At 70.4% G+C, this 221,986-nt stretch carries 226 protein-coding genes and 4 tRNA genes (2 of these 230 running past the window's edge); 125 read left to right on the top strand and 105 right to left on the bottom strand.

Translation table 11 applies throughout. The features are described 5' to 3' along the window. Positions 1-30, top strand: partial view of a tetratricopeptide repeat protein gene (locus A4R43_RS20915; protein WP_162788528.1) — the end only. Its footprint begins 1,695 nt before the window's first position; 30 of the gene's 1,725 nt are visible here — the last part of the coding sequence; its start codon lies beyond the left edge, outside the window; the stop codon is at positions 28-30. 446 nt (positions 31-476) lie between these two features. Here A4R43_RS20915 and A4R43_RS20910 read toward each other — a convergent pair whose 3' ends face one another. Genes A4R43_RS20910 through A4R43_RS20900 form a run of 3 tightly spaced genes read right to left on the bottom strand, consistent with a single transcriptional unit; the run spans position 477 to position 3,516 of the window. Then, positions 477-944 carry a Mov34/MPN/PAD-1 family protein gene (locus A4R43_RS20910; protein ID WP_113693879.1) on the bottom strand — a complete coding sequence of 156 codons (468 nt, stop codon included), beginning with the start codon at positions 942-944 and terminating at the stop codon, positions 477-479. Continuing rightward, on the bottom strand, positions 941-2,488 hold the full coding sequence (locus A4R43_RS20905; protein ID WP_113693878.1) for a ThiF family adenylyltransferase: 1,548 nt from the start codon (positions 2,486-2,488) through the stop codon (positions 941-943). The genes A4R43_RS20910 and A4R43_RS20905 overlap by 4 nt, the downstream gene beginning before the upstream one ends. Continuing rightward, positions 2,485-3,516 carry a nucleotidyltransferase domain-containing protein gene (locus A4R43_RS20900; protein ID WP_113693877.1) on the bottom strand — a complete coding sequence of 344 codons (1,032 nt, stop codon included), beginning with the start codon at positions 3,514-3,516 and terminating at the stop codon, positions 2,485-2,487. Before A4R43_RS20900 ends, A4R43_RS20905 begins: the two co-directional genes overlap by 4 nt. Before the next feature lie 364 nt (positions 3,517-3,880). Between A4R43_RS20900 and A4R43_RS20895 the strand changes: the two genes are divergently transcribed. The 3 genes from A4R43_RS20895 to A4R43_RS20885 all read left to right on the top strand — a co-directional run bounded on the left by A4R43_RS20895 (position 3,881) and on the right by A4R43_RS20885 (position 6,896). Beyond that, positions 3,881-4,720, top strand: a complete 840-nt coding sequence (locus tag A4R43_RS20895; protein WP_113693876.1) for a hypothetical protein — start codon at positions 3,881-3,883, stop codon at positions 4,718-4,720. Positions 4,721-4,793: 73 nt separating this feature from the next. Next, on the top strand, positions 4,794-5,339 hold the full coding sequence (locus tag A4R43_RS20890; protein WP_162788527.1) for an STAS-like domain-containing protein: 546 nt from the start codon (positions 4,794-4,796) through the stop codon (positions 5,337-5,339). Further along, positions 5,340-6,896, top strand: coding sequence for an SAVED domain-containing protein (locus tag A4R43_RS20885; RefSeq protein ID WP_113693874.1), 1,557 nt, complete (start codon positions 5,340-5,342; stop codon positions 6,894-6,896). A 311-nt stretch (positions 6,897-7,207) separates the two neighbouring features. Here A4R43_RS20885 and A4R43_RS20880 read toward each other — a convergent pair. Then, positions 7,208-7,280: transfer RNA gene (locus tag A4R43_RS20880), tRNA-Lys, on the bottom strand. A gap of 187 nt (positions 7,281-7,467) precedes the next feature. Here A4R43_RS20880 and A4R43_RS20875 point away from each other — a divergent pair. Continuing rightward, entirely contained in the window at positions 7,468-8,700 is a 1,233-nt protein-coding gene (locus tag A4R43_RS20875) for a L,D-transpeptidase (RefSeq protein ID WP_113693873.1), read from the top strand. 200 nt (positions 8,701-8,900) lie between these two features. On the opposite strand, the gene A4R43_RS20870 is transcribed toward A4R43_RS20875, so the two are convergent. Together A4R43_RS20870 and orn are read right to left on the bottom strand one after the other, a co-directional pair. Next, positions 8,901-8,976 (bottom strand) — tRNA-His (locus tag A4R43_RS20870). Positions 8,977-9,036: 60 nt separating this feature from the next. Continuing rightward, positions 9,037-9,645 carry an oligoribonuclease gene (gene orn, locus A4R43_RS20865; protein WP_113693872.1) on the bottom strand — a complete coding sequence of 203 codons (609 nt, stop codon included), beginning with the start codon at positions 9,643-9,645 and terminating at the stop codon, positions 9,037-9,039. Between the two features lie 93 nt (positions 9,646-9,738). On the opposite strand from orn, the gene A4R43_RS20860 reads away from it, so the two are divergent. From A4R43_RS20860 to A4R43_RS20850, 3 genes are read left to right on the top strand one after another with little or no spacing between them, the layout of a single operon-like run. After that, complete coding sequence (locus A4R43_RS20860) at positions 9,739-11,253, top strand: helicase HerA-like domain-containing protein (protein ID WP_113693871.1); 1,515 nt, start codon at positions 9,739-9,741, stop codon at positions 11,251-11,253. 43 nt (positions 11,254-11,296) lie between these two features. Further along, on the top strand, positions 11,297-11,674 hold the full coding sequence (locus A4R43_RS20855; protein ID WP_113693870.1) for a DUF3224 domain-containing protein: 378 nt from the start codon (positions 11,297-11,299) through the stop codon (positions 11,672-11,674). A 31-nt stretch (positions 11,675-11,705) separates the two neighbouring features. After that, the gene (locus A4R43_RS20850; protein WP_113693869.1) at positions 11,706-12,296 is read left to right on the top strand and encodes an ArsR/SmtB family transcription factor; all 591 of its coding nucleotides are present in this window, start codon (positions 11,706-11,708) and stop codon (positions 12,294-12,296) included. Between the two features lie 49 nt (positions 12,297-12,345). Here A4R43_RS20850 and A4R43_RS20845 read toward each other — a convergent pair whose 3' ends face one another. The 4 genes from A4R43_RS20845 to A4R43_RS20830 all read right to left on the bottom strand — a co-directional run bounded on the left by A4R43_RS20845 (position 12,346) and on the right by A4R43_RS20830 (position 16,300). Further along, positions 12,346-13,242, bottom strand: a complete 897-nt coding sequence (locus A4R43_RS20845) for a S1C family serine protease (protein WP_113693868.1) — start codon at positions 13,240-13,242, stop codon at positions 12,346-12,348. 87 nt (positions 13,243-13,329) lie between these two features. Further along, positions 13,330-14,658, bottom strand: a complete 1,329-nt coding sequence (locus A4R43_RS20840; RefSeq protein WP_113693867.1) for a M20 family metallopeptidase — start codon at positions 14,656-14,658, stop codon at positions 13,330-13,332. Positions 14,659-14,667: 9 nt separating this feature from the next. Then, entirely contained in the window at positions 14,668-15,420 is a 753-nt protein-coding gene (locus tag A4R43_RS20835; protein ID WP_113693866.1) for a class I SAM-dependent methyltransferase, read from the bottom strand. A gap of 37 nt (positions 15,421-15,457) precedes the next feature. Next, complete coding sequence (locus tag A4R43_RS20830) at positions 15,458-16,300, bottom strand: ribosomal RNA small subunit methyltransferase A (RefSeq protein WP_113693865.1); 843 nt, start codon at positions 16,298-16,300, stop codon at positions 15,458-15,460. Between the two features lie 296 nt (positions 16,301-16,596). Here A4R43_RS20830 and A4R43_RS20825 point away from each other — a divergent pair, with 296 nt between their 5' ends. Genes A4R43_RS20825 through A4R43_RS20815 form a run of 3 tightly spaced genes read left to right on the top strand, consistent with a single transcriptional unit; the run spans position 16,597 to position 19,537 of the window. Continuing rightward, positions 16,597-17,508, top strand: a complete 912-nt coding sequence (locus A4R43_RS20825; protein WP_113693864.1) for a DNA-3-methyladenine glycosylase family protein — start codon at positions 16,597-16,599, stop codon at positions 17,506-17,508. 47 nt (positions 17,509-17,555) lie between these two features. Beyond that, positions 17,556-18,269: a M50 family metallopeptidase gene (locus tag A4R43_RS20820; protein WP_113693863.1), complete on the top strand. Its 714-nt coding sequence runs from the start codon at positions 17,556-17,558 to the stop codon at positions 18,267-18,269. 26 nt (positions 18,270-18,295) lie between these two features. Further along, positions 18,296-19,537 (top strand): aldehyde dehydrogenase family protein, encoded by a 1,242-nt coding sequence (locus tag A4R43_RS20815; protein ID WP_113693862.1) that lies wholly within the window; start codon positions 18,296-18,298, stop codon positions 19,535-19,537. A gap of 66 nt (positions 19,538-19,603) precedes the next feature. Here A4R43_RS20815 and A4R43_RS20810 read toward each other — a convergent pair whose 3' ends face one another. The 8 genes from A4R43_RS20810 to ccrA all read right to left on the bottom strand — a co-directional run bounded on the left by A4R43_RS20810 (position 19,604) and on the right by ccrA (position 26,694). Next, positions 19,604-19,798 (bottom strand): ribbon-helix-helix domain-containing protein, encoded by a 195-nt coding sequence (locus tag A4R43_RS20810; RefSeq protein ID WP_113693861.1) that lies wholly within the window; start codon positions 19,796-19,798, stop codon positions 19,604-19,606. Between the two features lie 191 nt (positions 19,799-19,989). Continuing rightward, positions 19,990-20,670: an HD domain-containing protein gene (locus A4R43_RS20805; RefSeq protein ID WP_113693860.1), complete on the bottom strand. Its 681-nt coding sequence runs from the start codon at positions 20,668-20,670 to the stop codon at positions 19,990-19,992. A 76-nt stretch (positions 20,671-20,746) separates the two neighbouring features. Next, positions 20,747-21,376 carry a hypothetical protein gene (locus A4R43_RS20800; RefSeq protein WP_162788846.1) on the bottom strand — a complete coding sequence of 210 codons (630 nt, stop codon included), beginning with the start codon at positions 21,374-21,376 and terminating at the stop codon, positions 20,747-20,749. A gap of 6 nt (positions 21,377-21,382) precedes the next feature. After that, positions 21,383-22,321, bottom strand: coding sequence for a hypothetical protein (locus A4R43_RS20795; RefSeq protein ID WP_335645169.1), 939 nt, complete (start codon positions 22,319-22,321; stop codon positions 21,383-21,385). Between the two features lie 216 nt (positions 22,322-22,537). Next, positions 22,538-23,644, bottom strand: a complete 1,107-nt coding sequence (locus A4R43_RS20790) for an adenylate/guanylate cyclase domain-containing protein (RefSeq protein WP_205215388.1) — start codon at positions 23,642-23,644, stop codon at positions 22,538-22,540. Between the two features lies 1 nt (position 23,645). Then, entirely contained in the window at positions 23,646-24,095 is a 450-nt protein-coding gene (locus A4R43_RS20785; RefSeq protein ID WP_113693858.1) for a universal stress protein, read from the bottom strand. 33 nt (positions 24,096-24,128) lie between these two features. Next, a complete protein-coding gene (locus A4R43_RS20780; RefSeq protein WP_113693857.1) occupies positions 24,129-25,331 on the bottom strand; it encodes a coiled-coil domain-containing protein in 1,203 nt (400 codons plus the stop codon). Positions 25,332-25,353: 22 nt separating this feature from the next. After that, positions 25,354-26,694: a crotonyl-CoA carboxylase/reductase gene (gene ccrA / locus A4R43_RS20775; protein ID WP_113693856.1), complete on the bottom strand. Its 1,341-nt coding sequence runs from the start codon at positions 26,692-26,694 to the stop codon at positions 25,354-25,356. A 226-nt stretch (positions 26,695-26,920) separates the two neighbouring features. Between ccrA and A4R43_RS20770 the strand changes: the two genes are divergently transcribed. Both A4R43_RS20770 and A4R43_RS20765 read left to right on the top strand, forming a co-directional pair. Beyond that, the gene (locus A4R43_RS20770) at positions 26,921-27,283 is read left to right on the top strand and encodes an SPW repeat protein (RefSeq protein ID WP_205215514.1); all 363 of its coding nucleotides are present in this window, start codon (positions 26,921-26,923) and stop codon (positions 27,281-27,283) included. Between the two features lie 69 nt (positions 27,284-27,352). After that, the gene (locus A4R43_RS20765) at positions 27,353-27,946 is read left to right on the top strand and encodes a TetR/AcrR family transcriptional regulator (protein WP_113697767.1); all 594 of its coding nucleotides are present in this window, start codon (positions 27,353-27,355) and stop codon (positions 27,944-27,946) included. 9 nt (positions 27,947-27,955) lie between these two features. Here the strand turns inward: A4R43_RS20765 and mce are convergent, their stop codons facing one another. Beyond that, positions 27,956-28,414, bottom strand: coding sequence for a methylmalonyl-CoA epimerase (gene mce / locus A4R43_RS20760; RefSeq protein ID WP_113693855.1), 459 nt, complete (start codon positions 28,412-28,414; stop codon positions 27,956-27,958). Between the two features lie 126 nt (positions 28,415-28,540). On the opposite strand from mce, the gene A4R43_RS20755 reads away from it, so the two are divergent. Beyond that, complete coding sequence (locus A4R43_RS20755) at positions 28,541-29,740, top strand: acetyl-CoA C-acetyltransferase (protein ID WP_113697766.1); 1,200 nt, start codon at positions 28,541-28,543, stop codon at positions 29,738-29,740. Position 29,741: 1 nt separating this feature from the next. Continuing rightward, positions 29,742-30,707 (top strand): methylmalonyl Co-A mutase-associated GTPase MeaB, encoded by a 966-nt coding sequence (gene meaB, locus A4R43_RS20750; protein ID WP_113693854.1) that lies wholly within the window; start codon positions 29,742-29,744, stop codon positions 30,705-30,707. Between the two features lie 37 nt (positions 30,708-30,744). On the opposite strand, the gene A4R43_RS20745 is transcribed toward meaB, so the two are convergent. Both A4R43_RS20745 and A4R43_RS20740 read right to left on the bottom strand, forming a co-directional pair. Next, a complete protein-coding gene (locus A4R43_RS20745) occupies positions 30,745-31,440 on the bottom strand; it encodes an MBL fold metallo-hydrolase (RefSeq protein WP_113693853.1) in 696 nt (231 codons plus the stop codon). Positions 31,441-31,498: 58 nt separating this feature from the next. Continuing rightward, complete coding sequence (locus tag A4R43_RS20740) at positions 31,499-32,092, bottom strand: TetR/AcrR family transcriptional regulator (RefSeq protein ID WP_113693852.1); 594 nt, start codon at positions 32,090-32,092, stop codon at positions 31,499-31,501. Positions 32,093-32,203: 111 nt separating this feature from the next. Here A4R43_RS20740 and A4R43_RS20735 point away from each other — a divergent pair, with 111 nt between their 5' ends. Further along, positions 32,204-33,016, top strand: a complete 813-nt coding sequence (locus tag A4R43_RS20735) for an SDR family NAD(P)-dependent oxidoreductase (protein WP_113693851.1) — start codon at positions 32,204-32,206, stop codon at positions 33,014-33,016. Positions 33,017-33,029: 13 nt separating this feature from the next. Here A4R43_RS20735 and pdxR read toward each other — a convergent pair whose 3' ends face one another. Next, positions 33,030-34,427, bottom strand: coding sequence for a MocR-like pyridoxine biosynthesis transcription factor PdxR (gene pdxR, locus A4R43_RS20730; RefSeq protein ID WP_113693850.1), 1,398 nt, complete (start codon positions 34,425-34,427; stop codon positions 33,030-33,032). Between pdxR and A4R43_RS20725 the strand changes: the two genes are divergently transcribed. Both A4R43_RS20725 and A4R43_RS20720 read left to right on the top strand, forming a co-directional pair. Next, positions 34,426-34,926 (top strand): carboxymuconolactone decarboxylase family protein, encoded by a 501-nt coding sequence (locus tag A4R43_RS20725; RefSeq protein ID WP_113693849.1) that lies wholly within the window; start codon positions 34,426-34,428, stop codon positions 34,924-34,926. The genes pdxR and A4R43_RS20725 overlap by 2 nt on opposite strands. Next, a complete protein-coding gene (locus tag A4R43_RS20720) occupies positions 34,923-35,645 on the top strand; it encodes an isocitrate lyase/PEP mutase family protein (protein ID WP_113693848.1) in 723 nt (240 codons plus the stop codon). Before A4R43_RS20725 ends, A4R43_RS20720 begins: the two co-directional genes overlap by 4 nt. A 57-nt stretch (positions 35,646-35,702) precedes the next feature. On the opposite strand, the gene A4R43_RS20715 is transcribed toward A4R43_RS20720, so the two are convergent. Genes A4R43_RS20715 through A4R43_RS20695 form a run of 5 tightly spaced genes read right to left on the bottom strand, consistent with a single transcriptional unit; the run spans position 35,703 to position 40,585 of the window. Further along, entirely contained in the window at positions 35,703-36,704 is a 1,002-nt protein-coding gene (locus tag A4R43_RS20715) for an ABC transporter substrate-binding protein (RefSeq protein WP_113693847.1), read from the bottom strand. A gap of 35 nt (positions 36,705-36,739) precedes the next feature. Beyond that, positions 36,740-37,795 (bottom strand): ABC transporter permease, encoded by a 1,056-nt coding sequence (locus A4R43_RS20710; protein WP_113693846.1) that lies wholly within the window; start codon positions 37,793-37,795, stop codon positions 36,740-36,742. Between the two features lie 2 nt (positions 37,796-37,797). Then, positions 37,798-38,562, bottom strand: coding sequence for an ATP-binding cassette domain-containing protein (locus A4R43_RS20705; RefSeq protein WP_113693845.1), 765 nt, complete (start codon positions 38,560-38,562; stop codon positions 37,798-37,800). Positions 38,563-38,564: 2 nt separating this feature from the next. Beyond that, positions 38,565-39,602 carry a class I mannose-6-phosphate isomerase gene (locus tag A4R43_RS20700; protein ID WP_113693844.1) on the bottom strand — a complete coding sequence of 346 codons (1,038 nt, stop codon included), beginning with the start codon at positions 39,600-39,602 and terminating at the stop codon, positions 38,565-38,567. After that, complete coding sequence (locus tag A4R43_RS20695; RefSeq protein ID WP_113693843.1) at positions 39,599-40,585, bottom strand: LacI family DNA-binding transcriptional regulator; 987 nt, start codon at positions 40,583-40,585, stop codon at positions 39,599-39,601. Before A4R43_RS20695 ends, A4R43_RS20700 begins: the two co-directional genes overlap by 4 nt. 281 nt (positions 40,586-40,866) lie before the next feature. Between A4R43_RS20695 and A4R43_RS20690 the strand changes: the two genes are divergently transcribed. After that, positions 40,867-41,232: a DUF3817 domain-containing protein gene (locus A4R43_RS20690; RefSeq protein WP_113693842.1), complete on the top strand. Its 366-nt coding sequence runs from the start codon at positions 40,867-40,869 to the stop codon at positions 41,230-41,232. Between the two features lie 71 nt (positions 41,233-41,303). Here the strand turns inward: A4R43_RS20690 and A4R43_RS20685 are convergent, their stop codons facing one another. Beyond that, positions 41,304-41,804 carry a MarR family winged helix-turn-helix transcriptional regulator gene (locus tag A4R43_RS20685; protein WP_113693841.1) on the bottom strand — a complete coding sequence of 167 codons (501 nt, stop codon included), beginning with the start codon at positions 41,802-41,804 and terminating at the stop codon, positions 41,304-41,306. Positions 41,805-41,893: 89 nt separating this feature from the next. On the opposite strand from A4R43_RS20685, the gene A4R43_RS20680 reads away from it, so the two are divergent. Both A4R43_RS20680 and A4R43_RS20675 read left to right on the top strand, forming a co-directional pair. After that, a complete protein-coding gene (locus tag A4R43_RS20680) occupies positions 41,894-42,184 on the top strand; it encodes an MTH1187 family thiamine-binding protein (protein ID WP_113693840.1) in 291 nt (96 codons plus the stop codon). A gap of 31 nt (positions 42,185-42,215) precedes the next feature. After that, positions 42,216-43,184, top strand: a complete 969-nt coding sequence (locus A4R43_RS20675; protein WP_113693839.1) for a tetratricopeptide repeat protein — start codon at positions 42,216-42,218, stop codon at positions 43,182-43,184. Between the two features lie 67 nt (positions 43,185-43,251). Here A4R43_RS20675 and A4R43_RS20670 read toward each other — a convergent pair whose 3' ends face one another. Both A4R43_RS20670 and A4R43_RS20665 read right to left on the bottom strand, forming a co-directional pair. Further along, positions 43,252-44,697 carry a neutral zinc metallopeptidase gene (locus A4R43_RS20670; RefSeq protein ID WP_113693838.1) on the bottom strand — a complete coding sequence of 482 codons (1,446 nt, stop codon included), beginning with the start codon at positions 44,695-44,697 and terminating at the stop codon, positions 43,252-43,254. A gap of 91 nt (positions 44,698-44,788) precedes the next feature. Further along, complete coding sequence (locus A4R43_RS20665; protein WP_113693837.1) at positions 44,789-46,186, bottom strand: neutral zinc metallopeptidase; 1,398 nt, start codon at positions 46,184-46,186, stop codon at positions 44,789-44,791. A gap of 75 nt (positions 46,187-46,261) precedes the next feature. On the opposite strand from A4R43_RS20665, the gene glgP reads away from it, so the two are divergent. Beyond that, complete coding sequence (glgP, locus tag A4R43_RS20660; protein ID WP_113693836.1) at positions 46,262-48,820, top strand: alpha-glucan family phosphorylase; 2,559 nt, start codon at positions 46,262-46,264, stop codon at positions 48,818-48,820. Between the two features lie 65 nt (positions 48,821-48,885). Continuing rightward, positions 48,886-50,118: an SGNH/GDSL hydrolase family protein gene (locus A4R43_RS20655; protein WP_113693835.1), complete on the top strand. Its 1,233-nt coding sequence runs from the start codon at positions 48,886-48,888 to the stop codon at positions 50,116-50,118. Between the two features lie 226 nt (positions 50,119-50,344). Here A4R43_RS20655 and A4R43_RS20650 read toward each other — a convergent pair whose 3' ends face one another. Then, a complete protein-coding gene (locus A4R43_RS20650) occupies positions 50,345-50,539 on the bottom strand; it encodes a hypothetical protein (RefSeq protein ID WP_113693834.1) in 195 nt (64 codons plus the stop codon). 372 nt (positions 50,540-50,911) lie between these two features. Between A4R43_RS20650 and A4R43_RS44640 the strand changes: the two genes are divergently transcribed. After that, positions 50,912-51,298 (top strand): methylenetetrahydrofolate reductase, encoded by a 387-nt coding sequence (locus tag A4R43_RS44640; protein ID WP_113693833.1) that lies wholly within the window; start codon positions 50,912-50,914, stop codon positions 51,296-51,298. A 160-nt stretch (positions 51,299-51,458) separates the two neighbouring features. After that, positions 51,459-52,199: an arginase family protein gene (locus tag A4R43_RS20640; RefSeq protein ID WP_113693832.1), complete on the top strand. Its 741-nt coding sequence runs from the start codon at positions 51,459-51,461 to the stop codon at positions 52,197-52,199. Here the strand turns inward: A4R43_RS20640 and A4R43_RS20635 are convergent. Together A4R43_RS20635 and A4R43_RS20630 are read right to left on the bottom strand one after the other, a co-directional pair. Next, complete coding sequence (locus A4R43_RS20635; protein WP_113693831.1) at positions 52,136-52,528, bottom strand: rhodanese-like domain-containing protein; 393 nt, start codon at positions 52,526-52,528, stop codon at positions 52,136-52,138. The two genes, A4R43_RS20640 and A4R43_RS20635, sit on opposite strands and share 64 nt — an antisense overlap. Further along, on the bottom strand, positions 52,528-53,070 hold the full coding sequence (locus A4R43_RS20630; protein ID WP_113693830.1) for a cysteine dioxygenase: 543 nt from the start codon (positions 53,068-53,070) through the stop codon (positions 52,528-52,530). The genes A4R43_RS20635 and A4R43_RS20630 overlap by 1 nt, the downstream gene beginning before the upstream one ends. A 325-nt stretch (positions 53,071-53,395) precedes the next feature. On the opposite strand from A4R43_RS20630, the gene A4R43_RS20625 reads away from it, so the two are divergent. Genes A4R43_RS20625 through A4R43_RS20610 form a run of 4 tightly spaced genes read left to right on the top strand, consistent with a single transcriptional unit; the run spans position 53,396 to position 57,210 of the window. Beyond that, positions 53,396-54,208: an ABC transporter ATP-binding protein gene (locus A4R43_RS20625; protein WP_113697765.1), complete on the top strand. Its 813-nt coding sequence runs from the start codon at positions 53,396-53,398 to the stop codon at positions 54,206-54,208. Between the two features lie 58 nt (positions 54,209-54,266). After that, on the top strand, positions 54,267-55,046 hold the full coding sequence (locus A4R43_RS20620) for an enoyl-CoA hydratase/isomerase family protein (protein ID WP_113697764.1): 780 nt from the start codon (positions 54,267-54,269) through the stop codon (positions 55,044-55,046). Between the two features lie 7 nt (positions 55,047-55,053). Then, on the top strand, positions 55,054-56,031 hold the full coding sequence (locus tag A4R43_RS20615; protein ID WP_113693829.1) for a class I SAM-dependent methyltransferase: 978 nt from the start codon (positions 55,054-55,056) through the stop codon (positions 56,029-56,031). Next, entirely contained in the window at positions 56,032-57,210 is a 1,179-nt protein-coding gene (locus tag A4R43_RS20610; protein ID WP_113693828.1) for a class I SAM-dependent methyltransferase, read from the top strand. It begins immediately after the preceding gene. On the opposite strand, the gene A4R43_RS20605 is transcribed toward A4R43_RS20610, so the two are convergent. Both A4R43_RS20605 and A4R43_RS20600 read right to left on the bottom strand, forming a co-directional pair. Further along, positions 57,194-57,850 carry a response regulator gene (locus tag A4R43_RS20605; protein WP_113693827.1) on the bottom strand — a complete coding sequence of 219 codons (657 nt, stop codon included), beginning with the start codon at positions 57,848-57,850 and terminating at the stop codon, positions 57,194-57,196. The genes A4R43_RS20610 and A4R43_RS20605 overlap by 17 nt on opposite strands. Next, the gene (locus A4R43_RS20600) at positions 57,847-58,935 is read right to left on the bottom strand and encodes a sensor histidine kinase (RefSeq protein ID WP_236809157.1); all 1,089 of its coding nucleotides are present in this window, start codon (positions 58,933-58,935) and stop codon (positions 57,847-57,849) included. Before A4R43_RS20600 ends, A4R43_RS20605 begins: the two co-directional genes overlap by 4 nt. Positions 58,936-59,043: 108 nt before the next feature. On the opposite strand from A4R43_RS20600, the gene A4R43_RS20595 reads away from it, so the two are divergent. Further along, on the top strand, positions 59,044-59,616 hold the full coding sequence (locus A4R43_RS20595) for a copper resistance CopC family protein (RefSeq protein WP_113693826.1): 573 nt from the start codon (positions 59,044-59,046) through the stop codon (positions 59,614-59,616). Here A4R43_RS20595 and A4R43_RS20590 read toward each other — a convergent pair whose 3' ends face one another. From A4R43_RS20590 to A4R43_RS20575, 4 genes are all read right to left on the bottom strand, one after another. Continuing rightward, positions 59,617-60,393 carry an ABC transporter permease gene (locus A4R43_RS20590; protein ID WP_113693825.1) on the bottom strand — a complete coding sequence of 259 codons (777 nt, stop codon included), beginning with the start codon at positions 60,391-60,393 and terminating at the stop codon, positions 59,617-59,619. Continuing rightward, positions 60,390-61,370 carry an ATP-binding cassette domain-containing protein gene (locus tag A4R43_RS20585; RefSeq protein WP_236809154.1) on the bottom strand — a complete coding sequence of 327 codons (981 nt, stop codon included), beginning with the start codon at positions 61,368-61,370 and terminating at the stop codon, positions 60,390-60,392. Before A4R43_RS20585 ends, A4R43_RS20590 begins: the two co-directional genes overlap by 4 nt. Positions 61,371-61,524: 154 nt before the next feature. Beyond that, positions 61,525-62,208 carry a PadR family transcriptional regulator gene (locus A4R43_RS20580; RefSeq protein WP_113693824.1) on the bottom strand — a complete coding sequence of 228 codons (684 nt, stop codon included), beginning with the start codon at positions 62,206-62,208 and terminating at the stop codon, positions 61,525-61,527. 63 nt (positions 62,209-62,271) lie between these two features. Further along, positions 62,272-62,889 carry a poly-gamma-glutamate hydrolase family protein gene (locus A4R43_RS20575; protein WP_113693823.1) on the bottom strand — a complete coding sequence of 206 codons (618 nt, stop codon included), beginning with the start codon at positions 62,887-62,889 and terminating at the stop codon, positions 62,272-62,274. Between the two features lie 98 nt (positions 62,890-62,987). Between A4R43_RS20575 and A4R43_RS20570 the strand changes: the two genes are divergently transcribed. The 3 genes from A4R43_RS20570 to A4R43_RS20560 all read left to right on the top strand — a co-directional run bounded on the left by A4R43_RS20570 (position 62,988) and on the right by A4R43_RS20560 (position 64,675). Then, positions 62,988-63,278, top strand: a complete 291-nt coding sequence (locus A4R43_RS20570) for a hypothetical protein (protein WP_113693822.1) — start codon at positions 62,988-62,990, stop codon at positions 63,276-63,278. 93 nt (positions 63,279-63,371) lie between these two features. Further along, a complete protein-coding gene (locus A4R43_RS20565; RefSeq protein ID WP_113693821.1) occupies positions 63,372-64,190 on the top strand; it encodes a MerR family transcriptional regulator in 819 nt (272 codons plus the stop codon). Positions 64,191-64,279: 89 nt separating this feature from the next. Then, complete coding sequence (locus A4R43_RS20560; protein WP_113693820.1) at positions 64,280-64,675, top strand: VOC family protein; 396 nt, start codon at positions 64,280-64,282, stop codon at positions 64,673-64,675. Here the strand turns inward: A4R43_RS20560 and A4R43_RS20555 are convergent. After that, on the bottom strand, positions 64,659-65,918 hold the full coding sequence (locus A4R43_RS20555; RefSeq protein WP_113697761.1) for an FAD-binding oxidoreductase: 1,260 nt from the start codon (positions 65,916-65,918) through the stop codon (positions 64,659-64,661). The two genes, A4R43_RS20560 and A4R43_RS20555, sit on opposite strands and share 17 nt — an antisense overlap. Positions 65,919-66,100: 182 nt before the next feature. Here A4R43_RS20555 and A4R43_RS20550 point away from each other — a divergent pair, with 182 nt between their 5' ends. After that, the gene (locus A4R43_RS20550; protein WP_113693819.1) at positions 66,101-66,820 is read left to right on the top strand and encodes an SRPBCC family protein; all 720 of its coding nucleotides are present in this window, start codon (positions 66,101-66,103) and stop codon (positions 66,818-66,820) included. Here the strand turns inward: A4R43_RS20550 and A4R43_RS20545 are convergent. Next, positions 66,811-67,686, bottom strand: coding sequence for an alpha/beta fold hydrolase (locus tag A4R43_RS20545; RefSeq protein WP_113693818.1), 876 nt, complete (start codon positions 67,684-67,686; stop codon positions 66,811-66,813). The two genes, A4R43_RS20550 and A4R43_RS20545, sit on opposite strands and share 10 nt — an antisense overlap. Before the next feature lie 125 nt (positions 67,687-67,811). Between A4R43_RS20545 and A4R43_RS20540 the strand changes: the two genes are divergently transcribed. Both A4R43_RS20540 and pip read left to right on the top strand, forming a co-directional pair. Continuing rightward, positions 67,812-68,564, top strand: a complete 753-nt coding sequence (locus A4R43_RS20540) for a helix-turn-helix domain-containing protein (protein WP_236809152.1) — start codon at positions 67,812-67,814, stop codon at positions 68,562-68,564. After that, positions 68,558-69,496, top strand: coding sequence for a prolyl aminopeptidase (pip, locus tag A4R43_RS20535; RefSeq protein ID WP_113693817.1), 939 nt, complete (start codon positions 68,558-68,560; stop codon positions 69,494-69,496). The genes A4R43_RS20540 and pip overlap by 7 nt, the downstream gene beginning before the upstream one ends. Positions 69,497-69,516: 20 nt before the next feature. Here pip and A4R43_RS20530 read toward each other — a convergent pair whose 3' ends face one another. Next, entirely contained in the window at positions 69,517-70,311 is a 795-nt protein-coding gene (locus A4R43_RS20530; protein WP_113697760.1) for an ArsR/SmtB family transcription factor, read from the bottom strand. Positions 70,312-70,375: 64 nt separating this feature from the next. Further along, positions 70,376-70,933: a TetR/AcrR family transcriptional regulator gene (locus tag A4R43_RS20525; protein WP_113693816.1), complete on the bottom strand. Its 558-nt coding sequence runs from the start codon at positions 70,931-70,933 to the stop codon at positions 70,376-70,378. Positions 70,934-70,983: 50 nt separating this feature from the next. Between A4R43_RS20525 and A4R43_RS20520 the strand changes: the two genes are divergently transcribed. Continuing rightward, entirely contained in the window at positions 70,984-71,844 is an 861-nt protein-coding gene (locus A4R43_RS20520; protein ID WP_113693815.1) for an alpha/beta fold hydrolase, read from the top strand. Here the strand turns inward: A4R43_RS20520 and A4R43_RS20515 are convergent. Together A4R43_RS20515 and A4R43_RS20510 are read right to left on the bottom strand one after the other, a co-directional pair. Continuing rightward, positions 71,795-72,253 carry a MarR family winged helix-turn-helix transcriptional regulator gene (locus A4R43_RS20515; protein WP_113693814.1) on the bottom strand — a complete coding sequence of 153 codons (459 nt, stop codon included), beginning with the start codon at positions 72,251-72,253 and terminating at the stop codon, positions 71,795-71,797. The two genes, A4R43_RS20520 and A4R43_RS20515, sit on opposite strands and share 50 nt — an antisense overlap. Positions 72,254-72,281: 28 nt before the next feature. After that, positions 72,282-72,659, bottom strand: a complete 378-nt coding sequence (locus A4R43_RS20510; protein WP_113697759.1) for a MerR family transcriptional regulator — start codon at positions 72,657-72,659, stop codon at positions 72,282-72,284. Positions 72,660-72,724: 65 nt separating this feature from the next. On the opposite strand from A4R43_RS20510, the gene A4R43_RS20505 reads away from it, so the two are divergent. From A4R43_RS20505 to A4R43_RS20470, 8 genes are all read left to right on the top strand, one after another. Next, positions 72,725-73,891: an MFS transporter gene (locus A4R43_RS20505; protein WP_236809151.1), complete on the top strand. Its 1,167-nt coding sequence runs from the start codon at positions 72,725-72,727 to the stop codon at positions 73,889-73,891. 31 nt (positions 73,892-73,922) lie between these two features. Further along, the gene (locus tag A4R43_RS20500) at positions 73,923-74,279 is read left to right on the top strand and encodes a MerR family transcriptional regulator (RefSeq protein WP_113693812.1); all 357 of its coding nucleotides are present in this window, start codon (positions 73,923-73,925) and stop codon (positions 74,277-74,279) included. Between the two features lie 52 nt (positions 74,280-74,331). Continuing rightward, positions 74,332-74,781 carry a hypothetical protein gene (locus tag A4R43_RS20495; protein ID WP_113693811.1) on the top strand — a complete coding sequence of 150 codons (450 nt, stop codon included), beginning with the start codon at positions 74,332-74,334 and terminating at the stop codon, positions 74,779-74,781. A gap of 45 nt (positions 74,782-74,826) precedes the next feature. Next, positions 74,827-75,588 carry an ArsR/SmtB family transcription factor gene (locus A4R43_RS20490; RefSeq protein ID WP_113693810.1) on the top strand — a complete coding sequence of 254 codons (762 nt, stop codon included), beginning with the start codon at positions 74,827-74,829 and terminating at the stop codon, positions 75,586-75,588. Beyond that, complete coding sequence (locus A4R43_RS20485; protein ID WP_113693809.1) at positions 75,585-75,869, top strand: DUF1905 domain-containing protein; 285 nt, start codon at positions 75,585-75,587, stop codon at positions 75,867-75,869. Before A4R43_RS20490 ends, A4R43_RS20485 begins: the two co-directional genes overlap by 4 nt. After that, positions 75,866-76,228 carry a VOC family protein gene (locus A4R43_RS20480; RefSeq protein WP_113693808.1) on the top strand — a complete coding sequence of 121 codons (363 nt, stop codon included), beginning with the start codon at positions 75,866-75,868 and terminating at the stop codon, positions 76,226-76,228. The genes A4R43_RS20485 and A4R43_RS20480 overlap by 4 nt, the downstream gene beginning before the upstream one ends. 83 nt (positions 76,229-76,311) lie before the next feature. Continuing rightward, a complete protein-coding gene (locus A4R43_RS20475) occupies positions 76,312-76,875 on the top strand; it encodes a dihydrofolate reductase family protein (RefSeq protein ID WP_113693807.1) in 564 nt (187 codons plus the stop codon). A 34-nt stretch (positions 76,876-76,909) separates the two neighbouring features. Then, the gene (locus A4R43_RS20470; RefSeq protein ID WP_113697758.1) at positions 76,910-77,323 is read left to right on the top strand and encodes an SgcJ/EcaC family oxidoreductase; all 414 of its coding nucleotides are present in this window, start codon (positions 76,910-76,912) and stop codon (positions 77,321-77,323) included. Here A4R43_RS20470 and A4R43_RS20465 read toward each other — a convergent pair. Then, positions 77,310-77,753 carry a hypothetical protein gene (locus A4R43_RS20465; protein WP_113693806.1) on the bottom strand — a complete coding sequence of 148 codons (444 nt, stop codon included), beginning with the start codon at positions 77,751-77,753 and terminating at the stop codon, positions 77,310-77,312. The two genes, A4R43_RS20470 and A4R43_RS20465, sit on opposite strands and share 14 nt — an antisense overlap. A 120-nt stretch (positions 77,754-77,873) precedes the next feature. Between A4R43_RS20465 and A4R43_RS20460 the strand changes: the two genes are divergently transcribed. Continuing rightward, on the top strand, positions 77,874-78,683 hold the full coding sequence (locus A4R43_RS20460; RefSeq protein WP_113693805.1) for a helix-turn-helix domain-containing protein: 810 nt from the start codon (positions 77,874-77,876) through the stop codon (positions 78,681-78,683). Next, the gene (locus A4R43_RS20455; RefSeq protein WP_113693804.1) at positions 78,680-78,988 is read left to right on the top strand and encodes an antibiotic biosynthesis monooxygenase family protein; all 309 of its coding nucleotides are present in this window, start codon (positions 78,680-78,682) and stop codon (positions 78,986-78,988) included. The genes A4R43_RS20460 and A4R43_RS20455 overlap by 4 nt, the downstream gene beginning before the upstream one ends. Before the next feature lie 6 nt (positions 78,989-78,994). On the opposite strand, the gene A4R43_RS20450 is transcribed toward A4R43_RS20455, so the two are convergent. Together A4R43_RS20450 and A4R43_RS20445 are read right to left on the bottom strand one after the other, a co-directional pair. Further along, on the bottom strand, positions 78,995-80,131 hold the full coding sequence (locus A4R43_RS20450) for a C40 family peptidase (RefSeq protein ID WP_205215386.1): 1,137 nt from the start codon (positions 80,129-80,131) through the stop codon (positions 78,995-78,997). A 3-nt stretch (positions 80,132-80,134) separates the two neighbouring features. Next, positions 80,135-81,088: a nucleoside hydrolase gene (locus A4R43_RS20445; RefSeq protein WP_113693803.1), complete on the bottom strand. Its 954-nt coding sequence runs from the start codon at positions 81,086-81,088 to the stop codon at positions 80,135-80,137. A 51-nt stretch (positions 81,089-81,139) separates the two neighbouring features. Between A4R43_RS20445 and A4R43_RS20440 the strand changes: the two genes are divergently transcribed. After that, on the top strand, positions 81,140-81,904 hold the full coding sequence (locus A4R43_RS20440; RefSeq protein WP_113693802.1) for an acyltransferase: 765 nt from the start codon (positions 81,140-81,142) through the stop codon (positions 81,902-81,904). Between the two features lie 84 nt (positions 81,905-81,988). Further along, positions 81,989-83,254 carry a M14 family zinc carboxypeptidase gene (locus A4R43_RS20435; RefSeq protein ID WP_236809150.1) on the top strand — a complete coding sequence of 422 codons (1,266 nt, stop codon included), beginning with the start codon at positions 81,989-81,991 and terminating at the stop codon, positions 83,252-83,254. A gap of 12 nt (positions 83,255-83,266) precedes the next feature. Here the strand turns inward: A4R43_RS20435 and ilvA are convergent, their stop codons facing one another. Together ilvA and A4R43_RS20425 are read right to left on the bottom strand one after the other, a co-directional pair. Next, complete coding sequence (gene ilvA / locus A4R43_RS20430) at positions 83,267-84,529, bottom strand: threonine ammonia-lyase IlvA (RefSeq protein WP_113693801.1); 1,263 nt, start codon at positions 84,527-84,529, stop codon at positions 83,267-83,269. 44 nt (positions 84,530-84,573) lie between these two features. Continuing rightward, positions 84,574-85,998: a short-chain fatty acyl-CoA regulator family protein gene (locus A4R43_RS20425; RefSeq protein ID WP_113693800.1), complete on the bottom strand. Its 1,425-nt coding sequence runs from the start codon at positions 85,996-85,998 to the stop codon at positions 84,574-84,576. A 212-nt stretch (positions 85,999-86,210) separates the two neighbouring features. Between A4R43_RS20425 and aceA the strand changes: the two genes are divergently transcribed. The 3 genes from aceA to A4R43_RS20410 all read left to right on the top strand — a co-directional run bounded on the left by aceA (position 86,211) and on the right by A4R43_RS20410 (position 90,351). Continuing rightward, positions 86,211-87,497 carry an isocitrate lyase gene (gene aceA / locus A4R43_RS20420; RefSeq protein WP_113693799.1) on the top strand — a complete coding sequence of 429 codons (1,287 nt, stop codon included), beginning with the start codon at positions 86,211-86,213 and terminating at the stop codon, positions 87,495-87,497. A 135-nt stretch (positions 87,498-87,632) separates the two neighbouring features. Then, entirely contained in the window at positions 87,633-89,234 is a 1,602-nt protein-coding gene (aceB, locus tag A4R43_RS20415) for a malate synthase A (protein WP_113693798.1), read from the top strand. Positions 89,235-89,364: 130 nt separating this feature from the next. Further along, the gene (locus tag A4R43_RS20410) at positions 89,365-90,351 is read left to right on the top strand and encodes a M28 family metallopeptidase (protein WP_113693797.1); all 987 of its coding nucleotides are present in this window, start codon (positions 89,365-89,367) and stop codon (positions 90,349-90,351) included. Positions 90,352-90,957: 606 nt separating this feature from the next. On the opposite strand, the gene A4R43_RS20405 is transcribed toward A4R43_RS20410, so the two are convergent. Continuing rightward, positions 90,958-92,211, bottom strand: coding sequence for a glycosyltransferase family 4 protein (locus tag A4R43_RS20405; RefSeq protein WP_113693796.1), 1,254 nt, complete (start codon positions 92,209-92,211; stop codon positions 90,958-90,960). Positions 92,212-92,282: 71 nt separating this feature from the next. Between A4R43_RS20405 and A4R43_RS20400 the strand changes: the two genes are divergently transcribed. The 5 genes from A4R43_RS20400 to A4R43_RS20380 all read left to right on the top strand — a co-directional run bounded on the left by A4R43_RS20400 (position 92,283) and on the right by A4R43_RS20380 (position 97,200). After that, positions 92,283-94,004, top strand: coding sequence for a glycoside hydrolase family 2 protein (locus tag A4R43_RS20400; RefSeq protein ID WP_113693795.1), 1,722 nt, complete (start codon positions 92,283-92,285; stop codon positions 94,002-94,004). Positions 94,005-94,080: 76 nt separating this feature from the next. After that, entirely contained in the window at positions 94,081-94,500 is a 420-nt protein-coding gene (locus tag A4R43_RS20395) for a pyridoxamine 5'-phosphate oxidase family protein (RefSeq protein WP_113693794.1), read from the top strand. Further along, positions 94,497-95,135, top strand: coding sequence for a response regulator (locus A4R43_RS20390; protein WP_113693793.1), 639 nt, complete (start codon positions 94,497-94,499; stop codon positions 95,133-95,135). Before A4R43_RS20395 ends, A4R43_RS20390 begins: the two co-directional genes overlap by 4 nt. 51 nt (positions 95,136-95,186) lie before the next feature. Further along, entirely contained in the window at positions 95,187-96,200 is a 1,014-nt protein-coding gene (locus A4R43_RS20385; protein ID WP_113693792.1) for a GAF domain-containing sensor histidine kinase, read from the top strand. 109 nt (positions 96,201-96,309) lie between these two features. Next, positions 96,310-97,200 carry a nitroreductase family protein gene (locus A4R43_RS20380; RefSeq protein ID WP_113693791.1) on the top strand — a complete coding sequence of 297 codons (891 nt, stop codon included), beginning with the start codon at positions 96,310-96,312 and terminating at the stop codon, positions 97,198-97,200. A 132-nt stretch (positions 97,201-97,332) separates the two neighbouring features. Here A4R43_RS20380 and A4R43_RS20375 read toward each other — a convergent pair whose 3' ends face one another. Genes A4R43_RS20375 through A4R43_RS20360 form a run of 4 tightly spaced genes read right to left on the bottom strand, consistent with a single transcriptional unit; the run spans position 97,333 to position 100,998 of the window. Beyond that, the gene (locus A4R43_RS20375) at positions 97,333-98,262 is read right to left on the bottom strand and encodes a methyltransferase (protein ID WP_113697755.1); all 930 of its coding nucleotides are present in this window, start codon (positions 98,260-98,262) and stop codon (positions 97,333-97,335) included. A gap of 17 nt (positions 98,263-98,279) precedes the next feature. Then, positions 98,280-98,765 carry a glutathione peroxidase gene (locus A4R43_RS20370; protein WP_113693790.1) on the bottom strand — a complete coding sequence of 162 codons (486 nt, stop codon included), beginning with the start codon at positions 98,763-98,765 and terminating at the stop codon, positions 98,280-98,282. 11 nt (positions 98,766-98,776) lie between these two features. After that, complete coding sequence (locus A4R43_RS20365) at positions 98,777-100,237, bottom strand: glycoside hydrolase family 57 protein (protein WP_113693789.1); 1,461 nt, start codon at positions 100,235-100,237, stop codon at positions 98,777-98,779. Continuing rightward, complete coding sequence (locus A4R43_RS20360) at positions 100,234-100,998, bottom strand: class I SAM-dependent methyltransferase (RefSeq protein ID WP_113693788.1); 765 nt, start codon at positions 100,996-100,998, stop codon at positions 100,234-100,236. Before A4R43_RS20360 ends, A4R43_RS20365 begins: the two co-directional genes overlap by 4 nt. A gap of 45 nt (positions 100,999-101,043) precedes the next feature. Between A4R43_RS20360 and A4R43_RS20355 the strand changes: the two genes are divergently transcribed. Beyond that, entirely contained in the window at positions 101,044-101,475 is a 432-nt protein-coding gene (locus tag A4R43_RS20355; RefSeq protein WP_113693787.1) for a hypothetical protein, read from the top strand. A gap of 174 nt (positions 101,476-101,649) precedes the next feature. On the opposite strand, the gene A4R43_RS43370 is transcribed toward A4R43_RS20355, so the two are convergent. Beyond that, the gene (locus A4R43_RS43370) at positions 101,650-101,808 is read right to left on the bottom strand and encodes a hypothetical protein (protein ID WP_205215385.1); all 159 of its coding nucleotides are present in this window, start codon (positions 101,806-101,808) and stop codon (positions 101,650-101,652) included. Positions 101,809-101,895: 87 nt separating this feature from the next. Beyond that, entirely contained in the window at positions 101,896-102,720 is an 825-nt protein-coding gene (locus tag A4R43_RS20350; protein ID WP_205215384.1) for a DegV family protein, read from the bottom strand. A gap of 265 nt (positions 102,721-102,985) precedes the next feature. Between A4R43_RS20350 and A4R43_RS20345 the strand changes: the two genes are divergently transcribed. The 7 genes from A4R43_RS20345 to mnmA all read left to right on the top strand — a co-directional run bounded on the left by A4R43_RS20345 (position 102,986) and on the right by mnmA (position 110,268). Beyond that, complete coding sequence (locus A4R43_RS20345) at positions 102,986-103,774, top strand: electron transfer flavoprotein subunit beta/FixA family protein (RefSeq protein WP_113693785.1); 789 nt, start codon at positions 102,986-102,988, stop codon at positions 103,772-103,774. Between the two features lie 22 nt (positions 103,775-103,796). Beyond that, a complete protein-coding gene (locus A4R43_RS20340) occupies positions 103,797-104,756 on the top strand; it encodes an electron transfer flavoprotein subunit alpha/FixB family protein (protein ID WP_113693784.1) in 960 nt (319 codons plus the stop codon). 130 nt (positions 104,757-104,886) lie between these two features. Beyond that, a complete protein-coding gene (locus tag A4R43_RS20335; RefSeq protein ID WP_113693783.1) occupies positions 104,887-105,669 on the top strand; it encodes a GNAT family N-acetyltransferase in 783 nt (260 codons plus the stop codon). Further along, positions 105,666-106,547 carry a lysophospholipid acyltransferase family protein gene (locus A4R43_RS20330; RefSeq protein ID WP_113693782.1) on the top strand — a complete coding sequence of 294 codons (882 nt, stop codon included), beginning with the start codon at positions 105,666-105,668 and terminating at the stop codon, positions 106,545-106,547. Before A4R43_RS20335 ends, A4R43_RS20330 begins: the two co-directional genes overlap by 4 nt. A gap of 33 nt (positions 106,548-106,580) precedes the next feature. Beyond that, positions 106,581-107,939, top strand: a complete 1,359-nt coding sequence (locus tag A4R43_RS20325; RefSeq protein WP_113693781.1) for an MFS transporter — start codon at positions 106,581-106,583, stop codon at positions 107,937-107,939. A gap of 44 nt (positions 107,940-107,983) precedes the next feature. Continuing rightward, complete coding sequence (locus A4R43_RS20320; RefSeq protein ID WP_113693780.1) at positions 107,984-109,174, top strand: cysteine desulfurase family protein; 1,191 nt, start codon at positions 107,984-107,986, stop codon at positions 109,172-109,174. Positions 109,175-109,179: 5 nt separating this feature from the next. Beyond that, on the top strand, positions 109,180-110,268 hold the full coding sequence (gene mnmA / locus A4R43_RS20315) for a tRNA 2-thiouridine(34) synthase MnmA (RefSeq protein ID WP_113693779.1): 1,089 nt from the start codon (positions 109,180-109,182) through the stop codon (positions 110,266-110,268). A 343-nt stretch (positions 110,269-110,611) separates the two neighbouring features. Here the strand turns inward: mnmA and A4R43_RS20310 are convergent, their stop codons facing one another. Further along, the gene (locus tag A4R43_RS20310) at positions 110,612-111,007 is read right to left on the bottom strand and encodes a GNAT family N-acetyltransferase (protein WP_113697754.1); all 396 of its coding nucleotides are present in this window, start codon (positions 111,005-111,007) and stop codon (positions 110,612-110,614) included. 47 nt (positions 111,008-111,054) lie between these two features. Then, the gene (locus A4R43_RS20305; protein WP_113693778.1) at positions 111,055-111,504 is read right to left on the bottom strand and encodes an Lrp/AsnC family transcriptional regulator; all 450 of its coding nucleotides are present in this window, start codon (positions 111,502-111,504) and stop codon (positions 111,055-111,057) included. Between the two features lie 68 nt (positions 111,505-111,572). Between A4R43_RS20305 and A4R43_RS20300 the strand changes: the two genes are divergently transcribed. Further along, positions 111,573-112,493 carry an SMP-30/gluconolactonase/LRE family protein gene (locus tag A4R43_RS20300; RefSeq protein WP_113693777.1) on the top strand — a complete coding sequence of 307 codons (921 nt, stop codon included), beginning with the start codon at positions 111,573-111,575 and terminating at the stop codon, positions 112,491-112,493. On the opposite strand, the gene A4R43_RS20295 is transcribed toward A4R43_RS20300, so the two are convergent. The 3 genes from A4R43_RS20295 to A4R43_RS20285 form a co-directional block, all read right to left on the bottom strand. Then, entirely contained in the window at positions 112,447-113,493 is a 1,047-nt protein-coding gene (locus tag A4R43_RS20295; protein ID WP_113693776.1) for an MBL fold metallo-hydrolase, read from the bottom strand. The two genes, A4R43_RS20300 and A4R43_RS20295, sit on opposite strands and share 47 nt — an antisense overlap. A gap of 6 nt (positions 113,494-113,499) precedes the next feature. Next, positions 113,500-114,309, bottom strand: a complete 810-nt coding sequence (locus tag A4R43_RS20290; protein ID WP_113693775.1) for an LURP-one-related family protein — start codon at positions 114,307-114,309, stop codon at positions 113,500-113,502. 81 nt (positions 114,310-114,390) lie between these two features. Next, the gene (locus A4R43_RS20285) at positions 114,391-115,224 is read right to left on the bottom strand and encodes a nitrilase-related carbon-nitrogen hydrolase (protein ID WP_113693774.1); all 834 of its coding nucleotides are present in this window, start codon (positions 115,222-115,224) and stop codon (positions 114,391-114,393) included. A gap of 125 nt (positions 115,225-115,349) precedes the next feature. Between A4R43_RS20285 and A4R43_RS20280 the strand changes: the two genes are divergently transcribed. Genes A4R43_RS20280 through A4R43_RS20265 form a run of 4 tightly spaced genes read left to right on the top strand, consistent with a single transcriptional unit; the run spans position 115,350 to position 120,323 of the window. Further along, positions 115,350-116,366, top strand: coding sequence for a uroporphyrinogen decarboxylase/cobalamine-independent methonine synthase family protein (locus tag A4R43_RS20280; RefSeq protein ID WP_113693773.1), 1,017 nt, complete (start codon positions 115,350-115,352; stop codon positions 116,364-116,366). Between the two features lie 15 nt (positions 116,367-116,381). Beyond that, positions 116,382-117,077, top strand: coding sequence for a hypothetical protein (locus A4R43_RS20275; RefSeq protein ID WP_113693772.1), 696 nt, complete (start codon positions 116,382-116,384; stop codon positions 117,075-117,077). Positions 117,078-117,088: 11 nt separating this feature from the next. Continuing rightward, on the top strand, positions 117,089-119,239 hold the full coding sequence (gene ligA / locus A4R43_RS20270) for an NAD-dependent DNA ligase LigA (protein ID WP_113693771.1): 2,151 nt from the start codon (positions 117,089-117,091) through the stop codon (positions 119,237-119,239). 49 nt (positions 119,240-119,288) lie between these two features. Then, positions 119,289-120,323 (top strand): TIGR03621 family F420-dependent LLM class oxidoreductase, encoded by a 1,035-nt coding sequence (locus A4R43_RS20265; protein WP_113693770.1) that lies wholly within the window; start codon positions 119,289-119,291, stop codon positions 120,321-120,323. A gap of 287 nt (positions 120,324-120,610) precedes the next feature. Here A4R43_RS20265 and A4R43_RS20260 read toward each other — a convergent pair whose 3' ends face one another. After that, the gene (locus tag A4R43_RS20260) at positions 120,611-121,264 is read right to left on the bottom strand and encodes an ACT domain-containing protein (RefSeq protein ID WP_113693769.1); all 654 of its coding nucleotides are present in this window, start codon (positions 121,262-121,264) and stop codon (positions 120,611-120,613) included. A 218-nt stretch (positions 121,265-121,482) separates the two neighbouring features. Between A4R43_RS20260 and gatC the strand changes: the two genes are divergently transcribed. From gatC to A4R43_RS20230, 6 genes are all read left to right on the top strand, one after another. Further along, a complete protein-coding gene (gene gatC / locus A4R43_RS20255) occupies positions 121,483-121,779 on the top strand; it encodes an Asp-tRNA(Asn)/Glu-tRNA(Gln) amidotransferase subunit GatC (protein ID WP_113693768.1) in 297 nt (98 codons plus the stop codon). 2 nt (positions 121,780-121,781) lie between these two features. Then, positions 121,782-123,296, top strand: coding sequence for an Asp-tRNA(Asn)/Glu-tRNA(Gln) amidotransferase subunit GatA (gene gatA / locus A4R43_RS20250; protein WP_113693767.1), 1,515 nt, complete (start codon positions 121,782-121,784; stop codon positions 123,294-123,296). Continuing rightward, entirely contained in the window at positions 123,293-123,493 is a 201-nt protein-coding gene (locus tag A4R43_RS20245) for a hypothetical protein (protein ID WP_113693766.1), read from the top strand. Before gatA ends, A4R43_RS20245 begins: the two co-directional genes overlap by 4 nt. Further along, positions 123,490-124,992 carry an Asp-tRNA(Asn)/Glu-tRNA(Gln) amidotransferase subunit GatB gene (gatB, locus tag A4R43_RS20240; protein WP_113693765.1) on the top strand — a complete coding sequence of 501 codons (1,503 nt, stop codon included), beginning with the start codon at positions 123,490-123,492 and terminating at the stop codon, positions 124,990-124,992. The genes A4R43_RS20245 and gatB overlap by 4 nt, the downstream gene beginning before the upstream one ends. 241 nt (positions 124,993-125,233) lie before the next feature. Continuing rightward, entirely contained in the window at positions 125,234-125,665 is a 432-nt protein-coding gene (locus A4R43_RS20235) for a hypothetical protein (RefSeq protein WP_236809147.1), read from the top strand. A gap of 24 nt (positions 125,666-125,689) precedes the next feature. Next, on the top strand, positions 125,690-126,442 hold the full coding sequence (locus A4R43_RS20230; RefSeq protein ID WP_113693763.1) for a cupin domain-containing protein: 753 nt from the start codon (positions 125,690-125,692) through the stop codon (positions 126,440-126,442). A 55-nt stretch (positions 126,443-126,497) separates the two neighbouring features. Here the strand turns inward: A4R43_RS20230 and A4R43_RS20225 are convergent, their stop codons facing one another. Next, positions 126,498-127,697: a PQQ-dependent sugar dehydrogenase gene (locus A4R43_RS20225; protein ID WP_113697753.1), complete on the bottom strand. Its 1,200-nt coding sequence runs from the start codon at positions 127,695-127,697 to the stop codon at positions 126,498-126,500. 68 nt (positions 127,698-127,765) lie between these two features. On the opposite strand from A4R43_RS20225, the gene A4R43_RS20220 reads away from it, so the two are divergent. Both A4R43_RS20220 and A4R43_RS20215 read left to right on the top strand, forming a co-directional pair. Next, on the top strand, positions 127,766-128,674 hold the full coding sequence (locus tag A4R43_RS20220; RefSeq protein ID WP_162788526.1) for a 2-hydroxyacid dehydrogenase: 909 nt from the start codon (positions 127,766-127,768) through the stop codon (positions 128,672-128,674). Between the two features lie 59 nt (positions 128,675-128,733). Continuing rightward, complete coding sequence (locus A4R43_RS20215) at positions 128,734-129,366, top strand: DoxX family protein (protein WP_113693761.1); 633 nt, start codon at positions 128,734-128,736, stop codon at positions 129,364-129,366. A 69-nt stretch (positions 129,367-129,435) separates the two neighbouring features. Here the strand turns inward: A4R43_RS20215 and ilvD are convergent, their stop codons facing one another. Together ilvD and A4R43_RS20205 are read right to left on the bottom strand one after the other, a co-directional pair. Further along, positions 129,436-131,280 (bottom strand): dihydroxy-acid dehydratase, encoded by a 1,845-nt coding sequence (gene ilvD, locus A4R43_RS20210; RefSeq protein ID WP_113693760.1) that lies wholly within the window; start codon positions 131,278-131,280, stop codon positions 129,436-129,438. 91 nt (positions 131,281-131,371) lie between these two features. Further along, positions 131,372-131,794 (bottom strand): PH domain-containing protein, encoded by a 423-nt coding sequence (locus tag A4R43_RS20205; RefSeq protein ID WP_113697752.1) that lies wholly within the window; start codon positions 131,792-131,794, stop codon positions 131,372-131,374. Between the two features lie 288 nt (positions 131,795-132,082). Here A4R43_RS20205 and A4R43_RS20200 point away from each other — a divergent pair, with 288 nt between their 5' ends. The 4 genes from A4R43_RS20200 to A4R43_RS20185 all read left to right on the top strand — a co-directional run bounded on the left by A4R43_RS20200 (position 132,083) and on the right by A4R43_RS20185 (position 135,770). Next, positions 132,083-133,930 carry an acetolactate synthase large subunit gene (locus A4R43_RS20200; RefSeq protein ID WP_113697751.1) on the top strand — a complete coding sequence of 616 codons (1,848 nt, stop codon included), beginning with the start codon at positions 132,083-132,085 and terminating at the stop codon, positions 133,928-133,930. Then, the gene (gene ilvN / locus A4R43_RS20195) at positions 133,927-134,433 is read left to right on the top strand and encodes an acetolactate synthase small subunit (RefSeq protein ID WP_113693759.1); all 507 of its coding nucleotides are present in this window, start codon (positions 133,927-133,929) and stop codon (positions 134,431-134,433) included. Before A4R43_RS20200 ends, ilvN begins: the two co-directional genes overlap by 4 nt. Before the next feature lie 31 nt (positions 134,434-134,464). Beyond that, positions 134,465-135,478 carry a ketol-acid reductoisomerase gene (gene ilvC, locus A4R43_RS20190; protein ID WP_113693758.1) on the top strand — a complete coding sequence of 338 codons (1,014 nt, stop codon included), beginning with the start codon at positions 134,465-134,467 and terminating at the stop codon, positions 135,476-135,478. Positions 135,479-135,542: 64 nt separating this feature from the next. Continuing rightward, positions 135,543-135,770 (top strand): DUF397 domain-containing protein, encoded by a 228-nt coding sequence (locus A4R43_RS20185; protein WP_162788525.1) that lies wholly within the window; start codon positions 135,543-135,545, stop codon positions 135,768-135,770. On the opposite strand, the gene A4R43_RS20180 is transcribed toward A4R43_RS20185, so the two are convergent. The 3 genes from A4R43_RS20180 to A4R43_RS20170 all read right to left on the bottom strand — a co-directional run bounded on the left by A4R43_RS20180 (position 135,748) and on the right by A4R43_RS20170 (position 138,923). Next, entirely contained in the window at positions 135,748-137,082 is a 1,335-nt protein-coding gene (locus tag A4R43_RS20180) for an ankyrin repeat domain-containing protein (protein ID WP_113693756.1), read from the bottom strand. The two genes, A4R43_RS20185 and A4R43_RS20180, sit on opposite strands and share 23 nt — an antisense overlap. Before the next feature lie 132 nt (positions 137,083-137,214). Next, a complete protein-coding gene (locus tag A4R43_RS20175) occupies positions 137,215-138,033 on the bottom strand; it encodes a TIGR03620 family F420-dependent LLM class oxidoreductase (RefSeq protein ID WP_113693755.1) in 819 nt (272 codons plus the stop codon). After that, positions 138,030-138,923, bottom strand: a complete 894-nt coding sequence (locus A4R43_RS20170) for a TIGR03620 family F420-dependent LLM class oxidoreductase (RefSeq protein WP_113693754.1) — start codon at positions 138,921-138,923, stop codon at positions 138,030-138,032. Before A4R43_RS20170 ends, A4R43_RS20175 begins: the two co-directional genes overlap by 4 nt. An 89-nt stretch (positions 138,924-139,012) precedes the next feature. Between A4R43_RS20170 and A4R43_RS20165 the strand changes: the two genes are divergently transcribed. The 6 genes from A4R43_RS20165 (at position 139,013) to A4R43_RS20140 (ending at position 148,907) form a co-directional block, all read left to right on the top strand. Beyond that, positions 139,013-139,579 (top strand): TetR/AcrR family transcriptional regulator, encoded by a 567-nt coding sequence (locus A4R43_RS20165; RefSeq protein ID WP_113693753.1) that lies wholly within the window; start codon positions 139,013-139,015, stop codon positions 139,577-139,579. Positions 139,580-139,745: 166 nt separating this feature from the next. Next, positions 139,746-141,344, top strand: a complete 1,599-nt coding sequence (serA, locus tag A4R43_RS20160; RefSeq protein ID WP_113697750.1) for a phosphoglycerate dehydrogenase — start codon at positions 139,746-139,748, stop codon at positions 141,342-141,344. Between the two features lie 294 nt (positions 141,345-141,638). Beyond that, positions 141,639-144,974, top strand: a complete 3,336-nt coding sequence (locus A4R43_RS20155) for a S8 family serine peptidase (protein ID WP_113693752.1) — start codon at positions 141,639-141,641, stop codon at positions 144,972-144,974. A 272-nt stretch (positions 144,975-145,246) separates the two neighbouring features. Continuing rightward, on the top strand, positions 145,247-146,284 hold the full coding sequence (locus A4R43_RS20150; RefSeq protein WP_113693751.1) for a 3-isopropylmalate dehydrogenase: 1,038 nt from the start codon (positions 145,247-145,249) through the stop codon (positions 146,282-146,284). A gap of 231 nt (positions 146,285-146,515) precedes the next feature. Next, complete coding sequence (gene cimA, locus A4R43_RS20145) at positions 146,516-148,123, top strand: citramalate synthase (RefSeq protein WP_113693750.1); 1,608 nt, start codon at positions 146,516-146,518, stop codon at positions 148,121-148,123. 10 nt (positions 148,124-148,133) lie between these two features. After that, entirely contained in the window at positions 148,134-148,907 is a 774-nt protein-coding gene (locus A4R43_RS20140; protein WP_113697749.1) for a fumarylacetoacetate hydrolase family protein, read from the top strand. Here A4R43_RS20140 and A4R43_RS20135 read toward each other — a convergent pair. After that, positions 148,882-150,135 (bottom strand): FAD-dependent oxidoreductase, encoded by a 1,254-nt coding sequence (locus A4R43_RS20135; RefSeq protein WP_113693749.1) that lies wholly within the window; start codon positions 150,133-150,135, stop codon positions 148,882-148,884. The two genes, A4R43_RS20140 and A4R43_RS20135, sit on opposite strands and share 26 nt — an antisense overlap. Before the next feature lie 99 nt (positions 150,136-150,234). On the opposite strand from A4R43_RS20135, the gene gltX reads away from it, so the two are divergent. The 4 genes from gltX (at position 150,235) to A4R43_RS20115 (ending at position 152,879) form a co-directional block, all read left to right on the top strand. Continuing rightward, positions 150,235-151,722, top strand: coding sequence for a glutamate--tRNA ligase (gene gltX, locus A4R43_RS20130; protein WP_113693748.1), 1,488 nt, complete (start codon positions 150,235-150,237; stop codon positions 151,720-151,722). Between the two features lie 80 nt (positions 151,723-151,802). Beyond that, on the top strand, positions 151,803-152,582 hold the full coding sequence (locus A4R43_RS20125) for an HAD family hydrolase (protein ID WP_113693747.1): 780 nt from the start codon (positions 151,803-151,805) through the stop codon (positions 152,580-152,582). 93 nt (positions 152,583-152,675) lie between these two features. Further along, a tRNA-Gln gene (locus A4R43_RS20120) sits at positions 152,676-152,747 on the top strand. A gap of 59 nt (positions 152,748-152,806) precedes the next feature. Next, positions 152,807-152,879: transfer RNA gene (locus A4R43_RS20115), tRNA-Glu, on the top strand. A gap of 166 nt (positions 152,880-153,045) precedes the next feature. On the opposite strand, the gene A4R43_RS20110 is transcribed toward A4R43_RS20115, so the two are convergent. From A4R43_RS20110 to A4R43_RS20080, 6 genes are all read right to left on the bottom strand, one after another. Further along, complete coding sequence (locus tag A4R43_RS20110) at positions 153,046-153,279, bottom strand: helix-turn-helix domain-containing protein (RefSeq protein ID WP_113693746.1); 234 nt, start codon at positions 153,277-153,279, stop codon at positions 153,046-153,048. An 822-nt stretch (positions 153,280-154,101) separates the two neighbouring features. Beyond that, entirely contained in the window at positions 154,102-154,770 is a 669-nt protein-coding gene (locus A4R43_RS20105; RefSeq protein ID WP_113693745.1) for a DUF2637 domain-containing protein, read from the bottom strand. Positions 154,771-155,388: 618 nt separating this feature from the next. Next, positions 155,389-156,537, bottom strand: coding sequence for an amidase domain-containing protein (locus tag A4R43_RS20100; RefSeq protein ID WP_162788524.1), 1,149 nt, complete (start codon positions 156,535-156,537; stop codon positions 155,389-155,391). A gap of 99 nt (positions 156,538-156,636) precedes the next feature. Beyond that, complete coding sequence (locus A4R43_RS42820) at positions 156,637-157,272, bottom strand: hypothetical protein (protein WP_162788523.1); 636 nt, start codon at positions 157,270-157,272, stop codon at positions 156,637-156,639. A 173-nt stretch (positions 157,273-157,445) separates the two neighbouring features. Further along, complete coding sequence (locus tag A4R43_RS42815) at positions 157,446-158,036, bottom strand: hypothetical protein (RefSeq protein WP_162788522.1); 591 nt, start codon at positions 158,034-158,036, stop codon at positions 157,446-157,448. 554 nt (positions 158,037-158,590) lie between these two features. Beyond that, a complete protein-coding gene (locus tag A4R43_RS20080; protein ID WP_113693742.1) occupies positions 158,591-159,121 on the bottom strand; it encodes a hypothetical protein in 531 nt (176 codons plus the stop codon). A gap of 108 nt (positions 159,122-159,229) precedes the next feature. Here A4R43_RS20080 and A4R43_RS20075 point away from each other — a divergent pair, with 108 nt between their 5' ends. Continuing rightward, positions 159,230-159,835 carry a TetR/AcrR family transcriptional regulator gene (locus A4R43_RS20075; protein ID WP_113693741.1) on the top strand — a complete coding sequence of 202 codons (606 nt, stop codon included), beginning with the start codon at positions 159,230-159,232 and terminating at the stop codon, positions 159,833-159,835. Here the strand turns inward: A4R43_RS20075 and A4R43_RS20070 are convergent. Continuing rightward, a complete protein-coding gene (locus A4R43_RS20070; RefSeq protein ID WP_113697748.1) occupies positions 159,819-160,154 on the bottom strand; it encodes an ArsR/SmtB family transcription factor in 336 nt (111 codons plus the stop codon). The genes A4R43_RS20075 and A4R43_RS20070 overlap by 17 nt on opposite strands. 81 nt (positions 160,155-160,235) lie before the next feature. On the opposite strand from A4R43_RS20070, the gene A4R43_RS20065 reads away from it, so the two are divergent. Next, positions 160,236-160,850: an HAD family hydrolase gene (locus A4R43_RS20065; protein WP_113693740.1), complete on the top strand. Its 615-nt coding sequence runs from the start codon at positions 160,236-160,238 to the stop codon at positions 160,848-160,850. 20 nt (positions 160,851-160,870) lie between these two features. On the opposite strand, the gene A4R43_RS20060 is transcribed toward A4R43_RS20065, so the two are convergent. After that, positions 160,871-161,272 (bottom strand): RidA family protein, encoded by a 402-nt coding sequence (locus tag A4R43_RS20060; protein WP_113693739.1) that lies wholly within the window; start codon positions 161,270-161,272, stop codon positions 160,871-160,873. 89 nt (positions 161,273-161,361) lie between these two features. On the opposite strand from A4R43_RS20060, the gene A4R43_RS20055 reads away from it, so the two are divergent. After that, positions 161,362-162,333 carry a helix-turn-helix transcriptional regulator gene (locus A4R43_RS20055; protein WP_113693738.1) on the top strand — a complete coding sequence of 324 codons (972 nt, stop codon included), beginning with the start codon at positions 161,362-161,364 and terminating at the stop codon, positions 162,331-162,333. Between the two features lie 3 nt (positions 162,334-162,336). Here A4R43_RS20055 and A4R43_RS20050 read toward each other — a convergent pair whose 3' ends face one another. Continuing rightward, positions 162,337-163,314 (bottom strand): SDR family NAD(P)-dependent oxidoreductase, encoded by a 978-nt coding sequence (locus A4R43_RS20050; RefSeq protein WP_113693737.1) that lies wholly within the window; start codon positions 163,312-163,314, stop codon positions 162,337-162,339. A gap of 85 nt (positions 163,315-163,399) precedes the next feature. Between A4R43_RS20050 and A4R43_RS20045 the strand changes: the two genes are divergently transcribed. After that, positions 163,400-164,008: a TetR/AcrR family transcriptional regulator gene (locus A4R43_RS20045; protein WP_113693736.1), complete on the top strand. Its 609-nt coding sequence runs from the start codon at positions 163,400-163,402 to the stop codon at positions 164,006-164,008. Here A4R43_RS20045 and A4R43_RS20040 read toward each other — a convergent pair. Further along, complete coding sequence (locus A4R43_RS20040) at positions 164,003-164,284, bottom strand: metal-sensitive transcriptional regulator (protein ID WP_113693735.1); 282 nt, start codon at positions 164,282-164,284, stop codon at positions 164,003-164,005. The genes A4R43_RS20045 and A4R43_RS20040 overlap by 6 nt on opposite strands. 104 nt (positions 164,285-164,388) lie before the next feature. On the opposite strand from A4R43_RS20040, the gene A4R43_RS20035 reads away from it, so the two are divergent. After that, positions 164,389-165,006 (top strand): class I SAM-dependent methyltransferase, encoded by a 618-nt coding sequence (locus A4R43_RS20035; RefSeq protein ID WP_113697747.1) that lies wholly within the window; start codon positions 164,389-164,391, stop codon positions 165,004-165,006. A 7-nt stretch (positions 165,007-165,013) separates the two neighbouring features. Here the strand turns inward: A4R43_RS20035 and A4R43_RS20030 are convergent, their stop codons facing one another. The 11 genes from A4R43_RS20030 to A4R43_RS19980 all read right to left on the bottom strand — a co-directional run bounded on the left by A4R43_RS20030 (position 165,014) and on the right by A4R43_RS19980 (position 175,668). Continuing rightward, positions 165,014-166,333 (bottom strand): serine hydrolase domain-containing protein, encoded by a 1,320-nt coding sequence (locus A4R43_RS20030; protein ID WP_113693734.1) that lies wholly within the window; start codon positions 166,331-166,333, stop codon positions 165,014-165,016. Positions 166,334-166,362: 29 nt separating this feature from the next. Further along, positions 166,363-167,184, bottom strand: a complete 822-nt coding sequence (locus A4R43_RS20025; protein WP_113693733.1) for a DUF4097 family beta strand repeat-containing protein — start codon at positions 167,182-167,184, stop codon at positions 166,363-166,365. A gap of 95 nt (positions 167,185-167,279) precedes the next feature. Further along, positions 167,280-168,041, bottom strand: coding sequence for an ABC transporter permease (locus tag A4R43_RS20020; protein WP_113693732.1), 762 nt, complete (start codon positions 168,039-168,041; stop codon positions 167,280-167,282). Next, positions 168,041-168,820 (bottom strand): ABC transporter ATP-binding protein, encoded by a 780-nt coding sequence (locus A4R43_RS20015; protein WP_113693731.1) that lies wholly within the window; start codon positions 168,818-168,820, stop codon positions 168,041-168,043. Before A4R43_RS20015 ends, A4R43_RS20020 begins: the two co-directional genes overlap by 1 nt. Before the next feature lie 184 nt (positions 168,821-169,004). Next, positions 169,005-169,712, bottom strand: coding sequence for a TetR/AcrR family transcriptional regulator (locus tag A4R43_RS20010; RefSeq protein ID WP_113693730.1), 708 nt, complete (start codon positions 169,710-169,712; stop codon positions 169,005-169,007). Next, positions 169,705-170,961, bottom strand: a complete 1,257-nt coding sequence (locus A4R43_RS20005; RefSeq protein ID WP_236809145.1) for an FAD-dependent monooxygenase — start codon at positions 170,959-170,961, stop codon at positions 169,705-169,707. Before A4R43_RS20005 ends, A4R43_RS20010 begins: the two co-directional genes overlap by 8 nt. Positions 170,962-171,017: 56 nt before the next feature. Further along, positions 171,018-171,770, bottom strand: a complete 753-nt coding sequence (locus tag A4R43_RS20000) for an SDR family NAD(P)-dependent oxidoreductase (RefSeq protein ID WP_113693728.1) — start codon at positions 171,768-171,770, stop codon at positions 171,018-171,020. 11 nt (positions 171,771-171,781) lie between these two features. Continuing rightward, positions 171,782-172,765 (bottom strand): transketolase family protein, encoded by a 984-nt coding sequence (locus A4R43_RS19995; protein WP_236809141.1) that lies wholly within the window; start codon positions 172,763-172,765, stop codon positions 171,782-171,784. Then, complete coding sequence (locus A4R43_RS19990) at positions 172,762-173,586, bottom strand: transketolase (protein WP_113693726.1); 825 nt, start codon at positions 173,584-173,586, stop codon at positions 172,762-172,764. The genes A4R43_RS19995 and A4R43_RS19990 overlap by 4 nt, the downstream gene beginning before the upstream one ends. Continuing rightward, positions 173,579-174,916 (bottom strand): MFS transporter, encoded by a 1,338-nt coding sequence (locus A4R43_RS19985; RefSeq protein WP_113693725.1) that lies wholly within the window; start codon positions 174,914-174,916, stop codon positions 173,579-173,581. Before A4R43_RS19985 ends, A4R43_RS19990 begins: the two co-directional genes overlap by 8 nt. Before the next feature lie 98 nt (positions 174,917-175,014). Next, positions 175,015-175,668, bottom strand: coding sequence for a GntR family transcriptional regulator (locus tag A4R43_RS19980; RefSeq protein WP_236809139.1), 654 nt, complete (start codon positions 175,666-175,668; stop codon positions 175,015-175,017). Positions 175,669-175,759: 91 nt separating this feature from the next. Here A4R43_RS19980 and A4R43_RS19975 point away from each other — a divergent pair, with 91 nt between their 5' ends. Together A4R43_RS19975 and A4R43_RS19970 are read left to right on the top strand one after the other, a co-directional pair. Then, the gene (locus A4R43_RS19975) at positions 175,760-176,236 is read left to right on the top strand and encodes a hypothetical protein (RefSeq protein ID WP_113693724.1); all 477 of its coding nucleotides are present in this window, start codon (positions 175,760-175,762) and stop codon (positions 176,234-176,236) included. Between the two features lie 17 nt (positions 176,237-176,253). Continuing rightward, positions 176,254-177,009, top strand: coding sequence for an alpha/beta fold hydrolase (locus A4R43_RS19970; protein ID WP_162788521.1), 756 nt, complete (start codon positions 176,254-176,256; stop codon positions 177,007-177,009). On the opposite strand, the gene A4R43_RS19965 is transcribed toward A4R43_RS19970, so the two are convergent. From A4R43_RS19965 to A4R43_RS19950, 4 genes are all read right to left on the bottom strand, one after another. Beyond that, on the bottom strand, positions 177,000-178,592 hold the full coding sequence (locus A4R43_RS19965; protein ID WP_113693722.1) for a 3-hydroxyacyl-CoA dehydrogenase family protein: 1,593 nt from the start codon (positions 178,590-178,592) through the stop codon (positions 177,000-177,002). The genes A4R43_RS19970 and A4R43_RS19965 overlap by 10 nt on opposite strands. A gap of 62 nt (positions 178,593-178,654) precedes the next feature. Further along, on the bottom strand, positions 178,655-179,125 hold the full coding sequence (locus tag A4R43_RS19960) for a carboxymuconolactone decarboxylase family protein (RefSeq protein WP_113693721.1): 471 nt from the start codon (positions 179,123-179,125) through the stop codon (positions 178,655-178,657). Between the two features lie 54 nt (positions 179,126-179,179). Next, a complete protein-coding gene (locus tag A4R43_RS19955; protein ID WP_205215383.1) occupies positions 179,180-180,037 on the bottom strand; it encodes a sigma-70 family RNA polymerase sigma factor in 858 nt (285 codons plus the stop codon). A gap of 27 nt (positions 180,038-180,064) precedes the next feature. Next, a complete protein-coding gene (locus tag A4R43_RS19950; protein WP_113693719.1) occupies positions 180,065-180,982 on the bottom strand; it encodes a LysR family transcriptional regulator in 918 nt (305 codons plus the stop codon). A 112-nt stretch (positions 180,983-181,094) separates the two neighbouring features. Here A4R43_RS19950 and A4R43_RS19945 point away from each other — a divergent pair, with 112 nt between their 5' ends. Next, a complete protein-coding gene (locus A4R43_RS19945) occupies positions 181,095-181,478 on the top strand; it encodes a hypothetical protein (protein ID WP_113693718.1) in 384 nt (127 codons plus the stop codon). Next, positions 181,475-183,043, top strand: coding sequence for a multicopper oxidase family protein (locus A4R43_RS19940; RefSeq protein ID WP_113693717.1), 1,569 nt, complete (start codon positions 181,475-181,477; stop codon positions 183,041-183,043). Before A4R43_RS19945 ends, A4R43_RS19940 begins: the two co-directional genes overlap by 4 nt. Before the next feature lie 7 nt (positions 183,044-183,050). Here the strand turns inward: A4R43_RS19940 and A4R43_RS19935 are convergent, their stop codons facing one another. Next, positions 183,051-183,380: a winged helix-turn-helix transcriptional regulator gene (locus A4R43_RS19935; protein WP_113693716.1), complete on the bottom strand. Its 330-nt coding sequence runs from the start codon at positions 183,378-183,380 to the stop codon at positions 183,051-183,053. 86 nt (positions 183,381-183,466) lie between these two features. Between A4R43_RS19935 and A4R43_RS19930 the strand changes: the two genes are divergently transcribed. From A4R43_RS19930 to katG, 6 genes are all read left to right on the top strand, one after another. After that, on the top strand, positions 183,467-184,249 hold the full coding sequence (locus A4R43_RS19930; RefSeq protein WP_113693715.1) for an NAD(P)H-dependent oxidoreductase: 783 nt from the start codon (positions 183,467-183,469) through the stop codon (positions 184,247-184,249). 123 nt (positions 184,250-184,372) lie between these two features. Further along, complete coding sequence (locus tag A4R43_RS19925; protein ID WP_113693714.1) at positions 184,373-184,735, top strand: hypothetical protein; 363 nt, start codon at positions 184,373-184,375, stop codon at positions 184,733-184,735. A 154-nt stretch (positions 184,736-184,889) separates the two neighbouring features. Continuing rightward, on the top strand, positions 184,890-186,125 hold the full coding sequence (locus tag A4R43_RS44635; RefSeq protein WP_113693713.1) for a sigma-70 family RNA polymerase sigma factor: 1,236 nt from the start codon (positions 184,890-184,892) through the stop codon (positions 186,123-186,125). 420 nt (positions 186,126-186,545) lie between these two features. Further along, positions 186,546-187,226: a hypothetical protein gene (locus tag A4R43_RS19910; RefSeq protein WP_113693711.1), complete on the top strand. Its 681-nt coding sequence runs from the start codon at positions 186,546-186,548 to the stop codon at positions 187,224-187,226. Between the two features lie 13 nt (positions 187,227-187,239). After that, on the top strand, positions 187,240-187,689 hold the full coding sequence (locus tag A4R43_RS19905; RefSeq protein WP_269467512.1) for a Fur family transcriptional regulator: 450 nt from the start codon (positions 187,240-187,242) through the stop codon (positions 187,687-187,689). Positions 187,690-187,720: 31 nt separating this feature from the next. Further along, positions 187,721-189,958, top strand: a complete 2,238-nt coding sequence (katG, locus tag A4R43_RS19900; RefSeq protein ID WP_113693710.1) for a catalase/peroxidase HPI — start codon at positions 187,721-187,723, stop codon at positions 189,956-189,958. Positions 189,959-189,967: 9 nt separating this feature from the next. Here katG and A4R43_RS19895 read toward each other — a convergent pair whose 3' ends face one another. Both A4R43_RS19895 and A4R43_RS19890 read right to left on the bottom strand, forming a co-directional pair. Beyond that, a complete protein-coding gene (locus tag A4R43_RS19895; RefSeq protein ID WP_113693709.1) occupies positions 189,968-191,533 on the bottom strand; it encodes an ABC transporter permease in 1,566 nt (521 codons plus the stop codon). Further along, positions 191,530-192,423: an ABC transporter ATP-binding protein gene (locus A4R43_RS19890; RefSeq protein WP_113693708.1), complete on the bottom strand. Its 894-nt coding sequence runs from the start codon at positions 192,421-192,423 to the stop codon at positions 191,530-191,532. The genes A4R43_RS19895 and A4R43_RS19890 overlap by 4 nt, the downstream gene beginning before the upstream one ends. A 176-nt stretch (positions 192,424-192,599) precedes the next feature. On the opposite strand from A4R43_RS19890, the gene A4R43_RS19880 reads away from it, so the two are divergent. Together A4R43_RS19880 and A4R43_RS19875 are read left to right on the top strand one after the other, a co-directional pair. Continuing rightward, positions 192,600-194,369 carry an MFS transporter gene (locus A4R43_RS19880; protein ID WP_236809137.1) on the top strand — a complete coding sequence of 590 codons (1,770 nt, stop codon included), beginning with the start codon at positions 192,600-192,602 and terminating at the stop codon, positions 194,367-194,369. Between the two features lie 136 nt (positions 194,370-194,505). Next, a complete protein-coding gene (locus tag A4R43_RS19875) occupies positions 194,506-195,096 on the top strand; it encodes a DUF1062 domain-containing protein (protein WP_236809136.1) in 591 nt (196 codons plus the stop codon). Here the strand turns inward: A4R43_RS19875 and A4R43_RS19870 are convergent. Continuing rightward, a complete protein-coding gene (locus A4R43_RS19870) occupies positions 195,086-195,904 on the bottom strand; it encodes a DUF2867 domain-containing protein (RefSeq protein ID WP_113693706.1) in 819 nt (272 codons plus the stop codon). The two genes, A4R43_RS19875 and A4R43_RS19870, sit on opposite strands and share 11 nt — an antisense overlap. A 75-nt stretch (positions 195,905-195,979) precedes the next feature. Here A4R43_RS19870 and A4R43_RS19865 point away from each other — a divergent pair, with 75 nt between their 5' ends. Then, complete coding sequence (locus A4R43_RS19865; RefSeq protein ID WP_113693705.1) at positions 195,980-196,543, top strand: TetR/AcrR family transcriptional regulator; 564 nt, start codon at positions 195,980-195,982, stop codon at positions 196,541-196,543. Positions 196,544-196,545: 2 nt separating this feature from the next. Here A4R43_RS19865 and A4R43_RS19860 read toward each other — a convergent pair whose 3' ends face one another. Continuing rightward, complete coding sequence (locus tag A4R43_RS19860; protein ID WP_236809134.1) at positions 196,546-197,073, bottom strand: hypothetical protein; 528 nt, start codon at positions 197,071-197,073, stop codon at positions 196,546-196,548. A 98-nt stretch (positions 197,074-197,171) separates the two neighbouring features. Here A4R43_RS19860 and A4R43_RS19855 point away from each other — a divergent pair, with 98 nt between their 5' ends. Further along, entirely contained in the window at positions 197,172-197,612 is a 441-nt protein-coding gene (locus A4R43_RS19855) for a hypothetical protein (RefSeq protein ID WP_113693704.1), read from the top strand. On the opposite strand, the gene A4R43_RS19850 is transcribed toward A4R43_RS19855, so the two are convergent. Further along, positions 197,569-198,774, bottom strand: a complete 1,206-nt coding sequence (locus A4R43_RS19850) for a cytochrome P450 (RefSeq protein ID WP_113693703.1) — start codon at positions 198,772-198,774, stop codon at positions 197,569-197,571. The two genes, A4R43_RS19855 and A4R43_RS19850, sit on opposite strands and share 44 nt — an antisense overlap. A 117-nt stretch (positions 198,775-198,891) precedes the next feature. On the opposite strand from A4R43_RS19850, the gene A4R43_RS19845 reads away from it, so the two are divergent. Together A4R43_RS19845 and A4R43_RS19840 are read left to right on the top strand one after the other, a co-directional pair. Then, on the top strand, positions 198,892-199,488 hold the full coding sequence (locus tag A4R43_RS19845; RefSeq protein ID WP_113693702.1) for a TetR/AcrR family transcriptional regulator: 597 nt from the start codon (positions 198,892-198,894) through the stop codon (positions 199,486-199,488). 25 nt (positions 199,489-199,513) lie between these two features. Then, complete coding sequence (locus A4R43_RS19840) at positions 199,514-201,670, top strand: MMPL family transporter (RefSeq protein WP_113693701.1); 2,157 nt, start codon at positions 199,514-199,516, stop codon at positions 201,668-201,670. 65 nt (positions 201,671-201,735) lie between these two features. Here A4R43_RS19840 and yczR read toward each other — a convergent pair whose 3' ends face one another. Then, positions 201,736-203,175 carry a MocR-like transcription factor YczR gene (gene yczR, locus A4R43_RS19835; protein WP_236809132.1) on the bottom strand — a complete coding sequence of 480 codons (1,440 nt, stop codon included), beginning with the start codon at positions 203,173-203,175 and terminating at the stop codon, positions 201,736-201,738. Between the two features lie 14 nt (positions 203,176-203,189). Between yczR and yczE the strand changes: the two genes are divergently transcribed. From yczE to A4R43_RS19820, 3 genes are read left to right on the top strand one after another with little or no spacing between them, the layout of a single operon-like run. Next, positions 203,190-203,861, top strand: a complete 672-nt coding sequence (yczE, locus tag A4R43_RS19830; RefSeq protein WP_236809131.1) for a membrane protein YczE — start codon at positions 203,190-203,192, stop codon at positions 203,859-203,861. 49 nt (positions 203,862-203,910) lie between these two features. After that, on the top strand, positions 203,911-205,530 hold the full coding sequence (locus A4R43_RS19825; protein ID WP_113693699.1) for a glycoside hydrolase family 43 protein: 1,620 nt from the start codon (positions 203,911-203,913) through the stop codon (positions 205,528-205,530). 56 nt (positions 205,531-205,586) lie between these two features. Next, entirely contained in the window at positions 205,587-206,462 is an 876-nt protein-coding gene (locus A4R43_RS19820; RefSeq protein WP_113693698.1) for an alpha/beta fold hydrolase, read from the top strand. Between the two features lie 4 nt (positions 206,463-206,466). Here the strand turns inward: A4R43_RS19820 and A4R43_RS19815 are convergent, their stop codons facing one another. Next, on the bottom strand, positions 206,467-206,907 hold the full coding sequence (locus A4R43_RS19815; RefSeq protein ID WP_162788520.1) for an STAS domain-containing protein: 441 nt from the start codon (positions 206,905-206,907) through the stop codon (positions 206,467-206,469). Positions 206,908-206,994: 87 nt separating this feature from the next. After that, positions 206,995-209,976, bottom strand: a complete 2,982-nt coding sequence (locus A4R43_RS19810) for an MASE1 domain-containing protein (RefSeq protein ID WP_205215382.1) — start codon at positions 209,974-209,976, stop codon at positions 206,995-206,997. Positions 209,977-210,502: 526 nt separating this feature from the next. On the opposite strand from A4R43_RS19810, the gene A4R43_RS19805 reads away from it, so the two are divergent. The 5 genes from A4R43_RS19805 (at position 210,503) to A4R43_RS19785 (ending at position 215,094) form a co-directional block, all read left to right on the top strand. Continuing rightward, positions 210,503-211,561, top strand: a complete 1,059-nt coding sequence (locus A4R43_RS19805; RefSeq protein ID WP_113693695.1) for a chitinase — start codon at positions 210,503-210,505, stop codon at positions 211,559-211,561. Between the two features lie 141 nt (positions 211,562-211,702). Further along, positions 211,703-212,893 (top strand): lipid-transfer protein, encoded by a 1,191-nt coding sequence (locus A4R43_RS19800; protein WP_113693694.1) that lies wholly within the window; start codon positions 211,703-211,705, stop codon positions 212,891-212,893. Between the two features lie 21 nt (positions 212,894-212,914). After that, positions 212,915-213,346 (top strand): type II toxin-antitoxin system Rv0910 family toxin, encoded by a 432-nt coding sequence (locus A4R43_RS19795; protein WP_113693693.1) that lies wholly within the window; start codon positions 212,915-212,917, stop codon positions 213,344-213,346. After that, a complete protein-coding gene (locus tag A4R43_RS19790) occupies positions 213,346-214,194 on the top strand; it encodes a MaoC/PaaZ C-terminal domain-containing protein (protein WP_113693692.1) in 849 nt (282 codons plus the stop codon). Before A4R43_RS19795 ends, A4R43_RS19790 begins: the two co-directional genes overlap by 1 nt. Positions 214,195-214,209: 15 nt before the next feature. After that, a complete protein-coding gene (locus tag A4R43_RS19785; RefSeq protein ID WP_113693691.1) occupies positions 214,210-215,094 on the top strand; it encodes an SDR family oxidoreductase in 885 nt (294 codons plus the stop codon). 225 nt (positions 215,095-215,319) lie between these two features. On the opposite strand, the gene A4R43_RS19780 is transcribed toward A4R43_RS19785, so the two are convergent. Further along, a complete protein-coding gene (locus A4R43_RS19780; RefSeq protein WP_162788519.1) occupies positions 215,320-216,021 on the bottom strand; it encodes an IclR family transcriptional regulator in 702 nt (233 codons plus the stop codon). 79 nt (positions 216,022-216,100) lie between these two features. Between A4R43_RS19780 and leuC the strand changes: the two genes are divergently transcribed. From leuC to A4R43_RS19760, 4 genes are all read left to right on the top strand, one after another. After that, entirely contained in the window at positions 216,101-217,540 is a 1,440-nt protein-coding gene (leuC, locus tag A4R43_RS19775) for a 3-isopropylmalate dehydratase large subunit (protein WP_113693689.1), read from the top strand. A 25-nt stretch (positions 217,541-217,565) separates the two neighbouring features. After that, positions 217,566-218,165, top strand: a complete 600-nt coding sequence (gene leuD, locus A4R43_RS19770) for a 3-isopropylmalate dehydratase small subunit (RefSeq protein ID WP_113693688.1) — start codon at positions 217,566-217,568, stop codon at positions 218,163-218,165. Positions 218,166-218,396: 231 nt separating this feature from the next. Continuing rightward, the gene (locus A4R43_RS19765) at positions 218,397-219,044 is read left to right on the top strand and encodes an HU family DNA-binding protein (RefSeq protein ID WP_113693687.1); all 648 of its coding nucleotides are present in this window, start codon (positions 218,397-218,399) and stop codon (positions 219,042-219,044) included. Between the two features lie 848 nt (positions 219,045-219,892). After that, on the top strand, positions 219,893-221,986 hold the 5' portion of the coding sequence (locus A4R43_RS19760) for an AfsR/SARP family transcriptional regulator (protein ID WP_236809130.1). It continues 633 nt past the right edge of the window; 2,094 of the gene's 2,727 nt are visible here — the first part of the coding sequence; it begins with the start codon at positions 219,893-219,895; its stop codon lies off the right edge, out of view.

The following is a 221,986-nucleotide window of genomic DNA, read 5'->3' as shown; positions in this document are numbered from 1 at the left end:
ACCCGAATCTCCTTGTCCGCCACCGACTAGTCAGTGACCACAGTGGACAGGGCGACCTCCGGAAACACAAAACTCCAGGCCGGCGCTGTTGCTGACCTGGAGTCTGGGGGGTGCCATCAGGGACTCGAACCCGCTGGTCAAGAGCCCGAACCCACCGCCCTGGACGCTGCCGAGTGACGTCGAACAAGGTTGGCGTCCTCGGTTAGGGAACGGTCGTAATGTCAGCCCTCTGTCGGCGCGTGCTGCGGTGGCGGCCGCCGCTGGCCTGCCTGCCGGTCCAGCAATAGCGCGGGCCCTCCGGCGCCAGCCAAGAACAGGTGCACTGCCTCGGTAGCCGGGTTCAGCCCGAACCAAGTTTCGTACGTTCTGCGCAGCTTCTGCAGGAGGGACTTGCTCTTGCCGCCTCATAGCGGGACTCGCGAAGAAGGCGTCGTCGACATTGGTAGCACCGGCACCGACTGCCGGCTGGGGAGCGGTCATGTCGTTGCCTTCCCGGAGGTACCGGGGATCAGACCGCGGATGAGCGGGTGGCTTGCGGACTCGGTGACGACGGCTTCGACGAGGCCGTCGGCTCGGTGGACGAGGAGGACCAGGGGCTGGTCGTACTGGTCGGATGCGTGCTGGATCGAGGCGAGGTCCTGACTGCTGACCCCGCAGGCGCCGGGGTGGCTGTGCCAGTCTCCGACGTAGCCGAGCCAGGGATTTCCCTGGTCGCTGAGTGCGACCTGGAGTGCGGCCTGCGCCGTGTCGTGGTCGCGGGTCCAGGACGTCCGGGTGGCGTCGGGGTCTGGCACTTCGACTGCGTGGCGCACGATGACGCGCTCCTCAAGCCACCACCCGAGCAAAATTCCGCCGGTCTCGCGAGGGTGCGCAGCTGCGGCAGCCGCGGCGATCGTCGACGTCACCTCGGCCGCCACCTGCAGCACTTCGTCTCCGTCGTTCATGACGCGGCGCGTTGCGGGTGGTCGGAAGTGACCCAGCCGAGGACGTCGAAGGGCGGTTGATCTTGGGGCCTGCGTACGTCGGCGACAGTCGCGGGGAATTTGCGCTCGGCGGTGACCTCGTCGATCACAACTCGAAGGGCAAGCTCGGCGGCCGCCACGACGGCCCCGGGAGGCGTGGGGGAAACCGGGCTGCCGCAGCCTCGTTCACGCAGCGGACTGATGTGCTCCACCGCGGGAAGCGGCGACAGGTGGCGTTCACCGTGGCGTAAGGGCAGCCGGTCGACCCGCAGGACGTCGCCGTCACGCTGGACGCACACGGACACGACGGTGTGGTCCGATCCGGCGTCGATGTTCGTGACCGCGGTTGCGAGCAAGCTGCTTGCCCGGCCACTCGCGGTTGCGTCCACCACGATCCGGTGTCGGCGCAGCACGTCGGTTGCGTCCTCCAATGTCGACACCCGCTCGGGCCTGACCTGCACCGCGGCCACATCGGGGTCGATGGTGCGAAGATGGGACCACACTGCATAAGGTTTTGGACATCCGACGTACTGGTGGCCAGCGACGTGCCGGACGACGTTGCCCGGCCTCAGGAGCTCGGCGTCGACCAGAGTCAGCTGCCTGGCCCCGGACCGGAACAGCAGCTCGGCGGTGTACGAGCCGATCGCCCCGCACCCGACGATCGCGATGGGGACGTCGGCGAGCGCGGCACGTGCCGGGCCGGCGCGCATCGTGCGGGTCTTCGTGCTCGTGTCTGCGCTTTCGCAGGCGGTGATCCTAATACCGGCAGCATCGGAACGGGCCCGCAAGGCGAGTGCGGCGTTCGCACCGCCTCGGGTGTACTGGAGCAAGACGACGGTGATCACGCCCATCTTGATCAGGCGGCTGACTTCTGCGGCGTGGGTGCCCAGGAACGCCGCGACGTCATCCCAACTTCGTACCGGGCGAACGACGGACCCGAGGTCGGTTACCCAGGCGAGCCGTCGGTCCTTGCGGTTGCGCCGCCGGCCGTTGACGATGTTCCCCGTCCGCCGGGCCTTGTCGGTGATGCAGATGATCGCAGGGCCCCCTTTGGTCTGTACAGCACGATCAGGAGCCAGCCTCGTCGCGTCGTAGAGCACCATCCAGGGACGATCGTCTTCCTGGTCTAGGTAGCGTTCCAGGTCGCAAGAGTCGTCGCCGGGCCATCCTGCTGCGGTCTTCTCCAGCCAGCCGGCGATCCGGTCCAGAAGTTTTCGCGGGTCCAGCCACGGGGCGTCGTCGACTGACCAGTCCTCGTCCCAGAGACAAAGTGTGTTGTCAGCGTTGATGTGGAAGGTGATCTCGAGCGGACCGCCGGGGTCCAGGAGCCGCACCCTCGGTGGTGCGAATGGAAAGGTCGCGTCGGGCATGATCTCCACTCGCGCCGTGCACACGGTTGCCGGTTGGCCGGGCGTGGCTGGGGCGCTCCAGCGCACCGGGCCGTGGAGCCGTTCCCCATCGTCGGTGAAACCGAGTGCAGGGAACGGCTCTCGCCACCGGTCGACGTCACCGGAGAACATGTTCATGCGTACCGGTCGCGGCCGGCCGGCACTGCCGGGGCGCCTTTGAGGAGACGCCCTGTCTGCTTCTCCGTTCCGTCGGCGTTGCACGCATCGGGGAGGGCGAAGACATCCTCCGGATCATCGGTTTGCTGCGTCACTCCCAGGAGCTCTTGCCACTTCAAGGCGCTCGCGCAGACGTCATCCTCGTCGCGCGCGTCTTCCGCGAGCTGGGCCGCCTCCGCGATCCGTTCGGCGGCGGCCTCGATCTGCTCTCGCGTAGCCTTCGTCGTGATGGTGCGCTCGTCGAGCGTCGGGTCGTCGGGACCCTTCTCGACGTAGTCCGGCAGCCGGTCCGCGATCTCTCGCAGGACCACGCACAGATACTCGGCGACGGTGTTCTCGTTCGGCTCGAGGTCCTGGAAGGCGTGGTAGGTGAGGACCTCGAAGTAGTAGCCGCCCGGCTGCTCGTCGACCCAGGTGCGCCGAATCTGCCGGATCAACTTGACCACCGGCACGTAGACGCCGGATTTGGGGTTGTCTGAGGAGAGAAGGAATTTCTTGTTCGCCGCGGTCTTGAGCTCGGTCATCTTGACCGGGTTGGTCTCCACCCAGCGGGCACGGCCGTCGTCCTCGATCTTCTGCGGGATCTGCCAGTGGTCCTCCGGGTGGTCCACGCACGGGCGTGCGATGACAACGTCCACGGACAGGCCGTAGTCCGGGAACTTGACTTCGACCGAGCGGTACTGGCGCTTCACCTGGCCGGGGAAGGCCTCACCGAGGACGTCCTTCACATGGTCGAGTATCTCGCCCGGACGCAGCGTGGCCGTCGCGTTCCTCAAGCGGGCGAACACGTCGACGTCCTTGACGCGCTTGATTGACACGTCCCGGCCGTAGGAGCCGATGAGGACCGGAGAGACCCCGAGCTCCCTCAACCGGTCGTCGGCCTCCAAGGCCCCGCTTACCTGCTTGTGTGCGTCGGCGGCGTTCTGCGCGTCGGTCTGTGGCTCGATGCGGCGCAGTGCGGCATCGAATTGGGTGGCGAGGGTCGCCATCAGGGCTTCTCCTTTCCAAGTTCGGGCGAGGGCCAGGTGCGGGTGGTGTCCGCTCGCGCCGGTGAAGACCGGGGCTGGGGGTGAGTTCGGTGCCGGAGGCGAGCACCGCGGCGGGAACCAGCCGCTGGACGAGGCCGGAACCGGTGAAGCCGGGCAGGTCCGGCATCGCGCAGCATGACGCCAAGAGCGTGGTTGGTCCGCGTTGCTCCGGTCATGCGCGGGCACCTCCTTGTCGGGTGAGCTGCCCGGCGAACGTTCGCCGGGCAGCGACCTTGTCGCCGCATCGGTTTCATTGAACCAGATGAAACCGCGCGCCGACGTGTCCGCCCCCAGCTCGGCGTGTCGATCTGGAAAACTGGGTGGCGTGCGCATCGAGCTCGCCGGGCGGTGGCCGCTGCTGCGCCGCCTCCGGCTGGTCGAGCCGGCGGCTGGCTCCCTGATCCTGGATGCGCGGCGGCTCACCTTCGCCTCGCCGCTCGACCTCGCGGCGATGGTGGCGCTCGCCCGTTCCGCCGAGGCCGGTGGCGACCGGGTGCGGCTGATCGCGCCACGCGATCACAATGTCACGTCGTACCTCGAACGGTTGGACGTCATCAGCAACCTGCCCGTCGGCGCGGAGGTTGTCGGAGCGCTCGCCGGTGGGCCCCGCGCGGACCGGGCGGACAGCTTGCTCGAAGTCGCGCACCTGACCCCCGATGATGCCGACCGGCTGCTCGATCGACTCGGCCGGGTGTTCACGTCGCGCTACGGGCCCCGCGGGCGCCGGTACTTCGCGGCAGTCGGTGAACTGGTCGACAACGCGATCAGCCATGGGCGGAGCGACCTCGGTGCTTTCATTGCCGCGCAGGTCTACACCGGGACGACCAGCGGTCGGCCCGGTATCGAGTTCGCGGTCTGCGACACCGGGATCGGTGTGCGCGCGCATCTGAGCCGCAACTTGGCCAACGAAGTCCCGGCCGACGATGTGGCGGCCTTGAAGACGGCACTCAGGCCAGGGGTGACCGGCACTCAAGAGGAGCGAGGTCATGGTCTGAACGACCTGTGGCGAGCCGTGCCGGAAACGGGCTTTGCCCGCTTGCAGCTGCGCAGCGGCAAAGGCCTCGCCAGTGTTGTCGGCCACGGTGGCACGAGACGTCCGAGGTGCGTACTCGACGAAGTCGACGTGCCGGGGACCTGGGCATGGCTGCGAGTGCGTCCTTACTAGTCACCGCCGCTTGTGCTTCAATGGCTTCAATGAAACGGGGAGGCTTGTGATGGGACGGCATCATCTGTACCGCGTGAGCGAACACGGCTCCTTCCTCGCCACCCGTAGCACCGCCAAGCTCGCGCGGGAGTCACTGGAGCACGAGGCGTCCACCGCGCCGCACGATGCTGAGATCATCATCGACTTCACCGGAGTCGATGCCATGACCATCAGTTTCGCCGACGAGTTTCTCGGGAAGTTCTACGTCGCGGTCGCCACCGGAGATGTTGCGGTATCGGCTGTGCTGCTTCGGGGGTTGAACGAGGAGACCCTTGAAACCATGCAGATATGCCTTGATCGACGCGAGCTGATGGCAGCCACTGTGGACGGTGATGAGATCCACCTGATAGCAGCGCCGGAGCATTTGGATGAGACGTATCGCCATGCTGTCGCGCTGCGGCGGTTTCGCGCCGGGGAGTTGTCCGAGCGTCTCGGTGTCACGCTGCAGAACGTCAACAATCGGCTGAAGCGCCTGGTATCGAGTGGCACGCTCAAGCGCGAAAAAAGCATCCCGTCGAACAGAGGTGGCAAGGAATTCGTGTACACGATTCCGGGATCGTGGTGCGAAGGGACCACGTAGGTGACGCAAGACGTTTCCGCTGGTCGCGCTGACGAGGCGCCGACTCTGGTCTTCGTCAACTATCGGGGCAGGGACACGGCTTCCGCCGCGGCGCTCGTCCATGCCGAGTTGTCGGCCAGATTTGGTGCGAAGTCTGTCTTCCTGGACTACGAATCCATTCCCTTGGGTCGCGACTTCGAGCCGGTTTTGCTTTCCCGGGTGCGTGAAAGTGCTGTCTTGCTCAGCCTGATCGGCGCTCGCTGGCTGACCGGCGAGCCTGGCAGCCGTGCCATCGACCATCCTGACGATTGGGTGCGCCGGGAGATTCTTGAAGCATGGGAGCACGGTGTTCCTGTCGTGCCGGTCTTGTTCGAGGGCGCGCGGTTGTCCGCGGAAGAACTGCCCGCCGAGTTGGTGGGGTTGACCAAGCTCCAGTACTTCGAGATCCGTGCTCGGCGGCAACGCCACGACATCGCCGGTCTCGCGGAGCGGCTTGCGCGAGAGATCCCTGGTCTGCGCGATCTTCCGGTGGATGACCTGAGCCCGTGGCAAGCCATCGTCGCGGCGGTCCAGCGGCCCACGGGAGTTGGAGCCGGTGCTGCGGCCTCCATCGCCGTGAGTGCCGATGGCACCGTCAGTCTTCGGCGCCCCGTCGCTTCGGCTGCTGACCGGCAAATATCCCGGGATCAGCGGCTTTTCCAGGACATGGTTTACGCAGCGGGTCTCCGAGACGACGACGCCGCCGATCGCGCGGCTCGCGATTGGATGGAACGTCGTGCCGCCGGCGGGGCGCCCGAAGTCAATCGTGAGGAGATCGAGCGAGCGGTCGTCGAACTCGGGTTGTGTGCCGCACGTCCTCGCGCCGTGCTTTCGGTAGCCACCCTGAAACCCGATGTCATGGCAGCGCAAGCCGACTACTCCCTGGATTGGGTCGACAGGTTCGAAGGGGATTCGCCGTACCTCAAACGGCGCCCGCTTGCCCCGTCGACGTGGGCCGAACTCCAGGCGGAGATCGAGGAGATCCCGCGGAACCTGCCGGTCGGGCACCCTGAGATTCTGCTGACCGGCAGTCTCCGGCAGGCCACCGCCTTCGCGGTCGGCAGTGCGCTCCGAATGGTCACTGGGGTGGACGTCGCTGTCAACCAGCGTGGAGCACTCTGGGCGTCGAACACGGACTTCGAGACCGTGGCGGTCCCCGCGTTGTCCGAGTATCCGATCGGCGGGGGAGGGGATCTGGCCGTAGCGATCGCGGTGTCCGCCGACCCGGTGGAGGAGGTCCTCGCGTTCATCGACGAGGCCGGAGTCCCGGCCGGGCGGCTCCTCTGCCTGTCGCCAGCCCTCGGGATCCGCGACAACGCCATCCCCAGTCCCGCCGTGGCCACCGCGTTCGCACAAGGTTGCCGTGACGCCGTCCGGAAAGCATGTCAGGACAGCCCCAGGATCCACCTGTTCCTGGCGGGACCGATGGGCTTGTCACTTCTGCTCGGCCACCGCTGGAATCGACTGCGCCCAACGGTGGTGTACGAAGATGTGCAAGGAGTGACGGTCTACGAGCGTGCGTTCACAGTCGCAGCCTGAAGTCCCGAAGTTGCCCGTACTGGACTGGACGTGATCGCTGCGGTACTCACCGCGAAGCGGAAGCTGCCGGAGGTCGACCGATCCGTGTGCGCCCCCGGATCTGGAGCGGATCGTCGAGCACAACGATCTGAGCAAGGAACAGCGGGAAGGCGGTGATCCGCGGCGCGCGGCACTCCTCGATCACCGTGACCGTGGACACCTAAACCGCCGGGAGTCCCTCGGGCGCGAGACGACCACAAAGGACAACCAGAAACTATCCCGGGAAACACAAAACTCCAGGTCAGCGCTGTTGCTGACCTGGAGTCTGGGAGTGCGCCATCAGGGACTCGAACCCCGAACCCGCTGGTTAAGAGCCAGCTGCTCTGCCAATTGAGCTAATGGCGCCGGGCGGGTTTCCTGCTCTCCCGCACCAACGAGAGAAACTTTAGCACGCGGTTCCGGGCCCCTTCACGGGGGTCCCCCGAAGCGAGTTCGACCCAGTTGACCAGTCCCGCACACACTCCGGAACGTGGTCGGGCACACTGTAGCCGGACACTTGGGGCATTCTTCTAATCGAAATGGACGGTCTTCCATGAGCGGTCGGGGCGGAGTGGGGCGTCGCCCGATTACAGGGCGTTCCGGGGTGCGGTTGTCGTTGCTGGCGGTCGCGGCCGGGCTCATCATCTCGGGTTGCACGTCGGGGCCGGAGGCGGAACCCGGCCCTGGCGGTCAGGAAGCCCCGAAAGAGACCTCGACGGCCCCGCCGAGGCCGGTGTCGCTGGCGCTGACACCGGCGCAGGGCGCGGCGGACGTGGCCCCCGGCGAGCCGGTGCGGGTCAACGCCACCGACGGCAAGATCAACGACGTGAAGCTGACCAACGCCGAGGGCAAGCTGGTGGCAGGCCAGCTCGCCCCGGACGGCGCGGGCTGGGTTTCCACCGAGCCGCTCGGTTACGGCAAGAGTTACACGCTGACCGCGACGGGCACCGGCACCAACGGCCAGCCGACCACCTCGACCTCGGCCTTCAACACGGCGAAGCCGGCCAGGCAGACCACCGTGTCGATCAACGCGCAGGACGGCGAGACGGTCGGCGTCGGCATGCCGATCATCTTCACCTTCGGCATGAAGGTGGCGGACAAGGCGGCCGCGGAGAAGGCGCTGGAGATCAAGTCGGAGCCGCAGGTCGAGGGCGCGTTCCACTGGTTCAGCGACACCTCGGTGATCTGGCGGCCGAAGGACTACTGGCCGTCGGGCACGAAGGTCTCGGTGAAGGCGGCGGTGTACGGCAAGCACCTGGGCAACGGCACCTACGGCAAGGAGGACCGGGCGGCGAACTTCACCATCGGCGACAAGCTGGTGGCGGTGGCCGACGGCGCGACCTTCCAGATGAAGGTGTCGATCAACGACCAGGAGGCCAAGGTGATGCCCATCTCGATGGGCAAGAAGTCCTCCAGCACGCCGAACGGCAACTACACGGTGATGAGCGAGCACAACGGCTACACCATGGACTCGAGCACCTACGGCGTGCCGACGGACAGCGCCGCCGGTTACCGCACCTACGTGCAGTACGCGGTCCGCATGTCGAACAGCGGGATCTTCTACCACTCGGCGCCGTGGTCGGTGGGTTCGCAGGGCAAGCGCAACGTGAGCCACGGCTGCATCAACCTGTCGACCGAGAACGCGAAGTGGATGATGGACACCTCGAAGAAGGGCGACATCATCACCGTGCAGAACGGCGGCCCGCAGACCCTGGCCGCCACCGACGGCTGGTCCGTCTGGCAAATGTCCTGGGACGACTGGAAATCCGGCGGCCAGAAGAACTGACCACAAGCCACGCACGGGCCCCCGCACCACCCCGGTGCGGGGGCCCTTTCACAAACCACCACACAACAAGCAAACGTGCCCAGCCACCACGGGGGTCCAGGGGGCTCCGCCCCCTGGCGGGGGCCTGGGGGTCCGACCCCCAGAAAAACGACAAAACCCCAGCGTGGGAAGGGAGGAACTCCCGACCACGCTGGGGCCACTGGGGTGAGTGACGGGACTTGAACCCGCGACTTCCTGGACCACAACCAGGTGCTCTACCAACTGAGCTACACCCACCGTGCGAGGCGGTCTGACGATCACCTCGGCTGGACTATCGTAGCGTGCCCGTTCGAGGGGTTATCCGCGGGGCTGCTTGAGGACTTCGGCGGCGGCCGCGCGGGCTTGTTCGGTGGTGGGCCCGGGTTGCGGCACGAAGGCGACGCGCCGGTAGTAGTCGAGTTCGCCGATGGATTCGCGGATGTCGGCGAGCGCGCGGTGGGCGAGGCCTTTCTCGGGCTTGGCGTAGTAGATCCGCGGGTACCAGCGCCGGACGAGTTCCTTGACCGAGGACACGTCGACCATGCGGTAGTGCAGGTGCGAGTCGAGCGCGGGCATGTCGCGGACGATGAAGCCGCGGTCGGTGGCGATGGAGTTCCCGGCGAGCGGGGCGGTGTTGGGTTCGGGCACGTGCTCGCGCACGTAGTCGAGCACTCGCTGCTCGGCTTCCTCGAGGGTGACCGTGGACCGGCGCACCTCCTCGGTGAGTCCGGACCGGGCGTGCATCTCGCGGACCACGTCGGGCATGTTGGCGAGGGCTTCCTCGTCGCAGTGGATGACGAGGTCGAGGCCTTCGCCGAGGATGTTCAGGTCCGCGTCGGTGACCAGGGCCGCGATTTCGATCAAGGCGTCCTTGCCCAGGTCGAGGCCGGTCATCTCGCAGTCGATCCAGACAAGACGATCGTTCACCCGGGCACCCTAACTCTTCCGGGGCACTTTCGCGGGCGCGACCTGCGGTTCCCGCGGTTACGCTCGGCCGGACGGCGTAACGGGAGGGCGGACATGGACCAGGACGTCTCGGCGATCACCGACGGTTACCGGACCGACGGTGCGGCACTCGAACTGGGGTCGGTGGTGCTCGGCGGGGAGGTGCGCCCGGGTGCCGGGGTGCGGCTGCCGCTGGCCACGCTGAACCGGCACGGCCTGGTCGCGGGCGCGACGGGCACGGGCAAGACCAAGACGCTGCAGTTGATCGCCGAGCAGTTGTCGGCGGCGGGCGTGCCGGTGGTGCTGGCGGACGTGAAGGGCGATCTGTCCGGTTTGGCCGAACCGGGGGAGCCGAACGACAAGCTGGCCAAGCGCGCGGAGGAACTCGGCGACGACTGGCAGGCGTCGGGCTTCCCGGTGCAGTTCCTCTCGCTGGGCACCGAGGGCCGCGGCGTGCCGGTGCGCGCGACGATCACCGGTTTCGGGCCGATCCTGCTGTCGAAGGTGCTGGGCCTCAACGAAACGCAGGAGTCCACGCTCGGCCTGATCTTCCACTGGGCCGACGAGCGCGGCCTGCCGCTGCTGGACCTCAAGGACCTCCGCGCGGTGATCACCCACCTGACCAGCGACGAGGGCAAGGCGGACCTGAAGGGCATCGGCGGGGTGTCCGCGGCGACCGCCGGTGTGATCCTGCGCGCACTGGTCAACCTGGCGGCGCAGGGCGGGGAGGACTTCTTCGGGGAGCCGGAGCTCGAGGTCGCCGACCTGATGCACGAGGGCGTGATCAGCCTGCTGGAGCTGGACAACCTGCAGAGCAAGCCCGCGTTGTTCTCCACCTTCCTGATGTGGTTGCTGGCCGAGCTGTTCGAGGAACTGCCGGAGGCGGGCGACCTGGACAAGCCGAAGCTGGTGTTCTTCTTCGACGAGGCGCACCTGCTGTTCGACAACGCGTCGAAGGCCTTTCTCGACAGCATCGAGCAGACGGTCAAGCTGATCCGGTCGAAGGGCGTCGGCGTGTTCTTCTGCACGCAGTTGCCGACCGACGTGCCGAACGCCGTGCTGTCCCAGCTGGGCGCGCGGGTGCAGCACGCGATCCGCGCGTTCACGCCCGAGGACCAGAAGGCGCTGACGAAGACGGTCCGGACCTATCCGAAGACCGCGCACTACGACCTGGAGGAGGCGCTGACCTCGCTGGGCATCGGGGAGGCGGTGGTGACCGTGCTGTCCGAACGCGGTGCGCCGACGCCGGTCGCGTGGACCAGGCTGCGGGCGCCCAGGTCGAAGATGGGCTCGATCGGCGAGGAGGCGATCCGCGCGTCGGCCAAGGCGTCGCAGCTGCACGGCAAGTACGCCGAGACGATCGACCGCGAGTCGGCCTACGAGAAGCTGGCCGCGAAGGTGGCGGCCACGGCGCCCGAACAACAGCCCGAACAACAGCCCGCGGAGCAGCCCCGGCCGGACGAGCCGGAGGGCCCCGGTTTCATCCAGAAAACCATGGACAACCCGGCGGTCCGCTCGTTCCTGCGCTCGGCCGCGAGCGCGCTGGGGCGGGAGGTCACGCGTGGCCTGTTCGGGAACCGCCGCCGCTGAAAACCTGACACACCCTGTCAGGTTGGGCTGCCAGGCTGAGGTCATGCCGAAGATCACTGCCGCGTTCACCGTGGACAACTGGGAGCCGTCGACCCTCGATGAAGCGGAGGGCGCCGAACTGGGCCAGGTGCGGTTGACCAAGACCTTCACCGGGGCCGTCGAGGGGACCAGCACGGTCACCATGCTCAGCGCGATCAGCGAAACCGGGCAGGCGTACGTCGCCTTCGAGCGGTTCAGCGTGTCCGTCGAGGGGCGCAAGGGCGGTTTTGTGCTCCAGCACGCCGCTCTCGCGGACAGCTACGAGCTGAAGATCCTGCCCGGCTCCGGGATCGGGGAGTTGGCGGGCATCACCGGGTCGGCGATGATCACCAAGCACGAGGACGGCGGCCACACGCTGGAGCTGGACTACCTGCTCGATTGACAAAAAAACTTGTCGGTGGGACCGTGGGCGGATGAACGAGATCGTGGTGATCGACGACGCCGAGGCCGCCGGCGCGTCGCTGGACCCGATGCGGGCCCGCCTGCTCGCCGAACTGGCCGAGCCGGGCTCGGCCACCACCCTGGCCAAGAAGCTGGGCCTGGCCAGGCAGAAGATCAACTACCACCTGCGCGCGCTGGAGCAGCACGGGCTGGTCTCGCTGGTCGAGGAACGCCGCAAGGGCAACGTCACCGAGCGCGTGCTGCGGGCCACCGCGTCCTCGTACGTCATCTCACCGAGCGTGCTGGGCGCGGTGGAGCCCGATCCGCGGCAGTCGCCGGACAGGCTGTCCGCGCGCTGGCTGCTCGCGGTGGCTTCGCGCCTGGTGCGTGACGTCGGTGAGCTGCTCACCGGGGCGCAGCGGGCGGGCAAGAAGCTGGCCACCTTCACCATCGACGGCGACGTGCGGTTCGCGACTGCCGCCGATCGCGCGGCATTCGCCGAAGAACTCGCCGAGGCGGTCACGTCACTGGTCGCCAAGTACCACGACGACTCGGCCCCCGAGGGCCGCACGCACCACCTCGTGGTCGCCGTCCACCCGGAACTCAAGAAGCCGCAGGCATAACCGAGCGGGTGGACCACCCCGACCCTGGTCCACCCGCTCGCCCCCTCGCTCACCCCTGCTCGAGTTGCTCCACGATCTTTACCGCGTCGTTGATCGGGATCGCGAAGCCGATGCCGATGCTGCCGCCCGACGACGGCGAGTAGATCGCGGTGTTGATCCCGATCACCTCACCGTTCGCGTTGACCAGCGGGCCACCCGAGTTGCCGTGGTTGATCGACGCGTCGGTCTGGATGGCGGTGTAGCTCGGCCCCTGCTGTTGCTGCGTGCTGGTCCGCCCGAACGGCGACTGCTGCTGCTCCTGCTGCCCGAGGTCGGACAGGTTCCGGCCGACCGCGCTGACGATGCCCGAGGTCACCGTGTTCTGCAGGCCGCCGGGCGAGCCGATGGCGACCACTTCGGACCCGACCCGCACCTGGCTCGAATCACCGAGCTTGGCCGCGGTCAGGCCACTGGCGTTCTTCGCCTGCAGCACCGCGATGTCGGCCTTGCTGTCCGCGCCGAGCACGCTCGCCTGGTACTTCGTGCCGTCGGACAGCGTGATCGTGACGTCCCCGCTGGCGCCTTCGACCACGTGCGCGTTGGTCAGGATCTTGCCATCGGACGAGAGGATCACCCCGGACCCGATCGCCTCGCCCTCGCGGGTGGTCACGTTGACCTGCACCACGCTCGGCAGCACCTGCTGCGCCACGGACGAGACGTCCGAACCGGAGTTCGCGACGGTCTGCCCGGTGGCCGTGCCGAGCGCGCTGGTGCCGGTGCTCGCCGGGGCGTCGTCGGCCAGGCCGACGAGCGCGGCCCCGCCCGCCCCGCCGACCAGTGCGGCGGCGACGGCGGCCGCGCTCACCAGCACGGCGAGGCGCTTCGGCTTGCGGGCCGGCGCCGGATAGAACGGCGGCTGCTCGTGGTGCTGCGGGGTGAACAACGGGTTCTGCCGGTTCTCGTCCATGCACCCAGGTTCACGCGCCCGCTTGTGAGCAAGCTGTGGATTACCCGCGGACTTTTCTGAGAAGAATCAGCTGAGAAACCCCTGTGGTCAACCGAAGAACGACGGAACGTCCAGTGCACCTCCCGCCGCTTCGAACTCCTGGTGCACCGCCGTGCGCAGGTCCGCGTCGGCCAGGTAGTCCGCCGCGGTCAGCGCGAGCCCGAGCGCCCCGTCGACCACCGCGCGATCCCCGGCGGGCGACCCGGCCGCTTCGGCGAATTCCTTGGTGTGCAAGGCAACCGTCGGCCCGGACACGGCGAGCATCGGGTGGATCGCCGGCATCCGGTAGCTCAGGTTCCCCAGATCCGTCGAGCCGGTGAGGAACTCCGGCACGATCCCCGGCGGCAACGGCTTGCGGCCGCAGCCCTCCTGGTTGACCGCCCACCGCCCGGCGAGCGCGCCGTTGAACCGGATCGGCAGGTACGCGGGCTGCTCGTCCCAGTGCAGTTCCACACCGCAGCCGGTCATCTCGGCCGCGCCGTGCGCGATCTTGGTCATCCGCTCGGCCAGGTCGCGCAGCGTTTCCGGCTGCCCGGAGCGCAGGTAGAACAGCACCGCGGCGCGATCCGGCACCACGTTCGGCCGCGCGCCGCCGTCGGTGAACACGCCGTGCACGCGGTCGGTGCCGGGCAGGTGCTGCCGCAGCGCCGCCACGCCCTGGTACGCGGCGACGGCGGCATCGAGCGCGTTGCGGCCCATGAACGGCTGCGCCGAGGCGTGCGCGGCGACCCCGTGGAAGACCATCTCCAGCTGCCGCCTGCCGAGGAACGGGTGCATCGCGATGTCGTGGCTGAACGGGTGCAGCATGAGCACCGCGTCCACGTCGTCGAAAACGCCGGCCCTGGCCATGGTTTCCTTGCCGCCACCGCCTTCCTCGGCGGGCGTGCCGAACAGCGAGACCCGCCCGCCGAGGCGTTCGACGACGGCCGCGGCACCGAGGAAACCACCGGCCGCGGTGGCGCAGATGATGTTGTGCCCGCAGCCGTGGCCGACGCCGGGCAGCGCGTCGTACTCGGCGAGCAGCGCGACGTGCGGGCCGCCCTCGCCGACCGTCGCGCTCAGCGCCGTCTCCAGCCCGCCGACGCCGACGGTCGCCTGGTGCCCGTGGTTCTGCAGCAACTCGGCGAGCGCGCGCACGGAACGCGTCTCGGCGAAGCCCTCTTCCGGATGGGCGTGCAGGTCCTGGCTCAACGCGACGAGGTCCTGCGCGCGGGCGTCGATCAGGCTGCCGACCTCGGCGCGGATCTCCTCGGGCGCGCCGCGGTGGGGCGAGCCGAGCGGTTCGGCGGCTTCGACCGCGTCCGCGGTCTCGGCGACGATCGCGCGGAGGTAGGCGTCGTCGGGCTGGCTGGGGCTGGCGTGGTGGGGAGCCGTCATTGCCGCATGCTAATGCGTCGCACCGACGATCTGCGTGACCCCGGAATAGCGTTCGCTGATCTCGGTGAAACCGCGTGCCCGCAGCAGGTCGCCGACCTCGCCGCGGTCGAACATGCGCTGGCCGCTGGCGAGTCCGGTCAGCGTGTCCAGCTCGCGGATCGGCGGGCAGTCGCGCCGCGCGCTGGTCAGCAGCGCCAGCCGCCCGCCCGGTTTCAGCACCGAGGCGAAGGAATCCAGCGCGGCTTCCGGATCGCCGAACATGTGCAGCGCGGCGAAGCAGCACACGGCATCCACAGTGGACGGCCGCAGCGGCAGGTGCACGGCGTCCGCGCGGAGGTAGGCGACCGACGCGGCACCGCCCGCCTCGACGGCTCGCGCCAGCATGGTGCGCGAGCCGTCGAGCCCGACGGCCAGCCCGTCCGGGCCGACCGCCTCCCCGAAGGCACGGGTGAAGCGGCCGGTCCCGCACGCCACGTCGAGCACCACCTGCCCGCGCCGCAGCCGCAGCAGGTCGGTGGCCAGGTCGACCTCGCCGGTCATGCTCGGCCCGCGCAGGCCCTTGGCGAGCCTGCCCAGCGCCGGCCGCCAGTACCGCTCGTAGATCGCGGACACCAGGCCCACGCTCATCAGCACCTGCGCCGGCCCGGTCGGCGGCCCGGCCTGCGTGCGGTCGCCGAGCAGGTCCGGATAGCCGGCGGTGGTCCGCACCGGCGGGGTTTCGAGCAGGTCGAGCAGGCGGTCCTGGCTGGTCTCGGTCGGCATCACGCACTCCAGGAGCAGTTGGGATACCGAGAGTATGTCAGCGCCGGTCCTCGCGCAAAGCCCTCGGCAACGGGGGCCAGTGCAGGCTGCGGTCCGCCGCGAGCTGCCTCGCCAGCGCGGCCCAGTCCGGCGGTGGCACCGCGGCGGCCGCGCGTTCCGGATCGATGCCGTTGGCCTTGAGCAGGCGATGGGGCTTGCGCCCGAGGAAGGCGACGGCGGTCCGCGCCGGGGCGTGCGGCGTGCGGTGGGCCGCCTGCAGGAGTGTCCACAGTGCTCGGTCGGTGAGCTTGTCCGGTTTGCCGCGCCGGTGCACGGTCAGGTGCGCCGAGTCCACCTTCGGGGCCGGGCTGAAGTGCCTGGCCGGGATGCGCCGCACCAGCCTGAGTTCGAACCTCGCCGCCCACCAGGCGGTTTCGAGGTCGCGGGGGCTGGTGGCGCTGAGCCGTTTCGCGAATCCCCATTCGACGATCAGCGCCGCCCGGTCCAGTGCCGAGGCGGTCGGGCTGAGCAGGCGGCGCATGAGTGCGGTGGACACCGCGTAGGGAATGCTCGCGACCACGGCGAATTTCTTGCGTGGCAAGGAAAAGGTGCGCGCGTCGGCCGGGATGACCCGGACGTTGCGTGCGTCGGACAGCCGGGTCCGCAGTTTGCGCACGAACTCGGGATCTCGTTCCACGGCAAGGATTTCGGCGCCGGTCCTGGCCAGCGGCGCGGTGATCGCGCCGTGGCCGGCGCCGAAGTCGACCACCAGGTCGGCTTCGGTGATCGCCGCCGAGCGCACCAGCTCGTCGGCGATCCGGGGCGCGGCCAGGAAGTGGACGCCGGACGGATTCGGCTTGGGGTGTTTCCGGGCAGGATGAGATGACCCGTTGGCGGGCATGGTCGCTCCACGTCAGGACGAAGGAAGCGTGCGGAAGGCACGCGTGGACGTCGAGACGCGGCGACCGGAACAGGTCGTGCGGACGGATCAGGCGCGGATGATCAGCGCCTGGTGCTCAGTGAAGAGGGGACGGCCGCCGCGTCAGGCGTGCCGCGGCCGAGGCCGGGCGATCGCTGCGCGGCAGATGTAAGTAGCTCCCATGCGCTCGAAGCTAGCACCACCCGCAACCGGTTTTCGCGCCGGAACTGTCGGGGCTGCCCGCTAGCGTCGCGAGCGGCGAGGAAGAGGAGGTACCGATGTCGCCGATCACGGCGTGGCGGCCGGGTGCAGCCGTGGCGATCACCCCGCGCGGTCCGTTCGACCTGCGGGCTTCAATGCGGTTCCTGGGCGAGTTCGGGCCGGCGGGGCGGCCGGACGCGGCGGGGGAGCCGGGCACGCTGCGGCTGGCCTTCCCGGTCGACGGCTGCTGGCAGCCGGCGGGTGTGGTGGCCCGGCAGCACGACGGTGGGGTGGTCGAGCTGGAGGCCGATGGCGAGTCGGCCGCCGAAGCCTGCCGTCAGGCCGAGCGGATCCTCTCGCTCGACTTCGACGCGGCCGCGGTCGCCGAGGCGGTCCGGGGCGACCGGGTGGCGAGGAGCCTGGTCGCCTCCGCCGCGGGCCTGCGGCCGGTGCTGTTCCACTCGCCGTACGAGGCGGCCTGCTGGGCGATCATCGGGCAGCGGATCCGCATGGTCCAGGCGGCGGGGATCAAGCAGCGGATCGCCGACCGCTACGGCGCGAAGCTGACCGTCGACGGCCACTCGATCAGCTCGTTCCCCGCGCCGAAGGCACTGCGCCTGCTGGAACGGCCGCTGGGCCTGCCCGAAACGAAGATGAAGCAGCTGCGCATCCTCACCGGCGCCGCCGAGCAGGGCGTGCTGGACGCCGGGCGCCTGCGAGCCCTGCCCGCCGAGGTCGCGCTGGCCAGGCTGCGGAAACTGCCCGGCATCGGCCCGTTCTCCGCCGAGCTGATCCTGATTCGCGGGGTCGGTCACCCGGACGTCTTCCCCCGCCACGAGAAGCGGCTGCACGAGGAAATGGCGCGTGCTTACCAGGTCGACGCCCAGGACGTCGACCAGCTGGCCCGCATCGCCGAGCGCTGGCGGCCCTACCGGAGCTGGGTCGGCTTCCTGTTCCGCGCGGCGGCCATCCGCGCCGAGGGGCGGTGAAAGGGGGCGTCACACCGATCCAACTTCATATGTGCTGAGGTGTCCGCGTGGAAGGCACCGACGGATTCTGGGGACTGTTCGACGCACAGCCGGATCCGCCGGGTCTGGTGGCGCTCATCACCGGCGTGGCCGCGCTGCTGCTGGTGGTGTCCGGCACCCCGTGGCGGCTCGCGCGCAACCTGGTGACGATCGTGCACGAGGCGGGCCACGCGTTCGCCGCGGTGCTGGTCGGCCGTCGCCTGCAGGGCATCCGGCTGCACTCGGACACCTCGGGCGTCACCGTCTCGCGTGGCAAGCCGACCGGGCCGGGCATGGTGCTGACCGCGCTCGCGGGCTACCCGGCCCCCGCGTTGCTCGGCCTGGCCTTCGCCGCGCTGGTCAACGCCGACCGCATCTCGGTGCTGCTCGGCGTCGCCGCGGTGCTGCTGCTGGGCGTGCTCGTGATGATCCGCAACGTCTACGGCGCGTTCTCGGTGGTCGCCGCCGCGATCGGGCTCGGCTGCGTTGCGCTGCTCGCGCCACCCGGGGTGCAGGCGGTCTGCGTGTACGCGATCACGTGGTTCCTCCTGCTCGGTGGTGTGCGCCCGGTCTTCGAGCTGCAGTCCAAGCGACGGCGCGGTGCGGCCCGTGATTCCGACGTCGACCAGCTGGCCCGGCTCACCGGCGTGCCGGTGGCGTTGTGGCTGCTCGCGCTCGGTGTGCTCGCGTTCGGCAGCCTGTTCCTCGGCGGGAGCTGGCTGCTCGAACCCGTGCTCAGCTGAGTTCACGCGTGCGGCAAACTGGACGCATGAGCGACGACGTGGCCAAGGCAGTCGAAGAGTGCGCACGGGCGGCGAAGCGTGCCGCGCCATCGCTGGCCGCCGCGCCGGACGAGGCCATCGACGCCTCGCTCGTCGGCATGGCCGAGCGCCTGCTGGCGAACCGCGAAGCCGTGCTCGAGGCGAACACCGCCGACGTGGCCAAGGCGCGTGAGGACGGGATGAGCGCTGGCCTGCTCGACAGGCTGACGATCACCGAGGAGCGGCTCACCGGCATGGCCGAGCAACTGCGCCTGCTCGCCGCCGCCCCGCACCCGGAGCGCAGCCTTCCGCTGTCCACTTTGGAGGGTGGGCTGCGGCTGGTGGAGCGGCGCCGCCCGGTCGGCGTGATCGGCGCCAACTACGAGGCCCGGCCGAACGTCACCGTCGATGTGGCGTCCCAGCTGGTGAAGTCGCGCAACGCCGGGGTGCTGCGCACCGGTTCGGCCGCGCTCGGCTCCGCCCAGCGCCTGCTCGAGATCGTCATCGCGCCCGCGCTGGCCGAGGCCGGAATCGACCAGGACGCGGTGCAGCTCGTCCCGCGTGCCGAGCGGCACGCCGCGGCCGCGCTGGTCGCGCAGCCCGGCCTGATCCCGCTGGTCATCCTGCGGGGCAGCGGGGACAGCACCCGCGCGCTCGCCACCGAAGCCGCCCAGCACGGGGTGCGCACGCTCGCCCACGCCGACGGCGGCGGCGTGCTCTTCGTCGACGAGGCCGCCGACCTGGAGAAGGTGCGTGAGCTCGTCTCGGGCAGCCTGGACCGGCTCGGCGTGTGCAACCGGCTGAACCTGCTGCTGATCGACGAGAGCATTCACGACAAGGCGTGGCCGGTCGTCAGCGAAGCCCTCGCCGGCCGCGGCGTCACCGCTTCGCTGCCGCCGCACGAGCACGCCATCGGGTACGAGTGGGCGCTGGACTCCGATCGCGAGGCCACCGTCACCGTCTCGACCGTGGCGGGCGTCGAGGAAGCCACGCGGATCGCCAACGAGCAGACCTCCGGTCTCGCCGCGGGCATCGCCACCGAGAACGCGGCCACCGCCGAGGCCTTCTTCGACGGCTACACCGGCACCGGGGTCTTCTGGAACGCTCCCACCCGCCTGCTCGACGGCTTCAAGCTGCGCGGGGTCCCGGAAACCGGGATCAACCTGGACAAGGTGCCCGGCCCGCGTGGTCCGGTCACCTACACCGATCTTTACGTCCGCCAGTACGCGGTACTGCCCGCCGACCGCTGATACTGTTTCAAAATTCAATTTCCTGATGCGTTCGATGGCCACTGTGACATCGAACGCATCAGTGTTTCAGCGTGCCTTCTCCAGGTAATTCTCCACCGCCTGACGCACGATGTGCGCCATGCTCACCCCGCGTTTCCTGGCGATTCTTTCGGTGGCTTCGTAGGTGTCGCTGGAGACCCTGGTCCGCAGATCCTTGCCCAGCGTGCTCAGGCCCTGGGGCTGCGGCTCTCTTCGACCGGTCGCGACTTTGTCCGGCACCATGACTCCTATCCAGTGGACGGCCCAACACGGCCACAATAGTGGCGCCCGGTTATCCGTGGCGCGAATTCAGCCGGGCGAGGAGAAGAACCGTCCGAATGGCGGGACCATGGTGTAGTCAGTTCATCACCGGGTATGAATGAATTCACGCATCCGCACCCGTATTGGCCCCTGTGCCGACAGCGGGGCGTTGTTCAGGAAGCCGCCGCGTCGACCGCGTCGAGCAGTTCCTCGACGGCCGGGTCGTCCACCGCTTCCTTGATGCACTGCCACAGCTCGAGGTTCGCCAGTGCCCAGCGCGAGTATTCGGCGGCGGCCTCGGCGTTGTAGAAGTAGTAACCCTCGTCGTGCACGTCCCGCTGCTCGCCGACGATCTTGTTCGCCAGCTCGCGCAGGCTGAGCCCGTTCTCGCGCAGGTACTTGTGCGCAAGAATCACCGGGGTCACCGGCAGTGCCTTGAACAGGGTGTCGGCGTCGCTGAGCGCCTGCGCTTCGAGCGAGATGTCCGGGCCGCGATTGGCCATCTCGGCCTCGTCGATGATCGCGTCGATGCGTTCCGCGGCACGGAGCGGCACCCCGGCGTCGGCGAGCAGCCGCATCCGCAGCCCGCTGCCCTCGGCGGCGGGGGAGTTGCGGCGGACCAGGTAGTTGACGTCGTGCACCAGCGCGGCCGTTTCGACGATGCTCACGTCGGCGCCGTTGCGCTCGGCGAAACCGACGGCCTTCGAACGGACGAAGCTGACGTGGTGCCAGCCGTGGAAGGGCAGCCGCTCGGCGTAGCGCCGGCAGAGCTGCCGCACGGCCTGCTCGACGGCGTCGATCGCCGCGGCGGGCACGGTGCTGAAGGTCGCGTGAACCAGGGTGTGGGCGCGCATTGTCGATCCCCTCCGAACCGGCTCGGGAAGGTAGCCGGGTGGAGTGATGGTAATCGCTTGCGCGCGACCGGTGACTTCAGATTCGTTCCAGAAGCTCCCCCAAACGGGTTTCCACCGGGACGTGACGATGACTCGTTCGGGTCAATGGGTCAAAGGAAACGCTCCATTCGCTCACTGGTCGTGATTTCACCAGAAAGGTCATCGTGTTGTCAGCGGCTTTCGGGATGCGGTGGAACTCGTCGGCCAGCAGCACGCCCGTGGTGCCGGCGGGGTAGTCGTCACCGTGGATCAACTCGGCCGAAGTGATCAGCCCGCTGGCCGCGTCCAGCGTCGCGGCGTAGCGCTCGTGCAGGTAGCTGCCGCGCAGGATGGTGGTCCAGAAGTGGTACCGGTGGTTGTGCACCGAATCGGCGTAACCGTGTCGCCAGTCCCGTTGCGGTTTGTATTCGTGCAGCCAGAACGAAAAGGGCTCCTCCCGTTCGTCGCGCAGGCACCAGGCGAAGTGCGTGGTCGTCTCCCTGGAGCGCCGGATCATCGCGCTCGCCGGCTCCGGTGGCAGGGATTGGATGTGCGCCCGCAGCTCGGCCCGCAGGCCGGGCCGGGCGGCCCAGTGCCGGAAGGGCTCCGCGAGCGCCCGCCAGTCGTCACCGGCGCGATCGGCCACGTCGGCGGCGAGTTCGGCGAGCGGGCATGTGCTGGTCAACACCATCTATCAGCTCCTCAGCCCAGCGGCGGTGGAGAATTCCTGGGAAAAGGACCGGAACCGGCCCTCCAGCTCGCTGAACTGTTCCTCGGACAACGGTCGTCCGGTGGCCTTGCCGAACAGCGCGATGAAATCTGCCCGGGTGGTCTCCGGGGTGATCTGGAAGTGCCTGCCGTTCCGGCCACCGCCGAGCCGGAGGAACTCGGCACGTTCCATGTTGTAGACGAACGAACCCTCGGAGAACCGCAGGGTTCGCGGGTACAGCGCGCTCTCCGGGCCCACGTCGCTGTAGAGCGTGACCCACACGCAGTCGTCGAAGATCTCCAGCCGGTCGAGCGGGGGATCGGTGACCACGGTGAGATCGATCCGGGTGCACCGGCTCCTGGCCAGGAACAACCCGATCAGCCCCATGCCCATCTCGTCCTGCAGCCGCCGCTGGATCGCGTCGTAGTCCGCCTCCGGCCCTTCCTGGCGCAGCAGGTAGCGGGCCCGGCCGCTGATCGTGGTGGCGTCGCTGGGATCGGCCAGCACCGCCCGCATCTCCCACTCGGCGTGGGAGAGCAGCAGCCTCGCGGCGGCGAACCGGCCGGAGAAGCCGCGGAAGAAGTACTGCCTGCTGCCCGCGAGGTCCCGCATCATCAGCTCGTTGAACCTGGGGTCCGGTTCGGGGGTCGCCTCGAACACGTCGGTGGGGAAGAACTCCTTGTTCAGCGACCGGTATTCGGCGGCGAGCTTCTCCAGTGCCCGCTTGCTCTCGTCGATCACCGGCGCCACCAGCGCCCGCTGCGAGGCGGCCGCCGTGATCAGCGTCTGCCCGAAGCCGACCACCGCGGAGATCATCGTGCCGGTGCCGACCGAGTTGACGAAGTTCTTGCCGTTCCCGGGGTCCATGCCGCTGGCCAGGAACAGGCAGCTGATCGAAACCACGACCAGGACGAGCAGGAGCAGGCTGGTCCGCGTCCAGAAGATCTCCTGGAGCGGGCTTCGCGTCCGTTTCCCGTCTCGCCCGGGGTCGGCACGCACGGTTTTCACCTCCTCGGGCAATGGGCTAGCTCAACAGGATGAGAGCTGAGAGTGTCCGTTTGAGTGCGCGGAGTCACTCTACGCGCGCTCAGACGTAGGCGAAATAAGAAATTTGGGCGATACCCAACGCACCGGATCCGGCTACGTGCGGTAGTCGGGAAAACCCTCGTCGACCTCGTTGTCCACCCCTTCGGCGCGGGCTTGTCGCAGGCCAAGCATCTCGGCGGCGAGCTGCTGGCTGCTTTCGAAGCGGTTGCCCGGCCGTTCACGCGCCCGGCGTAACGAGCACGGCTTGAGCCTGCTGTACCCCCGGACAGAAACCGCGCGCCGCGACCGCAGTTCGTAGGCCGGATCGCCGGACAGCTCGGCGGCGAGCTCACGATCGACCACGATGGTGCCCGGCTTGGCCACCGAGGTGAGCCGCGCGGCGAGGTTGACCACCGAGCCGTAGACGTCGCCGAACCGGCTCAGGATGCGCCCGGCGGCCATGCCCGCACGGACCGAGGGGAGCGCGGCGTCGGCCTCGACGCGCTCGTTCAGCGTCAGCGCGATCTCGGCGGCGTCGGCCGCGGTGTCGGCGACGAACAGCACCTCGTCACCGATCATCTTCACGATCTGCCCGTGGTGCTCGGCGATCACCTCGGAGGCGACCGTCTCGAACCCGTCCAGGATGCCGTCCAGCTCGCTTTCGTCGATCCGCCTGGTCAGCCGCGTGAAGCCGACCATGTCCACAAAACCGACGACCTGGCTGCGCGCCTCCAGGTTCTCCTCGGGCGAGGCCAGCGCGCGCCCGGCGTATGCGGCGAGGTGCCGCCGCCACACGTAGCTCTGCACGCGCTCGAGTTCGGGGAGCAGCCGGTCCACCAGCCGCGCGATCTGGCGTTCGTTTCGGCCCAGTTCCGGGTTCTCGGTGATCAGGTCCCACAGCATGTGGACCTGCCATTCGGCCAGCCGCGACAGGTGCTGGCCCAGCGCCCTGGTCACGGCGGTCTCCACACGCGCGTCGACCAGCCCGGCCTTGATCAGGCTGTCCGCCGTGCGCATGGCTTCGACGTCGGCGTCGGTGAAGACCACCTCGTGGTCCTCGACGGTGGCGAAGCCGAGCGCCCGCCAGAGCCGGCGTGCCCGGTCCTCCGGCACGCCCGCCCGTTCGACCACCTGCAGGCGGGTGTACTTGCGCCGGCCGCCGAGCAGCACCTTCTCCAGGCGCTGCTGCAGCTCGCCGGGATTACCCGCGTCCGTCGGCACCTCAGGTGGTGTGCACGATGAGCACGTCCACGCCGGACTTGCGCGCCACTTCCGACGGTACGGAGCCCAGGATGCGCCCGGCCAGCGTGTTCAGCCCGCGGTTGCCGACCACCAGCAGGTCGGCGGACCGCTCGGAGACGATCTTGCGCAGCGACTCGACCGGCTCGCCGACCACCGCGACGGTCTCGATCTTTTCCGCGCCGGCCTTCGCCGCGCGGTCGCGCGCGGAGATCAGCGTGTCCTCGGCGGGGGCGGAGCCGACCACCTGGTACGCCTCGTCACGCAGTACGTCCTGGGCCTTCTCGACGTCCTGCTTGCTCGCCGGGTAGTAGGCGCAGGCGATCACCAAGGTGGCACCGGCGTCCCCGGCGACGGCTGCCGCCCGGTCCACCGCGGCGAACGAAGAGTCGGAACCGTCCGTGCCGACGACCACGGTCTGGTAGGCGCTCATTCGTCTTCCTCCTGCGATCGGTGGGTGCTGAGACTAGGGCTTCTGACGGGCCTGCGCAGGACGCTGACCCGGCGCCGGCTTGCGTGGGGCAGGCTGGGGCGTTGGCTTGGGCAGTTTCACGGTCGCTTCGGCCGAGTTCCCGGCGTTTCCAGAGTTGCCAGCGTTGCCGGAGTTCCCGGACTTCGGCCGCTCCGGTTCGGTTTTTCGCTCCGGCTTCGCCGGGGCCACCGCGGTGGCCCCGCCGGTTTCCTGGTGCAGCACGGCTTCGGCCTCGGAGAGCACCTTGCGCGCGGCCTGCACCTGGGCGGCGATGCTCTCGCGGAGCTTGCGCAGTGCCTCCACGCGCTCGAGGCTGTGGTTGATCCGGCGGTTGGCTTCTTCGGTGGCCTCGCGCACCCGCCGGCGAGCCTCGTCCGCCGCCTCGGTGAGCCGCGCGTTCGCCTCGGTGGTGGAGTCCTGCTTGCGCTTGTTGGCTTCCTGGATGGATTCCCGCTGGCGGCGTTCGATGTCCGCCTTCGCCGCGGCTTCCTCCTCGGCCACCTTCGCGCGGATCTTCGCGGCCTCTTCGGTCGCCTCGCGCAGTCGCCGCTCGGCCTCGGCCTTGCTGGTCGCCTCCTGCTCGGCGAGCACGCGCATGGCCTCGGTCCGGCGAGCCGCCATGGCGATCTCGAAGTCTTCCTCGACCTGGGTGCGACGCTGCTCGGCCTCGCTGTCCAGGCGGTCGCGTTCCTCTTTCGCGGCCTGGGTGATCTTCTCCGCTTCGGCGCGCGCCTGCTCCAGGACGCCGCGGTGCTCGCGCTCCATTTCCTCGCGGCGCTCGTCGAGCTGCTTCAGGCGCACCTCGTGCTCGGCACGCAGCGCCGCCGCGTCCGACTCACCCTTGGCCCTGATGTGCGCGGCCTCGGCCTCGGCGCGGGCCTGCGTGTCCGACGCTTCGTCCTGCGCCAGGCGCAGCATGCGCTGCAGCCGCTCGGAAAGGCCTTCGAGGGTGGTGGGCGGCAGCGACAGCCGTTCGACCTGACCGCGTAGTTCGGCGATCTCGCTTCGCGCGATCTCCAGCTGGCGGGCCAGGTCACCGGCCTGCGAAATCGCCGCGTCGCGGTCCGAGGTGAGCATCTTGAGCTCGCCGTCGAGCCGTTCGAGGTGGTCATCGACCTGGGCGCGGTGGTAGCCCCGCTTCTCCAGGTCGAAACCGGCTCCCAGTGGGACGAGTTCCCTGTCGTCGCCAAGACTCATTGGTCCACCCTAGCCCGCGGCGTCACACACCTCTGAAGGTGTTTATCGCAGCTATGTGCTTCGCCCGCAGTTCGTGATCACGAACGCCCAGTCCCTCCTCCGGGGCCAGGCACAGCACGCCCACCTTGCCCTGGTGGGCGTTGCGATGCACGTCGAGCGCGGCCTGCCCGGTTTCGGCGAGCGGGTAGGCCTTGGACAGGGTCGGGTGGATCAGGCCCTTCGCGATCAACCGGTTCGCCTCCCACGACTCGCGGTAGTTCGCGAAATGCGAGCCGATGATCCGCTTGAGGTTCATCCACAGGTAGCGGTTGTCGTACTGGTGCAGGTAACCGGAGGTGGAAGCGCAGGTGACGATCGTGCCGCCCTTGCGCGCCGCGTAGACCGACGCACCGAAGGTCTCGCGCCCCGGGTGCTCGAACACGATGTCCGGGTCCTCGCCGCCGGTCAGCTCACGGATCTTCGCGCCGAACCGCTGCCACTCCTTGGGGTCCTGCTCCTGCTCGTTCTTCCAGAACTGGTAGCCCTCGGCGTTGCGGTCGATGACCAGCTCCGCGCCCATCTTCCGGCAGATCTCCGCCTTTTCCGGGCTGGAGACCACGCAGACCGGAATGGCACCGCCGTTGAGCGCGAACTGCGTGGCGTACGAGCCGAGCCCGCCGGACGCGCCCCAGATCAGCACCACGTCGCCCTGCTTCATGTCGGCGCCGTTGCGCGAGACCAGCTGGCGGTAGGCGGTCGAGTTGACCAGCCCGGGCGAGGCGGCTTCCTCCCAGGTCAGGTGGGCCGGCTTCGGCATCAGCTGGTTCGCCTTGACCAGTGCGATCTCGGCGAGGCCGCCGAAGTTCGTCTCGAAGCCCCAGATGCGCTGTTCCGAGTCGAGCATCGTGTCGTTGTGCCCGTCCGGGCTCTCCAGTTCGACGTTCAGGCAGTGCGCGACCACCTCGTCACCGGGCTTCCAGGTGTGCACCCCCGCCCCGGTGCGCAGCACGACGCCGGACAGGTCCGAGCCGACCACGTGGTACGGCAGGTCGTGGCGCTTGGCCAGCGGCGAGAGCTTGCCGTAGCGCTGCAGGAACTTGAACGTCGGCAGCGGCTCGAAGATCGAGGTCCAGACGGTGTTGTAGTTGATCGCGCTCGCCATCACCGCGACCAGCGCCTCGCCGGGCCCGAGTTCGGGCGTGGGCACCTCGTCGAGGTGCAGTGACTTGCGCGGGTCCTTGTCGCGGCTGGCCAGTCCCTCGAACATGCCGACCTCGTCGGCGTGCACGGTCATCCCCCGGTAGCTCTCCGGCACCCCGATCGACGCCACCTCACCGGGCTCCCCGGCCAGGATGGCCTGGGTGATCTGCTGGATCTCGCTCATCGAACCTCCGTGGGTCGGCGCGGTTCGCTAGAAACTACTGGCGAGTAACGCGCGGCTCAACCCGGAAGAGACGACGACCACGCGGAAGTCCCCCGACGGGCGTAGCTCCTACACGCGTTCGTGACCCGCAGAAGTTTGACCGGCTGGCCAACCAAGGTTCACCATGGGGGGTGAACCGCGAAACACACGGTTCTCCTGCCAAACGGAGGTGATCTCGGTGCGCGAAATGTCGACGAGCCCGTGGACCCGTCCGCACGACTGGGCGGAGGTCGTGCTCGGGGTGGTGGCGGTGCTGACGCCGCTGTGGATGGAGACCGACACCGCAGCCATGTGGACGCTCATCGTGCTGGGCGCCCTGGTTGCCGTCGACGGCCTGGTCTCGCTGGCCATGCCGGGCCTGGTCTACGGCGAGGGCATCCAGATCGTGCTGGGTGCGCTGCTGTTCATTTCGCCTTGGGTCATCGGGTACTCGGGCATGATGGGAGCCGCCTGGTCCTCGTGGATCATCGGCGGACTGACGATGATCGCCGGCGCGACCGCGCTGCCGGTGGCCAACGCCGTCCACGACCGGACGGCAGGCCAGCACTGAGCTATTCGCGTGGGCCGGGCCTGGCCGGGTTACGGTGAGGCCCGGCGCACGCGGAAGGGGTGGGGTTCGGTGGCACGGGGAAGTACCGGCGAGGACCCTTCGGCGAAGGAACGGATCCTCACCGCTGCCGAGGAACTGTTCGCGGAGTTCGGCTTCGACGCCACCCCGACGTCCCGGATCGCCGAACGGGCGGGTGTGCCGAAAGGCCTGGTGCACTACTACTTCAAGCGCAAGGCGGACCTGCTGAGCGCACTGGTCGAACGCCTGCCCGACGAGCAGGTGGAGCCGTCCAGGGTGGTGGTGCCCGGTGATCTCGCGGAGAGCCTGCGCCGTCTGGTGTCGGAACTGGACCAGCGCCTCGGCGCTTCGCAGGTGCTCTCCCACCTGCTGTGGCGCGAGGCGGACACACACCACGCGGTGCGCGACGCGCTGCAGGATCGATTCAAGTTGCTGGTCCGCCAGGTCGAGGCGGTCATCCTGGCCGCAGGCGTCGGCGGCCTCGCGATGACCGACGTGGAGAGCGCGGCCGGCCTGCTGGCTCTGGCCGTGAGCTATCGCCACTCGGTCGCCCGGCATGCCGAAGGCGATCCGCCGGATCTGATGGAACGGGAGCTCAACTTCATCGCCAGGGCGCTGACCTTCCGAGCCGCCCCGGCGACGTGAACCGAGCCGTCAGTCCTCGGTGTCCCCACCGGTCTTGGCCGGCTCGACGAGTTCGATGAGCACTCCGCCCGCGTCCTTCGGGTGCACGAAGTTCACCCGCGAACCGGCGGTGCCGGGCCGCGGCGTGTCGTAGATGACCCGGAGCCCCTTCGCGCGCAGCGCGGCCATCGCCTCTTCCACATTGGACACCCGGCAGGCGAGCTGCTGGAGCCCCGGCCCGCGGTTGTCGATGAACTTGGCGATGGTCGAGTCGGGGTACAGCGGCGCGAGCAGCTGGATGGCGGGCCCGTCGTGGTCGCCGGGGGCGTGCAGCATCGCCTCACGGACACCCTGGTCGTGATTGGTCTCGGTGTGGGTCGCCTCGAGGCCGAAGGTTTCCGCGTAGAAGGCGATCGCCGCATCGAGGTCGGCGACCGCGATGCCGACGTGATCGATCGTCGTGACGAACGGCTTCAGCGCTTCATTCATGAGAAGCGACAATAGGTCCTGTTCGCGGAAAAGGCGTCGTGCGTCAGCTCACACTGACTCATTCAAGAAGCCACACCGCCCGGTATGGTCGAACGGACCGCCGTCGTTCGCCGTGGGAGGCTGCTCATGTCCGGAACACAGTCCAGCTCGGTCATCCTGGGCGCGGCCAGGACCCCGATCGGCAGGCTGCTGGGTTCGCTGAAGGACTACTCCGGTGCCCAGCTCGGCGGAATCGCCATCAAGGCGGCGCTCGAACGGGCCGGCGTTTCACCCGATGCGGTGCAGTACACGATCATGGGCCAGGTGCTCACCGCCGGCGCGGGCCAGATCCCGGCGCGGCAGGCCGCGGTGGCCGCCGGCATCCCGATGGACGTGCCCGCGCTGACGATCAACAAGGTGTGCCTGTCCGGCCTCGACGCCATCGCGCTGGCCGACCAGCTGATCCGCGCCGGCGAGTTCGACCTGGTGGTGGCCGGTGGGCAGGAGTCGATGACCCAGGCGCCCCACCTGCTGCCGAAGTCGCGCTCCGGTTTCAAGTACGGCGACACCACCCTCGTCGACCACATGGCCCACGACGGTCTTTTCTGCGCGTTCGACCAGGTCGCCATGGGCTCGTCGACGGAGAAGTACAACGAGCGCTACGGCCTGACCCGCGAGGAGCAGGACGAGTACTCCGCACGTTCGCACCAGCGCGCCGCCGCCGCGATCGAAGCCGGCCGCTTCGCCGAGGAGATCGCGCCGGTCGAGATCCCGCAGCGCAAGAAGGACCCCATCGTCTTCGACACCGACGAAGGGGTGCGTGCCGACACCACCGTCGAAGGCCTCGCCAAGCTGCGCCCCGCGTTCGCCGCGGACGGCACCATCACCGCCGGCTCCGCCTCCCAGATCTCCGACGGCGCCGCCGCGGTCGTGGTGGCCAGCCGCGCGAAGGCCGAGGAACTCGGCATCACGCCGCTCGCCGAGATCGGCGCGCACGGTGTGGTCGCCGGCCCCGACGCGAGCCTGCATGAGCAGCCGTCCAACGCGATCAAGGCCGCACTGGCCAAGGCCAAGCTCGACGCCAGCGCACTGGACCTCGTCGAGATCAACGAGGCGTTCGCCGCCGTGGGCCTGGTTTCCGCCAAGCAGCTGGGCCTCGACCACGACAAGGTCAACGTCGACGGCGGCGCCATCGCGCTCGGCCACCCCATCGGCGCCTCCGGTGCCCGGCTGGTCGTGCACCTGGTGCACGAGCTGCGCCGCCGCGGCGGCGGGCTCGGTGCCGCCGCCCTGTGCGGTGGCGGCGGCCAGGGTGACGCGCTGCTGCTCTCGGTGCCCAAGGCCTGAGTTGCCCGTTCAGGTCGACGTCGGCGAACTGGTCGCCCAGGCTGCGGATGGGGTCCCCCGCGCCATCGCGAGGCTGATCTCGCTGGTTGAGGACGCCCATCCGCAGCTGCGCGAGGTAGCGGCCGCGTTGACCCCGCACACCGGCCGGGCCCGGCTCATCGGGCTCACCGGCCCGCCCGGGGTCGGCAAGTCGACTTCCACCTCCATGCTGATCACCGCCCTGCGCGCGGCGGGCAAGCGCGTCGGCGTGCTGGCGATCGATCCCTCCTCTCCGTTTTCCGGTGGTGCGTTGCTCGGTGATCGGGTGCGGATGAGCGAACACGCCACCGACACCGGCGTGTTCATCCGGTCCATGGCCACCCGAGGCCATCTCGGCGGCCTCGCCTGGGCCACCCCGCAGGCGGTCCGCGTGCTCGACGCCGCGGGCTTCGACATCGTGCTGATCGAGACAGTCGGGGTTGGACAGTCCGAAGTGGACGTCGTCCGGCTGGCCGACACCACCGTGGTGCTGCTCGCCCCCGGCATGGGCGACGGCATCCAAGCGGCGAAGGCGGGCGTGCTCGAAATCGCGGACGTCTTCGTGGTGAACAAGGCGGACCGCGAAGGCGCCGACGCGACCGTGCGCGAGCTCAAGCAGATGATCGCGATGGGCCGCCGTGAAATGCGCGGCCCCAGCTGGCGCCAGCCCATCGTGCGCACCGTCGCCTCCCGTGACGAAGGCGCCGAAGACGTGCTCAAGGTACTCGACGAGCATCACGACTGGCTCACCGCCGAGGGCGAACTCACCCGTCGACGGGCAACCCGTGCCGCAGGCGAAATCGAAGCGATCGCCCTGCAACGGCTCCGCGCCGAGCTGGTCGACCTACGCGGCGGTGACCGGCTCGCCGAGCTGGCCGACGCTGTCGCCGGTCGCGAGCTGGATCCCTACGCGGCTGCCGAGCGCCTGATCGACGATCTCCGCGCCTGACACCTCCTTCCTGTCGGTGAACTTGCTTCCGTTCGGTTCAGCCGAGGGCTTCGGCTGACCTGCGCAGAATCCGGCCGGCGTCCGCGGCCAACGGACCACCGTGGCCGAAACATGCCACTTCCACATCCAGTGCGGCCAGTTCCCGGAACGAGCGGTGGACTCGTTCCACATCCAGGTTGAACACGCCGGGAATGACCTGGCCTTCGTGCTCGGCGATCGTGTCTCCGGTGAAGAGCACGCCCTGGCGCGGCAGGTGCAGGGCGATGCTCCCGTCCGTGTGCCCGGGTATGGACAGCACCCGGGCACCACCGCCGAATTCGATCACGTCGTCGTGTTCCAACTCGTGGTCCACCGGCGTCGGTGGGCCGACCAGCTTGCCGCTGGCCACTTGCTCGTACAACGGTCGTTCCCAGTCGGCGAGCCGCGGCTCCGGTGGTGGCACCTCGCCGCGGATCACCGGCGCGTCCAGCCGGTGGGCGAACACCGGCGCGTCTGCCCACGCCCGGAGTTCGGCGGCTCCTCCGGCGTGGTCCTCGTGAAAGTGCGTCAGCACGATGCGAACCAGGTTTTCCCGGTCGAGCCCGAGTCCCAGGATCGCTTCGGCGATCTTCGTTCCGTCGCCGGCCCAGCCGGCGTCCACCAGTGTCAGCTCGTCGGCATCCCGCCACAGGTAGGCCTGGCCGACCGCGAACCGGAGCAGGTACAGGTTCGGGACGACCTCGATCATCTCCATGCCGCCCGACCCTAGGCAGCGTTCTTCGTGTCCGAGGACGAGTTCGCCGACAGCGGAGCTATCGGCTCATCGCTCGCATGGCCAGGTCGACCACGGCATCCGCGTGCTGGGTGGTCACCGGCGCGGTCTGCAGCAACCAGCGGTGGTAGAGCGGCCCGTAGAGCATCTCCACCGCCACGTCGAGGTCGAGCTCGTCGTCGATCTCACCGCTGCGCTGGGCACTGCGCAGCCTTTCCTTGGTGGCCTCCAACGCGGGACCGAGCATCTTCTCCCGCCAGTGGCCCGCCAGCTTCGGGTCGTACTGGATCTCGATCGCCAGTGCCCGGAACGAGACGTCGAACTTCGGATCTGCCAGTTCCTCCGCGGTGGCCCGCAGAGCGTGCTTCAGGTCTTCCTTCAGATCGCCGGTCTCGAGCAGACCGAACCCCTGCTGTCCTTCCGTCAGGTCGAGCAGCGCGTCGAAGATCACCGCCGCCTTCGACGGCCACCAGCGGTAGATGGTCTGCTTGCCGACGCCTGCCCGCGCGGCGATCGCCTCGATCGAGGTTTTCGCGTATCCGCTCTCGGTCATCAGTTCCATCGCGGCGGACAGGATCGCCTTCCGCGAACGTTCACTGCGGCGCGTGGGATCCGGGCCCCGTGCCTCGCTCATGGCGCAACCATAGCACAAGACGAGTCGAGACGTCTCGTCTTGACATCTTCGATTTTCTCGGTCACGATGGTCAGGCAACGAGACGTCTCGTCTCGCAACGAGGAGGAGAACATGACCCGAGCGGATTCACCACGCGTCTGGTTCATCACCGGCGCTGGCCGGGGCTTCGGCCGTGAGTTCGTGCTGGCCGCTCTCGCGGCCGGGGACAAGGTGGTCGGCACCGCGCGACGGCCGTCCGCATTGGACGACCTGGTCGCGGCACACCAGGGACGGCTCGTCGTGCTGCCACTCGACGTCGACGACCGGACGGCGGTCTTCGACACGGTGGGCAAGGCGATCGCGGCGTTCGGCAGGCTCGACGTCGTGGTCAACAACGCGGGCTACGGCCTGCTCGGCGCGGTCGAGGAGATCACCGAGGAGGAGGCCCGCGCGCAGCTGGACACCAACTTCTTCGGTGCGCTCTGGGTGACTCAGGCCGTGCTTCCGCAACTACGTGCCCAGGGCTCGGGGCACATAGTGCAGATCTCCAGTGTCGGTGGGGTGGCCACCTTCGGCACCGCGGGTCTGTACGCGGCGAGCAAGTTCGCCCTGGAAGGAATGAGCGAGGCGCTGGCCCACGAGGTCGGCCGGTTCGGCATCCACGTCACTCTGGTCGAACCGGGCGGCTATGCGACCGACTGGGGCGGCTCCAGCATGAAGCTCGCCGTCGCCAATCCCGCGTATGACGTCGTGCGCGAGGAACTGGCGGCCGATCACGGCGACTTCGTGGAAGGAGACCCGGCCGAAGTCGCGGCGGCGGTGCTGAAGGTGGTCGGCACTGAGCACCCGCCGCTGCGGCTGCTGGTGGGTGAATCGATCTTCGATGGCATGGTGGCGGCCGTCGAGCAGAAGATCGAGGGCTGGCGGCAGGCGAGGTCATTGTGAACGGGTGAAAGGGTCAGCGTCCCGATGACCTGACACCGGCGTCTCGGAGCGTGGCCATCAGGGCGTCGATGGCCGGGGCGAAGGCGTGATCGGCCGGCGCGGCATAGCCGACGATGATGCCTTGCGCGTGAGGGCCAGGGGAGATCCAGGTGTCGCGGAGTGTTTCGAGCGCGAGCGAATGCCGTCGTGCGTGGTCGAGCACTTCCGCCTCACTTGGCCCGGTAGCGGGCAGCGGGACAAGCAGGTGCAGTCCCGCGGAGATCCCCGATGGGTGCAGTTGCCGCGGCAGCCGGGACAGCAGCCGGTCCCGGCGGTTGCGGTAGACCGCACGACGGCGGCGCACGTGCTGGTCGTACTTGCCGGATTCGAGCATCTCGGCGAGGACGTGCTGGCTGAGCGCGGGTGGCCGGGAACCGCGTTCGGCCACCGCGGCCCGGACCGGTTCGACCAGGGCACGAGGGAGCACGAGCCAGCCCAGGCGCAGCGCGGGCGCCAGGGTCTTGCTCGCCGTGCCCGCGTAGATGAAGCGCTCGGGAGCGAGCGACTGCAGGGCGCCCACCGGTTCCCGGTCGAACCGGAACTCGCCGTCGTAGTCGTCCTCGACGGCGAACGCTCCCGAACTCGTCACCCACCTGGCGAGTTCGGCCCGGCGCTCGGGGGCGAGAGTGACCCCCAGCGGGAACTGGTGGGCGGGCGTCACCACGGCGACCGGACTGTCCAGTTCGGACACCCGGAAGCCGGCCCCGTCCACCGGGACGCCGACGATGCGCTGCCCCGCGGCCCTGGCCAGGTCGCGGAAGCGGTGCAGGGACGGATCCTCGAAGGCCATCTCGTGCACGCCCTGGTGGTGCAGGGCCGAGGCGAGCACCGAGATGGCCTGTGCGAAGCCCCCGCACACGAGGATCCGGTCCGGGTCGGCCACCACGCCCCGACTGCGGGCGAGGTATCTGGCGAGTGCGGTGCGCAGCACGGGCGCACCAAGCTCGTCGGTGAGTCCGAACAGGTCGGGAGGTGCGTGCTGCAGCACCTTCCGGGTGGCCGCCAGCCATTCCGTGCGTGGGAAAGCGGCCAGATCCGGCCGGCCGGGCAGCAGGTTCCAGCGGGCGTCAGCTGGTTCCCTGCTCGGCCGCGTCGGTGACGCCTGCGGAGCGGCGATCGCGGCCACCTTGGTCGGCGCTCCCTGGCTGGTCCGCAGGTAGCCCTCGGCCGCGAGCTGGGTGTAGGCCTTCGTGACGGTGCCCCTGGCGACACCGAGGTCCGCGGCCAGCGCGCGGGTCGAGGGGAGGGCGGTCCCGGTTTCGAGCCTGCCGGACCGGATCGCCTGCCGGATCGCTTCGGCCAGTCCGCGCTGGCCGGAGCCCGGCTGCCAATCGAGGTGAATGTCGCGGGAACTGGACCACGGAACTGTCATGGAACTGGACCATAGCCGTGAACCAGTTGCCGGTAGCGTTGCGATCGTGACGAAGCGAATCCAACTGTCTGCGAACACCACCCTCTACAAATCGCTGCTGGCCCTGCACACCGAAGTGGAGAAGGCGGCCGCGGACGCGGGCCTGGACCAGAAGCTGATCGAGCTGGTCAAGATCCGCGGCTCGCAGCTGAACGGCTGTGCGTACTGCCTCGACCTGCACAGCCGCGACGCCCGCAACCTGGGTGAGGACGAACGACGCATCTTCCTGCTGGGCGCCTGGTGGGAGACCGAGCTGTACACCGAGCAGGAACGCGCGGCGCTCGCGCTGACCGACGCGATCACCAAGCTGTCCGAGCGGCAGGACGTGCCCGACGACGTGTACGAGCAGGCCACCAAGGTGCTGACCGAGGACCAGTACCGCGCGGTGTGCTGGGCGGTGGCAGTGATCAACACCTGGAACCGGCTCGGCGTCACCAGTCACAAGCCCCTGCCGCGATGACGGCGGCGAAGCTGCGGGAGCTGCACCTCCCTGGCCGTCCGCTGGTGCTGCCGAACGTCTGGGACGCCGACAGCGCCCGGCTGGTGGTGGCGGCGGGCTTTCCGGTGGTGGCGACCAGTTCGGCGGCGGTCGCGGAGTCCCTTGGTTACGCGGATGGCCAAGGGGCGCCGGTCGCGGAGATGTTCGCGGCGGCAGCGAGGATTACGCGGGTGGTCGACGTGCCGGTCACCGTCGATGCCGAGTCCGGGTATGGGCTGGCTGCCGCTGAACTGGCCGGGCGGCTGCGGGAAATCGGTGCGGTGGGCTGCAACCTCGAGGACACCGAGCCAGGTCGTGGTGTGCGGCCGGTCGAAGAGCAGGCTGAGCTGCTCGGGGCGGTCCGCGAGGCGGCGGGCGACGGACTGGTGATCAACGCCCGCGTGGACGTGTTCCTTGGCGCGGAAGACGAGAAGGCCGTGCTCGACGACGCCGTCGAGCGGGCGAGGAAGTACCTGGCTGCCGGGGCGGACTGCGTGTATCCGATCCACGTGCGGTCGGCCGAAGTGCTGCGGGCGTTTGTCGCGGCGGTGAGCCCGGCCGCGGTGAACGCCACGTTGTTCCCGGGTGGGCCACAGCGTGCGGAATTGGCGGAACTGGGGGTGGCGCGGATCTCGCTGGGAGCCGGGCTCTGGCGGGCTGGCCGCGTCTGGCTGGCGGAACGGCTCGCCGACCTCGGCTGAATCCGACGGCGGCCCTTCCACAGTCGTCCACTGTGGACGGGCCGCCGCCGGGGCAGCTCAGCACTGCTGCTTGTAGAAGTACTGCTGGTTGGCGTCCATGTTGTCCTTGGTGATGGAGTGCAGCGCGGCGGTGATGTTGCGCTGCACCGGCTTGCCCTCCAGCGCCGCGACGGCCTGCTGCACGCCCTGCTGGCCGATCGACGCCGGGTCCTGCGCGATCAGGCCCTGGTACTCGCCCTTGCGCAGGCCTTCGACCTCCGACGGGCTGGCGTCGAAGCCGACCAGGTTGACCTGGCCGATCTTCCCGGCGTTGCGGAGGCCGGTGGCGGCGCCTTCGCCGGTGTTCAGGTTGGTCGCGAAGATGCCGACCAGGTCGGGGGTGGAAGCGAGCGCCGCGGTCACCTTCGAGGCGGCCTGGTCCGGCTCGTTCTGGGTGAACTGCACGCCGGCGGACTTGAGGTTCGGGAAGTTCTTCAGCTCGTCCTCGAAGCCCTTGGCCCTGGCGTTGGTGGTGGAGGTACCCGCGATGGTGTCGAGCACCAGCACCGAGCCCGGCTTGTCACCGACCAGCTTGGCCAGCGTCTGGGCGGCGAGCTTGCCGCCTTCGGTGTTGTTCGACGAGATCGACGAGACGGCCACGCCGGTGTCCTTGAGCGCGGTGTCCACCTCGACGATCTTGGTGCCGCGGTTCTTCACCTGCTGGATCGGGGCGAGCATCGCGGTGTCGTCGGTCGGGGCGATCAGCAGGCCGGCCGGTGGGGCGGAGCCGAGCGCGTTGACCTTCTCGGTCTGCATCGCGGCGTCGAACTTCTGCGGGGCGGAGGTGTTCAGCTCGTAGCCGAGCTTCTTCGCCTCAGCTTCGGCGCCGCACTGCATCGAGATGTAGAACGGCTCGGCCTGCACACCGGGGATCAGGGTCAGCTTCTTGTTGTTCTGGGCCGGCTGCCCGCCGGAGTCGTTGCTCTGGCCGACCTGGCCCGAGCCACCGCAGGCGGTGACCAGTGCGGCGATGGCGAACGCCGAACCGGCGGCGACGAAGGTCTTGCGAGTGAACTTCATGGGGCACCTCTTTGTGCTGTTGCCGGGAACGGGGATCAGCGGCTGTTGCGCAGCCGCCGGCGTCGCTGGTCGAACCAGACCGCCGCGATCAGCACCGCGCCGACCGCGATCATCTGCCAGAAGTCCGGGACCTGGGTGATGTTGAAGCCCTTCTTCAGCACCGCCGGGATGAACACGCCGATCACCGTGCCGAGCACCGAGCCGATGCCGCCGAAGAGGCTGGTCCCGCCCATCACCGTGGCGGCGATGGCGTTGAGGTTGTCGGTGGTGTGCGCGGAGATCGTGGTCGAGGCGTAGTAGGCCAGCGACATGAAGCCGGCGACCCCGGCCAGGAACCCGGTGAGCGTGTACACCTTCAGCAGGTGCGCGGTCACCCCGATGCCGGAGCGCCGCGCCGCCTCGGCGTTGGAGCCGACCGCGTAGGTGTAGCGGCCGAACCTCGTGGTGTGCAGCAGCCAGGCGCCGACGAGCGTGATCACCGCCGCCACCAGGACCAGGTTCGGGATGCCGAACCAGGTGCCGTAGCCCAGCGTGTTGTTGAGCGCGGTCGGCACGCTGCGCACATCCGAACCGTTGTTGAGCAGGTACGCCGCGCCGAGTGCGGCGCCCATCGTGCCGAGCGTGACGATCAGCGGCGGGATCTTGGCCACCGCGATCAGCAGGCCGTTGATCAGGCCCCACAGCGTGCCCGCCACAACGCCGGTGACCAGGCCGACCGAGATCACGTCCCAGCCGGCGTTGGTCGCCGTGCCGCCGGGGCTGAGTGCCTCCATGGTCTTCGCGGACACCATGCCGGCGAAGATCAGCACCGAGCCGACGGACAGGTCGATGCCGGAGGTGATGATCACGAAGGTCATGCCCACCGAAAGCACCAGGAGCACCGCGGTTTCGATGAGCAGGGTCTGGAAGGTGAACACCGTGGCGAACTCGCCGGGGGCGGCGATGGTGAACACCACGCACAGGGCGAGCAGCACCAGCGCGATCCAGAAGGTGTTCGCCGACACCAGGCGCGTGCCCAGCGGGCGCTTGGCGAAGCCGCCCGTTCCGTCTACTTCGGACTGGACCGTGGACTTGGCGGGATCGGTTGTCATGCTCACGCCGCCTCCTCTTGGGGCAGCGCGCCGGTCATCGCGGCGACGAGGTCTTCGAGCTTGGTGTCCGCGGCCTGGAAACGGGCGACCCGCTTGCCGAGGCGCAGCACCTCGACCCGGTCGGCCACCGACAGCACCTCCGGCATGTTGTGGCTGATCAACACCACCGCGATGCCCTGGTCACGCACCTTCTTGATCACGTCGAGGACCCGTTCGCGCTGCACCACGCCGAGCGCGGCGGTCGGCTCGTCCATGAAAACGACCTTGCTGGCCCACACCACCGACCGCACCACCGCCACGCTCTGACGCTGTCCGCCGGAGAGCGCCGCGATCGGCACCTCCGTGCTCTGCAGGTTCACGCCGAGCCGCTGGAAGTGCTCCACCGCCTGCCGGCGCATCTCCGCCTTGTCGAGCATGCCGAGCTTGCCCAGCAGGCCCTTGCGATGGATTTCGCGGCCCAGGAACAGGTTCGCCGCCGGGTCAAGTTCCGGGGCGACCGCGAGGTCCTGGTACACGGTCTCGATGCCGAGCCGACGCGCGGTGGTGGGGGAGTCCAGGGTGACCTGCTCGCCGTCCAGCACGATCTTGCCCGAGGTGGGCTGTTCAGCCCCGGACAGGCACTTCACCAGGGTGGACTTGCCCGCGCCGTTGTCGCCGATCAACGCGGTGACCTCGCCCGCGTGGGCCTGGAACGAGGCGCCGCGCAGGGCCTCGACCGAGCCGTAGCGCTTGACCAGGTCCTGGGCGTCGAGCAGGAGTTCGCTCATGATCAGGTCCTCCTTTCCGGGGCCGGCGGGCGGCAGCGGATGATCGTCACATCCCCCGACAGCTCGGTCGCGCCGGCGGCGAACGGCACCACGAGGGTTTCGCCCCTGCTCAGCGTGAGTTCGTCACCGTGTTCGGTGCGCAGCGTGCCCGCACCGTCCATCACCACCAGCACCGCGAACGACGGGTCCAGGGCCAGCGGACCGGCGGGGCGGAGCTGGTCGGCGCGGAAGAACTCGCCGGAGCCGTCCGCGAGCAGGTCCACAGTAGACCCTTCCGCGCCGGCGGTGCGGCGGATGATGGTTTCGAGGCGATCGGGATCCCAGCCGGAGGTGTCCAGCGTTTCCAGCGCGGTGTCGAAGCCGATGCCGAGATGGCCCTTCTCCGGGCTGTCGAGGAAGTCGCGCCATTCGATGGTCAGCGAGAAGTCGGTCGGCTGCTGGAGTTCGACCACGAAGACGCCCTCACCGATCGCGTGGGGCAGTCCGGCGGGGATGTAGACCGTGTCCCCGGCGGTGACCGGGACGCTGTTCAGCGCGTCGAGCATGGACGGGGTGTCCTGCTCGCGCACCCATTCGTCGATGGTCTTCCGGCTCAGCGTCTCGCGGAAGCCGGGGTAGACGCGCGGATCGTCGCCGTAGGTGCCGACCACGATCCACGCCTCGGTTTTGCCGAAGTGCGAGTCGAAGTGCTTCCGGGCGAACGCGTCGGTCGGGTGGAAGTGCACCGGCAGGCGCTGACCGGCGTCGAGCAGCTTGACCAGCAGGCCGGTCGAGTCGGAGAACGCCTCGACGTGCTTCGCGCCGAGCCAGCCGGTGGGGTCGGCGCGGACGGCGTCGCGCAGCCAGCGGCCGTCGTCGAGCTTGGTCAGGCCGTTGGTGTCCTGCCCGTACATCGTGGTGATCGAGCCGACCCAGTCCTCGGGGCCGAAGTCGCTCGCGGAGGCGGACAGCCCGCGCAGCTCCGCGATGGCGTCGCCACCACGGTAGAACTGCGGCGGCTGGTTCGCGGGGAGCCGGAGCGGCGCGTGCGGAGCGCTCATCGAGGTGCCACCTCGCCGGAACCGCGGGCTACAAGACGCACGGGGAGAACTACCTTTCTCGGGGTGGACTGCTCGCCCTGGACCCTGGCGAACAGCAGATTGGCCGCGGCCTCGCCGAGCGCGCTTACGTCGTGCGCGATCACGCTGACCGGTGGGTCGAGCAGGTCGGCGAGTTCGAAGTCGTCGAAGCCGACCAAGGCGGGCCGGTTCGGGCTGTGCGCCAGCGCGCGCAGCAGGTGCACGGTGACGCGGTTGTTGCCGGCGACCACCGCGGTGGCCGGTTCGGGACCGGCCAGCAGGGTGCGGATCGCCTCGCCGACGCTCTCCTCGGTCGGCTTGCGCATGATGACCAGGCGTTCGTCGTAGCGGATACCGGCGCGGGCGCAGCCCTCGCGGAAGCCGCGCAGGCGCTCGCTGGCGGTGTAGATGCCCGCGCTGTCGGCGAGGAAGGCGATGCGGCGGTGACCGTGCGCGGCGAGGTGCGTGACCGCTTCGACGGTGCCGCCGATGTTGTCCACCAGCACGGTGTCGGCCACGATGTCGCCGGCCGGCCGGTCGATGAACACCACCGGGGTGCCCGCGCGCATTTCCGGCACCAGGTAACCGTGCTGCATGCCAGCGGGCACGATCAGCAGGCCGTCGACCCGGCGGGAGCAGAACTCGAGCGCCAGCTCGCGCTCCCGTTCGCGGTTCTCCTCGGACGAACCGGTCAGCACCTGGCGCTCGTGGGCGCCCGCGATCCGCTCCACGGCCCGGTTGAGTTCGGAGTAGAAGGGGTTCCCGACGTCCTCCACGATCAGGCCGATCGTGCCCGTGGTCGAGCCGCGGCGGAGGTTGCGCGCACCGAGGTTGCGCCGGAAGCCGAGCTGTTCGATGGCGGCCATGACCCGCTCGGCGGTGTCGGGGTGAACGGCTGGTTCGTCGTTCACCACTCGTGACACGGTCTTGATGCTCACGCCCGCGAGCCTCGCCACATCGCTCATCGTGGCGCGGCGGGCACTGCCCCGGCCAGGAGACGACAACGTTGTCATAGTGGCGGAGATTGCACACCAGCTCATGGCGCACTGTCAATACCCGCCTGCGCTGGGCGAGTGACAAGGTTGTCGCCCCGCTGGTCGTGAGCGTGATCACGCACCCCCGGTGTTCCGGTGATGGCGATCACGGCTCACACTGGGATCACATCGTCCGACAACGCGGTTGACGTGGGCAGGAAGCCTGCCCGTACCCGTTGTACGGACGTTTTTTCGACTTATAGGAGGAAGTCGTGTCCAGCAAGGCCGCTGTACTGTTCCGCGTGGCCGCCGTGGCCGAGGCACTGTCCTGGGCTGGTTTGCTGATCGGGATGTTCTTCAAGTACGTCGTCGAGTCCGGCGACGGCGGCGTGCCGGTGCTGGGCATGGTGCACGGCGTGGTCTTCGTGGTCTACGTGCTGACCTCCCTCCTGGTGGCCAAGCCGCTGCGCTGGAAGGCGGGCACCCTGGTGCTCGCGCTGCTCTCCAGCATTCCGCCGCTGGCCACCTGGGCCTTCGAGAAGTGGGCGCTGCGCACCGGCAAGCTGGACGGCCCCGAGCTGCTCGCGCACGGTGGCACCGGCCTGTTCGCCGACAAGGCCGAGCCCGTCGCCGCCTGAACCACGGCGCGGTGAGCACAACGGCACAGTGAGAACGGGGTCGCCCATGGCGGCCCCGTTTTGCTGTCCGGTCAGTCGGTGAAGTCGCCGGTGGCCTTGCGGACCTTGGTGAGCAGCTCGATCAGCTGCTGGGTCTGCCGGTCGGTGAGCCCGTTCAGGCCGAAGCCGATCGCGGTGACCGCCTCGGTGGCCTGCTCCCGGCGGGTGCGGCCCTCGTCGGTGATCTCGACCAGCGTGGTCCGGCGGTCGGTCGGATGCGGTACCCGCTTGACCAGCCCGTCCTTCTCCAGCCGGTCGACGATGTTGGTCACGCTCGTCGGGTGCAGTTGCAGGCGCTCGCCCATCACCCGCATCGGCAGGCTGGAGCGCTTCGCGAAGGTCAGCAGGACCAGCGCCTCGTAGCGGGCGAAGGTCAGGCCGTGCGGCTTCAGCGCACCGTCCACAGCGGACTGGATGATCTGCTGGACCCGCATGATCCCGGTCACCGCGGCCATCGTGCCGGAGTCGCCGATGCGCTCTTCCCACAGCTGCGCGGCGCGGGCGATCGGGTCGAAGGGCAGCGGGCTGTTCATGGCTGCCGAAGTTACCAGCGGGTACCGCGACGGTGGGGCAGGGTGGTGCTTAGCCAGCCGGTTCCCCACCCGTTTACGGAGGTAATTCCATGATCGTCGCGTTCAGCGTGGCCCCGCTCGGCGAGTCGGACGGTGTGGCCGAGGCGGTGGCGAAGGCGGTCCAGGTGGTCCGCGACTCCGGCCTGCCGAATGAGACCAACGCCATGTTCACCCTGGTGGAAGGCGAGTGGGACGAGGTGATGGCCGTGGTGAAGCGAGCGACCGAGGTGGTGCAGGCCGAGGCACCGCGGGTGTCGCTGGTGCTCAAGGCGGACATCCGGCCCGGCCACACCGGTGAGCTGGCGGGCAAGGTGGACCGGCTCGAGCAGCACCTGCGGTGAAGCAGGGCCCGAGGCGTGCCAGGATGGAACCGTGACACATCCACGCGGATCCGCAGCCAAGTCAGCAGCCCTTTCCGCCGCGCTGTCCGGCGCGGTGGACCTCTCCGCGCTCAAGGCCCGCGCCGACGCGGCGCGACAGCAGCGCCCGGCGCCGAATTCGCCGCCGCCCGCCGGTGGGGACAGCCCGCCCGCGCCGTCCGGCGGTGCGGTGCTCGAGGTCAGCGAGGCGACCTTCCAGGCCGACGTCGTGGAGCGGTCGCTGAAGCAGCTCGTGGTGGTCGACCTGTGGGCCGAGTGGTGCGGCCCGTGCAAGCAGCTGAGCCCGGTGCTGGAGCGGCTGGCCGCCGAGTCCGGCGGGGCCTGGGTGCTGGCCAAGGTCGATGTGGACGCCAACCCCCGCATCGCGCAGCTGTTCGGCGTGCAGTCCATTCCGACGATCGTGGCGATCGCCGGCGGTCAGCCGGTCGACGCCTTCTCCGGCGCGCTGCCGGAACCGCAGATCCGGGAATGGCTCAAGTCGCTGCTCGACGCGCTCAAGGACAAGCTCCCCGGCATCCAGGACGCGGGCGGCGAACCGGCCGAGGAGCCGGAGGACCCCCGGTTCACCGAGGCCGAGGACGCCTTCGAGCGGGGCGACTTCGCCGCCGCCAAGGCTGCCTACCAGCGCATTCTCGACGCCGAGCCAGCCAACGAGCAGGCCAAGGCGGCGCTGGTGCAGGTCACCTTCGCCGAGCGGTCCGCCCAGGTGGACCCCTCGTCCGTGGCCAGGGCGGACGCGGACCCGAACGATCTCGACGCCCAGCTCGCCGCGGCCGACTACGAACTGGCCCAGATGCAGGTCGACGAGGCGTTCAACCGGTTGATCGACGCGGTCCGGCGGACCGCGGGCGACGACCGCAACCGCGTCCGCGAGCACCTCGTCGGCTTGTTCGACCTGTTCGACGCCAGTGACGAGCGGGTGCTCAAGGCCCGCCGGAACCTGGCCTCGGCCCTGTACTGAGCAAGGAATTCCGAGCAACAAGAAGGGAGCTTCGCCCGCGGGCGAAGCTCCCTTCTTGCAGGCCCGATCAGCCGTAGTTCTGGGTGCAGACGCCCGAGCCCTCGAGGTAACCGCGCCGCAGCGACTCGACGCGCTCGAACCCGTTCTCCACCTGCTTGCCGTTGACGTCGGCGGCGATCACGCTCTTCGGCTGCAGGAGCTCGGCGATCGCCTCGTCGAGGTCACCCGAGGACAACCGCAGGTTCGCGCCGGGCTTGTTCGACTCCGCGGCCCAGGCGCCGACCAGGCAACTGGTCCGGAGCCCGGCGTTGGCGTTGTCGATCGAGGCGCCGACACCCTTCTGGATGCCCTGCGTGTAGCGCGAAGCGACCTCCGCGAACGCCGCGAAGTCACCGAGGCCACCCGGGTCCTCGCCCTCGAACTCCGCCTTGCGGTCACCGGTGCGGCCGATCGCGTTCAGGCCCTGCAGGTCGATGCTCACCGTGTTCGTGTCGGGGCAGTAGGACGCGGGCGGGGTGGCCGGGCCGCCGGGGCACGAGCCGCCCTCGTCGACGATCTTCGGCGGCTGCGCGCCCGCGTTGCCGAAGGCCTTGTCCAGGCTCTCCTGCAGGTGGCCGATCGCCTTCATGTCGATCTTCGTGTCGCCCTCGCCCTTGTCCTGCTTGTCGAAGGGCCGCTCGGTGATGCGCGCGTCGACGTTCTGCTGGTTGATCCCGGCGCACTCCTTGGCGCCCTTCTCGAAGCCCAGCTGGAAGGCGAAGGTCCGGTCGAACGCGGTGCCGTGCGCGGACTTGTCCTTGGCGGACTGCCCGGCCTGGTCGCGGATCATGTACAGCGAGGCGAGCACCTGGTTGATGCCCTCCGAGGTGGACACCCGGAAGTACTTGCTCTTCTCCTCGGCCATCCAGCGGAAGTAGCCGCCGGTGAAGCAGTCGGCCTGCTGCTCCTTGACCAGCGTCGAGGTGTTCTTGGTCATCCCGGCCTTCTCGGCGAGGCGGTACTGCACCGCGTGCCCGAACTCGTGGCCGAGCACGGTCACGATCGCCATCGGGCCGAACTCTTCGTTCAGCAGCGGCAGCAGCTGCTTGCGGTCCCAGGCGACCAGGTCCTCCGGCGGGCAGAAGAACGCGTTCATCGCCGCTTCCTTGAGCGACGCGCCGCAGACCTCTTCGCGGTCGGTGGTCGGGTCGTAGGACTGCAGCTGCTTGACCGGCTCGAACTGCTGCCCGAAGTGGACGGGCATCTCCTGGGTCCAGTAGTCGCTGACGTCGGCGATCGACGCGATGGCGATCTTGTCCTCGACGCTGTCGGTGGCGTTCTTGACGTTGAGGTTCGGCGCCGGGGCGTCGTCCTTCAGGCCGCTCTCGAAGTGCGTGACCGGCAGCCCGGCGACGTTGCCTTCGCTGGTCTTGTTCTCGTCAGCGCCGGGGCCTTCGCCCTTGCCGCTGCACGCGCTCAGCGTGAGCACGGCGGCCAGTGCGAGCAGGGCCCCCCGCCCCCAGTTCTTACCCATCGTCGCTCGTTTCGTTTCCGGCCCCTCACCAGGGCTGAACCAAGTCCGGCACAGCGCACCCTACTAAGCGGGCATTCCGGCCGCGCGAGGATCACCCCAGATCGCACGCCTTCGCCCCGCCGACAACACCGCCGCGGAAGGCCGACACGCGGTCGAAGCCGGATTTGATCGAGCCGCCGTCGACGTCGCGTGCCGGGTAGTCGTAGCCGAGCAGGACCTGCACGGCTTCGTCGAGGTCACCGGGGGAGACGGTGAAGTCGCCCTGCGGGTTGAGCAGTGAGCCGGTGTAGGCGCCGGCCAGGCAGAGCGTGCCGCGCTGCGCCGGTTCGCCGGTGGTCGGCCGTCCGGCCGCGTTGAGCGCGCCCAGGGCGAACCGGCTGGCCAGCACGGTCCCGGAGCCGAAGTCGCCGATGTTCGTGTGGATGTCGCCGAGCGTGCCCTCCTCGCGCACCTGGACCGCGTTCTGCTGCGGGCAGAACGCCACCGCGCCCTGCTCACCGCCGGTGCAGTTCGGATCGGTGGTCACCGGCTCGATCCTGGGTGGGGACCACTCGTGCCCCGACTGGGACAGCTCGCGGGTGAAGTACGCGCCGAGGTCGCCGGAGATCGCGGGCAGCAGGTCCGGCAGCGGGAGGTTGCCGCCGCGGGCCTCGTCCTCGGCGCTGGTGAACGCGCGCTGGGTGAAGGCGCGGTTCGACGCGTTGATGTCGGCGCACAGCTTGAGGCCGGAGTCGTAGCCGTCCTGGAAGGCCGAGACGCGGTCGAAGGCATCACCGTGGGCGGACGCCTCGCGGTGGGAGGTGCCCAGCGGGTCGCGGAAGGTGATCAACGCGCGCATCAGCGAGTCGAGCTCGTCGGCCTCGATGCGGAGGTGCTCGGCGTTGCCGTCGACCACCCAGCGGACGAACGCGCCGGCGTAGCAGTCGGCCATCGCCTCGATCACGATGCCGGGGTAGAGCGCGGCGTTGTCCCGGTCGCCGCCGCGGCCGAGCCCGGTGCGCTGCTGGACGGCGTGCCCCATCTCGTGCGCCAGCACCAGCACCACGCTGCCGCCGCCGAAGCGTTCGGTGAGCACGGGCAGCAGGGCCGCGCGATCCCAGACGATCACGTCACCGTTCGAGCAGTAGTAGGCGTTGCCGCTGATGGTGGCCGCCGACTCGGTGCACGGCGGCGGTTCGGCCTCGGCGTCGGCGGTGTCGACCGAATAGAAGCCGCCACGCAGGTCCTCCCACTGGCCGCCGAAAACGGCGGGGAAGTGCTGCGTCCAGAACGCCTGGATGTCGGTGATCGAGGTGGCGGCGAGGCGGTCCACGGCACCGCCGTCCGTTCCGTTCACGAAGTCCGGCTCCACCACGCTCTTCGTGCTGCGGGAGAGGTCGTCGGCGAGCACCGCCGGGCTGCGGACCGCGGTACCGCGCACGGCCGTGCCACAGGCGGCGAGCGACACCACGGCGAGAGCGAGCGCGATCAGGGTCGCGGGCGTGCGCATGCCCCCATTGTGCGGCAGGTGACCGGCTGTAGTGGGCTACCGGCCGGACCGTGGCCGGAACGCTAGGGTCGCGGCATGAGAGCAGTCCGCCGGTTCACCGTCCGCCCGAGTCTGCCGGAGCCGCTGGCCGGGCTCCGCGCGCTGGCCACCAACCTGCGCTGGACCTGGCACCCGCCTACCCGCGACCTGTTCGCTTCGATCGACGCGAAGCTGTTCAACGAGATCCGCGATCCGCTGCGCCTGCTCACCGCGCTGCCGCCGGCCCGGCTCGAGGAACTGGCGCTCGACGACGAGTTCCTCGCCGCGGCCCGCGCGGCCACCGAAAACCTCGAGCACTACCTGACCGAGCCGCGGTGGTACCAGCGCCGTTCGCGCGAGGGCGAGGGCACGCTGCCCGCGGCGGTGGCCTACTTCTCGATGGAGTTCGGGGTCACCGAGGCGCTGCCGAACTACTCGGGCGGGCTCGGGGTGCTCGCCGCCGACCACCTCAAAGCCGCTTCCGATCTCGGGGTACCGATGATCGGCGTCGGCCTGCTCTACCGCGCGGGCTACTTCCGCCAGGCGCTCTCGCTCGACGGCTGGCAGGTCGAGCACTACCCGGTGATCGATCCGATCGGCCTGCCGCTGGAACTGGTCACCGGCGCGGACGGCACGCCGATGCACGTCGCGGTCGCCATGCCCGGTGGCCGCGAGCTGCTGGCGCAGGTGTGGAAGGCGCGTGTCGGGCGGATCCCGTTGCTGCTGCTGGACACCGACACCGACGTCAACGACGACGACCTGCGCGGGGTGACCGACCGCCTCTACGGCGGCGACGCCGACCACCGCATCCGCCAGCAGATCCTGGCCGGGATCGGCGGCATGCGGGCGGTGCGCCAGTACTGCGCGCTGACCGGGCACCCGCAGCCGGAGGTCTTCCACACCAACGAGGGGCACGCCGGCTTCCTCGGCCTCGAACGCGCCGGCGAGGTGATGCGCGCCGGGCGGCTGGCGTTCGACCAGGCCCTGTCGGCGGTGCGCGCGGGAACCGTGTTCACCTCGCACACGCCGGTGTCGGCCGGTATCGACCGCTTCCCGGTCGACCTGGTGCAGCGCTACTTCGGGGACGGCAGGCTGGTGCCGGACGTGGACCTGCGCAACGTGCTCGCGCTCGGTGCCGAGGAGAACCCCGGCATGTTCAACATGGCGCACATGGGCCTGCGGCTGGCGCAGCGGTCGAACGGCGTGTCCGCGCTGCACGGCCGGGTTTCGCGCCGGATGTTCGCGCGGTTGTGGCCCGGCTTCGACGAGCGCGAGGTGCCGATCTCGTCGGTGACCAACGGCGTGCACGGGCCGACCTGGGTGGCGCGTGAGCTGAGCGCGCTGCTCGGCGGCAGTCACGAGGAATGGGGTTACGACGGCGATTCCGACAACTGGTCGGGCATCCGCGATCGGGTCAGCGACGAGCAGCTCTGGGCACTGCGCCGGGACCTGCGGCAGAAACTGGTGATGGAGGTGCGCCGCCGGGTGCGCGCGGCGTGGCTGCAGCGCGGTGCGTCGGCGCTCGAACTCGGCTGGACCGAGCACGTCTTCGATCCGGACGTGCTGACCGTCGGCTTCGCCAGGCGCGTGCCCACCTACAAGCGGCTGACCCTGATGCTGCGGGATCCGGAGCGGTTGCGCGCGCTGCTGCTCGACGAGGAGCGGCCGGTGCAGGTGGTGGTCGCCGGGAAGTCGCATCCGGCCGACGAGGGCGGCAAGGCGCTGATCCAGCAGATCGTGCGGTTCGTCGACGACGCGCGCGTGCGGCACCGGATCGTCTTCCTGCCCGACTACGACATGGCGATGGCGCGGTACCTCTACCGGGGGTGTGACGTCTGGTTGAACAATCCGACACGTCCACTGGAGGCTTGTGGGACTTCCGGCATGAAGTCCGCGTTGAACGGCGGGCTGAACCTGTCGATCAGGGACGGCTGGTGGGACGAGTGCTACGACGGCAGCAACGGCTGGGCGATCCCGACCGCGGACGGCGTGCTCGACCCGCTGCGCCGCGACGACCTGGAGGCCGCTGCCCTGTACGACCTGCTGGAACTGCAGATCGTGCCGTTGTTCTACGACCGCGGACCCGGTGGCACGCCGGAAGGCTGGCTGTCCCGCGTCTGGCACACACTGGAGACGCTCGGGCCGCGCCTGCAGGCGTCGCGCATGGTGCGTGAGTACGTGGAGACCGGCTATCGCCCGGCAGTGGAGAAGGTGCACGGCGCGATCGCGGACGGTTACCGCGGGGCGCGCTCGCTGGCCGAATACCGGACGAAGGTGGAGATCGCCTGGCCGCGGCTGACCATCTTCGACACGGACCTGCAGGTGGAGGCCCCGGACGTGCTCGTGGTGGGCACCGAGGTGCGGGTCACCGCGCGGATCGACCTCGCCGGGCTCGAACCGTCCGAAGTGGACGTGCAGGCGGTGGTCGGCAAGGTCGGCGACACCGATGACCTGGCCGAAGCCGTCACCGTGTCAATGGAACCCGCTGGCATCGGTGCCTTCGAGGCGAAGCTCCGGCTGCCGTACGCGGGCTCGCTCGGTTACACCGTCCGGGTACTGCCGCGGCACGACCTCCTCGCCACCCCCGCCGAGCTGGGACGCGTGATCCACGCCTGAACCTCGTTTTTGTCGGACCCCTTCGCTAGCGTTCGCCTCACCTGCTGACTGGGAGGACAGGTCCGATGAAACGAAGACTGCTCGGCTTGCTGCTGGGCTTGGTCACCACGGCCGCGATCGGCACCGCGCCGACGGCCGCCGCCACCCCGGAATCGGGGCTGTGGGCGGGAACCTGGGCAACCGCGGTCCAGAAACCGTCGTCCGGGCTGGGGCCGAACTGGTCCGAGGCCGGGTTCGCCGACCACTCGGTGCGCCAGGTCGTCCGGGTGGCTTCGGGCGGGGTTTCCGCGCGGATCCGGTTGTCGAACGAATACGGCGGCCAGCCGCTGAGGCTGACCGGCGCGACGGTGGCGCGCGCGGGTGAAGGCGCCGCGGTGAAGCCGGGGTCCGTGCGGGACCTGCGGTTCCGTGGCGCGCGGTCGGCGGAGATCCCGGCCGGGGGCGAGCTGCGCAGCGACCCGTTGCCGTTGCTGGTGGCGCCGCTGGAGGAACTGACGGTCACGCTCTACTTCCGCGAGCCGACCGGGCCGGTCACCGCGCACGTGAACGCGATCGCGACCAGCTACCGCGCGAGCGGCGACCACCGGGCGGACACCGGCGCGGCGGCGTTCACCGAGACTTCCACTTCCTGGTACCTGCTGTCGGGCGTGGAGGTGCTCGCGCCGGGCAAGAGCGCCGTGGTCGCCTTCGGCGATTCGATCACCGAGGGCGCTCTGTCCACTGTGGACGCCGACAATCGGTACCCGGACGAGCTGGCCGAGCGGCTGGGCGGCAAACGGCCGGTGCTGAACACCGGGATCGGCGGCAACCGGGTGCTCACCGACTCGAACTGCCTCGGCGAGAAGGCGACCGCGCGGTTCGAACGGGACGTGGTGGCGCAGCCGGGGGTGCGGTCGGTGATCGTGCTGGAGGGCATCAACGACATCGGGATGAGCGCGTTCCCGCCGGACGATTGCCTCGGGCCGACGCCATGGGTGAGCGCGGCCGAGCTGATCGCCGGGCACCGTGAACTGATCAAGCAGGCGAAGGCCGCGGGCATCCGGGTGATCGGCGGCACGCTGACGCCGTTCAAGGGCTCGTTCTACTTCAGCGAGGAACGCGAGGCCGTGCGGGACGAGGTGAACCACTGGATCCGGACCTCCGGCGAATACGACGCGGTGGTCGACTTCGACCGGGCGCTGGCGGACCCGGCGGACGAGGACCTGATGCTGGCCGCCTACGACTCGGGTGACCGTCTGCACCCGAACGATGCCGGCTACCACGCCATGGCGGCGGCGATCGACGTGAAACAGCTGTAACCGAGCGACCCGGCGGCGGTTCGGTTCCGGACCGCCGCCGGGCCCACCATTCCGGCCGCCACTGGCCAGGGGCTTCAGGGCCGTCGGCCCCAGGGAGGGGCGGCCCCGCAAGTCCTGCTCGGTCGTTCGGCCGAGCAGGCGGCAGCCGCCGGGTTCCGCCCCGGGGCCCGCGATACACAGGCGACGAAGGGAGCACCCCAGACGAGTTCCACCCTCCACAGCCGAGTCACCCAGCCACGCTCGTGCTGGACGCCGCTTCCACACACGAGCGGGGCTGCGCACCCGGCGCGCGACGAAGGCCACTGCACAGCGTGAGCCCGCGGAGGGTGAGCAGCACCGCGGACACGAACAACAACGAGATCACCACGAGCCACGAGTCCGACGGCTCGAGCCGCTTCCCAGCCTCGAGCCACGCCCGCACTTGAGCCGCTCCCACACTCGAGCCACGCCCTCACTTGAGCCTCGTGCCGCCGAGTTCGCCTGTCGGTCCACTGCGAGCGAGCAGCCGGGTTCGCCTGCCGGTCCGCTGGGGTTGGCTGGGTTTGCCTGTCGATCCGGTGCGCTCGGGCCGCCGAGTTCGCCTGTCGTTCCGCTAGGTTCGAGCCGCTGCGTTTGCCCGTCGAGCCGCTGGGTTCGGCTGGGCTTGGCTGTCGTGCCGCTGGGTTTGGGGCTGGGTCGACCAGTTCGGTGACCGCGGCCAGCCCCTCACCGCCCGGCCCGATCGCCGTGGTCAGCCTGTCCGCCACCGCCCCGAGATTGGCCGCCACCCCGGTCAGCACGGTGTCCACGCCGAGTGCCGCCGCCGGGTGCCCGGCGTCCGCCGCGGCCAGCGCGGCGTCCCGGTTCTTGGCCGCGTCGACCAGGTGGCGCACCATGTCACCTTCGCCGCGCCGATGTGGTGCTGCGCGGGGATCCGCCCGGTGACCCGCGGGCGCGGTGGATCGCGTACCCGCAGGGCTTCACCTACGCGGCCGAGCTGGTGGAGCTGGTCAAGTCGATGGGCGACCCCTCGGTCGGCGTGGCGGCTGGGTTTGGCTGTCGTGCCGCTGGGTTTGGGCGGCCGGGTTCGCCTGCCGGTCCGCTGGAATTGGGCAGTTGGGCATGCCCGTGGCTTTGCCAGGAGCGCCTCGAAGGCGGCTGCGGCCTGCGCCGTGAGCTGGCCGTGTTCCGCAAGCCATAGGCGCGGCGACGCTTGCGATGCCCGCGCCCGGGTAGGCGATCTGCACTATGCAGCCGGGCTCCGCGTTCGGGCCTGCGTTCAGGAGGTGGACTCCGCGCTTCGGTGCTGGTGGCCCGCGGAGGGGCTGCGGAGCCGGGCGTGGCTTCCTAGGGTGAAATGGATGAGCACACTGCTGGTGCCGTATCACCTCGACGAGTCGATGTCCGAGCTGCCACAGCGGGCCGGGCGCGTCATCACTGCCGAGATGCCGCCTGGCGAGTTTTGGTCCCGTATCGCGCCGCTTCATGGGGTGGTGGCTGACGCGGTCGCTGACGCCGACAGACCAGCCGTGATCGCTGGGGATTGCACGGTGGCGTTGGGTGTGGTCGCCGGGTTGCGGCGTAGGGGGGTGGTGCCCGCGGTGGTCTGGTTCGACGCGCACGGCGACCTGCACACCCCGCAGAGCAGCGCCTCCAACTACCCCGGGGGCATGCCGTTGCGCAGGGTGCTGGACCAAGGTGTCGGGCCCGTGTGGCTCGTCGGTGCTCGTGACCTCGACCCGCCGGAGGCCGAGTTCCTTGCGGCCACCGATTCAGTCCAAAGGGCCGAAATCGGCGAGCTCACCGTGCCGGATGGGCCCATTTACCTGCATATCGACCTGGACGTGCTCGACCCGGCCGAGGTGCCCGGCTTCCGGTTCCCGGCCGAGCGCGGGCCGTCCGCCAAGGAGATCCGTCAGGCGGCACGGCGGGTGCTGGACACGGGACGCGTGGTGGCCATGACGCTGGTGTGCAGCTGGCAGCCCGGCCACGGCGCCAGCCGCGCGGCCGGGCCGCTTGTCGACGAGCTGCTGGACTACTACGGCACGGCGGGGCGACCGCCCGGCTCCACCGGCAGTCCGGCGGACCGCCACGCACGGTAGCCGCCGACCAGGTCCGTCGCCTGGTGCAGGCCGAGGCGTTTCAGGTCGGCGGCGGCGAGGCTGGAGGCGTAGCCCTCGTTGCACACGACCACCACCGGCAGATCGGCGTGCACCTCGGGCAGGCGGTGCTCGCTGGCCGGGTCGAGCCGCCATTCGAGGTGGATTCGTTCCACCGGCACGGAACCGGGGATCTCGCCCTCCTCGGCGCGGTTCGCGTGCGGGCGGATGTCCACCACGAGCGCACCCTCGGCCTGCATGCGGTGCGCCGCCGCGGGCTCCACCCTGGTCAGGGTGGCGCGAGCGGCGGCCAGCGCGTCTTCGATGCTCATCAGCCCAGCGTCACCGGGAGAGCCGGGATCTGGGCCGGGACGTCCGCCAGACTTTGGTACTCCCGCGTCGGCACCAGCGGCGGCGAGTACGCGTGCACGCTGGCCGCCGGGGTGGCGCCGGCGCCGGTCACCTGGTGCGCCCGCCCGGCGCCGAAGCCGATGCCGTCGCCCGCGAAGTGCGCCCGGCGGCGGATCGGGCCGCCCGGGTAGCGGTACTCCTCGGCCAGTTCGCCCTGCAGCACGGTGAACGAACCCGCCGCGCCACCGTGGTCGTGCGGGGCGGTGTGCTGGCCGGGCAGCCAGGACAGCAGCCACAGCTCGACCCCGTCGGTCAGCGCAAGGCGCGCCCACCACCGTTGCTCCTCGTCGAACCGGAGGATCGTGCGCAGGCTCCCGGTCAGCTCACCGGCCACCGTCCTGGTCAGGTCGGCCAGTTCGCGCGGGGTCCACAGCTGCCGTTCCGGGTGCAGCAGGTCGGGGAGCAGCGGGTCGGTGATGCGGGGGTGGATCTCGAAGTCGGGACGAACGAGTGACTGGGTCATGGCGGTGCCTCCGGGCGCGTGCGGAAAAGGGATGAACTACGGCACTGCGCGCGGCACGGGCTGAACCCGGACGAAACAGAGAGAAAGAAGGCGTCAGCCGCCGTGCCGCGCGGGTGTACATCCGCACGAGGCGACGAGCAGGAGGTCGACGGTCAGGTCGGACCACATGTTGCGCCACCCGGTGCGGCGCCATGCGGTTGTCGGCCTGTTCACAACCGGCATACTGCCACAGATCGACTACGCCCGGTCAGCTGTTCCACGCGGTGGACACGGTGGGGGTAGGCCGTTGCGCGTGCGCTCCGCCGCGTCGGTGACAATGGCGCCCGTGACCGAGCTGACGCAGCCGAACGAACTTGACGACCTCGTGGTGCGGATGAGCGGCGTGGGGGTGCGGCGCGGCCAGAACGACCTGCTCGCCGACCTCGACTGGGCGGTGGAACTCGACGAACGCTGGGTAGTGCTCGGCGCGAACGGTGCCGGCAAGACCACCCTGCTCCGCCTGGCCGCCGCCGAACTGCACCCGACCACCGGCACCGTGCACCTGCTGGGCGAACGGATCGGCAAGGTCTCGGTGTTCGAGCTGCGCCCGCGCATCGGGTTCACCTCGGCCGCGCTCGCCTCGCGGGTGCCCGCCGACGAGGTGGTGCGCGATGTGGTGGTCAGCGCCGGGTACGCGGTGCTCGGCCGCTGGCGTGAGGTGTACGACACGCTCGACACCGAGCGCGCCGAGGAACTGCTCGGCGCGATGGGCATCAAGCACCTGGCCGACCGCACCTTCGGCACGCTGTCCGAAGGCGAGCGCAAGCGCGTGCTGATCTCGCGCTCGCTGATGACCGACCCCGAGATGCTGCTGCTCGACGAGCCCGCCGCCGGGCTGGACCTCGGTGGCCGTGAGGACCTGGTGGCGCGGCTGTCCGAGCTGGCCCTGGACCCGGACGCACCGGCGATGGTGCTGGTCACGCACCACGTCGAGGAGATCCCGCCGGGCTTCACCCACGCGCTGCTGCTGCGTGACGGCCGCGCGGTCGCGTCCGGGCTGGTCGACGACGTGCTGACCAGCGAGAACCTATCCGCCACCTTCGCGCAGGACCTGGTGTTGGAGCGCTGGGGCGACCGCTACTTCGCCCGTCGCCGGTAGATCCGCGTACTGCCCGGTAGCCTGCTGGAACCAGTCAAGCTTGCCGAGGAGGATGGGCGTGGGAGAGTTCGTAGCTGTCGAGGTCGAGGCCGGGGTGGGCACGATCCGGCTGGACCGCCCGCCGGTGAACGCGCTGAACAACCAGGTGCAGGCCGAGCTGGCGGAAGCCGCCAGGGAGGTGACCGAGCGCGCCGACATCCGCTCGGTGATCCTCTACGGCGGGGAGAAGACCTTCGCCGGTGGCGCGGACATCAAGGAGATGGCCGCCCGTTCCTACCCCGAAATGGTGACCTTCGGCACAGCGCTGTCCACCTCGCTGAGCCTGCTGGCCGGCATTCCGAAGCCGACCGTCGCCGCGATCACCGGGTACGCCCTCGGCGGCGGGCTCGAGCTGGCGCTGACCGCGGACCGCCGGGTGGCCGGTGACAACGTCAAGGTGGGTCAGCCGGAGATCCAGCTCGGCGTGATCCCCGGCGCCGGTGGCACGCAGCGGCTCGCGCGGTTGATCGGCCCGAGCAAGGCCAAGGACCTCGTCTACACCGGCCGCTTCGTCAAGGCCGAGGAGGCGCTCGCGCTCGGCATCGTGGACGAGGTCGTCGCGCCGGACGAGGTGTACGCGGCGGCGCACAAGTGGGCAGCGCAGTTCGTCAACGGCCCCGCGGTGGCGCTGCGTGCGGCGAAGGCCGCCATCGACGGCGGGCTCGACCTCGACCTGGCCAACGGCCTCAAGCTGGAGACCCAGCTGTTCGCCGGGCTGTGGGCGACCGAGGACCAGGCCGCCGGCATGCAGTCGTTCATCGAGAACGGCCCGGGCAAGGCCACCTTCGAAGGGAAGTGAGCCGCGCATGACCGAGGTGAACGACCCGGCGCCGCACCCGCACGCCACCGAGGAAGAGGTCAAGGCCGCGTTCGGCGACCCGAAGCTGGCCAACGTGCTCTACCACGACTGGGAAGCCGGGACCTACGACGAGAAGTGGTCCATCTCCTACGACGAGCGCTGCATCAGCTACGCCACCGACGTGTTCCGCGCGGTCGCCGGTGAGGAGGACACGCCGTACCCGACGGCGATGGAGCTGGGCAGCGGCACCGGCTTCTTCCTGCTGAACCTGATGCAGGGCGGGGTGATCAAGAAGGGCTCGGTCACCGACCTCTCACCGGGCATGGTGCAGGTCGCGCTGCGCAACGCGGAGAACCTGGGCCTGGACGTGGACGGGCGGGTGGCCGACGCCGAGCGCATCCCGTACCCGGACAACACCTTCGACCTGGTGGTGGGGCACGCGGTGCTGCACCACATCCCGGACGTGCCCGCCGCCTTCCGCGAGGTGCTGCGCGTGCTCAAGCCGGGCGGGCGGTTCGTCTTCGCCGGGGAGCCGACCAAGATCGGCAACTTCTACGCGCGGCGGCTCGGCCAGCTCACCTGGTGGCTGACCACCAACGTGACCAAGCTGCCCGCGCTCTCGGCGTGGCGGCGGCCGCAGGAGGAACTGGACGAGTCCTCGCGGGCGGCGGCCCTGGAGGCCGTGGTGGACCTGCACACCTTCGACCCGTCGGAACTCGAGGGCATGGCGCTGGGCGCGGGCGCGGTGGACGTGCGCGCGGTGACCGAGGAGTTCGCCGCGGCGCTCGCGGGCTGGCCGATCCGGACCTTCGAAGCGGCGGTGCCGCAGGAGAAGCTGACCGTGCGGTGGCGGCTGTTCGCCTACCACCTGTGGCTGCGGCTGTCCGCTTTGGACAAGAAGCTGCTGGCGAAGGTGCTGCCGCGTGAGCTGTTCTACAACGTGATGATCACCGGCACCAAGCCGCCTGCCGCGACCGGGCTGTAGTTGGCCTATTCCTTCACCGTCGACGACGTCGCCTTCCTGCGCTCCGGCGCCGGGGAGGCGGCGTTGTCCGCTTGCGCGGAACTGCCGCTGACCGACCGCACCCGGATCGCGGACGTGGCCACCGCCAAGCGCGTGGTCGGCGAGCACTACGCGGCCGTGCTGGAAACCGTGCTGCTGCGGCGGAAGGCCGTGACCAAAGTGGACGGTGCGGACCGGTGGCTGTTCACCGCGGACGCGCTCCAGCAGGCGAGCGCGTCGGCGGTGGCCCGGCACCGGGCGAAGCGCCTCGAAGGCCGGGAAGTCCACGACGTCACCTGCTCGATCGGCGCGGACCTGGTCGAACTGGCCAAGATGGCGAGCGCGTGCACCGGTTCGGACCTCGACGAGGTGCGGCTGGAAATGGCGCGGCACAACTGCGCCCAGGCCGGGATCGAGGCCGAGCTGTTCCAGGCGGACGCGTTGCGGCCGAGGGACGGGAACGCCGTGGTCGTGGCGGACCCGGCCCGCCGGGATTCGTCGGGACGCCGCACCTGGAAACCCGAGGACTTCGCGCCACCGCTGGACGAACTGGCCGCCGTGTACCGCGGCCGGGACCTGGTGGTGAAGTGCGCGCCGGGCCTGCCGCCCGAGGTGGCGCCGTGGGCGGACGAGATCGAGCTGGTCTCGCTCGACGGGCAGGTGCGCGAAGCCTGCCTGTGGGCGGGTGACGCGGCGACGGTGTCCCGCCGGGCCAGCGTGCTGCGGTCGGACGGTACACAGTGGACGATCACCGACGCCGAACCGGACGAGGTGCCGGTGGCGCCGGCAGGGGAGTGGATCGTCGATCCGGACGGTGCGGTGGTGCGGGCCGGGCTGGTCCGCCACTACGGCGCGCGGCACGGCCTCTGGCAGCTCGACGCGCGGATCGCCTACCTCACCGGGGACCACCCGCCGCCCGGCGTGCGTGCCTTCCGCGTGCTCGAACACGGGCCGTACCAGGAGAAAAGCCTGCGGGCGATGCTGCGGCGGCACGAGATCGGCAGGCTGGAGATCCTGGTGCGCGGACTCGACGTGGATCCGGATGCGTTGCGGCGCCGGATGAAGCTCAACGGCACCAGCGAAGCGAGCGTGGTGCTCACCAGGATCGGGCGGTCGCCGTTCGCCTTCCTCTGCCGCGCCGAGGTCATCGCGCCGGAGTGACCAGCCCGCTTTCGTAGGCGGCGATCACCAGCTGCGCCCGGTCGCGGGCGTGCAGCTTGGCCAGCAGGTGGCCGATGTGGGTTTTCACCGTCGCCTGGCTGACGCGCAGGTGCTCGCCGAGTTCGGTGTTGGACAGCCCGCGCGCGACCAGCGTCAGCACCTCGCGTTCGCGCGTGGTGAGCAGGTCGAGTTCGCGGGATGGGCGCTGTGCCGAGCCGCCCTGCCGGGTGAACTCCTCGATCAGCCGCCGGGTGATGGCCGGGGCGAGCAGGCTGTCGCCCGCCGCGACCACACCGATCGCGGACAGCAGGTCCGCCGGTGGGGTGTCCTTGAGCAGGAACCCGCTCGCGCCCGCGCGCAACGCGGCGAACACGTATTCGTCCAGGTCGAAGGTGGTCAGCATGAGCACGCGCACCCCGCTGGTCTCCTGGCTGATCCGGCGCGTGGCCTCGATGCCGTCGACTTCCGGCATGCGCACGTCCATCAGCACCACGTCCGGCTGCTCGCGCCTGGCCAGTTCGACGGCTTCGGCCCCATTCCCGGCTTCGGCGACCACCTGGTAGTCCGGCGCGCTGTTCACCAGCACGCGGAAACTGCCGCGCAGCAGGGCCTGGTCGTCGGCCACCAGCACACGGATCACGGGTTCACCTCACGAGGCAGGCGGGCGTGCACGCGGAAACCGCCGGGGGGTGCCGCGCCCGCTTCGAAGGCACCGCCGTACATCATCACGCGTTCACGCATGCCGAGCAGACCGTGCCCGCCCGAACCGGCGCCGGGGCCGCGGCCGTCGTCGGTCACCTCGATCCGGACGTTGTGCTCGTCCACCGAAATCACCACCTCGCAGTGCTTCGCGGCGGCGTGCTTGACCACGTTGGTCAGCGATTCCTGGACGATCCGGTGCACGGACAGGCTCAGGCTCTCCGGCAGCTCTGCGTGGTCCACGCTCAGCTTGACGTCGATCCCGGCTTCGCGCGCGTGCTCGGCGAGCTTGCCGAGACCGTCGATTCCGGGCGCCGGCGCCAGTTCCGCGCCGTCCGGGCTGCGCAGCACCCCGAGCAGGCGGCGCAGTTCGGTGAGCGTGCCGCGGCTGGTCTCCTCGATGATCCGCAGCGCGTCGCGCGCTTCGCCGGGGTCCTGCTCGGCGACGTGGTTGGCGACCGAAGCCTTCACCGCGATCAGGCTCATGCTGTGCGCGACCACGTCGTGCAGTTCGCGGGCGATGCGCAGGCGTTCGCCGGTGAGCGCTTCCTCGGCGCGCCGGGCTTCCCGCCGTGCCTCGCGGGCTCGCACGACCCGCACGGCTCGTCCAGCGGCCCAGGCCGCGCACAGGAACACCCACAGCATGACCGTGGCTTCGACCGGGGCGCCGAAGAGCGAGTCGGGCGAGGCGACGAGCAGCACCGTCGCCGTGCCGATCAGCGTGGTCACCAGCGCGGGGATCGCCCGTGCCGCCGGGACCAGCAGGCCGACCGCGTACAGCACGAACGACACCGGCAGCAGCGGTTCCCTGGTCAGGTCGAGCAGGAGCGCGGCGAACGAGCCCAGCGCGACCACCGCCAGCACGGGCAGCGGCCACCACCGGCGGACCGCGAGCGGCGGGCCGATGGCCGCGACCACCAGCGCCACCACCCAGAACGGCTCGCCGCCGTCCTGGAAACCGAAGTAGGCCGCGGTGACCAGTGCGGCCGCGACCGCGTCGGCGAGCAGGAGGTGGAGTTTCGGCACGGGTCGAACCTAGCCCGGGAGCCCGCCGGAAACCTCGAACCGGCGGTTGTCATACCCAGGGCTGAGGGAGAATGGGCGGATGCCGACGACCTCGAGGAGAAACCCGAGATGAAGCGCACCGCCGTGTCGCTGTTGCTGACCGCCTTCGCCCTGCTGGCCACCGCCGGTGCGGCGGGCGCGCACACCAAGCTCGAGTCCAGCGACCCGGCGCAGGGCGCCACGCTGGACGCCGCCCCCAGCCAGCTCACGCTGCGGTTCAGCGAGCTGGTGAAGGTCGAGACCAGCAAGGTCACCGTGACCGGGCCGAACGCGTCGCAGTGGCAGGTCGGCACGCTCGCCGCCAAGGGCCCGGTGCTGACCGTGCCGGTCACGCCGGTCGGCCCGGCGGGGGAGTACGCGGTGAACTACGAGGTCACCAGCGCCGACGGGCACACGGTCAACGGCACCACCCGCTTCACCCTGACCAAGGAGGCCGCGCCGGCGGCGGGCGCGGCTCCTTCGTCCGCGCCCGCCGTGCCGAACACGCCGACGTCGGCACCGCCGGAGACGACCAGTCAGGGCGTCGGCGTGCTGGCCGTCGAGGACAACAGCCCGCCGGTGTGGATCTGGTTTGCCGGAGCGGCCGTGCTGCTGGTCATCGTGGTCGGCGTGGCCCTCGCCGTGGTGCGCAAGCGCGGCTGATCAGGAGGAACGCTGGTACACCCGGAACGCCCGGGTGGCCAGCCAGCCCATCAGCACCGCCAGCGCCAGCAGCAGCCCGCCGTGGCCGAGGACCCGGGCCCAGTCCGGGGCCGCGGTGAGCGCTTCGCGCCCGGCCACGGCGGCCCAGTCCACCGGGTTGTACTCGGCGACCGTGCCGACCCAGCCCGGCAGCAGCGACGGCGCCATCATCACCGACGACAGGAAAGCCAGCGGCAGCGCCAGGAACTGCGAGATGCCGATCAGCGCCTCCTGCTGGCGCACCAGCAACGCGATCGCGTCGGACAACGCGCCGAAGACGATCGACAGCAGCACCGCGGCGCCCAGCACCACCAGCACGCCGAGGATTCCGCCGTCGTAGCGCGCCCCGGCGAGCAGGCCGACGCCGAACACGATCAGCGACTGGATCACCGTGACCACCGACTGGTGCGCCAGCGAACCCGCGATCAGCGCGCCCCGGCTGGCGGGTGAGGTGAGGTAGCGGTCCATCACACCGCGCTCCATGTCGTCGATGAACGACGTGCCGGCCCAGCCGGCCGACATCATCGCGGTCATCACGATCACGCCCGGCGTCAGGTAGGTCAGGTAGTCGCCAGTGCCGAAGCCCGGCAACTCGGCCACACGACGGAACAGCTCGCCGAACAGCAGCAGCCACACCATCGGCTGGACCAGGTTGAACAGCAGGTAGGCCGGTTGCCGCGAGAGCCGCCGCAGCGCGTGCGCGGTGAGCCTGCCGGTGTGCGAGGCGAAGGTGGTCATCGGGCACCTCCCGCCACGGTGTCGGCGGTGCCGAAGTCACGACCGGCGTGCCGCAGGTACACCTCGTCCAGCGACGGGCGCGCGGTGCCGATCGACACCGGCTCGACGCCGGCGCTGCCGAGCGCGGCGAGCACCCGCGGCAGCGCGGTGGCCCCGGCGCTGACCCGGGCGCGCAGCGTGAGCCCGTCCACGCTGATCTCACCCGCCACTGGTTCCAGCGCCCGGCGGGCCGCGCCCAGATCCTCCACAGTGGACAGCTCGGCGTGCACGCTGTCGCCGTTCAGCTCGTTCTTGAGTTCCTCCGGGCTGCCGGTGGCCACCACCTGGCCGCGGTCGACGATCACCAGCCGCGCGGCCAGCTGGTCGGCTTCCTCCAGGTAGTGGGTGGTCAGCAGCACGGTAAGGCCGTCCTCACCGGACAACCGGGTGATCTCCGCCCACATCTCGGCCCTGGCCTCCGGGTCGAGGCCGGTGGTCGGCTCGTCCAGGAACAGCACGCTGGGCCGGGCGACGAGGCCGAGTGCGACGTCCAGCTTGCGCTGCATGCCGCCGGACCACTTGCCGGCCGGTCGGTCGGCGGCGTCGGTGAGCCCGAACCGGTCGAGCAGTTCCTTCGCCCGGCTCCGCGCCGACGCGGCGGGCAGCCCGTGCAGATGGCCCTGCAGCAGCAGGTTCTCACGGCCGGTGCTGACCGGGTCGAAGGCCGGTTTCTGCGAGACGCTGCCGATCACGCGGCGCACCCGGCCGGGGTGGCGGCGGACGTCGATCCCGGCGACGGTGGCCTGCCCGGCGTCGGGCGCGGCCAGCGTGGTGAGGATCCTGACGGTGGTGGACTTGCCGGCGCCGTTCGGGCCGAGCAGGCCGAACACGATGCCGGCCGGCACGGTGAAGCCGAGCCCGGCCAGCGCGGGCACGGCCTTGGCGCCCTTGCCGTAGGTCTTGACCAGACCCGAGGCTTCGATGGCGTGGTTGGGCACGATGGTGCTCCTTCTCTGGTGAGGAGCCACCCGCCGCGGTGCACTACCCTGGCGTTCGCAGGCGCGCTTCGAGTTGCTGTCCGCGGACGGGGACTCGGGTGTGTCGGATGGCTCCCGGCCGCGGTGTTGCCGCACCCCGGCCGGGGCCATCACCTCAGTTCTCTTCCGGTTGGTTGAGCCAGGTCACCGCCTCCGGGAACTCGGTGGTGAGGTCTTCTTCGAACTGCTCCGGCGTCGCTCCCGACGCCCGCAGCTCGTGCATGCGCGCCCAGACGCGCAGGCCGTCGAACTCGCCGGACTTCAACTCCCGCAACAGGTTCCTGGTGAACTCGATCTCGGTTTCCAGCAGGGCGCGCCGGAATTCGTCCTCGACCATGAACAGCCGGGGAAGGTGCTTGCGCGCGGTTTCCGCGGCGGCGTCGTGCTCCCGCTTCCGCTGCACCTGGCTGCGCAGGCGTGCTTCGAGCAGGGGCACCACCTCGTCGGGTGGCAGCGTGGGCATCAGCGACAGGGCGGCCTCGAACTGGGCGAACTCCTTGACCGGATTGGCCAGCAGGTCGCTGAGCCAGTCGTGCATCTCGGCCACCCCGGCCGGGGTGATCTCGTAGACCGTGCGCTCGGGCCGCCTGCCCTCCCGCACGGTCTCCCTCGACGCGATCAGCTCACGCTTGTGCAGCGAGTCGACCACGGAGTACAGCGAGCCGTAGTTGAGCTTGATGCTGTCTTCCTTGTGCCGCTCACGCAGCGTGCCGGAGATCTCGTAGGGGTGCATCGGGCGCTCGTTGAGCAGCGTCAGCACCGCCAGCGCCAGCGGATTCGCCCTGCCCCGCGCGGCCATCGCCCGCCTCCGTGTCCGGGTTCAAATACTCGACTCAGAGTACCCGGTGAAGAATACCCGCTGTCAAGCGTCCGGCCAGACGCGGTGCAGTGCCGTCGCCACACCGTCGACAAAGGATTCGAACAGCGGGGTGCCGTCACGCATCGCGTCGCGGAGGGCGAGCGGGAGTTCCAGTTGCACGCCCATGCCGGAGCGGGTCCGGTTGACGATGTTGCGTGGCGACCGCCCGGCGAGCGCCGGGTGCTCGGCCGCGTCGAGGGTCTCGATGCCGCGCGCGCCGAGTTCCTCGTGCACGATTCCGCCGAATTCGGTGTCCAGGCCGCCGATCAGCACGCCTTCGCGGGGCAGCGTGATGCAGCCGTGCAGGCTCAGCGCGCGGTCGGTGCCCGCGCACAGGGCCAGCGCCACCGGGTCGTCGCACCGGCTGGAGGTCACGTGCAGGCGCCGCTCGTCACGCAGTCCTTCGAACAGCCAGTAGTCGCATGTGGACACTCGGGCGACGGCGAGGCACAGCTCCGAGGTGCCCGGCTCGATCCGGCCGCCGTGCGGGGCCAGCACCACAGGCGTGCCACCGGAATGCCGGAACCACCTGGCGTAGTCGAGATGCTCGGTCAGCGCGGGATCCGCGTACAGCTCGGTGTTCGACAGGTACCGGTCCGTAGCCGCGCGCAACCCCGTCATGCCCGCAAGATACGGCCATTCGGCGGGAAAGCGGTGGTCGAACGGCGCAATCGGCCGTCCCCGGCGTTTCCGCACCGGTTCCCGGGGAACTCCTGGGCATGTCCAGATTGCGAGTATCCGGCGGCCGGTCGACGGCCGCGCGAGTTATCACCGGCGTCGGGGCAGTGATCGCGCTCATCGAGGTCATCTACATCCTGATGATCCTGCTGGGCGCCAACGCGGCCAACGCGTTCGTCGAATTCATGCGCGCCATCGCCGAACCGCTGGCGCTGTTCTTCCCCGGCCTGTTCCAGTTGGAGAACTACCAGGTCGGCGTGCTGATCAACTACGGGCTCGCGGCGGTCTTCTGGCTCGTGCTGACCGGGCTGATCGCACGCATCGTCCGCTGACGCGGACCGAGGCGGGCCACCTCCCGGTGTTCGTTCGTCGGGGGCGCGCAGCGGGAGGTGGCGCCCGCCGGGCCGGCGTGTGAAGCTGCCCTGGTGTTCGCCATCGGGGAATTCGCCAGGCTCGGCCGGGTTTCGGTGCGCATGCTCCGGCACTACGACAACATCGGCCTGCTGCGGCCCGGTCACGTGGACGAGGCCAGCGGCTACCGCTACTACGACGCGGCCCAGTTGCGTGACCTCAACCGCGTGGTTGCCTTGAAGGACTTGGGTTTCACGCTCGAACAGGTCCGCGAGATCATCGGCGAGAAGCTCAATCCCGAGGAACTGCGCGGCATGCTGCGACTGCGGCGCGCGCAGCTCGAAGCGCAGATCTCCGCCGACACCGACCGGCTCGACCGCGTCGAGGCGCGGCTGCGCACCATCGAGCGCGAAGGCCACATGAACACCGAGGACGTGCTCCTCAAGCCGGTCGCCGCGCTGCGGGTCGCCGAGCTTTCCGGGGTGGCGGCCAGTTTCGCCCCCGACGACATCGGACCCGTGGTGCAGCCGCTGTTCGGTGAGCTGTGCCGTCGCCTCGACGATGCGGGCCTCCGGATCGTCGCGCCCACGATCGCGTACTACGAATCGGTGGCCGACGAGCGGGTGCGGGTGCACGCCGCGGCACCGGTGGCGCTGGAAAGCGGCCGCCAACACGACTTCGACGTGGTGGACCTGCCCGCGCTCGACGCCGCCGCGACGGTGCTGCACCAGGGCTCGATGGACGAGGTCGACCGCACCATCCAGACGCTGGCGTACTGGATCGAGGAACACGGCTACACCTCGGTCGGCTACCCGCGTGAGGTCTATCTCGACTACTGCAACGAGGAACCGGACCGCGGGGTGACCGAGCTGCAGGTGCTCGTCCGGCGGTGACCCAGCCGACAGGATGACGTGTCTTGACAAAACAAGTTGTCGGTGGAACCGTGGCCGTCGTCGGATACGCACGGTGAACGGAGTTTGTGATGAAGGCCCAGCTGGTGAGCATCATGGTCAACGACCAGGACCGGGCGGAGCGGTTCTACACGGACAAACTGGGCTTCCAGGTCAAGCACAACATCGACGTGGGCGGTGCGCGCTGGCTGACCGTGGTCCCCCCGGACGAGCCCGACGGCGTGGAAATCCTGCTGGAGCCGGCGGGCTACGAGTTCGCGCGCACCTACCAGGCCGAGCTCTACAAAACGAACATGCCGTTCACCATGCTGTTCTCCGAGGACATCCACAAGGAGTACGCGCAGCTGGTCGAGCGCGGTGTGGAGTTCCGAGGTGAGCCCGCCGAAACCATGGGCGGCATCAGCGCGGTCTTCGACGACACCTGCGGCAACCTGCTCATGCTGATGCAGGTCACCGAGCCCGCCTGAGTTCGGCCAGCCGCCGTTCGACCTCGGGGGAGTGGAACGCGCGCGAGGTCGATCGCTCTCCGTAGGCGAAGTTCAGCGCGCGGCCCAGGGTCCACGGTTCGACCTCGGCGAACACCCGCTCCTGGGCCGCGTGCGCGTCTTCACCCGGCCCGGACAGCGCCATGAGCTGGTACCGCGCCTCGCGGTGGCTGACGGCGTTCGGCACGGCGGGCGGCCGGGACAGCGCGCCGCCGAGGTGCCGCACCTCGGTCACCAGGCCGATCGGCGCGTCCGGTCCGGCCAGTTCGACGATCCGATCCGAGATGCCCGGCGGGAGATCGCTCAGCAGCGCGGTGTCGCCGTAGTAGCCGTGCGGGGTGTCCGGCTCGCTGAAGATCGTGCGTGCCGCGTCGGCGTAGGGGATCTCGGCGAACCGCTCCATCAGGCGCGGGCCGAGTTCACGCAACGGCGCGACCAGGCGTTCGCCTTCGTCCGGCGCGCCGCAGTACGCCACTCGCAGATGCGCGATGTGCTTGCCGCGCAACGGTTCCGGCACGCCGGGAACGTCCGGCATCGGCACCATGCCGAGTGAGGAGGTCAGCTCCTCGGGCACGGTGTCCGTCCACTCGCGAAAACCACGCAGGACCTCGGACAGCAGTTCGGGGCCGAAGTACATGCCGCCGCCGTAGATCGTGGCGACCGGGAACAACGCGATCTCGATGCCGGTGACCACGCCGAAACCGTTGCGCCCGCCGCGAAGCGCCCAGAACAGATCGGGCTCGCTTTCGGCGGTCACGTCGATGAGTTCACCGTCGTAGGTGACCAGTTCGACCCGCCGCACGTGGTCGGCGGCGAACCCGTGGCGCCGGGCGAGCAGGCCGACGCCGCCGCCGAGCGCGTACGACACCGCACCCACGCCGGGGCCGCTGCCGGACAGTGGCGCGAGCCCGTGCGCGCCGGTCTCCGCGAGCACGTCCTGCCACCGCGCGCCCGCTTCGATCCAGGCGGTCCTGGTGACCGGATCGACCCGCACCCCGCGCCGGCGGCGGGTGCTGATCAGCATCCCGGTGGCGGGTGTGGTGAAGCCGTGCCCGGTCGCCTGCACCGAAACGGGCAGGCCCTGCTCGCGGGCGTGACGCACCGCGGCACGCACGTCGTCCGCGTTCTCCACGGCGGCGATCACCTTCGCCTCGTGCCGGAAGGCGGTCTGGAAACCGGCTGCCTCGTCCTCGAAGCCGGGGTCGCCGGGGTGCAGGTAGGTCATCTTCACTCCTCTTCCTTCGCTCACCTCCCACCCTGTGCCGGGAACAGCAAGAAGTCCAACGGCTAGTTCTGCTGGAAATCAGAAGTAACAGTCATGATGCCGACAATTCAATCTGTCTTGACAAGAAAAGTTGTCGGTGAGACTCTTGCTCTACCAGCGAAAACGAGCCAAGGAGCAAGCAGATGAACCGCGAGTTCGAGGTCCGCAGCGAGCGCGAGATCAAGGGCACCCCGGAGCAGGTTTTTGCCGCCATCACCACCGGGACGGCGGGCTGGCTGTGGCCGATCGAGTGCGAGCCCCGGCTCGGCGGTGCGATCGACATCGCGCCCGGCGCGAAGATCACCGCCTGGGAGCCCGGCAGCCGCTTCGCCAACCGTGCGGAGAAGGGCGACTGGTTCAACGAACTGGACAACGTGATCGAGCCGCGCCCGGGCGGGAAGTCGTTCGTCCGGTACACGCACCGCGGCGCGTTTCCCGAGGAGGACTGGCAGAACCTGTACGACGGCTGCCTGCACCACACCGACCTGTACCAGGCCACGATGGCCGCCTACGTCGAGCACTTCGACGGGAAGGCCGCCGAATACCTGACCGTGGACGCGCCCGCGGCAACCGCCACCGACGCCGGTGCCTTCGACCGGCTCGTCCGCGAACTGGGGCTGACGGACGCGACGCTCGGTGACCGGGTTTCGGTCGAGATCCCCGGAGTGGGGCGTCTTGACGGCGAGCTCGACTACCGCTCGCCGTACTTCCTCGGCATTCGCACCGGCGACGCCTTCTACCGGTTCTTCGGCCGCAACACCTGGGGTGACCCGGTGGCCGTCGCCGCGCACCACTTCGGTGCCGTGGACACCGAGGCGGAGGCGAAGGCCTGGGAATCCTGGCTGGCCGGCGTCTACGCCTGAGGCAACCGGGCGGCGATGAAGTGGAGCAGCCGATCGGCCGCCCGGCGGCAGTCGGCGGGGCTGAAGTAGTGGCCGAGTTCGGGCCAAGCCTCCACTTCGGACTGGGGCAGCCAGGCGCGTGCCCGTTCGGCGGCCAGCGCGGAATCGTGCACGACGCTGCGGCCCGAGAGGACCACCAGCGTCGGCACGTCCATCGCGCGAAGGTCGGCTTCGGACGGGCAGGTCTGGAACAGGATCGCGGGCCGGTAGGCGCCGGTCGCGGCCCTGGCGAGGCGGACGGCGGGGTCGCCGGAGATGTCGGTGCCCGCGGCCCAGCGGAAGAACCGCCGCCACATCCAGTCGAACGGGAACAGCTTGAGCAGCACGCCGTACCGCAGGGCGCCGAAGGAGAAGTTCGCGGTGACCGTGGTCGGGTCGAGCAGGGTCACCGTGGCCAGGCGCTCGCGGTACCGCGTCGCGTAGTTGACCGCGTGCCAGCCGCCGGAGGACGCGCCGACCAGGTGCACACCGGTGAGCCGCATCGCTTCGAGCACTTCGTCGAGACAGCGGGCGCGATCGGCGTGCTCGGTCATCGGCCCGGTCTGCACGCTGTGCCCGCCCTCACCGAGGATGTCAATGGTGTACACGGTGTGCCCGGCCGAAAGCGGCGCCCAGAACGGGGCCCACATCGGCGCGCCGGCCAGCAGGCCGTGCAGCAGCACGATGGGCGGCCCGTCATTGCCGTGCCGGTAGACGCGGGTGGTGCCGAACGAGGTTTCGACGTCGTGCACGGCCGCCGGTGGCGGGCCTTCGGCCATCGCCGACCGGTAGGCCGCGAAATACGCGGTTCGTCTGCTTTCACTGGTGAAGTCGCCGGTTTTCCCCATGTCCGGAACGGTAGGAGCCCGGTAAACCGATCGTCTTGGACGAATGGAAGGCCGTAGGCTCGGGGCATGGGGAGCTGGGCGCTGGTGGTGCCTGCCGCGGAGGTCGATGGCTCGACGGCGGTCACGTGTTCGCGTCACCGCACCCCCGGCTCGCCGCGCACGTGCTCAGCTACACCGCGCAGGACTACCGCCAGCACGAACGCCGGGTGTGGCGGACCACCCCGCTCGGTGTGCTCACGCTGTCGGTCGACTTCGAATCGCCGGTGCGCCGCCTGGAATCCGGCGTGGTGCTGCCCGCGTCCGCGGTGATCGGACTGCGTGACCGGCCGATGGTGGCCGAGGAACTGCCGGGCCGGTCACGCGGGATCTCCGTCGGGCTGACGCCGCTCGGCGCATACGCGTTGTTCGGCTTGCCACTGCGGGAAATCGCGAATTCCGTGGTGAGCGTCACGGACCTGCTCGGCGCGCGGGGCAGGCGGTTGACCGAAGAACTCGCCGAAGCCCGCGGGTGGGCGGCGCGGTTCCGGCTGCTCGACGAGCGGCTCGGCGCGTGGCTCGGCGCCGGGCTCGACGCTCCGGTTCTCGGGGCGTGGCAACGCTTGCAGCACACCGGTGGCCGGGTGCGGATCGACCGGCTCGCCGGTGAAATCGGCTGGACGCGCCAGCACCTGAACCGCCGGTTCCGCGAGCAGATCGGCCTCGGGCTGAAAACCGCGGGCAGGATCGCGAGGCTGAGCCGGGCCGCCGTGCTGATGACCGGCCCGCGCCCGCTCGCCGAAATCGCGGCGGTCACCGGATACGCCGACCAGGCTCACCTGAACCGGGATTTTCGCGCGCTGACCGGCTGTACCCCCACGGAATATCGGAGGAAATGGTGACTGGGCTCTATCCGGAGATCGAACCGTACCGCCACGGAATGCTCGACGTCGGCGACGGCAATTCCCTGTACTGGGAGGAATGCGGCAACCCCGACGGCAAGCCGGCGGTGGTGTTCCACGGCGGTCCCGGTTCGGGCTGCACGCCGGGCGCCCGCCGGTTGTTCGACCCCCAGCGGTACCGGGTGGTGTTGTTCGACCAGCGCAACTGCGGCCGCAGCACCCCGCACGCGAGTGAGCCCGATGTCGATTTGTCCGCCAACACCACCGATCACCTGATCGCCGACATCGAACTGCTGCGCACCACGCTCGGCATCGAGCGGTGGCTGGTTTCGGGGGCGTCGTGGGGATCGGTGCTGGCGCTCGCCTACGCCGAACGCCATCCGGACCGCGTTTCCGAAATGCTGCACTCCGGGGTGGCCACCGGGCGGCCGCGTGAAACCGACCTGATCACCCGGAACCTCGGCGCGATGTTCCCGGCCGCGTACGCCCGTTTCCGCGAACTCGTGCCGGAGGGCGAGATCGCGGCCGGTTACCACCGGCTGCTCTTCGACGACGACCCCGAAGTCCGTGCCCGCGCCGCTCGTGCCTGGTGTGACTGGGAAACCGCGATCATCCCGACCGCGCCGGAACCGAGCCCGCGTTACGAGAGCCCGGAATTCCGGCTGGCCTTCGCGCGGATCGTCACGCACTACTTCAGCAACGGCAGCTGGCTGGAGGACGGCCAGCTGCTGCGGGACGCCGGGAAGCTGGCCGGCATTCCCGGTGTGATCGTGCAGGGCGTGCTCGATCTGTCCAATTTGGTCGGTACGCCGTGGGAACTGGCCCACGCGTGGCCCGGCGCGGAACTGGTGCTGGTGGACGAAACCGGCCACAACAACTCACCGGGCCTCGACGCGGCGCGGGTGGCCGCACTGGACCGGTTCGCCGGCTGAACGCGGTGAAGCAGCCGCGGTCAGTCTTCCGGGTCTGGCAGCGGTTCTCCGGTCTCCATCAGGGTTTTCAGGCTCGCCAGGATGTGCGGCCAGCCACCGCCGACCGCCTCCAGCACCGCGCTGCCCGGCTCGAACCCGTCGTGGCGCACGGTCAGCTTCACCAGCTCACCCGCCGGTTCCAGGTCGAAGGTCACCTTCGACCGCGGCTCGGCGGCGGCCCGCTCGACGAACTCGGGCTCGATGCCCATGATCTCGGCGAAGTCCGGGGTGAAGGTGTGCCAGGTGTAGGCCAGCCGCCGGTAGGGCTCCGACTCCAGCACCACCTGCTCCGGATCGGCTGACTTCCAGCCGTTCTGCTCCCACGACACGGTCGCGCCCTCGGTCCACTCCGATTCGAGCACCGCGCCCCAGTAGCGGATGGTGAAGGCCGGGTCGGTCAGCGCCTGCCAGAGCCGCTCCGGGGTGGTCCTGATGTAGGTGGTGTAGAGGAATTCGGGCTTGCTCATCGGCTCGCTCTCCAATGCGGTCTTCAGATCGGCGAGCGCGCGCACGCGCTCGCGGTGGTACTGGCTGATCCAGCGCTCGGCCACGGCGTTGATCGGCTCGGCGTTGACGTAGTGCAACTTCTCGCGGCCGCGCCAGGTGGTGGCGACCAGGTTCGCCGCCTCGAGCACGGCCAGGTGCTTGCTGACCGACTGCCGCGCCATGTCCAGCCCCGCGCACAGCTCGCGAAGGGTCTGGCCGTTGCGCTCGTTGAGCCGGTCCAGCAACCGGCGCCGGCTGGGGTCGGCCAGCGCCCGGAACACCTCGTCCATCACCCTCACCTCGAACATGCAGCCGTTCGGCTGCCTATAGGTTAGGCAGCCAGACGGCTGCATGTCAACGGAAGAGCGCGGCCAGGCGGTGGTCGATCTGGGCGATGGCCTCGTCCTGGGTGTAGGTGCCGATCAGCAGGCCCAGCGCCAGTCCGGTGACCATCGCCAGCAGCGCGTCCACCTCGGTCAGGGCGTGGGGGTGGTCCACGGTCGGTGCGAGCTGCTCGGCCAGTTCGCGCGGGATTCGGTTCAGCAGGGCGGCCATCGCGGGGTCGGTGATCGCGTGGGCCAGGTAGGCGTGGTGCACCGCGGTCAGCAACCGGCTGCGGTCGTCCACCGGCAGCAGGCCGACCAATGCCGCCCGCAGCACGGCACGCGGTCCCGAGGCGGCCTCGATCTCGGCCTTCAAGCGAGCCGAAGCCGCCTCGATCAAGTGCTGCAGGCCGCAGGTGAGCAACTCGTCCTTGGTCGGGAAGTAGTACTGCACCAGGTTCATCGAGATGCCCACCTCGGCCGCGACCCGGCGCAGGGTGACCCCGGCCAGCCCGTCGGCCCTGGCGATTTCCCAGAGCGCGCCGGTGATCTCCCGGCGCCGCAGCTGATGATCCACCCGTTTCGGCACAAGACGGTATGGTAGTGCAAGCGCACGATAAAAAAACCCGGGGGTAGGCGATGATCAGCGGTTTTCCCGATGAGCGGAGCAGGCAGCGGTACCTGGCGGTCTACGACTCGTTGCTGGACTGGCCCCAGCCCGCCGAGGAACTGACCATCGAGACGACCTACGGTTCAACGAACGTGCGGCGCAGCGGCAGTCGTACCGGAGTTCCGCTGGTGCTGCTCCACGGCGTCACGGCGACTTCGCTGTCGTTCCAGGCGCACGCCGCCGCACTGGGCGAACGCCATCCGGTCTACGCGGTCGATTCGCTGGGGGAGCCGGGCCGCAGCGTGCAGACCGCGCCCCTGCCCGACGCGGAGTCCATTGCGGACTGGCTGGACCAGGTGCTCGCCGCGCTGGGCTGCGAACGCGTGCACCTGGCCGGGGTTTCGCGCGGCGGCTGGCTGGCGCTGAACCAGGCGATCCGCCGCCCGCGTCGGCTTTCCGGGGTGACCGCGGTGGATCCCGGCGGCCTGGCGGACATCGGGTTCAAGCAGCACCTGTGGCTGCTCACGGGATTCGGGCTGATGCTGATGCCCGCGGCCGTGCGGCGGCGCTTCGCGAAGACGAGCTTCAGCGCCTTTCTCGACGACACCATCCGCCGGATCACGCTGGCGCAGTTGCCGCACCGCACCCGGGCGTTCATGTTCGACACGCTGACCGACGAGCAGTGGCGGTCCCTGGACGTGCCGGTGGACCTGGTGCTCGGCGGCCGCAGCGTGCTCTACGACGCGGAGCGGCAGGCGCGGCGGATCGCGCCGCTGTCCTCGAAGGTGCGCGTCGAAGTGGTGCCCGGGGTCGCGCACGGCATCGAGCTGATGGACCTGGTCACCGATCGGGCGCCGCGCTCGGCGAGTGGTGCGCCAGAAGCCGGGTGAGCAGCCCGGTCAGCTGCTCGCGTTCCGCCGGTGACAGCGGTTCGAGCAGCTGGTCCTGCACCCCGGCGACCAGCCTGTCCAGCTTCTTCAGCTGACGGCGACCGGCCGCGGTGATCGTGATGACGTTGCGCCGCCGGTCGGCGGGGTCCGGGGCGCGGTCGAGCAGCCCGCGCTCGGCGAGTTCGTTCAGCACCGCCACCACGTCGCTGAAGTGGATGCCGGTCCGGCGGCCGAGTTCGGCCTGGCTCGCCGGGCCGGTTTCGTCGAGCGTGGCCAGCAGGCGGTAGTGGTGGCCGCGGGCGTCCGCGGTGGCCAGCTCGTCGGCGATCAGCCGGTGGGCGTGCTGTGCGGTCTGGGTGAGCAGCCAGCTGGGCAGGCCGGCCAGCCGGGCGGGGGCGCTCGTCTCCATGACCGCGCAGTCTAACTCATTGGTCACCCTAATGATTGACCGAGCAGCGTTGCGCGCGCACGGTTTCCAGGTAGCCGGAAATGGCGTCGCGGTTGTGCCGCAAGGTGTCGATGCGGCGGGTCAGCCGATCGCGTTCGGCCTCCAGCGCGGCGAGCATTTCCGGGGTGGCGTCGGGGAAGTGGATGGCACGCGGCCGGTTCAGGCAGGGCAGGATCCGCTTGATCATCCGCGTCGGCAGCCCGGCGTCGAGCAGGCCGCGGATCTGGTGCACGCGGTCCACATTGGACTCGTGGTAGTCGCGGTAGCCGTTCGGCAGCCGCTCGGCCGCGATGAGCCCCTGTTCCTCGTAGTACCGCAGCAGACGGCGGGGCGTGCCGGTCCGCGCGGAGAGTGCGCCGATGCGCATGTGTGCCACCTCACTGGGTTCCTGGTTGACCTTCACACCGGTGTGACGGTTCGAGCATGGGCGGCATGAGACTTCCGTTGCCCGCCCTGCTGGCGCTGACCACCGCCGCCTTCATCACCGTGCTGACCGAGGCGCTGCCCGCCGGGGTGCTGCCCGCGCTGGGCGCCGATCTCGGGGTCGTCGAATCCGCCGCCGGGCAGACCGTCACCGTTTACGCGATCGGCACCGCGGTCGCCGCGATCCCGTTGTCCGCGGCCACCGCCGGCTGGCGGCGCAAACGCTTGCTGCTGACCGGGATCACCGGTTTCGCGGTGGCCAACACGGTCACCGCGGTGTCCGCCGACTACCTGCTCACCATGGCCGCCCGGTTTGTCGCCGGGCTGGCCGCCGGGGTGGTCTGGGCGCTGCTGGCCGGATACGCGCGCCGGCTGGCGCCCGAAGGCTTGCCGGGCAAGGCGATCGCGGTGGTGATGGCGGGCATCCCGCTCGCCCTGTCGCTCGGCGTGCCCGCGGGCACGTTTCTCGGTGGTGTGCTCGGCTGGCGAGTCACCTTCACCGTGATGTCCGTGCTCGCCGTGGTGCTGCTGGGCTGGATCGCCGTGGCCGTCCCGGATTTCGCCGGGTCGCCCGGCGGTGGCCGGTTGCCGGTGCGGCGCACGCTCGCCGTGCCGGGGGTGGCGCCGGTGCTGGTGGTGACCCTGGTTTTTGTGCTGGCGCACACGATTCTCTACACCTATCTCGCCACTTTTCTGGAGCGAGCCGGGCTCGGCGCCGAGGTCGGCCTGGTGCTGCTGATCTTCGGCGTGGCCTCGATGGTGAGCATCTGGGTGGTCGGCGCGTGGATCGACCGCGGGCTGCGTGCGCTGACGATCGCCGGCACCGTGCTGGTCGGCGCGGCGGCCGGGGTGCTCGGGGTCTTCGCCGGGAGCCCGGCGCTGGTCTACCTCGCCGCGGCGGTGTGGGGACTCGGCTGGGGCGGCGTGCCGACGCTGCTGCAGACCGCGGCCGGGCAGGCCGGTGGCGAAGCCGCCGACACCGCGCAGGCCGTGCTCGTCACGCTGTGGAACGCGGCGATGGCCGGTGGCGGGATGGCGGGCGGGCTGCTGCTTGACCACTTCGGCGCCGGGGCTTTCCCTTGGGCCGCACTGGTGCTGCTCGTGCCGGTGCTGGCGGTGGTGCTCGGTGCGCGGGAACACGGGTTCGCCGGTCATGCGCGCTACGGTAGAACTTGACACCAGTGTCAGGTTCAACCGTGGAGGCGGCATGCGGATCGGGGAACTGGCTCACCGCACCGGCGTGAGCGAGCGCTCGCTGCGTTACTACGAGCAGCAGGGCCTGCTCGCCGCCGACCGCACCCGCGGCGGGCACCGCGACTATCCCGAGGCCGCGGTGGACCGGGTGATCCGCATCCAGGAGCTGTTCGCCGCCGGGCTGTCCAGCCGGAAGATCGCGCGGCTGCTGCCCTGCCTGCGTGACGCCGACGGTGGTCCGTCCGAACTCGCCGACGCGAAGCTGGTCGCCGAACTCACCGCCGAACGCGAGCGCATCGACCGGATGATGGCCGACCTCGCGCGCTCGCGGGAGGTGCTCGACGGCGTGATCGACGCCGCCGAGCAGTAGCCCACACCTCACTGACAGAAGATGTCAGTGGGGTGCGGGCACGCTGACCGGCGTGAACGATTTCGACTTCCTCATCGGCTCCTGGAACGTGGTCAACCGGCGGCGCACGAAGCTGTTCGCCGGGCACGACGAGTGGGCCGAGTTCCCCGGCGTCTCGACCGGACAGTCCATTTTCGACGGTGGCGGCAACACCGACGAGATCATCTTCCCGACCCTCGGGTGCCGCGGTTTCACGCTGCGCCTGTTCGACGTCGAGCGGCGCCAGTGGTCGCTCTACTGGGCCGACAGCCGCAGCGGGCTGCTGTTCCCGCCGGTGGCCGGCACCTTCCGCGACGGCCGCGGCGACTTCTACGGCGACGACACCCACGACGGCAGGCCGATCAAGGCGCACTTCATCTGGTCGGGCATCACCGCGGACTCGGCGCGCTGGGAGCAGGAGTTCTCCGACGACGGCGGGCGGACCTGGGAGTCCAACTGGGTCATGGAGTTCACCCGCGCCTGATCGCGGGGTTGACATGAAACCAAATGGTTTCATATGCTTCGTCACGTGGAACTGGTCTTCAAGGCGCTGGCGGATCCGACCCGCCGGGAACTGCTCGACGAGCTGTTCCGGCGGGACGGGCAGTCGCTGAACGCGCTGGCGAGCCGGTTCACCATGACGAGGGTCGCCGTGGCGAAGCACCTCCGGCTGCTCGAGGAGGCCGGTCTGGTGCTCTCGGACCGGCGGGGCCGGGAAAAGCTGCACTTCCTGAACCCGGTGCCGATCCGCCTGCTCCACGACCGCTGGGTCAGCAAGTACACCGAGACGTGGGCCGCCGGCCTCGTCGACCTGAAACGAGAACTGGAGGCACGCGTGGAGAAGGTGTTCGAGATCTTCGTCCGCACCACGCCGCAGCGGCTGTGGCAGGCGATCACCGATCCGGAGACGCGGGCGCGGTTCCAGTTCGGGGCGCGGGTGGAGTCGGACTGGACCCCCGGTTCGGCCTACCGCGTCACGCACGCCGGGGCGGGCGGGCTGATCGAGGGCGAGAACCTCGAGGTCGACCCGCCGCGGCGGCTCGTGCAGACCTATCACGCCATCTGGGACGACGACATCGCCGCCGCGGGCACCAGCCGGGTGACCTGGGAGATCGAGGAGGTCGGCGACAGCTGCCGGCTTGTCGTCCGGCACGACCAACTCGCCGAAAACGCCGACGAGCACCTCTACGGCGGCTGGCCGATGATCCTGTCCGGGCTGAAGACCTGGCTGGAGACCGGCACCGAACTCACCACACCCGGTTCACTGATGTACGGAGGGGAATCCAGATGACCACCACCAAACTCGATAAAACGTTCACCGCGACCCTGCTCAAGAGCCCGAACAAGGGCGGCTGGACCTACGTGGTGATGCCCGGCTCCGCCGAGTTCTTCGGTACGCGCGGCCTCGTGAAGGTCCTCGGCCGTGTGGACGGCGAGCCGTTCCGCGGCTCGTTCATGGCGCTCGGCGACGGCACGCACAAGCTGGCCTTCGACGCCGGAACCCGCGAACGCATCGGCAAGCAGGCGGGCGACACGGTCACCGTCACCCTCGACGAGCGGATCGCCCGATGAGCGTGATCACCGGCATCCGGACGGTCAGCGTGCCCGTTTCCGACCAGGAGCAGGCGCTGCGGTTCTACGTGGACACGCTCGGTTTCACCGTGCTGCGCGACGGGCCGATCCCGACCGGGCGGTGGATCGAGCTGGCGCCCGGCAGCGACGACGTGGTGGTCACGCTGGACCAGGCCGCCCCGGACGTCACCCGCGGCTCGATCATGATCCGGTTCACCACCGACGACGCGACCGCGGCGCACGCCGCCCTCACCGAAGCCGGGGTCGATACCGACGAGGTGCTCGCGTGGCCGGGTGTGCCGCCGATGTTCGCCTTCCGCGACCCCGACGGGAACGTTTTTTCCCTCACCGAATCCTGAGGGGGATGTCGAGACCGGTGCGGCGGCTCCGTCCCAGTGGCAGAAGCGGCCGGGACGGCCGCCCGTACCGGAAGGACAACCTCATGCGCAAGCTCGTCGTCCAGCAGTGGGTCACCGCCGACCAGATCGCCGCCGAGGAGGACGGCGGACTCGGGTTCGTGTCCGTGGAACCCTTCTCCGACAAGACCGATCCCGCGTTCAAGGCGAGCCTGATGGGGTTCATCGACTCGGTCGACACGATGATCCTCGGCGCGAACACCTACACGCAGACCAGGGACTACTGGCCGTACGCCGAGGACCAGGGCGAATACGGCGAGAAGCTCAACAAGCTCACGAAGTTCGTCGCCTCTTCGAATCTGACCGACGCGCCATGGGGCGACTTTCCCGCCGGAACGGTAACGCGTGATGCGGCCGCCACCGTCCGGGAACTCAAGGCGGGCGACGGCAAGGACATCTGGCTGTGGGGGAGCCTGACGCTGATGCGTTCGCTCCTGACCGCCGGCGTCGTCGATGAAGTCCGGTTGCTGGTGTGCCCGGTGACACGGGGGAAGGGCACGCGCATTTTCGAGGACCGGCACGACCTGAAGGCGGCTGAAGCCACCTTGTTCGGCAACGGCCTGACCCTGCTGCGCTACGAGATCGCTTGACCTCCAGCGTGGTGGACGTTCCAAAGTGGTCTTCATGACTACAACGGAGATCGACGCGCAGGTCCGCGACGCCGAGATCGAAGCGATCAAGCAAGTGGTGACCAAGGTCGAACACGCCCAGAACAACGAGTTGCCCGACGAGTTCGTCAGCCTGTTCCGCGCCGACGCGATCTGGACAACGGGCGGCGGCAAGCGCCTTTTCGGGCGTGACGCGATCTCCGCGTTCACGCATCAGGTGCTTCCTGGCGGGATGAGCGGCCTGACGGTCACCTTCGAGGTGGAACACGTGCTGTTCATCCGCCCCGACGTCGCGGCGGTCAAGGTGCGGCAGGTGTACCAGACGCCCGACGGCCCGGACGTGGGCACGCCCTTGTTCGTCATGGCAAAGGAGGACGGGCAGTGGCGCCTGACCGCCTGCCAGAACACGGGCGTGCTCAACGACGACTGAACGGAGGAACCAGGCGGCGACGGGTGGCGGGTGGTGGCGGGTTGTGACGGCTTCGCGAGCGGCCGAGGCCGATGAACGCGAGTACGGCGAACGTGGTGACCCAGGCGGCCCCGGCGAGCATGAAGGTGGTGCCCAGGCCGGTGAGCGGCAGGAAACCCGTGACCAGGAGAGCGACGATCGCCCCGCCGGACAGGGCGTTGCCCGCGATGGCGCACCCGGCCAGCCGCGGTGGGATCCGCGGATAGCCGGCGATCAGGCCGAGGGCGACGGCACCGCCCACCATCGCGATCCCGATCGGCACGAACCAGGTGGACGGCAGGCCGAGCGGACCGGTGAGCCACCGCCCGCCCGCCAGCATGGCCACGCCGAAAACGGCGGTGCCCCAGCCGTCGATCCGCAGGCTGCCGCGCAGCAGGTCCGGTGTGCTCATGCCGTTCTCCTCGGTCCCTCGGTCAAGTTCAGGGCCTGACGGTGGCACGGTGCGGGGCATGGGCTCAATGACCTCCGAGGTCATCGAACCGGTGATCCACCACGGATACGCTCCGGCGCCATGGACACACATCAGCCGGTCAGGGTGGGCATGCTCCTGCGGGAGTGGCGGCAGCGTCGCCGGCTCAGCCAGCTCGACCTCGCCCTGCTGGCCGGCACTTCCGCCCGGCATCTGTCCTGTGTGGAAACCGGCCGCGCCCGGCCGAGCCGGACGATGGTGCTGCGCCTGTCCCGCGCCCTGGACGTTCCCCTGCGCGAGCGCAACACCCTGCTGCTGGCCGCCGACTACGCACCCGCCTACCGGGAAAGCAGCCTCGACGACAAAACCATGACGTCGATCCGGTCCGCGCTCGACACCATGCTGACCGCGCACGAGCCGTACCCGGCGGTGGTGGTCGACCGCCAGTGGAACGTGGTGACCGGCAACAAGTCCATGACCGTGCTCATGGACGGCACACCCCAGCACTTGCTGCGGCCACAACCCAACGTGTACCGCCTGGTCCTGCATCCGGACGGGCTGGCCGGGCGGCTGGTCAACCTCGGTGAGGTCCGGGCGCTGTTCCTCGACCGACTGCTCCGCCAGGTCAACGCCACCGGAGACACGCAGTTGCGTGCGCTGTACGAGGAAGTCAGCCAGTACCCCGCCCCCGCGGACACGGAACAGACCGACAACGCCGAAAACCCGCCAAGCCCGATCCAGGTTCCACTGCGAATCCGCACCCCACACGGAGTGCTGTCCATGTTCGGCACCATGGCCACCTTCGGCGCACCGGCCGACGTGACCCTGTCCGAACTGGCGATCGAGTTCTTCTACCCCCTGGACGAATTCACCACGGCCGCGCTACGCGCACTCGAGGAAGGATCAGCATGACTGACGGCGTCACCTTCATCAACGTTTTCGAAATCCCCGCGGACCGGGTGGACGAGTTCGTCGGCCACTGGCGGGAACGGGCCGAGCTGCTCCGCGACGCGCCCGGCTTCCGCGATGTCCGCCTGCACCGCGCGTTGCTGCCGGATTCGCGGTTCCAGCTCGTCAACGTGGCGCACTGGGACAGCGAGGAAGACTGGCTGGCGGCGACGCGGAACCACGGGCAGTTCCAGTCGTCGGTCGCCGAGGCCGCGCAGGTCGCGACCCCCAACCCGGCGCTCTACGAGGTCGTCGTCGAACTCCCCTGAGACGAGTCAGGCGGCCGGGCGGCCCGCGCCGGCGTAGTCGTCACCGGGGCGGCGGTAGGCGTGCACCTGCACGGCCTGGCCGAACGTCGGCGCGTCCACCATCTGCTTGTTGCCGACGTAGATGCCGACGTGGTGGATCTTCGTCGACGGGTTGCCGAAGAAGACCAGGTCGCCCAGTTGCGGCTCCTCCTCGACCGGCACCAGTGGCACGCTGCCGTACTGCCAGTGCGCCGTCCGCTTGAGCGTGATGCCCGCGTTCCCGTACGCCGCGGTGGTCAGGCCCGAGCAGTCGAAGCCCTCGTGCCCGCCCTCGATGCCGTTCCCGCCCCACACGTACGGCAGGCCGATCTTCTCGATGGCGAAGTACACCGCCTTGAGCACGGCGGCCTTCGGCGGCGCGTCGGTTTTCGCGACCGTGCCGTAGACGTTCGCCGTGGCCAGCACGCGGTGCAGGAACAGCGGCGCGTCCTGCAGCGAGCCGACCGCGTTCCACCAGGTCGGGCCGTCGGACAGGTCCCGGCCGCCGTCCGCGCACAGGGCGCGGGCGGCGGTCAGTGCCGCGTCGTCGATGTTCTGCGGGTCGGGCGCGCCCGCGCCGCTCGCGCTGCGCGCCCACCTGTCCCAGATCGCCGGGGTGAGCTGCATCGGGCCGTTCGCGTCCCGCTCGGAGACCACGGTGCCGTTGAAGTCGAGCAGTTCCACCGTGCCGATCGGCTGCGCCGGCCTGCCGTCCTCGCCGATCACGCCGCCCGCGCGGCCGTGGTCGCTGGCGTTCTTGCCGATCCCGGCCAGCGTCACCCAGGACACGTGGCAGCCCGGCTGCTCCTGGCTCATGGTGATGGTCGCCTTGGCGTAGGCGAGCATCGAGCGCTGCGGGATCTCCAGCCACGTCGAATACTTGGCGGCCCAGTCGTCGAGCTGCTTGCCCGGCGACGCGGGCAGCGCGGCACCCTGCGTCGGCGACGGTTCCGCGGGCGCGGGCGGCGGGGTGGTCACCGGGGGCGCGGTGTTCGCGGCGCTGTCGGCCTGCGGTGAGCTTTGCTGGCTGTTGGCCACCACAAAAAGCCCGGTCGCCACGGCCACCGCGACCAGCGCGACCACCAGTGCCCGCCGGACCGGCCGCTGCCTCGGTTCCTCCGCCACCACTTACCCCCTGATCCCGTCGAGCACGAACTGGCGCAGGCCGTCGAGATCGGTGTCGACGGCCACTTCGATCGACGGCCGCTCCGGCTCGCCGTTGGCTTCCCGGTGGGCCCAGCGACGCTGGTCCAGCAGGGTCGCGCCGCGGTACGGGCCGAACCCGCAGTCCACGTCCACCGGGAACCGCTCGGTCTTGAGCAGGCCGGGCCGGATCGCCTCGGCCACCGCGACCGCGTCGTGCAGCACGATGCCGTCGTACCCGAGTTCCTTGCGGTAGTGGTCGAGGTAGTCGGCGGTGAGCGAGACCAGCACCTCGCCGACGGGATCACCGTCCGCCAGCTCGGCCAGCCAGTCGGTGGACACCGCGCAGCGCCGCGTCAGGTCCATCGGCACCAGCGTCACCGGCACGCGTTCCTCGACCAGCACCCGGCGCGCGGCCTCGGGATCGGCCCACACGTTGAACTCGGCGGCCGCGGTCATGTTGCCGCGCCCGATCGCGCCGCCCATGATCACCAGCCGCTCGATCCGGTCGCGCACGCGCGGGTGCGCGGCCAGCAGCAGGGCGATGTTGGTGAGCGGGCCGATCGGCGCGATGGTCACCGGCTCGTCCTCGCGTTCCAGCAGCGAGACCAGCATGCTCACCGCGTCGGCGGTCTCCAGGTCGCGCTCGGCGGCGGCCAGCGAGGCCGACCGGCCGGACAGCCCGTCCGCGCCGTGCACCGAGGAGGCCCGGGTCCGCGCGTGCACCAGCGGCCGTTCGGCACCGGCGGCGACCGGCACGTCGGCGCGGCCGAACAGGTTCAGCAGGCGGCGGGCGTTCTCCGTGGTCGATTCGAGCGGCACGTTGCCGAACACCGTGGTCACGCCGATCAGCTCGACGTCGCGGCTGCGCGCGGCCAGTGCCAGCGCGAACGCGTCGTCGACCCCGGGATCGGTGTCGATGATCAGTTTGGTGCCCACTCGCCACTCCTTGGTGTCCCGCGCCGAGGCCTACAGGTTACGGTCAGCCCCATGACATCCATGTGGGGTTCCCCGGTGGCGGCCAGGGCGAAGGCGTGGCGGCGCGCGCGGCGCGACCCGCGGCAGGCCAGGTTCCTCACCGCCGACTCGCTGCGCTGGGTGCTGCGCAACCGCGCCTACACCCCGTGGTACCTGGTCCGCTACTGGCGGCTGCTGAAGTTCCGCCTGCTCAACCCGCACATCATCCTGCGGGGCATGGTGTTCCTCGGCAAGGACGTGGAGATCCACTGCCGTCCCGGGTACGGGCGGCTGGAGATCGGCCGCTGGGTGCACATCGGCGACGGCAACGCGATCCGCTGCCACGAGGGCTCGCTGCGCATCGGCGACAAGGCCGTGTTCGGCAGGCAGAACGTGGTCAACGGTTATCTCGACATCGAGCTGGGCGCGGCCACCCTGGTCGCCGACTGGGTCTACATCTGCGACTTCGACCACGTCACCACCGACATCACGCTGCCGATCAAGGACCAGGGCATCGTGAAGTCGCCGGTGCGGATCGGGCCGGACACCTGGATCGGCACCAAGGTCTCGGTGCTCAAGGGCACCCGCGTCGGCCGGGGCTGCGTGCTCGGCGCGCACGCGGTGGTCCGCGGGGACATCCCGGACTATGCGATCGCGGTCGGTTCGCCCGCGCGCGTGGTGCGCGACCGGCGGGCCGACTACGAAGCCGACGCCGAGCGCCGCGAGGCGGTTCGCGACATGGCTCGCAAGGCGGACAAGGCGCTGGAGAAGACGCTGCGCGACCTGACCTCGAACTGAGGGCGGCGAACCGGACGAACGGAGGATACCGTTCGTTGCCGTAACTAACTAGCATGAGCGCACTTCGAAGTGGAGGAGCAGCTCGTGCAACTACGCAGACGTTCGGCACTTGCCCTGGCCACCCTGTCCGGAATCGCCCTGCTCGGCACCACCGCGCCCGCGGTCGCCGCACCCGACGACGGCATCTCCACCGCCGCCGCGGCCTGCAGCGAAACCCCGCGCGACCTGCCGATCAACCAGTTCACCGACCACCGCGAGCTGGGCATCGAGCTGGACCGGATCGAGCGCGTCAGCGGCGGCAAGGTCCAGGTCGACCAGCTCGGCCGGAGCAACCGCGGCCGCGAGATCTACTCCGCGCGCGTCGGCACCGGGCCGAAGGCCGTGCTGGTGACCAGCGAGATCCACGGCAACGAGAAAACCGGCACCGACGCCGTTCTCGACCTGCTGGACTTCGTCGGCACCAGCGACTCGGCCAAGGCGAAGCGCTGGCGCAGCGAGCTGACCATCGTCGCCATTCCGAAGATGAACCCGGACGGCGCCGAACTCGACCGCCGCGGCAACGACATGACCTGGCAGGAGGTCACCGCGCGTCACCCGCAGCTGCGCGGCGCCCAGCCGGCGTGGAACTACTACACCGGCACGCTGCAGGGTGACGACTACTCGCAGCGGCCCGGCTTCGACATCAACCGCGACTACCACCCCGACCTGAACTACGTGCCGCGCAAGGAGGACTTCCCCGGCACCTCGGCGCAGACCGGCTGGTACCTCTCGCCGGAGACCTCCATCGTGCGTGACGTCTACCGCGGGCTGACCGCCGAGTTCGGCAAGGTGGACACCTACGTCGACCTGCACCACCAGGGCGCCTGCTACGTGATGCCGGACGACCCGGACGAGTTCGTCACGCTGTCCATCTCCGGCAAGTTCGTCGACGACCCGGCCACCACACCGGGTTACGAGAAGTACGCGCCGAAGTACGACCTGAAGTACTCGAAGCAGCTGAACGTGGCGGTGTACAACGCGCTGCAGGGCGCGGCGAACAACCGGCCGGCGTTCGGGAACGTGACGCTGTACCCGCAGGACACCAACCTGCCCGGCACCGGGCTCGGCTCGTTCGCGCTGAACGGCAGCGGCACGGTGTTGTTCGAGGTGCGCGGGCAGACGCAGACGCTGGGGCAGCAGCACCGCGCGATGCTCACCAAGTCCGTCTACATCGGACTCGACGGCATGCTGTCCTCGGTGGCCAGCGGCCAGGTGCGCAACCTGGACCCGGCCGCGTACGACCGGATCCCGCCGCGCGGGCCGAACATCGGCACCGGGGCGGCCACCGCGGAAGCACGCCTGGACTTCTGAAGCAAGCAGCGTCTAAAGCAGGAAATGGAACAACGGGCTGCCCGGTTCCACCCGTTCCACCTGGAGCGGGCTGGCGTCGAGGCGGTCCAGCAGGCCGGGCAGGTCGGCCGGGCGCTCGATCTCGATCCCGATCAGCGCCGGGCCGGTCTCCCGGCTGTTGCGCTTGACGTACTCGAACAGGGTGATGTCGTCCTCTGGGCCGAGCACCTCGTCGAGGAAGCGCCGCAGCGCGCCCGGCTCCTGCGGGAAGCCGACCAGGAAGTAGTGCTTCAGTCCTTTGTGGACCAGCGAGCGCTCGAGGATCTCGCTGTACCGGCTGACGTCGTTGTTGCCGCCGGAGACCACGCAGACCACGGTCTCCTCCGGCTGGATCGTCACCGACGCGCCGAGCGCGGCGCTGGCCAGCGCGCCGGCCGGTTCGGCGATGATGCCGTCGGACTGGTACAGCTCCAGCATCTCCGTGCACACCCCGCCCTCTTCGACGGTGGTCAGCTCGGCGCCGCTGTCGCGGATCAGCGGATAGGTGACCGAACCGGCGATGGCGACCGCGGCGCCGTCGACGAACGAGTCCACCGCGTCGATGCGCACCGGCTCACCCGCTTCGATCGCGGCGGCCACGCAGGCGGCCCCGGCGGGCTCGACGCCGACGATCCGGGTCGACGGGTGGTGCTCCCGCATCCAGGTGACGATCCCGGCGAGCAGCCCGCCGCCGCCGACCGGCACCACCAGCACGTCGGGCGCGAAGCCCAGCTGCGCGACCAGTTCGCGGGCGACCGTGCCCTGCCCGGCAACCGTGCGCGGGTCGTCGAAGGCGGGCACCAGGGTGGCGCCGGTGCGCTCGGCCTCGCGCTTGGCCTCGGCGGAGGCGTCCTCGTAGCTGTCGCCGGTGACGATCACCTCGACGTGCGCACCGCCGAGCGTGGCGATCCGCTCGCGCTTCTGCCGCGGCGTGGTGCGGGGTACAAAAACGCGGCCCTTCGCCCCGAGGCGACGGCAGGCGTAGGCGACGCCCTGCGCGTGGTTGCCCGCGCTGGCGCAGACCACGCCGCGGGCGCGGACCTCCTCGTCGAGCTGCACGATGAAGTTGTAGGCGCCGCGGACCTTGTAGGAGCGGACCGTCTGGAGGTCCTCGCGCTTGAGCCACACGCGGGCGTTCATCTGCGCCGAGAGCCGGGAACTGGGTTCGAGCGGGGTCCTGGTGACCACCCCGGCCAGCCGTTCCGCGGCCTGGTCGACCAGCTCCGCGCTTACCTCCGCCGTGCGTACGCCGTGCATGCCCGGGAACCTACTCCCGGCCGGGCCGCCCCGGTCGAGGCGCCCTACGACTTCGGCACCGCGGGGTAGGGGACGAAGGTGCTGGTGTTCTCGTCCACGGTCAGCTGCTTCCCGATCGTCGGGAACGCGCGTTGCGGGCACGCCGGGCGTTCGCACACCTTGCAGCCCATGCCGATCGGCGTGGCGGCGGCCCGGTCGTCCAGGTCGAGGCCGGTCGAGTAGACCAGCCGGCGCGCGTGGCGGAGTTCGCAGCCGAGGCCGACGGTGAACATCTTGCCCGGCGAGCCGTAGCCCCCGATGTTCCGCGAGATGGTCCGCGCGATCCAGAAGTAGCTCTTGCCGTCCGGCAGCGACGCGATCTGCGTGAGGATCTTGCCCGGCGACGTGAACGCCTCGTAGATGTTCCACAGCGGACACGCCCCGCCGACCCGTGAGAAGTGGAAGCCCGCCGCCGACTGCCGCTTCGACATGTTCCCGGCGCGGTCCACCCGCACGAACGAGAACGGCACCCCGCGCATCTTCGGCCGTTGCAGGGTGGACAGCCGGTGGCACGCGGTCTCGAAGCCCACGCCGAAGTGGTCGCACAACCGCTCGATGTCGTACCGGTACTCCTCGGCCCGCCGGTGGAACTGCTCGTACGGCAGGATCAGCGCGCCGGCGAAGTAGTTCGCCAGGCCGACCCTGGCCAGCGAGCGCGCGGCCGGGCCGGAGAACGCCCACGAATCGGCCAGCTCGGCGATCAGGTCGTCGTACTCCAGCAAGGCGATCTGCGAAGCCATCCGGAACGCCTGCTGCCCGACCCGCAGGCTCGGCGCCATCCGCAGCACCCGCGCCTGCGGCTCGTACCGGTGCTGCTCACCAACCGTCTCGTCGATGCCCTCGCTGGTCACGTGCACGCCGTAGCGCTCGGTCAGCCGGTCACGCAGCGCGGAAAGCACCTCGCCCCGGCGCAGCGGCAGCTCGGCGGCCATCCGCTCGGCGCGTTCGTCCAGTTCGGCGACGTAGTTCTCCCGTTCGTAGAAGAAGTCGCGGACCTCCTCGTGCGGCAGCGGCCCGGCCGCGCTGCCGTGCATGCCGCTGCCGTCCTCGGCGACCAGCGCGGCGGTGTTCTCCACCGCGTCCCGGTACCGCCGGTGCAGCCGGACCAGCGCCTGCGCGATGGACGGCAGGTTCGTCGCCAGCTCGTTGATCTCGCCGTTGGTGGCCTGCACGCCGAGCGACTCGTCGAGCAGGGCTTCGCGCACGTCGGCGACCAGGCGCGCGGTGTCGTTGTTGGCGAAGAACTCGGCGTCCACGCCGAACGCCTGGGTGATGCGGAAGAGCACCGGAACGGTCAGCGGGCGGGCGTTGTGCTCGATCTGGTTGAGGTAGCTGGGCGAGATCTCCAGCAGCCTGGCGAGGTCGGCCTGGCTCATCGAGCGGGTCTCACGCAGGTGCCGCAGCTTCGCGCCGGCGAAGGTTTTGTCCACTGAACCGGTCCTTTCCGGAAGGTTTCCCGGCCTGAACGATCCCGTGAACGATCAAGCCGGTCGCTCTGCGAACAAGGTGTTCGCAACCTTCGCCTGCATGCTACGAAAAATTTGCAAAATTTGGCAAATTGGAGCTCTGGCCGCGTTTCCCCAGCACATGCCATGGTCAGGACAGGAAGCGAGGAATCGCAAAGTTCGCAAAGGTGGGAAAGATGGCTGACACGGTCAACAGGGAGCAGGCGGCGGCAGAGCTTGCGAAGCAGTGGGAGACCGACCCCCGCTGGCAGGGTGTGGACCGTACCTACAGCGCGGCCGACGTGATCAAGCTGCGCGGCAGCGTGGTCGAGGAGAACACGCTCGCCCGGCTCGGCGCGGAGAAGCTGTGGAAGCTGCTGCACACCGAGGACTACATCCACGCGCTGGGTGCCCTCACCGGTAACCAGGCCGTCCAGCAGGTGCGTGCCGGGCTCAAGGCGATCTACCTGTCGGGCTGGCAGGTGGCCGCCGACGCGAACCTGTCCGGCCAGACCTACCCGGACCAGAGCCTGTACCCGGCCAACTCGGTGCCCGCGGTGGTCCGCCGGATCAACAACGCGCTGGGCCGCGCCGACCAGATCACCTGGGCGGAGGGCAACACCGACATCGACTGGTACGCCCCGATCGTCGCCGACGCCGAGGCGGGCTTCGGTGGCCCGCTCAACGCGTTCGAGCTGATGAAGGGCATGATCGCGGCCGGTGCCGCGGGCGTGCACTGGGAGGACCAGCTGGCCTCGGAGAAGAAGTGCGGCCACCTCGGCGGCAAGGTGCTCATCCCGACCAAGCAGCACGAGCGCACGCTGAACGCCGCCCGCCTCGCCGCGGACGTGGCCGACGTGCCGTCGCTGATCATCGCCCGCACCGACGCGCAGGCCGCCACGCTGATCACCAGCGACGTGGACGAGCGCGACCAGAAGTTCATCACCGGTGAGCGCACCGCCGAGGGCTTCTACAAGGTGCGCAACGGCATCGAGCCGTGCATCGAGCGCGGGCTGGCCTACGCCCAGTACGCCGACCTGCTGTGGATGGAGACCTCCGAGCCCGACCTGGAGGTGGCGCGGAAGTTCGCCGAGGCGATCAAGGACAAGTACCCGAACCAGCTGCTGGCCTACAACTGCTCGCCGTCGTTCAACTGGAAGAAGCACCTGGACGACGCGACCATCGCGAAGTTCCAGCGCGAGCTGGGCCACATGGGCTACAAGTTCCAGTTCATCACGCTGGCCGGCTTCCACGCGCTGAACTACTCGATGTTCGACCTGGCCAAGGGTTACGCGAACGAGGGCATGACCGCCTACGTGGACCTGCAGGAGCGCGAGTTCGCTTCGGAGGAGCGGGGTTACACCGCCACCAAGCACCAGCGCGAGGTCGGCACCGGCTGGTTCGACCAGGTGGCCACCGCGCTGAACCCGGAGAGCTCGACCACCGCGCTCACCGGCTCCACCGAAGAGGCCCAGTTCCACTGAGCCATCGAGGTTGCTGATCCCCGGAGGCCGCCGGTGCCGCCCCCTTGGTAGTCGCCCGCACGACTGGGGCGGCCCGGTGGCCTCCCTTCCCCTTTCTTCTTTCTCCCGCGAGAAGCCCGTTCCCGGAGGAACCAGATGTCCGACAAGCTCGCCTACCGCATCGACCTCACCGGTCCGAGCGCCGACCGGTTCGACGAGATCCTCACCCCGGCCGCGGTGGAGTTCGTGGCCAAGCTGGACAACGAGTTCGCCGGCCGCCGCCGTGAGCTGCTCGACGAGCGGCGCCTGCGCCGGGAGAAGCTGGCCAGCGGCGAGGAGAAGCTCGGGTTCCTGCCGGAGACCGCGCACATCCGCAACGACGAGTCGTGGCAGGTCGCCCCGGCCGCGCCCGGCCTGGAGGACCGCCGCGTCGAGATCACCGGGCCGACCGACCGCAAGATGACGGTCAACGCGCTCAACTCCGGGGCCAAGGTGTGGCTGGCCGACTTCGAGGACGCCAACTCGCCGACCTGGCACAACATGATCGACGGGCAGCTCAACCTCTACGACGCCATCCGCCGCGACATCGACTTCACCGGCGAGAACGGCAAGCGCTACACCATCGGTGACGAGCCGGCCACCATCGTCGCCCGTCCCCGTGGCTGGCACCTGGTGGAGAAGCACATCCGCATCGACGGCCGCCCGGTCTCGGCGAGCCTGGTCGACTTCGGCCTGTTCTTCTTCCACAACGCCCGCCAGCTGCTCGCCCGCGGCCGCGGCCCGTACTTCTACCTGCCGAAGCTGGAGAACCACCGCGAGGCGCGGCTGTGGAACGACGTCTTCCGCTTCGCCCAGCGGGAACTCGGCCTGCCGCAGGGCGCGATCCGGGCCACCGTGCTGATCGAGACGATCACCGCCGCCTTCGAGATGGACGAGATCCTCTACGAGCTGCGCGAGCACGCGGCCGGGCTGAACGCCGGGCGCTGGGACTACATCTTCAGCGTGATCAAGAACTTCAGCGAGCACGGCGCCGACTTCGTGCTGCCGGACCGCGCGCAGGTCACCATGACCGTGCCGTTCATGCGGTCCTACACCGAGCTGCTGGTCCGGACCTGCCACAAGCGCGGCGCGCACGCCATCGGCGGCATGGCCGCGTTCATCCCCAGCCGCGACCCCGAGATCAACGCGAACGCGCTGGAGAAGGTCCGGCAGGACAAGGAGCGCGAGGCCGGTGACGGCTTCGACGGTTCGTGGGTGGCGCACCCCGGTCTGGTCCCGGTCTGCCGCGAGGTGTTCGACCAGGTGCTCGGCGGCTGGCCGAACCAGCTCGGCAAGCTGCGCGAGGACGTCGTGGTCACCGCTGAGGACCTGCTCGACGTGGCCAGCGCGGGCGGTGAGGTCACCGAGGAGGGGCTGCGCGCCAACATCAACGTCGGCCTGCGGTACCTCGACTCGTGGCTGCGCGGCACCGGCGCGGCCGGCATCTCGAACCTGATGGAGGACGCGGCCACCGCGGAGATCGCGCGCTGCCAGGTGTGGCAGTGGATCCGCAACGGCACGAAACTGGCCGACGGCACCGCGATCACCACCGAGCTGGCCTACGAGATGCTGCGTGAGGAACTCGGCCGCATCCACGCCGAACTCGGCGCGGGCAACCGGCTCGACGACGCTCGCGACATCTTCGTCGAGACCGCGCTCGGGGAGAAGCTGCCCGCGTTCTTCACCACCTCGGCCTACGCGCGGTACCTGACCTCCTGAGCTTTCGAAAACATCCGGAACCCGCAACTTTAGGTACGCCTACTTAGCGGGTTCCGGATTGTTTTCGCGCGCGGCCACCAGGCAGGCTCCGGCGAGTCGGACAATCTCCCCCTCGCTGAGGAGTTTCACGATGAGACTGCGTCAAGCGCTGGTCCTGGTGGCCGCGTCCGCACTGCCGATCGCAGTGCTGACCGCGCCCGCCTCCGCCGCACCGGTGTTGGCCGCGCCGGACATCCCGGTGGCCAATGTGCAGGCCCACCTCACCGCACTGCAGAACATCGCCACCGCCAACGGCGGCAACCGCGCGCACGGGCGCCCCGGGTACAAGGCGTCGATCGACTACGTCAAGGGCAAGCTCGACGCCGTCGGTTACCAGACGCAGCTGCACACCTTCACCTACAACGGCACCACCGGCTACAACCTGATCGCCGACTGGCCGGGCGGTGACCCGAACAACGTGCTGATGGCCGGTGGGCACCTCGACAGCGTCAGCGTCGGCCCGGGCATCAACGACAACGGCAGCGGCTCGGCCGGGCTGCTGGAGGTCGCGCTCACCGTGGCCAAGCAGAACCTGCAGCCGCAGAAGCACCTGCGGTTCGGCTGGTGGGGTGCCGAGGAACTGGGCCTGATCGGCTCGACGCGGTACGTGAACAGCCTGACCGCCGCCCAGCGCGCGGTGATCAAGGGCTACGTGAACTTCGACATGACCGGCTCGCCGAACCCCGGGTACTTCGTGTACTCCAGCTCGGGGCAGCCCGCCGGGTCGACCACCATCGAGAACGCGCTGAAGGCCGGGTTCCAGGCCAAGGGCGTGCCGACCGAGCTGACCAGCGTCGGCGGGCGGTCCGACCACGCCGCGTTCGCCAGGGCGAACATCCCGACCGGCGGCACGTTCAGCGGGGCCGAGGGCATCAAGACCTCGGCGCAGGCCCAGAAGTGGGGCGGCACGGCGGGGCTGGCCTACGACCGCTGCTACCACCGCTCGTGCGACACCACGAGCAACATCAGCGCCACCTCGCTGGACCGGCACACCGACGTGATGGCGCACGCACTGTGGTCACTGAGCGGCGCTCCGGCGCGAACGGCCACGCTCGACTGCGTGCGCTGCCCGCTCTGAGTGAACCAGCCCTCGTGGTCGCGTGACTGGAGCCGCGACCACGGGGGCGCTCAACCCCTGGTGTCCCTGGTGTCTGGTGTCACGAATGTGGCTTTCGAGACGTTTGGCGTCTCGAATGTGGCTTTCGTGACATCACCCTCCCCTCCCGCGTTCGACCCCCACCCCTCCCGCGGCGGGCGCCGTGCAATGAATGTGGCTTTCATAGCGTCTGGCGCAATGAAAGCCACATTCATTGCACTGGCCGCGGGCACTGGGCAGCGGGCACCGGGCAGCTGGGGGCGGGCACCGGGCACCACCGGGCGGCGGCCCCGGGCGGCGACCGGCGCTGGACACGAATGTGGCTTTCGGGGCGAAATCGGCCCCCAAAGCCACATTCGTGTCCGCCGACGGGTCCCAGCTCCGGTCCCAGCCCTGGGTCCCGGCTCCGAGGCTCGGCCGAGGCCCCCGCTCGGGGGCTCGGCCCGGCCCGGCGGCCCGGCGGCCCGGCGGCCCGGTCCGGAGGCTCGGCCCGGGAGCCCAGCCCCGAGCCCAGCCCGGGAGCCCAGCCCGGAGGCCCAGCCCTGGGGCCCAGCTCGGGAGCCCAGCCCGGGGGCTCAGCCCTGGGGCTCAGCCGGGGAAGGCGTTGCCGGTGGCGATTTTCGGGCGGCCCAGTACCTCGGGCTCGGAGATCTTCGCCCGGCGGTAGACGGCCGCGGTGTCTTCGGCGATCCGGCACCAGTCGAAGTCCGCGGCCAGCCGGGCCTGCGCGGCGGCGGCGCGGCGTCGCGCGGCCCGGTCGTCCGCCAGCACGGTGTTCACCGCGGCACCGAGCGCGGCCACGTCACCCGGCGCGAACGCCAGCCCGGTCACCCCGTCGATGACCACCTCGCCGAGCCCGCCCGCGGTCGACGCCACCAGCGGCGCCTTCGCGGCCGCGGCCTCCAGCGCGACGATCCCGAACGGCTCGTACCGGCTCGGCAGCACCACCGCGTCCGCCGCGGCCAGCACCGCGCGCAGGTCGCGGTCGGACAGGTGCCCGACGAACTCCACCGCCCGCCGGATGCGCAGCTTCCTCGCCTGCTCGACCAGCTCGTCCAGGTGCCGCCCCTTGCCGGCCACCACCAGCCGCGTGCCCGGATGGTCGCGCCGGATGCGCGGCAGCGCGGCGAGCAGGTCCTGCACGCCCTTCTCCCACTCGAGACGGCCGAAGTAGAGCAGCAGGGGAGCGCCCTCGGGGCTGTAGGTCCGCCGCGCGTGCTCGACCTCGGCGGCGGGCACCTGCCAGCCGCGTTCCTCGATGCCGTTGTGGATCACGGTGATCTCCTCCGGCGACACCTCGAACAGGTGCCCGACCTCCGCGCGCATCGCCTGCGAGCAGGTGATCAGCGCGTCGGACCGGTTCGCCAGCCACCATTCCACCGAGTGCACCTGCTGGTTGAGCGGGTGCGACAGCCAGCCGGAGTGCCGCCCGGCCTCGGTGGCGTGGATGGTGCCGACCAGCGGCACCCGCGCGGCCTCGGCCAGCGCGATCGCCGGGTGCGTGACCAGCCAGTCGTGCGCGTGCACCACCTCGGGCTGCCAGCCGCGCAGCAGCTCGTTGCCCGCGCGGACCATCGCGTGCCCCATGGCCAGCGTCCAGGCCACCAGGTCGCGCTCGAAGGTCACGTGCATCGGGTCCTCGGCGACCCGGATGATCCGCACCCCCTCGACCACCCGATCGGTCAGCGGATGCGTCGAAGCGTCGGTGCCGGCCACGTGGCGGCAGAGCACCACGACCTCGTGCCCGTCGCGGACCAGATGCCTGGCCAGCGCGTGGACGTGCCGGGCCAGCCCGCCGACGACCACCGGCGGGTACTCCCACGAGAGCATCAACACGCGCATGAGGGGCAGGTTACTCGTGAGTCAAGACGGCTCCGTGCGGCCGTGGCGGATCTTTGCCAGCATCGGGGGTGATGAGCACCGACTGGACGCCCAAGGAACCCGTACTGCCCACCCCGTGGACACACCAGGTCGGCCCGGGCAACGCCCTGCCGGAGTACCCGCGCCCGCGGCTGGTGCGGGACCGCTGGCTCAACCTCAACGGCCTGTGGGAGTACACCACCGAGCACAGCCGCGGCGAGCTGATCCTGGTGCCGTACCCGCCGGAGTCCACGCTGTCCGGCATCGGCAGGCACGACGACCTGATGTGGTACCGCCGCACCTTCGAGCTCCCGGCGGACTGGGCGGGGGAGCGGGTGCTGCTGCACTTCGGCGCGGTCGACCAGCGTGCCCGCGTCTGGGTGAACCACCAGCTGGTCGCCGAGCACGAGGGCGGCTACACCGAGTTCAGCGCGGACATCACCGGGGCGCTGCGCGCGAGCGGCCCGCAGGAGGTGCTGGTCCGCGCCGAGGACCGGGCGGACATCGGCACCCATCCGCTGGGCAAGCAGCGCCTCGACCCCGGCGGCATTCTCTACACCGGCGCGTCCGGCATCTGGCAGACCGTCTGGCTCGAACCGGTCCCGCGTGACCACGTCCGGCGGCTCGACGTCGACAGCGACCTGACCGGGCTCACCGTCACTCCGCGTGTTTCCGGTGGCGATCGGGTGGAGATCGTGGTCAGTACCCGAGAGGGTGATGAGGTCGCCCGTGCCGAGGGGCCGGCGGGCCGCGCGATCCGCGTCGAGGTGCCGTCACCGCGGTTGTGGTCGCCGGACGACCCGTACCTGTACGACCTGACCGTCCGGCTGGGTGACGACCTCGTGCGCTCCTACGCCGGGTTGCGCACCATCGGCGTCGCCCGCGACGAGCGCGGTCGGCCGAGAATCGCGTTGAACGGCCGCGTCACCTTCCTGCACGGCCCGCTCGACCAGGGGTACTGGCCGGACGGCATCTACACCGCGCCCACCGACGAGGCACTGCGGTTCGACCTGGAGAAAACCAAGGAACTCGGCTTCAACTTCGTCCGCAAGCACGCCAAGGTCGAACCGGCGCGCTGGTACCACTGGGCCGACCACCTCGGCCTCCTGGTCTGGCAGGACATGCCGTCGCTGCCCGTCCTGCTGGACAACCCGCCGGGCCCGCAAGCACCGCCCGTGCCGGAGGCGCGGCAGCGGTTCGAGGCCGAGCTGCTCGAACTCATCGACCAGCTGCGCGGGGTCACCTCGCTGGTCGGCTGGGTGCCGTTCAACGAGGGCTGGGGCGAATACGACACCGTGCGGATCTCCGCGCTGGTGCGCGAAGCCGACCCGACGCGCATGGTGAACGCGAGCAGCGGCGTGAACTGCTGCCATTCGCACCACGACACCGGCGCGGGCGACATCTACGACGACCACACCTACGTCGGTCCCGGCCGTCCCGAAATCATCGACACCAGGGTGACCGTCGACGGCGAATACGGCGGCCTCGGCCTGGTGCTGCCCGACCACGTCTGGCCGGGACCGCCGATGGCCTACGAAATGGCGGGTGATCGCGAAGAACTGACCCGCCGCTACGCCGAAGTGAGCGAGGAACTCGCGCGGATCGTGCCGGAGGTGGGCCTTTCCGGCGCCATCTACACCCAGACCACCGACGTGGAGAACGAGGTGAACGGGTTCTTCACCTACGACCGCCGGGAAGCCAAGCTCGACATCGCGGTGGCCGCGGCACACAATCGGAAGGCGATCGAGGCGGGCAGCCAGCCCCAAGATCGGTGACTTTCGGCCCTTTCCCGTCGCGCGCCGGGTTTGCCAGGTTGAGCCGGTGCGCCGGGGAAGCACACCGGAGGAAAACATGGGCGGTTCGCGCGCGGAGTCGCTGAGCCACGGCGAATGCCTGCGCCTGCTGGGAAGGGCGGGGGTGGGGCGGGTGGTGTACACCAAGCACGCGATGCCGGCGATCGACCTGGTCGCGTACACGATGCGCGAAGGCGCGGTGATCATCCGCAGTCCCGGCGATAGCGAACTGCCCGCCGCGGTGCGCAACGCGGTGGTGGCCTTCCAGGCCGACCGGCTCTCCGCCGACCTGGCCGACGGCTGGACGGTGAGCGTGGTCGGGCACGCCACCGAGATCTCCGACCGGACCGAAGTCACCGAACTGGCCGCGCTGCCCGAGCTGTCCGCCCCGCCACCGTGGGCCACCTCCGGCGCCGATCGGTTCCTCAAGATCACCGTGAAGCTGGCGTCCGGCACCCGGATGGGCGACGGGCGATGATCGGCGTCTTCCTGGTCGACGACCACGAGGTGGTCCGGCGCGGGGTGGCGCACCTGCTCGAAGCGGATCCGGAGCTGGAGGTGGTCGGCGAGGCGGGCACGGCGGCGCAGGCGATGGCCAGGATTCCCGCGCTGCGGCCGGACGTCGCGGTGCTCGACGTGCGCCTGCCCGACGGCAACGGGGTGGAGCTGTGCCGCGACCTGCGCTCACGCCTGCCCGGCCTGCACTGCCTGATGCTCACCTCGTTCACCGACGAGCAGGCCATGCTCGACGCGATACTGGCCGGCGCGGGCGGTTACGTGATCAAGGACATCGACGGCGTGCGGCTGGTGTCCGCGGTGCGCGACGTCGGTTCCGGCCTTTCGCTGCTGGACAACCGCGCGGCCGCCGCGCTGATGGCCAAGCTGCGGGCCGACGTGGCCGCCGACGGCCCGCTCGCCGGGTTGTCCGACCGCGAGCGGGAACTGCTCGGCTTCATCAGCGACGGCCTGACCAACCGCCAGATCGCCGCGCGGATGAACCTGGCCGAGAAGACCGTGAAGAACTACGTTTCGCGCCTGCTCACGAAACTCGGCATGCAGCGGCGCACGCAGGCGGCGGTGCTGGCCACCCGGTTGCGCGGGCAGCGTCGCTGATCGCCTGGTCGGCGCTGTCCTTCGGCGGGACCGGGTGCGAATCTGGTTCGTGTGACCGAGGGTGAGGTCCTCCGCCTGGTCGTGGTCCGTGCCCGTGAGCTGATCGGCGCCGACCACGTCCTGCTCGCGTTGCCCGAGCGGGACGAACTGGTGGTCGTCGCCGGCGCGGGACGGGCTGAGGCCGCCTTCGACGGACGGCGGTTCCCGGTCGACGGCACGATCGGCGGTGCCGCGTTCCGGACCGGGAAACCCCGCCGCTCAGTGACCCCGGGACCCGGCCTCGACGAGGAGTCGGGTGCCTCGCTGGCGGTACCGCTGCGGCTCGGTGACGCCGTGCTGGGTGTGCTGATCGCGTTGCGGGACAAGGGAAAGCCGGTTTTCTCGGCGGACAGGGTGCCGCTGGCCACCGGCTTCGCCGAGCAGGCCGCGCTGGCCGTGCACACCGCGCGGGAGCAGGTGCGCCGGCACGAGCTGGACCTGCTCAACGAGCGCGACCGGATCGCCGGTGAACTGCACGACCACGTGATCCAGCGGCTGTTCGCGGTCGGCCTTTCGCTGCAGACCCTCGGCCGCTCGATCGAAGCACCCGAACTCCGGCGGCGGCTGACCGACTGCGTCGAGGACCTGCAGGAGGTGGTCCGCGAAATCCGCGGCACGATCTTCGACCTGCACGGCGATCCGGCGGGCGCGACCTGGCTGCGACGGCGGCTCCAGCAGGCGATCGACGAGCTGACCGACGGCACCGGGGTGCGGGCGATCGTGCGGATGTCCGGTCCGCTCAGCGTGGTCCCGCCCGAGCTGGCCGCGCACGCCGAGGCGGTGGTGCGCGAGGCGGTGGGCAACACCGTGCGGCACGCCAAGGCGCGGTCGGTCACCGTGGCGGTGGCGGTGGAGAACGAGCTGAGCATCGGCGTCACCGACGACGGCACCGGCCGTTCGCCCGAATCGGTCCACAGTGGACTCGCCGCGCTGGCGGCACGGGCCGCGGACGCCGGTGGCACGCTGCACGTGCAGGCTTCGCCCGAAGGGGGCACCAGCCTGCTCTGGTCGGTGCCGCTGCCCTGAGCGGTACCGGCGGAAGTCCCTGCCGTCCGGGGACTTTCGGCCCTGCGGGCCCGGCCGCTGGCTGTGCGATCGTCGAGCACGAGCCCTTTCCCGGTGAAGGAGGCGCGCGATGAACCCCGACGAGCGGACCGTGCGGACCGCGATCGAGCTGGCCGTGCGCGCGCCTTCGGTGCACAACTCGCAGCCGTGGCGGTGGCGGCTCGGCGGCCGGACCGTGCACCTCTGCGCCGGGCGCGACCGCCAGGTGCGCGAGACCGATCCGAATGGGCCCGAGCTGCTGCTCGCCTGCGGGGCCGCGTTGCACCACCTGCGGATCGGGTTCGCCGTGCAGGGCTGGCGCACGCGGGTGTACCGGCTGCCCGACCCGGCCGAGCCGGACCACCTGGCCGAGATCGAGCCGTATCCCGGCGAGCCGGGTGCCGACGAGGTGGCGCTGGCCGCGGCCATTCCGCGACGGCGCTCCGACCGGCGCCGCTACGACCCGCGGCGGCCGCCGGAAGCACACGTGTCCCTGGTGATCGACCGCGCCCAAACCGCCGGCGTGCTGGTGCGCGCCGTCACCGACCGCAGGGCGCGGCCACAGCTGGTGCGGGCGCTCGCCGAATGCGCCCGCCACCAGCTGCTGGGGCCCGCCGTGCTGCTCGAACTCGCCGCGTGGCGCGGGCACTGGCCGCCGAGCGTGCCGGACCACGACCACGAATCGGTGCTGCTGGTGCTCGGCACCCGCGCCGACGACCGGGCGGCGCGGTTGCGCGCGGGGGAGGCGATGAGCGAGGTCCTGCTGTCGGCCACCGGGCTCGGCCTGGCCAGCTGCGCGCTGACCGATCCGCTCGGGAGCATCGACGTGCGCCCGACCCTGGCGAAGGAAGTGCTCGACGGCGCGCACCCGCAGGTGGTGTGCCGCCTGGGCTGGGCGAGGCTGAACGCCGAGCCGCTCCCCGCCACCACACGGCGGCCGCTGGACGAGGTGGTGCAGAACTTCGCCGCGGCCGCCGTGTGACCAGGGGCCGCGAGCGGCCGGTCAGGCGTGCACAGCCACCGGTCACTCGCGGCCCGCCAGGCCGTCCCCGGGGTGGGCGGGGCCGGGCGGTACCGCGCGGAGTGCTCGCCGCACGGCACACCCGGCCCCGCCTCAGCCCGCGGTGAACTCCAGTGCCGTGCGCCCGTCCGCGACCGGCGTGACCGACCGCCGGCGCAGGCCGCAGTCCTCGGCCAGCGCGGTCAGTTCGGCGACCGTGCGTTCCCGGCCCCCGAAGCACATCAGCATGAACAGGTCGATCCCGGTGGTGGCGCCTTCGCCTCGCAGCGGCTCGATGACCACGACGGTGCCGCCCGTCTCGCGGCAGCGCGTGAGGATCGCCCGGGCGTTGTCGTCGTCCCAGTCGTGGAGGATGTCGGACAGCAGGTACGCGTCGGCGCCGGTGGGCAGCGGGTCGAAGAAGCTGCCGGTGACGGCATTCGCCCGGTCGCCGAGCCCGGCCGCTTCGAAGCGGGCGCGGGCGGCGTCGGCGGTCGGTGCCAGTTCCACCACCTGACCCCGCAGCCCGGGATGCGCGGTCAGGATCGCCGCGAGCACCTGCCCGTCCCCACCGCCGACGTCCACGACCGTCCCGAACCGGCCCCAGTCGAAGCGGTCGGCGAGTTGCCCGGCCTGTTCGCGGAACCGCCAGTTCATCTGCGCGTCGAACGAGCGCCGCAGTTCCGGGTGCGCGTCGAGATCCGCCCAGAAATCCCGCCCGTACCGCCGCGGGTACGCGGGCGCGCCGGTGGTGATCGTGCCCAGGAGATCGGCGAAAGCGAGTTCGGCCCGGCCACCGGCGCGGTTGATGTCGAGCAGCAGCTTCGGCCATTCCTCACGCAGCTGCGCGCCGAGCGCCGTGGGCCGGTACCGGCCGGAGTCCACTTCGAACACCCCGGCCGCGACGAGGTGGTCGAGCAGGCATTCCAGCGCCGGGGCCGAAGTTCCCGTCGCGGTGGCGAGGTCCTGCGCGGTTCCTTCGTGCTCGGCCAGGCCGAGCGTCGCGGCCACGCGAATGGCCATCGGGGTGGCCAGATCGGCCATCGCCAGAATGGACACGATCAGGGCAAGGCGGCTTCGATGGCCTTGACCACGGCCTCGTCTTCCGGGTCGGTGCGCGGCCGGAACCGGGCCAGCACTTCGCCGTCCGTGCCGACGAGGAACTTCTCGAAGTTCCACTGCACATCGCCCGCTTCACCGTCGGCGTCGGCGAACTCGGTCAGCGAGGCGTAGAGCGGGTGCCGCCCGTCGCCGTTCACCTCGATCTTGGCGAACAGCGGGAAGGTCACGCCGTACGTGGTCGAGCAGAACGTGCGGATTTCCTCGGCGCTGCCCGGCTCCTGCCCGGCGAACTGGTTGCACGGGAAGCCGGCCACGGAGAACCCCCGCGAGCCGAAGCGCTCCTGCAACTTCTCCAGCCCGGTGTACTGCGGTGTCAGCCCGCACTTCGACGCCACGTTCACCACCAGCAGCACCTTCTCGCCCAGCGCGCCGAGCGTGGTCGGCTCACCGTCGAGGGTCTCCACCGGAATGTCCTTGATACCCATCAGAAATCCCCTTACAGATCGCGGGCATCGAGGTGCCCGAACGGCCGGTCGTCCGACCGGGTCCCGTGGCCACCGGCCAGCGCGTCGAAGCGCTCGGTGTGCACGCGTGCCCGCCGCCGAGCGTAGTCGGCCGCGGAGTCCTTGGTGACCATGAACGCCCAGTCGCTGGACAGCGCCAGCAGCGCCTCGGTCACCAGCTGGTCCCGCACCGGGTCGCGGTGGCCCGGCGCGGCGGGCGGCAGGGCGAGCAGGCGCCGCTGCAACTCGGTGTTCGCGGTGACCATGTCGGCGACCTGCTCGCCGTCCCACACCCGCCAGTCCTTGCCCGAACCCCACGAGGACGCGGGCAGCTCGACCGGCGCGCCCAGGTGACCGGCGTCCAGCGCACCCTGCAGCGTGGTCACCCGCACCCCGGCTTCCGGCAGCGCGCGCAGCACGGCCTCCAGCCACGCCGGGCCTTCGTGCCACCAGTGCCCGAACAACTCCGTGTCGTACGCGGCCACCACCAGCGATTCGCGCCCGTGCTGCTCCCGCAGCGAACGCAGCCGCGTCACCACGGTGTCCACGAAGTCCTTGACGTGCAAGCGAAGCGTGTCCGCGGCCAGCGCCGGGTCGTAGGGCGCCTTGTCCGCCGGTTCGATCTGCTTGCCGGTCACGCGCGACGGCTTGAGCCCGACTTCGTGTGCCCAGGTGTGGAAGTCCCGGTACGAGCCGTGCCCCGGATACCCAGCCTTCGGTGACCAGACCCGGTAGGTGACCTCGAGATCGCGCCCGAAGCACACCACGTCCGACGAACCGACGGTGCGGGCCGCGGAGGTGTCCCCGCGCAGCGAAGGCCCGTCCACCAGGAACCGCTGCACGCCCGCCGCCGCGTAGTCGGCCTCCATGCCCGGCGCGTACCCGCATTCCGGCGCCCAGATGCCGGCCGGTCGGTGCCCGATGCGCAGTTGCGTGTCGGTGAGCCCGGTGCGCAGCGCGAAGGTACGCACCCGCGGGTCGAGCAGCGGCTGGAACGGGTGCGTGGCCGGGCCGCCGAGCAGCTCGATCGTCCCGGCGTCCACAAGGGACCGCAGCACCGGCGAAAACCCGTGCCGCCAGCGGGTTTCCAGTTCCTCACAGGCGTGGTCGGCGGCCAGGTGCTCGGCGGCGGCCAGTGAGCGGAGCAGCGGGTCGCCGGACCACAGCGTGGACGCGTGCCGAGCCCGCAGCTGCCAGTGCCCGAGCCAGTGGTGGAAGTTGCGCAGGCAGTACGGGTCGTCCAGCTGCGCGGCCAGTACCGGCGTGACGCCCAGGGTGAGCACGTCGCGCTTGCCCTCGTCGGCGAAGCGGCGCAGCAGGTCCACCACCGGCAGGTACGAATGCGCCCACGCCTGGTACAGCCATTCCTCGCCGACCGGCCAGGAACCGTGGTGCGCCAGCCACGGCAGGTGGCTGTGCAGCACCAGGCAGAAGGTGCCCTCGTGCTCGCTCACGGCCGCACCGCCACGGCGACCAGGTCCAGGCTCGCGTCGAGGTCGTCACCGTGCACCACGAAGTCGCCGGTGCGGATGGAATCGACGTCGGCGAGCAACTCGGGCGGCCAGGTGGCCTGGCCGGGCAGCGAGCCCATCACCACGTCGAGCTGCGCCTGGATGATCGAGCCGCCGTACCGCTCGTCGAGCGCGCGCACCGCCGGGCCGTGGTGCAGCCCGTGCAGCAGTTCCACCTCGAAGCCCGCTTCGCGCAGCAGCTCGTCCAGCTCGGCGGCCGAGAGTTCCCTGGTGTGGTACGGGTTCAGCGGGACGTCGCTGTCCGGGGTGAAGGTGAGCCGGTTCGGCGTGGTCACCAGCAGCCGCCCGCCGGGGCGCAGCACCCGCAGGCATTCGGCGAGGAACCCGCCCTGGTCCCAGAGGTGCTCGATCACCTGGAAGTTCGCCACCACGTCCACAGTGGACGAACGCAGCGGCAGGCAGGCGAGATTGCCGCGGATCACGTCGAGCGCCGGGTAGCGCCGGGCCACGTGCGCGGTGGTCGGCTCGTCGTAGTCCAGCGCGAGCACCCGCGGGGCGGAGGTGGCGATCAGCCCGGCGCCGTAACCTTCGCCACACCCGGCCTCCAGCACCGTCGCACCGGCGCAGTAGGGGAGCAGGGCGGCGTACGCGGCTTCGTGGCGCCGGAACCAGTAGTTCTCCTCCGGCACGTCCGGCACGGTGCGTTCTCCGGTGAGGTGCAGGGCCTCGGCGGGGGTGGTCACCGGCTCACCCTGTCACATTCGGCGGGGCTACCCAGTCCAAAGGTCATGCAGTCGACATTCACGCGCGCCGCGCTGGCGCTGTTCGCTCTCGTCGGATTCGCCACCGGGGTCTGGGCCTGCTTCCTCCCGGACTCCTTCTACCTGGACTTCCCCGGCTTCCGCAGCGGCTGGGTCTCGGCCGACGGGCCGTTCAACGAGCACCTGGTCCGCGATGTGGGGGCCATGTTCCTGGCGCTGGGCGTGGTCGCCGCGGGCGCGCTCGGCCTGAAGACCACCGGCGCCGCGCGCCTGGCCGGGGCGGCCTGGCTGGTGCTCGGCGTGCCGCACACCACGTACCACCTGATCCACCTGCACCTGCTGGAGCCGGTGGACCAGGTGCTCAACGCCGTCGGCCTGGTAGCAGGCACCCTCGTCGCCCTGGCCGTGCTGCTAGTCCCAGGAAAGCGGCGCGCCCCCGCAAAACCCGCGGCCGCGTAGCCCCGGCCCCACCTGCGAGGTCGCGCCGATGACTGGAGCGGGCTCTGGACTCGGCCCCCAAGGCCGTGGCCAGAGCCCGCTCCAGTCATCGGCCCAAAAGCGACCTCGCCGCCCCGCCGGAGGCGGGGCCGAAAACTCAGCGGGGCAAAAAACTCAGCGGGGAGCCCTCGTGGATCAATAACCGCGAGGCTTCTTGCCGCGCAACTTGCCGAGCGCGTCCTTGGCCTGCTGGCGCTTGCGGGGATCATTGGCGTACTGCTTGACCTGCGCGATCGTCCGCCTGCCCTGCGGGCTCCTGGCGAACCGCGCGATCTTCTGGAACAGCGATGCCATCTCTGGTCCTCTCCTGCGCGTGGCGGTTTGTCCGGTTCGCCACGACAACGAACCGCGGGTCCACGCGGTTCCCCGGCAGGTACCCGCTCAGTTCGACGGCGAAACGGTGATGCCCAGCGCGCCGGGCCCGACGTGCGCGCCGATGATCGTGCTGGCTTCGAGCGTCATGGTCTCGCGCACCTGCGGGATCCGGTGCCGCAGCTGCTCGGCCAGTTCCAGCACGCGCTCGTCGTCGCCGAACCGGACCAGTGCCACGTCCACCGGCTTGCCGCGTGCCTCCTTGGTGGCGAGGTCGACCAGCTTGTTCAGCGCGCGGCGGCGGCCGGGCACCCTGGACAGCGGGGCGACCTCGCCCTCGCGCACGGTCAGCAGCGGCTTGAGGGAGAGCGCGCTGCCGACCATCGCCTGCGCCGAGCCGATCCGGCCGCTGCGCTTGAGGTATTCGAGGGTGTCCACGTACAGCAGTTCCTTGCTGGTGCGGAAGCGGTACTCGGCGGCCTCGATCACCCGTCGCGGGTCCGCGCCCGCAGCCGCCGCGCGGGCCGCGGAGAGCGCCGCGAAGCCCAGGCTCATGCCCGTGGTGCCGCTGTCGAGCACGTGCACCGGGATCTGCACCTGCTGCGCGGCTTCCCTGGCCGCCTCCACCGTCGCGGACATCCGCCCGGAGATGTGGATGCTGACGATCGCGGTGGCGCCACGGCTCATCGCGTCCTGGTACGCCCAGAAGAACGCACCCGGATCGGGCGGCGAGGTGGAGACCGGCTGACCGGCGCGCATGGCCGCCAGCAACTCGGCGCGCGCGAAGCGCTGCTCGTCGTCGAGTCGGTCCCCGACGTGCAGCTGGACCTGCGCGATGCCGATGTCCCACTGGTCGGCGAGCTGTTCGGGCAGGCAGGCGGTCGAGTCGGTCATCACGGCTACGTGGTTCGCCACAGTCAGGCAGGCTAACCCCAGTGCGTCCGAATGGTGCAATCCCGATGCCACTGGATGGGATGGAGCACACACCGTACGCAGTCCGCCGACAACTAACGGGACGATCGTCCCGATATTTGGCTCATCCAGGTGAATGCGGTCACCTCGGCGCGCCACCACCCGGGCACCTGCGCTTAACTACCGGCGAGTACAGCCCTGCGGGCGCGCTGAGGCGCCCGAAATAACGGGAGGTCGTGAAGGACCCATGACGAACATCGTTGTCCTGGTCAAGCAGGTGCCCGACACCTACTCCGAGCGCAAGCTCAGCGAGTCCGACCACACCCTTGACCGCGAGTCCGCCGACGCGGTGCTCGACGAGATCAACGAGCGTGCGGTCGAAGAAGCGCTGAAGATCAAGGAAGCCGGCGAGGGCGAGGTGACCGTGCTCGCGGTCGGCCCGGACCGCGCCACCGACGCGATCCGCAAGGCGCTCTCGATGGGGGCCGACAAGGCCATCCACGTTTCCGACCCGGCGCTGCACGGCTCCGACCTGCTCGCCACCGCGAAGGTGATCGCCGCCGCGGTGCGCAAGGTGGAGAACGTGGACCTGGTGATCGCCGGGAACGAGGCCTCCGACGGCCGCGGCGGCGCGGTACCCGCGATCGTGGCCGAGCTGCTCGGCCTGCCGCAGCTCACCCACGCCCGCCAGCTCACCGTCGAGGGCACCTCGGTCAAGGTCGACCGCGAGACCGCGGACGAGGGCCTGACCCACCTCGAGGCGAGCCTGCCCGCGCTGGTCAGCGTCACCGAGAAGATCAACGAGCCGCGGTACCCGTCCTTCAAGGGCATCATGGCCGCGAAGAAGAAGCCGGTGGAGACGCTCACCGTCGCCGACCTCGGGGTCGACGCGGGTGAGGTCGGCCTCGCCAACGCCTGGTCCGCCGTGGTGGAAGCCGCGCCGAAGCCCCCGCGCACCGCGGGTGAGCGCGTCGAGGACAACGGCGACGGCGGCACGAAGGTCGCCGAGTACCTGGTCGGCCAGAAGATCATCTGAGACTTGCGAGGAGACGGGAAACATGTCTGAAGTTCTGGTCCTCGTCGACCACGTCGACGGTGAGGTCAAGAAGTCCACGCTCGAGCTGCTGACCGCGGCCCGCGCGCTCGGCGAGCCGTCGGCCGTGGTGGTCGGCGAGCCGGGCACCGCCGCCAAGGTCAAGGACAGCCTGGCCGCCCACGGTGCCGCGAAGGTGTACGTGGCCGAGTCCGCCGAGGCCGCCACCTACCTGGCCACCCCGAAGGTCGACGCGCTCGCGCTGCTGGCCGAGAAGGCCTCCCCGGCCGCGGTGCTGGTGTCCGCGACCGCCGAGGGCAAGGAGGTGTCGGGCCGCCTCGCCGCGCGCCTGGACGCCGGTCTGCTGATCGACGTGGTCGGGGTCAACTCCGACGGCACGGTCGAGCAGTCGGTTTTCGGTGGCGCGTACTCGGTGAAGTCGAAGTCCGCCAAGGGCACGCCGATCATCTCGGTCCGCCCCGGCGCGGTCGAGGCGGAGAAGGCCGAGGGTGCCGCCGCGGAGGAGGCCGTCGAGCTGCCCGCGGTGGACCCGGCCAAGTCGGCCAAGATCACCGGCGTGGAGCCGATCGTGGGCGGCGACCGCCCCGAGCTGACCGAGGCCTCGATCGTGGTCTCCGGTGGCCGCGGTGTCGGTTCGGCGGAGAAGTTCGACGTGGTGGAGAAGCTGGCCGACTCACTCGGCGCGGCCGTCGGCGCGTCGCGTGCCGCGGTCGACTCCGGCTACTACCCGGCGCAGTTCCAGGTCGGCCAGACCGGTAAGACGGTCTCGCCGCAGCTGTACATCGCGCTGGGCATCTCCGGCGCGATCCAGCACCGGGCCGGGATGCAGACCTCGAAGACGATCATCGCGGTCAACAAGGACCCCGAGGCCCCGATCTTCGAGATCGCCGACTTCGGCGTGGTGGGCGACCTGTTCAACGTCGCGCCGCAGCTGACCGAGGCCGTCGCCCAGCGCAAGGGCTGACGCTTTCCTCGCGGGTTCTCGGCCTCCTCGTACCTGAGAGGAGGCTGAGAACCCGCTATTAACTGAACGTGCACCGAGACGCCACCGCGCGGCCGGTCCGGTGGTTCTTCCCGGGCGTAGACCTACGGGTATGACTCGATCACAGCTGCTCGTCAGCACTGATCAGGCCGGTGTCGAGCTGCCGGCGGGCGCGCCCCGCTATTCGCTGCTCGTCGCCAACGACAACGACGAAGTGGTCGCCGCCCAGCGCCTGCGTCACCGCGTTTTCGCCGAGGAGATGGGCGCCACCCTCCACTCGCCGCAGCCCGGGCTCGACATCGACGAGTTCGACCGGTTCTGCGACCACCTGGTGGTCCGCGACGACAACAGCGGCGAGATCGTCGGCACCTACCGCATGCTGCCGCCCGAGCGCGCCGCCGAAGCCGGGCGCCTCTACTCGGACACCGAGTTCGACCTGACCGCGCTGGCCGGCCTGCGCCGCTCGCTGGTCGAGACCGGCCGGTCCTGCGTGCACCCCGACCACCGCAGCGGCGCCGTGGTCAGCCTGGTCTGGGCGGGCATCGCCCGCTACATGCTGCTGTCCGGGCACCGCTACCTCGCCGGCTGCGCCTCGGTCCCGCTGACCGACGGGGGCAGCTACGCCGCCGGCGTCTGGGATCTGTTGCGCACCAAGCACTACGCCGCCGACGAACTGCGCGTGCGGCCGCTGCACCCGTGGCACCACGAGGACGTGGACCGGCCGGCGCGGGCCGTGCTGCCGCCGCTGATCAAGGGGTACGTCCGGCTCGGCGCCAAGGTGTGCGGCCCGCCCGCGCTGGACGCCGACTTCGGCGTCGCCGACTTCCTGGTGCTGCTCGACCTGCAGAACGTCGACGAGCGGTACCTGAAGTTCTTCCTGGGAGCGGCGGGATGAGCACGCACCCGTGGATGCCGCCGTCGCCGTGTGGTGACCACTGCCTCACCACCGGCGAGCCGACCGTCCACTTCGTCCGCCGCGTGCTCCGCTTCACCGCGGCGATCCTGATGGTGCTGACCGCGCTGCTGGCGGTCCCGGCGCTGCTGGTGCTGCGCGGCCGGGCGCGGGACCGCCTGGTGCGCCTGGTGTTCGGCGGCGTGCTGCGCTCGTTCGGCATCCGGCTGGTGGTGCACGGCGGTGCCGACCTGGCGGGCGACCCGGCCCGTGGCGCGCTGGTGGTGAACAACCACATCTCCTGGCTGGACATCGTCGCGATCAACGCGGTGCGCCCGATGCGGGCGCTGGCCAAGCGCGAGATCGCCGGCTGGCCGGTGCTCGGACTGCTGGTGTCCAAGGCGGGCACGATCTTCCTGGACCGCGAGAAGCTGACCACCTTGAAGTCCACAATGGACGAACTAGCCGAAGCGCTGCGCGGTGGTTCGCTGGTCAACGTCACGCCCGAGGCGACCACCTGGTGCGGTCGCGCGTCCGGCCGGTTCACCACGGCCACCTTCCAGGCCGCGATCGACGGCGGGGTACCGGTCCGGCCGATCGCGCTGCGCTACCGGCTGGCCGACGGCCGGGAGACCACCTGGCCCGCGTTCATCGGCCCGGAGTCGCTGATCGCCTCGCTGCGCCGGGTCGCCCGGTTGCGCGGGCTGGTGCTGGAAGTCTTCGTCTGCCCGGAAATCGCGCCGGGCCGGGCGGCGGACCGCCGGGAACTGGCCGGGCTCGCCGAAGCCGCGGTGTCGGCCGCGCTCGGTACCGTCTCGATCCCCGCGCAGCGCCGCCGCAAGGTCGTGGTCGCTTCGCCGGAACGCGCGAAAGTGAGTTGACCTCCACCGAGGTGGAGATAGCAGGCTGGGGCGATGACCGACACCCTGGCCAAGGGCCGCGGTGTGCTCTGGACCAGGGAGCACCGCGTCACCACCACCGGCATCCTGCTGGTGATCACGCTCGTCGCGTTCGAGAACATGGGCGTGGCGACGGCGATGCCGACCATGGTCGCCGATCTCGACGGCACCGCGCTGTACTCCTGGCCGTTCACCTCGTTCCTGGTCGCCAGCGTGGTGGCCACCGTGCTGTCCGGCAGGCTCGGCGACGCCCGCGGCCCGAAGCTGGGCCTGCTCACCGGCCCGCTGCTGTTCCTGGCCGGGCTGGTGGTCGCCGGGACCGCGGTGAACATGCCGCTGCTGCTGCTCGGCCGGGTGCTGCAGGGCTTCGGGTCCGGGCTGGTGCTGGTGGCGGTGTCCCTGCTGATCGGGCTGGTCTACACCGACCGCGAACGCCCGGTGATCTACGCGGCGAACGCGGCGGCGTGGGTGCTGCCCGGCGTGCTCGGGCCGTCGATCGCCGGGCTGGTCACCGAGCGCTTCGGCTGGCGGTGGGTGTTCCTCGGGCTGATCCCGCTGGTGGGCATCGCGGTCGCGCTGCTGTTGTCGGTGGTGCGGCGGATGGAACCGCACGTGCCCGGCGAAACCGAGCGGCGGGCCGGAGTGCCGTCGGCGGTGGTCGTCGCGATCGGTGTGGCCGCGCTGACCTGGGCCGCGCAGCACCCGTCACCGCTGGCGCTGGTGTACGGCGCGGCCGGTGCGGTGGCGCTGGTGCTTTCGCTGCGGCGCCTGCTGCCGCCCGGCACGCTCACCCTGCGCGCCGGACTGCCGACCGTGGTCGGCGCGCGGGCCCTGCTTTCCGGTGCGTTCTTCGGCATGGAGGCGTTCCTGCCGCTGACGCTGAGCAGCGTGCACGGCTACAGCCCGGCGACGGCCGGTCTGCCGCTGACGGTCACCGCGCTCGGCTGGTCGGCCGCGTCGATGCTGCAGGGGCGGTATCCCGACTGGTCGCGGGAGGTGTTGCTGCGCATCGGGTTCGCGCTGGTCGCGGTCGGTGTGGCGACCTTCGTGCTGGTGGCGCAACCGTGGTCGCCGGGCTGGCTCGCCTTTGCCTGCACCGCGATCGGCGGCGCCGGCATGGGGCTGGCGATGCCGTCGGTTTCGCTGCTCCTGCTGCGGTACTCGCCGGTGGCCGAGCGCGGGTTCACCATGTCGGCCAGCCAGCTGGGGGATTGGGTCGGCTCGGCGCTGACCGTCGGCTTCGGCGGGGTGCTGCTCACCGCCTTCGGCTCGGCCGAGCGGCCGTCGGCGGCAATGGCGGTGGTCGGGGCGTCGATGGCGGGCGTGGCGCTGGCCGGCTGGCTGGCGACCCGGCGGTGGCCGGAACGAGGGTAGGTGAGCATCGTCACACGCGCTCCGGGGCTACCCTGGTGGGTGCGATGACCTATCTCGACCACGCGGCTACCACCCCCATGGTGCCCGCCGCCGTCAAGGCGATGACCGAGGCCTTGTCCACCGTGGGCAATGCCTCCTCGCTGCACTCTTCGGGGCGGCGCGCGCGGCGGCTGGTCGAAGAGGCCAGGGAGACCGTGGCCGGGGCGCTGGGCGCCCGGCCGTCCGAGGTGATCTTCACCGGCGGCGGCACGGAGAGCGACAACCTGGCGGTCAAGGGCATCTTCTGGGCGCGCAACGCGGCGGACGGCAAGCGGCGCCGCCTCCTGGTCAGCGCGGTCGAGCACCACGCGGTGATGGACACCGCGGAGTGGCTTGCCGAGCACGCGGGCGCCGAGGTCGAGTGGCTCGCCGTGGACGAGACCGGCCGGGTCGACCCGGCCACCCTGCGCGCGGCGATCGAGCGCGACCCCGGCGGCGTCGCCCTGGCCACGGTGATGTGGGCGAACAACGAGGTCGGCACGGTCAATCCGATCGCCGAGCTGGCCGCGATCTGCGCCGAGCACGGCATCCCGCTGCACACCGACGCGGTGCAGGCGGTCGGCGCGGTGCCGGTGTCCTTCGCCGAAAGCGGTGCGTCGGCGCTGACGCTGACCGGGCACAAGATCGGCGGGCCGTACGGCGTCGGGGCACTGCTGCTCAGCCGCGACACGGCGTGCACCCCGCTGCTGCACGGCGGTGGCCAGGAGCGCGACGTGCGTTCCGGCACGCTCGACGTGCCCGCCATCCACGCTTTCGCGGTCGCCGTGCAGGCCTCGGTCGAGGCGCAGCCGGAGCACGCGAAGCTGGTCGGCGAGTTGCGTGAGGAACTGGTCACCGCGGTGCTGCGCGAGGTGCCGGACGCCCGGCTCAACGGGCACCCCGAGCACCGGATCCCCGGCAACGCGCACTTCACCTTCCCCGGGTGCGCCGGGGACAGCCTGCTGATGCTGCTCGACGCCAAGGGCATCGAATGCTCCACCGGTTCGGCGTGCACCGCCGGGGTGGCGCAGGCGAGCCACGTGCTGCTGGCGATGGGTGCCGAACCGGCATCGGCTCGCGGTTCGCTGCGGTTCTCGCTGGGGCACAACTCCACCCGCGAGGACGTGGCGGCGCTGGGCGCGGTGATCGGCGGGGTGGTTGCGCGGGCGCGGCAGGCAGGACTTTCCGGAATGCGCAAGGCGAAGGCGGAGGTGTGACACGCATGCGCGTATTGGCCGCGATGAGCGGTGGCGTGGATTCGGCGGTCGCGGCCGCCCGCGCGGTGGCGGCCGGCCACGAGGTGGTCGGCGTGCACCTGGCCCTGTCGGCGAAGCCCGGCACGCTGCGCACCGGTTCACGCGGGTGCTGCACGATCGAGGACTCGCGTGACGCCCGGCGTGCCGCGGACATCCTCGGCATTCCCTTCTATGTATGGGACTTCGCCGAGCGGTTCACCGAGGAAGTGGTGGAGACCTTCGTCGGCGAGTACGCCGCCGGTCGCACCCCGAACCCGTGCGTCACCTGCAACGAGAAGATCAAGTTCGAGGCGCTGCTGGACAAGGCGATGGCGCTCGGCTTCGACGCGGTGGCCACCGGGCACTACGCGCGGTTGTCCATTGTGGATGGTGTGCCGGAACTGCGCCGCAGCGTGGATTCCGGTAAGGACCAGTCCTATGTGCTCGCTTCGCTGACGCCGGAGCAGCTGCGGCACTCGATGTTCCCGCTGGGCGACTCGTGGAAGACCGAGGTGCGGGCGGAGGCGGAGCGGCGGGAGCTGGCGGTCGCGCAGAAGCCGGACAGCCACGACATCTGCTTCATCCCGGACGGGGACACCAAGAGCTTCCTGGAAAAGCGGCTCGGGGCGCGGCCGGGTGACCTGGTCGACGCGGAGACCGGTGCCGTGCTCGGGCGGCACACGGGGGTGCACGGGTTCACCGTCGGGCAGCGCAAGGGCTTGGGCATCGAGGCACCTGCCCCGGACGGGCGGCCGCGGTACGTGCTTTCGCTGGAGCCGGTTTCGGGCACGGTGAAGGTCGGTTCGCAGCGGGACCTGGGCGTGAGCCGGATCGTCGCGGACCGCGCGGTTTGGCCGGCGGGGCCGCTTGACGGGCCGACGGAATGCGTGGCGCAGGTGCGGGCGCACGGCGGCCTGGCCCCGGCGGTGGCCGAGGTTGCGGGGGACGACGTGCTCGTCGAGCTGCGGGAGCCGCTGCGGGGGGTGGCTCCGGGGCAGGTTGTGGTGCTGTACCGGCCGGATGCGGAGGCTGGGGATCTGGTGCTGGGGAGCGCGAAGATTTCTGGTACCGGGTAGGACGTTGGGGTTGCCACCCCGGTTTTTTAGTGTGACGACGGCGAAGGCCAGCTTGTCAAGGCTGGGAAGAGTACCTTGACAAGCTGGCCTTCGCCGTGTTTTGGGCTGTGGACCGGGGATGGGAAGGCTGGGTGGGTTTTGGTGCAGGTGGGTAGCCCGGCTGCCGGTTTGTTGGTGGGTCGCCCGGCCGCCGGTTTGCTGGTGGGTGGCGCGGCGAGTGTCACGAATGTGGCTTTCGAGACGTTTGGTGTCCCGAAAGCCACATTCGTGACAACCGGGCCCGCCTGCCGCGGACACGAATGTGGCTTTCGGGGCGAAATCCGCTCCCAAAGCCACATTCGTGTCAGAACTCCAGTTTGAAGCCGGTGTGGGTGGGGGCGAAGCCCAGGCGTTCGTAGAACCGGTGTGCATCGGTGCGCCGCGCGTCCGAGGTCAGTTGCACGATGGCGCACCCCCGCGTCCGCGCCTGGTCGATGGCCCATTCCAGCAGCGTGGTCCCCAGCCCGGTGCCCCGCTGGCTCGAGTGCACCCGAACCCCCTCGATCTGGCCCCGCGTAGCACCTGTCCGCGCCATGCCGGGGATGATCGACAGCTGCAGCGTCCCGACCAGCACGCCATCCGCCTCCGCCACCACCAGTACCTGGTTCGGGTCGGCGTCGATGGCGTCGAAGGCCGCGAAGTACGGGCCCAGCTCCGACGGGTCTTCCCGCCCCGAGCCGATCGCGTCGTCCGCCAGCATGGTGGCGATGCTCGCCACGTCGTCCCGTCGCGCCCGCCGGATCGTGCTCACGAACCGGAGTATTCCACGTGCACCGGCCGCTCGAAGAAGGTCTCCAGCACCACCGTCGCCTCCGTGCCGGTGACGCCGTCGATCTCGTACAACCGCCGCAGCACCCCTTGCAGCTCCTCGGTTCCGCGCGTGCGCACCTTCAGCACCAGCGTCGCCGCGCCCGCGACGACGTGGGCCTCTTCGATCTCCGGCACGGCGGCGAGCGCGTCGTGCGTGTCGCCCATCCAGGCGTTCGCGTGCACCTGGACGTAGGCCAGCACCCCGTAGTCCAGCGCCACCGGATCGACCTCCACCGCCGTCCGCCGGATCACGCCCGACTCCCGCAGCTTCCGCACCCGCTCGTGCGCCGCGCCGCTCGACAGGCCGATCGCCCGGCCGAGCGCGGCGTACGACTGGGTGGCGTCCCGCTGCAACTCCGCCAGCAGCCGCCGGTCTGCGTCATCCATGCCTTGACCATATCTCGTTCGGCAACTTAGATGTGCACAGGACGTCATTCAGCAGAAACGAGAATCCGATGGACACGGTTCCGACCGAGTGGGAAGTGTTGGACGAGCGGTTCGCGCGGGTCGGCGGGGACGACCGGCTCGAGCGGCTGTACCACGGCACGCGCTGGGCCGAGGGCCCCGCCTACTTCGCCGCCGGTCGTTACCTTCTCTGGAGCGACATCCCCAACGACCGCATGCTCCGCTGGGACGAGACCAACGGCGTGGTCAGCGTGTTCCGCAGCCCGGCGGGTTACCCCAACGGCGCCACCGTCGACCCCCAGGGCAGGCTGGTCAGCTGCGAGCAGGGCAACCGCCGCGTCACCCGCACCGAACCCGACGGCTCGATCACCGTGATCGCCGACAACTACCGCGGAAAGCGGTTCAACAGCCCGAACGACGTGGTGGTCGCGGCCGACGGCGCGCACTGGTTCACCGACCCCAGCTACGGCATCGACAGCGACTACGAAGGCCATCAGGCGGAGAGCGAAATCGGCGCCTGCCACGTCTACCGCGTCGACCCGGTCACCGGCGAAGCCGCCATCGTGGCCGACGATTTCCTGCGCCCCAACGGACTGGCCTTCTCGCTCGACGGTTCCCAGCTCTACATCGCCGACACCAGGGTCAACCACATCCGCGTTTTCGGCGTCCGCGAGAACGGCACGCTGTCCGGCGGCGAGGAGTTCGCCACCTGCGATTCGGGCCGGTTCGACGGGCTGCGGCTGGACAACACCGGCCGCGTCTGGGCCGCCGCCGGGGACGGCCTGCACTGCTTCGACCCCGACGGCACGCGCATCGGCAAGCTCAAGGTGCCCGAGGTGGTGGCGAACTTCGTGTTCGGCGGCCCCAAGCGGAACCGCCTGTTCATCTGCGCCAGCTCGTCGCTCTACTCGCTGATGCTCAACGTCACGGGAGCAGGTAGTGCCGGATACCGTCCACATCGGACACCCTGAGCGCACCGCGGAAGGCCAGCAGGTCCAGGTGCGCCCCGGTTTCGTTGACCGCCAGGCACTGGTTGAACGCGTCCAGCTCACCGAGTTCGCGCTGCCGCCGCGTCCAGCCGAGCCGCAGCGCGACCTCGTACGCGGTGCTCGCGCCCTCGGCCACGCGCGTGCCGATCTCGTCGAGGCGCTTGTCGTGGTGCACCAGCAGTTCGTCGACCCTGGTGTGCACGCTCGGCGAAACCGGGCCGTGCGCGGGCAGCATGCGCCTGTCCGGCATGCCCCGCACCAGGCGCAGTGAGTCCAGGAACTCCTTGAGCGGCAGGTCCGAGCGGGCCGGCTGGAAGCCGATCGACGGGGTGATGTGCGGCAGCACGTGGTCGCCGGTGAACATCAGATCCGCTGCCTCGTCGACAAAAACCAGGTGCCCGGCGGTGTGCCCCGGCGTGTGGACCACGTCCAGCTCGCGGTCCGGCAGCACGGTCCGGCGGCCGGGGGTGAGCCATTCGTCCGGCTCCTCCCACAGCTCGGTGTCCGTGCGGGGGCGCTGGTAGTTGCCGAACATCGCGGCCAGCGCCTCGATCACCGGCGTCGCGCCCGCCTGCGTCAGCAGCCGGATCTGCGTGTTCATCGGCATGGTGGTGGGGTCGCCGCTGATCTTCAGCGACTCGCGCTCACCGTCGCCGAGCGCCACCCGCCCGCCGAACTCGCGGCGCAGCGCCACCGCCTGCGTGTAGTGGTCGCGGTGCACGTGGGTGACCAGGAACTCCGCGATGTCACCGAGTTCCGCGCCGATCGCTTTCAACCCGGCGCCGAGCAGCTCGCGGGCCTCCACCAGCGCCCAGCCCGAGTCGATCAGCACCAGCCGCGAACCGTCGGTCACCGCGTAGACGTTGATCGCCTTGAGCGCGTCGTTCGGCAGCGGCAGCGGAATCCGGTAGACGCCCGGCGAAACCGCGTACACGCCCGGCTCCGCCCAGTGCCGGGAGCCGTCGTCGGGGGAGAGTTCCATGCCGTCCTATTCCGAGTCCTGCTTCAACGCGGTGTCGATGGTGAGCGCGCTGGCCACCACCATGCTGGCCAGCGGGTCCGGCAGCTGCCGGTGGATCTGCACCACGTAGTTGTCCGCGGTGGTGAAGGCGGCCTTGACGAACCCGCCGAAGGTCTTGGTCACCCTGGCCACCTCCTCACCGGACTCGTCGCGGATGGAGAAGTTCCACGCGCGCCAGTTCTCCGCCTGGATGCCTCCCACCTTACGAGCACCGACCAGGAAAGCGAACCTGATCTTGCCGATCATGTTCTCCTGCACGATCTCGCCGATCGGGGTGTCGTCCGCCCTGGTCACCAGGAACCGCGACTTGAAGATCTTGCGCGGCCGGGTCACCTTGAGCACCGTGCTGTGATTGGCGTCACGAACTTCGAACCGGTGCGTGAGGTACTGGTCGTAGGCGGTGAGCAGGCGCAGCACCTTGCGCAGCGGGCTCTGCCCGACCTGGACCACCCCGCCCAGCCGGTTGCCGTTCGCGTCGAACACGCCGAACTCGTTGGCCAGCTCGATCAGCTTCGCCCGCTGGTTGACCACCAGCACCGGCTCGGTGAACAGCGTGCCCCCGCCGCCGCGCACCGCCTGGCCCCTGGTGGCCCTGGCGGCCTGCGCGCGGATCCGATCCGGGTCGGGCGTGCCCTCGATGTCCAGCTCGATCCGCTCGGCGTCGTGCGGCCGCGGCGCCGGGCGGGTGTGCTCGGTCCAGGCGGCGCCGTCCCACCAGCGCTGCACGGTGGGATCGGCGCGGTCGGCATACCAGCCCGGCTGCGAAGAGCTCGTCATGGCGGTCGAGCGTAATGCGCGCACCGCCGAAGTGGCGGTGATCAGGGGATTTACGGGAAATGTCCGTGTCTGGACGCCCGCTCAGTCCGGCCCGCTCTCGTTGATCAGCCGCTCCAGTTCCCGCCGCAGCAGCCCGAGGCGGGCGTCGGCCAGCAGCGGGATCTCACGACGGCGGCGGCGCACCGCGGTCAGGTCGATGTCCACCAGGGTCAGCGATTCCTCCCACGTCGGCGCGGTGGCCACCACCGAACCCCACGGGTCGATCACCCGCGAACCACCCCAAAACCGCACGCCCGCCTCGTCGCCGACCCGGTTCACGAAGATCACCCAGCACTGCTGCATGCGCGCGGTGAACACGAGCAGGTCGTGCCAGTACTCGGCGGGGTCGAAGGAACCGCCGGTCAGCTTGGCCGCGCTGTTCGTCGGCACCACCAGCACCTCGGCGCCGTCCTGCGCGGCCAGCCACGGCAGCATCGGCTGCCAGGCGTCGTTGCAGATCAGCGTGGCGAACCGGCCGTGGCGCGTGTCGAAGGCCCGCATGGTCTGGCCGGGGCTGGCGTGCTTGCGCTCTTCCCAGATCAGGTAGTTCGGCAGGTACAGCTTCCGGTGGTTGTGCACCATTTCGCCGTCGGACAGGTACAGCGCCGAGTTGTGCCGCCGGATCCGGCCGTCTTCGAGCAGGCCGATCACCACGTCCGGCCCGTGCTTGGCCAGCTCGGCCAGTCGCGGGTCGTCGGGCCAGAGCGAGATGTCCTCGGCGAGCTGCCCGAGCGCGTAGCCGGTGAGGCTCAGCTCGGGAAAGACCACCAGGTCCGCGTCCTGGGCCGCGGACTCCTTGATGAGCTGCTCGGTGCTGGTCAAGTTTCCGTCGACGTCGCCGAGGCGGCAGTCGGTCTGGGCCAGTGCCACGCGCATCGCGGTTTCACCTCCTCGGTGATCATGGGGTAGCTGACTGAGCACAGTGTGACTTCCGCGGGCCGGGAGCGACAGGCGGCGGGGCGACGGTTTACCCGCGCGCAACACCGAGCACAATCGGCCGGGTGAACGAACGAGCTTGGCAGACGGGTACGGCCACCGGGATCGGGTCGATGCCGGGCACCGACGTGGCCGAGGCGGCCGCGGTGATCTTCGGGGAACTCGCGGACTTCCCGCACGAGCCGGAGTTGCCGGCCCGCGGGGTGGGGGCCGACCTGCTCGGCCGGACCGCCGCGCTGCTGGTCGACCTGGCGGTGGAGGTGGTGCCGTCGGGGTACCGCGTGGCCGCGCGGCCGGGGCACGACCACCGGCGCGCGGTCGACCTCCGCCGGTGGGACATCGACGCGCTCCAGGAGGCCGCCGGACGGCCCGCGGTGCTCAAGGCGCAGGTCGCCGGGCCGTGGACGCTCGGCGCCGGGATCGAACTCCCGCGCGGGCACCGCGTCCTCACCGACCGCGGCGCGTTGCGCGAGTTCACCGACTCGCTGCTCGAAGGCCTGCGCGCGCACGTCGCCGAACTGAGCGCGCGCACCGGCGCGAAGGTGGTGGTGCAGCTGGACGAACCGACGCTGCCCGCGATCCTCGCCGGTTCGCTGTCGACGCCGTCCGGCTACGGCACCGTGCCCGCGGTGCCCGAGCCCGAGGCCCGCGAGCTGCTCGCGCGCATGATCGACGGCGTGCGGTCGATCACCGGGCAGCCGGTGATCGTGCACTGCTGCCACCGGCGGCCGCCGTTCGCGCTGCTGCGGGCGGCCGGGGCCGGGGCGATCGCCTTCGACCTGACCGCTGTCGACTTGTCGTCAGCGGTGCTCGACGAACTCGGGGAGACCTGGGACTCCGGGGTGGAGCTGTTCCTGGGCCTCACACCCGCGACCGAGACCGAGACGAACCTGCGCGCGGTGGCCCGTCCCGCCCTGGAACTGGCCGACCGGCTGGGCTTCAACCGCTCGATACTGGCCGAGCGCGCGGTCGCGACCCCGGTGTGCGGCCTGGCCGGCGCCTCCGCGGACTGGATGCGGCGGGCACTTTCCCTGACCAGGGACCTGGCTAAGGCATTCGCCGAACCCCCAGAGACCTGGTGACCTAGAGTCGCGTAGGTGGGCATCCGGGACCTCTTCCGCCGTAAGCAAGTCACTCCTGATCCGCGGACGGAGTGGCCGGACCAGCCGGTGCCCGAGGACCCGGAAGCCGCCGCGGCGGCGTTCTGGGAGCGCTGGTACCAGCTGCTGCCGGAGATCAGCGCCGCGCTCGGCGACCGCGAACCGCAGCGCGTGGAACACGAGCTGTGCCAGGCGGTCGCGCTGGTGCACCCCGACCTCCAGTTCTCGCTGGACCGCGGGCAGCGCGCGATCTACTCGCTCGTGCTGACCTCGCAGGAGGACCCCGAGCTGCGCCGCTACACCGACGCGTGGAAGGCCGCCGCGCCCGACGAGGACGCGATCTGGGAGTACCACGACTCGGTGCCGCCGGTGCCGGACCCGACCGAGGTGACGGTCAACCTCGGCGAGCACCGCATCCCGCTCGGCGAGGTGCGGGTGGTGGCTCAGGTGGACGAAGCCGAGCAGGTGGTCGACGTGGCGGTGTTCCACCCGCTGCTCGCCGAGCTGACCGCCGATTCCCGCAAGGCGATGACCTTCCTGCCGCTCGACGCCACCCTCGGCGAGCGGCTCGCGGCCGAGCGGCTGCGCCGCGTGGAGACCGCCGAAACCGAACCGGCCGAGACCATCACCCTGTTGGAGCTTCGAGCACTCGTGCACGGGTTGTCGACCGGAAATGTCGGACCTACCGACTAGTCTTACCCCTTGTGAGCAGCGAAGAACTCCCGTCAGACCAGGTCGCGCCCGAAGCCGCGCAGGACCTCGCGGACGTCCCCGCCGACGTCCGCGAGCGCCACGGCGCGCTCGCCGAGGAGATCCGCGGGCACCAGTTCCGGTACTACGTGCTGGACTCACCGACCATTTCGGACGGACAGTTCGACGCCCTGCTGCGTGAACTCGAAGAACTGGAGCAGGCGCACCCCGGACTGGCCACTCCGGACTCGCCGACGCAGCAGGTCGGCGGCACCTTCTCCACCGAGTTCACCGCGCACGACCACCTCGAGCGCATGTACAGCCTGGACAACGCGTTCGACGCCGAGGAACTCGCCGCCTGGGTGGAGCGCACGGAGAAGGAGATCGGCTCCACGCGGTACCTGTGCGAGCTGAAGATCGACGGCCTGGCCATCAACCTGCTGTACGAGAAGGGCAAGCTGACCAGGGCGCTGACCCGCGGTGACGGCCGCACCGGCGAGGACGTCACGCTCAACGTCCGCACGCTGGACCAGGTGCCCGACAGGCTGACCGCCACCGACCGGTTCCCGGTACCGGACCTGGTCGAGGTGCGCGGTGAGGTGTTCTTCCGGGTGGAGGACTTCGCTGAGCTGAACGCGCGGCTGGTCGAGGCGGGCAAACCGCCGTTCGCGAACCCGCGCAACACCGCGGCCGGTTCGCTGCGGCAGAAGGATCCGAAGGTGACCAAGAGCCGCAAGCTGCGGCTGATCTGCCACGGCCTCGGCAAGCGCGAAGGCTTCGAGCCGACGCGCCAGTCCGAGGCGTACGAGGCGCTCGCGGCGTGGGGACTGCCCGTTTCCGAGCACACCAAGGTGCTTTCCTCCGCCGCCGAGCTGACCGAGCACATCGAGTACTGGGGCGAGCACCGGCACGACGCCGAGCACGAGATCGACGGTGTGGTGATCAAGGTCGACCAGGTGTCGCTGCAACGTCGCCTCGGCACGACTTCACGCGCGCCGCGCTGGGCGATCGCCTACAAGTACCCGCCGGAGGAGGCCACCACCAAGCTGCTCGACATCCAGGTCAACGTCGGGCGCACCGGGCGGGTCACCCCGTTCGCGGTGATGGAGCCGGTGAAGGTGGCCGGGTCCACCGTGGCGATGGCCACCCTGCACAACGCCGAGGAGGTCAAGCGCAAGGGCGTGCTGATCGGCGACCGCGTGGTGATCCGCAAGGCCGGTGACGTGATCCCCGAGGTGCTCGGGCCGGTGGTGGACGCGCGCACCGGCGAGGAACGCGAGTTCCTGATGCCCACGCGCTGCCCCGAATGCGACACGAAGCTCGCCTACCAGAAGGAAGGCGACGTCGACATCCGCTGCCCGAACGCCCGGACCTGCCCGGCGCAACTGCGGGAGCGGTTGTTCCACCTGGCCGGGCGCGGGGCGTTCGACATCGAGGTGCTCGGTTACGAGGCCGCGTCGGCGCTGCTGGAGTCTGGCGCGGTGGCCGACGAGGGCGACGTGTTCGACCTCGACGAAGAGCGGCTGGCCGGGGTGGAGTTGTTCCGCACCAAGGCGGGCGAGCTGTCGGCGAACGCGCGGCGGCTGCTGGCGAACCTGGACTCGGCCAAGGACCGTCCACTGTGGAAGGTGATCGTCGGCCTGTCGATCCGGCACGTCGGGCCGACCGCGGCGCAGGCGCTGGCGCGGGAGTTCGGTTCGCTGGAGCTGATCGAGCAGGCCACCGAGGAGCAACTCGCCGACGTCGACGGGGTGGGGCCGACGATCGCGCACGCGGTGCGGGAATGGTTCGAGGTTGACTGGCACCGCGAGGTGGTCGAGAAGTGGCGGCGGGCCGGGGTGCGGATGGAGGAGGAGCGCGACAGCTCCATCCCGCGCAACCTGGAAGGACTGTCCATTGTGGTCACCGGCTCGCTGGAGACCTTCTCGCGTGACGAGGCCAAGGAAGTCATCATGGCGCGGGGCGGCAAGGCGGCCGGGTCGGTGTCGAAGAAGACGGCTTTTGTGGTGGTCGGGGATTCGCCGGGGTCGAAGTACGACAAGGCGGTGCAGCTGAAGGTGCCGGTGCTCGACGAGAACGGTTTCCGGGTACTGCTGGAGCGCGGTCCGGAGGCGGCCGCGGAGGTCGCGTTGGTCACCGAGGAGCCCGCCGCGGCCGAAGAGTGACGTCCGAAAACCGCCAGCGCCGCCGGCGGCGGGCCCGCATGATCGGCGCATGCGTGAGTTCCGGTTCGGTGTGGTGGCGGAGTCCGCGCGCGATGGCGCGCAGCTGATCGAGACGGCGAAGGAGGCCGAGCGGCTCGGGTATTCGACGCTGTTGTTGCGGGACCACTTCGTCGCCGAGCCGTTCGGCGACCAGCTGTCGCCGATGCTCGCGCTGACCGCCGTCGCCGCGGCGACCACCCGGCTGCGGGTGGGCACGCTGGTGCTGTCCAACGACTACCGGCACCCGGTGCTGCTGGCGAAGGAGGCCGCGACGCTGCAGCACCTGTCCGGCGGGCGGTTCGAGCTGGGCATCGGGGCGGGCTGGCTGCTGGACGAGTACGAGCGCGCCGGGCTGCCGTTCGATGCCGCGGGCACGCGCGTGTCGCGGCTGGCGGAGTCGCTCGAGGTGCTGGACGGGCTGCTGCGCGGCGAGAAGCTGACGCACTCGGGTGAGCACTACCAAGTGCGGGACCTGTCGGTGTTCCCGGCGGCGCCACGTCCGCCGTTGCTGGTCGGTGCCGGGGGCAAACGCATGCTGCGGCTGGCCGGTCAGGTGGCGGACGTGGCCGGGATCCTGCCGATCGCCCTGCCCGGCGGCAGTATTTCCGACGCCATGTCGGAGCGGACGCCGGAGGCCATGCTGCGAAAGGTCGGCTGGGTGCGCGAGAGCGGGCGTGACGTGGAGCTGAGCCAGATCCTGTCCATCGACCTGACCGACGACCACCGCGCCGCCGCGGAACGCACCGCCGTCAGCCGGGGCTGGGGCGCCTCAGCCGCGGACTTCGTGCTGGAGATGCCGTCGCGCGTGATCGGCACCGCCACCCGCATCGCCGACGAACTCCACCAGCGGCGGGAACGGTACGGCCTGACCTACCACGTCCTCTCGGACCGAGACATGCACGCCTTCGCCCCCATCGCCGCCACGCTCACCGCCACGCGCGAGCCCTCACTGAGCACTGCCGACGTCGACGCCGTGCGCGGCACCGGCTGGGATGGTGACTTGAACGATCTTCGCCAGGATCGGGTGGGTGAGCCGTGGACCTGACTGCCGCGCTTCTCGCCGCCGCGCGTGAGTCCTCGCTGAACGTGGCCCCCTGAACACGAATGTGGCTTTCGGGGCCGATTACGCCCCCCAAAGCCACATTCGTGTTCAAGAGCCGACCCCTTCGCCCGGCCGCGTCCGCCTCGGGACCCGCAGCGCTGACCGCCGCGCCGGTGTGCCCAGGGAACCGAGATGTCACGAATGTGGCTTTCGGGACACCAAACGTCTCGAAAGCCACATTCGTGACATCAGGCCACCTCGAGAGCACGCGCCACCCGGCTGAGGGAACGTCACCCGTCCAGGACGACGGCGACGATGCCGGCCAGGTGCGCCAGTCGCGCCACTTCCGCCGCTCGGAACATCGGGCCGCCCGGGCGGCCCACCAGCAGCGCCCGGTCCGGCTTCCCCAGCGGCGTCGCGGCCAGTTCGGTGCCGAGTTCCTTCCACGTGTCCGGGATCCACGCCGCCTCGCTGTCGAGCACGGTGGCGCGTTCCAGCGGCAGCCACGGCAGGTCGGTGATCGGCGCCTCGGGCGCGGCCGCCGACGAGGCCAGCCGTTGCAGGGAGTCGCCTGATGGGGTGACCACGATCGCCCAACCCGAACGGATGATGCGCGGCACGCCCTCGGCCAGCAGATCGAGCCCGGTCTTCGGCGTCGCCGCGATCTCCTCGACCAGTTCCAGCTCGCGGTGCGTGTCGAGCACGCCCGCGTACGGCCGCACGGCGTCGACCTCCACGCCTTCCACGCTCTCGGCGGCGGTGATCAGCGCGTCGGGCAGGCTGCCGCTGGGCAGCTCGACGACCAGGTCGTCGATGGCCACGCCGCTGGTGCGCTCCACCACGTCCACGCTGAGAATGTCGGCCCCGACCGTGCCCAGTGCGGTGGCCACCGCGCCGAGGGTCCCTGGGCTGTCCGGGAGCTGGACCCGGATCAGGAACGACACAGCGAACCCCTCTCACGCCGGGCGCGGAGCCTCGCCGTCCACGCAGGTGCCGGGCGCCGATTGTGGCAGACGGAGATGACGATGGGGATTCGCCGTCCGGCTCGCGGGACCGCCACGGGTGCCGATAACCCAGTCGAGCCGCCCGGGCCACTGACCATAGACTGACGACCTTGGAGAACGACCTGCCATACCCGCATCAGCCACGGAGAGTCACTCGCGTGCCCAACATTTCCCGCGACGAGGTCGCACACCTGGCCAAGCTCGCCAGGCTGGCCGTCACCGACGAGGAGCTGGCCACCTTCGCCGGTCAGCTCGACCAGATCCTGGACGCCGTGGCCAAGGTGGGCGTCGTCGCCGATCAGGATGTTCCGCCCACCTCGCACGCCGTGCCGCTGACCAACGTCTTCCGCGAGGACGTAGTCCGGCCCAGCCTCGCGCAGGAGCAGGCACTGGCGGGCGCGCCCGCCGCCGAAGACGGCCGGTTCCGGGTGCCGCGCATCCTGGGGGAGGAGTAAGCATGTCCGAGCTGACCAGGCTCACCGCCGCCGAGCTGGCGGACAAGATCCACTCGCGCGAGGTCTCCTCGGTCGAGGTCACCCAGGCCCACCTGGACCGCATCGCCGAGGTCGACGGCTCGCTGCACGCGTTCCTGCACGTCGACACCGAGGGCGCGCTCGCCGCCGCCCGCGCGGTGGACGCCGAGGCCACCGAGGGCCGCCAGGCCTCGCCGCTGGCCGGCGTGCCGCTCGCGCTGAAGGACGTGCTGACCACCAAGGGCATGCCGACCACCTGCGGTTCGCGCACCCTCGAAGGCTGGCTCCCGCCGTACGACGCCACCGTCACCCGCAAGCTCCGCGAAGCGGGCGTGGTGATCCTCGGCAAGACCAACATGGACGAGTTCGCGATGGGCTCGTCCACCGAGAACTCCGCCTTCGGCCCGACCCGCAACCCGTGGGCGCACGACCGCATCCCCGGCGGTTCCGGCGGCGGCTCGTCGGCCTCGATCGCCGCGTTCGAAGCGGCGCTGGCCATCGGCACCGACACCGGCGGCTCGATCCGCCAGCCGGGCGCGGTCACCGGCACGGTCGGCGTGAAGCCCACCTACGGCGGCGTGTCCCGCTACGGGCTGGTCGCGTTCTCGTCCTCGCTGGACCAGGCCGGTCCGTGTGCGCGCACCGTGCTCGACGCGGCGCTGCTGCACGAGGTCATCGCCGGGCACGACCCGCTCGACTCCACCTCCATCAACGCGCCGGTGCCGCCGGTGGTGGCCGCGGCCCGCGAGGGCCTCAACGGCGACCTCAAGGGCGTGCGCGTCGGCGTGGTGAAGGAGTTCTCCGGCGAGGGCTACCAGTCGGGTGTGCTGCGCTCCTTCGAGGCGGCCGTCGAGCAGTTGCGGGAGCTGGGCGCCGAGGTCGTCGAGGTGTCCTGCCCGAACTTCACCCTGGCGCTGCCCGCCTACTACCTGATCGCGCCGAGCGAGGCCTCCTCGAACCTGGCCCGCTTCGACGCCATGCGGTACGGCCTGCGGGTCGGCGACGACGGCACGCACAGCGCCGAGGAGGTCATGTCGCTGACCCGTGAGGCCGGGTTCGGTCCCGAGGTCAAGCGCCGGATCATGCTCGGCACCTACGCGCTGTCGGCCGGTTACTACGACGCGTACTACGGCTCGGCGCAGAAGGTCCGCACGCTGATCAGCCGCGACTTCGAGACGGCGTTCAACCAGGTGGACGTGCTGGTCAGCCCGACAACGCCGACGACGGCGTTCAAGATCGGCGAGCGCACCGACGACCCGATGGCGATGTACCTGGCCGACCTGTGCACGATCCCGTCGAACCTGGCTGGCAACGCCGCCATGAGCGTCCCAAGTGGACTGTCCGAAGAGGACGGCCTGCCGGTCGGGCTGCAGATCATGGCGCCTTCGCTGGCCGACGACCGGCTCTACCGCGTCGGCGCCGCGTACGAGGTCGCGCGCGACGCGGCGGCCGGCGGCCCGCTGGTGCACCGCGTTCCGGAACTGGAGGCAGTGAAATGAGCAAGAAGAACCAGATCCGCGGGCTGATCGCGCTCGGCACCTCCGCCGCCAGCGCGACCAGCGCGTTCTCCGGCGTGCGCAAGGCGCGTGAGGACAAGGACAAGCTGACCATGGTCAACGCGCTGGCCAGCGCGGTGGTCGCGGTGACCGGTGTCCTGCTGGCGGTGCGCACGCTGCGGAAGGGCGGGGACAAGTGACGGCCGTGGCGGAAACCATGGACTACGCCGAGGTCGTCGAGCGGTTCGACCCGGTGCTCGGCCTCGAGGTGCACGTGGAGCTGTCCACGAACACCAAGATGTTCTGCGGCTGCGAGAACCGGTTCGGCGGCGAGCCGAACACGCACGTCTGCCCGACCTGCCTCGGCCTGCCCGGCGCGCTGCCGGTGGTCAACGGGCTGGCGGTGGAGTCGGCGATCCGGATCGGGCTGGCGCTCAACTGCGAGATCGCGCCGTGGTGCCGGTTCGCGCGGAAGAACTACTTCTACCCGGACATGCCGAAGAACTTCCAGACCTCGCAGTACGACGAGCCGATCGCGTTCGACGGCCACCTCGACGTCACGCTCGACGACGGTGAGGTCGTCCGCATCGAGATCGAGCGCGCGCACATGGAGGAGGACACCGGCAAGTCGCTGCACGTCGGTGGTGCCACCGGCCGGATCCACGGCGCCGAGCACTCCCTGCTCGACTACAACCGCGCCGGGGTGCCGCTGATCGAGATCGTCACCAAGCCGATCACCGGCACCGGGGCGCGCGCGCCCGAGGTCGCCCGCGCCTACGTCACCGCGCTGCGGGACCTGCTGCGCGCGCTGGGCGTATCCGACGTCCGCATGGACCAGGGCTCGCTGCGCTGCGACGCCAACGTTTCGCTGATGGCCAAGGACGCGGCCGAATTCGGCACGCGCACCGAGACCAAGAACGTCAACTCGCTGCGCAGCGTCGAGCGCGCGGTGCGGTACGAGATGACGCGCCAGGCGGCGATCCTGGTCGCCGGCGGTTCGATCACCCAGGAGACGCGGCACTTCCAGGAGGCCGACGGCACCACGTCGCCCGGTCGTACCAAGGAAACCGCCGAGGACTACCGGTACTTCCCGGAGCCCGACCTGGTGCCGATCGCGCCTTCGCGGGAGTGGGTCGAGGAGCTGCGCGGCACCATGCCCGAGCTGCCGTGGGAGCGGCGCAAGCGGGTGCAGGCCGAGTGGAAGCTGACCGACGCCGAACTGCGCGACCTGATCAACGCGGGCGCGGTCGACCTGATCGCGGCCACCGTCGACCAGGGCGCGAGCCCGGCCGACGCGCGCGGCTGGTGGGTCTCGTACCTGACGCAGCAGGCCAACAAGCTCGGCGTGGAGCTGGGCGAGCTGGCGATCACCCCGGCGCAGGTGGCGCGGGTGATCGCGCTGGTCGGCGAGGGCACGCTGACCAACAAGCTGGCGCGCGAGGTGGTCGACGGGGTGCTCGCCGGGGAAGGTGAGCCCGACGAGGTCGTGGAGAAGCGCGGCCTGAAGGTCGTCTCGGACGATTCGGCGCTGTACAAGGCGGTCGACGAGGCGCTCGCGGCGAACCCGGACATCGCGGAGAAGATCCGCGGGGGCAAGGTGCAGGCAGCGGGCAAGATCGTCGGCGACGTGATGAAGGCAACCAAGGGCCAGGCCGACGCCAAGCGCGTGCGCGAGTTGGTCCTGGAACGCTGTGTTTAATTGCCCCGCCTTCGGCGGGGCGGCGAGGTCGCTGTGTCATTGGCCCCGCCTCCGGCGGGGCGGCGAGGTCGCTGTGGAGCCGGTCACCGAACCGGGACACGCCGTGCCGCTGGGCGGCCCGACGCGCCCCGGTTCGGTGACCGGCGCGACCTCGCGGAGGAGGTAGGTGTTGTTGAGTCTTCGGCAAGTTCCCTGGTGGCAGTGGCTGGGGTTCGGGGCGGGGATCGTGGCGTTCGCCGCCATGTTCTTGCCCTGGACCGAGCTGACCGCGGCCGATCCGGAGGTTGCCGAGGCGTTGCGCGACCTGCCCGCCGATGACGTGGTGCGGTCGGCGTGGAACTCGGGCTTCTTCGCCTGGGCCGCGCCGATCCTCCTGCTGCTGGCGGGCGTCGCGGCGGTGGTGTTCGGCCGGTCGCGCGCGGCCAGGGTGAACGGGCTGCCGCACCTGTGGCTGATCGTGGCCGCGTTGTCGCTGCTGTTGCTGGTGCTCGGCTGGTGGCTGATCGACTGGCTGTTCAGCGAGGACCAGCGCGGTGTGCTGGCCGCCGGCGGGGTGGCGATCGAACCGGCGGTCGGCCGGTTCCTGGGGCTGGCCGCGGCGGCGGCTTCCGTGGCAGGCTCGGTGTTCGACGTCCGAGCCGCGCGTGCTCAGTACCGGGCCAAGCGGCGGTAGCAACTGCTGGCAGGAGAACGCGCGATGTCGCATGTCCCGCTTCCCGGCGCGGTCGGGGTTTCGCATCTGAGCTGCTACGAATGGCTGGCTGAGGACGGCGTGCGCGGCGGCAGCCCGCACCTGCACCTGACCTGCACCGAGGCGTACGTGGTCACCGGCGGCGTCGGCGCGGTGCAGACGCTGACCCTCGACGGTTACCAGGAAAACGACCTCGAAGCGGGCTCGATCGTCTGGTTCACGCCCGGCACCGTGCACCGGATGATCCAGCGGGACAACCTGCGGATCACCGTGCTGATGCAGAACAGCGGCCTGCCCGAAGCGGGCGACGCGGTGTTCACCTTCCCGCCGGAGGTGCTGGCCGACCCGGCGGCGTACGCGGAGGCGGCCGCCCTGCCCGCGAAGGAAGGCCCCGAAGCGGACGCGGCCGCGCGCCGGCGGCGTGACCTGGCTGTTCAGGGATACCTGGTGCTGCGGGAAGCCGCGCTGGACGGCGACGACGGCCCGATGCGCGAGTTCCACCGGGCGGCCGCGGCGATCGTGGCGCCGAAGGTGCAGCGCTGGCTGCCGATCTGGCAGGAAGGCGCGCTGGCCGCCGCCGAACGCACCGGCGCGCAACTGAAAGCCCTGCTCGACGGGGACGCGAGCCACCTGGCGCAGGCCCGCGTGGTGGCTGCTTCGCCGTCACGCCGCGGTGGTTACGGCATGTGCGGACGACGGGACGAATACGAACTGCCCGGTGTCACCGTGCCGGACGCCATCCGCGCCGCGCAGCCCTGACCCAGGCGGGCCGCCCCTGGACACGAATGTGGCTTTCGGGGCGCGGGGCGGCGGCTCAGTCCTTGCCGGGGATGGCGGCGCTCGGCTGGATCACGATGAGCACCACGCGGTCGTCGCTGGACACCGGCTCGCCGCCGTCCTTGTTGACCGTGCCCGCCACCGCCAGCTCCGCGCTGATCTGCTCCATCCCGGCCAGCCGCCCGTAGGTGCGGGTGTTGTTCTGCCCGTCCATGGTCACCGACGGCTTGCCGCTGATCGAGCCGTCCGTGGCGATCGGCAGGTTCTGCATGTTCCCGGCGGTCGAGGTGGCCACCATGATCAGGCTGGTGCCGTCCACGCAGCCGGCCACGCCGGGCTTGTCCGGCCAGGTCCACGCCGGGGAGTTCAGCGCCTGCCCCGGGGTGACGCGGTGCAGCAGGTCCTTGTCGGCGGCGCGGTCGGTGACCCACAGCCGCGACCCGTCCGGCGACTTGCACAGGCCGCCCGGCGCGGTCAGCCCGCTGGCCAGCACCGCCGACGACGGGTTCGGGTTGCCCTGCGCCGGCTGCCCGGAGGTGTCGATGCGCAGCACCTTGCCCGCCAGCGAGTTCGGGTCGGCCGACGCCGCCGGATTGCCCGCGTTGCCGGTGGCCACCAGCAGCGCGCCGTTGCCGTCGCTGGTCAGCGCGCCCTGGTTGCCGCTGCTGCCGCGCGGGATCCCGGTGAGCACCGGCTTCGGCTGCTGGCCCTTGGCGAAGCGCACCACGCGGTTGTCCGTCGGCGTGGTGATGTAGGCGAAGACCAGCTGGTCCTCGGCGAAACTGGGGGACAGCGCCAGCCCGGTCAGCCCGCCACCACCGGTCGAATCCACCGCCAGCTCGGCGTACTGCTCCTTCTCCGCGCCCGAAGCGACCTGGTACACCCGGCCGCTCTTGCGCTCACCGGCCAGCGCCGCCGGGGACTGACCGCCGGGCAGCGCGGTGACCGCGGCGACGGTGTCCATGCAGGTACCGATCACCGCTTCGTCGAAGTCCTTGCAGCCCTGGGGCGGCGGCACCGAGGTCGGCGGTGTCGACGGGGGCCGCGTGCCGGGATTGGTGCCTTCCGCGCCGGGCAGCTCCGGCTGCGGCCCCGCCTGCGGGGTCAGCTCTGGCGCCGGCTTCCAGTCCTGCGCGGTGGGCGTGCCGTCGAAGTCGGCGCAGCCGGACAGCAGCAGGATGCCGCAGGCCAGCGGGGCCAGCGGCCAGTGGGCGATCCGCCGTGACCTGGTGCGCATGATCTCCAGAGGGTAGGCGCCCGCCCGTGAACCTCGGGTGAGCACCACGACCGGCTAACGTGGTGATCATGCCGCTCATCGTGCTCGTGCCCGACGAAGACGGCGTGACCGCCCTTTCCCGCGTTTCCGGGGTGAAGCCCGTGCGGTACACGCCAGGTTCGGCCCTGCCACCGGAAGCCGCCGAAGCGGAGGTCCTGGTCCCCGGGCCGGTCCGCTCGGCGCCCGAGCTGCTGCCCCAGCTGCCGAAGCTCAAGCTCATCCAGCTGCTCACGGCCGGCGCCGAGGACTGGATCCCGGTGGTGCCCTCGGACGTGCTGCTGTCCACCTGCCGCGGCGCGCACGGCGGGGCCACGGCCGAATGGGTGGTGGCCGCGCTGCTGTCCATCTACCGGGAACTCGGCCAGTTCGCCGCCGACCAGGCCGCGCGGGTGTGGAACCGGCACAGCACCGACACCCTGCAGGAGCAGCGGGTGCTGATCGTCGGCGCCGGTGACCTCGGCAGGCAGCTGCGACGGCGGCTGGAGCCGTTCGACACGCACGTCACCATGGTCGGGCTGACCGCCCGCGAAGGGGTTTCCGGCGTCGGGGAACTGCCGTCGCTGCTGCCCGAGCACGACGTGGTGGTACTGATGGTGCCGCTGACCTCGCGCACCCGCGGCATGGTCGACGCGGACTTCCTGGCGTCGATGCGTGACGGCGCGGTGCTGGTCAACGCCGCGCGCGGGCAGGTCGTGGTCACCGACGCGCTGGTCGCGGAGCTGGGCAAGGGCCGCCTGCGGGCCGCGCTCGACGTCACCGACCCGGAGCCACTGCCGTCCGACCATCCACTGTGGAGCATGCCGGGCGTGCTGCTGACCCCGCACGTCGCCGGGTCCGCGCGCGGCGCCCGGCGGCGGTCGTACGCGGTCGCGGCCGCCGAGATCGGGCGTTACGCGAGCGGGGAGCTGCCCGACAACCTGGTGCATGGGGAGTACTGAACACCGGAAATTCGGCCGCAGGGCATGCGCTGGACAGCCGTATCCCTTACCCTGCGCGCGTGAGCACTCACGATGACGACTATCGGACGAGCGGCACCGGCGGCAGCAACCTGTTCGACGACAGCGCCTACTCCACCGCGGAGACCAGCCTGATCGACGAGGTCGAGGACAAGCCGGCCAAGGACACCACCACCCGCTGGCACGGCGGCCTGGACTTCGGGCTGCTCCTGCTGCGCCTGGTGCTGGGCGGCACGATGGGCGCGCACGGCCTGCAGAAGCTGTTCGGCTCGTTCGGCGGGCCGGGCATCGACGGTTTCGCCGGCTACCTGCAGCAGCTCGGCTTCACCGGGCAGTTCACCCTGCTGTCGTGGATCACCGCGCTGAGCGAGGTGGTCGGCGGGGTGCTGCTGGTGCTGGGGCTGTTCACGCCGATCGGCGCGTCGGCACTGCTCGGGGTGACCGCGAGCATCGTCTACGTCAAGTTCAGCGGGGGCTTCTTCAGCGCGGCGGGCAAGGGCTTCGAGTTCGAGCTGCTGCTCGCCACGGTCGCGCTGGCGGTGCTGTTCACCGGCTCGGGCCGGATCGCGCTCGACGTGAACACCCCGTGGCGGCGCAAGCCGATGCCGTTCGCCATCTTCGGCCTGCTGATCGCGGCGGCCGCCTCGGTGCTCGTCCTCACGCTGTTCCGCTGACGCGGGTGTCACGAATGTGGCTTTCGGGACGTTGAACGTCTCGAAAGCCACATTCGTGACGTCGGGGGCCTACTTGTTCGGGTCGCGGACGGCGCCGGTGTCGGCCGAGGTGGCCATCCGGGCGTAGGCCCGCAGCGCGCCGGTGACCGGCCGCTGCCGCTCCGCCGGTTGCCACGGCCGCTCGCTGGCCTCCATCTTCGCCCGCCGCTCCGCCAGCACGGCGTCGTCGACGAGCAGTTCCAGCCGCCGCTCACGCACGTCCAGCAGGATCTCGTCGCCGTTCTCGACCAGGCCGATGGTGCCGCCCGCGGCCGCCTCGGGGGAGATGTGCCCCACCGAGATGCCCGACGAACCACCCGAGAAGCGCCCGTCGGTGATCAGCGCGCACTTCTTGCCGAGGCCGGAGCCCTTCAGGAACGCCGTCGGGTGCAGCATCTCCTGCATGCCGGGCCCGCCAGCGGGGCCCTCGTAGCGCACCACCAGCACCTCACCGGGCTGGATCTGCTTGCCCAGGATGACCGAAACGGCCTCCTCCTGGCTCTCCACCACACGAGCCGGGCCCTGGAACCGCCACAGCGACTCGTCGATGCCCGCAGACTTGATCACCGCGCCGTTCTCGGCGAGGTTGCCGCGCAGGATGGCCAGCCCGCCGTCGGCGGTGTGGGCGTGCTCGACGTCGCGGATGCAGCCGCCGGCCGCGTCGGTGTCCAAAGAGGACCAGCGGTTCGAGGTGGAGAACGCCTCCGTGGTGCGCACCCCGCCCGGCGCCGCGTGGTACAGCTCGATCGCCCTCTCCGACGGCGACTCCGCGCGGATGTCCCAAGTGGACAGCCACTCGGCCAGCGTCGGGGTGTGCACCGAGGTGACGTCCTCGTGGAGCAGGCCACCGCGCCACAGCTCACCGAGGATCGCCGGGATGCCACCGGCGCGGTGCACGTCCTCCATGTGGTAGTCGGAGTTCGGCGCCACCTTCGACAGGCACGGCACGCGCCGCCCGATCGCGTCGATGTCGTCGATGGTGAAGTCGATCTCGCCCTCCTGCGCGGCGGCGAGGATGTGCAGCACGGTGTTCGTCGAGCCGCCCATCGCCATGTCCAGCGCCATCGCGTTCTCGAACGCGTGCTTGTTCGCGATCGACCGCGGCAGCGCGGACTCGTCGTCCTCGCCGTACCAGCGCTTGCACAGCTCGACCACGGTGCGGCCCGCCTCGGCGAACAGTTCGCGGCGCGCGGCGTGCGTGGCCAGCGTGGAACCGTTGCCCGGCAAGGAAAGCCCGAGCGCCTCGGTGAGGCAGTTCATCGAGTTCGCGGTGAACATGCCCGAGCACGAACCACAGGTCGGGCAGGCCGAGCGCTCGACCTCGGCCAGCGCCTGCTCGTCCACCGCCGCGTTCGCGGACGCGGAAATGGTGGTGATCAGGTCGGACGACGGGTGCACCACGTCACCGACGACCACCGCCTTGCCCGCCTCCATCGGACCACCGGAGACGAAGACCACCGGGATGTTCAGCCGCATCGCGGCGTTGAGCATGCCCGGGGTGATCTTGTCGCAGTTGGAGATGCACACCAGCGCGTCGGCCTGGTGCGCGTTGACCATGTACTCCACCGAGTCGGCGATGATCTCGCGCGAGGGCAGCGAGTAGAGCATGCCGCTGTGGCCCATGGCGATGCCGTCGTCGACGGCGATGGTGTGGAACTCGCGCGCCACCCCACCGGCTTCGGCCACCGCCTCGGCCACGATGTCGCCGAGGTTCTTGAGGTGCACGTGCCCCGGCACGAACTGGGTGTAGGAGTTGGCGATGGCGACGATGGGCTTGCCGAAGTCGCTGTCGGTCATCCCGGTGGCACGCCACAGGGAACGGGCGCCCGCGGCGTTGCGGCCGTGGGTGGTGGTGCGGGAGCGCAGCTGAGGCACGGCTCCTCCGTAACTTGTGCAGGAATACTCAGGAGTTCGGCCCAGGCGCGGGTGAGCGCCACAGGGCCATGCCGGGAGCGGTGACCCGAGATTACTCCTCTTCGGAGAGCTGCCCGCTGGGGTCGTCCAGCCTGCCTCCGCTGACGAGGCTGAGCACCGGCAGATGACGCGTGCGCACCGCGGGCAGCGCGACCTTCGTGTCGTCGCCGAGTACCGCGATCACCTTCGACTTCCCGGTCAGCGAGAAGCCCTTCAGCGAGTCCCACGGCAGCACGCGCTTGCCGAACACGGTGCGCACGGTGAGGCCGTCGGCGTCGGCGGTGGTGCGCGTGCGGACCACCCACACGCCGATGCCCAGCGGGATCAGGTAGAGCAACGGCAGGCCGGGCAGGGAGAATGCGACCGGGGTCACACAGACCGCGAGGAAGAGCACGGCCAGCAACGCCGTGCCGGGTACCCGGAAGATCGCCTTCGGCGCGGTGGGGGCGTTGTCCTGCGGTGATTCTTCGGCCACCCCGAAATGGTGCACCGCGCGCGGGCGCGCGTTCGAGCGGGGTCCGGGCTCCCAGCATCCGGACACACCATCCCGCAGAGTTGACACCCTCGGCGTCGAAGGATTAACGTCCGTGCCGTGACACCGCAGACCGGCCTCGTACTTCCTCAGCGCGTCGACGCTTAGGGAGAGCCCGCTGCGTCGACGCGCGACCCTCGTGCGACCTTTATCGGTCGGCGGGGGTTTTTTGTTGCCCCAGCCCCGTTTGCCACCCGAATGAGTGACACCGACACCCACGAGGCAGAACCGATGACTAGCGCCACCTCGCGATCGGAAACGAACGCCGGGCCGCCCGCCGCCGCGGCGGCACAGCCCGGGCACCGTCCGAAGCCCACCCCGCCGGCCGGCACCCCGGTCCGGGTGACCGGGGCCCAGTCCCTCGTGCGCTCGCTCGAGGCCGTCGGCGCGGAGGTGGTGTTCGGCATTCCCGGCGGCACCATTCTCCCGGCCTACGACCCGCTGCTCGACTCGACGAAGGTGCGGCACGTGCTCGTCCGGCACGAGCAGGGCGCCGGGCACGCGGCCACCGGGTACGCGCAGGCCACCGGCAAGGTCGGGGTGTGCATGGCCACTTCGGGCCCGGGGGCGACGAACCTGGTCACCCCGCTGGCGGACGCGAACATGGACTCGGTGCCGGTGGTGGCCATCACCGGGCAGCAGTCCCGCGCGCTGATCGGCACCGACGCCTTCCAGGAAGCCGACATCTGCGGCATCACCATGCCGATCACCAAGCACAACTTCCTGGTCACCAACCCGATCGACATCCCGCGCGTGATCGCCGAGGCCTTCCACCTGGCGGCCACCGGCAGGCCAGGCCCGGTGCTGGTGGACATTCCCAAGGACGTGCTCCAGGAGACCACCTCGTTCAGCTGGCCGCCGGAGATGCGCCTGCCCGGCTACCGGCCGACGCTGCGGCCGCACGGCAAGCAGGTCCGCGAGGCCGCGAAGCTGATCGCGCGTTCGCGCCGCCCGGTGCTCTACGTCGGTGGTGGCGTGATCAAGGCCAAGGCGTCGAAGCAGCTGCTCGAACTGGCCGAGCTGACCGGCATCCCGGTGGTCACCACGCTGATGGCCCGCGGTGCCTTCCCCGACTCGCACCGCCAGCACCTGGGCATGCCCGGCATGCACGGCTCGGTCGCCGCGGTGGCCGCGATGCAGCGCGCGGACCTGCTGATCGCGCTCGGCGCCCGCTTCGACGACCGGGTCACCGGCCAGCTGTCCTCGTTCGCGCCGGACGCCACCGTGGTGCACGCCGACATCGACCCGGCGGAGATCTCCAAGAACCGCAAGGCGGACGTGCCGATCGTGGGTGACTGCGCGGAGATCATCAACGAGCTGATCGCCGCCGTGCACGCGGAGAACGACAAGCCCGACCTCGGCGCGTGGTGGACGCAGATCGACTCGTGGCGCGACACCTTCCCGGCCGGCTACGAGTGGCCGGTCGACGGCACGCTCTCGCCGCAGTACGTGATCGAGCGGATCGGCCAGCTGGTCGGGCCGGACGCGATCTACACCGCGGGCGTCGGCCAGCACCAGATGTGGGCCGCGCAGTTCATCAAGTACGAAAAGCCCGCCACCTGGATCAACTCCGGCGGCCTCGGCACGATGGGCTTCGCGGTGCCCGCCGCGATGGGCGCGCAGTTCGGCATGCCGGACAAGCAGGTCTGGGCGATCGACGGGGACGGCTGCTTCCAGATGACCAACCAGGAACTGGCCACCTGTGCCATCGAGGGCGCGCCGATCAAGGTCGCGGTGATCAACAACGGCAACCTCGGCATGGTCCGCCAGTGGCAGAACCTCTTCTACTCGGAGCGGTACTCGAACACCGATCTCGGTACGCACAAGCACCGCATCCCCGACTTCACCCTGCTCGCCGAGGCGCTCGGCTGCGCCGGTCTCCGCTGCGAGACCAAGGAGGAGGTCGACCAGGTGATCCAGCGCGCGATGGAGATCAACGACCGCCCGGTGGTGATCGACTTCGTGGTCGGCAAGGACGCGCAGGTGTGGCCCATGGTGGCCGCGGGTACCGGCAACGACGAGATCATGGCCGCACGCGGCATCCGCCCGCTCTTCGACGACGACGAGGTTTCGCAATGACCAACCACACGCTGAGCGTTCTCGTGGAGAACGTGCCCGGTGTGCTCGCCCGGGTTTCCGGGTTGTTCTCCCGCCGGGGCTTCAACATCGAGTCCCTCGCCGTCGGACCCACGGAGAACCCGGAGGTGTCCAGGATGACGATCGTGGTGGCCGTCGACGAGTTACCCCTCGAGCAGGTCACCAAGCAGCTCAACAAGCTGGTCAACGTCATCAAGATCGTGGAGCTCGAACCGTCCACCGCGGTCCGCCGCGAACTGCTGCTGGTCAAGGTCAGGGCCGACGCCACCGTGCGCAGCCAGGTGCTCGAGACCGTGCAGCTGTTCCGGGCCAAGGTGGTGGACGTCTCCCCGGAATCGCTGACCGTCGAAGCCACCGGCACCAGCGACAAGATCGGTGCGCTGCTGCGCATGCTCGAGCCGTACGGTGTGCGGGAACTCGTGCAGTCGGGCATGGTCGCCGTCGGCCGCGGTCCGCGTTCCATCACCGCAACCAGCACTCGCTAAGAACATTTTTCGGAAGGAAGTAGCACCCCTCATGGCAGTGGAAATCTTCTACGACGACGACGCCGACCTCAGCATCATCCAGGGTCGCAAGGTCGCCGTGATCGGCTACGGCAGCCAGGGGCACGCGCACGCGCTGAGCCTGCGCGACTCCGGCGTCGACGTCCGCATCGGCCTGCCCGAGGGATCCAAGTCCCGGGCGAAGGCCGAGGAGCAGGGACTGAAGGTGCTCACCCCGGCGGAGGCTTCGAAGGAAGCCGACCTGATCATGATCCTGGCGCCGGACACCAAGCAGCGGTTCATCTACGCCGAGGACATCGAGCCGAACCTCAAGGACGGCGACGCGCTCTTCTTCGGCCACGGCTTCAACATCCGGTACGAGCTGATCAAGCCGCCGGCCGGGATCGACGTGGCGATGGTCGCGCCGAAGGGCCCCGGGCACCTGGTGCGCCGCCAGTTCGTCGACGGCAAGGGCGTGCCCGCGCTGATCGCGGTGGAGCAGGACGCCACCGGTGGCGCCGAGGCGCTCGCGCTCTCCTACGCGGCGGCCATCGGCGGTGCGCGGGCCGGGGTCATCAAGACCACCTTCACCGAGGAGACCGAGACCGACCTGTTCGGTGAGCAGGCGGTGCTCTGCGGTGGCGCGTCCGCGCTGGTGCAGACCGGCTTCGAGGTGCTCACCGAGGCCGGTTACGCGCCGGAGATCGCCTACTTCGAGGTGCTGCACGAGCTGAAGCTGATCGTCGACCTGATGTACGAGGGCGGCATCGCCCGCCAGCGCTACTCGGTGTCCGACACCGCGGAGTACGGCGACCTCACCCGCGGCCCGCGCGTGATCACGCCGGCGGTGAAGGAGGAGATGAAGAAGATCCTCGGCGAGATCCAGGACGGCACCTTCGCGCGCGAGTGGGTGGCCGAGGACGAGGCCGGGCGGCCGAACTTCACCAAGCTGGAGGAGCAGGGCGCCCAGCACCCGATCGAGGAGACCGGCAAGAAGCTGCGCGACCTGATGTCGTGGGTGGACCGGCCGATCACCGAGACCGCCTGATCTTTCCCGCGCGCGGCCCCGGTTCGGAATGATCTTTCCGGGCCGGGGCCGCTACCGTGTGCGCATGGACGACAAGGCACACATCCGGCACGAACTCGACCTGTCCGCCGCGCAGTGGCGGCAGGCCGGGCCGGAAGGCGAGGTGGCCTTCGTGCCGCACACCGACGGGGTCACCTACATCGCCCTGCGCCGGGCGGGCGCGGACACGGTGCTGGTGTTCACCCCGTCGGAATGGACCGCGTTCCGGGCGGGCGTGCAGGACAACGAGTTCAACCGCCCCGCCGATCTCTGAGCAGCGCGACGGCGGCTTCCTGGCCGCCGAAGTCGGCCCAGCTGGCGGCGTCGCCGTGGTGGATGGTGTCCCGGATCCCGGGATCGGCGCCCCTCTCCAGCAGCAGCGTGATCGTGGGGAGGTGGCCGTGCTGGGCGGCCAGGTGCAGCGCGGTGACGCCCTCACCGTGGTCCGGGCCGCCGAAGGTGCCGCGCGCGTTCGGGTCCGCGCCCAGGTCGAGCAGCCGCCGCACGGCCCGTAGCTTCCCGCCCGCCGCCGCCCAGGTCAGCGCGGTGCCGCGGTAGACGTCGGCGTCCAGCCGCGCGCCCCGCGCCACCAGTTCGGTGATCGCGTCGGCCTGGTCGTTGCGCGCCGCCCACGATAGGGCCTCGTCGAGCACTTCGGCGGCCGAGTCCGATGGACGCCACGCCGGGAAACCGCCGTGCGGCCGGTAGAACTCACGATGCGCCCCGGCGTCCTCCGCCAGCTCCAGCTGTCCCAGGCCCGCGGCCACCCGCAGGTTGCGCGGCCACACCCCGTGCGCCGCCAGCAGTTCCGCGGTCGGGGTGTGCCCCCAGAACAACGCGACGACCAGCGGCGTACCGCCGTCACCCCGCGCGGAAACGTCCGGTCGCGCCCTGGCGTCGAGCAGCATGCGCGCCAGCTCCGGCAGCCCGGCGTACCCGGCCTGGTGCAAGGCCGTCCAGCCGTGCGCGTTCGCGTGGCCGACGTCGGCGCCCGCGTCCAGCAGCACCCGCACCAGCCGCTCGTCGCAGGCGGCGGCGGCCATGCCGAGCAGGTCGTTGCCGTTGGTGCCCCGCGCGGTGACCAGGCCGGGGAAGCGGGCCAGCACCGCGGCCAGCTCCGGCACGTCCCGCGCCTCGATCGCCCGATACGCCCGGGTGAACGGTTCGTCCAGGTCGCGGACGTGCCGCAGCAGCGCCTGCCAGCTGTCGAACCCGTGCTCGGTGGCCACCACCCGGCGCGCGCCCGCCCTGGTCAGCGGGGCCTCGATCGCGGTGAAGGAGGCCACCGCGGCCGGGGTGCCGTCCTTCGCCGAAGCGAGCAGGCCGAGCGCGCGCTCGGTGTAGTACCGCGGATCTTCGTGGTAGGCGTGCCGCAGCTCCGGCCCCGTCCGGCGCAGCCTGTCCACATAGGACTTCAGCTTCGGCCAGCTGGGAAACCCGTTCTCACGGGCGATCACGTGCTGCGCGTCCGCGAGCCGCACCGGGGCACGGGCCGCGCGCAGCCGGGCGACGGCATCGGGATCACCCGCGCGGTGGGCCCGCAGCAGGTCCTTGGCACGCTTGCGCAGTTGTTCGAGGTTGAGCACGGCACTTCCTTCCCCACGCCCGCCGTCCGCTGTCCGGGCCGGAAGAAAGCACTGGTGACCTGGGGTTGGAGCACGGGGTGGGCGCGGCCCTGCCCGCGGACGGGACGCGGCCCCGGCCGCGCCCGGCCGACGCTACACGAGGTCCGCGAGCACCCGCCACTCCGCGCGCGGCAGCCCGTCGCTGATGACCTGCACGCACACGTGGTCGGCTCCGGCGTCGAGATGGGCGCGGATCCGGTCGTGCACCGCCTGCTCACCGGAGGCCACGATCGCCGACACCAGCCGATCGCTCACCTCGGTGAGGTCGTCGTCGGTGAAGCCGAGCCGCCGCAGGTTCGCCCGGTGGTGGGCGGCCATCCCGACGTACTGGCCGACGAACTCGCGGGCGGCCTGCCGCGCCGACGCCGGGTCCGGATCGAGCACCACGCTCTGCTCGACCACCAGATATCCCTTGGGGCCCACCGCTTCCCTGGCGATCGCGGTGTGCTCGGGCGGCACGAAGTACGAGTGCGCACCGTCGGTGCGGGAGGCGGCCAGCTCCAGCATCCGCGGCCCCAGCGCGGCCAGCACCCGCCGGTAGGGGGCCGCCGGTGAGATCAGACCGGCGTTGTCCATGCCGTCGAGGTACTCGGTGAACCTCCGAAGTGGACGGTCGCCGGGCAGGTGGCCGCCGAGCCCGAGCACGAACCGGCCCGGGTGCGCCTCGGCGAGCGTGCGCCCGGCGGCGGCCGCGGCCAGCGGAGTGCGTTCGCCGAACCGGGCGATACCGGTGGCGACGGTGAGCTTTTCCGTCGCCGCGAGCAGCAGTCCGGCCTGGGTGAAGGCTTCCCGGCCGCGGTACTCGCCGCACCAGATCGACTCGAACCCCAGCTCCTCGATTTCCCGTGCCGCTTCGACGACCTCACCGATGGGCCGCGTGTCGAAGGCGAAGGTCCAGATCCCCACGCTCACCGGGCCACCTCCAGCAGTGCGGGCGCGAGCTTCTCCAGCATGTCGGCCTGCTCGGGCAGGCTGCCGACGGAGGGCGTGACCAGCACGTGGTCCGCCCCGGCGTCCAGCTGCTCGCGCACCCGTCGCGCGATCGCTTCCTCGTCACCCCAGGCCACCGCCGCGTCGATGAACCGGTCGCTCAGTCCGGGCTCGTAACCGAACCGGCGCCAGGCGTTGGCGTACGCCTTCACGCCGAGTGCGTAGCCGAGCCAGTCGTGCTGGCTTTCCCTGGCACGCACCGGATCGGTCTCCAGCAGCACGTGCAGCTGGGGGATGAGCAGCTTGTCCGGCCCGAGGACTTCGCGGGCGAAAGCGGTGTGCTCGACGGGGGTGAAGAACGGGTGCGCGCCTTCGGTGCGTTCCCGTGCCAGTTCGAGCATGCGCGGGCCGACCGCGGCGAGCACCCGCGGGAACGCCTCCGCGGGCGGGTTTTCCGCGGCTTCGGCGTCCATGGTGGACAGGTAGTCGCGCAGCTGGGACAGCGGCCGGTAGTCGCCGCCGGTCCGGGCGGCCTGGAAGGCGTGCCCGATGCCGACGCCGAGCACGAACCGCCCGGGGTGCGCCGCCGCCAGCGTGGCCGCGCCCGCCTGGAGGGTGCTGGCGGGCCGGGACCAGACGTTGGCGATTCCGGTGCCGAAGACCAGGTTGCGCGTGTCGCCGAGCAGGATGCCGTGGATCGCGAGCGCTTCCCGCACGCCGACGCCTTCGCCGCTCCACAGCGAGCCGTAGCCGAGCGTGTCCAGCCTGCGGGTTTCCCGGCGTTCCACCTCGACCGGTGGCTTGAGCGGCGCGTTCGGCAACCAGATCCCGACGGCACCGAGAGCCGCGCGGGTTCGTTCGATCAGTTCCATGAAGTCCCTAACATGAGGCAGCCTCCGGTTAACTCGGCCGACTATACGGAGGCAGCCTCCGATACGCCAGTGGCTAAACTCGGACCGCGATGACCTCTGCGAAACCGCTGCGTGCCGACGCCCGCCGCAACTACGACCGGCTGCTCGCCGAAGCCGCGACCGCCTTCGCGCGCGACGGCGTCGACGCGTCGCTGGAGGAGATCGCCAGGGCCGCGGGGGTCGGCATCGGCACGCTGTACCGGCATTTCGCCACCCGCAGCGCGCTGCTGGAAGCGCTGCTGCGGGACCGTTTCGACCGGGTGGCCGAGCTGGGCAGGGAGCTCATCGAGCACGACCGGCCGGGGGAGGCCCTGTTCCGCTGGCTCCGCGAACTCGCGGCGGTCTCGACCACCTTTCGCGGCCTGATCGAGGCGGTGGCGGTGGCGCTGCGGGACGAAACGTCCGAGTTGTACGAGTCGTGCCACACCATGCGCGGCACCGGCGCGCGCCTGGCCGAGCGGGCGCGTGCCGCCGGGGAACTCCGCGAAGACGTCGCAACCGAGGACATGTTGCTGCTGGTCAACGCGGTAGCGTGGGCGTCGCAGCACGATCCGGCCGGGGACGCGCGCGTGCCCGAGCTGCTCGAACTTGTTTTCTCCGGGTTGCGTCCCAGTTAACGAGATGGGTACGAGCGGGCTAAACTGCGCGTGGTCCGGGCACACCGTCGTGGCCGGTCAGCGGAGGTGGGGCGCGAGCGGCGAACTGGCACGGATCGGCTGACCGCAGGAAAAAGCGTTGCCACTCAAGCACTTTCTGCCGAATCCGAAATATGGGAGCCGCATCGTGACCACGCCCAGCAAGCCCGTCGTACTCATCGCGGAGAAGCTCGCGCCGTCCGTGCTGAGCGTGTTCGGCGACGAGGTCGATGTCCAGCATGTGGACGGCACCGACCGGCCGGCGCTGCTCGAGGCGGTGAAGGGGGCGGACGCGCTGCTGGTGCGGTCCGCGACCAAGGTCGACGCCGAGGTGCTCGCCGCCACCTCGCGGCTCAAGGTGGTCGCGCGGGCCGGGGTCGGCCTGGACAACGTCGAGGTGCCCGCCGCCACCGAGCGCGGTGTGCTGGTGGTGAACGCGCCGACGTCGAACATCGTCTCGGCCGCCGAGCACGCGGTCGCGCTGCTGCTGGCGGTGGCCCGCCGGGTGCCGGCCGCCGACCAGAGCCTGCGTGGTGGCGAGTGGAAGCGCAGCGCCTACTCGGGCGTCGAGCTGAACGGCAAGACCGTCGGCGTGGTCGGCCTCGGCAAGATCGGCCAGCTGTTCGCCCAGCGCCTGGCCGCCTTCGGCACCACGCTGATCGCCTACGACCCGTACGTTTCGGCCGCCCGCGCCGCGCAGCTCGGCATCGAGCTGGTCAGCCTGGACGAGCTGCTCGCGCGTGCCGACGCCTTCTCCATCCACCTGCCGAAGACCCCGGAGACCAAGGGCCTCATCGACGCCGAGGCGCTGAAGAAGACCAAGCCGGGCGTGATCGTGGTGAACGCCGCGCGCGGTGGCCTGGTCGACGAGGAGGCGCTCGCCGCCGCCATCCGCGAGGGCCACGTCGGCGGTGCCGGAGTGGACGTTTTCGCCACCGAGCCGACCACCGCCAGCCCGCTGTTCGAGCTGCCCAACGTGGTGGTCACCCCGCACCTGGGCGCGTCGACCGCCGAGGCGCAGGACCGCGCGGGCACCGACGTGGCCCGCTCGGTGCTGCTCGCGCTGCGCGGCGACTTCGTGCCGGACGCGGTGAACGTCTCGGCGGGCGGCCCGGTCGGCGAGGAGGTGCGCCCGTACCTGAGCCTGACCCAGAAGCTCGGCACGGTGCTCGCCTCGCTGAACCCGAAGGCGCCGGCCACGCTGACCGTGCACGTCCGCGGTGAGCTGGCCGACGAGGACGTGAGCATCCTGCCGCTGGCCGCCGAGCGCGGCGTGTTCGCCGGCGTGGTGCGCGACCCGGTCACCTTCGTCAACGCGCCGCGGCTGGCCGAGGAACTGGGCGTCCGGGTCGAGCTGACCAAGGAGCCGGAGAGCCCCAACCACCGCAGCCTGGTCACCGTGCGCGCGGTGCACGCCGACGGCAGCACGCTGTCCGTCTCGGGCGCGCTCACCGGCAAGGACGAGGTGGAAAAGCTGGTCGAGGTGAACGGCCGCTCGTTCGACCTGCGTGCCGAGGGCAACCTGCTGCTGCTGGAGTACCCGGACCGCCCCGGCATCATGGGTCGCGTCGGCACGCTGCTCGGTGAGGCCGGCATCAACATCGAGGCCGCGCAGATCAGCCAGACCACCGACCGGACCGACGCGGTGATGCTGCTGCGCGTGGACCGCGCGGTGGACCAGCACGTGCTGGAGCCGATCGGCACCGTGGTGCAGGCGAGCACCATCCGCGCCATCTCGTTCGGCTGAGCTTCGGGGCGGGTGCGCGAGACCGGCTTTCGTGCACCCGCCCAATTGCGAATGCGTAACGGAGCGGATCAGGAACGGGCGGTATTCCCAGGTGAATCGCGCGTGCCTCATCCGCCCGGGTGGCACTCACTCGAATGGCCTACCAAAGTAGGTGCATTCTGCGACTAAATTTCCCCCCGCGAGGCTGAACCGCGCGCCGTCGAGGGCACGGCACGCGCGCCGGGAGCTCACCGTCGGGGGTGTGTCCGAGCCCGGGCAGGTTCTCAGATTGGCCTCGGGTGAGGGCACTTTCTCATGAAAAGAACTCGCGTTCCCAGATGGGCCGCGCGGTTGTCGGTGGTGGTGCTGACGGCCGGATTCATCGGGGCCCCGGCCGCATCGGCACAGGAGGCTCAGGACGTCCCGCTCGCCGACGCGCTGCCGCAATCCGGCGCCGCCGGTTTCGCCGGCAAGGTCGAGCCGCGCCTCGGCGCCGCGCAGGGCAAGGTCACCGCGTTCGTGGAGCTGGCCAAGCGCCCCGCGGTCGACGCCTTCAACGCCGAGCAGAGCAAGGGGGCGGGCAAGGAGAAGGCCAAGCAGGCGGCCAAGGCGGCCCAGGCCGAGACCGAAGCCGCGGTCGACTCCGTGGTCGGCCAGCTGACCAGCGCCGACGCGGGCACCGAGTTGCTCGCCGAGACCTCGACCGCGGTTCCCGGCGCGGTGGTGACGGCCGACGCGGCGAAGATCCGCGAGCTGGCGCACCGCGACGACGTGGTGTCGGTCCGCACGGTGGTGCCGAAGAAGCGCACCAACACCAGCGCCGTGCAGCTCACCCAGGCGCTCAACGTGTGGCAGCAGACCGGCCGCTACGGCGACGGCATCCGCGTCGGCATCATCGACGACGGCATCGACTACACCCACGCGGACTTCGGCGGCCCCGGCACCAAGGAGGCCTACGACGCGATCGACCCGACTCAGGTCTCGCCGTCGTTCTTCCCGACCGCCAAGGTGGTCGGCGGCGTCGACCTCGTCGGCGACGAGTACGACTCGGGCGGCGAGGGCGACGTCACCGTGCCCAAGCCCGACCCCAACCCGATCTCCTGCGGCCACCACGGCACCCACGTGGCGGGCACCGCGGGCGGGTTCGGCGTCAACGCCGACGGCACCACCTTCACCGGTGACTACTCGAAGCTGACCCCGGAGTCGGTCGCGCAGATGCGCATCGGCCCGGGCACCGCGCCCAAGGCCCTGCTCTACGCGATCAAGGTCTTCGGCTGCGACGGCTCCACCAACGTCACCACCGAGGCGCTGGACTGGGCGCTCGACCCGGACCGCGACGGCGACCCGACCGACAAGCTCGACCTGGTGAACCTCTCGCTGGGCAGTGACTTCGGCTCGCCGGACGACCCCGACTCGCTGTTCGTGCGCAAGCTGGCCGCGAACAACGTGCTGCCGGTGTTCTCCGGCGGCAACGGCGGTGACCTCTACGACGTCGGCGGTTCGCCGGGCAACACGCCCGAGGCGCTGACCGTGGCGAGCACGCGGGACGCCTCGGTCCTGCGCGACGCCGTGGACGTGGTGGCGCCGGCCGGTTCGACCGGCCAGAAGGGCGGCCAGTTCAGCCAGAACTACGCCGACTACGACGCGCTCGACGTGACCGCCCCGGTGGTCAAGGTCTCCGCGGCGAACGCGGCGGGCTGCGCGCCCTTCTCGGCCGCCGACAAGGCCGCCGTGCAGGGCAAGATCGCCTGGCTGGAGTGGGACGACAACGACGCCACCCGCCCGTGTGGTTCCGGTGCCAGGGCGAACAACGCGCAGGCCGCCGGTGCGGCCGGCGTGCTGCTTTCGTCCACTTTGGAGAACTTCGCGGCCGGCATCGCGGGCAACGCGGCGGTGCCGATGTTCCAGCTGACCGGCTCGGCCACCGCCTCGGTGCGCCCGGCGCTGGACGCGGGCACGCTGCAGGTGCGCATGTCCGGCCTCGGCCGGTCGGCGCTGCAGACCTTCGACCAGTCCATTGTGGACACCCCCAGCTCGTTCACCTCGCGTGGCGTGCGCGGGCCGTCGGTGAAGCCGGACGTGGCCGCGCCCGGTGACAGCATCTCGTCGGCGTACAGCGGCAGCGGCAACGGCCGCACCGTGCTCTCGGGCACCTCGATGGCCGCCCCGCACACCGCGGGCATCACCGCGCTGATCCGCCAGGCCCACCCGGACTGGTCGGTCGAGGAGGTCAAGGCCGCGGTGGTCAACACCGCGGGCACCGACGTCGTCGAAGGCGGCAAGACCTTCGGGCCGCAGCGCGTCGGCTCCGGCCGCGTGAACGCGAAGTCCGCGCTGGACAACCAGGTTCTCGCCTACGTGCAGGACAACCCCGGCGTGGTCAGCGCCTCGTTCGGCACCGTCGAAGCGGCGGGCCCGGTCAGCCTGACCAAGACCATCAAGGTGGTCAACAAGGGCGTCAAGCCGGTCGAGTACGGCGTGGCCTACCAGGGCGTCACCCAGCTGCCCGGCGTGCGGTACGAGCTGAACAAGAACAGCGTGAAGCTCAGCCCGCGCGGGATCGCCACGGTCACCGTGACGCTGAAGATCGACGACCCGAAGGCGTTGCGCAAGGTCATCGACCCGACCATGCAGACCACGCAGGCGGGCCTGGCGCGCCAGTTCCTCGCCGACGCCTCCGGCCGGGTGGCCTTCACCCCGCGCAACGGCGCCACCGTGGGCCTGCGCGTGCCGGTCTACGCGGCGCCGAAGCCGGTCGCCGGCATCACCACCCCGGCCAAGGTCACCTTCCCCGCCGGTCAGCAGCAGGCGGTGGTCAACCTCGGCGGCCGCGGGGTCAGCCAGGGCGCGGGCGCGCAGGCGTACCGCTCGCTGGTGAGCATGTTCGAGCTGCAGGCGCAGTCCCCGCAGCTGCCCGAGTGCGACGACCAGCCGACGCAGTGCACGATCAACGACACCGCGAAGGGCGGCGACCTGAAGTACGTCGGCGCGGCCTCCACCGCGCCGCTGGCCAAGCAGCAGGGCGCCCCGGAGGAGTCGCTGCTCGCCTTCGGCATCGCCACCTGGAGCAACTGGGCGAACCTCGGCAGCAACACCATCCCGTTCGTGGACATCGACACCACCGGGGACGGCAGGCCGGACTTCGAGTCCTACGTGACCAAGGCGACCTCGAGCGACGTGCTCCTGGTCAACACGGTGGACCTGAACAAGCCGGGCTTCCCCTCGGTCGATCTCCAGCCGCTCAACGGGCACCTCGGTGACGTGGACACCAACGTCTTCGACACCGACGTGGCGGTGCTGCCGGTGCGCCTGGCCGCGCTCGGCATCGACCCGAACGCGGATTCGCACCGGATCAGCTACACCGTCGGCGTCGCCGGGTACTACACCGCGCCGGGCAGCGGCGTGATCGACAGCGTCGACACCCCGCTGTCGTTCGACGCGGTCTCGCCGGGGTACTGGGTGCAGGGCGGCGGGGACGCCGCGCTGTCCTACCTGGCGCGGCCGGGTACCGCGCTGGTGGTCAACCGCAATGCGGCGTCGGCTGGTCAGGACACCGTGCTCGGCCTGCTCGCGCTCAACCACCACAACGCGTCCGGCAATCGGGCGAACGTGGTTCAGCTGAACGTGGCCCCGCCGGCTGCGGACAGCTGAGGCATCGACCATCGCTGACGGCGCCCGGGAGCTTCGGTTCCCGGGCGCCGTCCGCGTTTTCCGGGTGGTCGTAAGCCGACCGTGTGAAAAAGTGAGACTTCTTCCTAACGGAGTAGCGGGTGACACTTCCGGGTGTCTCACGACGCGGGAAGATCAGACATAAGGGTGGTGCGGCTTCGGCCGAATGTCGGCAGCCGGTAACCTGCCGTCGCTGGAGTTTTGTGCGGATGGGCCATCCGGGACGCCGGACCCAGATCGACGGAGGTGTGTGGATGCGGCTCGCTGTGATCCCAGGTGACGGGATCGGGCCCGAGGTGGTCACCGAGGCGCTGAAGGTGCTTGGTGAGGTAGCGCCCAACGCGGAGACCACCAACTACGACCTCGGCGCCGCGCGATGGCACTCCACCGGGGAACTGCTCCCCGAGTCGGTGCTCGGCGAGCTGCGCCAGCACGACGCGATCCTGCTCGGCGCGGTCGGCGACCCGACGGTGCCCAGCGGCATTCTCGAGCGCGGCCTGCTGCTGCGCCTGCGGTTCGAACTCGACCACCACGTGAACCTGCGCCCGGCACGGCTCTACCCGGGGGTGCGCGGCCCGCTGGCCGACACCGCCGAGATCGACATGGTCGTGGTGCGCGAAGGCACCGAGGGCCCGTACGCGGGCAACGGCGGGCTGCTGCGCAAGGACACCGAGCACGAGATCGCCACCGAGGTGAGCGTGAACACCGCGTTCGGCATCCGGCGGGTCGTCTCCGACGCCTTCGACCGGGCCGAGCAGCGCCCGCGCAAGCACCTGACCCTGCTGCACAAGACCAACGTGCTCGAGCACGCCGGTTCGCTGTGGTCGCGCGTGGTCGAAGAGGTCTCGCTGGAGCACCCGGACGTCACCGTGGCCTACTCGCACGTGGACGCCGCGACCATCCACCTGGTCACCGACCCCGGCCGGTTCGACGTGATCGTCACCGACAACCTGTTCGGCGACATCATCACCGACCTGGCCGCCGCGGTGACCGGTGGCATCGGCCTGGCCGCCAGCGGGAACCTGGACATCACCCGCCGGAACCCGAGCATGTTCGAGCCGGTGCACGGCAGCGCGCCGGACATCGCCGGGCAGGCGCTGGCCGACCCGACCGCCGCGGTCCTCTCGGTGGCGCTGCTGCTGGACCACCTCGGCCAGAAGGAGGCGGCGCGCCGGATCGAGGCCTCGGTGGCCTTCGACCTGGCCACCCGCGACCAGGCCAACCCCGGTTCCACGCACGCCATCGGCGACCGCCTGGCGGCACTGGTCTCCTCGAACACCCGCACCGCCTGAGCCTCCACCCGGGGTTCCACCATCTGGGAGATTTCGACCAGGACTTGGAACCCCGGGCGGGCTTGTGGCACTATCGCCCTCGTGACTGTCACGTTCTTCGCCGCCAGCATTATCGGCAGGCGCGCCGGGTAGCTGTTCTCACGAACACCCGGCGCGCGACCTCTCGCATCATCCTGCGGGAGGTTTTTTGCTGTTCTGAGGCCTTTTTCGCGACAAATCGAGGAGCACCCCGTGACCCGCACCGAACCGGCAGGAACCGCGCTGGGCGACGAGTTCCACCTCTACGACACCACGCTGCGGGACGGTGCCCAGCGGGAGGGCATTTCCTATTCGGTGACCGACAAGCTGGCCGTCGCGCGCCTGCTGGACGAGTTGGGCGTCGGGTTCATCGAGGGCGGCTGGCCGGGCGCGCTGCCGAAGGACACCGAGTTCTTCGCGAAGGCGGCGGGGGAGCTGAGCCTCAAGCACGCGGTGCTGGTCGCCTTCGGGGCCACCCGGAAAGCCGGTACCAGCGCGGAAAAGGACGCGCAGGTGCGCGCGCTGCTCGATTCGCAGGCCCCGGCGGTCACGCTGGTCGCCAAGTCGGACCTGCGGCACATCGAGCGCGCGCTCAAGGTCGAGGTCGCCGAAGCGTGCGAGATGGTGCGCGACACCGTCGAGTTCCTGGTCCGCGAGGGCCGCCGCGTTTTTGTCGACCTGGAACACTTCTTCGACGGTTACGCGGTCAGCCCGGACACCGCGCTCCGGGTGGCCGACGCGGCGGCGGGTGCCGGTGCCGACGTGGTGGTGCTGTGCGACACCAACGGCGGGCAACTGCCGCTCGGCCTGGCCGAAACGGTGCGGGAGGTCAAGGACCGCACCGGTTTCCGGCTCGGCATCCATTGCCAGGACGACACTTCCTGCGCGGTGGCGAACAGCATCGCCGCGGTGCAGGCCGGCGCGACGCACGTGCAGTGCACCGCCAACGGTTACGGGGAACGGGCGGGCAACGCCGATCTGTTCGCCGTGACGGGAAACCTGGTGACCAAGCTCGGCATGGAGGTGCTCCCCACCGGGAACGCCGCCGAGCTCACCCGCGTCTCCCATGCCCTTGCCGAAATCGCGAACATCGCCCCCTACGCCCACCAGGCGTACGTGGGAGCTTCGGCCTTCGCCCACAAGGCGGGGCTGCACGCGAGCGCGATCAAGGTGGATCCGTTGCTGTACAACCACATCGATCCACCTTCTGTCGGCAACGACATGCGGGTACTGGTCACCGAGATGGCCGGCAGGGCCAGCCTCGAGCTCAAGGGACGTGAGCTGGGGGTCGACCTTGCCGGCCGGCCCGAAGCGCTGACCAGCGCGGTGCGCAAGGTGAAGCGGCTGGAGGCCGAGGGCTGGTCCTTCGAAGCCGCCGACGCCTCGCTGGAACTGCTGCTGCGCCGGGAAGCCGGGGAAGCCTTCGACGAACCGCCGTTCGTGCTGGAGTCCTACCGCGTGGTGCTCGACCACCGCGCGGACGGCGAGATCGTGTCCGAGGCCACGGTCAAGGTGCACGTCGGCGGGCAGCGGGTGATCGCCACCGCCGAGGGCAACGGCCCGGTGCACGCGCTGGACGCCGCGCTGCGCGAGGCGCTCACCCCGCATCTGTCCTGGTTGGACAGTGTGGAGCTGGCCGACTACAAGGTGCGCATCCTGCCCGGCCACCCCGGCACCGACGCGGTCACCCGCGTGCTGGTGGAGACCACCGACGGCAGCCGGGAGTGGACCACGGTCGGGGTGCACGGCAACATCGTCGAAGCCAGCTGGCTGGCGCTGTGCGACGCCCTCGTCCACAAGAGCCTGCGCCTGACCACGTAAGGTGGAGCACGTGCGCCTAGCTCGAATCGCTCATCCCGGTGGTGTCGCCTTCGCTGCGATCGAAGGCGACGGTGACGACGCCCAGGTACTGGAGATCGCCGAGCACCCGTTCGGCGACCCGAACTTCACCGGCAAGCGCTGGCCGCTGGCCGACGTCCGGCTGCTCGCGCCGATCCTGCCGTCGAAGGTGATCGCCGTCGGCCGCAACTACGCCAAGCACGCCGCGGAGTTCGGCAACGAGGTACCCCAGTCGCCGATGCTCTTCCTCAAGCCGTCCACCAGCGTGATCGGCCCGAACGCGGCGATCAAGCTGCCCCCGGCGGCCGGTCGCGTGGACTTCGAGGGCGAGCTGGCCGTGGTGATCGGCCAGCCGGTGAAGAACGTGCCCGCGGCCCGCGCGGCGAGCGTGGTGCTCGGCTACACCGTCGCCAACGACGTCAGCGCGCGTGACCTGCAGAAGGCCGACGGGCAGTGGGGCCGCGCCAAGGGCTACGACACCTTCTGCCCGCTCGGCCCGTGGATCGAGACCAAGCTGCCGGACCCGGGCAACCTGTCGCTGAAGTCCGAGGTGGACGGTCAGCTGAAGCAGGACGGCACCACCGCCGACCTGATCCACAAGATCCCGGAGCTGGTCGAGTTCGTCTCGTCGGTGATGACGCTGCTGCCCGGCGACGTGATCCTGACCGGCACCCCGGAGGGCGTCGGCCCGATCACCGACGGGCAGCAGGTGTCGATCACCGTCGAGGGCATCGGCACGCTCACGAACCCCGTGGTGCAGGGCTGACCGGGTCCCGCCTGGCGAACCCGGGCGCGTGCTCGGGTCGCAGGCCCACCCCGATCAGGTAGGCCGGTACCACCGCCAGCTTCGGGAACCGGCCGAGCACCGCGATCACCGGCTTCGGCGGCCCGTTCCGCTTGCCCGCCATCACCGGCCGCATCACCGCGCGGTGCAGCAGCCGCTGGAGCAGTTGCACGGCCACCGTCGGCAGCCAGCGCCTGGCCCGCACCTTCGCCAGGTCGCGCTGCCGCGGCCGGCCGCGGCGCAGCGGCGCGGCGAGCAGGTGCGCGGTGGCCACCGCGTCCTGCACGGCCAGGTTGATGCCGACACCGCCGATCGGTGACATCGCGTGCGCGGCGTCCCCGATGCACAGCAGGCCTTCGGTGTGCCAGCGGTGCAGGCGGTTCAGCCGCACGTCGAGGAACTTCACGTCGTCCATGGTTTCCAGCGAGTCCAGCCGGTCCGCGTAGTTCGGGTAGGCCTCGGCCACGCTGGCCCGGAACTGCTCGATACCGGCGTTGCGCAGGTCCTCGTCCGACCCCTTCGGCGCGAGGTAGGCAATCTGGAAGTAGCCCTCGCGCGGCAGCGCCACGGCGAACTTCCGGTTCCGCATCTGCGGGCTGATCGTGTCGCCGCGTTCGCCATCGTGCCTCGGCAGCCGGAACCACCAGGCGTCGAACGGCACGTCGAACTCCCGCGGCCGCAGCCCGGCCTGCCGCCGCGCGAGCGACCAGCGGCCGTCCGCGGCCACGGTCAGGTCCGCGTGCAGCTCGCCCTCGGTGCCGTCGGCGGTGCGGTAGCGGACGCCCGCGATGCGGTCGCCCTCGGCGACCAGCCCGGTGACCTCGGTGCTCATCCGCAGCGTGAACGACGGTTCGTCACGGCCCGCTTCGGCGAGCACGTCGAGGAAGTCCCACTGCGGCACCATCGCGATGTACGGGTACTTGACCTTGAGGCGCGAGAGGTCGGCGAAGGTCAGCATCCGCCCGTCGGGCAGCGGGAAGCCGACCTGCTGGATCTCGCTGTGCGGCACGGCGTGGAAGCGCTCGCCGAGCCCCAGTTCGTCGAGCAGCTGCAGGGTCGACGGGTGCACCGTGTCCCCGCGGAAGTCACGCAGGAAGTCGGCGTGCTTCTCGAGCACCGTCACTTCGACCCCGGCCCTGGCCAGCAGCAGACCGAGCACCATGCCGGCCGGTCCACCGCCGATGACCACGCACCCGGTGCGCTCGGTCATGGGAACCACCCCTTTTTCATCACTTGTTGAATAAATCGAGCGTGCACCCGGGACCACCCGTGTGTCAAGCGTTCCGGCACTGGATACGCTGGTCGGGCTATGACTGAGACCACGCCTGTGCGCGCCCGCTTCTGCCCGTCGCCGACCGGTGCCCCGCATGTCGGGATGATCCGGACCGCGCTGTTCAACTGGGCCTTCGCCCGCCACCACGGCGGCACCCTGGTGTTCCGGATCGAGGACACCGACGCCGCTCGCGACTCCGAGGAGTCCTACGAATCGCTGCTCGAGGCGCTGCGCTGGGTGGGCTTGGACTGGGACGAGGGTCCCGAGGTCGGCGGCGAGTACGGGCCGTACCGGCAGAGCCTGCGGCGGGAGATCTACGCGGACGTGGCGGCCAAGCTGCTCGAGGCGGGGGAGCTGTACGAGGCGTTCTCGACCAACGAGGAGGTCGAGGCGCGGCGCAAGGCGGCAGGCCAGGACCCGAAGCTCGGTTACGACAACTTCGACCGCGACCTGACCGACGAGCAGCGCGCCGCGTTCCGCGCCGAGGGCCGCAAGCCGGTGCTCCGGCTGCGCATGCCCGACCAGGACCTCGGCTGGACCGACCTGGTGCGCGGCGAGATCAGCTTCCCGGCCGCCACCATTCCGGACCCGGTGCTGGTGCGGAACAACGGTGAGCCGCTGTACACGCTGACGAACCCGGTCGACGACGCGCTGATGAAGATCACCCACGTGCTGCGCGGGGAGGACCTGCTGCCGTCCACGCCGCGGCAGATCGCGCTGTACGCGGCGCTTCAGCGCATCGGCGTCGCCGAGCGCACGCCCGAATTCGGGCACCTCCCGTATGTGATGGGGGAGGGCAACAAAAAACTGTCCAAGCGTGATCCTTCTTCGAATCTGTTCAACCTGCGTGACCGCGGATTCATCAAGGAGGGGCTGGTCAACTACCTGGCCCTGCTCGGCTGGTCCATCGCCGACGACCGCGACATCTTCACCGCCGGTGAACTGGTCGAAGCCTTCGATATCGGCAAGGTGAGCGCGAACCCCGCCCGTTTCGACTTGAAGAAAGCCGAAGCGATCAACGGCACGCACGTCCGCGCGCTGGACGTGGACGATTTCACCGCGCGCGTGGTGCCCTATCTGCAACTCGCGAACGTACTTCCGGCGGAACCGTCCGAAAGCGAGCTGAGCAGGCTGCGCGCGATCGCCCCGCTGGTGCAGGAGCGGGTGATCGTGCTGTCGGACACAGTGGACATGGTTCGTTTCCTCTTTGTGTCCGAAGAGGAATTCGCGCCGGAAGAGGCCGCGGCGGCGAAGGTTCTCGGCCCGGACGCCGAGCCGGTACTCCGCGCCGCTATCGAGGCGCTCGAGGAACTGTCCTCCTGGGATACTCCCGGTATCGAGGAAGCGCTGAAGAACGCACTCGTGGAGAAGCTCGGTCTCAAGCCCCGCAAGGCTTTTGCCCCGGTACGCGTGGGTATCACCGGGCGCACCGTTTCACCGCCGCTTTACGAATCGATGGAACTGCTCGGCCGGGAGGTCTCCCTCGGACGGTTGCGGCGTGCACTCGACGGTGTCGGGCTGTAACCGCTTGACCGTGTCAGTTTTTTCTTAGTTCACCTCGTTGGTCGAATCGGTGAAGCCGCGGCTACCCCTAGCCTCTCTGAGTGGAATTTGCGCTCGCACCCCCGAGACAGCGGCGGACAACCCCGGCTTCACCGGCTGACCCGTGGTCGGCCCCGGCCCTGCGCCTGGTCTGCCTCGACATCGACGACACCCTGATCGACTTCACCGCGTCCAGCAGTGGCGCGCTGGCCGCCGTGCTCGGCCGCGACGACCTCTGGCCGCTGTGGGAGGCGGTGACCGACCGGCACGTGGCCATGGTCGTCGCCGGTGACCTCGACTACGCGGCGATGCACCGCACGCGTACCCAGAGCTTTCTCGCCGAGGTCGGGCAGCCCGTGTGCGCCGAGGAGGCCGCGTCGTTCGAACGGCGGCGACTGGAACTGCTGCGGCGGTCGTGGCGCCTGTTCGACGACGTGCTGCCGTGCCTCGAGTGGCTGCGCGCGGCCGGCGTCCACCTGGCGGCGGTGACCAACGCCTCCGGCGCGCACCAGCGCACCAAGCTCGCCGACCTGGGCCTGGCGAGGTTCTTCGACCACATCGCCATCGCGGGGGAGATGGGCGTCGCCAAACCCGATCCGGTGATGTTTCACACAGTGTGCCTGGCACTGGGCTGCGACCCGGGCGAGGCCGTGCACGTAGGGGACAAGCTCGACACCGACGCCATCGGCGCCCACGACGCGGGCCTGGGGGCGGTCTGGCTGGACCGCGCGGCCACCGGCGCGGCGGTCCCGCGTGGCGTGCACGTGGTGGAGGGGCTCGCGGAGCTGCCTGAACTGCTCGTTTGCGAGTTCGCCAGGGTGGGGGTGCCGGCGCCGCGGTGACGCTGGGTGCCCCCGCCTGCGGGGCCCCGGAGGCGGTGGTCTATATTTCTTCCCGGCGGTGCGAAGCCGGTCAAGATCGGAAACGCACCCCATTGGGGTATGGTGTAATTGGCAGCACGACTGATTCTGGTTCAGTTAGTCTAGGTTCGAGTCCTGGTACCCCAGCTGCAAGAGGGAAAAACCGGTCTGGTAAGTTCTCTCTCGCAACAAGGAAGAAGTTCCTAGCCCCCGTCGTCTAGCGGCCTAGGACGCCGGCCTCTCACGCCGGTAGCGTGGGTTCGAATCCCATCGGGGGTACGCGCAGCATCTACGCAAGCACCGTCGGTCATCCTGACCGGCGGTTTTTGCGTTGCTGGCATGGTTTCGTGGATCCTCTCCGCCGCGTGGGCGATCTCGGGTAGCTGCTCGGTTGGCAGCTTGATGGTGATGGTCGCCTCATCGCCTTCGCCGCGCAAGTGCACGGTCAGCTGGATGGTGTCGAAGAGCCCAGCTCGGTGTCGGACAGCGTGTCCGGGCTCCAGCCCAGGTGCTCGGCAACGGCTTCCACGGTGAGACCGGCGTGCTCGCGGTGCTGCTGCAGCTCGTCACCGAGCTGCTCGCTGTACCGCCGTGGATCCCGTTCGCGTGGTTTTCCGGCGCGCTCCGCTGGGCCCAGGTCGTTGTGAACTGGACGGGTTTGTGTCGTAGAAGGGTGCATGAGTTCGTTCCTCGAAGAAGTGCTTGGCGGCCGAGAGCGGTGTTACCCGACAGGGCGAGGCCAGCGGATTGGCCGGGGCGACGAGGCAGTTGATTCGTCGATAGTCAGTCCTCCGCTGTCGGCGGCGTGCTCCAACCGGTGGGGGGTAGCTGAACGTCGGCATTGAGGACCTCGATCCATTGTCGGCTAGAGAGGGCCACCCGGCGCCCGGTAGACGTCCAACCGGAATCCCTGGATGAGAAGCCGGTTAAAGGGTGTGGGACGGCTACCGGCGCCGGGGGCCGAACCTGGCCTTGCCTCGTCAGTCGTGATGTGCGGAACTATGTGCGGCCGGTTCTCACACCGGCTCTCACCATCAGGCGAGCATGGGTTTGCGGTGCAGCCCTGAATGCCCGTGCCGCGTTCTCCAGCCAGCGGAATCGGCACGGCGGGACTGGCGGAGTCGCGGACTGGCCGGCCGCGTCTACAGCGAATGCCGCCCGACGCGGTCGACATGAAGGGACCACCCCCTCGCGCGGGGAAGACGATCTGGTCGCGATGGCTCTTGGCCTGCCCCAGGACCACCCCCGCTCGCGCGGGGAAGACATGGTGCCGGTACGCCGCGGGGAGCTGGCCGCGGGACCATCCCCGCTCGCGCGGGGAAGACGACTCCAGCGTCTCCAGCGGCACCAGCCCGGCCGGACCACCCCCGCCCGTGCGGGGAAGACTCTTCTTGAGCTGGGACGATACACGGCGAAACGCTGTTATAGGTGGTCAACGGGTCGGCGTTGGGGCGTCGTTGATGGGTTTGTTCTCGCTGAATGCGCGTGGGCGGTGTGTGGTTCAGGCCGCCTGTCGGCTGGTTGTTCCGGCGGCCGTTTGCTGATCTTGCTTGTGGTCGGGGAGGCGTCCGGTTGCGCGCCATTTCCGGAGGAGACGGCGCCCGTAGTTGTGCGTGCCAGCAACGCGATCCAGTTCAGCGCCGGTGGGGGTGCGGCCCTGCTCCAGTTCGGCGAGGTAGTGCTGCCACATGCGTTCTTCGGCGCTGAGCGGAGCTGGTGCGGTGGGTTCCTGGCGTGGTGTGCTCGCGGTGCCCGACTCCGTCGTGGTGTTGTGGGTTGTTCGGTGGCGTTTGAGGGCTCGGTTGAGCAGTTCGACGGCGAGGAGCAAGGCCAGCGGAGGGCAGGCGGCCACCGCGATGGCGAAGACGCTGAGGTGGGGCGCCGCGGCGATGTTGGCGCACAGCGAGAGGCTGATGCCGAGGGTGAAGGCGAGCCAGGCGGCCCACCGGCCGGTCTGCTTGGCGGGCCCCTTCCAGAGTTCGACGGTGGCGATGATGAGCAGGCCGTCGACGATCAGGGGCCAGATGGCGGCGGTGGTGTGGTCGGAGCCGAAGCGGAGGGCGAAGTCGCGGCCGTGGCGGTAGGAGGCGTAGGCGGCGTCGAGTGCGACCAGGGCGGTGCAGAAGCACTGCACCCAGAGGGCGAGGTCACGGCGAATGGTGGTGCTCATCGGCGGCTCGCTGGTCGACGGCGGGTCTTGTTCAGCGGGACATCTGCGGAAAGCTGCAGCTCATGACGGGTGCGACCACGCGTAGATGCTTCACGTATCCCATCGGGGGTACGCGCAGCTACCACAACGGGCCCGTTGACCAGCAAGGTCAGCGGGCCTTTGTGGTGTCTGGGGCATGGCGTGCTGGACTCTCTCTGCGGCCTTGGTGACGCCGGGCACCAAGCGAACCTCCAGCTGAGTGGTCTCGAAGAGGCGCTGCAGTAGTTGCTCCGGCGCGCTGGCCAGATTGCGCCGGAGGCGGGTAAGCGCGTCCAGCACTCAAGATCGGCCTGGCTGGTGATGTCCACGGGCCGAGCTCGCCGGTTGATCGCGCTGGCGACATTGCCTCGTACCGTGCAGCACAAGGTGCTCTACCCCATGCTCGTGTCTGCGGGCCCGTCGTCCTGGAGACCCCAAGTGGCTGGTGCTGCTGTCCGGTGCCGCCGATCAGGTGATCCAGTGCTGATTCGTCGACCCGCGACCGCCCCCGACGGCATTGCCCGACGGCAACGTCGGCGCGGTCCCCGCCGAGGCGGTCGTGGTCGGCGGGGAACCGGCTGCTCGCGAGCGATCCTGGACTCAGGCGGCGTCGTTGAGGTCGAAGAAGTAGTAGTTCACGGCATCCCCGCCGCCCTTGTGGTAGAGCTGGGTCATCGAGATGTCGAGAGTGTCGGTCGTGTGGTAGGACAGGTAGATCTGGTTCCAGTCCCAATGATCGGTGACCTTGCTGACGATCATCGCGTGATCGATGTGGCCGTCGTGCCCGACGCCGCCCCCGGCGGTGGCCCAGTCGGCGTAGACGAGAGCTCCCAGATACACCGGTTCCCCCACGATGTTCCGAGTCCGACCGGAGTAGGTCCAGCCGAAGTAGAGCTGGTCGTGGGAAACGCTCCAAGTGTTGCTGTTGAGCTGGCGGCCGGCTGCGGCCACGAGGTGCCGCCAGGCATCCGGGGTGTTGTGGTAGTTGGCGACGTTCTTCCACCCACCCGCTCGCAGCGATTGTGACACGAAGTTCGCGCAGTCGTTGCCGAAACTTTCATATGCGGGGTTCCGGCCCAACGCCCATTTCCGGGCGTAATCAGCCATCGCTTGCCTGCTGTAGGACGCTGCCGCGGAAAGGGGTGGGGCGGCCGGTTTCTCGATCCCGGGGCTGGGTGGGGTGGCTGGACGGAGCGACGGGGGCACGGGTTTTCCCGCTGGTGGTGCCGATGGAACTGCGTCACCGGTCTTGACGGGCCTGAAGTAAGGAATCGGATCGACGGTGTTCTGGGGCAGGTCGAGCACGTCAGCCGCCAGTTCCCAGCCGGTCGACGTGCGCACGAAATCGATCGTGTGGCCGACTTTGTACGAGGTGCTGGCCGGGCTGTCGGCGGAGGTGCGGTTGGCGAAGTGAAGTTCGGTGCGTTCGACGAAGTTGATCACAGCCTTGGTGTTCGAGCGCTGGATCTGCGGCGCCTTGATCTCGATGTGCGCGCCCTGTAGCTCGGAGGCCGTGTCCTTCCAGAGCGATCTCAGCCGGTCGAGTTCCGCCGACTCCGTGGACAATCTGTGCTGGAACGGTTCGGTGGCCTCGACCGACGTCAGCGCCCCGTAGGAGGCCGCCTGCTCGGTGACCCGGTTCGCGCGGTCCTGCAGGTACCGCGCGGTCAGTTGCAGCAGCGCGTCGTCGCTGGTGTCCTGGGCCAGTGCCGCCGGAGCGGTGGTCAGCAATGTGGTCAGCGCCGCCACGGACGAGAATATCTTTATCTGTGTTGTGGGCATGCTGAATAAACCCCTTCCTTCTGTGTTTTCGGAACTGCTGGTCGAGGTGGGTGGCCTCGAATGAAATTACTGGGGGTTCGCTATTTGTACCGCGATTTCGGTCACGATCTCCGGCGTGGGAAGCGGTGCCGTGTACCGGTTCCCGCCGTGCCAGAATTTTGCTTGGTCCGAAGTCACCAGGTCGCTTGCGACAACGTGAACCGCCTGGGTTCTGTCGGGTCGGTAGAGGTCCGCCAGCACTGTGCCCTGCGCACGGCGATCGATGACCACCGCGGTGCCGTTGGCCACTTCCCTGGTCGAGCAGGGCTGCATCCAGCCGGCGCAGGTGGGCTCGGCACTGGTGATCGGTGGGTCGTCGACGCGGGCGAGTACGGAACCGTAGCTGTTCCCTCCTGCTTCGAGCAGGGCGGTGACCCAGTAGCTGGTCGTGCCGTCGACCGCCTGTGCTGTCGAGCGGGTGGCCACCACGGTTGCGGATCCGCCGAGGGCAGCCCGCAGGACGTCCTCCCAGTGCTTTGATCGAGAATCAGGCTGGGGCTGCACCTCGACTTCTTTTGGTTCCGCCGGCCAATCGGCGGGTAGGGTTCTCGGCGGCGGCACGGGGGCTGGATTTTCGGGGTTGCCTGTCGAGCACGCGGCGACCAAAAGGCCAATGATCAACGCGATGAATCGCAGAACAATGCTCTGATCCGAACCCGGCACGGATGCACCCCCTCGGTACGACGTCCACGCTAACGTGGTTGACGTTTGGCAGACTAGGGACCAAACGGGGTATTTGAACGCTGTTCAAATGGACAGGTGTGTCGGATACGGCAGTAATAGGCTGCGTGGTGGGAGCCGTCGTGCTTGCCGAGAATCGGACACTGCGCTCGGAACTACCCCGGTGGGAATCTGTGCCTATCTTGGTGGCTTGGCATTTGGCGTGGTTGCAGGTGTGTCAGGTCGGCTACGTGTGCAGAGCGCAGGGTGAGCCGATCGACCAGTGATGGTTGCCCGGTGGCGAAGACGGTGCGGTCTTCCCACGCTAGTTCGACCACCGAGAGGGCCAGTACGTCGATGCGGGTGGCGGTGTGGCAGGTGCCGTTCACCGCCACATCAACGGAGTATGGCTCGGTTTGCTGGACCGCGCTGCGAATATCGATGTAGTCGGCATGCGCTGTCTGCGGGTGGCGGCGGGTGGGGGCCAGGAAGTTGACGAGCTGGATCGAGGCGTTTTCCCCTGGCAGGCCATGCGGATCCAGGCCGGTGGACGGGCGGACGGTCCTGACGGTCAGGAGCCGGTTCCGCTCGTTGTCCCAGTAGAGGGCGTCCAGGCCCCAGGGGTTGCCGTTGACACCATCCGCTCGGAAGGAACTGATCGGGCCGCAGGCCATCGCGGCGTCGGCGACGGCTGCCGGGCAGGGAAAGGCCGCCAGGAGGTCGATGGGGCTGGGAAGCTGCGGAGTTTCCCCGGTGCCCTCGTGCATGGCGCTCGCCTTCCGTGCGGCTGAGCCCGTCAAGGTACACCGGGAGGCGTCCAGACGTAGGCAGCTTCGGCAGCAGGGCAGAGCTGCGTCGCGGAGGGTGGTCAGGGGTGGGGACGTCCAGTGCCCGGGGGCGCCCGCCTGGCGGGAACGGCGGGCGACCAGCTGGGTGCGAGGTCTGCGGATGCGGTCGTATTCCGCCAGGCCCGCGCGCACGCCGAGGGTGTCCAGCGCGCGAAGACCGTTGGTCTGGATCGACACCCGGCACTGATTTCGGTGAACTCGGCAGTGCGTTCGAGCACCTCCACCTGCCAACTGCGGTGCTGGAACGCGGCTGCCGCGGTCAGCCTGCCGATGCCGCCGCCCACGATGATCACCTTCACCTGCGGCGCCTTAATGACTCTAGGTTTGCTTAGAGCAGGCTGGTGGTCGCCGGGAGCCGTCCGCGGTCGCCATCAACGTGGACCCGGCTCTATGGCCTGCTGTGCATGGAAGTTCTGCACCAGCTGGAACCCGTCTCCGAAGAATGCCTGCGCGAACTGTCCGACAAGCTCGGCCTAGGCGGCGGCCCGCCCCAGGCGCAGTGCAGAGACGAGGAAGAAGACGCCGCCGAGCAGGGCGTAACCCGCCAGGTTGCGCAGCGAGCCGTCGGCGGCCTGCAGGAAGAACGCGGCCCCGGCGAGGGTGGAGATGGCGCCGCTGGTGATCATCGGCCACTGGCCGCCGAGCGCGCGTCGGCGCAGTGCGACGACGAGCTGGACGACGCCTGCCGTGACGGCCCAGACACCCCACACCCGCAGGACCGCCGGAATACCTGAGGTGACCGCAAAAGCCAGCCCGGCGGCGGCGAGTCCGCTGATCACGATGTTGACGTAGAGCCCCGGCGCGGACCGGCCCGCCCGGGACGAACGCGCGTCGACGACGGCGGCGCCCACGTCGAACAGCGGGTAGAGCACGAGCAGGGTCGCGCTCACCGGGCCGACGCTCGCGGCGGTCAGGAAGAGCGCGACCGCCCAGACCAAGGCGAAGCCGAAGCGGACGAAGTAGAGCCGGCGGAGGGCAGGCGCGGCGGCGGTGGTCGTGGTCATGGGGTTCCTTCCAGGCAGAGGCAGAAAGACCGTTCTCTCTGCCGCTGTAGGGTGGCATGGCTTGTCGGGAAGTGCAAGACCGATCGTTCTTTCTGCTACTGTCGGCTCATGGCCACCCAGACCAGCGGCAGCTCATCGGGAGAGCGATCCGAAGCCCGTGAGCGGCTGTTGTCCACGGCGAGCGGGCTGTTCTACCGCGAGGGCATCCGGGCGGTCGGCGTCGAGCGGATCCTCGCCGAGGCGCCGGCGACGCGCGCGACGTTCTACCGGCACTTCCCTTCGAAGGAAGACCTGGTGGTCGCCTACCTGCGCGGCGTTGATGCCGACATGCGGGCGGGTGTGCTGGCCGCCGTCGAGGCCGCGCCATCTCCGGCGGACGCGTTGCGCGCGATCGGCGCGGCCGTCGCCGACAGCCTGGCCTCGCCGGAATTCCGCGGCTGCGCGTTCCTCAAGGCCGCCGCCGAGTACCCGGACCCCGAGGACCGCGTGCGCAAGGTGATCCTCGCGCACCGCGAGTGGTACACGACCACGCTCACCGACCTCTTCGGGCGGGTCTTCGGGAGCGACCCGCGGCGCGGCAAGCCGGAGCACGCGGCGCGGCACTTCGTGATGATGCGTGACGGCGCCATGAGCGGTGCCCACCTCGACGGCGTCGACAGCGTCGGTGACGCGTTCCGCCGTGGTGTCGAGGGTCTGCTCACCGTCCTTCACTGAGCGGCGGATCGCCGCGGTCCAGGTTGGACAGCAGGGAAAGCAGGCCGGGGAACCGGTTCTCGAACTCGTCGCGCAGCCGGACAAAAGTGCCGTTGCCCGCGTCGCGTTGCCGGATCAGGCCGGCGCCGCGCAGCACCCGCCAGTGGTGGGTGCGCGTCGATTTTGCCTTCGGCAGCGCGAAGGACGCGCACGCGCGCTCGGTGTCCTGCCCGCGCGCCAGTTCCAGCACCACCCGCCGGCGGTGCGGGTCGGCCAGCGCGGCCAGCACCGTGCCCAGTTCGACCTCGTCGATCGGCGGGATCGCCAGCTCGCCGGTCATCACCATCACCCCATGGACATGGTACGACTGAGATCGTACCTTACGAGGTACCATTTCGCTCGTACCTTCGAGGAGGATGCCGTGCTCTGCGTGTTCGACGTCAACGAGACCCTGCTCGACCTCGCGCCACTCGACGAGGTTTTCGGCTCGGCCGACGCCCGGCGCGCGTGGTTCGCCCGGGTGATCCACACGGCGCTGACCGTCACCGCCACCGGTGGGTACCGGGACTTCGCCGCCATCGCGGGCGCCGCGGCCGACGAGCGGCACCGTGCCGAACTCGGCCCCGTGCTGCGTTCGCTGCCCGCGCATCCCGACGTGCCGAGCGGGCTCGCCCGGCTGCGCGACGCCGGGTTCACGCTGGTCGCACTGGGCAATTCGCCCCTGTCCGTGGTTGAGACGCAACTGCGCAACGCGGGCATCCGCGACCACTTCGACGCCGTGTTCTCGGCCGAGCAGGCGGGCGCGCTCAAACCAGCCGCCGCGCCCTATCGCCGGGTTCTCGACGCCTATCCCGGCGAGGACGCGATGATGATCGCCGCCCACGGATGGGACATCGCGGGTGCCCACGCGGTGGGCCTGCGCACCGCGTTCATCGAGCGGCCGGGCCAGGCGCAGCTCCCCGGCGGACCGGAGGCGGACCTCGCCGCACCCGATATCGACGCCCTTGCCACCAAGCTCATCGAAGCCGGTAGCTGATCGGTGCGGCGAGGCTGCCGTCAGGCGACGGCGGTGCCTTCGAGTTCGACCAGCTGACCCGGCACGGCGAGCCGGGTCACGCCGAGCATGGTGGTGGTCGGCGACACCCCGGCGGCGCCCAGCCGCGCGGCCAGCACGCCGTAGTGCGGGAACAGCTGGTCGACGTCGGTGGTGTAGACGTTCAGCCGGACAAGATTGGCCAGCGTCATGCCCGCCCCGCCGAGCACGGCCTCCAGGTTGTCCAGGCTCAGCGCCAGCTGCGCGGCCACATCCCCCTCGTGCTGGGGCTTGCCGTCGCCGTCCATCGCGGTCTGCCCGGAGCAGTACAGCGTCCGCGTCTGCCCGGCGACCAGCTCACCCTGGTTGAACCCCAGCTCCAGCGACCACGGCACCGGGTTGATCGCCGCTCGTTCTAGTGCCACATCAGCTCCATTCCGACTTGTTGACCATGCCGGGGAGCCTTCCGGCAAATCACGACATCCTCTGTCGGGTATTCGCTAGGGTGCCCGGCATGCGTGCCGACCGGCTGGTCTCGCTGGTGCTCCTGCTGCGGCAACGCGGCCGCCTGACCGCGGACGCGCTGGCCCGCGAGCTGGAGGTGTCCACCCGGACCGTGCTGCGCGACATCGACGCGCTGTCCGCGGCCGGTGTCCCGGTCTACGCCGAACGCGGGCGCCACGGCGGTTTCGCCTTGCTGCCCGGGTTCCGGACCGAGCTGACCGGGCTGAACCACGAAGAGGCGCTGGCCCTGCTGACCGCCGGATCGGGACGCGGTGAGCAGGCGTTCGGCCTCGGCTCGGCGCTCGCGTCGGCCATGCGCAAGGTGGTCGACGCGCTGCCCGAAGGCCATCGGTCCACCGCGAGCGACGCGGCTCAGCGGTTCCTCGTCGAGCCGGAGACCGACCTCCTTTCGCGCCGCCCGGTTGTCGAGGAGGTGCCCGGCGCGGTGATGCTCGAGATCCGGCGCGCCGTGCTGGCCGGGCGCAAGCTGCGCATCCACTACGCGGCCGCGGGCCAGCCACCGCGGTGGCGCACGGTGGACCCGATCGGCCTGGTCACCGTGCGGGACCGCGGTTACCTGCTGGCCACGCGGGGCGGCGCGGATCGCACCTACCGGCTGTCGCGGGTGCTGGCCGCCGAGGAACTCCCCGAACCGGCGCAGCGCCCGAACCAGGTCGATCTGGACCGGGCCTGGCGGGAACGTTGCGCGCAGTTCCTGTCCAGCGACCACATCGCCGTGCTGGTGCGGGTCAAACCGGCGCGCCGGGAGCAACTGCTGAGCACCGCGGTCGCCGTCCGCGCCGCGGAACCCGACGACGACGGCTGGCTGCGGCTGGAGGCGACGTTCCAGGACCTGTGGCACGCCGAGTGGGCGCTGTGGCAGCTCGGCACGGACGCGGAAGCCTTGACACCGCAGGAATTGCGCGCCTCGCTGCACGATCGCGCCGCCGCGATCGCCGCCCGCTACCGCGGTTCGCCGTGAGCCTTAGTGCCGCTCGAGTTCGGCGTTGACCATCGCTTCGAACTCCTCGCGGCCGTGGGCGCCGAGCGCACCGCCGAGCGCGGTGGCCAGGCGGTCGAACGGATCCTCCAAGGCCAGCGTGGCCAGGCCTGCCGCGAGTTCGGGGACTGTCCACACAGGACTTTCCGAGGTGAGCTGCGCGCCGCGTGACCAGCCGTGGTTGACCGCGATCGTGCCACCGCGCACCGACAGCACCTGACCGGTCAGCGGGCACCCGTCGCTGACCAGGTAGGCAACGAGCGGCGCCACCACTGCGGGGTCCTTCGGATCCGGTGCGCCGTCCGGCGGCGCCTGGTCCATGCCGGGCACCGGGGTGGTCAGCCGGGTGCGCACCATCGACGGGCTGACGCAGTTCACGCGGACCCCGAGCCGCCGCAGTTCCAGCGCGTGCACGGTGGTCATGGCCGCGACGCCGGCGTTCGCCGCCGCGTAGTTCGTCTGCGTGGGCAGGGGATTGAGCAGCCCGGAGCCGGACGCGGTGTTCACGATGGCGCGGTCGGTGCGGTCACCGGCGTCGAACCGGGCGCGCCAGTGCGCCGCCGCCCAGTGGCTCACCGCGAAGGTGCCCTTCAGCTTCACCGCGACCACGTTGTCGAATTCGGCTTCGCTGAGCCGTTCCAGCCCCTTGTTGACCTCGATCGTGGCGTTGTTGACCACCGCGTGCAGCTCGCCGAACTCGGCGACGGCCAGCTCGACCATGCGCCGCGCGTCCGCCCAGTCGGCGACGCTGCCGGTGTCGGCCACGGCCCGCCCACCTCGCGCGCGGATCTCGGCGACCACGGCTTCGGCGACACCGCGGTCGCCACCGCTGCCGTCGATCTCCACGCCGGGATCGTTCACCACCACGTTCGCCCCGGCGGCCGCGAGGTGCAGCGCCTCCGTCCGCCCGATCCCGCGTCCGGCCCCGGTCACCAGCACCGTTCGCCCGGTCAACTCGCCCATCACAGCACCTCTCTCCGGCAATTGGTGCACTCAGTATACTCATATACTGAGTGCATTGATTGTCGTGGTGCACTAGGCTCGGTTCGTGCAGGCAGAAGTGGGGCGCCGGGAACGCAAGAAGCAGGTGACGCGGCAGGCGCTGGTGGCGGCGGCCGTCCGCCTGTTCACCGAGCGGGGTTACGACCGGACGGGCGTGGCCGACATCGCGGAGGCCGCCGACGTCAGCAAGCGCACCTTCTTCCTGCACTTCCCGTCCAAAGAGGACGTTCTGCTGGCGGACGGCGAGACGCGGATCGAGCTGGCCGTCGAGGTCATCGAGCGACGGCGGCCCGGCGCGCCGCTGCGCGAGGTGCTGGCCGAAGCCGTGACGAGCATGATCGCCAACACCGCGGGCGGCGACCTGCCGAACGGGCTCGCGGCGCTGCGGGCTCAACTGGTGGTGACCACGCCCGCGGTGCAGGCGCGCGTGCTGCACGCCCTGTTCACCGCGCAGACCCGGATCGCCGCGGCACTGCGTCGCGCGTACCCGGAGCAGCTCAACGAGGTCACCGCGGCGAGTGTGGTCGGGGCGGTGACTGGTGCGGTGAGTGCCGCGGCGGTGGCCAGTCTCGGGCGTGGTGAGTCAGCTGAGGAAACGCGTGCCGCGATGCTGGCTGCGGCGGAGCTGGCGTTGGGGTGTGTGGATTCGTTATGAGCGGACGAGCCTGGCGATGGCGTCGGAGGCTTCGCGGAGTTTGACTTCGGCTTCGGGGCCGCCGGCGGCTGCGGCGTCCACGACGCAGGTGGCCAGGTGTTCGTCGAGCAGCCCGAGTGAGAACGACTGCAGCGCCTTGGTCACCGCGGAGACCTGGGTCAGGATGTCGATGCAGTACTTGTCCTGCTCGACCATGCGCTGCAGCCCCCGGACCTGGCCCTCGATGCGCCGGAGTCGCTTGAGGTAGGCGTCCTTGTCCTGGCTGTAGCCGTGCATGGTGGTCTCCGTACGTAGTCGCGGCTCCTGCCGGTCACCCTACTGGCTGGCCGGGCCCGGATGCCGGGTTGCGCCGAGGCTCGGCGCCTGGTGTGGTCGGGCACGTGGAACGGACGGCCCGCTGGCACCGGTACTGGAACCGCAAGTCGGCGCACTACGACCGCGAGATGGGCTTCTGGGACCGGCGGCTCTTCGGCGACTCACGCGAATGGGCCTGCGGCCGCGCCGAGGGGGAGGTGCTGGAGGTTGCCGTCGGGACCGGGTTGAACCTGCCGTACTACCCCGGCGACGTGGTGGTCACCGGCATCGATCTCAGCGAGCGGATGCTGGAGATCGCCGAGACGCGGGCCGCCGAACTGGGACGTGAGGTGGTGCTGCGGCGGGCCGACGCGCACGCCCTGCCGTTCGGCGCCGAGTCCTTCGACACCGTGGTCTGCACGTTCGGGCTGTGCGCGATCCCGGACCCCGACGCCGCCATCGGCGAGATGCTCCGGGTGCTGAAGCCGGGCGGGCGCCTGATCCTGGTCGACCACGTCGCCAGCTCGTCCTGGCCCGTCCGGATCGGGCAGCGGCTGGTGGAACTGCTCACCGTGCCGCTCGCCGGTGAGCACTTCTCCCGTCGGCCGCTGCTCCACCTGCGGGCCCGGCAGGTGGAGATCCAGCAGCGGCAACGGTTCAAGCTGGGCCTGGTGGAACGGCTCGTCGCCGGCAAGGCGGGGTGAAGCCGCCTCAGCCGAGGCAGGAGCGCACGGCCCTGGCCAGGTTCTCCGCCCGCGGGTCGTCCGGCCGGAAGTTCCACAGGTTCGTGGTGTACCCGAAGCCCACCTCGGCTTCCGGGTCGGCGAAGGCGATCGAGCCGCCCGAGCCGGGGTGGCCGAACGACGCCGGCCCGGCCATCGGCATCGGCGGGGCGGCCCGCATGAAGCCGAGCGACATGTAGAACGAGCGGTCCGCCGGGATGTTCAGGCCCGGCGGCAGGCCGTGCATCGGCGTCCGGTCGGTCTGCACCTCGGTCATCCGCCGGACCGTGGACGGCTTCAGCAGCCGCACCCCGTCGACCCGGCTCACCGTGGCCGCGTACATCCTGGCCAGCGACCGCGCGTCGGCGACCATGTTCCCGCCCGGGAACTCCGCCGCGCGCCAGGCACGCGTGGTGAAGTAGTCCGACGTGTTGTCCAGCGCGCCACCGAGTTCACCGGCGCGGGCCTGGACCGAGCCCGGCGCCCACATGGCGTTGACCCAGGTGGTGACCGTTTCCGCGTCGAGCCCGGTGGCCTTGATCATGCCCGCGATGAACTCGTCCAGGGTGAACGGCGCGGTGTAGTGCAGCCGCGCCACCCGCTTCTCGTGCCGTTCCGGCAACCCGATCCAGGCGCTCAGCCCGAGCGGACGGGCGACCTCGTCGGCGAAGAAGGTGCCGAGCGACTTGCCGGTGATGCGCCGCACCACCTCGCCGACCAGGAAACCGTAGGTGACGGCGTGGTAGACGTGCTCCGTGCCGGGCTGCCACAACGGCTTCTGCGCCTCGAGCGCACGGATGACCGGATGCCAGGCGCACGCCTCCTCGAAGGTCAGCGGACCGTCCACAATGGGCAGTCCGGCCTGGTGCGAGAGCAGCCAGCGCACCAGGATGTTCTCCTTGCCACCGGCGGCGAACTCCGGCCAGTACCTGGCCACCGGCGCGTCCAGGTCGAGCAGGCCGCGCTGCGCCAGCAGGTGGGCGCAGATCGCGGTGGCGCCCTTGGTGGTGGAGGCGACCTGGGCGATGGTGTTCCGGCGCCACGGCCGGTTCGCCTCGCGGTCGGCGAGGCCGTCCCACAGGTCCACCACCGGCCTGCCACCCACGTAGACGCTGCACGCGGCACCGACTTCGCCGTGGCCTTCGGTGAAGTTCGCGCGGAAGGCGTCGGCCACCTTGCCCCAGCCCTCCTCGACGCACTGCTCGTCACTGCCCGCCGAGGCGATGCCACCGGTGGCGGCGAGGCCGGTGAGCGCGGCGGCACCCACCGCGCCGCCCAGCAGGGTCCGGCGTCGGAACTGTTCAGCCATGGTTCTGTTTCCCTTCTGGAAATCCGTTTTCAGCGGGCGTGGTGGATGACGATGTCGTCGAGGCGGGTGCGGGCGTGCACCTTGACCTGGGGCACTGCGTCCGAAGTGGACAGTTCATCGCGGACATTGCCCTTGGTGCTCTCGGCGTCCACCTGTGCGGTGCTGCCCTCGCCGATGCCGACCTCGATGCCGCCGGCGGAGTTGGTCAGCTCCGCCTGACCGCCGGTCATCCGGCCGATGCGGATCGGGCAGTTGCCGGTGCTGGCGAGGACGTCACCCTCGGCGTGGTCGATGTCGAAACGGCCGCCCGAGCCGGTGAGCGCGACGTCGGACCGCGCGTGCCGGATCGAGACCTCACCGCTCGAGCCGCGGTACGGCATCGTGCCCCCGAGCTCGCCGATCCGCAGCCCGGCCGTGCCGCCGTCGAGATCGGCGGTTCCGGCGATGTACCCGACCTCGACCTCCCCGGCCCCGAGGTTCCCGCGCAGTGTGGCGATCCGGTCGAGCTTGACCCGGCCCGAAGCCAGGGCCAGTTCGCAGTCGCCGAGCTGGCCGTCGGCGTGCACGTCGGACCACGCCGTGTTCAGGACCAGCCGGGACCCGGCCGGCAGGCCGATGGTGATGGCCACCGAACCGCTCTTGGCGCCCGCCTTGCGGGTCTTCACCGACAGCAGGCCGTCGGTGAACTCGACCGTGGTGCGCTCGGCGACCTTGGCGTCCGCCTTGCTGGTGCCGTCGATCGGTTCGACCAGCACCACGGTGTCCGGCCGCTCGGTCGCGGTGACCCGGACCCGGGCACCCGCGGTGGACAGGCTGGCGGTGATCGGCTGCGGCGTCGCGAACGTGGTCATCGGTGTTTCTCCTTGTCAGTGGGTGTTGCTGCGTTGTTGGGACCACATTCGCGGACCCCGCGGACACGCAGCTGACACCGCACTGACACCACGCGTCAGGAGATTTTGCGACGGTAGGTGAGGTTGGCGAAGAAGTAGGCGACCAGCAGGATTCCGACACACCAGCCGAGCGCGACCCAGAGGTCGGAGCCGACGGGCTGCTCGCTGTAGAGCGCGCGCAGCGCGTTGACGATGGAGGTCACCGGCTGGTGCTCGGCGAAGGCGCGGACCGGCCCGGGCATGGTGGTGGTGGGCACGAACGCCGAGCTGAGGAACGGCAGGAAGATCAGCGGGTAGGAGAAGGCGCTCGCGCCGTCCACGGATTTCGCTGTGAGCCCGGGAATGACGGCGAGCCAGGTCAGGGCCAGGGTGAACAGCAGCAGGATGCCCGCCACCGCCAGCCAGTCCAGGATCCCGGCGCTGGAGCGGAAGCCCATCAGCAGCGCGACGCCCACCACGATCACCAGCGAGATCAGGTTGGCCACCAGCGAGGTGAGCACGTGGGCCCACAGCACGGACGAGCGGGCGATCGGCATCGACTGGAACCGCTCGAATATCCCGCGCTGCATGTCCATGAACAGGCGGAACGCGGTGTAGGAGATGCCGGAGGCCACGGTGATCAGCAGGATGCCGGGCAGCAGGTAGTTCACGTAGGAGGCGGATCCGGTGTTGATCGCGCCGCCGAAGACGTAGACGAACATCAGCATCATCGCGATCGGCATGAGCGCGGTGGTGATGATGGTGTCCAGGCTGCGGGTGATGTGGCGCAGCGACCGTCCCAGCAGGACGGTGGTGTCGCCGAAGAAGTGAGCGCTCATCATGCTTCCTTGCCGTTGTCGCCGACCAGGGAGAGGAAGACTTCCTCGAGGGTGGGCTGCTTTTCGACGTATTCGACCTTCGCGGGCGGGAGCAGCTGCTTGAGCTCGGCGAGCGTGCCGTCGACCAGGATGCGGCCTTGGTGCAGGATGGCGATCCGGTCGGCGAGCTGCTCGGCCTCGTCCAGGTACTGCGTGGTCAGCAGCACCGTGGTGCCCCGCGCGGCGAGTTCCTTGACCGCCTGCCACACCTCGAGGCGGGCCTGCGGGTCGAGTCCGGTGGTGGGTTCGTCGAGGAAGACGATCGGCGGGTCGCCGATCAGGCTCATCGCGATGTCGAGGCGGCGGCGCATGCCGCCGGAGTAGGTCGCCACCCGGCGTGCGCCGGCGTCGGTCAGCGAGAAGCGCTTGAGCAGGTCGTCGGCGATCTTGCCGGGTGCTTTGAGGTGGCGCAGCCGGGCGACCAGCACCAGGTTCTCCCGCCCGGTGAGGATGTCGTCGACGGCGGCGAACTGCCCGGTCAGGCTGATCGACTCGCGCACCTGGGCGGATTGGGCGGCCACGTCGTGACCGTGGACGCTCGCGCTGCCCGCGTCGGCCTTGAGCAGCGTGGACAGGATCTTCACCACCGTGGTCTTGCCCGCTCCGTTGGAGCCGAGCAGGGCGAAGATGCTGCCGCGTGCCACGTCGAAGTCGACGCCGCGCAGCACCTGCACCGCTTTGTAGGACTTCTCCAGGCCCCGCACGTGGATCGCCGGCCCCCTGGCCCGTTCGGCTGTCATCCGATGTCCGTTCTCTCGTGGTTGGCTGTGTTGTGGCATCACTATGGCTCATATGATGTGCCATGCCAAGCCAGGAGAGTGTCAGATAGGTGTCGATCATGCGCCATGGGGGTGCGTTGAAGGCGGACACAAGAGCCACATTCGTGTCCGGCGGGGCGCCTTGGCGCGCGGAAAAGGGGGAGGGCTAGGCCGCGGCGGACTGGGTGATCAGGTCCAGTGCGGTGGCGCGTGCCTTGGCGAGATAGGCCAGGCCGTCGGTGACGGTGGCCTGGAGCTGCCTGGCGGTGGCCCGTTCCGGGCCCAGCAGGGCGGTGACCGACTCGGCGAAAACGCGTTCCAGCTCAGCGGGCGAGCGGCGGTTCGCGGGGTTGGCGGAGAGGGCGATGAAGCCGGTGGTGAGCGCCTGCAAGGCGAGCACCTGGTCCTCGAGCGGCCAGTCGGCGCGGGCCAGGCCGTTGGCTCGCCACACCGGCAGGATGGCGCGCATGACGCCTTCGGGTCCCAGCGTGTCGAGCAGCCGGACCGAGCGCGGGTCTTCGGCGAGCACGCCCAGCAGGTCGTCGTCGCCGTGTTGCAGTGCCCGCACGAACGGGTGCTCGGCGCCGACGCGGAGCATGTCCGAGCACAGCCGCGACGGCCGGGCCAGGTCGGGATCGGCGGTGACGCGGGCGGTCACGTCGTCGGCCAGGCCGAGGAAGTCACGGCCGATCAGGCCGACCAGCAGCTCTTCCTTGGTTTTCCAGTACAGGTAGACGGTGCCCTTGCCGACGTGCGCCCGGGTCGCGACGTCGGCCACGGTGAAGCCCTTGCAGCCACGGCTGAGCAGCAGTTCACCGGCGGCGGCGAGAATGCGCGCCGCCTTGGGTGAGCCGTGCTCGGGCAGTTCAGGCATACCTCGCTCTTTCCGGGAACGGTGAGGGCACCTCGCCCAGCACCGCCCCGACGATATCCGACCCCTTGTAGGTCACCAGATCGTCGACGCGCATGATCCGGTCGGCCAGTCGCCGCCCGAGCCGGGTCCGGCCGAGCACGGGCATGGCCCGCCGCAGCCGGATCTGCCACCGGTTGTCCGCCACGAAGATCCGGCGGTCGGCGGGCGCGTTTTCCTGGTAGTAGTCCAGATACGGGCGCAGTCCGTGTTCCCACTCGCGTAGTGCCGCGGTGACGTCGTCGGGATGCCGTTCGAGCATGGTGCCCAGCAGGTCGGCCCCGGCCAGCCCGGACGACACGCCCATCCCGGCGTAGAGCGTCACGCACCACGCGGCGTCGCCCAGCAGGACCACCCGGCCGCGGTGCCAGGTGTCCAGGCGCACCTGCTCGGCCGAATCGAACAGCACCGCGTCGGCGCGCTCGAGTTCTTCGAAAGCCGCGGACAGCAGGCTGCCGGGCGGCTGCGGGCCGAACGCCGCTCGCACGCTCTCGGCCGGTGGCCGGGTGAACTCGGCGTCCACGTCTTCGGTTCGGTAGCTGAGCAGGATCGTCGGGTGGTGGTCGGCGAAGGCGAACACCCACAGCGAGCGGTGTGGTTCGAGCAGCGTGGCGCCTTGCCCGGGCGCGAGTCCGGGGAGGGTGCCGGGGTATTCGAACGCGGCGATCAGGTAGCCGAGCCGGTGCAGGTACCGCTCGTGGGGGCCGAAGACCAGCGAGCGCACGGTGGAACGCAGCCCGTCGGCGCCGACGACGAGGTCGAACCGCTCGGTCGCCGAGGTGCCCGCGACCAGGTCGGCCAGGGTGACGGTGACCCCGTCGGCGTCCTGCTCGATGGCGGTCGGCACGGTCGAATACCGCACTTCCACGTCGTCCGGAAGCACCGCGTACGCCGCCTTCTCCACGTCACCGCGCAACATCAGCCACGGTTTGGTCGGCAGCTCGGAGAGTGACATTCCCGGCCGCGCGCGCCCGGACCGGTCGAGCGCCAGCGCCTGCCGGTCCGACGTGCGGTCGTGCAGGTGCTCGGCCAGGCCGAGGCGGCGCGCGGCCGCCTGACCCGCGCCGAACAGGGCCACGAAGTAACCGCCGGACCGGCGCGCCGGTGCCCGCTCCACGAGCACCGGCTGCCAGCCGGCCCGGCGCAACCGGCCCGCCACCGCGAGCCCGCTGACGCCCATGCCCACCACCAGGACCCGACCACGTTCGCTCATGCCATCGACCGTACTGACCAGATCGGTCATCTGGTCAGTTTGTGGTGGGCGTCACTTCAGTGGATATGCGAGCCACCGTTGATGTCGTAGGTGACGCCGGTCAGGTAGCTCGACTCCGGACGGCACAGGAACGCGATCACGTCGGCGACGTCGGTGACCGTGCCGGTGCGGCCCATCGGGATGTCGGCGACCATGGCGGCCTTGCGGTCCGGGTCGAGCTTGCCCGCGGTGATGTCGGTGTCCACCAGACCGGGGGCGACGGAGTTCACGGTGATCCCACGCGGGCCGAGTTCCCTTGCCAGCGCACGGGAAAAGCCGAGCAGGGCCGCCTTCGCCGCCGAATACGCGACGCCGCCGAAAACCCCGCCGCCGCGCTCGGCGGACACGGAGGACAGGTTCACGATCCGGCCGAAACCGCGGTCGGCCATACCGGGTGCGACGCGCTTGGTGACCAGGTAGCTGCCGCGGACGTTGACCGCGAAGATCCGTTCCCATTCCTCGTCGGTGACATCGAGAAAGCGGGTGGGGGAGGTGATCCCGGCGTTGTTCACCAGCGCGCCGACTTCGGGCAGTCCGGCTTCCACGGCCGTCAGCGCGCGGTCGACGCTGCCCGCGTCCGTGACGTCGCAGTGCACGCCCAGCGCGGAAACCCCGTGGGCGGCGGCGATTTCCCCGGCGGCGTCCTTCGCGGCGGGCTCGTCGACGTCGAGCACGGCCACGGCCCAGCCCGCCGCGGCGAGCGTGTGCGCGGTGGCGCGGCCGATCCCGCGGCGGGACCCGGCGCCGGTGATCACAGCGGTACGAGACATGGACACTCCGATCAGGACAGTTCTTTGAGGACAGTCGATTTGATTTGCGGCACGGACAGGCCGTAGCGCTCGTGCAGCGTCGGCAGCGCACCGGCGGCGAGGAACTCGTCGGGCAGCGCGACCGGCACGATCCGCGTCCCGGCACCGGCGAAGGCCAGGCAGGAGGCGACCGACTCGGCGAGGCCGCCGACCACGGTGTGGTTCTCCAGCGTCACCACCAGCCGGTCGGGCTTCGCGTGCCGCAGGATCGCTTCGCGGTCAAGGGGCTTGATCGTGGGCACGTGCAGCACGGCGACGTCGACGTGGTCGGCTTCCAGTTCCTTCGCCGCGGTGAGCGCGCGCATGGTCATCAGGCCGGTGGAGATCATCAGCACGTCGCGGCCCGTGCGCAGTTCGGCGGTTTTCCCGAGTTCGAAGCGGTAGTCGTACTCGTCGAGCACGGTCGGCACGGCACCGCGCAGCAGCCGCAGGTAGGTCGGCCCCGGTGCGGCGGCCAGCGCGGGCACGGCCTGCTCGATGTCCACCGAGTCACACGGGTCCACAATGGTCAGTCCCGGCAGGCCGCGCAGGATGGCCAGGTCCTCGGTGGCCTGGTGGCTGGGCCCGTATCCGGTGGTCAGCCCGGGCAGGCCGCCGACCACGTTCACGTTCAGGCCAGGTTCGGCGATGTCCAGGCAGAGGAAGTCGTAGGCGCGCCTGGTGGCGAACACCGAATAGGTGGAGGCGAACGGCACCAGCCCGACCTCGGCGAGGCCCGCCGCCGCGCCGAGCATGGCCTGTTCCGCCATGCCGAGCTGGAAGAACCGGTCCGGGTGCGCGTCGCGGAAGACGTGCATGTCGGTGTACTTGGCCAGATCCGCCGAGAGGCCGACGATCTCCGGCCGCTGCTCGGCCAGCCGCGTCAGCGCGTGCCCGAAGGGTGCCTTGGTGGTGCGCTGGCCGGGGTCGGCGAACGAGGCGATCATCGCCGAGGTGGTCAGTTTCTTCGCGGTCACGCGGAAGCCTCCAGTGCGTCGCGGGCCAGTTGCCATTCGTCTGCTTCGACGGGCATGAAGTGCGCTTTTTCCCGCTTTTCCAGGAAGGGCACCCCGCGGCCGATACGGGTGTCGCACACCAGCACCGACGGCGAGCCGCGGTGCTCGCGCAGCTCGTCGAACGCGGTGACGAGCGCGGCGATGTCGTTGCCGTCCACGCGCACCGCGTGCCAGCCGAACGCCTGCCACTTCTCGACCACGGGCTCGGTGCGCAGGACCCCGGCGGTCGGGCCGTCGGCCTGCAGCGCGTTGACGTCGACGATGGCGGTGACGTGGTCCAGGCCGTGGTGGGCACACGCCAGCGCGGCTTCCCAGGTGGCGCCTTCGTCGAGTTCGCCGTCGGAGAGCAGGTTGTACACCCGCGCCGGATTTCCCTGGTGGCGCAGGCCGAGCGCCATTCCGGTGGCGACGCCGAGCCCGTGCCCGAGCGAGCCGCCGGAGATCTCCATGCCGGGGGTGTAGGAGGCCATGCCCGACATCGGCAGCCGCGAACCGTCGGAACCGTAGGTCTCCAGCTCTTCGACGTCGAGCACGCCTGCCTCGGCCAGTGCGGCGTACAGCGCGATGGCGTAGTGGCCGATGGACAGCAGGAACCGGTCGCGCTCCGGCCATTCCGGGTCGTCCGCGCGGAACCGCAGCTGGTCGCCGTAGACCACGGCGAGCACGTCGGCGACCCCGAGCGCCTGGCCGATGTAGCCCTGCCCCTGCACCTCGCCCATGTCCAGTGCGTGGCGCCGGATCCGGCGTGCCGACTCCTCGAGCCGGCGAATGCGTTCAGACAACAGCGTTCTCCTCCTTTGCCTGCGACAGACGGTCCACTTCGGACTTCTGGCCCGGTCCCCAGGTCTCCTTCGTGACCACCGCCGCGAGCAGGCCGAGCAGGCCGTACGCGCTGAACAGCAGTGCGGGCCCGAGCCAGCCGGTGCGGGCGTACAGCGCGGTCGCGATCAGCGGGGTGAAGCCGGAGACCACCGCGGAGATCTGGTAGGCCATCGAGGTGCCCGCGGTGCGGGTCTTCGTGGCGAACAGCTCGGAGAACCACGCGCCCTGCACGCCGGCGAGCGAGTTCTGGCAGACCGTGTAGCTGACCACGAAAACCACCACGACGAGTACCGCGGTGCCGGTGTTGGCCAGCAGGAACATCGGCACGCCCCAGGCCACGGTGACCGCGCAGCCGAGCAGGTACACCGGGCGGCGGCCGAGGGTGTCGGAGAGCTTGCCCCACCACACCGTCGCGACGATGCCGAGCGCCGCCGCGGTGGTCAGCGCGAACAGGCTCAGCGACTCGGACACCTGCGGCCCGTCGCCCATCTTGAGGTAGGACAACATGAACGTGACGGCGACGGCGTACCCGGCGGTCTCGGTGATCCGCAGGCAGAACGCGCGCAGCACGTTGCGCCAGTCGTCGCGGAGCACCTCCAGGAGCGGGTTCTTCGCCCGCTGCCCGGATTGCTTGAGGTCCTCGAACTCCGGCGATTCGTCGATCTTGAGCCGGATCAGGATGCCGACCACGATCAGCACCGCGCTGAGCAGGAACGGCACCCGCCACGCCCAGGTCCCGTCCAGGTTGGCGCTGACCAGGAAGGCGAGGTTCGCCAGCAGCAGCCCGACCGGGAACCCGGCCTGCGTGATCCCGGTGTACAGCCCGCGTTTGCGCCACGGCGCGTGCTCGAAGGTCATCAGGATCGCGCCGCCCCATTCGGCGCCGAAGGCCAGCCCCTGCACCACGCGCACCGCGACGAGCAGCAGCGGGGCCCACACGCCGATCTGCCCGTAGGTGGGCAGGCAGCCGATGAGCACGGTGGCCACGCCCATCAGCAGGAGCGAGGCGACCAGCACCGGCTTGCGGCCGACGCGGTCGCCGAGGTGGCCGGCGATCAGCCCGCCGAGCGGGCGCACCGCGAAGCCGATGCCGAGCGTGGCGAAGGACAGCAGGGACGCGGACAGCGGGTCGGAGCCGGGGAAGAAGGCGCTGCCGAAGTACAGGGCCGCGGCGGTGCCGAAGCCGATGAAGTCGTAGGTCTCGATCGTCGCGCCGACACCGCAGCCGACGGCGACCTTGAGCTTGTCCGGGGTGCCCTCGACGGAGACCCGGGAGCTGGGAGCGGCCATCACGATCCTCCTTGATCGGATGTTGACTGTTAACAGTCGAGTGTTGAGAGGAGAGTGTGGGCGGTGACCCCGGAGCTGTCAAGGGCAGCTTCGCCGGATCAGTCCTCGGCGGTGAGCCGCTCGGCGGCGGCGGACATGTGCTGGTTGAGCACGTCCAGGGCGGTGGCGGCGTCCTCCCGCTCGATCGCGCGCACGATCGGCCGGTGGTGGTCGGCGGAGGTGGCGAGTTCGCGCTCGCGGGCGGCCGCGCTCATCACCACGATGCGGGTCGCGCCTTCGAGATGGCGCCAGGACTGCACGAGCATCGAGTTGCCCGACAGTTCGCACAACCGCACGTGGAAGCCGAGGTCCGCCTCGATCCGCGCCTCCGGGCTGTCGGCCTGGTCCAGCCGCTCCAGCGCCTCGTCCAGCGCTTCGACCGCCGCCGCACGCCGTTCCGAGGCGATGATTTCGGTGATCGCCAGGCCTTCGAGCGCACCGCGGACGCGGTACAGCTCACGCACCTCCGACGGGGACAGGCTGCGGACGCGCAGCATGCCGCGCATGCCGGCGGTCACCAGGCCCTCCTGCTGGAGGTGACGCAGCGCTTCGCGGACCGTGCCGCGGCTGATCGACATGCGCGAGGCGATCTCCACCTCGCCGAGGTGGTCGCCGGGGCGGTACTGGCCGGACAGGATCGCCGAGCGCAGCGCGACCAGCGCCTGCTCCCGCAGGGTGGAGCGGGCCAGGCTGGGCAGGGCTTCGGCGGTCACGGCCCCGATGGTAACCGACTGTCGACAGTCAACCTCGCGGCAAGGCGTGGCCCGTGGGGTTAGCCGCCGGAGGGGCGGGTAGTTCCGGCTGGTGAACCAGTTTCTCGGGATCTACCTCAACGACCAGCTCGCGCTCGGCGTGACGTGGCGGGAACTGGCCAAGCGCGCCGCCCGCAACAACCGCGGGTCGGAGTTCGAAGCGCCGCTCGCCGAAGTGGCCGCGGCGATCGCGGCGGACGTGGAGACCTTCCGCGGCATCATGGCGTCGCTCGGGGTGCGGCCGAACCCGGTGAAGGTCGGGCTCGCGGTGGCCGGTGAGCGGCTCGGCCGGTTCAAGCCCAACGGCCGCCTGACCTCGTACTCGCCGCTGAGCCGGTTCATGGAACTGGAGGTGCTCGCCATGGGCATCGACGGCAAGAAGGTCCTCTGGTCGACGCTGCGCGACGGCGCCGCGCTCGGTTCGCGGCTGCCGTCGGTGGACTTCGACCGGTTGCTCGACCGCGCGGCCGAGCAGCGTTCGCTGGTGGAGCCACCGCGGCTGCACGCCGCGCGGGAGGCGTTCGGCTGACTGGGTACTCCGCGATCGTGCGCGAAACGGAACTGCAACCCCACCGGATTCGCTGGGACCGCGTCGAGGATCGCTGGATCCGCAGCATCGAAGCCGGCACCCGCGACCGGGAACCGGTGGTGCTCGTGCCCGGCCTCGGCGCGCTCGGCTACCTGCTGGACACCCTCGACGGCTGCGGTGCCAGGACACGGTCGTACCTGCTGGACCTGCCCGGCTTCGGGCACCGGCCGCCGCGGCCGTGCCCCGCCGAGATCCCGGCGATCGCGGACACGGTGGTGTCGTGGCTGGCCGAGGTCCCGGGCGGGCCGGTGGTGCTGGTCGGGCATTCGACCGGAGCGCAGTCCGCGCTGCGTGCCGCGGTCGCCGCCCCGGACCGGGTGCGGGCGCTCGTGTTGCTCGGGCCGACCATGCCACCGCGGTTGCGGACGCTGCCCGCGCTGATCGCCGCGTTCGTGCGCAATTCCCGCCACGAACCGGCTGGTGAGATCCCGGTCACCTGGCCGTACTACCTGCGTGGCGGGCCACGGGCGCTCCTGCGCTACCTCCGGTCGGCCCAGCGCGACGAGCCGGAGCGGCTGATCGGTGAGGTCGCCTGCCCGATCTTGCTGGTGCGCGGCAAAAACGACGCGTTCGCGCCCCGGCAGTGGCTCGGCGAACTCGCCGCCGCCTCCCCGCGAGCCCGGATCGTGACGGCACCGGGCGCGCACGCGTTCCCGTTCCAGCACGGCGGGCTGACCGCCGCGCTGATCGCCGAAGCCGGATCTCAGGGATAGGGGTGGAAACCGCGGCCGGTCTTGCGGCCGTAGTGCCCGGCGGAAACCAGGTCGGCCAGGTAGCGGGCCGGTGGCGCCTGCTCCACGGGGAAGGCGTCGTGCAGCGCCTGCTGGATGGACAGCGAAACGTCCAGCCCGATCAGGTCCAGCAACGCGAGCGGGCCGAGCGGGTAACCGCAGCCCTGCGTCATCGCGGTGTCGATGTCCGCGACGGAAACCGGGAGTTCGCGCAACATCTCCGCCGCCCGGTTCAGGTACGGGAAAAGCAGCGCGTTGACGATGAACCCGGCGCGGTCGGTGCAGTCGACCGGATGCTTGCCGAGTTCCCCGGCGAAGCGCCGCGCGGTGACGGCGACGTCGTCGGCGGTCAGTTCGGTGCGGACCACCTCGACCAGCTTCATCCGCGGCGCCGGGTTGAAGAAGTGCATGCCGAGCACGTCCCGCGGGCGCGTGGTCGCGGCGGCGCAGCTGAGCACGGACATGCTGGAGGTGGTGGTCGCCAGCACCGCACCCGGTTTGGCGACCCCGTCGAGTTCGGCGAAAACGCCCCGCTTGACGTCGAGATCCTCGACCACCGCCTCGACGATCAGGTCCGCGTCGGCCAGCGCGCCGAGGTCGCCGGTGGTGTCCAGCCAGGCGAGCACCCCGTCCACGTCGAGCGCGGGGTCCCGGCGGGCGGCGCGGTCGAGGGAGCGTTCGATGGCCGCGCGGCTGTCCTTGCCGCGGACCTCCGAGCGTGCGACGAGCGTGACCGGCACCCCGGCCCTGGCGACCACCTCCGCGATGCCGGTGGCCATCGGGCCGGAGCCGACCACGCCGACCCGCCGCACCGGCCTGCCGCCGGTCGCCCGGGTGGTGACCGGCGCGGGAGCCCGCGAGCCGTAGAACCCGGTGCCGCACTTCACGCCGAGCTTGCCGTCGGCGACCATGCGCCGCAGCACCGGTGCGGGCGCGTACACCCGGTCGCCGGTGCGCTGGTGCAACGCGGTCAGCGCGTCGTGCACGGTGTCGATGCCGAGCGCGTCCAGCCGCGCCAGCGGGCCCGGCATGCCGCAGCCGTGGATCATCGCGTTGTCGATGTCGTCGCGGGAGGCGTAACCCTCGTCGAACATTCTTGCCGCGTTGTTCAGATAGGCCAGCAGCAGCGCGCTGCCGAGGAAGCCGGGGTGGTCGCCGACCTCGATCGGTTCCTTGCCGAGGCCGCGGAGCAGCTCGCCGACGGTGGTGAGCACCGACCGGTCGGTGACCGCCGTGCGGACCAGCTCGACCGCGTTCGCCTTGTCCAAAGTGGCCGGATCCGGAAGGTTCAGGCCGACGGTGCGTGACATCCGCCCGGTGCGGGAGGCGATCTCGGTGACCGTCAGCCCGTTCGTGGTGGTCACGAAAATCGCGTGCTCCGGGCAGACGCGATCCACAGTGGACAGCTCGGCGACCTTGGTCTCCAGGTGTTCCGGCAGCGCTTCGAGCACCAGGTCCACGTCGTCGAACGAGTCGCGGACCTCGATGCCGCCCGCGGTGAACAGCTCGGCGAGCGCGGCTCCGGCCGCGCCGGAGCCGACGATCCCGACCTTCCGCACCGACATGCGTCCACGGTAGGGGCCCGCGACGACGGAATTCCCTAATCCGCCGTCACGGGCCCCGCTGATCAGTGCTGGAGCTGCCCCGGTTCGTACGAGCCGCCCGGCTGGCGGGTGAGCACGTTCATCCGGTTCGCCGCGTTGATCAACGCGATCTGCAGCACCAGCGCGGTCAGCTGCTCGTCGTCGAAGTGCTTTGCCGCGTTCGCCCAGGCGTCGTCGGTGACGCCGCCGGGGGCGAGCCGGGTGCCCTGCTCGGCCAGTTCCAGCGCGGCCCGCTCGGCTTCGGTGAACACGGTGGCGTCACGCCAGGCCGCCACCAGGTGCAGCCGCACGGCCGTCTCGCCCGCCCGCGCGGCCTCCTTGGTGTGCATGTCGAGGCAGCCACCGCAGCCGTTGAGCTGGCTGGCGCGGATGTTCACCAGTTCCTGCGTCGCCTTCGGCAGGCCCGAGCCGGCCACCGCCTTGAACGCGCCGATCAGGTTCGGCACGAACGTCTTGCCTGCTTCGGTGGCCAGGTAGTTGATGCGCGCTTCCATGGGATTCTCCTTCGTCACTGGGTGGTTCTACTGACTCGACGGGGAGAAAGCCGCTCAGGTAACAGGAACCCGCGAGGGAAGTCCCATCGACGCGAGGCGCTCGGTGTCGCTGATGGACCGGATCTCGACGATGCGGCCGTCGACGATGGTGTACGACACCACGCCCAGCAGCTTGCCGGTGGCGGCCCACGCCACGATGCCCGGTTCGCCGTTGATCAGCGCGTGGCAGGTGAACGCCGCCGCCCGCGCGCCGTGGTGCGTGCGCTCGGCCACCTCGGCCGCGCCGGTCCGGACGACCAGCCCCCGCCGCGTCTCCGAACTCCACTTCACCTCGGGATCGAGCACCCGCAGCAGTTCTTCGAAGTCGCCCTGGCGCGCGGCCGCGAGAAAGGCGTCGACCACGGCGTGCTGCCCCGGTTCCTCGACCGGCCGGTGCCGCTGCTGCACCTTCCGGCGGGCCCGGCTGGCGAGCATCTTGGCGGCGTCGGCGGACTTCCCGATGATCTGGCCGATCTCGGTGAACGGCACGGCGAACATGTCGTGCAGCACGAACGCCAGCCGCTCGGCGGGGCGGAGGGTGTCGAGCACCACGAGCAGCGCCAGCCCGACGGATTCGGCGAGCACCGCGTCGTCCTCGGGCGCCGGGCCGGTGTCTTCGAGCACGATCAGCTCGTCCTCCGGCGCCTCGGGCCGGATCTTGCGCGAGCGCAGCACGTCGATGCACACGCGGCCGACCACGGTGGTCAGCCAGCCGCCCAGGTTGTCGATGGTGTCCGCGTCCTGGCGGGCCAGCCGCAGCCACGTCTCCTGCACCGCGTCCTCGGCGTCCGCGCGGGAGCCGAGCATCCGGTGCGCCACCGCGACCAGCCGCCCGCGCTGGGCTTCGAAGGCGTCCGCCAGTGCCTCGTTCATGGTGTTACCTTCCTGCATCGCGGTCCGTCATGGTGATGACGGGCGGGCCGTCGCGGAGGTAACCGGGAAGGCGCGGTGGAAGTACTCGCCCGCGAATTCGGTGAGCCGCCGGGCCGCGGCGGAGGAGTAGGCGTCGCCGCGCCAGACCGCGGTCAGGCTGCGGTAGCAGTCCGGAGTGGCCAGGCGCGCGTACACCACGGGGGAGTGGGTGGCCACGCGGCGGGACATGCCCGGCACCAGCCCGATGCCGAGCCCGGAGCCGATCAGGTCGCCGGTGGCGCCGGGTTCGTCGCATTCGCAGGTGTACTCCGGGCGCAGCCCGGCCGCCGCGAACAGGCGGTCGGCCAGTTCGCGTGGCCAGTACCCGGGCCGCGTGGTGACGAACGGTTCCCCGACGAGTTCGTCCATCGGCACGCTTTCCCGCCCGGCGAGCCGGTGTCCCGGCGGCACGGCGAGCAGGACCTCCTCCCGCAGCAGCTCGCGCGTGCGCAGGTCCGGGCCGGACAACGGCTGCGAGGCGAAGCAGAGATCGACCTCGCCGGTGTGCAGCTGCTTCGCCATGCCTTCGGCGGACGACTGGTACAACCGGATCGCGACGCCGGGGTGCGCGGCGCGGAACTCGATCAGCATGCCGGTGAGGGTGAGCAGGGTTTCCGCGGCGACGGCGACGCTGCCGTGCTCGAGCCCGGCGGCGTCGGCCAGCTCGCGGCGGGCGTCGTCGAGTTCACGCAGGGCGCGGTCGACCCGCTGGAGGAAGCCGGCACCGAACCGGTTGAGCCGCAGCCCGCGCCCGGCCCGGTCGAACAGCGGCACCCCGAGATCGGCCTCCAGCCTGGCGATCGCGCGGCTGAGCGAGGGCTGCGCCACCCGCAGTTCGGCGGCGGTCTGGCTGAGGTGCTCGCGGCGGGCGACCGCCTGGAAGTAGCGGAGCTGCAACAGGTCCATTTCATAGCCCCAGCGTCATGAGTTCTTGTGAATTTTGGTCTTGGACAGCATAGGTCTTCGCTCCCTACCGTCGCTCTTGAGCAAGGGAAACCTGGGGGAAGGGGCGGGGGCGATGACCGTGGCGGTCGAGCGACGCGGGAGAACCGTGCTGGGGGTGGTTCGCGCGTTCGTCACCGCACACGCGGCCGGGATCTTCCTGCAGCCGGTTTTCGCGGGCAGCTACCTGTTCGGCGACTACGACATGCTGGCGCTGCACGCGCTCGGCGCCGACGTGGTGTTCTACATCGGACTGGCGCAGCTGGTGCCGACGGCGCTGCTCTGGCGGCGGACCGGCGTGCGGTGGCCGTTCTGGGGCAGCGTGCTGCTGGTCCTCGGTGAAACCGGGCAGTACGCCGCCGGGCTGGACGGGGCGCTGGACCTGCACGTCCCGCTGGGCGTGGCGCTGGCCGCGCTCGCCGCGGTGATGGCGGTCGCGAGCTGGCGGGCGCCGCGATGAGCGGGCTGTCCCGGCGCCGGTTCCTCGGCCTGACCGGCGGCGCGGGCGCGCTGGTCGCCGCCGGGCTGGTGGCACCGCGGTGGTTCCGGACCGCGGCGGCCACCGGCGAGCAGCTCACCAGCGAGCTGCCGCTGCCCGCGCCGTTCGGGGTGCCGCTGCCGATCCCGGCCGTGCTGGCGCCGGTGGCGCGTGACGCGGACGCCGACCGGTACGAGATCGTCCAGCGGCAGGCCGTCGCGGAGATCCTGCCCGGGGTGCAGACGCCGATCTGGGGCTACGAAGGCACTTTCCCCGGGCCGACCATCGAATCACGCGGCGGCCGCACGACGATCGTCAAGCACCACAACGAACTCCCGGTGCCGACCGTGGTCCACCTGCACGGCGGCCACACCCCGCCGGAGCACGACGGCTACGCCACCGACCTGGTGCTGCCCGCCGGGTCCGCACCCCACGCGCACGGCGGGCACGCGCTGATGCACGACCCGGCGGCGCTCATCTCCCACGGCTCACGCGACTACGTGTATCCGTTGCGGCAGAAGGCAGCCATGCTCTGGTACCACGACCACCGCATGGACTTCACCGGCCCGGCCGTCTACCGCGGTCTCGCCGGGCTGCACCTCGTCCGCGACGACGAGGAGGACGCGCTGCCGCTGCCACGCGGTGAGCGGGAACTGCCGCTGGTGATCACCGATCGGGCCTTCGCCGCCGACGGTTCCCTGCGTTACCCGTCCATCGACCCGTCGCTGACCTCGGTGCCGGGGGTCGAGGAGCCGTACGTCGAAGGCGTGTTCGGTGACGTGATCCTGGTCAACGGCGCGCCGTGGCCGGTGGCCGAGGTTTCGGCGACCCGGCACCGGCTGCGCGTGCTCAACGCCTCCAACGCCCGCCGGTACGACCTCGCGCTCGACCCGCCACCGCCGGCCGGTCCGGTGTTCACCCAGATCGGCGCGGACCAGGGCCTGCTCGACGCGCCGCGCGCCCACGAGCACGTGCCGATCGCGCCCGCCGAGCGGTACGACCTGGTGGTCGACTTCGGCGCCTATCCGGTGGGCACCGAAGTCACCTTGGTCAACCGGCTCGGCACCGGCACGACCGCGTCCGTGATGCGGTTCCGGGTCACCCGGCGCGCGACCGACGACAGCCACATCCCGGCTCGCCTGGCGGAAATCGAGCCGCTCGACCGGGCACAGGCGACGGTGACGCGCGACTTTTCCTTCCGTGGCGGCATGGTCGGCGGCAGGCACGGCTGGACGATCAGCGGTGAGCCGTACTCGCCGTCCCGGATCGACGCCCGCCCGCGGCTCGGCGACGTGGAGATCTGGCGGTTCGTCGCGGATCTGCACCACCCGATCCACCTGCACCTGGTGGACTTCCGCGTGCTCTCGCGCGGCGGCCAAGCGCCGGGCCCCTACGACGCGGGCCGCAAGGACACCGTCGATCTGCGGCCCGGCGAAGCCGTCGAGGTGATCGCGAAGTTCGACGGCTACCGCGGTCGGTTCATGTTCCACTGCCACAACGCCGAGCACGAGGACATGGGCATGATGGCGAACTTCGAGACGGTCTGAGGCCGGTTCAGGTGGCGTTCACGTAGTCGTGGCCCCACTTTTCGAGCCAGTCGACGATCGGGCGCAGCGACTCGCCCAGCTCGGTGAGCGAGTACTCGACGCGCGGTGGCACCTCGGCATAGACGGTGCGCCTGACGATGCCGTCGGTTTCGAGTTCACGCAGGGCACGCGTGAGCGTTCGCGGGGTGACGTCGCCGACCGCGCGCTGGAGTTCGCCGAAGCGGTGCGTGCGGACGAGCAGGTAGCGCACCGCACTCAGCTTCCACGCCCCGCCGAGCACCGCGATCGACACCTCGACGGGGCACACGGCGAGCGCCGCCCGCACCGGATCACGCATCCCAGCTCCTCACTATCCGAAGTGTCAGTATGTGCCGAGAATGTGCGTACTTGTTCGAAGCGTAGTTCATTCCTAGCGTTCCACGCATGGACGCACTCCTGGTCACCGCGCATCCCGCCGCCCGCTCGCTCACCGCCGCCCTCGCCGAGGTCACCGCGAAAACCCTGGCGGACAACGGGTACGCGGTGCTGACCTCCGACCTCTACGCGATGGGCTGGAACGCGGCGGTGACCGCGCGCGACTTCGGCACGCCGGCGCACCCGGAACTGCCGATCGCCGACCAGTCCGCCGAGGCGTACGCGCGTGGTTCGCTGTCCGAGGACATCGTGGCCGAGCAGGAAAAGCTGCGCCGCGCCTCACTGGTGGTGTTCCACTTCCCGTTGTGGTGGTACGGAATGCCCGCGATCCTCAAGGGCTGGTTCGACCGGGTCTTCGTCAAGGGCTTCGCCTTCGGCCTCAAGGACGCGTCGGGCCGCACCCGCAAGTACGGCGATGGCGGCCTGGCGGGCAAGCGCGCGCTGGTGGTGATCACCGCCGGGGACCGGGAGACCGCGTTCGACCCGCGCGGGATCAACGGCGAGGCCGGCGAGCTGTTCTTTCCGTTCCTGCACGGCATTTTCTGGTACACCGGCATGCGGCCGCTCCGGCCGCACCTGGTCGCGGGCACCGACCGGCCCGGTTGGGACCGCTTCGGCCACGAGGTGGACCGGCTGCGCACCCGCCTCGCCGGAATCGACGGGGAGAGCCCGCTTCCGTACCGCGCGCTGGCTGACGGCGACTACGATGCCGACCGTCATCTCCGGCCCTCGCTGGCGGCCGGCCGGAGCGGGCTGGGCATCCACCTCGGCGCCGCCGACGAGGTGCGGTGAGGATCGCGCTGCTGGTGGTGGGCGCGGCCGGGGCGGCGCCCGGTTTCCCGCTGACGAAAGAACGGTGAAAGCACGCTCGCCGATGCTGGCCGGGTCAACCGGACAAAAAGGAGTGTGTGCCCGATGAAGTTCGCCCGTCGTGTCGCCGCGGTCACCGGTGGTGCCGCCATGGCGCTGGCGTTGTCCGCCGTGCCCGCCACCGCCGGAGAAACCGCCGAGGCCAAGTGCATCGGCGGTTACCGCATCCAGCCACCCGCCGGCTGGGGCAAGGTGACCTACTCGGTCTGCCAGGACGGCGGCACGCGGAAGGTCACCGGCAGGGTCACCGACCTGGAGACGGACGGCTGCCTGGTCCGCGCCAAGTTCACCTTCTCCAGGAGCGGGGACGACCTGGTGAAGTCGAAGGACACCGGCAGCTCCGACAGCTTCGCCTTCGGTTTCTACACCGCCACCGGGGTCAAGGCGGAACTGCGGAAGATCTGCTGACCCCGTTGTGATCACGGCGAGGAGCGGCCCCGCTTAGGCTGTCGCGGACGGTGCCGGCGAGTGTGACTTGGATCTCATGGGCGATTTCGCGTCATGGGGCCGGGGGTGGCGAGTCGGCACCGGTGAAGGGACTGCCTACCCGGGAGCTAAGGCCATGTGGGAACCGCCTCTGGACGGCGAGCGGGACGAAGTGCTGCTCGCCGCCGTCCGCGACGGGGACTTCGGGGCGTGCGACGTGCTGTTCCGCCGCCACGGCGCCGCCGCGCGCCGCGCCGCCATGCGCTGGACCGGGGATTCCCCCGACTGCGACGACCTGGTCGCCGAGGCGTTCGTCCGGGTGCTGATCGCGGTGCGCTCGGGGGCCGGGCCCAAGCAGGACATGTGGCCGTACCTGCTGGTCACCATGCGGAACCTGGCGGTCAGCTGGCAGCGGCGGCAGGCCAAGGTCGACCTGTGGGGAGAGGTCCCGGAGCAGGCCACGCCGGCCGCCGCCGCGGACGAGGTGACGGTCCGGCGGTGGCAGGCGGGTATCGCCTGGGCGGCCTTCTGCACGCTGCCCGGCCGCTGGCGGACGGTGTTGTGGCACACCGAGGTCGAAGGCACGCCCGCCGCCGAGCTGGCGCCGATGCTGGGGGTCTCGCCGAACGGTGTCGCCGTGCTGGCGATGCGGGCGCGGGAGGGGCTGCGCCGCGCGTACCTCCAGGTCCAGGTGCCCGACAGCAGCAAGCCCGACTGCGGGCTGGTCCGCCCGGAAATGGCGGCCTGGGTGCGTGGCGCGCTTTCGGTGCGCCGGGCGGCCAGGGTGGTCGCGCACCTCGACCGCTGCGGGCCGTGCCGGTCGGTCGCCGCCGGGCTCACCGAGGCCAATCTCGAACTGCGCCCGGCGCTGGCGCGACGCAACGCGAGCGCGCTGGTGGTGCCCATCTCCGCCGGGATGACCGGCGGCGGCAAGATCGTGGCCGCGGTGGCGGCGGCGGTGGTGGCCGTCACCGGTGCGCCCGTGCCGCACCACGCGCCCGTCCCGCCCCCCTCGTCGGAGGTGGTGGCCCTGCCCGCGCCCGAAGTGGTGACCGATGCGGTGTTCTCCACCGCCGAGCCGGTGCGCATCGCCGGTCCACGGGTGCCGTCTTCCCACGAGGTGGCACAACCGGCCGTTGATCTTCACCCTGCCGAGGGGTCTGGGCGGGGCTCGGCGGCGTGTGCCGCCGAGAAGTGCGGTAATGCAAAGGCGGGATCGGCGCCGGAGACCGGAGGAGGGAAAGCGTGGGGAGCGAAGCGCAAGAAGAAGGCTCATTCGAAGTCGGGGACCAAGTCACCTACCTCGCAGGCGGAGCACCCGGGCAACGGCGGCGTCTCTGCCGGCAAGGGCAAGTCGCGGGGAAAGCCGTAGTGGACAACTACACCGAAACCACCTGGGTCCCGGTCCGGGCCAGGGAGCAGGCGGCGGACCGCGAACCGCACTGGGTGCGGGCGGACCAGATCATCGACGTGGTGACCGCGTCATGACGGCCGCGGAGGTCCTGCTGCCGGACACCCCCATCTTCGACGGCCTGCTGGCGGAAGCCGGGCTGGAATGGCGTGAAGACCCCGAAACGGACGCCAAGGCCGAGTAAGCGTTCGGCTGTCCGAGGGGGCGGCACCCGGGCTTTGGTCACGGCTCGTGCTCGCGCGGGTGCGCTGAACGGGTCCTTTTCCCCGGAACGGTCCGGTGAACGCGGTCCGGTCCCCGGATTCGCTTGACGCCCCGCCGCGATCGGTCATCCTTGACCAGCGCGATCGGTGCGGGTGGTGTGGAGCGGGAGGCCGGGGCATGAGGGTGTCGCGTGCGGGCGACCTCGTTGTCGGTGAGTGGCCGCGGCGGCCGGAGTCGGCGGCCCGGCTGGTGGTTTCCGGGGCGGTGCTGGCGTGGGACGTGCTGGCCGACAGCCCGATCCCCGCGGCCAGGGTGCACGACCCCGAACTCGCGTCCGAATGGCTGTGGGAGATCTACGGCCGCGCCACGAAGGACATTCTCGCCGGGGCCACCGAGGTGACCGTGCCCGTCGGCGGTGACTGGCGGGTGCGCGTGGCGTGCCGGGCGGTCGCCCAGCTGAACTGGGCGGAGACCTGGTGGCCTGCCGGGGTGCCCGCGCTCCACCTCGCGACCCTGCGTGCCGAGCGCGCGATCCAGCTGTCCATTGTGGAGCACCTGCTGGACGAGTCCGGCGCGGTGATCCGCGCGCTGGCCGCGCTCACCCCCGGCGTGCACCCGGAACTGCTCGACCGGCTCGTGGTGCTCGCCGAGAACTACGGTGTGACGCTGCCCGCCGGGATCGTGCGCGCACCCGCCGCCGCCGGCCCTCGGCCCTCCATTGTGGACTGGACGCGGCTGCCGGAGGTGCCTTCCCCGCGGAGGCCCGGTGCGCGGCAGGCGGAGCTCGTCGCCTACGCGCTGTCGCGGGTCGGCTCCGCCGCCGCGACCCTCACCGAACGCACCGCCGCGTCATCTTGATTCATTCAAGAAAATGCGCAAGACTGCGCCGGTGCCCACGACCTCGGACTTCGAGCGCCTGCTGCGCGAGGCCGCGCTGCGCGTGACGCGTCCGCGCCTGGCGGTGCTGGCCGCCGTGCACGAGCACCCGCACGCCGACACCGATTCGCTCATCGGTGCCGTGCGCGCGGACCTCGGCGCCGTCTCCCACCAGGCGGTGTACGACGTGCTGCGCGCGCTCACCACGGCCGGCCTGCTGCGGCGCATCGAGCCACCCGGCTCGGTGGCGCGGTACGAGGCCAGGGTCGGGGACAACCACCACCACGCCGTGTGCCGGTCGTGTGGCGCCATCGCCGACGTCGACTGCGCGGCGGGCTCCGCGCCCTGCCTGACGGCGTCGGACGACCACGGTTTCACCATCGACGAGGCCGAGGTCATCTACTGGGGCACCTGCCCCGACTGCTCCACCGCGCTCAAGTCCTGAGCACGCCCAACCCCATCCCGAAAGGACTTTTGTGTCTGACACCCCCGACGCCGTTGTTGGCGAGATGAACGTGGAGAGCGCGGGCGGTTGCCCGGTCTCGGCCGGGCGCTTCAAGCACCCCACCGAAGGCGGGAGCAACCGTGAATGGTGGCCGAACCAGCTCAACCTGAAGATCCTGCGCAAGCACAGCGCCGTGGCGAACCCGATGGACGAGGAGTTCGACTACGCCAAGGCCTTCGCCACGGTCGATCTCGACGAGCTGGCCAAGGACGTGGACGCGCTGCTGACCAGCTCCCAGGAGTGGTGGCCCGCCGACTTCGGGCACTACGGCCCGCTGATGATCCGCATGGCGTGGCACAGCGCCGGCACCTACCGCATCGACGACGGCCGCGGCGGGGCGGGCGCGGGCATGCAGCGCTTCGCGCCGCTGAACAGCTGGCCGGACAACGGAAACCTGGACAAGGCGCGCCGCCTGCTGTGGCCGGTCAAGAAGAAGTACGGCAAGAGCGTCTCCTGGGCCGACCTGATGATCTTCGCGGGCAACCGCGCGCTGGAGACCATGGGCTTGGAGACCTTCGGCTTCGCCGGTGGCCGCGCCGACGTCTGGGAGCCGGACGAGGACGTGTACTGGGGCCCCGAGCGCACCTGGCTCGGCGACGAGCGCTACAGCGGTGACCGCCAGCTGGAAAGCCCGCTGGCCGCGGTGCAGATGGGCCTGATCTACGTCAATCCCGAGGGCCCGAACGGCAACCCGGACCCGCTGGCCGCGGCGCGCGACATCCGCGAGACCTTCGGCCGGATGGCGATGAACGACGAGGAAACCGTCGCGCTGATCGCCGGTGGCCACACCTTCGGCAAGACCCACGGCGCGGCCGACCCCGACCAGTACGTCGGCCCCGAGCCAGAAGGCGCGCCGCTGGAGGAGCAGGGCCTCGGCTGGAAGAACACCTTCGGCAGCGGCAAGGGCCGCGACGCGATCACCAGCGGGCTGGAGGTCACCTGGAGCCCCACGCCGACGCGGTGGAGCAACTGGTTCTTCCACAACCTGTTCACCTACGAGTGGGAGCTGACCAAGAGCCCGGCCGGCGCCAACCAGTGGAAGCCGAAGAACAACGCCGCCAAGGGCACCGTGCCGGACCCCGAGTCCGGTGCGCTCGACCGCGCGCCCAGCATGCTCACCACCGACCTGGCGCTGCGGTTCGACCCGGTCTACGAGCAGATCTCGCGCCGGTTCTACGAAAACCCGGAGCAGTTCGCGGACGCCTTCGCGCGGGCGTGGTTCAAGCTGACCCACCGCGACATGGGCCCGATCCAGCGCTACCTCGGGCCGCTGGTGCCGCAGGAGGAGCTGATCTGGCAGGACCGCGTGCCCGCGGTGGACCACGAGCTGGTCGACGACGCGGACATCGCCGAGCTCAAGGCGAAGATCCTCGACTCGGGGCTGTCGGTGGCGCAGCTGGTTTCGACCGCGTGGGCGTCGGCTTCGACGTTCCGCGGCAGTGACAAGCGCGGTGGCGCCAACGGCGCGCGCATCCGCCTCGAGCCGCAGCGCGGCTGGGAGGTCAACGAGCCGGACAACCTGGCGCAGGTGCTCAAGGCGCTGGAAGGCGTCCAGGCCGCGTTCAACGGCGCGCAGACCGGTGGCAAGAAGGTCTCGCTGGCCGACCTGATCGTGCTGGGCGGCGTCGCCGCGGTCGAGAAGGCCGCCAAGGACGCGGGCGTCGAGCTGAAGGTGTCGTTCACGCCGGGCCGCACCGACGCTTCGCAGGAGCAGACCGACGCGGACTCGTTCGCGCCGCTGGAGCCGACGGCCGACGGTTTCCGCAACTACCGCGGCAAGGGCAGCAACCGCCTGCCGTCGGAGTACCTGCTGGTCGACCGCGCGAACCTGCTCAACCTGAGCGCGCCGGAGATGACCGTGCTGGTCGGCGGGCTGCGCGTGCTGGGCGCGAACTACCAGCAGTCCACGCAGGGTGTGTTCACCTCGGCTCCCGGCACGCTGACCAACGACTTCTTCGTGAACCTGCTCGACATGGGCACGGAGTGGAAGTCCACTTCGGAGGACGGCGAGGCCTTCGAGGGCCGCGACCGCGCCACCGGTGAGGTCAAGTGGACCGGCAGCCGGGTCGACCTGCTCTTCGGCTCGAACTCCGAGCTGCGGGCGGTGGCCGAGGTCTACGCCAGCGACGACGCGAAGGAGAAGTTCGCCCGCGACTTCGCCGCCGCGTGGAGCAAGGTGATGGACGCGGACCGGTTCGACCTGGTCTGAGTTTTTGGTTCAGACGGTCAGGTCTCGCCGGGTGTAGCCGACGGCGCCCGCTGTGACGAGCAGCGCGGTGACGGCGAGCAGCCCGGCGAGACCCGGCCAGTCCGGCGTGGTTTCGGGCACGGCGGCGATGTGCGCGAACGGTGTGAGGTCGAGCGGCCATCCGGTGACGCCCGCGCTCTGGGCGAGCACCTGGTACAGGAAGCCGCCCGCCGCGGGCAGCGCGCCGAGCGCGACGGCGGCCCGCGGCAGCCAGCCGAGGCCGAACACGGCCGCTGCCAAGGAAAGCAGCGCGATCGGCGCGATGTTCAGGGCGCCGGACAACGCCGCACCGAAGCCGAGCGGCGCGTCGACGGCGGCGGCACCGGCCCACAACGCCGCCCCGGCACCGGCGACCAGCACCAGGGTTCCGGCCGCCACCACCACGAGTTCGCTGCCGAGCAACCGGATCCGTGAGAACGGCAGCCCGAACAACAGCACCGCGCGGCGGCTCGTCTCGTCCTCGGCGAAGGAGCCGATCCGCACCGCCGCGTACATCCCGGCCGGGATCGCCAGCAGGCTGAACATCGCCGCCGCGAACCCGGTGGCCGAGCCGAGGCCGCCAAAACCGGCGCCCGCGGCCAGCTCGGCGAACCGCGCGTTCTCGGTGAGAAAGCGGCTGATCGAGATGGTCAGCAGGCCGATCAGGCCGTAGTAGGCGGCGACGGCGACCAGCCAGGCAAGCCACGGCCGCAGCCCGCGGCGCAGGGCGAATCCGGGCAGCGACCGCAGCAGCCGGGTGCGCGGTCGTCGTTCCGCGACCAGCGCCCATGGTGCGCCACGCAGATCACGGCGGCCCGCGATAAACATCGCAGCGAAGGCAAAAACGACGGCCAAGGCGATGAGCACGAGCAGCGGACCGGCGTCGTTTCCCGCATACGGCTGGAGCCGCGCCTGCAAGCCGAACGGCGTGAACCACTGCACCCAGCGCACATCGGTGCCGTCGCTGATCATCCGGGCGAGCAGCGCGGCACCCAGCACGGCCACCGCCGCGCCGCTGGCCGGTGACCGCGAGGGCAGCAGCTGGGCGGTGAGCAGGCCCAGTGCGCCGAAAACCCAGCCCAGCCCGGCGATCCCGGCGCCGTGCACCAGCGCACCGGCAACCGCGGTCCCGGTGGCGATGAGCGCGACGGTCACCGCGGCGCCGATCAGCCCCACGGCCACCGCCAGTACGGCGAGGCGCCCGGCGAGCAGCCGCCGGGCGGTGATCCGGCCGGACAGCAGCAGTTCCCAGCGCCCGGCGTCCTCGTCACCGCGAGTGAGCCGGGTGGCGGTCAGAATCGCCCAGATGCCGACCAGCACGGCGAGCGGCGTTCCGGTGCGCCACACGGTGAAGCCCCCGGGGTCGTCGAGCGCGACCGGCTCACCGAAAAGGGTACGGATGGCCGGGTTGGCGGCGAGCGCCCGCAGCGCGCCGCCGTCCAGCACGCCGGCGAAGGTGCTCTGGTACTGCGCGGCGACCAGTGCGGACATCCCGGCGGCGACCGCGAGCACGACCAGCGCGCCGAACCGGAGCTGGCGGACCGCGAGGCCGATCACCGGTTTGCTCCATCCCCGTAGTAGTCCAGGAAAATCTCGGCCAGGCTGGGTTCTCGCATGCTGATCGAGGTCACCGAGCTGTCCGCGAGTTCCCGCAGCGTCGCCGCGGGCGGTCCGCTGAGCGAGAACCGCAGCCGCGAGCCGTCGAGCCGTTCGATCCCGGAAACCTCGGGCAGCCCGGCCAGCTCCGGTGGTGGCCCGGTGAAGCCGATCTCCACTTCGGTGCGGCGCATCCGGCGCAGTTCGGCGATTCCCGCGACCTCGACCAGCTCGCCAGCGCGCAGGATGCCGACCCGGTCGCAGACGGCCTCCACCTCGGCGAGCTGGTGCGAGCTGAGGAAAACCGCCTGACCGCGCTCGCGGGCTTCCACCACGCAACGCCGGAATTCCCGTTCCATCAGCGGGTCGAGGCCGCTGGTCGGTTCGTCGAGCACCAGCAGCGGGGCGCGGCAGGCGAACGCCGCCACCAGCGCCACCTTCTGCCGGTTGCCGGTCGAGTAGGCCTTGGCGCGCTTGCCGGGGTCGAGTTGGAACCGCTCGACGAGTTCGGCGCGGTAGGTCAGGTCCGGTGGTGGCCCGATCCGGCCGAGCAGGGCGAGGATCTCGGCGCCGGTCAGGTTCGGCCACAGCGCCACGTCGGCGGGCACGTGGGCGAGGTGCCGGTGCGCGCGGCGGACGTCGGCGGCGTGGTCACCGAAGATGGTGGCGCTGCCCGAGGACGGGCGGATCAGCCCGAGCAGCATGCGGATGGTGGTGGACTTCCCGGCGCCGTTCGGGCCGAGAAAGCCGAACACCTCACCGGGCGGTACCGAAATGGACAGCCCGTCGACCGCGACGGTGGCGCCGAATCGTTTGGTCAGCGCGCTGGTGCGGATGGCGTCGGTGCTCATGGTCGTCCTTCCGACAGCAGTGGAGAGCTACTGCCGACCAGGCTTCCCGGCGCACCTGGGGAGAACTGTACTCCGCGAGCGCCCGGGTTCAAGCGCGGTTTGAGGGTTGGCCGGACGGATTCCCTGGACCGGCGCGGAAAACTTTCCGGGGTGGATTCAACGAAACACTGAAGCACATGGATTTCGGAAACCGCGGAAGAAACCGGTGGTGGACGCTGCTCGCGGTGAGCGCGGCCCAGTTGCTGGTGGTGCTCGACGGCACGATCGTGAACATCGCGCTGCCCTCGGCGCAGCAGGCGCTCGGCCTGACCGACGCGAACCGGCAGTGGGCGATCACCGCCTACGCGCTGGCCTTCGGCGGGCTGTTGCTGATCGGCGGCCGGATCAGCGGGGTGCTCGGCCACCGCCGCGCGTTCGCCCTCGGCCTGCTCGGCTTCGCGGCCGCTTCGGCACTGGGTGGCGCTGCGGAGAATGCCCCGGTGCTGTTCGGCGCCCGCGCGCTGCAGGGCTTGTTCGCCGCTTTGCTCGCACCGGCCGGTTTGTCTTTGCTCACCACCACGTTTACCGACGCGGGGGACCGAGGGCGCGCTTTCGGCGTCTTCGCGGCGGTGGGCGCGGCGGGTTCGGCGGTCGGGCTGATCGCGGGTGGGGTGCTGACCGAGTACGCGAGCTGGCGGTGGTGCCTGTACATCAACGTACCGGTGGCGGTGGGCGCCGCCCTCGCGGTGAGGTTGGTGCCGCAGGCGCGACCAGTCGGCGAACGGGACCGGCCGGACGACGAGGGCGGACGGCTGGATGGCGAACTGGACCGGCCGGTTGGCGAGGGGGAGCGGCTGGACGGCGAACTGGACCGGTCGGCTGGCGAGCGGGGGCTGGATGGCGAGTGGGAGCGGCCGGTCAGCGACCGGGTGCGGCTGGGCGGCGAACGTAGACGGCAGGATGGCGTGCGGGGGCGGCCAGGTGGCGAGCGTGGGTTGTCCGGCGGTGATCTGGGGCGGCCAGTGCGCGAGCGCGGGCGGCCGGGTGGCGTGCGGGCGCGGTCGGTTGGCGAGGGCGGGCGAGTTGACGGCGAGCGGGTGCGGTCGGTGGGTGAGGGCAGGCGGCTGGATGGCGAGCGGGAGCGATCTGGCGGCGAACTCGGGCGGCCAGTGCGCGATCGCGGGCGGCTCGACTTGCCTGGCGCGGTGCTCAGCGCCACCGGGTTCGTTGCGCTGGTATGCGCGTTCACCGAGGCCGAAGCCCGCGGTTGGGGCTCGCCGGTGGTGGTGGCGCTCCTGGCTTTCGGCGGGTTGCTGCTGGCCGGGTTCGTGGCGGTGGAGCGCCGGGCCCCTCGGCCGCTGCTGCCGATGCGTGTGCTGGCCGACCCTGCCCGCGCGAGTGCGTTCCTGGCGGTCACGCTGCTGTTCGTCGCAATGTTCGGTTTCTACCTCTTCATGAGCTACCACACGCAGGCCGAGCTCGGATATTCGCCGGTGGAGGCCGGGCTTGTGCTGATCATCAACGCAACGGCGGCGCTGGCGGGCTCGATGCTCATCGCGGGACGGCTGCTCGGCCGGGTCCCGCCGGTGGTGCTCATCGTGCCGGGACTGCTCACGGCCGCCGCCGGGATTGGGGTGCTGGTCTGGTTTTCGGCGCTGGTGCCCGCGCTGGTGTTGACCGGACTCGGCCTCGGCTGCGTGTTGCCGCCGACGGCCAGCCTGGCCACCGCGGGGACGCGCGGGCACGACATCGGCGCCGCGTCGGCTGCCTACAACGCCTCCCAGCAACTCGGCGCCGCGCTCGGTGTGGCGTTGCTCAACACCATCGCGGTCAGCGCCACCACCACCGCCGGGCTCACCGTCGCGGTGGGCATTCTGCTGGTCGCGGCGTGTGTCACCGGTCCACTTCTGACTGTCGCTTCGCGACGGTCCCTAAAGGACCGAGCAGCGCGGACTGGCGCCCCCTGAAAAAGCGGTGGAGCGGCACCGAGGGTTGTGGTTACCGTGCGGCTGGTCGAGTTGTCCAGGCAAAGGACGTGCCGTTGTACCTCGGGTGAGAGTTCCCAAGCGCTGATTCGCCGCGCGTCGCGTTTGTGCGCCGTGCGTGGTTCTGCTGCGGTCTTCTCACCGAAACGGGTGTACTTCTGTGCGCAAAACCTGGGTTGTCGTACCCACTTGCCTGCCCATCGTGCTCCGCCGTTGTCATGCCTGCGCGTCCGGCCGCTTCCGGGTCGACGGCAAGTTCCGCGTCAACGCCAACCACAAGCTCCTCGACGCCTGGCTCCTCGCGTGCTGCACCGGCTGCGGGGACACCACGAAGCTCACCGTCCTGGAACGGGTGAACGTGCGTTCCGTGCCTCCCGAACTGCTCAACCGGTTGCACGACAACGATTCCACCCTGGCGGCCGAACTGCTCGAAGATCCGGCCCTGCTGCGCCGCAACCGCGTCGCGCTCGACTGGGGCAGAGCCTGGCGCCTGGACACCGGCGACAAGGACCACCAAGAAAGAGAGGTGATCGACGTATTGGTTCGCTTCGCGGCGCGGATCCCGGTCCGGCCCGTGCGGTTGATCGCCGAAGGCTGCGGTCTTTCGCGGGCGGAAGTCGAGCGGCTGATCGCGGTGGGCAAGGTGGTGTCGGCGGTCCGGTTGACCGGAAAGGTCTCCGCCGACTTCACCTTCACGCTCAAGCGCTGATCGGCCGGGGTTTCGCATCGCGGAGCAGGCCGGGCGCCAGGTAGCGGTGCACGGCCGACAGCGGCGGCCACACCACCCGCCCGAGGCGGCGGTCGTAACGCAGGTAGGTGCTCAGCGTGAGCCGCCCGTCCTTCGCTTCGACGACGAGATTGCCGGTGAGGAACCACGAACGCGCCTCCAGGCGGATCCGGTGCTCGCCGCGCTCGACGATGCGCCAGCCCGCGACGGTCTCCGGTGACGCCCCACGGCTGAGCCGGAGGCCCAGGAACCCGCGCCAGATCAGGGTTTCCGCCGGGCCGGGCACGTCACCGAAGAGCGCGCGAGCCCACTGCTCGGCGGTGGCCGTCACGTCGACGGAGCGGCTGAACGAGTCGGCGTAGTGCGCGCCGGGCAGCGGGCTGGTGGCCGTGAGCCAGGCGTTCTCCCAGCGACGGGTGAAGGCGGGCAATACCAGGAGATGGCGGAACGGCGTGATGGCCGCCAGGTACAGCCGTCCGAGCAGGCCGTTCGGCTTGACCAGCACGGCCATCCGGAGTTGCTGCTCGGCCGGGACCCAGCCGAGGTGCACGACGGCGTGCACGGTCCGGTTCGGCAGTTCCAGCACGCATTCGTCGGCGGTCCGGTAGACCGGGGTGGCGGCGCGGAGGTCCGACGGCACGTGGTCGCGCTGGGTTCCGGGCTCGTCGAGGCCCAGCATCGCGTCGAGCACCGCGGGGAAGTCGTCCGGTCCGGCGCCGGGGGTGTGGATCGCCCCGACCGCCCACACGTCCTCAAGGCGGAAGTCCCCGGCGAGTTCGTGGGGTTTCATGGCCACTCCGTTCTATACGATGGCGTATAGAACTAGGCTAGCCCGGTTTATACGGGTGCGTATATCGAGGGTGAGGTGACACACGTCGTGGGTGCGGCACGCACACCGCGCGACCGGTGGGTCGAAGAAGGACTGCGGGTACTGGCGGCCGACGGGGTGGACGCCGTCCGCGTCGAGGCGCTGGCCAAACGGCTGGGGGTCACCAAAGGCGGCTTCTACGGCTACTTCGCCGACCGCGGCGCCCTGCTCGAAGCCATGCTCGACACCTGGGAGCGCGAAAGCACGGACGAGGTGCTCGACCGGATCGAGCGCGAGGGCGGCGATCCGAAGCAGAAGGCCCACCGGGCCGGCATGCTGACCTTCTCCAGCGACCGGCTGCTGCCCATCGATCTCGCCGTCCGGAACTGGGCACGCCGCGACCCGGCGGTCGCGGACCGCCTGCGGCGCGTGGACAACCGGCGCATGGACCTGCTGCGCGAAATGATCGGCACCTTCTGCGACGACCCGGACGAGGTGGAAGCCCGCAGTACGCTGGCCTTCTGCGTGGCGATCGGGGAGCACTTCCTGGTCGCGGACCACCAGGGCCGCACCCGCGCCGACGTGCTCAACCGGGCCGCGGCCCTCCTGCTGAACCGCTGAGGTCAACCAGCGAACGGCGGTTTCGGGATTTCGAAGGTGGGGATGCGCGGCGCCAGCGAGGCCGGGGGCGGGCCCGGCTTGCCGGACACCACCCGCAGGATCGCGGTGCCGTCACGTACTTCCGCGAGCTGCATGGCGACCACACCGTCCGTCGGCTCGGGCGCCGGCTGCGCGCCCGTGCTGCACCTCGAACCGCTGCCGTTCTCGTAGAAGGTCGACACGCAGTTGGTCGACAGGCTGCCCGAACTGGTGCCGTCGCCCTGGGTTTCGAAGCGGATCCCGTTGCCCTCCACCGCCCGCACCACCAGCTTCGTGATCCCGGCGGTCCCGCTCAGCGCGATCTCGACCGGGCCGGACACCAGCACCTCGCAGTTGCCGTCGGCGCAGGCGGGGTAGTCGCGGCCGTTGGCGGCGGTCAGTTCCACGGGGGCCGGGCTCGCCACAGCGGTCTCCGAAGCGCTTTCCGGCGGTTCCGCCGAGCACCCGGCAAGCAGCAACAGGCCCAGCGGCCACAGCGTTTTTGTCCGCACACCAACAACTCTAGGGTCTCCGGCGCCCGCGAAGGGCTCGACGGCAGCTTGCGGACAAACCCGGGACCCCTCCGCCGGGGTGTTCCTACCCTCGGCGGATGGCGACAAAACTGGGCCGGGTCGCGCTCGGCGTGCTGTCGGTGGCCGCGGTGCTCGGTGGTGGCGCGCTTGTGGTGATGGTGGTGGTCTACTTCGGTGCCAGCGAATACCTGCCCGAGCTGACCGAGTTCGGCGGCTGGGCGATCATCGCCGGTCCGCTCGCGCTCGGCGTCTACACCGCGGGCGCGCTCGACGCGTCACCCGCCACGCGTGCGGCCACCGCGGTCGGCCTGGTGTTCGCCGCGTTCTTCGCCACCGAGCTGATCTCGTACGCGGTGTCGCTGACGGCCGATCGCGGCGGCCCGCGGGGCAACCTGGAAACCGGCACCGCCGGCGCCATCTGGCTGCTCGCCGGTGCGTTCTTCCTCTGGCGCCTCGCGGTCCGCCGCTGGCCGGTCAGCGGTCCCAGTCGACCGGCAGCACGACCGGACCACGCGTAGCCAGCCCGTCCTTCCACTCCACGTCGGCGTCGGCGAACCGCAGCCCGGGCAGCCGCCGCAGCAGGGTTTCCAGCGCCACCTGGAGTTCCATGCGGGCCAGCGGCGCGCCGAGGCAGTGGTGCGCGCCGTGCCCGAACCCGATGTGCGAAGCCTCGTCGCGGGAGAAGTCGATGCGGTCCGGGTCGGTGAAGACCGACTCGTCGCGGTTGGCCGACGCCAGCGCGGGCAGCACCGGCTCGCCCGCCCGCACCAGCACACCGCCGAGTTCGATGTCCTCCAGCGCGTACCGCGCGATGCCCGCGCCGATGCCGAGCGGCACGTACCGCATCAGTTCCTCGACCGCCTGCGGCACCCGGCCGAGATCCGCGCGCAGCTCCGCCAGTTCCTCCGGATGCGTCAGCAGCACGTAGACGAAGTTGGGGATCTGCGACGCCGTGGTCTCGTGCCCGGCGACCAGCAGCGCCTGCGCCAGCGACAGCAGTTCCTCTTCGGACAGCCGATCGTCGTTGTCCCGCGCGAGCGTCATCGCGCCGAGCAGGTCGTCGGTCGGTTCCTCGCGGCGCTGGGCGATCAGCCCGGCCATGTAGGTCCGCATCCGTTCCACGTACTCGGCCACCTGCTCCGGCGGGAACTTCGTGGTGGAGAGGAAGGCGTCGGACCACAGGCGGAAGTCGGCGCGGTCCTCGTACGGCACGCCCAGCAGTTCGCAGATGACCGTGATCGGCAGCGGCAGCGCGAAATCGGCGACCAAGTCGGCGGGCGCGCCCTTCGCCTGCATGGCGTCCACGAGCCCGTCGGCGATCTCCTGCGCGCGCGGCCGCAGCCGTTCCACGCTGCGCACGGTGAACGCCTTGGTGACCAGTCGCCGGAGCCGGCTGTGGTCCGGCGGGTCCATGCTCAGGATGTTGCCGGGCGGCGGGAGGTGCGCGCGCATGCGTGGCTCGTCGCGGCCGACGCTCGCCGCGCGGCTGAACCGCGGATCGCCGAGCACCATCTTGACGTCCTCGTAGCGCGTCGCCAGCCATGCCGGTTCGCCGTAGGGGAGCCGGACCCGGCTCAGGGGTTCTTCCTGCCGCAACGTCCGGAACAGCGGTTCGGACTCGAGCCGCTCCGGCTCGCTGAAGGGGTAGGACCGTGCTTCCGAAACTTGCCTGGTGGTCATCAACCGGCTCCTCTCCGTACCGGTCACATCCTAACCATTAAGTCAGTCGCTTGCTTGAGTTGTGACGTCGGTCGGTTTACCGACCAGTTCGGTCGGTAACTCGGTACGGTGATCACCATGGCCCGACCCTTCCGGCAGCAGGCGGACGCGGAGATCCTCGATCACGCCTCCGCCCTGTTCGCGCAGCACGGGTTCGCCCAGACCTCGCTGAAGGCCGTGGCGGACGCGGTCGGCCTGTCCAAAGCCGGACTGCTGCACCACTTCCCGAACAAGGAAGCCCTCTACGCGGCGGCGCACGAAGTCGCCCGCGAGCAGGGCAGGCGTGTGCTCGACCGGCTGGCAGCGCTGCCGCCTGGTCGTGAGCGGGACCTGCGCGCGCTCGACCTGCTCACCGACATCGCGCTGGACCGGCCCGGCCTGGTGGCCTTGGCCTTCCGCGCGGTGACCGCGCCGGACGCCGAACCCGCGCTCGACGCGGAGGACATGTTCGTCTCGGAGATCTTCGCCGTCGACACCGCCGTCACCGCCGTTGACTCCACCGCCGCCGATCCGCCCGAGCGGGTCGTGCGGGTCATCGGCGCGCTCAGCGCGCTGGCCGTGCTCACCCTGGCCGCCAACCAGCACGGCGAGAAGACCGCGTGGCGGCCACTGATCATCGCGACCTGCGCGGACGCGCTCGGCCACGGCAGGCCGTCGTCCGCCGGTTCCCCGTAACGACCAGGTGGAGGCCTGATTCCCGATGGCACGTCTGTTGTACCGGCTCGGCTTGGCCGCCCAGCGGCGCCGGCTGGCCGTGGTACTGGTCTGGGTCGCCGTGTTGCTCGGCGCGGGCGTCGGCGCCCTGACCCTGTCCGGCACCACCACCAACAACTTCTCGATTCCCGGCCAGGAGTCCACCACGGCGCTGGAGAAGATCAAGAGCGCCGGTGGTGGCGGCGCGACCGCCCAGGTGGTGATCCAGGCCCCGCCGGGGCAGCAGCTGGTCACGCCGGAGAACGCGCAGGCCGTCGGCGGCCTGGTGGCGAAGCTGAACACGCTGCCGGGCGCGGTCGGGGCGAGCAACCCGCTCGACCCGGCGAACCCGTCGATCAATCCCGACCTGAACACCGCCTACAGCACGGTGAGCTATTCCGCGCCGCCGGGCGGGGTCACCACCGAGCAGCAGGACGCGTTGTTCGCCGCGGTCGACCAGGCACGCGCGGGCGGGCTCACCGCCGAGGTGAAGGGTGAGGCGACCATGGTCGCCCCGCACGTCGGCGGTCCGGCCGAAGCCGTCGGGGTGGTGCTGGCGCTGGTGATCCTCGCGCTGACCTACGGCTCGCTGGTGGCGGCCGGGATGAACCTGCTGACCGCGTCGGTCGGCGTCGGCATCGGCGTGCTCGGCATCACCATCGCCACCGGGTTCATGGACCTGCAGTCGACCACCTCGGCGCTGGCGGGCATGCTCGGCCTGGCCGTCGGCATCGACTACGCGTTGTTCATCATCAACCGCTACCGGCACGAGCTACGCGAGGGCAAGGACGTGCCCACCGCGATCGGCACGGCCGTGGGCACCGCGGGCTCGGCGGTGCTGACCGCGGGCATCACGGTGATCATCGCGCTGCTCGGGCTGATCGTGGTCGGCATCCCGTTCCTGACGCAGATGGGTGTGGCCGCCGCCGCCACCATCGTGGTCGCCGTGCTGGTCGCGCTGACCCTGGTGCCCGCGGTGCTCGGTTTCCTCGGCAAGCGCGCGCTGCCGCGCAAGCAGCGCGAGGCGCCGGCCGAAGCGGAGACGGACAGCAAGTTCTACGGCGGCTGGATCGGCACGGTCACCAAGCGCCGCGTCGCGGTGCTGCTGCTGGCGATCATCGGGCTCGGCGCCATCGCGCTGCCGGTCATGCAGATGCGCACCACGCTGGTGCAGATCCCGCCCGCGGGCAGCACGCAGGAGCGGGCCGAGCAGCTGCTCACCGAGTCGTTCGGCGCCGGGGTCAACGGGCCGCTGATCGTGTTGTTCGAGGGGCCCGGCGCCTACGGTCAGGCCACCCAGGCGGCCGGGCCGATCGACGCGATCGGCGGCACCGCGATGGTGGTGCCGCCGAAGCCGGTGCCCGACGGCGCGCCCGCCATGCTCACGGTGATCCCCGAATCCGGGCCCACCAGTGAGGACACCGAGCACCTGGTGTCCGAGCTGCGTGCCTACCTGGCCGGGCTGGACGGGGTGGAGGCCTCGGTCACCGGGGCCACCGCGGTGAGCGTGGACGTGGCTGTCTCGCTCGACGAAGCGCTGCCGATCTACCTCGTGCTCGTGGTCGGCCTGGCGTTGCTGCTGCTGATCCTGGTGTTCCGGTCGCTGCTGGTGCCGCTGGTCGGGGTGCTGGGCTTCCTGCTCACCGTGGGCGCTTCGCTCGGCGCGACGGTCGCGGTGTTCCAGTGGGGCTGGCTCGGCAACGCGGTCAACCTGGACGCGCCGGGGCCGCTGATCAGCCTGACGCCGATCCTGGTGATCGGCATCCTGTTCGGGCTCGCCATGGACTACCAGATCTTCCTGGTGTCGCGGATGCACGAGGCGCACCACCGCGGGATCCCGCCGAAGGAGGCGATCGTCACCGGGTTCCGGCAGGCCGCCCCGGTGGTGGTGGCCGCGGCGCTGATCATGTTCTTCGTGTTCGCGGGCTTCGTGCCGGCCGGTGAACCGGCGATCAAGTCGATCGCGTTCGCGCTGGCGGTCGGCATTCTCGCGGACGCCTTCGTGGTGCGGATGGTCCTGGTCCCGGCGGCGCTGGCGCTGCTCGGGGAACGGGCGTGGTGGCTGCCGTCGTGGCTGCGGTGGCTGCCGGTGCTCGACGTCGAAGGCGCCGCCCTCACCGAGGAGCAGCCGAAACCGCGGGACCGGGAACCCGTCAACGCCTAGCCCAGAGCGATGTCACGAATGTGGCTTTCGAGACGTTTCGCGTCTCGAAAGCCACATTCGTGACACTAGGCCAGGGGTGTCGCCGGGGTCGTGGGCGCCCGTGTCCCCGAACGGACGGCGGACAGGGCGGCGGCGATGCCCTTGATCCCGTCGGTCATCGGCGCCGGGTCCAGTGAGTACGGCAGCCGGACGTACCGCTCGAACGCGCCCCCGACACCGAAGCGCGGCCCCGCCGCCAGGTGCACGCCGAACCGAGGGGCGACGGCGGCCAGTGCCGAGCTGACCGGTTCGGGCAGCCGCGCCCACACCGACAGCCCGCCGTCCGAACGGCCGACCGTCCAGTCCGGCAGGTGCTCGCCGACCAGCTCCAGCAGGAACGCCCGCCGCTCCCGCAGTTCGGCCAGCCTGCCGGGCAGCACCTGTTCGATCTCCCCGAGCAGTTCGGCGCAGGCGAGCTGCTCGACCACCGGCGTGCCGAGATCGGTACCGGCCCGTGCCTGCGCGAGCCGTTGCACCAGCCCGCGATCCGCGCGTAGCCAGCCGATCCGCAGCCCGCCCCAGAAGGTCTTCGCCGCCGAGCCGATCGACACCACGCCCGGCCGGTGCGCGGCCACCGGCACCGGCGGCGCGGTGTCCAGCGCCAGCTCGGTCATCGTCTCGTCGACCACCAGCCCGCCGTCGAACCGCAGCCGCGCTCTGTCCACTTCGGACATGAGCAGGCCGGTCGGGTTGTGGAAGTCCGGGATCAGGAACACCATCGCGGCCCCGCGAGCGGCCGCCGCCAGGCCGTCGACGTCCCAGCCGTCCTCGGTCACCGCGACCGGCGTGATCCGGCAGCCCGCCGACCGGAGCACCTGCAGCGCGTGCGGATAACTCGGGTGATCGGTCACCACGCGGTCGCGCGGGCGCAACGTCGTGCGGACCAGCAGGCTGAACGCGTGCTGGGCGCCGTTGGTGACCAGGATCTGCTCCGGGTCGGTCGCCAGCCCGCGCTCGGTGTACCGCCGGGCAACGGCGGCACGCAGCTCGGGCAGCCCGGCCGGGTGGTATCCGTGACGCGGCAGGTAGCGGGGGAGCCGGTCCAGCGCCCGCGTGTAGGCGCGGTGCAGCGCCTCGCCTGGCGCGGGCGGTGCCGCGTGCGAGAAGTCGATCAGATCCGGCCCGGGCGAAGCCGGTTCCGGCTGCGCGCGTGTCGGAACCTGCGTCCGGCCGCGTGCCCGGTCGCGGGAGCTGAGGTAGCCCTGTTCGCGCAGCGTCGCGTAGGCGGTGGACACCGTGGTGCGGCTGATGCCCAGCACCGCGGCCAGGTCCCGTTCGCCGGGCAGCGCGGTGTCCAGCGGCAGGCGGCCGTCCAGGATGAGCAGGCGGATCAGGTCGCTGAGCCGCCGGTGCGCCGGTCCGGCCCCGGCCGAGAAGTCCCCGAGCAGGCGGGCGAGCGCGTGGCTGCTGGTGTGCACCGGGCCAGCGTCCTCGATCTGGCCCTTTCCGGCAATGCCAGTCGCCACCCAAGATCACCGGTATGAGCACGCAGTCCGTGGCCCGGCGCATGACCGCGGGAGAGCAACTCCGCGCGGGCCGGAAGCTGCGCCGGATCCCGCAGTTGATCGCCGGCCTGATCGGTTACGGCACCTCCGTCACGTTCCTCGTCGAGTCCGGGCTCGGCGCGTCGAGCTGGAGCGTGCTCGCCGAAGGTGTCTCCGAACGCACCGGGCTGAGCTTCGGCTGGGCCACGAATCTGATCGCGGTGGCCGTGCTGCTGTTCTGGGTCCCGCTGCGGGAACTGCCCGGCCTCGGCACGCTGCTGAACGTGCTGCTGGTCGGCTTGTCCGCGGACCTCGCGGCGTGGCTGCTGCCGGTGCCGGAATCACTCGGCACGCGCTTGGCCTTCTTCGCCTTCGGCCTGCTCATGCTGACCTTCTCCGACGCTGTCTACCTCGGCGCCCGCTTCGGTTCCGGGCCACGCGACGGCCTGATGACCGGGGCCGTGCGGGTCACCGGCAGGCCGATCTGGCTGGTGCGCACCACGATCGAGATCGCCGTGCTCGCCGTCGGCTGGGCGCTCGGCGGCACGGCGGGCCTCGGCACCCTGGTGGTGGCGCTCGCGATGGGGCCGCTGGTGCAGCAGTTCCTGCGCGTCACCACGGTCCGGCTGCCCGGCGACCACCTTGACAAGCCCGCAAAACCCGGCTGAAAATACCCGACAATCGACAAGACCCAACAAGAGGAAACAGAGGTCGGCGGTGCGGAAGAGCGTTCTCGTCCTGGTCGGCCTGCTGCTCCTGGCGGGCGCGCTGCCCGTCGCGGCGGCTCCCCGGCAGCCCACGTACTTCAACAACGCGGCGACCCCGGGTGCCGATCCGTTCGTGCACTTCGACCGCGCCAGCGGGTACTACTACGCCTATTCGACCGAGGGCGCCGATCCCGGTTACCACTTCGGCATCTACCGCTCGCCGGACCTGGCCACCTGGGAGCACCTGCCCGGCGGCGCGCTCGAAGCGGGCAAGGCGGGCGCGTGGGCACACGACTGGTTCTGGGCGCCGGAGCTGTACCACAACGAGAAAACCGGGCTGTACTACCTGTTCTACTCGGGCCGGATGAACCAGAACGTGGCCGGGCACTTCAAGTACGCCGACTTCGAGGAGCCGTCGAAGGTGGGCGTCGCGGTGGCGGAGTCACCGGCCGGGCCGTTCCGCGACGTGGCGCCGGGCCCGCTGGACTACCACCCGTACGACCCGGACTACCACGACGTCAACCTGATCATGGACGCCGAGCAGAAGAAGCCGCCGGCCACGCTGGAAGAAGGCCGGACCGCGCCGCTGGGCACGTACATTCCGTTCATCGATCCCAACGTCTTCTTCGACGCCGACGGCCGGATCTACCTGTACTTCTCGCGCAACGCCTACCGGAACTGGGTGTGGGACACCGATCTCGGCAAGTACATCGAGGAATCCAACATCTACGCGGTCGAGCTGACCAGCGATTGGTGGCACGACCCGGCAGGCCGGACCAAGCCGGCGATCGCACCGTCCTATCGTGACGCCAACCTCGATCCCGCCGACCCGCCGGGCACCCGCAAGGACGGCTTCACCCCGATCCTGAACTACGGCTCGGACAAGCAGTCGTGGGAGAACGCGCACGTCGACGACTACGCGAAGTCGGGCGGGGCGAAGAAGGACCGGCGGTGGGCCGAAGGTTCGACCACCGTGCGCACCACCGACGAGCACGGCAAGCCGGTCTACCGCCTCACCTACTCGGCCAACAACTACGAGAACGAGCACTACGGCGTCGGGTACGCGACGGCCGACAGCCCGCTCGGGCCGTGGCGCAAGAGCCAGGCGAACCCGGTGCTGTCGCAGGATCCCGCGCAGGGCGTGTATTCGACCGGGCACGGCAGCATCACCGCGTCGCCGGATGGTTCCGAGCAGTTCTACGTCCACCACGGCCGTCCGTCCACAACGGACAACCGGCGGCTGTACAGCTCGCGGATGCGGGTGGCCGGTCCGCTCGCCATCGACCTGACCACTGCCGACCAGCCGCTGCCCGCCGGGGTCGGCCCGCTCGGCATCCGCGCCGACGAACGTGTGCTTCGCCTGCGGGCCGGGGTCCCGGGTGGCACCGGCGTGACCGTGCGCAGCGCGCCGGGCGCGGCGTTCGACCTGGGTAATCCGCTGAACCGGTTGCACGCCAAGCTCATTCCGTCGAGTGCGGGCACGGTGACGGTCAGCGGCGGCCGGGTCGAGGTGACCACGCACCGGCCGGGCGCCGCGGTGCTGGAGATCGGCTACCAGCGCCTGCGTGCCGACGGCTCGTACGCCGACGTCCCCCGCACCCGGACCGCCGTGCCGGTGCTCAGTCGCTGACGTACGCAGCGTCCTTTTTGGACTCGCGGGCCGCGTGGACGCGCTAGGCTGGCCGCATGGACTTCGAGGAGATCGTGGTCAAAACCGACCGGCTCGACTTCCCCGCGCTGGCCGCCGGGGACGGGCCCGTGGTGGTGTGCTGGCACGGCTTTCCCGATCACCCGGCGACCTTCGGGCCGCTGGCCGAGCGGCTGGTCGCCGCCGGCAGGCGGGTGATCGCGCCCTACCTGCGGGGTTTCCACCCGGACACCGCGGCCGAACTGGAGTATCCGGGCAGCCTCACCTTCGCCGCCGACGCGGCGGCCGTCGCCCGCGCGCTCGACCCGGGCGGCGTGGACATGATCGGACACGATGTCGGCGCGGGCATGGTCGGCCGGGTGGCCGCGGCCTGGCCGGAAGCCTTGCGCCGGGGCGTGACGATGGCGGTGCCGCCGCCCGCGACGCTGACCGCCGCGCTCAGCGATCCCGCGCAGCAGCAGCGGTTGTTCTACATGTGGTTGTTCAACGTCGAGGGGGTGGCCGAGACGGTGCTGCGGCTCGACCGGCGGCTGATCGACTACCTGTGGGCCACCTGGTCGCCGGGGCTGACCCCGTCACCGGAGCACCGCGAGCGCATCCACCGCATGTACGGCGACGAGCGGTTCATCGAGAACTCGCTGAAGGTCTACCGGGCGAACTTCGACCCCAGCAGGCACGATCCGGCGCTGGTGGACTTCGGCGGCCGCAGCGAGGCCGCCGCGAAGCTGCCGCTGCTGGTCATGGCGGGTGCCGACGACGGCTGCATCACCGTGGAGCACTTCGAGCAGGCGGAGCGGGGACTGGCACCGGGCTCGGAGGTCGCCGTGGTGCGCAACGCCGGGCACTTCCTGCACCTCGAGCAGCCGGACGAAGTCGCCGAGCGCGTGCTGCGCTGGTTCGGCGAACCAAGGTAGCCGATCAGAGGGTGGGCGGAAGCCGTCCCGAGCCGGCGAAGACCGGGCGCCGCGCCGTTCTGGCCGGCGCGCGGTCGAGCCGCTGCCGACCAGCCTTGACGTCGGCCAGCGCGTCGAGCAGCGTGGGATGCGTCGGCAGCACGGTGCTCACCCCGATCGCCTCGATCACCCGGTTCACCACCGGGCCCCAGGTCACCATCGCCCACGAGACGTTCGCCTCGGCCGCCGCGCTCGCCGCCTCCAGCAGCGTGGCCAGGCCCGCCGCGCCGAGAAAGCTCAGGCCGCGCAGGTCGAGCACGAAGTCTTCGCGGGCGGCGATGCGCTTGGCCAGGAACCGGGCCAGCACTGGTGCGCCGAGGCAATCGACGTCACCGGTCACGCATCCGATGATCACTCCGCTGCGGTGGACGCGGAGGTTGAGATAGACCTCTCCGGCCGTTGGCAAGGTGTGCTCCTCGCATCGCCGACGGGAAACCGCCCTTGGTCGCCCCATTATGCGCCTGGCGCACTGGGGCGGCACGGCGACGAAGGCTTAGCTTTCTAGTGCACGCGCCGTGGCCCGGTCGCCGAGCACGATCGGCAGTGAAAGCACGAAGGTGCAGCCACCGGGACCGCCGTCGGCGAGCACCAGATCCCCTTGGTGCGCCTTGGCGATCTCCTTCGACAGGTACAGCCCGAGCCCGGTGCCGGAGCGTGTGCTGCCGAGCCGTTCGAACTTGCCGAACAGCCGGTCGCGGTGCTCGGCGGGAATGCCGGGACCGCGGTCGCTGACCGAGATTTCCACGTGTTCGCCCGCGACCGCGATGCCGAGCCGGATCGGGCTGCCCGCCGGGCTGAACTTCGCCGCATTGCCGAGCAGGTTCACCAGGATCTGCCGGATGCGGAACGGATCGACCCCGGCCACCACGCCCGGTTCCGCCCGCAGTTCGATCGGGTGGTCTCCGGACAGTTCACCCAGTTCGCCGAGCACCGTGCGCGCCAGCTCGCCGAGATCGGTGGGCTCCAGCAGCAGTTCCAGCCCGCCGGAGAGCAGGCGCCCGGCGTCGGCGAGGTCCTGCACCAGGCGGTCCATCTGCCGCAGGCTGCGTGCCGTCGTGCCGAGTAGCTTGTGGACGGTCGCGGACGGCAGCCGGTCGCTCTGCGTCAGCAGCAGCTCGGTGATGCTGGTCAGGGCGGTGATCGGGGTGCGCAGTTCGTGGGCGCAGGTCACCGCGAGTTCCGCCTGCTGGTCCAGGCCGGGGTGGTCGTCGGCGACCGGGGCGGGCGGTGATTCCGTTCTGGCGCGGCCGATCTCGGAGAACAGGTCGGCGAGCAGGTTCGCCAGCAGCCGGGTCGAGCCGCCCTTCTCCACGTAGGCGGTGGCGCCGAGGCGCAGCGCCTGCTCGGCGACCTGGTCGCGGCCGTAGCCGGAGACCACGATGACTTTGGTGCCCGGCGAGGCCGCGAGGATCAGCGGCAGCGCCTCGAGCCCGTCCATGACCGGCATGGCCAGGTCGAGCAGCATCGCGTCGGGCTGGCGGTCGCCGGCGACGCGGACCGCCTCGACGCCGTCGGCCACCTCACCCACGACGGTGATGCCCGGCAACGATTCCAGCAGCGCGCGCAGCGCGAACCGGACTTCGCGGCTGTCGTCGGCGATGACCGCGGTGACCGGCGCGGCCGGCTGGGCTTCGGCCGCGGGCGGCGCCGGGGGCGCGAGTTCGGCGGGCTGCCGTCGCACGAGGTCGCCGGGCGCGATGCCGGTGCTGTTGTGCAACAGGTTCCGCATGGTTTCGCGGGCGGTGTCGAGGGTGCGGCGCAGCGTGCGTTCCGCCCGGTCGGCTTCGCCGGATTCCAGCGCGTACAAGGCCGCCGCCAGGCCCTGGATGACGTTGTCGTTGATCTCCAGGGCCTGCTGGCGCCGGCGATGCTCGTCCTGCAGCTGCCGCCTGGCCGACTCGGCTTCCTTGCGGCGGGTGATGTCGCGGGCCACCACCACGGCGACCGTGCCGCCGAAGGTGCCGTCGGGCTCCGGCAGCGGCCGCAGCGTGACCTCCGCCGGGAACTCGGTGCCGTCCGGTCGCCTGCCGGTGAGTTCGGCGCCCTGGACGGGGTTGCCGGTGTCCAGGTCCGGCAGCGCGCGGGCGATCCGCTGGCCGGTGAGTTCGCCGAACAGGTCGGCGGCCCGGTCGTTGACCAGGGTCACCTCGCCGTCGGCGTCGAAGCCGACGATGGCGTCGGTGCCGGATTCGAGCAGCAGCCGCGTTTCCGCCGCCGCCGTCCTGGCCGCGGTGATGTCCTGCGCGGTGCCGACGATCTTCCGCGCCACGCCCGATTTGTCCACCACCACGCTGGCGCGGCGGTTGAGCCAGCGGATCGTGCCGTCCGGCCACACCACGCGGTGCGCGAGTTCGGTGTCGAGGTGTTCGCGCAGTGCCCGGTCGTTGCTGGCGATGATGGCGTCGCGGTCTTCGGGGTGCACGTAGGAGAGCACGGTGCGGTAGTCGAGTTCGCGGGAGCGGGGGACCAGGCCGTAGAGGCGGAACATCTGGTCGCTCCAGGTCACCGCGTCGGTGGCCAGGTCGCGTTCCCAGCTGCCCACGCGGCCGACGCGCTCGGCCTCGGTGAACATCGCGGTGCGCTCGGTGACCCTGGCTTCCAGTTCGGCGCCCGCGCGTTCGCTGAGCGCGGCGGCCGTGCGCTGCTCGGCGGCCGCCGCGGCGAGCAGCAGGCCGGTCAGCACGAGCGCGCCGTTGAAGGACTGGAGCAGCACCATCCGGTTCAGCAGGTCCTGCCCGGCGAACGGCCCGGCCCCGAGCGCGGCGGCGATGGTGGTGCCGGTGGTGGCGATGACCAGGCAGGCGGAGACCACGGCGAGGCCGAGGCGCCAGGCGCTCCAGATCACCATCGGGAAGATGACGAACAGCCACGGCAGCTGCCCGGCGGCCACCGCGGTGGACAGCGCGAGCGTGCCGGTGACCAGTGCGGTCGCCTTGGCCCACTGGGTGGTCTGCTGACGGGCGTTGAACAACACGAGCAGCGGGGGCGCGAACACGAGCACGCCGGTCGCGTCGCCAGCCCACCAGACCGACCAGGCGGTGAGCACCTGATCGCCGGGAAGCGCACCGGCCGTGGTGAGGGTGGTGATGCCGACGGTGGCGCTGACCGCCATCCCGGCCATGGCGCCGAGCAGGACGAGCGCGACCACGTCGCGCAGCCGGGCCAGATCGGTGCGGAAGGCGGCGCGGCGCAACAGGTACACGGAGACGGCGGGCGCCGCGGCCGCGCCCGCGGCGATGACGAGCACCGCGAGCGGTGACGGCCCGAGCGGCGCGTTGGCGGCCAGCGACCCGAGCAGCGCCCCCGGCCAGAGCCGGACGCCGAAGCGCAGCATGGCGGCGAGCGCCAGCCCGGTCGACGGCCACAGCGGCGCGACCTGTCCGCGCACCAACGCGAATTCGAGCCCGAGGCGGGCGCCGAGGTAGTAGGCCGCCGCGAGCGCGAGCACCGCGGCGGCCCATCGCCCAGAACGCACCAGCACCACCCCGACGCTATGGGGTGCCGAACGCCGGAACCAGAGTCGAAAGACCCCACCGCGGGGGCGGCAGGGCGGACACGAATGTGGCTTTCGGGGCGGAATCGGCCCCGAAAGCCACATTCGTGTCCACCGGGTCTCCCGGCGCCTCCGGCTCGGCGCCGCACTCCGCTGCCCCCGGGGTGCACGCCGCAACCGCATCCGTGCCGCCGACCGGGGCCATCCCCGGTGGCCGCCGCCGCGCTCAACCGAGCCAGGGTGCTCGCCGCGTCCGCATCCGCCCCCGGGCAGCCGCCGCACTCAACCGAGCCGGACACACACCTCGCCCCATCCGCCCCCGCCCCATGCGAGGTCCCCTCCGTTGACCGGCTCAAAAGCGACCTCGCCGCCTTGCCGAAGGCAAGGCAAACAATATGGTCTAGACCACCCGAAAGTAGGTACTCCGGCTGCCGTGGCGGCGGTTACCTTGGATCGACGGCCGTGTTCTCTGCTGTGGCAACGACGCTTCGAGATAGGGAGCCTGGGTATGTTCGGTCGTAGATCCCGCGCGCTTCTGGTCGCCTTGGCGGCCCTGCTGGCGGTACCACTGAGTCCGGCGAGCGCCACGGAAACCGCCGCCCAAAACGCGGAGACCTGTCCGGTGAAGTCGAAACCGGCGGGCAAGGTGCTCCAGGGTTACTGGGAGAACTGGGACGGCGCCGCCAACGGCGTGCACCCGCCGCTCGGCTGGATCCCGATCACCGACTCCCGCATCGCCGCGCACGGGTACAACGTGCTCAACGCGGCCTTCCCGGTGATCCTCTCCGACGGCACCGTGCTGTGGGAGGACGGCATGGACTCCACGGTCAAGGTCGCCACCCCGGCCGAGATGTGCGCGGCGAAGGCCGCCGGCGCCACCATCCTGATGTCGATCGGCGGCGCCACCGCGGGCATCGACCTGAACTCCGCCGCGGTGGCCGATCGGTTCGTCGCCACGATCGTGCCGATCCTGAAGAAGTACAACTTCGACGGCATCGACATCGACATCGAGACCGGGCTGGTGGGCAGCGGCAACATCGGCACGCCGTCGGCGTCGCAGGCCAACCTGATCCGGATCATCGACGGCGTGCTGGCGCAGATGCCGCCGAACTTCGGGCTCACCATGGCCCCCGAGACCGCCTACGTCACCGGCGGCAGCGTGGTCTACGGCTCGATCTGGGGCGCCTACCTGCCGATCATCAAGAAGTACGCGGACAACGGCAGGCTGTGGTGGCTGAACATGCAGTACTACAACGGCAGCATGTACGGCTGCGCCGGTGACTCGTACCAGGCGGGCACCGTGCAGGGTTTCACCGTGCAGACCAACTGCCTGAACCAGGGCCTGGTGGTGCAGGGCACCACGATCCGGGTGCCGTACGACAAGCAGGTGCCCGGCCTGCCCGCGCAGCCGGGCGCCGGCGGCGGGTACATGTCGACCGGGCTGGTGGCGCAGGCGTGGAACACCTACTCGGGCGCGCTCAAGGGCCTGATGACCTGGTCCATCAACTGGGACGGTTCCCGCAACTGGACCTTCGGGAACAACGTGAAGTCCCTCCAAGGCCGCTGACCCCCCACCCCCGCATGTCACGAATGTGGCTTTCGAGACGCCAAACGTCTCGAAAGCCACATTCGTGACACCGGCCCCCGTGGGCCCTTGAAAGATACATGCCTGTTGGTATGTAATTGCGGCGGCAGGAAGGAGGCCGCCGTGGTGAACAGGGTGTACGTCGCCGGAGTCGGCATGACCAGGTTCGAGAAGCCCGGCCGCCGGGAGGGCTGGGACTACCCGCAGATGGCCAGGGAGTCCGGCAGCAATGCGCTCACCGACGCCGGGATCGAGTACGCGCAGGTCGAGCAGGCCTACGTCGGTTATGTCTACGGCGAATCGACCTCCGGGCAGCGCGCGGTCTACGAACTGGGCCTGACCGGCATTCCGATCGTCAACGTCAACAACAACTGCTCCACCGGCTCCACCGCGCTGTACCTGGCCGCGCAGGCGGTCAGGAGCGGGCAGGCCGACTGCGTGCTGGCGCTGGGCTTCGAAAAGATGCAGCCCGGTTCGCTCGGGTCCACTTTCGACGATCGCGAACAGCCACTGGGCAACCACATCCAGGCGCTGGCCGAGATCTCCGAGGTGCTCTTCCCGCCCGCGCCGTGGATGTTCGGCGCCGCCGGGCGTGAGCACATGAAGCAGTACGGCACCACCGCCGAGCACTTCGCGAAGATCGGCCTCAAGAACCACCGGCACTCGGTGCACAACCCCTACGCGCAGTTCCAGGACGAGTACACGCTCGACGAGATCCTCGGTTCGCGGATGATCTACGACCCGCTGACCAAGCTCCAGTGCTCGCCGACCTCGGACGGTTCGGGGGCCGCCGTGCTGGTCAGCGAGTCCTTTGTGGAGGAGCACGGGCTGGCCGGTCGGGCGGTGGAGATCGTCGGCCAGGCGATGACCACCGACTTCGCGTCCACTTTCGACGGCAGTGCGAAGAACATCGTCGGCCACGACATGAACGTGCGGGCCGCGCGGAAGGTCTACGAGCAGTCCGGCCTCGGCCCCGCCGACTTCGGGGTGATCGAGCTGCACGACTGCTTCTCGGCCAACGAGCTGCTGCTCTACGAAGCACTCGGCCTGTGTGCCGACGGCGAAGCCGGGCAGCTCATCGACGACGGCCAGACCACCTACGGCGGCAAGTGGGTGGTGAACCCGTCCGGCGGGCTGATCTCGAAAGGACACCCGCTCGGTGCCACCGGCCTGGCGCAGTGCGCCGAACTGACCTGGCAGCTCCGCGGCACCGCGGGCGCGCGGCAGGTCGAAGGCGTCACCGCCGCGCTGCAGCACAACATCGGCCTCGGCGGCGCCGCCGTGGTCACCGCCTACCAGCGCGCCGAGCGCTGAACCAGCAGAGGAGAACGCACCATGGGCAAGGTCAACGCGTCGGTGGAGCTGCCCGCCCCGCGGGAGAAGGTGTGGGCCGAGTTCTCGAACCCGAACAACTTCGAGAAGTGGCTGACCATCCACACCAAGTGGAAGGGCGAGGTGCCCGCCGAGTTCAGCGCGGGCGCGCAGGCCACCGAGGTGGTCACCATGCTCGGCATGGCGAACGCGATCGCGTGGACGGTCGGCGAGTTCGAGCCACCGCACCGGCTGGTCATCTCCGGCACCGGGATGGCCGGGGTGAAGGTCACCTTCGAACTCCGCGTCGAGGACGCGGGGGAGCGGTCCACCGCGACCATCGACGCCGAGTTCAGCGGGCAGATGATCGTCGGCGCGCTGGGCAAGGCGGTGGAGAAGGACGCCAGGAAGAACCTGGAGAAGTCGCTGGAGAACTTCGCCGAACTGGTCGCGTGATGGACGACGAGCTGAAGTTCGATCCGGGGAACCTCGGCAAGTGGACGGACGAGATCCGGTTCGACGTGACCGCCGAGCGGATCGCGGAGTACGCGGCCGCCACCAACGACCCGATCCCGGCGCACCGGGACGGGGTGGTGGCGAGCCCGGTGTTCGCGATCGTGCCGGTGTTCCAGTCGCTGCTGGAACCCGCGCTGGAGGTGGTGCCGCTGCCGCTGATCGGCCGGGTGCTGCACGGCGAGCAGGATTTCCGGTTCCACCAGGTGATCCGCCCCGGCGACCGGCTGGTGTCCAGGGCCAGGATGCTCGGCTACCGCGGCCGGCCCAAGGGCACCGCGGCCCACGTGCACCTGGAAACCCGGACGGAGGCCGGGGAACCGGTCAACGACCAGCACGTGACCTTTGTCGTCCGCGGGTTCGACGCGGGCGAGCAGGTCGGCGAACTCGCGCCGGGGCACCGCTTCGACGAGTCGCTGCGCGAGCAACCGCCCGTGGCGGAAGTCACGCAGCACATCGACGAGGACCAGACGTTCCGGTACGGCCCCGCCGCCGGTGACCCGATGCCGATCCACCTCGACGAGGAGATCGCGAAGGAGGCCGGGCTGCCCGGCATCATCGCGCACGGCCTGTGCAGCATGGCGTTCACTTCGTGGGCCGCGCTGACCGAACTCGCCGGCTCCGACGTGACCCGCTTGCGGCGGCTCGCGGTTCGCTTCGCCAAGCCGGTTTTCCCTGGGCAGGACCTGCACACGCGCTTCTGGCGCGCCGGTTCCGGCGCCTATGCCTACGAAACCACCGCCGGGGCGCAGGTGGTGCTCACCGACGGCCTCGCCGAGATCACCGACTGAAGGAGAACACCCAGCATGGGAGCACTGGACGGACGGGTCGCGGTGATCACCGGCGCCGGTCGCGGCATCGGGCGCGAGCACGCGCTGCTGTTCGCCGCGGAGGGCGCGGCGGTGGTGGTCAACGATCTGGGCGGGGCCAACGACGGCAGCGGATCGGACGCCGGACCGGCGCAGGAAGTGGTGGCGGAGATCACCGCGGCGGGTGGGAAAGCGGTCGCCAGCACCGCCGACGTGGCCACCTGGGACGGTGCCTCGCGGCTGGTCGAGCAGGCGGTGGCGGAGTTCGGGAAGCTCGACGTGGTGGTGAACAATGCGGGCATCCTGCGCGACGCCTTCCTGGCCGGGATGACCGAAGCGCAGTGGGACGCGGTGATCGCGGTGCACCTCAAGGGGCACGCGGCGGTGCTGCACCACGCGGCGGCGTACTGGAAGGCGCGGGCGAAGGCCGGCGAACCCGTTGCCGCCGCGGTGATCAACACGGCTTCGGCGTCGGGAACCACGCTGCCGAACGCGGGACAGGCGAACTACGGGGCGGCCAAGGCGGGGATCGCCGCGCTCACCCTGGTGGCCGCGGCGGAACTCGAGCGCTACGGCGTGCGGGTGAACGCGATCGCCCCGATCGCGCGTACGCGGCTCACGCTGGCTACTCCGGGCATGGGCGCGATTTTCGCGCAGGAGGTCGAAGAGGGCGAGTTCGACGCCTTCTCCCCGGCCAACATCGCGCCGCTGGTGGCCTACCTGGCGACCGAGCGGTGCCCGCACACCGGCCAGGTCTTCGCCGTGCAGGGCGGTTCCATCCAGTTGCTGCGGGGCTGGTCGGTGGCCGAGACCACGGAAACCGAGGACCCGTGGACGATCGGCGAAGTGGGTTCGCGGCTGTCGGCCTGGTCACCCACATAGCGAAATTCGCATACCACTCAGTGAGCGGTGTCGCGCGCGCCGTCACCTTCCTACGCTGGAGGGGCTCGTTCGCCGACGAGGAAGGTGGTTCCGTGATGGGTGGATGCAACTGCTGCAGCTCCTGCACCGGTGCCAACTGCGGCTGCTGCGGGAGCTGCGGCTGACGCGGCCGGTCGCCGCCATGAACGGGTCAGCGCCGTGCGGTGACCCGCTCATGGCGCTGCTTCACAGGCGTTCCTGGAGCGCTTCGGCGGCCGCCAGCAGATCCGCCGCCCAGCGCGCGCCCGGCTTGCGCCCGATGCGCTCGATCGGCCCGGAAACCGACACCGCGGCGACCACCGTCCCCGAGGAATCCCGCACCGGTGCCGAGACACTCGCCACACCCGGCTCACGCTCGGCCACGCTTTGCGCCCAGCCGCGCCGCCGGACCTCCAGCAGCGTGCGCTCCCCGTAGACCGCGTCGGTCAGGATCGCGCGCTGGGTGTGTGGATCCGACCACGCGGCGAGCACCTTGGCGCCGGAGCCGGCGGTCATCGGCAGCCGTGAACCGATCGGCACGGTGTCGCGCAGGCCACTCGGCGGTTCCGCGGTGGACACACAAACCCGTTGCACGCCATCGCGGCGGTAGAGCTGCACGCTCTCGCCGGTGATGTCGCGCAGCTTCGGCAGCACCGAGCTCGCCGCGTCGAGCAGCGGATCCGTTGTGCCACCGGCGAGTTCGGCCAGCGCCGTGCCCGGCCGCCAGCGCCCGTCCGGCCCGCGCCGGAGCAGTCTGTGCACCTCCAGCCCGACCGCCAGCCGGTGCGCCGTCGCGCGCGGAAGGCCGGTCCGGCTGCAGAGTTCGGCGAGCCCGCAGGGATCTTCGGCGACCGCCTGCAGCACGGCCACCGCCTTGTCCAGGACTCCGATACCGCTATGCTGTCCCACAGCGCGATACTATCTTCCCGAAGTTTGGGAAGTCCAGATCCTGGGAAAATCCCGGTAACGTCTTATGGGAGGTGCCCTGATGTCTTCGAACCGGGGCCGCACGCTGGCGGAAAAGGTGTGGGACGCACATGTGGTGCGCCGCGGTGAGGGAGCCGAGCCCGACCTGCTCTACATCGACCTGCACCTGGTGCACGAAGTGACCAGCCCGCAGGCCTTCGACGGCCTCCGGCTGGCGGGCAGGCCGGTGCGCAGGCCGGACCTGACCATCGCCACCGAGGACCACAACGTGCCGACGGTCGACATCGAACTGCCGATCGCCGATCCCGTTTCGCGGACCCAGGTCGACACGCTTCGCCGCAACTGCAAGGAGTTCGGCGTCCGGCTGCACCCGATGGGCGACGCCGAGCAGGGCATCGTGCACGTGATCGGCCCGCAGCTCGGACTGACCCAGCCGGGCATGACGGTGGTCTGCGGTGACAGTCACACCTCCACGCACGGCGCGTTCGGCGCGATGGCCTTCGGCATCGGCACCTCCGAGGTGGAGCACGTGCTGGCCACCCAGACGCTGCCGCTGCGTCCATTCAAGACGATGGCGATCAACGTCGACGGGCAGCTGCGCCCCGGCGTGACCGCGAAGGACATCATCCTCGCGGTGATCGCCAAGATCGGCACCGGCGGCGGGCAGGGCTACGTGCTCGAGTACCGCGGCAACGCGATCGAGGCGCTGTCCATGGAAGCCCGGATGACGGTGTGCAACATGTCGATCGAGGCGGGCGCCCGCGCCGGGATGATCGCGCCGGACGAGGTGACCTTCGACTACCTCAAGGGCCGCCCGCACGCGCCGCGGGGCGCGGACTGGGATGCCGCGGTGGCGGCCTGGCGCGAGCTGAAGACCGACGACGACGCCGAGTTCGACGCCGAGGTGCACCTCGACGCCGACTCGCTGACCCCGTTCGTGACCTGGGGCACCAACCCGGGGCAGGGCCTGCCGCTGGGCGAGTCGGTGCCCGATCCCGAGGCCATCGCCGACGAGAACGAGCGGTTCGCCGCCGAGAAGGCCCTGTCCTATATGGACCTCAAGCCGGGTACCCCGCTGCGGGAGATCCAGGTGGACACCGTCTTCCTCGGCTCGTGCACGAACGGCCGGATCGAGGACCTGCGGGCCGCCGCGGCGGTGCTGGCCGGGCACAAGGTGGCCGACGGCGTGCGGATGCTGGTGGTGCCGGGTTCGATGCGGGTGCGCCAGGCCGCCGAAGCCGAGGGCCTGCACAAGATCTTTACCGACGCCGGCGCCGAATGGCGGCAGGCCGGCTGCTCGATGTGCCTCGGCATGAACCCGGACCAGCTCAAGCCGGGCGAGCGCAGCGCGTCGACCTCCAACCGGAACTTCGAGGGCAGGCAGGGCAAGGGCGGCCGGACGCACCTGGTCTCGCCGCTGGTGGCCGCCGCGACCGCGGTCCGCGGCACGCTGTCCTCGCCGGAGGACCTGGTCCCCGCCGCCGCCGGTACCCCCCAGTAACCCCAGCTTCAGGAGTCATCCCATCATGGACCCCTTCACCACCCACACCGGCGTCGGCGTGCCGCTGCGCCGGTCCAACGTGGACACTGACCAGATCATCCCGGCCGTCTACCTCAAGCGCGTGACCCGCACCGGGTTCGAGGACGGGCTGTTCGCCGCCTGGCGCTCGGACAGCGAGTTCGTGCTGAACCAGGAGCCCTTCCGGGCGGGCAGCGTGCTGGTCGCCGGGCCGGACTTCGGCACCGGCTCGTCCCGCGAGCACGCGGTCTGGGCGCTGATGAACTACGGCTTCCGCGTGGTCATCTCGTCCCGGTTCGCCGACATCTTCCGCGGCAACTCCGGCAAGCAGGGCCTGCTGGCCGCCCAGTGCGAGCAGTCCGACGTCGAGCTGCTCTGGAAGCTGCTCGAGAACGACCCCGGCACGGAGGTCACCGTGGACCTCCAGGCGAAGACGGTGCGGGCCAAGGACTTCACCGCGCCCTTCACGATCGACGACTACACCCGCTGGCGGCTGCTCGAGGGGCTGGATGACATCGCTCTCACCCTGCGACACGCCGAAGAGATCGATTCGTTCGAAGCCGGTCGTCCTTCGTGGAAGCCGGTGACCACCCCGCTGGGCGGCTGAGCTGCACGGATTCCCTGCTCAACAAGGGAATCCAGGCCCCGCCGAAGGGCGGTACACCCGTGCCAGACGGCCCGCTGGAGCCCCGCCGAGGGTCCCTCTAGAGGCGGAACCACCGCCGATACAAGGGAAAAAATCCGCGTGCCGTTTGGAATTTGTGCTGCATTGGTAATACCGTGTGCGCAAGTCGGCCGAAGGAGGCCGTGTACGGATAGTTCTTCTTGGAGGACCGGAATGGCCAACAAGGCCCAGCTGATCGAGGCGCTGTCGGAGCGTCTGGGCGACAAAAAGGTTGCATCGGAAGCGGTCGACGGTCTCGTCGACATCATCATCCGGACGGTCAACAAGGGCGAGAAGGTGAACATCACCGGCTTCGGGGTGTTCGAGAAGCGCGCCCGCGCCGCCCGGACCGCTCGGAACCCGCGTACCGGTGAGACGGTCCGCGTCAAGAAGACCAACGTGCCTGCCTTCCGCGCCGGCACGACCTTCAAGGACGTGGTGAGCGGCGCGAAGAAGCTGCCGAAGGTCACCGCCGCCAAGCGCGCCACCGCGGGTACCCGTGCCGCGAGCACCACCACTCGCGCCACCACCACCCGGGCGACGGCCAGCCGTCCCAGCACCACCCGCAGCACCACGACTCGCACGCGCGCCACCGCCACGCGCAGCACCGCCGCGAGCCGCACCGCTGCCAAGGCGGCGCCGAAGACGGCCGCGAAGGCGACCACGGCCAAGGCGACCACGGCGAAGAAGACCACCGCCAAGGCCGCCCCGAAGGCGGCGGCGAAGACCACCGCCAAGGCCACCACCAAGGCCGCTCCCAAGGCGACCGCCGCGAAGAAGACCACCGCGGCCAAGCGCACCACCGCCGCGAAGAAGAAGTAGTTCGCGGCAAGAGCGGTACCTACGGCAGGGCCCCGTGCTGACTCGGCACGGGGCCCTGCCGCGTCCGGAGCCGGGTTGGGGGCCGTGGGTGGCCTGGGTTGTCGCCGTTTTCGGAGCTGGGGTTGCGGCCGGGTAGCCGCTGTGCTGTCGCCGCTTGGCCGCTGGGGTTGCCGCGGTGCGTTGTGGCGCTGGAGCCGGGTTGTTGCTGCGTAGCCGCCGTGCTGTAGCGGTGTAACCGCCGGGGTTGCCGCCACGTTGTTGCGGGGCTGGGGCTGGGGTTGCGGCCGCCCTTGTGCGGCGCTGGAGCCCGGGGGTTGCGGCTGCGTAGCCGCCAAGCTGTTGCTGCGGTATGGCCGCTGGGTCGCCGCGGCGTTGTTGCCGCGTAGCCGCTGGGTTGCCGCTGCGCTGTGGCCGGTTTGTTGCCGCGCTGTCGGCGGGTGTTGCCGTGTTGTGGCCGCGTTGTTGGCGGGTTGTTGCGGCGTGGCCGCCGGATGGTCACCGCGCTGTCGGCAGGGGTTGCTGCGTAGCCGCCGGGATTGCCGCCGCGCTGGGCCGGGGTTGTGGCATGACCGCCGCGTTGTCGGTGGGTTGTTGCCGTGCCGCTGCGGTGTTGTGGTGGCGGTTTTCGTTGCGTTGTTGGCGCGTTGTCGGATGTGGTGGCTCGCCAGGTGACCACACGCAACTCGCCAACTGGCGCACTCGCCGCCCGCGCCGCTGTGACGTTCGGCGAGTGCGCGCCCGCACCCCCGCTCGCTAGAGTCGAGAACCGCGGCGCGCGACCGCGGCCTGAGGAGGTAGCCGTCATCGACATCCGGCTGCTCGGCTCGTTCGAAGCCACGATCGGAGGTTTGCCGGTAGCACTGACCAGTGCGCGCCAGCGCGCGCTGCTCGCCGGGCTCGCGTTGTCCGCTGGCCGCCCGGTGTCGATCGACACGCTGGCACGGTACGTCTGGGGCGAAAGCCTGCCCGCCCGCGTGCGCGGCAGCCTGCACACCTACGTGATGCGCCTGCGCCGCCTGATCGGCGAGGAAACCGTGGCCACCGCGCCCGACGGCTACCGGCTCGCCATCGAACCGGACCGGGTGGACGCGCTGCGCTTCCTCCGCCTGCTCGACGACGCCGTGGAACAACCGGATCCGGTCGCCGAACGACGCATGCTCGTCACCGCGCTGGCGCTGTGGCACGGCACCCCGCTGGAGGGCGTCGGTTCCCCCGCGCTGGCCGGGGAATGGGCGCCGCTGCTGACCGAGCGGTACCTGCTCGCGGTGGAGCGGCGGATCGATCTCGACGCCGGCGCGGGCGAAGGCGCCGACCTCGCCGCCGAGCTGACCGAGCTGATCGCGCGCTACCCGCTGCGGGAGTCCTTGTGGGAGCGGCTGGTGGCCGAGCTGGCCCGCACCGGCCGCCGCGCCGAAGCGCTGGCCAGGTACGCGAAACTGCGGGAGCTGCTGGCCGAGCAACTCGGCGTCGAGCCGGGCGCGGAACTGCGCCGCCTGCACCTGGAACTGCTTTCCGCCGAAGCGCCACCGGCACCGGCCGCCCGCGCGGAGGTCCCGCGGCAGCTGCCGTTCGACGTCACGCGCTTCACCGGCCGCGACAGCGAACTCGCCGAGCTGGACGAGTTCCTCGCCGGGCAGCACGAACGCTCCACCGCGATCGCCGTCATCGAAGGCGCCGCCGGGGTCGGCAAGACCTCGCTCGCCGTGCACTGGTCGCACCGCGTCCGCGACCGCTTCCCCGACGGGCAGCTCTTCCTCGACCTGCGCGGGCATTCCGCCGACGCCCCGATCACCCCCGACGCGGCGCTGGGCCGGTTCCTGCGCGCGGTCGGCGTGGCTGCCGAGGCGATTCCTTCCACAGTGGAGGAACGCTCGGCGATGCTGCGCAGCAGGCTGGCCGGGGCGCGGATGCTGTTGCTGCTGGACAACGCGCACGACGCGGCCCAGGTCCGGCCGCTGCTCCCTGGCTCGGGCAACCTGGTCGTGGTCACCAGCCGCAGCCAGTTGCGGGGCCTGGTGGCCCGTGAGGGCGCCCATCGCCTCGCGCTGGGGTCCCTGGACCACCGCGGCGCCACGGCGCTCCTGGCGGGCAGTGTGGGCCATTCCCGGCTGGCCGCCGAACCCGACGCGGTGGCCGAACTCGCCGACCTGTGCGGCGGGCTGCCGCTCGCGCTGGCGCTGGCGGGGGAGCGGGCGTCCCGGTTCGGCGGCATGTCCATCGCCGGGATCGTGGAGGAACTGCGGGACCAGCGCTCGCGCCTGGACACCCTGCGCGACCCGCACGACACCGGCACCGATCTGCGTGCCGCGTTCTCGTGGTCCTACAAGGCACTGCGCCCGGAAGCGGCGAAGCTGTTCCGGCTGCTCGGCCTGCACCCCGGCGTGGACATCAGCCTGTCCGCCGCCGCGGTGCTGTGCGGCAGGCCGGTGCGGGAAACCAGGGACCTGCTCGACCAGCTCGCGTCCGCGCACCTGCTCAACCAGCCGCGCGCCGACCGGTACCAGTTCCACGACCTCCTGCGCGTCTACGCGGTGGAACGGCTGGAGGAGGCGGAAAGCCCGGCGGAGCAGGAACACGCCTTCCGCAGGCTGCTCGACTGGTACCTGTGCACCGCCGCCGAAGCCAACAGCCAGGTGCGGCCCGACCTGCTCACCGCCGACGTGGTGCTGCCCGAGATCGACGGTCCCGCGGTGCGGTTCCCCGACCGCGCCGCGGCGACCGCCTGGTACCTCGGCGAACGGTCCACCTTGGTGGCGCTGGTGGCCGCCGCGGCCCGGCGCCGCTGGGCGGACCGCGCGTGGCAGCTCAGCTGGCTGCTGCGGGGCTTCAACGCCGAACGCCACGACATCGACGAGTGGATCGAGATGGCGCGCCACGCGGTGGAGGTCGCCGAAGCCGAGGGTGACCGGCTCGGCCTGCAGTACGCGGCGAACAACCTGGGT

The sequence above is a fragment of the Amycolatopsis albispora genome (assembly GCF_003312875.1).
Classification (GTDB): Bacteria; Actinomycetota; Actinomycetes; order Mycobacteriales; family Pseudonocardiaceae; genus Amycolatopsis; species Amycolatopsis albispora.
This window is presented reverse-complemented; position numbering and strand designations above follow the sequence as displayed.

What these genes read in the sequence shown, in the direction of transcription:
- A4R43_RS20550 (WP_113693819.1), top strand. Translation starts at nt 66,101, where the DNA reads ATGAACCGCGAGTTCGAGGTCCGCAGCGAGCGCGAGATCAAGGGCACC.
- A4R43_RS20000 (WP_113693728.1), bottom strand. Translation starts at nt 171,770, where the DNA reads ATGTCTCGTACCGCTGTGATCACCGGCGCCGGGTCCCGCCGCGGGATC.
- A4R43_RS19870 (WP_113693706.1), bottom strand. Translation starts at nt 195,904, where the DNA reads ATGAAACCCCACGAACTCGCCGGGGACTTCCGCCTTGAGGACGTGTGG.
- A4R43_RS20510 (WP_113697759.1), bottom strand. Translation starts at nt 72,659, where the DNA reads ATGCGCATCGGCGCACTCTCCGCGCGGACCGGCACGCCCCGCCGTCTG.
- pdxR (WP_113693850.1), bottom strand. Translation starts at nt 34,427, where the DNA reads ATGACAGTTCCGTGGTCCAGTTCCCGCGACATTCACCTCGATTGGCAG.
- A4R43_RS20170 (WP_113693754.1), bottom strand. Translation starts at nt 138,923, where the DNA reads ATGGAACTGATCGAACGAACCCGCGCGGCTCTCGGTGCCGTCGGGATC.
- A4R43_RS20630 (WP_113693830.1), bottom strand. Translation starts at nt 53,070, where the DNA reads ATGACCCAGTCACTCGTTCGTCCCGACTTCGAGATCCACCCCCGCATC.
- A4R43_RS19940 (WP_113693717.1), top strand. Translation starts at nt 181,475, where the DNA reads ATGAGCGGGCTGTCCCGGCGCCGGTTCCTCGGCCTGACCGGCGGCGCG.
- A4R43_RS20825 (WP_113693864.1), top strand. Translation starts at nt 16,597, where the DNA reads ATGTCGCCGATCACGGCGTGGCGGCCGGGTGCAGCCGTGGCGATCACC.
- ccrA (WP_113693856.1), bottom strand. Translation starts at nt 26,694, where the DNA reads ATGAGCGAGATCCAGCAGATCACCCAGGCCATCCTGGCCGGGGAGCCC.
- A4R43_RS19935 (WP_113693716.1), bottom strand. Translation starts at nt 183,380, where the DNA reads ATGCGTGATCCGGTGCGGGCGGCGCTCGCCGTGTGCCCCGTCGAGGTG.
- A4R43_RS20330 (WP_113693782.1), top strand. Translation starts at nt 105,666, where the DNA reads ATGAGCACGCACCCGTGGATGCCGCCGTCGCCGTGTGGTGACCACTGC.
- A4R43_RS20805 (WP_113693860.1), bottom strand. Translation starts at nt 20,670, where the DNA reads ATGCGCGCCCACACCCTGGTTCACGCGACCTTCAGCACCGTGCCCGCC.
- A4R43_RS19950 (WP_113693719.1), bottom strand. Translation starts at nt 180,982, where the DNA reads ATGGACCTGTTGCAGCTCCGCTACTTCCAGGCGGTCGCCCGCCGCGAG.
- A4R43_RS20700 (WP_113693844.1), bottom strand. Translation starts at nt 39,602, where the DNA reads ATGAGCGCTCCGCACGCGCCGCTCCGGCTCCCCGCGAACCAGCCGCCG.
- A4R43_RS43370 (WP_205215385.1), bottom strand. Translation starts at nt 101,808, where the DNA reads ATGGCATCGCTGTTCCAGAAGATCGCGCGGTTCGCCAGGAGCCCGCAG.
- A4R43_RS20285 (WP_113693774.1), bottom strand. Translation starts at nt 115,224, where the DNA reads ATGCGCGTGGCACTGGCCCAGACCGACTGCCGCCTCGGCGACGTCGAC.
- A4R43_RS20395 (WP_113693794.1), top strand. Translation starts at nt 94,081, where the DNA reads ATGGGCGGTTCGCGCGCGGAGTCGCTGAGCCACGGCGAATGCCTGCGC.
- A4R43_RS19905 (WP_269467512.1), top strand. Translation starts at nt 187,240, where the DNA reads ATGCGCAAGACTGCGCCGGTGCCCACGACCTCGGACTTCGAGCGCCTG.
- A4R43_RS20200 (WP_113697751.1), top strand. Translation starts at nt 132,083, where the DNA reads ATGACTAGCGCCACCTCGCGATCGGAAACGAACGCCGGGCCGCCCGCC.
- A4R43_RS20575 (WP_113693823.1), bottom strand. Translation starts at nt 62,889, where the DNA reads ATGACGGGGTTGCGCGCGGCTACGGACCGGTACCTGTCGAACACCGAG.
- A4R43_RS20530 (WP_113697760.1), bottom strand. Translation starts at nt 70,311, where the DNA reads ATGGACGAGGTGTTCCGGGCGCTGGCCGACCCCAGCCGGCGCCGGTTG.
- A4R43_RS20640 (WP_113693832.1), top strand. Translation starts at nt 51,459, where the DNA reads ATGAGCACACTGCTGGTGCCGTATCACCTCGACGAGTCGATGTCCGAG.
- A4R43_RS20740 (WP_113693852.1), bottom strand. Translation starts at nt 32,092, where the DNA reads ATGAGCGAGGCACGGGGCCCGGATCCCACGCGCCGCAGTGAACGTTCG.
- A4R43_RS20390 (WP_113693793.1), top strand. Translation starts at nt 94,497, where the DNA reads ATGATCGGCGTCTTCCTGGTCGACGACCACGAGGTGGTCCGGCGCGGG.
- A4R43_RS19880 (WP_236809137.1), top strand. Translation starts at nt 192,600, where the DNA reads ATGGATTTCGGAAACCGCGGAAGAAACCGGTGGTGGACGCTGCTCGCG.
- A4R43_RS20185 (WP_162788525.1), top strand. Translation starts at nt 135,543, where the DNA reads ATGGACGACAAGGCACACATCCGGCACGAACTCGACCTGTCCGCCGCG.
- A4R43_RS20380 (WP_113693791.1), top strand. Translation starts at nt 96,310, where the DNA reads ATGAACCCCGACGAGCGGACCGTGCGGACCGCGATCGAGCTGGCCGTG.
- A4R43_RS20110 (WP_113693746.1), bottom strand. Translation starts at nt 153,279, where the DNA reads ATGCACCCTTCTACGACACAAACCCGTCCAGTTCACAACGACCTGGGC.
- A4R43_RS20480 (WP_113693808.1), top strand. Translation starts at nt 75,866, where the DNA reads ATGAGCGTGATCACCGGCATCCGGACGGTCAGCGTGCCCGTTTCCGAC.
- A4R43_RS19845 (WP_113693702.1), top strand. Translation starts at nt 198,892, where the DNA reads ATGGCCCGACCCTTCCGGCAGCAGGCGGACGCGGAGATCCTCGATCAC.
- A4R43_RS20785 (WP_113693858.1), bottom strand. Translation starts at nt 24,095, where the DNA reads ATGAGCGCCTACCAGACCGTGGTCGTCGGCACGGACGGTTCCGACTCT.
- A4R43_RS20745 (WP_113693853.1), bottom strand. Translation starts at nt 31,440, where the DNA reads ATGGAGATGATCGAGGTCGTCCCGAACCTGTACCTGCTCCGGTTCGCG.
- A4R43_RS20020 (WP_113693732.1), bottom strand. Translation starts at nt 168,041, where the DNA reads ATGAGCGCTCACTTCTTCGGCGACACCACCGTCCTGCTGGGACGGTCG.
- pip (WP_113693817.1), top strand. Translation starts at nt 68,558, where the DNA reads ATGGTGACTGGGCTCTATCCGGAGATCGAACCGTACCGCCACGGAATG.
- A4R43_RS20595 (WP_113693826.1), top strand. Translation starts at nt 59,044, where the DNA reads ATGAAGCGCACCGCCGTGTCGCTGTTGCTGACCGCCTTCGCCCTGCTG.
- leuD (WP_113693688.1), top strand. Translation starts at nt 217,566, where the DNA reads ATGGACCCCTTCACCACCCACACCGGCGTCGGCGTGCCGCTGCGCCGG.
- A4R43_RS20265 (WP_113693770.1), top strand. Translation starts at nt 119,289, where the DNA reads ATGCGTGAGTTCCGGTTCGGTGTGGTGGCGGAGTCCGCGCGCGATGGC.
- A4R43_RS20055 (WP_113693738.1), top strand. Translation starts at nt 161,362, where the DNA reads ATGCGTGCCGACCGGCTGGTCTCGCTGGTGCTCCTGCTGCGGCAACGC.
- A4R43_RS20105 (WP_113693745.1), bottom strand. Translation starts at nt 154,770, where the DNA reads ATGAGCACCACCATTCGCCGTGACCTCGCCCTCTGGGTGCAGTGCTTC.
- A4R43_RS20005 (WP_236809145.1), bottom strand. Translation starts at nt 170,961, where the DNA reads ATGAGCGAACGTGGTCGGGTCCTGGTGGTGGGCATGGGCGTCAGCGGG.
- aceA (WP_113693799.1), top strand. Translation starts at nt 86,211, where the DNA reads ATGGCTGACACGGTCAACAGGGAGCAGGCGGCGGCAGAGCTTGCGAAG.
- A4R43_RS20225 (WP_113697753.1), bottom strand. Translation starts at nt 127,697, where the DNA reads ATGCGCACCAGGTCACGGCGGATCGCCCACTGGCCGCTGGCCCCGCTG.
- yczE (WP_236809131.1), top strand. Translation starts at nt 203,190, where the DNA reads ATGAGCACGCAGTCCGTGGCCCGGCGCATGACCGCGGGAGAGCAACTC.
- A4R43_RS20560 (WP_113693820.1), top strand. Translation starts at nt 64,280, where the DNA reads ATGAAGGCCCAGCTGGTGAGCATCATGGTCAACGACCAGGACCGGGCG.
- A4R43_RS20470 (WP_113697758.1), top strand. Translation starts at nt 76,910, where the DNA reads ATGACTACAACGGAGATCGACGCGCAGGTCCGCGACGCCGAGATCGAA.
- A4R43_RS19855 (WP_113693704.1), top strand. Translation starts at nt 197,172, where the DNA reads ATGGCGACAAAACTGGGCCGGGTCGCGCTCGGCGTGCTGTCGGTGGCC.
- A4R43_RS20500 (WP_113693812.1), top strand. Translation starts at nt 73,923, where the DNA reads ATGCGGATCGGGGAACTGGCTCACCGCACCGGCGTGAGCGAGCGCTCG.
- A4R43_RS20845 (WP_113693868.1), bottom strand. Translation starts at nt 13,242, where the DNA reads ATGGACGAGAACCGGCAGAACCCGTTGTTCACCCCGCAGCACCACGAG.
- A4R43_RS20655 (WP_113693835.1), top strand. Translation starts at nt 48,886, where the DNA reads ATGAAACGAAGACTGCTCGGCTTGCTGCTGGGCTTGGTCACCACGGCC.
- A4R43_RS20475 (WP_113693807.1), top strand. Translation starts at nt 76,312, where the DNA reads ATGCGCAAGCTCGTCGTCCAGCAGTGGGTCACCGCCGACCAGATCGCC.
- A4R43_RS20615 (WP_113693829.1), top strand. Translation starts at nt 55,054, where the DNA reads ATGACCGAGGTGAACGACCCGGCGCCGCACCCGCACGCCACCGAGGAA.
- A4R43_RS20075 (WP_113693741.1), top strand. Translation starts at nt 159,230, where the DNA reads ATGGCCACCCAGACCAGCGGCAGCTCATCGGGAGAGCGATCCGAAGCC.
- A4R43_RS20405 (WP_113693796.1), bottom strand. Translation starts at nt 92,211, where the DNA reads ATGCGCGTGTTGATGCTCTCGTGGGAGTACCCGCCGGTGGTCGTCGGC.
- A4R43_RS20305 (WP_113693778.1), bottom strand. Translation starts at nt 111,504, where the DNA reads ATGGATGACGCAGACCGGCGGCTGCTGGCGGAGTTGCAGCGGGACGCC.
- A4R43_RS20555 (WP_113697761.1), bottom strand. Translation starts at nt 65,918, where the DNA reads ATGACCTACCTGCACCCCGGCGACCCCGGCTTCGAGGACGAGGCAGCC.
- A4R43_RS20770 (WP_205215514.1), top strand. Translation starts at nt 26,921, where the DNA reads ATGTCGACGAGCCCGTGGACCCGTCCGCACGACTGGGCGGAGGTCGTG.
- A4R43_RS20850 (WP_113693869.1), top strand. Translation starts at nt 11,706, where the DNA reads ATGAACGAGATCGTGGTGATCGACGACGCCGAGGCCGCCGGCGCGTCG.
- A4R43_RS20810 (WP_113693861.1), bottom strand. Translation starts at nt 19,798, where the DNA reads ATGGTGCCGGACAAAGTCGCGACCGGTCGAAGAGAGCCGCAGCCCCAG.
- A4R43_RS20670 (WP_113693838.1), bottom strand. Translation starts at nt 44,697, where the DNA reads ATGGGTAAGAACTGGGGGCGGGGGGCCCTGCTCGCACTGGCCGCCGTG.
- A4R43_RS20840 (WP_113693867.1), bottom strand. Translation starts at nt 14,658, where the DNA reads ATGACGGCTCCCCACCACGCCAGCCCCAGCCAGCCCGACGACGCCTAC.
- A4R43_RS20325 (WP_113693781.1), top strand. Translation starts at nt 106,581, where the DNA reads ATGACCGACACCCTGGCCAAGGGCCGCGGTGTGCTCTGGACCAGGGAG.
- A4R43_RS20400 (WP_113693795.1), top strand. Translation starts at nt 92,283, where the DNA reads ATGAGCACCGACTGGACGCCCAAGGAACCCGTACTGCCCACCCCGTGG.
- A4R43_RS20680 (WP_113693840.1), top strand. Translation starts at nt 41,894, where the DNA reads ATGATCGTCGCGTTCAGCGTGGCCCCGCTCGGCGAGTCGGACGGTGTG.
- A4R43_RS20735 (WP_113693851.1), top strand. Translation starts at nt 32,204, where the DNA reads ATGACCCGAGCGGATTCACCACGCGTCTGGTTCATCACCGGCGCTGGC.
- A4R43_RS20345 (WP_113693785.1), top strand. Translation starts at nt 102,986, where the DNA reads ATGACGAACATCGTTGTCCTGGTCAAGCAGGTGCCCGACACCTACTCC.
- A4R43_RS20855 (WP_113693870.1), top strand. Translation starts at nt 11,297, where the DNA reads ATGCCGAAGATCACTGCCGCGTTCACCGTGGACAACTGGGAGCCGTCG.
- leuC (WP_113693689.1), top strand. Translation starts at nt 216,101, where the DNA reads ATGTCTTCGAACCGGGGCCGCACGCTGGCGGAAAAGGTGTGGGACGCA.
- A4R43_RS20230 (WP_113693763.1), top strand. Translation starts at nt 125,690, where the DNA reads ATGTCGCATGTCCCGCTTCCCGGCGCGGTCGGGGTTTCGCATCTGAGC.
- A4R43_RS19925 (WP_113693714.1), top strand. Translation starts at nt 184,373, where the DNA reads ATGAAGTTCGCCCGTCGTGTCGCCGCGGTCACCGGTGGTGCCGCCATG.
- A4R43_RS20695 (WP_113693843.1), bottom strand. Translation starts at nt 40,585, where the DNA reads ATGAGCGATGTGGCGAGGCTCGCGGGCGTGAGCATCAAGACCGTGTCA.
- A4R43_RS20350 (WP_205215384.1), bottom strand. Translation starts at nt 102,720, where the DNA reads ATGACCGACTCGACCGCCTGCCTGCCCGAACAGCTCGCCGACCAGTGG.
- A4R43_RS19890 (WP_113693708.1), bottom strand. Translation starts at nt 192,423, where the DNA reads ATGAGCACCGACGCCATCCGCACCAGCGCGCTGACCAAACGATTCGGC.
- A4R43_RS20165 (WP_113693753.1), top strand. Translation starts at nt 139,013, where the DNA reads ATGACCTCTGCGAAACCGCTGCGTGCCGACGCCCGCCGCAACTACGAC.
- A4R43_RS20665 (WP_113693837.1), bottom strand. Translation starts at nt 46,186, where the DNA reads ATGCGCACGCCCGCGACCCTGATCGCGCTCGCTCTCGCCGTGGTGTCG.
- A4R43_RS20355 (WP_113693787.1), top strand. Translation starts at nt 101,044, where the DNA reads ATGCAGTCGACATTCACGCGCGCCGCGCTGGCGCTGTTCGCTCTCGTC.
- gatA (WP_113693767.1), top strand. Translation starts at nt 121,782, where the DNA reads ATGTCCGAGCTGACCAGGCTCACCGCCGCCGAGCTGGCGGACAAGATC.
- A4R43_RS20685 (WP_113693841.1), bottom strand. Translation starts at nt 41,804, where the DNA reads ATGAACAGCCCGCTGCCCTTCGACCCGATCGCCCGCGCCGCGCAGCTG.
- A4R43_RS20080 (WP_113693742.1), bottom strand. Translation starts at nt 159,121, where the DNA reads ATGACCACGACCACCGCCGCCGCGCCTGCCCTCCGCCGGCTCTACTTC.
- A4R43_RS20440 (WP_113693802.1), top strand. Translation starts at nt 81,140, where the DNA reads ATGACATCCATGTGGGGTTCCCCGGTGGCGGCCAGGGCGAAGGCGTGG.
- A4R43_RS20340 (WP_113693784.1), top strand. Translation starts at nt 103,797, where the DNA reads ATGTCTGAAGTTCTGGTCCTCGTCGACCACGTCGACGGTGAGGTCAAG.
- A4R43_RS20780 (WP_113693857.1), bottom strand. Translation starts at nt 25,331, where the DNA reads ATGAGTCTTGGCGACGACAGGGAACTCGTCCCACTGGGAGCCGGTTTC.
- ilvN (WP_113693759.1), top strand. Translation starts at nt 133,927, where the DNA reads ATGACCAACCACACGCTGAGCGTTCTCGTGGAGAACGTGCCCGGTGTG.
- glgP (WP_113693836.1), top strand. Translation starts at nt 46,262, where the DNA reads ATGAGAGCAGTCCGCCGGTTCACCGTCCGCCCGAGTCTGCCGGAGCCG.
- A4R43_RS19790 (WP_113693692.1), top strand. Translation starts at nt 213,346, where the DNA reads ATGGACGACGAGCTGAAGTTCGATCCGGGGAACCTCGGCAAGTGGACG.
- A4R43_RS19910 (WP_113693711.1), top strand. Translation starts at nt 186,546, where the DNA reads ATGAGGGTGTCGCGTGCGGGCGACCTCGTTGTCGGTGAGTGGCCGCGG.
- A4R43_RS19945 (WP_113693718.1), top strand. Translation starts at nt 181,095, where the DNA reads ATGACCGTGGCGGTCGAGCGACGCGGGAGAACCGTGCTGGGGGTGGTT.
- A4R43_RS20245 (WP_113693766.1), top strand. Translation starts at nt 123,293, where the DNA reads ATGAGCAAGAAGAACCAGATCCGCGGGCTGATCGCGCTCGGCACCTCC.
- A4R43_RS20835 (WP_113693866.1), bottom strand. Translation starts at nt 15,420, where the DNA reads ATGCCGACCGAGACCAGCCAGGACCGCCTGCTCGACCTGCTCGAAACC.
- A4R43_RS20455 (WP_113693804.1), top strand. Translation starts at nt 78,680, where the DNA reads ATGACTGACGGCGTCACCTTCATCAACGTTTTCGAAATCCCCGCGGAC.
- A4R43_RS20300 (WP_113693777.1), top strand. Translation starts at nt 111,573, where the DNA reads ATGGACACGGTTCCGACCGAGTGGGAAGTGTTGGACGAGCGGTTCGCG.
- A4R43_RS20515 (WP_113693814.1), bottom strand. Translation starts at nt 72,253, where the DNA reads ATGGAGACGAGCGCCCCCGCCCGGCTGGCCGGCCTGCCCAGCTGGCTG.
- A4R43_RS19965 (WP_113693722.1), bottom strand. Translation starts at nt 178,592, where the DNA reads ATGTCGGTGCGGAAGGTCGGGATCGTCGGCTCCGGCGCGGCCGGAGCC.
- A4R43_RS20910 (WP_113693879.1), bottom strand. Translation starts at nt 944, where the DNA reads ATGAACGACGGAGACGAAGTGCTGCAGGTGGCGGCCGAGGTGACGTCG.
- A4R43_RS20050 (WP_113693737.1), bottom strand. Translation starts at nt 163,314, where the DNA reads ATGGGCGAGTTGACCGGGCGAACGGTGCTGGTGACCGGGGCCGGACGC.
- mce (WP_113693855.1), bottom strand. Translation starts at nt 28,414, where the DNA reads ATGAATGAAGCGCTGAAGCCGTTCGTCACGACGATCGATCACGTCGGC.
- A4R43_RS20725 (WP_113693849.1), top strand. Translation starts at nt 34,426, where the DNA reads ATGGAACTGGACCATAGCCGTGAACCAGTTGCCGGTAGCGTTGCGATC.
- A4R43_RS19850 (WP_113693703.1), bottom strand. Translation starts at nt 198,774, where the DNA reads ATGACCACCAGGCAAGTTTCGGAAGCACGGTCCTACCCCTTCAGCGAG.
- A4R43_RS20150 (WP_113693751.1), top strand. Translation starts at nt 145,247, where the DNA reads ATGCGGCTCGCTGTGATCCCAGGTGACGGGATCGGGCCCGAGGTGGTC.
- A4R43_RS19785 (WP_113693691.1), top strand. Translation starts at nt 214,210, where the DNA reads ATGGGAGCACTGGACGGACGGGTCGCGGTGATCACCGGCGCCGGTCGC.
- A4R43_RS20875 (WP_113693873.1), top strand. Translation starts at nt 7,468, where the DNA reads ATGAGCGGTCGGGGCGGAGTGGGGCGTCGCCCGATTACAGGGCGTTCC.
- A4R43_RS20705 (WP_113693845.1), bottom strand. Translation starts at nt 38,562, where the DNA reads ATGAGCGAACTCCTGCTCGACGCCCAGGACCTGGTCAAGCGCTACGGC.
- A4R43_RS20905 (WP_113693878.1), bottom strand. Translation starts at nt 2,488, where the DNA reads ATGAACATGTTCTCCGGTGACGTCGACCGGTGGCGAGAGCCGTTCCCT.
- ilvA (WP_113693801.1), bottom strand. Translation starts at nt 84,529, where the DNA reads ATGCACGGCGTACGCACGGCGGAGGTAAGCGCGGAGCTGGTCGACCAG.
- A4R43_RS19805 (WP_113693695.1), top strand. Translation starts at nt 210,503, where the DNA reads ATGTTCGGTCGTAGATCCCGCGCGCTTCTGGTCGCCTTGGCGGCCCTG.
- A4R43_RS20310 (WP_113697754.1), bottom strand. Translation starts at nt 111,007, where the DNA reads ATGCTGGCGGACGACGCGATCGGCTCGGGGCGGGAAGACCCGTCGGAG.
- A4R43_RS19820 (WP_113693698.1), top strand. Translation starts at nt 205,587, where the DNA reads ATGGACTTCGAGGAGATCGTGGTCAAAACCGACCGGCTCGACTTCCCC.
- A4R43_RS19955 (WP_205215383.1), bottom strand. Translation starts at nt 180,037, where the DNA reads ATGAACGAGGCACTGGCGGACGCCTTCGAAGCCCAGCGCGGGCGGCTG.
- A4R43_RS20580 (WP_113693824.1), bottom strand. Translation starts at nt 62,208, where the DNA reads ATGGCCGCGCGGGGCAGGGCGAATCCGCTGGCGCTGGCGGTGCTGACG.
- A4R43_RS20410 (WP_113693797.1), top strand. Translation starts at nt 89,365, where the DNA reads ATGAGACTGCGTCAAGCGCTGGTCCTGGTGGCCGCGTCCGCACTGCCG.
- A4R43_RS20465 (WP_113693806.1), bottom strand. Translation starts at nt 77,753, where the DNA reads ATGAGCACACCGGACCTGCTGCGCGGCAGCCTGCGGATCGACGGCTGG.
- ilvC (WP_113693758.1), top strand. Translation starts at nt 134,465, where the DNA reads ATGGCAGTGGAAATCTTCTACGACGACGACGCCGACCTCAGCATCATC.
- A4R43_RS20235 (WP_236809147.1), top strand. Translation starts at nt 125,234, where the DNA reads ATGTTCTTGCCCTGGACCGAGCTGACCGCGGCCGATCCGGAGGTTGCC.
- A4R43_RS20370 (WP_113693790.1), bottom strand. Translation starts at nt 98,765, where the DNA reads ATGGGTATCAAGGACATTCCGGTGGAGACCCTCGACGGTGAGCCGACC.
- A4R43_RS20295 (WP_113693776.1), bottom strand. Translation starts at nt 113,493, where the DNA reads ATGGAACTCTCCCCCGACGACGGCTCCCGGCACTGGGCGGAGCCGGGC.
- A4R43_RS20460 (WP_113693805.1), top strand. Translation starts at nt 77,874, where the DNA reads ATGGACACACATCAGCCGGTCAGGGTGGGCATGCTCCTGCGGGAGTGG.
- A4R43_RS20040 (WP_113693735.1), bottom strand. Translation starts at nt 164,284, where the DNA reads ATGCACGGCTACAGCCAGGACAAGGACGCCTACCTCAAGCGACTCCGG.
- A4R43_RS20015 (WP_113693731.1), bottom strand. Translation starts at nt 168,820, where the DNA reads ATGACAGCCGAACGGGCCAGGGGGCCGGCGATCCACGTGCGGGGCCTG.
- A4R43_RS20900 (WP_113693877.1), bottom strand. Translation starts at nt 3,516, where the DNA reads ATGGCGACCCTCGCCACCCAATTCGATGCCGCACTGCGCCGCATCGAG.
- A4R43_RS20830 (WP_113693865.1), bottom strand. Translation starts at nt 16,300, where the DNA reads ATGCCCGCCAACGGGTCATCTCATCCTGCCCGGAAACACCCCAAGCCG.
- A4R43_RS19765 (WP_113693687.1), top strand. Translation starts at nt 218,397, where the DNA reads ATGGCCAACAAGGCCCAGCTGATCGAGGCGCTGTCGGAGCGTCTGGGC.
- A4R43_RS20860 (WP_113693871.1), top strand. Translation starts at nt 9,739, where the DNA reads ATGGACCAGGACGTCTCGGCGATCACCGACGGTTACCGGACCGACGGT.
- A4R43_RS20715 (WP_113693847.1), bottom strand. Translation starts at nt 36,704, where the DNA reads ATGAAGTTCACTCGCAAGACCTTCGTCGCCGCCGGTTCGGCGTTCGCC.
- A4R43_RS20635 (WP_113693831.1), bottom strand. Translation starts at nt 52,528, where the DNA reads ATGAGCATCGAAGACGCGCTGGCCGCCGCTCGCGCCACCCTGACCAGG.
- A4R43_RS20710 (WP_113693846.1), bottom strand. Translation starts at nt 37,795, where the DNA reads ATGACAACCGATCCCGCCAAGTCCACGGTCCAGTCCGAAGTAGACGGA.
- A4R43_RS44635 (WP_113693713.1), top strand. Translation starts at nt 184,890, where the DNA reads ATGTGGGAACCGCCTCTGGACGGCGAGCGGGACGAAGTGCTGCTCGCC.
- A4R43_RS20320 (WP_113693780.1), top strand. Translation starts at nt 107,984, where the DNA reads ATGACCTATCTCGACCACGCGGCTACCACCCCCATGGTGCCCGCCGCC.
- A4R43_RS19960 (WP_113693721.1), bottom strand. Translation starts at nt 179,125, where the DNA reads ATGGAAGCGCGCATCAACTACCTGGCCACCGAAGCAGGCAAGACGTTC.
- A4R43_RS20755 (WP_113697766.1), top strand. Translation starts at nt 28,541, where the DNA reads ATGTCCGGAACACAGTCCAGCTCGGTCATCCTGGGCGCGGCCAGGACC.
- A4R43_RS20025 (WP_113693733.1), bottom strand. Translation starts at nt 167,184, where the DNA reads ATGACCACGTTCGCGACGCCGCAGCCGATCACCGCCAGCCTGTCCACC.
- A4R43_RS20485 (WP_113693809.1), top strand. Translation starts at nt 75,585, where the DNA reads ATGACCACCACCAAACTCGATAAAACGTTCACCGCGACCCTGCTCAAG.
- A4R43_RS20030 (WP_113693734.1), bottom strand. Translation starts at nt 166,333, where the DNA reads ATGGCTGAACAGTTCCGACGCCGGACCCTGCTGGGCGGCGCGGTGGGT.
- mnmA (WP_113693779.1), top strand. Translation starts at nt 109,180, where the DNA reads ATGCGCGTATTGGCCGCGATGAGCGGTGGCGTGGATTCGGCGGTCGCG.
- A4R43_RS20010 (WP_113693730.1), bottom strand. Translation starts at nt 169,712, where the DNA reads ATGCCTGAACTGCCCGAGCACGGCTCACCCAAGGCGGCGCGCATTCTC.
- A4R43_RS20220 (WP_162788526.1), top strand. Translation starts at nt 127,766, where the DNA reads ATGCCGCTCATCGTGCTCGTGCCCGACGAAGACGGCGTGACCGCCCTT.
- A4R43_RS20375 (WP_113697755.1), bottom strand. Translation starts at nt 98,262, where the DNA reads ATGGCCGATCTGGCCACCCCGATGGCCATTCGCGTGGCCGCGACGCTC.
- A4R43_RS19795 (WP_113693693.1), top strand. Translation starts at nt 212,915, where the DNA reads ATGGGCAAGGTCAACGCGTCGGTGGAGCTGCCCGCCCCGCGGGAGAAG.
- A4R43_RS19930 (WP_113693715.1), top strand. Translation starts at nt 183,467, where the DNA reads ATGGACGCACTCCTGGTCACCGCGCATCCCGCCGCCCGCTCGCTCACC.
- A4R43_RS20135 (WP_113693749.1), bottom strand. Translation starts at nt 150,135, where the DNA reads ATGACCGAGCGCACCGGGTGCGTGGTCATCGGCGGTGGACCGGCCGGC.
- gltX (WP_113693748.1), top strand. Translation starts at nt 150,235, where the DNA reads ATGACTGAGACCACGCCTGTGCGCGCCCGCTTCTGCCCGTCGCCGACC.
- A4R43_RS20290 (WP_113693775.1), bottom strand. Translation starts at nt 114,309, where the DNA reads ATGACGAGCTCTTCGCAGCCGGGCTGGTATGCCGACCGCGCCGATCCC.
- A4R43_RS20545 (WP_113693818.1), bottom strand. Translation starts at nt 67,686, where the DNA reads ATGGGGAAAACCGGCGACTTCACCAGTGAAAGCAGACGAACCGCGTAT.
- A4R43_RS42815 (WP_162788522.1), bottom strand. Translation starts at nt 158,036, where the DNA reads ATGCACGAGGGCACCGGGGAAACTCCGCAGCTTCCCAGCCCCATCGAC.
- A4R43_RS20505 (WP_236809151.1), top strand. Translation starts at nt 72,725, where the DNA reads ATGAGACTTCCGTTGCCCGCCCTGCTGGCGCTGACCACCGCCGCCTTC.
- A4R43_RS20070 (WP_113697748.1), bottom strand. Translation starts at nt 160,154, where the DNA reads ATGACCGGCGAGCTGGCGATCCCGCCGATCGACGAGGTCGAACTGGGC.
- aceB (WP_113693798.1), top strand. Translation starts at nt 87,633, where the DNA reads ATGTCCGACAAGCTCGCCTACCGCATCGACCTCACCGGTCCGAGCGCC.
- A4R43_RS20155 (WP_113693752.1), top strand. Translation starts at nt 141,639, where the DNA reads ATGAAAAGAACTCGCGTTCCCAGATGGGCCGCGCGGTTGTCGGTGGTG.
- A4R43_RS20570 (WP_113693822.1), top strand. Translation starts at nt 62,988, where the DNA reads ATGTCCAGATTGCGAGTATCCGGCGGCCGGTCGACGGCCGCGCGAGTT.
- A4R43_RS19840 (WP_113693701.1), top strand. Translation starts at nt 199,514, where the DNA reads ATGGCACGTCTGTTGTACCGGCTCGGCTTGGCCGCCCAGCGGCGCCGG.
- A4R43_RS20335 (WP_113693783.1), top strand. Translation starts at nt 104,887, where the DNA reads ATGACTCGATCACAGCTGCTCGTCAGCACTGATCAGGCCGGTGTCGAG.
- A4R43_RS19985 (WP_113693725.1), bottom strand. Translation starts at nt 174,916, where the DNA reads ATGGCCGCTCCCAGCTCCCGGGTCTCCGTCGAGGGCACCCCGGACAAG.
- A4R43_RS20720 (WP_113693848.1), top strand. Translation starts at nt 34,923, where the DNA reads ATGACGGCGGCGAAGCTGCGGGAGCTGCACCTCCCTGGCCGTCCGCTG.
- A4R43_RS20520 (WP_113693815.1), top strand. Translation starts at nt 70,984, where the DNA reads ATGATCAGCGGTTTTCCCGATGAGCGGAGCAGGCAGCGGTACCTGGCG.
- A4R43_RS20815 (WP_113693862.1), top strand. Translation starts at nt 18,296, where the DNA reads ATGAGCGACGACGTGGCCAAGGCAGTCGAAGAGTGCGCACGGGCGGCG.
- A4R43_RS20590 (WP_113693825.1), bottom strand. Translation starts at nt 60,393, where the DNA reads ATGACCACCTTCGCCTCGCACACCGGCAGGCTCACCGCGCACGCGCTG.